Origin of the sequence: Kangiella sp., assembly GCF_048265365.1 — a bacterium.
Classification (GTDB): Bacteria; Pseudomonadota; Gammaproteobacteria; order Enterobacterales; family Kangiellaceae; genus Kangiella.
The window spans coordinates 173,015-403,700 of the sequence record NZ_JBLXBT010000001.1; the positions used below are offsets into that span (position 1 = coordinate 173,015).

Annotated in this window: 214 protein-coding genes, 1 tRNA gene and 1 riboswitch (2 of these 216 cut by a window edge); of the genes, 101 read left to right on the forward strand and 114 right to left on the reverse strand. The window is 43.5% G+C overall.

Annotated elements, in window-relative coordinates:
- The 5 genes from purH to ACN0VI_RS00835 form a co-directional block, all read left to right on the forward strand.
- On the forward strand, nt 1-758 hold the end of the coding sequence (gene purH, locus ACN0VI_RS00815; RefSeq protein ID WP_331892244.1) for a bifunctional phosphoribosylaminoimidazolecarboxamide formyltransferase/IMP cyclohydrolase. 808 nt of this gene lie to the left of the window's left edge; 758 of the gene's 1,566 nt are visible here — the last part of the coding sequence; the start codon falls outside the window, past its left edge; it ends in the stop codon at nt 756-758.
- Nucleotides 759-782: 24 nt separating this feature from the next.
- Nucleotides 783-2,066 carry a phosphoribosylamine--glycine ligase gene (purD, locus tag ACN0VI_RS00820; RefSeq protein ID WP_331892245.1) on the forward strand — a complete coding sequence of 428 codons (1,284 nt, stop codon included), beginning with the start codon at nt 783-785 and terminating at the stop codon, nt 2,064-2,066.
- 97 nt (nt 2,067-2,163) lie between these two features.
- Nucleotides 2,164-4,812, forward strand: coding sequence for an intermembrane phospholipid transport protein YdbH family protein (locus ACN0VI_RS00825; RefSeq protein WP_417445435.1), 2,649 nt, complete (start codon nt 2,164-2,166; stop codon nt 4,810-4,812).
- A gap of 64 nt (nt 4,813-4,876) precedes the next feature.
- Nucleotides 4,877-5,071, forward strand: a complete 195-nt coding sequence (locus ACN0VI_RS00830) for a YnbE family lipoprotein (RefSeq protein WP_331892247.1) — start codon at nt 4,877-4,879, stop codon at nt 5,069-5,071.
- Between the two features lie 11 nt (nt 5,072-5,082).
- Nucleotides 5,083-5,415, forward strand: coding sequence for a YdbL family protein (locus tag ACN0VI_RS00835; protein WP_417445436.1), 333 nt, complete (start codon nt 5,083-5,085; stop codon nt 5,413-5,415).
- A 23-nt stretch (nt 5,416-5,438) separates the two neighbouring features.
- On the opposite strand, the gene ACN0VI_RS00840 is transcribed toward ACN0VI_RS00835, so the two are convergent.
- Both ACN0VI_RS00840 and ACN0VI_RS00845 read right to left on the reverse strand, forming a co-directional pair.
- Nucleotides 5,439-6,035, reverse strand: coding sequence for a glutathione S-transferase (locus ACN0VI_RS00840; RefSeq protein WP_417445437.1), 597 nt, complete (start codon nt 6,033-6,035; stop codon nt 5,439-5,441).
- 24 nt (nt 6,036-6,059) lie between these two features.
- Nucleotides 6,060-7,559, reverse strand: coding sequence for an AAA family ATPase (locus ACN0VI_RS00845; RefSeq protein WP_417446549.1), 1,500 nt, complete (start codon nt 7,557-7,559; stop codon nt 6,060-6,062).
- A gap of 145 nt (nt 7,560-7,704) precedes the next feature.
- On the opposite strand from ACN0VI_RS00845, the gene coq7 reads away from it, so the two are divergent.
- Together coq7 and ACN0VI_RS00855 are read left to right on the forward strand one after the other, a co-directional pair.
- Nucleotides 7,705-8,343: a 2-polyprenyl-3-methyl-6-methoxy-1,4-benzoquinone monooxygenase gene (coq7, locus tag ACN0VI_RS00850; RefSeq protein WP_417445438.1), complete on the forward strand. Its 639-nt coding sequence runs from the start codon at nt 7,705-7,707 to the stop codon at nt 8,341-8,343.
- A gap of 131 nt (nt 8,344-8,474) precedes the next feature.
- Nucleotides 8,475-8,846 (forward strand): DUF6746 family protein, encoded by a 372-nt coding sequence (locus ACN0VI_RS00855; RefSeq protein ID WP_417445439.1) that lies wholly within the window; start codon nt 8,475-8,477, stop codon nt 8,844-8,846.
- 56 nt (nt 8,847-8,902) lie between these two features.
- Here ACN0VI_RS00855 and ACN0VI_RS00860 read toward each other — a convergent pair whose 3' ends face one another.
- Nucleotides 8,903-12,418 carry a hypothetical protein gene (locus ACN0VI_RS00860; RefSeq protein ID WP_417445440.1) on the reverse strand — a complete coding sequence of 1,172 codons (3,516 nt, stop codon included), beginning with the start codon at nt 12,416-12,418 and terminating at the stop codon, nt 8,903-8,905.
- A 72-nt stretch (nt 12,419-12,490) separates the two neighbouring features.
- A complete protein-coding gene (locus ACN0VI_RS00865; RefSeq protein ID WP_417445441.1) occupies nt 12,491-13,348 on the reverse strand; it encodes an ion transporter in 858 nt (285 codons plus the stop codon).
- Nucleotides 13,349-13,736: 388 nt separating this feature from the next.
- Between ACN0VI_RS00865 and metK the strand changes: the two genes are divergently transcribed.
- Complete coding sequence (metK, locus tag ACN0VI_RS00870) at nt 13,737-14,897, forward strand: methionine adenosyltransferase (RefSeq protein ID WP_331892255.1); 1,161 nt, start codon at nt 13,737-13,739, stop codon at nt 14,895-14,897.
- An 82-nt stretch (nt 14,898-14,979) separates the two neighbouring features.
- Nucleotides 14,980-16,377 carry an adenosylhomocysteinase gene (gene ahcY / locus ACN0VI_RS00875; protein WP_331892257.1) on the forward strand — a complete coding sequence of 466 codons (1,398 nt, stop codon included), beginning with the start codon at nt 14,980-14,982 and terminating at the stop codon, nt 16,375-16,377.
- Nucleotides 16,378-16,425: 48 nt separating this feature from the next.
- On the opposite strand, the gene ACN0VI_RS00880 is transcribed toward ahcY, so the two are convergent.
- Entirely contained in the window at nt 16,426-16,641 is a 216-nt protein-coding gene (locus ACN0VI_RS00880; RefSeq protein ID WP_417445442.1) for a hypothetical protein, read from the reverse strand.
- A 134-nt stretch (nt 16,642-16,775) separates the two neighbouring features.
- Between ACN0VI_RS00880 and ACN0VI_RS00885 the strand changes: the two genes are divergently transcribed.
- The gene (locus ACN0VI_RS00885; RefSeq protein ID WP_417445443.1) at nt 16,776-18,125 is read left to right on the forward strand and encodes an adenosylmethionine--8-amino-7-oxononanoate transaminase; all 1,350 of its coding nucleotides are present in this window, start codon (nt 16,776-16,778) and stop codon (nt 18,123-18,125) included.
- A 5-nt stretch (nt 18,126-18,130) separates the two neighbouring features.
- Nucleotides 18,131-18,859, forward strand: a complete 729-nt coding sequence (locus tag ACN0VI_RS00890; protein ID WP_417445444.1) for a 16S rRNA (uracil(1498)-N(3))-methyltransferase — start codon at nt 18,131-18,133, stop codon at nt 18,857-18,859.
- A 29-nt stretch (nt 18,860-18,888) separates the two neighbouring features.
- Here ACN0VI_RS00890 and ACN0VI_RS00895 read toward each other — a convergent pair whose 3' ends face one another.
- The 8 genes from ACN0VI_RS00895 to pilG are packed head-to-tail and all read right to left on the reverse strand — an operon-like array spanning nt 18,889 to nt 31,223.
- Entirely contained in the window at nt 18,889-19,350 is a 462-nt protein-coding gene (locus ACN0VI_RS00895; RefSeq protein WP_331890352.1) for a chemotaxis protein CheW, read from the reverse strand.
- Nucleotides 19,351-19,358: 8 nt separating this feature from the next.
- On the reverse strand, nt 19,359-19,952 hold the full coding sequence (locus tag ACN0VI_RS00900; RefSeq protein WP_331890354.1) for a chemotaxis protein CheB: 594 nt from the start codon (nt 19,950-19,952) through the stop codon (nt 19,359-19,361).
- 18 nt (nt 19,953-19,970) lie between these two features.
- Entirely contained in the window at nt 19,971-26,567 is a 6,597-nt protein-coding gene (locus ACN0VI_RS00905; RefSeq protein ID WP_417445445.1) for an Hpt domain-containing protein, read from the reverse strand.
- 20 nt (nt 26,568-26,587) lie between these two features.
- Entirely contained in the window at nt 26,588-27,463 is an 876-nt protein-coding gene (locus ACN0VI_RS00910; RefSeq protein ID WP_331890358.1) for a protein-glutamate O-methyltransferase CheR, read from the reverse strand.
- A 15-nt stretch (nt 27,464-27,478) separates the two neighbouring features.
- Nucleotides 27,479-29,824 (reverse strand): methyl-accepting chemotaxis protein, encoded by a 2,346-nt coding sequence (locus ACN0VI_RS00915; protein WP_331890360.1) that lies wholly within the window; start codon nt 29,822-29,824, stop codon nt 27,479-27,481.
- Nucleotides 29,825-29,867: 43 nt separating this feature from the next.
- Complete coding sequence (locus ACN0VI_RS00920; protein WP_331890361.1) at nt 29,868-30,416, reverse strand: chemotaxis protein CheW; 549 nt, start codon at nt 30,414-30,416, stop codon at nt 29,868-29,870.
- A 6-nt stretch (nt 30,417-30,422) separates the two neighbouring features.
- Nucleotides 30,423-30,788 (reverse strand): twitching motility response regulator PilH, encoded by a 366-nt coding sequence (gene pilH / locus ACN0VI_RS00925; protein ID WP_331890363.1) that lies wholly within the window; start codon nt 30,786-30,788, stop codon nt 30,423-30,425.
- Nucleotides 30,789-30,824: 36 nt separating this feature from the next.
- Nucleotides 30,825-31,223 carry a twitching motility response regulator PilG gene (pilG, locus tag ACN0VI_RS00930; RefSeq protein WP_012800161.1) on the reverse strand — a complete coding sequence of 133 codons (399 nt, stop codon included), beginning with the start codon at nt 31,221-31,223 and terminating at the stop codon, nt 30,825-30,827.
- Between the two features lie 239 nt (nt 31,224-31,462).
- Between pilG and gshB the strand changes: the two genes are divergently transcribed.
- From gshB to ACN0VI_RS00955, 5 genes are all read left to right on the forward strand, one after another.
- Nucleotides 31,463-32,413, forward strand: a complete 951-nt coding sequence (gshB, locus tag ACN0VI_RS00935) for a glutathione synthase (protein WP_417445446.1) — start codon at nt 31,463-31,465, stop codon at nt 32,411-32,413.
- Nucleotides 32,414-32,460: 47 nt separating this feature from the next.
- Nucleotides 32,461-33,384: a TonB family protein gene (locus ACN0VI_RS00940; protein ID WP_331890372.1), complete on the forward strand. Its 924-nt coding sequence runs from the start codon at nt 32,461-32,463 to the stop codon at nt 33,382-33,384.
- Between the two features lie 48 nt (nt 33,385-33,432).
- On the forward strand, nt 33,433-33,996 hold the full coding sequence (locus tag ACN0VI_RS00945; RefSeq protein WP_331890374.1) for a YqgE/AlgH family protein: 564 nt from the start codon (nt 33,433-33,435) through the stop codon (nt 33,994-33,996).
- On the forward strand, nt 33,996-34,433 hold the full coding sequence (gene ruvX, locus ACN0VI_RS00950) for a Holliday junction resolvase RuvX (protein ID WP_331890376.1): 438 nt from the start codon (nt 33,996-33,998) through the stop codon (nt 34,431-34,433). Before ACN0VI_RS00945 ends, ruvX begins: the two co-directional genes overlap by 1 nt.
- Before the next feature lie 113 nt (nt 34,434-34,546).
- Nucleotides 34,547-36,808 carry an EAL domain-containing protein gene (locus ACN0VI_RS00955; protein WP_417445447.1) on the forward strand — a complete coding sequence of 754 codons (2,262 nt, stop codon included), beginning with the start codon at nt 34,547-34,549 and terminating at the stop codon, nt 36,806-36,808.
- Between the two features lie 48 nt (nt 36,809-36,856).
- On the opposite strand, the gene ACN0VI_RS00960 is transcribed toward ACN0VI_RS00955, so the two are convergent.
- Together ACN0VI_RS00960 and ACN0VI_RS00965 are read right to left on the reverse strand one after the other, a co-directional pair.
- A complete protein-coding gene (locus tag ACN0VI_RS00960; RefSeq protein WP_331890380.1) occupies nt 36,857-37,999 on the reverse strand; it encodes a PilT/PilU family type 4a pilus ATPase in 1,143 nt (380 codons plus the stop codon).
- A 9-nt stretch (nt 38,000-38,008) separates the two neighbouring features.
- Nucleotides 38,009-39,043, reverse strand: coding sequence for a type IV pilus twitching motility protein PilT (locus tag ACN0VI_RS00965; protein WP_331890382.1), 1,035 nt, complete (start codon nt 39,041-39,043; stop codon nt 38,009-38,011).
- Nucleotides 39,044-39,081: 38 nt separating this feature from the next.
- Between ACN0VI_RS00965 and ACN0VI_RS00970 the strand changes: the two genes are divergently transcribed.
- The 7 genes from ACN0VI_RS00970 (at nt 39,082) to ACN0VI_RS01000 (ending at nt 45,008) form a co-directional block, all read left to right on the forward strand.
- Nucleotides 39,082-39,765, forward strand: a complete 684-nt coding sequence (locus tag ACN0VI_RS00970; protein WP_417445448.1) for a YggS family pyridoxal phosphate-dependent enzyme — start codon at nt 39,082-39,084, stop codon at nt 39,763-39,765.
- 111 nt (nt 39,766-39,876) lie between these two features.
- Complete coding sequence (gene proC / locus ACN0VI_RS00975; protein ID WP_417445449.1) at nt 39,877-40,734, forward strand: pyrroline-5-carboxylate reductase; 858 nt, start codon at nt 39,877-39,879, stop codon at nt 40,732-40,734.
- 21 nt (nt 40,735-40,755) lie between these two features.
- Nucleotides 40,756-41,340, forward strand: coding sequence for a YggT family protein (locus tag ACN0VI_RS00980; protein WP_417445450.1), 585 nt, complete (start codon nt 40,756-40,758; stop codon nt 41,338-41,340).
- A gap of 160 nt (nt 41,341-41,500) precedes the next feature.
- Nucleotides 41,501-41,962, forward strand: coding sequence for a DUF4426 domain-containing protein (locus ACN0VI_RS00985; protein ID WP_417445451.1), 462 nt, complete (start codon nt 41,501-41,503; stop codon nt 41,960-41,962).
- Between the two features lie 106 nt (nt 41,963-42,068).
- Nucleotides 42,069-42,701, forward strand: coding sequence for an RdgB/HAM1 family non-canonical purine NTP pyrophosphatase (gene rdgB / locus ACN0VI_RS00990; protein ID WP_417445452.1), 633 nt, complete (start codon nt 42,069-42,071; stop codon nt 42,699-42,701).
- A gap of 5 nt (nt 42,702-42,706) precedes the next feature.
- A complete protein-coding gene (hemW, locus tag ACN0VI_RS00995) occupies nt 42,707-43,939 on the forward strand; it encodes a radical SAM family heme chaperone HemW (RefSeq protein WP_417445453.1) in 1,233 nt (410 codons plus the stop codon).
- A gap of 49 nt (nt 43,940-43,988) precedes the next feature.
- Nucleotides 43,989-45,008 carry an META domain-containing protein gene (locus ACN0VI_RS01000; RefSeq protein ID WP_417445454.1) on the forward strand — a complete coding sequence of 340 codons (1,020 nt, stop codon included), beginning with the start codon at nt 43,989-43,991 and terminating at the stop codon, nt 45,006-45,008.
- A 127-nt stretch (nt 45,009-45,135) separates the two neighbouring features.
- Here the strand turns inward: ACN0VI_RS01000 and trmB are convergent, their stop codons facing one another.
- On the reverse strand, nt 45,136-45,858 hold the full coding sequence (trmB, locus tag ACN0VI_RS01005; RefSeq protein ID WP_417446550.1) for a tRNA (guanosine(46)-N7)-methyltransferase TrmB: 723 nt from the start codon (nt 45,856-45,858) through the stop codon (nt 45,136-45,138).
- Between the two features lie 147 nt (nt 45,859-46,005).
- Here trmB and ACN0VI_RS01010 point away from each other — a divergent pair, with 147 nt between their 5' ends.
- The 7 genes from ACN0VI_RS01010 (at nt 46,006) to ACN0VI_RS01040 (ending at nt 52,525) form a co-directional block, all read left to right on the forward strand.
- Nucleotides 46,006-47,835, forward strand: coding sequence for an SLC13 family permease (locus ACN0VI_RS01010; protein WP_331890692.1), 1,830 nt, complete (start codon nt 46,006-46,008; stop codon nt 47,833-47,835).
- Between the two features lie 11 nt (nt 47,836-47,846).
- The gene (mutY, locus tag ACN0VI_RS01015) at nt 47,847-48,914 is read left to right on the forward strand and encodes an A/G-specific adenine glycosylase (RefSeq protein WP_417445455.1); all 1,068 of its coding nucleotides are present in this window, start codon (nt 47,847-47,849) and stop codon (nt 48,912-48,914) included.
- Between the two features lie 48 nt (nt 48,915-48,962).
- Entirely contained in the window at nt 48,963-49,238 is a 276-nt protein-coding gene (locus ACN0VI_RS01020; protein ID WP_290624634.1) for an oxidative damage protection protein, read from the forward strand.
- Nucleotides 49,239-49,328: 90 nt separating this feature from the next.
- Nucleotides 49,329-49,404: transfer RNA gene (locus ACN0VI_RS01025), tRNA-Phe, on the forward strand.
- Between the two features lie 109 nt (nt 49,405-49,513).
- Nucleotides 49,514-50,548 (forward strand): tyrosine-type recombinase/integrase, encoded by a 1,035-nt coding sequence (locus tag ACN0VI_RS01030; protein ID WP_417445456.1) that lies wholly within the window; start codon nt 49,514-49,516, stop codon nt 50,546-50,548.
- Nucleotides 50,549-50,646: 98 nt separating this feature from the next.
- Nucleotides 50,647-51,669, forward strand: a complete 1,023-nt coding sequence (locus tag ACN0VI_RS01035) for a type IV toxin-antitoxin system AbiEi family antitoxin (RefSeq protein WP_417445457.1) — start codon at nt 50,647-50,649, stop codon at nt 51,667-51,669.
- Entirely contained in the window at nt 51,650-52,525 is an 876-nt protein-coding gene (locus tag ACN0VI_RS01040; RefSeq protein ID WP_417445458.1) for a nucleotidyl transferase AbiEii/AbiGii toxin family protein, read from the forward strand. The genes ACN0VI_RS01035 and ACN0VI_RS01040 overlap by 20 nt, the downstream gene beginning before the upstream one ends.
- A gap of 118 nt (nt 52,526-52,643) precedes the next feature.
- On the opposite strand, the gene ACN0VI_RS01045 is transcribed toward ACN0VI_RS01040, so the two are convergent.
- Both ACN0VI_RS01045 and ACN0VI_RS01050 read right to left on the reverse strand, forming a co-directional pair.
- Nucleotides 52,644-53,945: a hypothetical protein gene (locus ACN0VI_RS01045; RefSeq protein WP_417445459.1), complete on the reverse strand. Its 1,302-nt coding sequence runs from the start codon at nt 53,943-53,945 to the stop codon at nt 52,644-52,646.
- Nucleotides 53,946-54,480: 535 nt separating this feature from the next.
- Complete coding sequence (locus tag ACN0VI_RS01050; protein WP_417445460.1) at nt 54,481-55,323, reverse strand: hypothetical protein; 843 nt, start codon at nt 55,321-55,323, stop codon at nt 54,481-54,483.
- A gap of 426 nt (nt 55,324-55,749) precedes the next feature.
- Here ACN0VI_RS01050 and ACN0VI_RS01055 point away from each other — a divergent pair, with 426 nt between their 5' ends.
- The 7 genes from ACN0VI_RS01055 to ACN0VI_RS01085 all read left to right on the forward strand — a co-directional run bounded on the left by ACN0VI_RS01055 (nt 55,750) and on the right by ACN0VI_RS01085 (nt 64,088).
- Nucleotides 55,750-57,135, forward strand: a complete 1,386-nt coding sequence (locus tag ACN0VI_RS01055) for a DNA methyltransferase (protein WP_417445461.1) — start codon at nt 55,750-55,752, stop codon at nt 57,133-57,135.
- An 11-nt stretch (nt 57,136-57,146) separates the two neighbouring features.
- On the forward strand, nt 57,147-58,136 hold the full coding sequence (locus ACN0VI_RS01060; RefSeq protein ID WP_417445462.1) for a hypothetical protein: 990 nt from the start codon (nt 57,147-57,149) through the stop codon (nt 58,134-58,136).
- Nucleotides 58,137-58,138: 2 nt separating this feature from the next.
- Nucleotides 58,139-60,157, forward strand: a complete 2,019-nt coding sequence (locus tag ACN0VI_RS01065; RefSeq protein WP_417445463.1) for a hypothetical protein — start codon at nt 58,139-58,141, stop codon at nt 60,155-60,157.
- The gene (locus ACN0VI_RS01070; RefSeq protein ID WP_417445464.1) at nt 60,141-61,091 is read left to right on the forward strand and encodes a hypothetical protein; all 951 of its coding nucleotides are present in this window, start codon (nt 60,141-60,143) and stop codon (nt 61,089-61,091) included. The genes ACN0VI_RS01065 and ACN0VI_RS01070 overlap by 17 nt, the downstream gene beginning before the upstream one ends.
- A gap of 419 nt (nt 61,092-61,510) precedes the next feature.
- On the forward strand, nt 61,511-62,929 hold the full coding sequence (locus ACN0VI_RS01075) for an NfeD family protein (protein ID WP_417445465.1): 1,419 nt from the start codon (nt 61,511-61,513) through the stop codon (nt 62,927-62,929).
- Nucleotides 62,930-62,949: 20 nt separating this feature from the next.
- Complete coding sequence (locus ACN0VI_RS01080; protein WP_331890699.1) at nt 62,950-63,693, forward strand: slipin family protein; 744 nt, start codon at nt 62,950-62,952, stop codon at nt 63,691-63,693.
- A 2-nt stretch (nt 63,694-63,695) separates the two neighbouring features.
- The gene (locus tag ACN0VI_RS01085; protein ID WP_417445466.1) at nt 63,696-64,088 is read left to right on the forward strand and encodes a DUF3224 domain-containing protein; all 393 of its coding nucleotides are present in this window, start codon (nt 63,696-63,698) and stop codon (nt 64,086-64,088) included.
- Between the two features lie 43 nt (nt 64,089-64,131).
- Here ACN0VI_RS01085 and ACN0VI_RS01090 read toward each other — a convergent pair whose 3' ends face one another.
- The 3 genes from ACN0VI_RS01090 to ACN0VI_RS01100 form a co-directional block, all read right to left on the reverse strand.
- Nucleotides 64,132-64,524 carry a VOC family protein gene (locus ACN0VI_RS01090; RefSeq protein WP_417445467.1) on the reverse strand — a complete coding sequence of 131 codons (393 nt, stop codon included), beginning with the start codon at nt 64,522-64,524 and terminating at the stop codon, nt 64,132-64,134.
- 52 nt (nt 64,525-64,576) lie between these two features.
- On the reverse strand, nt 64,577-65,218 hold the full coding sequence (locus ACN0VI_RS01095; RefSeq protein ID WP_417445468.1) for a hypothetical protein: 642 nt from the start codon (nt 65,216-65,218) through the stop codon (nt 64,577-64,579).
- Between the two features lie 194 nt (nt 65,219-65,412).
- A complete protein-coding gene (locus tag ACN0VI_RS01100) occupies nt 65,413-67,095 on the reverse strand; it encodes a serine hydrolase domain-containing protein (protein ID WP_417445469.1) in 1,683 nt (560 codons plus the stop codon).
- A 527-nt stretch (nt 67,096-67,622) separates the two neighbouring features.
- Here ACN0VI_RS01100 and ACN0VI_RS01105 point away from each other — a divergent pair.
- From ACN0VI_RS01105 to murI, 3 genes are read left to right on the forward strand one after another with little or no spacing between them, the layout of a single operon-like run.
- The gene (locus ACN0VI_RS01105) at nt 67,623-68,213 is read left to right on the forward strand and encodes a TRAP transporter small permease subunit (protein WP_417445470.1); all 591 of its coding nucleotides are present in this window, start codon (nt 67,623-67,625) and stop codon (nt 68,211-68,213) included.
- Nucleotides 68,206-69,594, forward strand: coding sequence for a TRAP transporter large permease (locus ACN0VI_RS01110; RefSeq protein ID WP_417445471.1), 1,389 nt, complete (start codon nt 68,206-68,208; stop codon nt 69,592-69,594). Before ACN0VI_RS01105 ends, ACN0VI_RS01110 begins: the two co-directional genes overlap by 8 nt.
- A gap of 15 nt (nt 69,595-69,609) precedes the next feature.
- Nucleotides 69,610-70,425: a glutamate racemase gene (murI, locus tag ACN0VI_RS01115; RefSeq protein WP_417445472.1), complete on the forward strand. Its 816-nt coding sequence runs from the start codon at nt 69,610-69,612 to the stop codon at nt 70,423-70,425.
- 47 nt (nt 70,426-70,472) lie between these two features.
- Here murI and ACN0VI_RS01120 read toward each other — a convergent pair whose 3' ends face one another.
- Entirely contained in the window at nt 70,473-71,579 is a 1,107-nt protein-coding gene (locus ACN0VI_RS01120; protein WP_417445473.1) for a TRAP transporter substrate-binding protein, read from the reverse strand.
- Between the two features lie 134 nt (nt 71,580-71,713).
- On the opposite strand from ACN0VI_RS01120, the gene ACN0VI_RS01125 reads away from it, so the two are divergent.
- Nucleotides 71,714-72,445: a 2OG-Fe(II) oxygenase gene (locus tag ACN0VI_RS01125; protein ID WP_417445474.1), complete on the forward strand. Its 732-nt coding sequence runs from the start codon at nt 71,714-71,716 to the stop codon at nt 72,443-72,445.
- 57 nt (nt 72,446-72,502) lie between these two features.
- Here ACN0VI_RS01125 and ACN0VI_RS01130 read toward each other — a convergent pair whose 3' ends face one another.
- The 5 genes from ACN0VI_RS01130 to uvrD form a co-directional block, all read right to left on the reverse strand.
- Nucleotides 72,503-73,291 carry a hypothetical protein gene (locus tag ACN0VI_RS01130; protein WP_417445475.1) on the reverse strand — a complete coding sequence of 263 codons (789 nt, stop codon included), beginning with the start codon at nt 73,289-73,291 and terminating at the stop codon, nt 72,503-72,505.
- Nucleotides 73,292-73,522: 231 nt separating this feature from the next.
- On the reverse strand, nt 73,523-74,659 hold the full coding sequence (locus ACN0VI_RS01135; RefSeq protein ID WP_417445476.1) for a S8 family serine peptidase: 1,137 nt from the start codon (nt 74,657-74,659) through the stop codon (nt 73,523-73,525).
- Between the two features lie 325 nt (nt 74,660-74,984).
- Nucleotides 74,985-76,118 (reverse strand): S8 family serine peptidase, encoded by a 1,134-nt coding sequence (locus ACN0VI_RS01140; protein ID WP_417445477.1) that lies wholly within the window; start codon nt 76,116-76,118, stop codon nt 74,985-74,987.
- Between the two features lie 239 nt (nt 76,119-76,357).
- Nucleotides 76,358-78,181: a S8 family serine peptidase gene (locus tag ACN0VI_RS01145; RefSeq protein WP_417445478.1), complete on the reverse strand. Its 1,824-nt coding sequence runs from the start codon at nt 78,179-78,181 to the stop codon at nt 76,358-76,360.
- A gap of 322 nt (nt 78,182-78,503) precedes the next feature.
- Nucleotides 78,504-80,684, reverse strand: a complete 2,181-nt coding sequence (gene uvrD / locus ACN0VI_RS01150; protein ID WP_417445479.1) for a DNA helicase II — start codon at nt 80,682-80,684, stop codon at nt 78,504-78,506.
- Between the two features lie 56 nt (nt 80,685-80,740).
- On the opposite strand from uvrD, the gene ACN0VI_RS01155 reads away from it, so the two are divergent.
- The 3 genes from ACN0VI_RS01155 to ACN0VI_RS01165 all read left to right on the forward strand — a co-directional run bounded on the left by ACN0VI_RS01155 (nt 80,741) and on the right by ACN0VI_RS01165 (nt 83,270).
- Nucleotides 80,741-81,505 (forward strand): 2-keto-4-pentenoate hydratase, encoded by a 765-nt coding sequence (locus ACN0VI_RS01155; protein WP_417445480.1) that lies wholly within the window; start codon nt 80,741-80,743, stop codon nt 81,503-81,505.
- A gap of 49 nt (nt 81,506-81,554) precedes the next feature.
- Nucleotides 81,555-82,502, forward strand: coding sequence for a D-2-hydroxyacid dehydrogenase (locus tag ACN0VI_RS01160; RefSeq protein ID WP_417445481.1), 948 nt, complete (start codon nt 81,555-81,557; stop codon nt 82,500-82,502).
- Between the two features lie 510 nt (nt 82,503-83,012).
- Nucleotides 83,013-83,270 carry a hypothetical protein gene (locus ACN0VI_RS01165; protein ID WP_417445482.1) on the forward strand — a complete coding sequence of 86 codons (258 nt, stop codon included), beginning with the start codon at nt 83,013-83,015 and terminating at the stop codon, nt 83,268-83,270.
- Between the two features lie 327 nt (nt 83,271-83,597).
- Here ACN0VI_RS01165 and ACN0VI_RS01170 read toward each other — a convergent pair whose 3' ends face one another.
- The 5 genes from ACN0VI_RS01170 to lptM all read right to left on the reverse strand — a co-directional run bounded on the left by ACN0VI_RS01170 (nt 83,598) and on the right by lptM (nt 87,001).
- On the reverse strand, nt 83,598-84,263 hold the full coding sequence (locus ACN0VI_RS01170) for an HAD-IA family hydrolase (protein WP_417445483.1): 666 nt from the start codon (nt 84,261-84,263) through the stop codon (nt 83,598-83,600).
- Between the two features lie 3 nt (nt 84,264-84,266).
- The gene (gene xerC, locus ACN0VI_RS01175; RefSeq protein ID WP_417445484.1) at nt 84,267-85,166 is read right to left on the reverse strand and encodes a tyrosine recombinase XerC; all 900 of its coding nucleotides are present in this window, start codon (nt 85,164-85,166) and stop codon (nt 84,267-84,269) included.
- A gap of 17 nt (nt 85,167-85,183) precedes the next feature.
- Nucleotides 85,184-85,861: a DUF484 family protein gene (locus ACN0VI_RS01180; protein ID WP_331890681.1), complete on the reverse strand. Its 678-nt coding sequence runs from the start codon at nt 85,859-85,861 to the stop codon at nt 85,184-85,186.
- Between the two features lie 85 nt (nt 85,862-85,946).
- A complete protein-coding gene (gene dapF / locus ACN0VI_RS01185) occupies nt 85,947-86,777 on the reverse strand; it encodes a diaminopimelate epimerase (protein ID WP_331890680.1) in 831 nt (276 codons plus the stop codon).
- Entirely contained in the window at nt 86,774-87,001 is a 228-nt protein-coding gene (gene lptM / locus ACN0VI_RS01190; protein WP_417445485.1) for an LPS translocon maturation chaperone LptM, read from the reverse strand. The genes dapF and lptM overlap by 4 nt, the downstream gene beginning before the upstream one ends.
- A gap of 177 nt (nt 87,002-87,178) precedes the next feature.
- On the opposite strand from lptM, the gene cyaY reads away from it, so the two are divergent.
- From cyaY to ACN0VI_RS01230, 8 genes are all read left to right on the forward strand, one after another.
- Entirely contained in the window at nt 87,179-87,496 is a 318-nt protein-coding gene (cyaY, locus tag ACN0VI_RS01195) for an iron donor protein CyaY (RefSeq protein WP_417445486.1), read from the forward strand.
- Between the two features lie 45 nt (nt 87,497-87,541).
- Nucleotides 87,542-88,210 carry an alpha/beta hydrolase gene (locus tag ACN0VI_RS01200; protein WP_417445487.1) on the forward strand — a complete coding sequence of 223 codons (669 nt, stop codon included), beginning with the start codon at nt 87,542-87,544 and terminating at the stop codon, nt 88,208-88,210.
- A gap of 220 nt (nt 88,211-88,430) precedes the next feature.
- A complete protein-coding gene (locus ACN0VI_RS01205) occupies nt 88,431-89,480 on the forward strand; it encodes a histidine kinase (protein ID WP_331890677.1) in 1,050 nt (349 codons plus the stop codon).
- Between the two features lie 6 nt (nt 89,481-89,486).
- Nucleotides 89,487-90,191 (forward strand): LytR/AlgR family response regulator transcription factor, encoded by a 705-nt coding sequence (locus tag ACN0VI_RS01210; protein ID WP_417445488.1) that lies wholly within the window; start codon nt 89,487-89,489, stop codon nt 90,189-90,191.
- A gap of 73 nt (nt 90,192-90,264) precedes the next feature.
- Nucleotides 90,265-91,200 (forward strand): hydroxymethylbilane synthase, encoded by a 936-nt coding sequence (hemC, locus tag ACN0VI_RS01215; protein ID WP_417445489.1) that lies wholly within the window; start codon nt 90,265-90,267, stop codon nt 91,198-91,200.
- Nucleotides 91,201-91,215: 15 nt separating this feature from the next.
- Nucleotides 91,216-91,977 (forward strand): uroporphyrinogen-III synthase, encoded by a 762-nt coding sequence (locus tag ACN0VI_RS01220; protein ID WP_417445490.1) that lies wholly within the window; start codon nt 91,216-91,218, stop codon nt 91,975-91,977.
- Nucleotides 91,978-92,056: 79 nt separating this feature from the next.
- The gene (locus ACN0VI_RS01225) at nt 92,057-93,409 is read left to right on the forward strand and encodes a uroporphyrinogen-III C-methyltransferase (RefSeq protein ID WP_417445491.1); all 1,353 of its coding nucleotides are present in this window, start codon (nt 92,057-92,059) and stop codon (nt 93,407-93,409) included.
- Nucleotides 93,406-94,632 (forward strand): heme biosynthesis protein HemY, encoded by a 1,227-nt coding sequence (locus tag ACN0VI_RS01230; RefSeq protein WP_417445492.1) that lies wholly within the window; start codon nt 93,406-93,408, stop codon nt 94,630-94,632. The genes ACN0VI_RS01225 and ACN0VI_RS01230 overlap by 4 nt, the downstream gene beginning before the upstream one ends.
- 138 nt (nt 94,633-94,770) lie before the next feature.
- On the opposite strand, the gene ACN0VI_RS01235 is transcribed toward ACN0VI_RS01230, so the two are convergent.
- The gene (locus tag ACN0VI_RS01235) at nt 94,771-94,974 is read right to left on the reverse strand and encodes a YheV family putative zinc ribbon protein (protein WP_331892090.1); all 204 of its coding nucleotides are present in this window, start codon (nt 94,972-94,974) and stop codon (nt 94,771-94,773) included.
- Nucleotides 94,975-95,041: 67 nt separating this feature from the next.
- On the opposite strand from ACN0VI_RS01235, the gene ACN0VI_RS01240 reads away from it, so the two are divergent.
- Genes ACN0VI_RS01240 through ACN0VI_RS01250 form a run of 3 tightly spaced genes read left to right on the forward strand, consistent with a single transcriptional unit; the run spans nt 95,042 to nt 97,699 of the window.
- Nucleotides 95,042-96,394, forward strand: coding sequence for a Na+/H+ antiporter NhaC family protein (locus tag ACN0VI_RS01240; protein ID WP_417445493.1), 1,353 nt, complete (start codon nt 95,042-95,044; stop codon nt 96,392-96,394).
- Between the two features lie 9 nt (nt 96,395-96,403).
- Nucleotides 96,404-97,198, forward strand: a complete 795-nt coding sequence (gene aroE, locus ACN0VI_RS01245; RefSeq protein WP_417445494.1) for a shikimate dehydrogenase — start codon at nt 96,404-96,406, stop codon at nt 97,196-97,198.
- Between the two features lie 39 nt (nt 97,199-97,237).
- Entirely contained in the window at nt 97,238-97,699 is a 462-nt protein-coding gene (locus ACN0VI_RS01250) for a methyltransferase family protein (RefSeq protein WP_417445495.1), read from the forward strand.
- 48 nt (nt 97,700-97,747) lie between these two features.
- On the opposite strand, the gene katG (ACN0VI_RS01255) is transcribed toward ACN0VI_RS01250, so the two are convergent.
- Entirely contained in the window at nt 97,748-99,979 is a 2,232-nt protein-coding gene (gene katG, locus ACN0VI_RS01255) for a catalase/peroxidase HPI (RefSeq protein ID WP_417445496.1), read from the reverse strand.
- A 359-nt stretch (nt 99,980-100,338) separates the two neighbouring features.
- On the opposite strand from katG (ACN0VI_RS01255), the gene ACN0VI_RS01260 reads away from it, so the two are divergent.
- A complete protein-coding gene (locus ACN0VI_RS01260) occupies nt 100,339-100,935 on the forward strand; it encodes a DUF6448 family protein (RefSeq protein WP_417445497.1) in 597 nt (198 codons plus the stop codon).
- 20 nt (nt 100,936-100,955) lie between these two features.
- On the opposite strand, the gene ACN0VI_RS01265 is transcribed toward ACN0VI_RS01260, so the two are convergent.
- Together ACN0VI_RS01265 and ACN0VI_RS01270 are read right to left on the reverse strand one after the other, a co-directional pair.
- Nucleotides 100,956-101,354, reverse strand: a complete 399-nt coding sequence (locus ACN0VI_RS01265) for a VOC family protein (RefSeq protein ID WP_417445498.1) — start codon at nt 101,352-101,354, stop codon at nt 100,956-100,958.
- Between the two features lie 20 nt (nt 101,355-101,374).
- Nucleotides 101,375-101,773, reverse strand: a complete 399-nt coding sequence (locus ACN0VI_RS01270) for an OsmC family protein (protein ID WP_417445499.1) — start codon at nt 101,771-101,773, stop codon at nt 101,375-101,377.
- Nucleotides 101,774-101,901: 128 nt separating this feature from the next.
- On the opposite strand from ACN0VI_RS01270, the gene crp reads away from it, so the two are divergent.
- Complete coding sequence (gene crp, locus ACN0VI_RS01275) at nt 101,902-102,537, forward strand: cAMP-activated global transcriptional regulator CRP (protein WP_012800089.1); 636 nt, start codon at nt 101,902-101,904, stop codon at nt 102,535-102,537.
- Between the two features lie 67 nt (nt 102,538-102,604).
- Here crp and ACN0VI_RS01280 read toward each other — a convergent pair whose 3' ends face one another.
- The 3 genes from ACN0VI_RS01280 to ACN0VI_RS01290 form a co-directional block, all read right to left on the reverse strand.
- Nucleotides 102,605-103,183 (reverse strand): anthranilate synthase component II, encoded by a 579-nt coding sequence (locus ACN0VI_RS01280; RefSeq protein WP_417446551.1) that lies wholly within the window; start codon nt 103,181-103,183, stop codon nt 102,605-102,607.
- 335 nt (nt 103,184-103,518) lie between these two features.
- Entirely contained in the window at nt 103,519-104,196 is a 678-nt protein-coding gene (gene rpe, locus ACN0VI_RS01285; protein WP_417445500.1) for a ribulose-phosphate 3-epimerase, read from the reverse strand.
- Nucleotides 104,197-104,347: 151 nt separating this feature from the next.
- A complete protein-coding gene (locus ACN0VI_RS01290) occupies nt 104,348-105,091 on the reverse strand; it encodes a DUF3050 domain-containing protein (RefSeq protein ID WP_331892101.1) in 744 nt (247 codons plus the stop codon).
- A 387-nt stretch (nt 105,092-105,478) separates the two neighbouring features.
- On the opposite strand from ACN0VI_RS01290, the gene ACN0VI_RS01295 reads away from it, so the two are divergent.
- The gene (locus ACN0VI_RS01295; RefSeq protein WP_331892102.1) at nt 105,479-106,015 is read left to right on the forward strand and encodes a hemerythrin domain-containing protein; all 537 of its coding nucleotides are present in this window, start codon (nt 105,479-105,481) and stop codon (nt 106,013-106,015) included.
- A 112-nt stretch (nt 106,016-106,127) separates the two neighbouring features.
- Here the strand turns inward: ACN0VI_RS01295 and ACN0VI_RS01300 are convergent, their stop codons facing one another.
- Complete coding sequence (locus tag ACN0VI_RS01300; protein WP_331892103.1) at nt 106,128-107,255, reverse strand: VanZ family protein; 1,128 nt, start codon at nt 107,253-107,255, stop codon at nt 106,128-106,130.
- 152 nt (nt 107,256-107,407) lie between these two features.
- Between ACN0VI_RS01300 and ACN0VI_RS01305 the strand changes: the two genes are divergently transcribed.
- The 3 genes from ACN0VI_RS01305 to plsB are packed head-to-tail and all read left to right on the forward strand — an operon-like array spanning nt 107,408 to nt 112,782.
- Nucleotides 107,408-108,979, forward strand: coding sequence for an acyl-CoA ligase (AMP-forming), exosortase A system-associated (locus ACN0VI_RS01305; RefSeq protein WP_417445501.1), 1,572 nt, complete (start codon nt 107,408-107,410; stop codon nt 108,977-108,979).
- Entirely contained in the window at nt 108,980-110,206 is a 1,227-nt protein-coding gene (locus ACN0VI_RS01310) for a pyridoxal-dependent decarboxylase, exosortase A system-associated (RefSeq protein WP_417445502.1), read from the forward strand.
- Between the two features lie 23 nt (nt 110,207-110,229).
- On the forward strand, nt 110,230-112,782 hold the full coding sequence (gene plsB, locus ACN0VI_RS01315) for a glycerol-3-phosphate 1-O-acyltransferase PlsB (protein ID WP_417445503.1): 2,553 nt from the start codon (nt 110,230-110,232) through the stop codon (nt 112,780-112,782).
- Here plsB and ubiA read toward each other — a convergent pair.
- The 3 genes from ubiA to ACN0VI_RS01330 form a co-directional block, all read right to left on the reverse strand.
- Complete coding sequence (ubiA, locus tag ACN0VI_RS01320; RefSeq protein ID WP_417446552.1) at nt 112,738-113,562, reverse strand: 4-hydroxybenzoate octaprenyltransferase; 825 nt, start codon at nt 113,560-113,562, stop codon at nt 112,738-112,740. The genes plsB and ubiA overlap by 45 nt on opposite strands.
- A gap of 90 nt (nt 113,563-113,652) precedes the next feature.
- On the reverse strand, nt 113,653-114,210 hold the full coding sequence (locus ACN0VI_RS01325; RefSeq protein WP_331892109.1) for a chorismate lyase: 558 nt from the start codon (nt 114,208-114,210) through the stop codon (nt 113,653-113,655).
- Nucleotides 114,211-114,273: 63 nt separating this feature from the next.
- Complete coding sequence (locus ACN0VI_RS01330; protein ID WP_331892110.1) at nt 114,274-115,176, reverse strand: LysR substrate-binding domain-containing protein; 903 nt, start codon at nt 115,174-115,176, stop codon at nt 114,274-114,276.
- Between the two features lie 140 nt (nt 115,177-115,316).
- Between ACN0VI_RS01330 and ahpC the strand changes: the two genes are divergently transcribed.
- From ahpC to ACN0VI_RS01345, 3 genes are all read left to right on the forward strand, one after another.
- Nucleotides 115,317-115,880 (forward strand): alkyl hydroperoxide reductase subunit C, encoded by a 564-nt coding sequence (gene ahpC / locus ACN0VI_RS01335; RefSeq protein ID WP_331892112.1) that lies wholly within the window; start codon nt 115,317-115,319, stop codon nt 115,878-115,880.
- A gap of 133 nt (nt 115,881-116,013) precedes the next feature.
- Nucleotides 116,014-117,636: an alkyl hydroperoxide reductase subunit F gene (gene ahpF / locus ACN0VI_RS01340; protein ID WP_417445504.1), complete on the forward strand. Its 1,623-nt coding sequence runs from the start codon at nt 116,014-116,016 to the stop codon at nt 117,634-117,636.
- Nucleotides 117,637-117,757: 121 nt separating this feature from the next.
- The gene (locus ACN0VI_RS01345) at nt 117,758-117,991 is read left to right on the forward strand and encodes a putative signal transducing protein (protein ID WP_331892115.1); all 234 of its coding nucleotides are present in this window, start codon (nt 117,758-117,760) and stop codon (nt 117,989-117,991) included.
- A gap of 10 nt (nt 117,992-118,001) precedes the next feature.
- On the opposite strand, the gene glpE is transcribed toward ACN0VI_RS01345, so the two are convergent.
- The 16 genes from glpE to ACN0VI_RS01425 form a co-directional block, all read right to left on the reverse strand.
- Complete coding sequence (glpE, locus tag ACN0VI_RS01350) at nt 118,002-118,310, reverse strand: thiosulfate sulfurtransferase GlpE (RefSeq protein WP_331892116.1); 309 nt, start codon at nt 118,308-118,310, stop codon at nt 118,002-118,004.
- Between the two features lie 24 nt (nt 118,311-118,334).
- The gene (locus tag ACN0VI_RS01355; RefSeq protein WP_331892118.1) at nt 118,335-118,934 is read right to left on the reverse strand and encodes a rhomboid family intramembrane serine protease; all 600 of its coding nucleotides are present in this window, start codon (nt 118,932-118,934) and stop codon (nt 118,335-118,337) included.
- Nucleotides 118,927-119,388: a GNAT family N-acetyltransferase gene (locus tag ACN0VI_RS01360; protein WP_417445505.1), complete on the reverse strand. Its 462-nt coding sequence runs from the start codon at nt 119,386-119,388 to the stop codon at nt 118,927-118,929. The genes ACN0VI_RS01355 and ACN0VI_RS01360 overlap by 8 nt, the downstream gene beginning before the upstream one ends.
- A gap of 15 nt (nt 119,389-119,403) precedes the next feature.
- A complete protein-coding gene (tdh, locus tag ACN0VI_RS01365) occupies nt 119,404-120,429 on the reverse strand; it encodes an L-threonine 3-dehydrogenase (RefSeq protein WP_417445506.1) in 1,026 nt (341 codons plus the stop codon).
- A 20-nt stretch (nt 120,430-120,449) separates the two neighbouring features.
- Nucleotides 120,450-121,646 (reverse strand): glycine C-acetyltransferase, encoded by a 1,197-nt coding sequence (locus tag ACN0VI_RS01370; RefSeq protein WP_417445507.1) that lies wholly within the window; start codon nt 121,644-121,646, stop codon nt 120,450-120,452.
- Between the two features lie 204 nt (nt 121,647-121,850).
- Nucleotides 121,851-123,344 (reverse strand): PH domain-containing protein, encoded by a 1,494-nt coding sequence (locus ACN0VI_RS01375; RefSeq protein WP_417446553.1) that lies wholly within the window; start codon nt 123,342-123,344, stop codon nt 121,851-121,853.
- Complete coding sequence (locus ACN0VI_RS01380) at nt 123,334-123,888, reverse strand: PH domain-containing protein (protein WP_417445508.1); 555 nt, start codon at nt 123,886-123,888, stop codon at nt 123,334-123,336. Before ACN0VI_RS01380 ends, ACN0VI_RS01375 begins: the two co-directional genes overlap by 11 nt.
- 86 nt (nt 123,889-123,974) lie before the next feature.
- A complete protein-coding gene (locus ACN0VI_RS01385; RefSeq protein ID WP_417445509.1) occupies nt 123,975-124,331 on the reverse strand; it encodes a rhodanese-like domain-containing protein in 357 nt (118 codons plus the stop codon).
- Nucleotides 124,328-125,809, reverse strand: coding sequence for a thiamine phosphate synthase (gene thiE / locus ACN0VI_RS01390; protein WP_417445510.1), 1,482 nt, complete (start codon nt 125,807-125,809; stop codon nt 124,328-124,330). Before thiE ends, ACN0VI_RS01385 begins: the two co-directional genes overlap by 4 nt.
- Complete coding sequence (locus ACN0VI_RS01395) at nt 125,806-126,582, reverse strand: thiazole synthase (RefSeq protein ID WP_417445511.1); 777 nt, start codon at nt 126,580-126,582, stop codon at nt 125,806-125,808. The genes thiE and ACN0VI_RS01395 overlap by 4 nt, the downstream gene beginning before the upstream one ends.
- Before the next feature lie 214 nt (nt 126,583-126,796).
- On the reverse strand, nt 126,797-126,994 hold the full coding sequence (gene thiS, locus ACN0VI_RS01400; RefSeq protein WP_417445512.1) for a sulfur carrier protein ThiS: 198 nt from the start codon (nt 126,992-126,994) through the stop codon (nt 126,797-126,799).
- Nucleotides 126,978-128,033 carry an FAD-dependent oxidoreductase gene (locus ACN0VI_RS01405; protein ID WP_417445513.1) on the reverse strand — a complete coding sequence of 352 codons (1,056 nt, stop codon included), beginning with the start codon at nt 128,031-128,033 and terminating at the stop codon, nt 126,978-126,980. Before ACN0VI_RS01405 ends, thiS begins: the two co-directional genes overlap by 17 nt.
- 23 nt (nt 128,034-128,056) lie before the next feature.
- Nucleotides 128,057-129,919, reverse strand: a complete 1,863-nt coding sequence (thiC, locus tag ACN0VI_RS01410) for a phosphomethylpyrimidine synthase ThiC (protein WP_417446554.1) — start codon at nt 129,917-129,919, stop codon at nt 128,057-128,059.
- A 103-nt stretch (nt 129,920-130,022) separates the two neighbouring features.
- Nucleotides 130,023-130,157, reverse strand: a riboswitch (TPP riboswitch).
- 173 nt (nt 130,158-130,330) lie between these two features.
- Nucleotides 130,331-130,795 carry a DUF4870 domain-containing protein gene (locus ACN0VI_RS01415; protein ID WP_331892134.1) on the reverse strand — a complete coding sequence of 155 codons (465 nt, stop codon included), beginning with the start codon at nt 130,793-130,795 and terminating at the stop codon, nt 130,331-130,333.
- A gap of 555 nt (nt 130,796-131,350) precedes the next feature.
- Nucleotides 131,351-131,737: an ACT domain-containing protein gene (locus tag ACN0VI_RS01420; protein ID WP_417445514.1), complete on the reverse strand. Its 387-nt coding sequence runs from the start codon at nt 131,735-131,737 to the stop codon at nt 131,351-131,353.
- The gene (locus ACN0VI_RS01425; protein ID WP_417445515.1) at nt 131,737-132,792 is read right to left on the reverse strand and encodes a cysteine synthase A; all 1,056 of its coding nucleotides are present in this window, start codon (nt 132,790-132,792) and stop codon (nt 131,737-131,739) included. Before ACN0VI_RS01425 ends, ACN0VI_RS01420 begins: the two co-directional genes overlap by 1 nt.
- Before the next feature lie 162 nt (nt 132,793-132,954).
- Between ACN0VI_RS01425 and ACN0VI_RS01430 the strand changes: the two genes are divergently transcribed.
- Nucleotides 132,955-133,611, forward strand: a complete 657-nt coding sequence (locus ACN0VI_RS01430) for a 2OG-Fe(II) oxygenase (RefSeq protein WP_331892138.1) — start codon at nt 132,955-132,957, stop codon at nt 133,609-133,611.
- A 6-nt stretch (nt 133,612-133,617) separates the two neighbouring features.
- On the opposite strand, the gene ACN0VI_RS01435 is transcribed toward ACN0VI_RS01430, so the two are convergent.
- The 12 genes from ACN0VI_RS01435 to ACN0VI_RS01490 all read right to left on the reverse strand — a co-directional run bounded on the left by ACN0VI_RS01435 (nt 133,618) and on the right by ACN0VI_RS01490 (nt 147,954).
- The gene (locus ACN0VI_RS01435) at nt 133,618-135,666 is read right to left on the reverse strand and encodes a diguanylate cyclase (RefSeq protein WP_417445516.1); all 2,049 of its coding nucleotides are present in this window, start codon (nt 135,664-135,666) and stop codon (nt 133,618-133,620) included.
- Nucleotides 135,667-135,929: 263 nt separating this feature from the next.
- On the reverse strand, nt 135,930-137,075 hold the full coding sequence (locus tag ACN0VI_RS01440) for a hemolysin family protein (protein ID WP_417445517.1): 1,146 nt from the start codon (nt 137,073-137,075) through the stop codon (nt 135,930-135,932).
- A 90-nt stretch (nt 137,076-137,165) separates the two neighbouring features.
- Nucleotides 137,166-137,705 carry a manganese efflux pump MntP family protein gene (locus tag ACN0VI_RS01445; protein WP_417445518.1) on the reverse strand — a complete coding sequence of 180 codons (540 nt, stop codon included), beginning with the start codon at nt 137,703-137,705 and terminating at the stop codon, nt 137,166-137,168.
- A 60-nt stretch (nt 137,706-137,765) separates the two neighbouring features.
- Complete coding sequence (locus ACN0VI_RS01450) at nt 137,766-138,284, reverse strand: TspO/MBR family protein (protein WP_417446555.1); 519 nt, start codon at nt 138,282-138,284, stop codon at nt 137,766-137,768.
- Between the two features lie 78 nt (nt 138,285-138,362).
- Complete coding sequence (locus ACN0VI_RS01455; RefSeq protein ID WP_417445519.1) at nt 138,363-139,715, reverse strand: diguanylate cyclase domain-containing protein; 1,353 nt, start codon at nt 139,713-139,715, stop codon at nt 138,363-138,365.
- A gap of 58 nt (nt 139,716-139,773) precedes the next feature.
- Nucleotides 139,774-142,500, reverse strand: a complete 2,727-nt coding sequence (locus ACN0VI_RS01460) for a cation-transporting P-type ATPase (RefSeq protein WP_417445520.1) — start codon at nt 142,498-142,500, stop codon at nt 139,774-139,776.
- Nucleotides 142,501-142,509: 9 nt separating this feature from the next.
- Entirely contained in the window at nt 142,510-144,633 is a 2,124-nt protein-coding gene (locus ACN0VI_RS01465) for a diguanylate cyclase domain-containing protein (RefSeq protein WP_417445521.1), read from the reverse strand.
- Nucleotides 144,634-144,790: 157 nt separating this feature from the next.
- On the reverse strand, nt 144,791-145,450 hold the full coding sequence (locus ACN0VI_RS01470) for an NADPH-dependent FMN reductase (protein WP_417445522.1): 660 nt from the start codon (nt 145,448-145,450) through the stop codon (nt 144,791-144,793).
- Between the two features lie 37 nt (nt 145,451-145,487).
- On the reverse strand, nt 145,488-145,937 hold the full coding sequence (locus tag ACN0VI_RS01475) for a hypothetical protein (RefSeq protein ID WP_417445523.1): 450 nt from the start codon (nt 145,935-145,937) through the stop codon (nt 145,488-145,490).
- A gap of 82 nt (nt 145,938-146,019) precedes the next feature.
- Complete coding sequence (locus ACN0VI_RS01480) at nt 146,020-146,811, reverse strand: PhzF family phenazine biosynthesis protein (RefSeq protein WP_417445524.1); 792 nt, start codon at nt 146,809-146,811, stop codon at nt 146,020-146,022.
- A gap of 73 nt (nt 146,812-146,884) precedes the next feature.
- Nucleotides 146,885-147,169 carry a ferritin-like domain-containing protein gene (locus tag ACN0VI_RS01485; protein ID WP_331892151.1) on the reverse strand — a complete coding sequence of 95 codons (285 nt, stop codon included), beginning with the start codon at nt 147,167-147,169 and terminating at the stop codon, nt 146,885-146,887.
- 80 nt (nt 147,170-147,249) lie between these two features.
- Nucleotides 147,250-147,954, reverse strand: a complete 705-nt coding sequence (locus ACN0VI_RS01490) for a DUF6920 family protein (protein WP_417445525.1) — start codon at nt 147,952-147,954, stop codon at nt 147,250-147,252.
- 214 nt (nt 147,955-148,168) lie between these two features.
- Here ACN0VI_RS01490 and ACN0VI_RS01495 point away from each other — a divergent pair, with 214 nt between their 5' ends.
- Nucleotides 148,169-148,543 carry a hypothetical protein gene (locus ACN0VI_RS01495; RefSeq protein WP_331892154.1) on the forward strand — a complete coding sequence of 125 codons (375 nt, stop codon included), beginning with the start codon at nt 148,169-148,171 and terminating at the stop codon, nt 148,541-148,543.
- Between the two features lie 909 nt (nt 148,544-149,452).
- On the opposite strand, the gene ACN0VI_RS01500 is transcribed toward ACN0VI_RS01495, so the two are convergent.
- Nucleotides 149,453-149,578, reverse strand: a complete 126-nt coding sequence (locus ACN0VI_RS01500) for a hypothetical protein (protein WP_417445526.1) — start codon at nt 149,576-149,578, stop codon at nt 149,453-149,455.
- A gap of 122 nt (nt 149,579-149,700) precedes the next feature.
- On the opposite strand from ACN0VI_RS01500, the gene ACN0VI_RS01505 reads away from it, so the two are divergent.
- Both ACN0VI_RS01505 and ACN0VI_RS01510 read left to right on the forward strand, forming a co-directional pair.
- Entirely contained in the window at nt 149,701-151,995 is a 2,295-nt protein-coding gene (locus tag ACN0VI_RS01505) for an Ig-like domain-containing protein (RefSeq protein WP_417445527.1), read from the forward strand.
- A gap of 17 nt (nt 151,996-152,012) precedes the next feature.
- Nucleotides 152,013-153,527 (forward strand): OmpA family protein, encoded by a 1,515-nt coding sequence (locus tag ACN0VI_RS01510; protein WP_417445528.1) that lies wholly within the window; start codon nt 152,013-152,015, stop codon nt 153,525-153,527.
- A gap of 91 nt (nt 153,528-153,618) precedes the next feature.
- On the opposite strand, the gene ACN0VI_RS01515 is transcribed toward ACN0VI_RS01510, so the two are convergent.
- The 8 genes from ACN0VI_RS01515 to ACN0VI_RS01550 all read right to left on the reverse strand — a co-directional run bounded on the left by ACN0VI_RS01515 (nt 153,619) and on the right by ACN0VI_RS01550 (nt 161,967).
- Entirely contained in the window at nt 153,619-154,611 is a 993-nt protein-coding gene (locus ACN0VI_RS01515) for a DUF4892 domain-containing protein (RefSeq protein WP_417445529.1), read from the reverse strand.
- Between the two features lie 197 nt (nt 154,612-154,808).
- Nucleotides 154,809-155,012, reverse strand: a complete 204-nt coding sequence (locus ACN0VI_RS01520; RefSeq protein ID WP_417445530.1) for a DUF6500 family protein — start codon at nt 155,010-155,012, stop codon at nt 154,809-154,811.
- Nucleotides 155,013-155,672: 660 nt separating this feature from the next.
- Nucleotides 155,673-156,740, reverse strand: coding sequence for a serine hydrolase domain-containing protein (locus ACN0VI_RS01525; protein WP_417445531.1), 1,068 nt, complete (start codon nt 156,738-156,740; stop codon nt 155,673-155,675).
- A 143-nt stretch (nt 156,741-156,883) separates the two neighbouring features.
- Complete coding sequence (locus ACN0VI_RS01530) at nt 156,884-158,194, reverse strand: serine hydrolase domain-containing protein (protein ID WP_417445532.1); 1,311 nt, start codon at nt 158,192-158,194, stop codon at nt 156,884-156,886.
- Nucleotides 158,191-158,403 (reverse strand): helix-turn-helix transcriptional regulator, encoded by a 213-nt coding sequence (locus ACN0VI_RS01535; protein WP_331892176.1) that lies wholly within the window; start codon nt 158,401-158,403, stop codon nt 158,191-158,193. Before ACN0VI_RS01535 ends, ACN0VI_RS01530 begins: the two co-directional genes overlap by 4 nt.
- A complete protein-coding gene (locus tag ACN0VI_RS01540; protein ID WP_417445533.1) occupies nt 158,387-159,046 on the reverse strand; it encodes a hypothetical protein in 660 nt (219 codons plus the stop codon). The genes ACN0VI_RS01535 and ACN0VI_RS01540 overlap by 17 nt, the downstream gene beginning before the upstream one ends.
- 170 nt (nt 159,047-159,216) lie before the next feature.
- On the reverse strand, nt 159,217-161,367 hold the full coding sequence (katG, locus tag ACN0VI_RS01545; RefSeq protein WP_417445534.1) for a catalase/peroxidase HPI: 2,151 nt from the start codon (nt 161,365-161,367) through the stop codon (nt 159,217-159,219).
- 156 nt (nt 161,368-161,523) lie between these two features.
- Nucleotides 161,524-161,967 (reverse strand): hypothetical protein, encoded by a 444-nt coding sequence (locus ACN0VI_RS01550; protein ID WP_417445535.1) that lies wholly within the window; start codon nt 161,965-161,967, stop codon nt 161,524-161,526.
- A gap of 520 nt (nt 161,968-162,487) precedes the next feature.
- On the opposite strand from ACN0VI_RS01550, the gene ACN0VI_RS01555 reads away from it, so the two are divergent.
- Complete coding sequence (locus ACN0VI_RS01555; RefSeq protein WP_417445536.1) at nt 162,488-163,888, forward strand: sodium-dependent transporter; 1,401 nt, start codon at nt 162,488-162,490, stop codon at nt 163,886-163,888.
- 71 nt (nt 163,889-163,959) lie between these two features.
- Here the strand turns inward: ACN0VI_RS01555 and ACN0VI_RS01560 are convergent, their stop codons facing one another.
- The 5 genes from ACN0VI_RS01560 to ACN0VI_RS01580 all read right to left on the reverse strand — a co-directional run bounded on the left by ACN0VI_RS01560 (nt 163,960) and on the right by ACN0VI_RS01580 (nt 166,387).
- Nucleotides 163,960-164,175 (reverse strand): GDCCVxC domain-containing (seleno)protein, encoded by a 216-nt coding sequence (locus tag ACN0VI_RS01560; protein WP_331892183.1) that lies wholly within the window; start codon nt 164,173-164,175, stop codon nt 163,960-163,962.
- Nucleotides 164,176-164,251: 76 nt separating this feature from the next.
- Nucleotides 164,252-164,548 (reverse strand): YkgJ family cysteine cluster protein, encoded by a 297-nt coding sequence (locus ACN0VI_RS01565; RefSeq protein ID WP_417445537.1) that lies wholly within the window; start codon nt 164,546-164,548, stop codon nt 164,252-164,254.
- A gap of 135 nt (nt 164,549-164,683) precedes the next feature.
- On the reverse strand, nt 164,684-165,013 hold the full coding sequence (locus ACN0VI_RS01570) for a hypothetical protein (RefSeq protein ID WP_417445538.1): 330 nt from the start codon (nt 165,011-165,013) through the stop codon (nt 164,684-164,686).
- A 450-nt stretch (nt 165,014-165,463) separates the two neighbouring features.
- Nucleotides 165,464-165,838 (reverse strand): DUF6768 family protein, encoded by a 375-nt coding sequence (locus ACN0VI_RS01575; protein ID WP_417445539.1) that lies wholly within the window; start codon nt 165,836-165,838, stop codon nt 165,464-165,466.
- 33 nt (nt 165,839-165,871) lie between these two features.
- Nucleotides 165,872-166,387, reverse strand: a complete 516-nt coding sequence (locus ACN0VI_RS01580) for an RNA polymerase sigma factor (RefSeq protein WP_417445540.1) — start codon at nt 166,385-166,387, stop codon at nt 165,872-165,874.
- 333 nt (nt 166,388-166,720) lie between these two features.
- On the opposite strand from ACN0VI_RS01580, the gene ACN0VI_RS01585 reads away from it, so the two are divergent.
- Entirely contained in the window at nt 166,721-168,016 is a 1,296-nt protein-coding gene (locus ACN0VI_RS01585; RefSeq protein WP_417445541.1) for a DEAD/DEAH box helicase, read from the forward strand.
- Between the two features lie 69 nt (nt 168,017-168,085).
- Here ACN0VI_RS01585 and ACN0VI_RS01590 read toward each other — a convergent pair whose 3' ends face one another.
- Nucleotides 168,086-169,588 (reverse strand): diguanylate cyclase, encoded by a 1,503-nt coding sequence (locus tag ACN0VI_RS01590; RefSeq protein WP_417445542.1) that lies wholly within the window; start codon nt 169,586-169,588, stop codon nt 168,086-168,088.
- A 459-nt stretch (nt 169,589-170,047) separates the two neighbouring features.
- Here ACN0VI_RS01590 and ACN0VI_RS01595 point away from each other — a divergent pair, with 459 nt between their 5' ends.
- Nucleotides 170,048-170,875, forward strand: a complete 828-nt coding sequence (locus tag ACN0VI_RS01595) for a MipA/OmpV family protein (protein WP_417445543.1) — start codon at nt 170,048-170,050, stop codon at nt 170,873-170,875.
- A 33-nt stretch (nt 170,876-170,908) separates the two neighbouring features.
- Here ACN0VI_RS01595 and ACN0VI_RS01600 read toward each other — a convergent pair whose 3' ends face one another.
- From ACN0VI_RS01600 to ACN0VI_RS01630, 7 genes are all read right to left on the reverse strand, one after another.
- Entirely contained in the window at nt 170,909-171,202 is a 294-nt protein-coding gene (locus tag ACN0VI_RS01600; protein ID WP_417445544.1) for a hypothetical protein, read from the reverse strand.
- A gap of 238 nt (nt 171,203-171,440) precedes the next feature.
- Nucleotides 171,441-172,013 carry a hypothetical protein gene (locus ACN0VI_RS01605; RefSeq protein ID WP_417445545.1) on the reverse strand — a complete coding sequence of 191 codons (573 nt, stop codon included), beginning with the start codon at nt 172,011-172,013 and terminating at the stop codon, nt 171,441-171,443.
- A 232-nt stretch (nt 172,014-172,245) separates the two neighbouring features.
- A complete protein-coding gene (locus ACN0VI_RS01610; RefSeq protein ID WP_417445546.1) occupies nt 172,246-172,812 on the reverse strand; it encodes an MAPEG family protein in 567 nt (188 codons plus the stop codon).
- Nucleotides 172,813-172,837: 25 nt separating this feature from the next.
- Nucleotides 172,838-173,332, reverse strand: coding sequence for a hypothetical protein (locus tag ACN0VI_RS01615; protein ID WP_417445547.1), 495 nt, complete (start codon nt 173,330-173,332; stop codon nt 172,838-172,840).
- Nucleotides 173,333-173,583: 251 nt separating this feature from the next.
- Nucleotides 173,584-174,996, reverse strand: a complete 1,413-nt coding sequence (locus ACN0VI_RS01620; RefSeq protein ID WP_417445548.1) for a DUF1996 domain-containing protein — start codon at nt 174,994-174,996, stop codon at nt 173,584-173,586.
- Between the two features lie 106 nt (nt 174,997-175,102).
- The gene (locus ACN0VI_RS01625; protein ID WP_417445549.1) at nt 175,103-175,765 is read right to left on the reverse strand and encodes a response regulator; all 663 of its coding nucleotides are present in this window, start codon (nt 175,763-175,765) and stop codon (nt 175,103-175,105) included.
- A 23-nt stretch (nt 175,766-175,788) separates the two neighbouring features.
- Nucleotides 175,789-177,228, reverse strand: coding sequence for an ATP-binding protein (locus tag ACN0VI_RS01630; protein ID WP_417445550.1), 1,440 nt, complete (start codon nt 177,226-177,228; stop codon nt 175,789-175,791).
- A 250-nt stretch (nt 177,229-177,478) separates the two neighbouring features.
- On the opposite strand from ACN0VI_RS01630, the gene ACN0VI_RS01635 reads away from it, so the two are divergent.
- Complete coding sequence (locus tag ACN0VI_RS01635; protein ID WP_417445551.1) at nt 177,479-177,766, forward strand: hypothetical protein; 288 nt, start codon at nt 177,479-177,481, stop codon at nt 177,764-177,766.
- A gap of 141 nt (nt 177,767-177,907) precedes the next feature.
- Here the strand turns inward: ACN0VI_RS01635 and ACN0VI_RS01640 are convergent, their stop codons facing one another.
- On the reverse strand, nt 177,908-178,987 hold the full coding sequence (locus ACN0VI_RS01640) for a DUF4303 domain-containing protein (RefSeq protein WP_417445552.1): 1,080 nt from the start codon (nt 178,985-178,987) through the stop codon (nt 177,908-177,910).
- Between the two features lie 91 nt (nt 178,988-179,078).
- On the reverse strand, nt 179,079-179,489 hold the full coding sequence (locus ACN0VI_RS01645; RefSeq protein ID WP_417445553.1) for a hypothetical protein: 411 nt from the start codon (nt 179,487-179,489) through the stop codon (nt 179,079-179,081).
- Between the two features lie 248 nt (nt 179,490-179,737).
- Here ACN0VI_RS01645 and ACN0VI_RS01650 point away from each other — a divergent pair, with 248 nt between their 5' ends.
- The 5 genes from ACN0VI_RS01650 (at nt 179,738) to ACN0VI_RS01670 (ending at nt 184,653) form a co-directional block, all read left to right on the forward strand.
- The gene (locus ACN0VI_RS01650) at nt 179,738-180,703 is read left to right on the forward strand and encodes an integron integrase (protein WP_417445554.1); all 966 of its coding nucleotides are present in this window, start codon (nt 179,738-179,740) and stop codon (nt 180,701-180,703) included.
- A gap of 17 nt (nt 180,704-180,720) precedes the next feature.
- Entirely contained in the window at nt 180,721-182,250 is a 1,530-nt protein-coding gene (locus ACN0VI_RS01655; RefSeq protein WP_417445555.1) for a YifB family Mg chelatase-like AAA ATPase, read from the forward strand.
- Between the two features lie 160 nt (nt 182,251-182,410).
- The gene (locus ACN0VI_RS01660; protein ID WP_417445556.1) at nt 182,411-183,874 is read left to right on the forward strand and encodes an aminotransferase class V-fold PLP-dependent enzyme; all 1,464 of its coding nucleotides are present in this window, start codon (nt 182,411-182,413) and stop codon (nt 183,872-183,874) included.
- Between the two features lie 87 nt (nt 183,875-183,961).
- A complete protein-coding gene (locus ACN0VI_RS01665; RefSeq protein WP_417446556.1) occupies nt 183,962-184,270 on the forward strand; it encodes an ArsR/SmtB family transcription factor in 309 nt (102 codons plus the stop codon).
- Nucleotides 184,270-184,653, forward strand: a complete 384-nt coding sequence (locus tag ACN0VI_RS01670) for a rhodanese-like domain-containing protein (RefSeq protein ID WP_331892210.1) — start codon at nt 184,270-184,272, stop codon at nt 184,651-184,653. The genes ACN0VI_RS01665 and ACN0VI_RS01670 overlap by 1 nt, the downstream gene beginning before the upstream one ends.
- Before the next feature lie 142 nt (nt 184,654-184,795).
- On the opposite strand, the gene ACN0VI_RS01675 is transcribed toward ACN0VI_RS01670, so the two are convergent.
- The 4 genes from ACN0VI_RS01675 to ACN0VI_RS01690 are packed head-to-tail and all read right to left on the reverse strand — an operon-like array spanning nt 184,796 to nt 189,761.
- Nucleotides 184,796-185,008: a DUF2892 domain-containing protein gene (locus tag ACN0VI_RS01675; RefSeq protein WP_417446557.1), complete on the reverse strand. Its 213-nt coding sequence runs from the start codon at nt 185,006-185,008 to the stop codon at nt 184,796-184,798.
- Between the two features lie 26 nt (nt 185,009-185,034).
- Nucleotides 185,035-186,354: a hypothetical protein gene (locus ACN0VI_RS01680; protein ID WP_417445557.1), complete on the reverse strand. Its 1,320-nt coding sequence runs from the start codon at nt 186,352-186,354 to the stop codon at nt 185,035-185,037.
- A gap of 22 nt (nt 186,355-186,376) precedes the next feature.
- Nucleotides 186,377-187,219, reverse strand: a complete 843-nt coding sequence (locus tag ACN0VI_RS01685; protein WP_417445558.1) for an outer membrane lipoprotein-sorting protein — start codon at nt 187,217-187,219, stop codon at nt 186,377-186,379.
- 10 nt (nt 187,220-187,229) lie between these two features.
- On the reverse strand, nt 187,230-189,761 hold the full coding sequence (locus ACN0VI_RS01690) for an efflux RND transporter permease subunit (RefSeq protein ID WP_417445559.1): 2,532 nt from the start codon (nt 189,759-189,761) through the stop codon (nt 187,230-187,232).
- 114 nt (nt 189,762-189,875) lie between these two features.
- Here ACN0VI_RS01690 and ACN0VI_RS01695 point away from each other — a divergent pair, with 114 nt between their 5' ends.
- Nucleotides 189,876-190,739 (forward strand): MBL fold metallo-hydrolase, encoded by an 864-nt coding sequence (locus tag ACN0VI_RS01695; RefSeq protein ID WP_331892215.1) that lies wholly within the window; start codon nt 189,876-189,878, stop codon nt 190,737-190,739.
- A gap of 95 nt (nt 190,740-190,834) precedes the next feature.
- Nucleotides 190,835-192,859, forward strand: a complete 2,025-nt coding sequence (gene rep, locus ACN0VI_RS01700; RefSeq protein ID WP_417446558.1) for a DNA helicase Rep — start codon at nt 190,835-190,837, stop codon at nt 192,857-192,859.
- Nucleotides 192,860-192,876: 17 nt separating this feature from the next.
- On the opposite strand, the gene ACN0VI_RS01705 is transcribed toward rep, so the two are convergent.
- The 4 genes from ACN0VI_RS01705 to ACN0VI_RS01720 form a co-directional block, all read right to left on the reverse strand.
- Nucleotides 192,877-193,236: a VOC family protein gene (locus ACN0VI_RS01705; protein ID WP_331892217.1), complete on the reverse strand. Its 360-nt coding sequence runs from the start codon at nt 193,234-193,236 to the stop codon at nt 192,877-192,879.
- Between the two features lie 619 nt (nt 193,237-193,855).
- Nucleotides 193,856-195,022: an acetyl-CoA C-acyltransferase FadA gene (gene fadA, locus ACN0VI_RS01710; protein ID WP_331892218.1), complete on the reverse strand. Its 1,167-nt coding sequence runs from the start codon at nt 195,020-195,022 to the stop codon at nt 193,856-193,858.
- A gap of 17 nt (nt 195,023-195,039) precedes the next feature.
- Nucleotides 195,040-197,196: a fatty acid oxidation complex subunit alpha FadB gene (gene fadB, locus ACN0VI_RS01715; protein WP_331892219.1), complete on the reverse strand. Its 2,157-nt coding sequence runs from the start codon at nt 197,194-197,196 to the stop codon at nt 195,040-195,042.
- The gene (locus ACN0VI_RS01720; RefSeq protein WP_417445560.1) at nt 197,186-197,452 is read right to left on the reverse strand and encodes a hypothetical protein; all 267 of its coding nucleotides are present in this window, start codon (nt 197,450-197,452) and stop codon (nt 197,186-197,188) included. Before ACN0VI_RS01720 ends, fadB begins: the two co-directional genes overlap by 11 nt.
- An 11-nt stretch (nt 197,453-197,463) precedes the next feature.
- On the opposite strand from ACN0VI_RS01720, the gene pepQ reads away from it, so the two are divergent.
- From pepQ to ACN0VI_RS01740, 4 genes are read left to right on the forward strand one after another with little or no spacing between them, the layout of a single operon-like run.
- Entirely contained in the window at nt 197,464-198,783 is a 1,320-nt protein-coding gene (gene pepQ / locus ACN0VI_RS01725; protein WP_417445561.1) for a Xaa-Pro dipeptidase, read from the forward strand.
- A gap of 9 nt (nt 198,784-198,792) precedes the next feature.
- The gene (locus ACN0VI_RS01730; protein WP_417445562.1) at nt 198,793-199,446 is read left to right on the forward strand and encodes a YigZ family protein; all 654 of its coding nucleotides are present in this window, start codon (nt 198,793-198,795) and stop codon (nt 199,444-199,446) included.
- A gap of 17 nt (nt 199,447-199,463) precedes the next feature.
- Complete coding sequence (locus ACN0VI_RS01735; RefSeq protein WP_331890265.1) at nt 199,464-199,805, forward strand: SirB2 family protein; 342 nt, start codon at nt 199,464-199,466, stop codon at nt 199,803-199,805.
- Nucleotides 199,806-199,819: 14 nt separating this feature from the next.
- Nucleotides 199,820-200,062, forward strand: a complete 243-nt coding sequence (locus tag ACN0VI_RS01740) for an accessory factor UbiK family protein (protein WP_417445563.1) — start codon at nt 199,820-199,822, stop codon at nt 200,060-200,062.
- 78 nt (nt 200,063-200,140) lie between these two features.
- Here ACN0VI_RS01740 and ACN0VI_RS01745 read toward each other — a convergent pair whose 3' ends face one another.
- From ACN0VI_RS01745 to ACN0VI_RS01755, 3 genes are all read right to left on the reverse strand, one after another.
- Nucleotides 200,141-200,689, reverse strand: a complete 549-nt coding sequence (locus tag ACN0VI_RS01745; RefSeq protein ID WP_417445564.1) for a hypothetical protein — start codon at nt 200,687-200,689, stop codon at nt 200,141-200,143.
- Nucleotides 200,690-200,833: 144 nt separating this feature from the next.
- Nucleotides 200,834-201,331: a hypothetical protein gene (locus ACN0VI_RS01750; RefSeq protein WP_417445565.1), complete on the reverse strand. Its 498-nt coding sequence runs from the start codon at nt 201,329-201,331 to the stop codon at nt 200,834-200,836.
- A gap of 115 nt (nt 201,332-201,446) precedes the next feature.
- Nucleotides 201,447-203,423, reverse strand: a complete 1,977-nt coding sequence (locus ACN0VI_RS01755) for a GspE/PulE family protein (RefSeq protein WP_417445566.1) — start codon at nt 203,421-203,423, stop codon at nt 201,447-201,449.
- 152 nt (nt 203,424-203,575) lie between these two features.
- On the opposite strand from ACN0VI_RS01755, the gene ACN0VI_RS01760 reads away from it, so the two are divergent.
- On the forward strand, nt 203,576-205,039 hold the full coding sequence (locus ACN0VI_RS01760) for a helicase HerA-like domain-containing protein (protein ID WP_417445567.1): 1,464 nt from the start codon (nt 203,576-203,578) through the stop codon (nt 205,037-205,039).
- Nucleotides 205,040-205,085: 46 nt separating this feature from the next.
- Here the strand turns inward: ACN0VI_RS01760 and ACN0VI_RS01765 are convergent, their stop codons facing one another.
- Entirely contained in the window at nt 205,086-205,289 is a 204-nt protein-coding gene (locus ACN0VI_RS01765; protein WP_331890277.1) for a dodecin family protein, read from the reverse strand.
- A gap of 157 nt (nt 205,290-205,446) precedes the next feature.
- Here ACN0VI_RS01765 and ACN0VI_RS01770 point away from each other — a divergent pair, with 157 nt between their 5' ends.
- Entirely contained in the window at nt 205,447-206,421 is a 975-nt protein-coding gene (locus tag ACN0VI_RS01770; RefSeq protein WP_417445568.1) for a PPK2 family polyphosphate kinase, read from the forward strand.
- Between the two features lie 42 nt (nt 206,422-206,463).
- Here ACN0VI_RS01770 and gyrB read toward each other — a convergent pair whose 3' ends face one another.
- From gyrB to dnaA, 4 genes are read right to left on the reverse strand one after another with little or no spacing between them, the layout of a single operon-like run.
- Nucleotides 206,464-208,890, reverse strand: a complete 2,427-nt coding sequence (gene gyrB / locus ACN0VI_RS01775; protein WP_331890282.1) for a DNA topoisomerase (ATP-hydrolyzing) subunit B — start codon at nt 208,888-208,890, stop codon at nt 206,464-206,466.
- A gap of 29 nt (nt 208,891-208,919) precedes the next feature.
- Nucleotides 208,920-210,029: a DNA replication/repair protein RecF gene (recF, locus tag ACN0VI_RS01780; protein ID WP_417445569.1), complete on the reverse strand. Its 1,110-nt coding sequence runs from the start codon at nt 210,027-210,029 to the stop codon at nt 208,920-208,922.
- 28 nt (nt 210,030-210,057) lie between these two features.
- On the reverse strand, nt 210,058-211,161 hold the full coding sequence (gene dnaN / locus ACN0VI_RS01785; protein ID WP_417445570.1) for a DNA polymerase III subunit beta: 1,104 nt from the start codon (nt 211,159-211,161) through the stop codon (nt 210,058-210,060).
- Nucleotides 211,162-211,176: 15 nt separating this feature from the next.
- Complete coding sequence (dnaA, locus tag ACN0VI_RS01790) at nt 211,177-212,568, reverse strand: chromosomal replication initiator protein DnaA (protein WP_417445571.1); 1,392 nt, start codon at nt 212,566-212,568, stop codon at nt 211,177-211,179.
- A gap of 862 nt (nt 212,569-213,430) precedes the next feature.
- Between dnaA and rpmH the strand changes: the two genes are divergently transcribed.
- Genes rpmH through mnmE form a run of 5 tightly spaced genes read left to right on the forward strand, consistent with a single transcriptional unit; the run spans nt 213,431 to nt 217,202 of the window.
- Entirely contained in the window at nt 213,431-213,565 is a 135-nt protein-coding gene (gene rpmH, locus ACN0VI_RS01795) for a 50S ribosomal protein L34 (protein WP_106647942.1), read from the forward strand.
- Nucleotides 213,566-213,585: 20 nt separating this feature from the next.
- Nucleotides 213,586-213,972, forward strand: a complete 387-nt coding sequence (gene rnpA, locus ACN0VI_RS01800; RefSeq protein WP_331890294.1) for a ribonuclease P protein component — start codon at nt 213,586-213,588, stop codon at nt 213,970-213,972.
- Nucleotides 213,969-214,193: a membrane protein insertion efficiency factor YidD gene (gene yidD / locus ACN0VI_RS01805; protein WP_331890296.1), complete on the forward strand. Its 225-nt coding sequence runs from the start codon at nt 213,969-213,971 to the stop codon at nt 214,191-214,193. The genes rnpA and yidD overlap by 4 nt, the downstream gene beginning before the upstream one ends.
- Nucleotides 214,194-214,223: 30 nt before the next feature.
- A complete protein-coding gene (gene yidC / locus ACN0VI_RS01810; protein WP_417445572.1) occupies nt 214,224-215,831 on the forward strand; it encodes a membrane protein insertase YidC in 1,608 nt (535 codons plus the stop codon).
- 12 nt (nt 215,832-215,843) lie between these two features.
- On the forward strand, nt 215,844-217,202 hold the full coding sequence (gene mnmE, locus ACN0VI_RS01815) for a tRNA uridine-5-carboxymethylaminomethyl(34) synthesis GTPase MnmE (protein WP_417445573.1): 1,359 nt from the start codon (nt 215,844-215,846) through the stop codon (nt 217,200-217,202).
- Between the two features lies 1 nt (nt 217,203).
- Here the strand turns inward: mnmE and ACN0VI_RS01820 are convergent, their stop codons facing one another.
- From ACN0VI_RS01820 to ACN0VI_RS01830, 3 genes are all read right to left on the reverse strand, one after another.
- On the reverse strand, nt 217,204-218,565 hold the full coding sequence (locus ACN0VI_RS01820) for a glycosyltransferase (RefSeq protein WP_417445574.1): 1,362 nt from the start codon (nt 218,563-218,565) through the stop codon (nt 217,204-217,206).
- 272 nt (nt 218,566-218,837) lie between these two features.
- Nucleotides 218,838-220,103 carry a hypothetical protein gene (locus tag ACN0VI_RS01825; protein WP_417445575.1) on the reverse strand — a complete coding sequence of 422 codons (1,266 nt, stop codon included), beginning with the start codon at nt 220,101-220,103 and terminating at the stop codon, nt 218,838-218,840.
- A gap of 45 nt (nt 220,104-220,148) precedes the next feature.
- Nucleotides 220,149-220,844: a CPBP family intramembrane glutamic endopeptidase gene (locus ACN0VI_RS01830; protein WP_417445576.1), complete on the reverse strand. Its 696-nt coding sequence runs from the start codon at nt 220,842-220,844 to the stop codon at nt 220,149-220,151.
- Between the two features lie 245 nt (nt 220,845-221,089).
- Here ACN0VI_RS01830 and mnmG point away from each other — a divergent pair, with 245 nt between their 5' ends.
- The 11 genes from mnmG to atpG all read left to right on the forward strand — a co-directional run.
- A complete protein-coding gene (gene mnmG / locus ACN0VI_RS01835) occupies nt 221,090-222,976 on the forward strand; it encodes a tRNA uridine-5-carboxymethylaminomethyl(34) synthesis enzyme MnmG (RefSeq protein ID WP_331891388.1) in 1,887 nt (628 codons plus the stop codon).
- A gap of 80 nt (nt 222,977-223,056) precedes the next feature.
- Nucleotides 223,057-223,701: a 16S rRNA (guanine(527)-N(7))-methyltransferase RsmG gene (gene rsmG / locus ACN0VI_RS01840; protein ID WP_331891386.1), complete on the forward strand. Its 645-nt coding sequence runs from the start codon at nt 223,057-223,059 to the stop codon at nt 223,699-223,701.
- A 32-nt stretch (nt 223,702-223,733) separates the two neighbouring features.
- Nucleotides 223,734-224,510 carry an AAA family ATPase gene (locus ACN0VI_RS01845; RefSeq protein ID WP_331891385.1) on the forward strand — a complete coding sequence of 259 codons (777 nt, stop codon included), beginning with the start codon at nt 223,734-223,736 and terminating at the stop codon, nt 224,508-224,510.
- A gap of 36 nt (nt 224,511-224,546) precedes the next feature.
- On the forward strand, nt 224,547-225,449 hold the full coding sequence (locus tag ACN0VI_RS01850; RefSeq protein WP_331891398.1) for a ParB/RepB/Spo0J family partition protein: 903 nt from the start codon (nt 224,547-224,549) through the stop codon (nt 225,447-225,449).
- A 172-nt stretch (nt 225,450-225,621) separates the two neighbouring features.
- Entirely contained in the window at nt 225,622-226,002 is a 381-nt protein-coding gene (locus ACN0VI_RS01855) for an ATP synthase subunit I (protein ID WP_331891384.1), read from the forward strand.
- A gap of 32 nt (nt 226,003-226,034) precedes the next feature.
- Complete coding sequence (gene atpB, locus ACN0VI_RS01860; protein ID WP_331891383.1) at nt 226,035-226,883, forward strand: F0F1 ATP synthase subunit A; 849 nt, start codon at nt 226,035-226,037, stop codon at nt 226,881-226,883.
- A 106-nt stretch (nt 226,884-226,989) separates the two neighbouring features.
- Nucleotides 226,990-227,256: a F0F1 ATP synthase subunit C gene (gene atpE / locus ACN0VI_RS01865; protein ID WP_015781646.1), complete on the forward strand. Its 267-nt coding sequence runs from the start codon at nt 226,990-226,992 to the stop codon at nt 227,254-227,256.
- A gap of 52 nt (nt 227,257-227,308) precedes the next feature.
- Nucleotides 227,309-227,779, forward strand: a complete 471-nt coding sequence (locus tag ACN0VI_RS01870; protein ID WP_331891382.1) for a F0F1 ATP synthase subunit B — start codon at nt 227,309-227,311, stop codon at nt 227,777-227,779.
- A 9-nt stretch (nt 227,780-227,788) separates the two neighbouring features.
- Nucleotides 227,789-228,325, forward strand: a complete 537-nt coding sequence (locus tag ACN0VI_RS01875; protein ID WP_331891381.1) for a F0F1 ATP synthase subunit delta — start codon at nt 227,789-227,791, stop codon at nt 228,323-228,325.
- Nucleotides 228,326-228,337: 12 nt separating this feature from the next.
- Nucleotides 228,338-229,885 carry a F0F1 ATP synthase subunit alpha gene (gene atpA, locus ACN0VI_RS01880; RefSeq protein ID WP_331891380.1) on the forward strand — a complete coding sequence of 516 codons (1,548 nt, stop codon included), beginning with the start codon at nt 228,338-228,340 and terminating at the stop codon, nt 229,883-229,885.
- A gap of 69 nt (nt 229,886-229,954) precedes the next feature.
- On the forward strand, nt 229,955-230,686 hold the 5' portion of the coding sequence (atpG, locus tag ACN0VI_RS01885; protein WP_015781642.1) for a F0F1 ATP synthase subunit gamma. 129 nt of this gene lie beyond the right edge of the window; only the first 732 of its 861 coding nucleotides appear in the window; it begins with the start codon at nt 229,955-229,957; its stop codon lies beyond the right edge, outside the window.

Below are 230,686 nucleotides of genomic sequence, written 5' to 3' on the forward strand. Positions count from 1 at the left end.
TTGAAGAACCAGCTTGCGTTATCGTTAAGCATGCCAATCCATGTGGTGTGGCGATTGCTGATAACATTGGACAGGCCTACGAATTAGCTTTCCAGACTGACCCAACCTCAGCTTTCGGCGGCATTATTGCCTTTAACCGCGAATTGGATGGCGATACAGCTAAAGCCATCGTTGACCGTCAATTTGTCGAAGTGATTATCGCGCCAAAAGTGTCTGCAGAAGCTAAAGTGGCTGTTGCCAGCAAGCAAAACGTTCGCTTACTTGAATGTGGCGAATGGGAATCATCACTTACCGCACACGACTTCAAACGTGTCAATGGTGGCCTGTTAGTGCAAGATCGCGACCTCGGCATGGTTTTTGAAGACGATTTACGCATTGTCAGCAAGCGCGAGCCAAGCAAAGAAGAAATGCGTGATTTGATGTTCTGCTGGAAAGTGGCGAAATACGTTAAATCAAACGCGATTGTTTACGCACGCAATGGCCAGACTATTGGTGTTGGCGCGGGTCAGATGAGCCGTGTCTATAGTGCGAAAATCGCAGGCATCAAAGCTGCCGACGAGAACCTTGAAGTTAAGGGCTCTGTGATGGCATCTGATGCTTTCTTCCCATTCCGTGATGGTATTGATGCAGCGGCTGAAGCAGGTATTACTGCAGTGATTCAGCCTGGCGGCTCGATTCGCGACGATGAAATTATTGAAGCGGCCAACGAGCATGGCATGGCCATGGTCTTCACTGGCATGCGTCACTTCCGTCATTAATAAGTGTTTGCTATAGGAATTGATATGAACGTATTGATTATTGGTAGTGGTGGTCGTGAGCATGCTTTGGCATGGAAAGTTGCTCAATCCGCTAACGTTGACACTGTATTTGTAGCACCTGGCAATGCCGGTATTGCGCTGGAAGATAAAGTGCAGACGGTTGCAGTTGGCGCTGAAGATATTGATGGCTTAATCGCTTTTGCTAAAGACAACAAAGTCGAGCTGACTATTGTTGGTCCGGAAGCTCCGCTAGTGATTGGCGTAGTCGATGCCTTTACTGAAGCTGGCCTTAAATGCTTTGGCCCAACCAAAGGTGCGGCGCAACTGGAAGGCTCAAAAGCCTTTACCAAAGACTTTTTAGCACGCCACAAGATTCCAACGGCTGCTTACCAGAACTTTACCGAAATCGAACCAGCCAAAGCCTACGTTCGCGAGATGGGTACCCCAATCGTGATTAAGGCCGACGGTCTGGCGGCTGGTAAAGGCGTTATTATTGCGCAAACCATCGAACAGGCTGATGAAGCGATTGACGATATGCTGGCGGGCAATAAGTTTGGTGATGCCGGTCATCGTGTAGTGGTTGAAGAATTCCTGAAAGGCGAAGAAGCCAGCTTCATCGTGATGGTTGATGGTAAAAATATTTTGCCATTGGCAACCTCTCAGGATCACAAAGCTCGCGACAATGGCGACACAGGCCCCAATACAGGCGGTATGGGTGCTTACTCCCCTGCTCCGGTGGTCACGCCTGAAATGCATGACCGCATCATGCAGCAAGTCATTATCCCTACTGTAGAAGGTATGGCTGCCGAAGGTCATCCTTACACGGGCTTTTTATATGCTGGCGTAATGATTGATGCAGATGGCGTACCGAAGGTCTTGGAATATAACTGCCGCTTTGGTGACCCAGAAACTCAACCTATCATGAGCCGTCTGCAATCAGACCTTGCTGAACTCTGTTTAGCGGCTCTCAGTGGCAAGCTGGACACAACCACTGCCGAGTGGGATTCGCGCGCAGCAGTGGGCGTGGTTATGGCAGCTGGTGGTTATCCAGACAGCTACCATAAAGGCGATGTGATTCACGGTCTTGATACCCTGTCTGGCGCTAAAGTATTCCATGCTGGTACCGCAGAAAAAGACGGTCAGATCGTAACTAACGGTGGTCGTGTCTTATGTGTGGTAGCACTGGGAGACTCAGTTACTGAAGCGCAAACCAAAGCTTATGCCGGCGTTAAACAAATCTCATGGGATAATGTTTATTACCGAACTGATATTGGACATCGAGCGATAGCACGCGAACAGGCAAAATAAAACCAGTTCATTTGACCAATAATCAAAAAGCCTTAGACTATGTCTAGGGCTTTTTTTATGGCCGAACCGTTTTAAGTCACTACATGGATAGCCTCATTTGATTAAAAAAATTCTAAAATGGATTGCATGGATCAGCGCCTCTCTGGCGTTGCTCCTATTAATTGCCTATTGGACTTCACCCTATTGGGTGCCCGGTCAGCTGGCGAAATTTTTACCACCATCAATCAAACTCGAATCACTCGATTTGGAACGTCCAGGCCTGACTCGAACCAAAGTTAAGCATCTTACTCTACAGATTGATGGACCGAATACGGTTGCCATAGAACTTAACAATACCGAACTTCGTTATTCTTTATGGCGTCAAAAATTGCTGGACGTATCTGCTGAAAAAGCCATTATCAAATTATCCTCATCAGAGGAAAAACCCAGTAACGCCAGTTTTCAGCTACCTCAGACCATCAACCTTCCCCATCTGCCGATCGATCAGTTATCTATTGAGCAAGTTGAACTGCAAGGTTTTGTCGGACAGAACTTTCAGATTTCCGATATTCAGTTCAAAGCTGACGATAACGAGTTACGCTTAAATAGCCAAATTGCATGGATGAGTCTGAATTTTGATCTGGCTGCGAAGATTCAACACAGCAACCAGTCTCTTGAGTTGCTCGACCTAAAGGTGCAACAAAACGACAATCAACTGACCCTGAGTGCATCACCTTTATCTCAATCAGGCTGGCAGCTTGACCTGTCTGGTGAAATCGAGCAAATTCCGTTCATCCAAATTTATTCGGCTGACCTCGACACTATCAGTTTTGATCTGGCCACCACTATTCAGCAAACCGCTGACAAACAGTTTGTAGCCACACTTCAAGCAAACAGCAGACTGGAAATCCCAGTACAATTTAATCCGGCATGGTTTGAGCAAGAGGTCCCAAGTTACGCTAAGGAATACGGCTTAACTTTAGATATGCAAAAGCTTGATAAAAAGGTTACGTTTGAATTGGTTGCTCGCGACGATACCCAGCTCGATTTAAATCTTGAAACACAATCTCTAAAAGCCAATGGCCAGTTGGAGCTCACTGCTAACAACAAAAACCTGCAAACCACAACTTCAATTGACAGTATCCATCTTGACTTGGCAAAAACGACTGCTGCATCCGAGCAAACAGCATCCGCTCACATCATTGCAGACCTTAATTTACCTAAAATCAGTTATCACAATACTGTTAATAGCTTTAACTCAAGCTCTCTTAAGGCTCATATCGATGCTTCAGCACATTTGCAAGATGGCAATCTTCAACTTAAAAGTCAGCAGTTAAATCTAAACCTGGATAACAGCATACTGAAAGGTAAAGGGTACACCGTTAATTTACCAACCCACCAATGGCAAGGGGCAATAGACTGGACGCAAAACCTGACGACCACGCTAAGCGAGCCCAATAAAGCTCAAGCATCAACTGCAACCGTTAAAAAACTCAGCCTAAAATTGGTTAAGCCGATCGATCTTAAACTTGCTTTAAACGACGAAACTGTCAGTGCCAACCAGTTCGCTGCCCAAATCAATCTTACTAACAACATTTTCAAAGCCAACTATTCCGCGAATGAGTTTTCGCTTTCAAAACAACCTCTAAAATTACGTAAAGTTAAAGGTAGCCTTAGTCCTGATGCAACAAATGCAGCTATCAATGGTGCGCTTGAGTTTGATCAGGCCAGTTATCTTACTGATAATATTGCGGTGGATTATGTCAGCGGTAAATTCGATTGGAAATTGTTAAAGCAGTCATTTACTGCAAAAGGATCGTTGCTGCAATCACAAAACACCATTCCAATACGCTATGTCTATAAGCTTAAAACTGGAGAGCACGACCTACAGATTGATCGTTCGAGCTTGCCGATGCTGACCCTGAAAAGTTGGACGCCATTTTTAAATGCCTACCCAGCATTACAGGTCACAGGAGGTGATCTCAATATCAAAAAAGTTTCGGGCGATCCGCTGAAACTCCTTTTCGAAGGCAATCTCAGCATCAATGATTTAAGCCTGCTTTACGATAAGTTGGCTCTTAACAAAGCTACCATTACCGACAACCTGAGCAAGCAATCATCCTTGCAAGGCTCCGTCAATGCCAAAGTTGACAGCATCCAAATCGCTGCTGGTATCGCTATTACCAACCTTAATCTTAAGCTCGAGCATACCGCTACCGACTATCGTTTCCATGATATCAGCGGTCAATTATTGGGGGGCACTATTAGCATTCCACGTTTTGATATGCACAAAACATCAATCAAACCTTTTACCTTAATGCTATCCAGTATCAACCTGCAAAAACTGTTATCAGCGCTAGAGAGTGAAAAACTATCGGTTACCAGCGACTTTGATATTATCCTGCCGCTCATCATTAAACCTGACAGTCGGCAAATTACTAATGGCACTTTTATCAGCAAAAAACCGGGAGTTCTTAAGTTGAAAACTGACGCGGCTAAACAAGCCAACATAGCCTTCCGGGCAATGGAGAATTTCCACTATAAAGAACTCAGCGGCACTATCGATTACAGCAGTGAGGGTGATTACACTATTACCTTATATACTCTAGGTTCGAATCCCGATGTTTATAATGGCTTCCCGATCAAGCTGGATCTTACCTTGCGTGGCAACCTGCCTAACCTGCTTTACTCCATGCTGATAACCGGAGACATGGCGACGCCTGTATTGGATGATTTAAAACAGAAGGATTTGCTCAAAATTCAGTGATGATTCATGTTAAGCTCGTACAATATGAGTTATCGTAAGTTAACTATCTGTGTAAGGAACCAGTATGAAAAACATCGGATTACCCACTTTGCTTGCTGCAGCCAGCCTTTCTGTTATGGCAACTGCTTGCACAGTAAAGCTGGAAGCGCCAGATAAGCCTATCCACATCATTGGTGACTTCACCATTAAACATGAAATTGTGGTTAAGGTTGAACGTGAGTTGGATAAGGCCTTGAGTGAAGACTCAGGGTTATTTTAGGAGAAGCCACTATGAATTTATTACGAAAATCTTTACTGACACTATTAGCCACATTCTTGGTAGCTGCTCAAGCCATGGCCCTGGATATTGGTAACTTGAAGGATCAAGGTGTGGTTGGTGAAATGTCTACAGGTTATGTTGGAATTGTCATTTCAAATCCAAGCACAGAAATCCGCTCTTTCGTTCAAGACATCAACAATAAAAGACGCGCTATCTATGCTCAGGAAGCTCGCAAAGCCAACATTACTTTAGCTGAGGTTGAAGCAATCGCGGCGAAACGAAACCTGGAAAAAACTCAGCGCGGCCACTACATCAATATGAATGGCTCGTGGCGCAAAAAGTAATCTACTTTTTGTAAGCTATATAATTAAGCCTTCGGTTGTGTAGCTACAATCGAAGGCTTTTCTTTATACGTTTGCCACCAAGATTCCAATTGTGGAAACTTCGTTTGCCATTGATAGTCCGAATGTCTAAAGCCTAAATATTCAAGCACCGTGACCAAGTTAATATGAATCGCTGAAAAATCACTCGGCAATTCATCCAGTCGTTGCTCAAGATAAGCTAATCCTCGGTCAATACTTTTAATAAATCGTTTCTGCCAAAAGTCTGACTGTTCCTGTAGCTCACGCATTTTATCCTGCTGCCAGGCAACAGCCGAATCCAATAAGCCACGCGTCAAAGAATACAAGGTCTTTAAATGCCAATCGTTGCTAACCGCTTTAAATAATCGATTGTCAGCTTGAGAGTCCAGATACTCACATATCACCTGACTATCAAATATCGCATCGCCTCTATCATCAATTAGACAAGGAACCTTGCACAATGGATTAGCTTCAATCAATTCAGCAGGATTTTCAAAAGGATGCTGAAAGACCTCTTCTACTTGCTCGTTTAAACCAAGCTCTTGCACAAAGATTCTTGCAGTACGAGCATAGGGAGATGCGGTAGAATATATCAGTTTCATTAGAGGCTCCTTTAATTCTCTCAATCAGTTGGCAACGACAGCACGACCTTCAGCCCATCGCCTAAGCACTACCATTTTTTCTGCCATTACTTTAGATAGCGGGCTGGTAGCTGCAACCTCACCTAACAATGTTTCATCACATAATGGCTTATCACCATAATGCGCTGCATATAAACCAGCGATGACTGCCTGTTCAATTTCCGCCCCGCTAAAGCCTTCAGTAGCCTCAGCAAGTTTTGCTAAATCAAACAGTTCAGTATCTTGCTTGCGCTTACTTAGATGTATTCTGAATATCTGCTGGCGAGAATCAAGATCTGGTAAATCGACAAAAAAGATTTCATCCAATCGGCCTTTGCGCACTAACTCAGGTGGTAATGCAGAAATATCGTTTGCGGTTGCGACAATAAAAATCGGCAACTTGTTTTCCTGCATAAAGGTCAACATGGTGCCCAAAACTCGTTTCGAAGTTCCGCCATCGTTATCACCCGTTGAAATGCCTTTTTCAACTTCATCCAGCCATAAGACACATGGCGCCATCATTTCAGCAAGCTTGAGTGATTCTCGTAAATTCTTTTCGCTTTCACCGTGCCACTTGCTGTAAAGCGCACCAAAATCCAGACGCAACAGCGGCACTCCCCACATTCCAGCAACTGCCTTTGCGGCTAAAGATTTCCCTCCGCCTTGCACTCCTACCAGCATAATCCCTTTCGGTTTATCCAGGCCCAAGTCCTGTTCGCTGATAAATATTTTACGGCGCATTTCCAGCCACTGCTTAAGCTTTGTCATACCGCCCACATCGGCAAAATGCGCAGTCTCATATTCATAATGAACCGCACCTTCCAAATCCAATAATTCATATCGGGCGCGATTAACCTTATCCATTTCATCTTCGGTAATGGCACCATCATCATAAATCAGATTACGAATAATCTGCTGAGCGTCACTCAACGTCAGTCCAGTTAAGTTTTGCACTAGTCGTTGCATAGTTGGCTTGTCCGTTCGAACTTTCTGCCCTTGATTATTGAGCGCCCAACGAGTTGCTTCAGCATGAATCAACTTTTCCAATTCTTGATGACTCGGCAAACGCAAATCAAATTTTGCAGAAAAACGTCTTATTTCTTCTGGCAACTTCAACTTGTGGCTAACCAGTACCAAGGTTTGATGATGCTTTTGAAACTGTAGGGCAATATCTTTGACTAAACGTATCTGCTCAGGGTGCTGCTCATCAAGAAAGGGATGGAAATCATAGAGTACATAAATGCCAGGTCGCTCCATGCGCTTTATATGCTTTAAGCAATCGTCTGGCTTCTGAGTACTGTCCAGTGGTGCGAAATGCGACTTGGTTAATTCAATCCTTCTCAGCCCCTCGGTCAGATGCCAACCAAACAGTGGCTTTTTGAGCTTGATTGCAACTTTAGTGAGCAGCTCTGTGACTCTGCTTTCTTCATGCGACTCAATAACAATGATGGGGTTTTTGGATTCGATTAATATTGCCAGATCGTTTTTTTCTAATGTTTCGCCCATAATGACTAATATACCCGTCTCTATATCTTTTCTATCCTTGACCTCTCCCTCCAATCGGCTGTCGCCCCTGGATAAGCCAAGATTAACTTTCTTATCATTTATCGCTACAATGGTAGCCCTTGAAGCCACTAAGTTTAGCAGATCTATGCGCCAATACAGCTTTTTTGATCGACTTTGTCTGGTCGCAGACTCAGCGCTGAAAACCACTCGGGGCATTTATGATGCCAAGCCTAGGCCAACTCCTGCACATGACATTGACGAGTCCAAAATGTCTTATCAGGAAAAGAGGCATGCCGCGAGCCTGATGCGTATCAATCATACCGGTGAAGTCTGCGCCCAAGCACTGTATCAAGGGCAGGCACTGACCGCCAAGCTACCCAATGTTCGCGACAAGATGGAGCAGGCCGCACAGGAAGAGGTGGACCACCTTGCCTGGTGTAGTGAACGTATTCATGAACTTGGTAGCCGTGAAAGTCTACTCAACCCTTTCTGGTATGCCAGTTCCTTCACGATTGGCGCATTAGCCGGCATCGCCGGCGACAAATGGAGTTTAGGCTTTGTTGCTGAAACCGAATATCAGGTCTGCCGCCACCTGGATGATCACCTTGAAAAACTCCCGATTCAGGACAGTAAAAGCCGCGTCATATTGCAACAGATGCGCGAAGAAGAACTTAAACATGCCACTACCGCACTTGAACATGGTGGTGCAGAGCTACCAAAACCGATAAAAGGTGCTATGGGACTGATGTCAAAGATGATGACTTCTAGCGTCTATTACATCTGAGTTACAACGCTAATTAGCCATTTACGTTATCTACTAAAAATATCTACCAAAGAATTGATCTGAATCACTTGGCACTATAGTAGTGCCAATAGTAGAATGCAAACAACAATCATTCTCAACAAGGGTTCAGCATGTCAATTCGTAAAGCATTCACCGTAATAATTCTTGTAGCAGCAACAATATCAGTTGCTCGTGCAACAGATGTCCGACACTTCAAGGGCGAAAAGCCTGAAACCATGGCCGAAGCAGTCGCTATTCTTGAGAAATACAATGCACAGCTGGAGGGTCGCATCAAATACGAGCTAACCCCCTACACTATGGCGGAAATTCATCAGATGTCATACAGCCTGGAAAATGCTCTCCAATTTATCGAAGAACACTTGGACAAAACTCAGGAAAATCTGGAGAAAGTTCACATTGCATCGGAAACTAATGACCCGGAAACAGTGCAACAAAAAGGCAAAGAATATCTACAAGGAACTAAAAAGTTAATAGGTAAGTAACCTAATAACGCACATAAAAAAGGGTAGCACATGGCTACCCTTTTTTGCTACTTGCCTTATCTACGATAATAACCAAATCTTATCATCATTATCATTGTAAGCATTAGCAACAGTAACCAGTTTGTAGAGCCACCGCCACCTGAACCACCTCCAGACTCTGGATCTGGATTGGTATTTCCACTCGACTTTTGCAGCGAAATATTCGCCTCAGCAGTAGAAATGTTACCCACCGTATCACTTACAGAAACCGCCACCGTTACCTCTGCATCCTCTTCTAAGTTCGGTACCGTGAATGATGCCACCATCTGATTCACATTGTTCAAGACTATATTGTCGCCTTCCACTACACTCCATTGAAAGCTAAGCATTTCTCCCTCTACGTCGCTTGACCCTTCAGCACTTAGCTTAACAACTGCGCCCTCTACAGCAGAGCTAGGGGCATTTATAATAATCTCTGGCGGATGATTGAATTCAACACTAATCTGTTTTGTTGCGATACTCTTATCATAACCATCGTCAACAATTTCCAGCTCAATAGTTAAATTAATATCTTGTTCTACTAATGGAATCTTGATTGAAGCCTGCTTATTACCATTCCCTTCTATTCGCGCATATTCATAACCAATCAACTTCCAGTTATATTCGATAATGCTATTCTCTGGATCAGTCGACTCGGATCCATCTACAACGACCTCATAACCAGCAACATAGTGATTTTTGTCGGTTGTAAATCCTGCTGATGGTAACTGATTCAAATTTAATGAATACGGCTCACAACCAACGGTATAGTCACACCCTTGCATAAACAGCCATTTCCCATGGCCATTATCCATAAGATTCTCTCCATAAGAGCCATCAGTACTGAAGCTTATACTTTGATCTGAAATTAAATAAGTTAACTCACCACTGCCATCCATAGCAATCAACTGATTATCACCACCGGAGTTTCCAAGCTGTATAAAGTTAATGTCATCAACCTTAGTGATTTTATAAATATCCCGATAGTCATTTGAGATGCTGTTATGTAAGCTCATATTAGTGCCATTATATTTATAAAGTTGGTAGCCATTGTTAGTGTATTGCTCTTTATAAAATAACCAGTCAACATCCTCTTCCTGTGTCCCTTTAGCTATCTTTAAATCACTTACTAGTCCCAAATTCAGGTTTTTAGCCTCCCCATTTTCATAAACATACAGGTAGTTTTGCCCTGAGTTTGATGGTCGAGCATTGAAATATAATCTTGAGTCTTTCGCCACATAGTGTGTATAAGAAGGTATCCCATAACTATCAACTTTGACTATTTGGGCATCTTCTAATACCCAAACCCCCATTGATTGACTGCCATGGTCAATTAGTGAAATAACATTTTCGTTTTCTAGCTGAAAAAACCAAATATCTGTACAGCGCTTGCCAGACAACTCACCAATATCTAATTCTTCTAACCCATTTTCACCATTAACTTTATAGACCACAGTATGGTACTCATTGAGACACTCTTTAACGTACACATTTTCTGAATCCCAAAGTATCTTTCTATGGTGAGACGCTGAAAATTCCAATCCATTTTTGTTAATTGCAATTAATGAAGCCCCATCTAACTGCCATACACCTGTGTATTCGTCGTAACCAGTGGTAAAAAATATTCCATGTGGTGTTTTAATCAACTCCATATCCGTTGAAGTAAATTCCAATTCACCTATCAACTCAACTCGGCTAGGGGTAACCCTCCACAAATATTTTAAACTGCTTCCATCATAACCACCTACAAAATATAACTGTGTCCCATCATTGACAAACGAAGCTTGCAGATAATTATATGAATTTTGCGAAATTTTCTGCGGCCCATCCTCATTCAAAGCCCAGACTTGCAAATTACTACTGTTCACATTTTTTTGAAAATAAATTAACCGACCATCTACGCTAAACATTATTTCGGGGAAATAATCTAAGTTTTCGTTATAGATTGTCTCCACCAGATGTGCATCATAACCATCAGATTCCCAAATTGTGGTACCAAACTCATCATGCTCTGCAATAAAATATGTCTTATCCTTTACAACAGTATAATTTCTAGGGTAACTCCCACCAGTAGCATTGGTTACCTGCAGTTTTTGCACTGATGCTCCTTCGATTACTGAAAGTGGGGTACCATACTCTCCCACTGCTCTATAAGTTAGGTAAGTACGGTGGCTAGGCTCATCAACCCCAATATACCAACCGTGCTCTCCTTCAAATGCTATTTCTAATGTAGCAACTTTTAATTGCGTATCAATTCTATATAGTTCAATTGTTGAATCTTTTTTTGTGGCTAAGGCATAGAGCTCACCTTCCATCATGAATAGCTGGTAGTAATAAACACTTTGATCAAGTAGCACTTCAGTGGCCTCCCCATTTTCTAGTATTGCAACTGCTAGACTGGTTGTCTCCTCCTGATTCTTTCTACCACTAATTATAAAGTTACCACCCAGCTCCAGTAGGCTCGTACTTCCAAGTGAGTTGGAGTAATCATACCCTGTAATCACATCATAAAGATTTACACCATCGCTATATTTTAACTTCTTACCATCAAAGCCTTCTTCAAAAAAATACGTCGCACCGTTCTTTCCGGCTAAGTCTTCAATTCTCAAAAAATGTTCTTCTTGATACTCCGTAATCTGCTTCTGTTCAGTCCCACTGAACTGCCATAATTGGTTAATCTGGCTATCTGTACCTGCTGCCAATAATATTAGTCTGTCGTCTACAACCTGGCTCATACCAAAATCTATGGAGCTAAAACTCTTTAGTGGAATTATTTCGTTATCTTGTAATAAACTCAGATCGTAGGTGGAAGGAGTGGTGTCGTAATTACTTTCAATGATGTATATGCCGTCAATTGTTGTGAACAAAAACGGTATTCTATGGTTGCTTGTATAAATCGTTGTTTCAGATCCGCCTGATATTTTGCGAAGCTCCCTTAAAGGGTCATCACTAAAACTAAAATAAATTTCATTATTGAAGTAGGTAAAGTCTTCTATTTTGTAAAACCAATTACTCCCAGTTATCGTATAATAAGCAATATCAGGTCCATCGAATTCCACAATAGTATTGTCACTATTATTTCCCAAATTGGTGAGAGTGAAATATTTACCATTATATTCTTTTAGGTTGTTTGGGTTGATGTACATCCCTGGATCAATCTTTACGAATTCCCCCTGAGTATCTTGGAGGTAATATATTAGACTAGTATAGGTATTCGGATCCTGTACTATGAGATAAAGTGTAGTATCTGACTTAAAAAAAGCTTCAACTCTACCTGACTCTCTTCCTGGTATGGTCTCAAGTGCCAAGCTTACATTGTTAAATTTATCCACTCTCCATAACTCTCGCCCAGTTTGTTGTGTTTCTTTGAAAAAATACAGGTTTTCTTTAAACACAATAGTATTTTGACCGTCAATACCCTCAATGTATGTCTCAACTGGTAACTGACCTATATCTTTTACTATGGACAGTGGTTTTGAAGGTGAAAAGTAATAAGCAAACGCAAGTGTGAGTGGCAGAACTACTGCCATGATTCCATATTGTATTTTTTTCATATCCCAGCCTTTTTATTATAAAAGGCAGTATTATATGCATTTTTGATTTGTGTTCAATTTTTGGACACTTTTTTACAGCTTTGTACCACACTTCTTACAGTAATCTGCATCTTTATCGTGCCCTTCATAGGCGCAGGCTGGGCAGGCATTGTTCGTGACATCTTTTTTCTTCATGACTTCGCGGGTAATTTCTGCACTATAGATTCCGGTTGGTACGGCGATCAGTCCGTAGCCTAAAATCATGATGCAGGATGCGATAAACTGGCCGAGCGGAGTCTGTGGTGAGATATCTCCATAACCTACCGTGGTTAAGGTTACGATGGCCCAATATACTGACGTTGGAATGCTTGAAAATCCATTCTCTGGTCCTTCTATGACATAAACCAAAGAACCGAATACTACCACTGACATCAGAACCGTATACAAAAACACACTGATTTTAGTGCCACTATTCCTCAACGCATTCATCATCAGACTGGCTTCGCCCATATAGTTAGCCAGCTTAAAGATCCTAAATATTCTCAGCACTCTTAAAATACGAATAATAAGGAAGTACTTTGCGTCGACAATAATTAAAGTTAAATAAGTAGGGATAATTGAGAGTATATCTACCACCCCATAGAAGCTTTTGGCATATTGTAGAGGCTTTCGGACGCTGATTAAGCGTAAGATATATTCAATAGTAAAGAGGATGGTGAACGCCCATTCCGCTGCAATCAGCACACTACCGTATTCTACCGAAATCACTTTAACGCTATCGAGCATGACAGCTAATACACTAACAAAAATTGTGATAATTAAAGCCACATCAAAAGTTTTACCGGCGAAAGTATCAGCTTCAAAAATCACTTCATGAATTTTTTCGCGCCAAGGCGATAGCGGCTCACCTTCGTCAAATTTATGTTTTCGGTACTTAAATGGCGTATTCATGTTCCTTGTTACATCCTATTCATTATTTGTTTTCTCTTGCCTACGATTCTAATCAATTATACCGATAAGTTATAGGTGATATGTCTTTAGTTTTATTTAGAACTATCTAATTTACCACCAGCCCATAGCTGGTGGTATACCATTATTATGTGTAGGGTTTCTGTTATTGATTTTATTACGGTTTGTAACGTTTTCTGAGTTTCTTTCTCTATAAGTCTGATTATAATAAAGCAGATTCTATTCATGTGATATTCACAGGCAAAGGTGTAAAAATAGGTGATTTAGACGGCTAAACAGTGTAGAATCCGCCTACTTTTTGACCAGCATTTCAGTGTTATTAACGTTGGTTTATGTAACTCTGCTATAAATAAAAGGTAACTTACTCAAAATGAGCAATTATTCAGTTTTTACGTCGGAGTCCGTTTCCGAAGGACATCCAGACAAAATTGCCGATCAGATTTCAGATGCAGTCCTTGATGCCATTTTAGCGCAAGACGTTAACGCTCGCGTTGCTGTGGAAACCATGGTCAAAACAGGCATGGTGATTGTCGCAGGTGAAGTTGGAACATCAGCCTGGGTTGATATCGAAGAGCTTGCACGTAACACTATTAAGCGAATTGGCTACAATAGTTCCGAAATGGGATTCGATTGGGAATCTTGCGCAGTATTGAATGCTATCGGTAAGCAAAGCCCCGACATTGCTCAGGGTGTTGACCGCGACGACCCTGATGCCCAGGGTGCCGGCGACCAAGGTCTAATGTTCGGTTATGCATCGAATGAAACGGATGTGTTGATGCCGGCACCGATTACCTATTCACACCGTCTAGTGCAAAAACAGGCGGAATTGCGGAAAAATGGCAAATTGGCCTGGTTGCGTCCTGATGCGAAGAGTCAGCTGACTTTTCGTTACGAAAATGACAAGCCAGTTGGTATTGATGCGGTAGTTCTATCAACTCAGCATAGCCCTGACATTTCCCTTAAAGATTTACAGGAAGCTGTTATCGAAGAAATCATCAAACCTGTTTTGCCGACTGAGTGGATTGACAAAAAGACCAAATATTTTGTTAACCCCACTGGCAAGTTTGTTATTGGTGGACCAATGGGCGACTGTGGTTTAACCGGCCGTAAGATAATCGTTGATACCTACGGCGGTATGGCGCGCCATGGCGGTGGCGCCTTCTCTGGCAAAGATCCTTCAAAAGTTGACCGTAGCGCAGCCTATGCTGGCCGTTATGTGGCTAAGAACATTGTAGCTGCTGGTCTTGCTGAACGCTGTGAAATTCAGATTTCATATGCGATTGGTGTTGCTGAGCCAACGTCTATCAGCATCAACACCTTCGGTACTGGTAAAATTAGCGAAGACAAACTCGTTTCCTTGGTGCGTGAACATTTTGACTTACGCCCACGCGGTTTAACTAAAATGTTGAGCTTGCTGCAACCAATTTATCAGTCCACTGCAGCTTATGGCCACTTTGGTCGTACCGAAGACAGCTTTACCTGGGAACAAACCGATAAAGCTGAAGAGTTGCGCGCTGCCGCCGGCTTATAACCTATTTATTTTTACACTCACCGAACGGCCTTTTTAAAATCTTTTTTGGTTTAAAGGGGCCTAAAAAAAATCTGGGAAAATTATGACTGACCACATCATTAAAGATATTGCTCTCGCTGATTGGGGCCACAAAGAAATCGATATGGCAAAAAGCGAAATGCCTGGTTTGATGGCTGTGCGCGAAGAGTATGGTTCAGAACAACCACTTAAAGGCGCTCGTATTGCAGGTTCTTTGCATATGACTATTCAAACAGCCATGCTGATCGAAACCTTAATTGCATTAGGCGCAGAAGTCCGTTGGGCATCGTGTAATATCTACTCCACTCAAGACCACGCTGCCGCAGCAATTGCTGACCAAGGCATTCCTGTTTTTGCCTATAAAGGCGAAACTTTGGATGAGTACTGGGAATATACGCACCACATTATGGAATGGCATGATGGTGGCTCTCCGAACATGATTCTGGATGATGGTGGCGATGCAACAACTCTTCTTATTCTTGGTACTCGTGCTGAAAAAGATATTTCCGTATTGGATAACCCAAAAAGTGAAGAAGAAGTAGCGCTATTCAAAGCAATCAAACTCAAGTTATCTGAAGACAATGACTTTTACTCACGCACTTTGGCCAACATCCAGGGTGTGACTGAAGAAACTACCACAGGTGTTGCTCGTTTATATCAAATGAAAAAGCGTGGCGAACTTCCGTTCCCTGCTATTAATGTTAATGATTCAGTGACAAAATCTAAGTTTGATAATTTATACGGTTGCCGTGAATCTCTAGTAGACGGTATTAAGCGTGCTACCGACGTCATGATTGCCGGTAAAATTGCCATCGTGTGTGGTTATGGTGATGTGGGTAAAGGCTCTGCTCAATCACTTCGCGGTTTAGGCGCAACTGTCTGGATTACCGAGATTGATCCTATTTGTGCATTACAAGCAGCAATGGAAGGTTATCGTGTGGTCGATCTGGAAGACCCAAATGTTGTAGAACAGGCCGACATCGTGGTTACTGCAACGGGTAACTATGACATCATTCGTCACGAGCATATGGTTCGCATGAAAGATCAGGCCATCGTTTGTAACATTGGTCACTTCGATAATGAAATAGATGTAGCCAGTCTGGAAAAATACGAGTGGGTTAACATTAAAGAACAGGTTGACCAAATCCGCTTCCCTGATGGTAAACGTATTACCTTATTAGCTAAAGGCCGTTTAGTGAACCTTGGTTGCGCTACAGGCCACCCAAGCTTCGTTATGTCGAACTCTTTCACTAACCAGGTATTGGCTCAAATTGAGTTGTGGAAAAATGGCGATAAATATGACAACGATGTTTATATCCTGCCTAAACACCTTGATGAGAAAGTAGCTCGCTTGCACCTTGAAAGAATCGGTGCTCGTTTAACAACTCTTCGTCAAGACCAGGCTGATTATATCAACGTACCTGTTGAAGGCCCTTACAAGCCAGAACACTATCGTTATTAGTTTCGCTTTAGAGAGTAATAAAAAAGCCGGCATTTGCCGGCTTTTTTATTACTCACCTACTGTGTTTTTTACCTGTTCTCTTTCATCAAGCCTACCATGTAAATGATTTATGCTCTGTTGAAGCCTATCCATTGATTCCTGAAGCTTATCGATTTTATTTTCTATCTGATTCGAGCGAGCATTACCGAAGATAGCTACCACTAATATAATTAAAAATATAGTACCACCAGTAAGCTTTACCTTATTGCTTTGTGTTTTTTCCATTTATCAATCTCATTACATTGCACTGTATTTCCTTTTACCATCTTCAGTTATATATTTCCAGATACTGCTTTGAGTCTTAATTACAAATGCGCGATAATGGCGCCATCATTTTTCAATGGTTTCAATATATTCCTATGGATAACGCTTCCCTAAAAAAACGTGACTTAGCCGTTCTTTGGCACCCTTGTAGTCAGATGAAGGATTATGAGCGCTACCCTATGACGCCGATTAAGCGCGGCGATGGAGTTTATCTGGAAGATTATGACGGTAATCGTTACATCGATGCTGTCAGCTCCTGGTGGGTCAATCTGTTTGGCCACAGTAATCCCATTATTGCCAATGCCATGAAGGAGCAAGTAGATAAGCTGGAGCATGTGATTTTCGCTGGCTTCACTCATGAGCCAGCCATAGATCTCGCTGAACAGTTGGTCGCCATGACTCCAGAAGGGTTAGACCGTGTATTCTATGGTGAGAATGGCTCTTCAGCGGTCGAAATTGCCCTAAAAATGAGTCTGCATTACTGGCAGCTAGCAGGCAAGCCCGAGAAAACACAATTTATCGCTTTAGAAAGCGGATATCATGGCGAAACCACCGGGGCGCTGGCTGTTTCCGATCTGGGCTTATACAAAGCTCCTTATAAACCGCTGATGTTTGATGTTATGACAGCACCATCACCAGATTGCTATTTCCGTGAAGAAGGTGAGAGCTGGCATGATTATTCTTTACGTCAATTTGAGAAGATGCGTGAGCTTGTTGAGCGCGAACACAAAAACGTCGCTGCCATTATCATTGAACCACTGGTTCAATGTGCTTCTGGAATGCGCATGTATCACCCTGTTTATCTCACCGAGTTACGTAAACTGTGTGATGAGTTTGATGTGCATTTAATCGCCGATGAAATCGCGGTTGGTTTTGGTCGTACTGGTACTTTGTTTGCTTGCGAACAAGCTGAAATTAGCCCTGATTTTATGTGCGTATCAAAAGGCCTAACAGCTGGTTTCTTACCTCTTTCTGCAATGCTGACCCGGGAATCTATTTTCCAAGCTTTCTATGATGACTACGAAAAGTTGACTGCTTTTCTACATTCGCATAGTTACACAGGATATGCCACAGGGTGTGCCGTTGCTAAGGCAACATTAGACATTTTCCAAAGCCAGCCGGTGATTGAGCACAATAAAGTCTTGGCACAACACATGGCCCAAGCTACGGCCCATTTTGCCGATCACCCTCATATTGCCGAAGTGCGCCAAACAGGCATGATTCTCGCCGCCGAGATGGTTCAGGATAAAAAGTCTCGCACGCCGTATGACTGGAAAGAACGCCGAGGAATGCGTGTTTATGAGCACGCTTTGTCACAAGGTGCTCTTTTACGCCCTCTTGGTAATGTGGTCTATTTCATGCCACCCTATGTCATTACCCCAGAAGAAATTGATAAGCTGGCAGACGTCGCTTGGCAGGGTATTCAGTTAGCAACTAAGGATTAACGTTAATGCGCATCCCTCGTATTTACACTTCTCAATCACTGTCTATTTCTGACAGTGTCTTGCTAGATAAAGAAGCAGGTAATCACGTCAGTCGTGTTTTACGCATGACCAAAGGCCAACAGGTAGAACTGTTTAATGGTGACGGCCACAGCTATTTTAGTGAGATTATCGCCATCGAACGCAGCCTGGTCACCGTGCAGATCAAGGAGAGTGTGGCTGTTGCAAATGAATCCCCATTGAATATTCATCTATATCAGGGTGTTTCTCGCGGTGATAAGATGGAGCTTACTTTGCAAAAAGGTGTTGAGCTTGGAGTATCACAATTTACTCCTCTGATTACTGAGCGTTGCGGTGTCAAACTGGATGAAAAGCGTTGGCAAAAGAAACTGGAGCATTGGCAGAAAATTATCGAAAGTGCTTGTGAACAATGCGGCCGAAACTCTATCCCTACTTTGCACCCAGTGATTAAACTACAGACAGCTCTAAGCGAGCTTAATGACAACAGTTTCTTTATGCACCCTGAGGCCAAACAGAGCTTCAAATCAATTATTGCAGACACAGACTCTGACATTCAACTGTGGGTTGGCCCTGAAGGCGGTTTCAGTGACGAGGAAATTAATTGGGTTGAAGCGCATGGCTGCAAGCCCGTTCAACTTGGGCCTAGAGTGCTCAGAACAGAAACGGCAGCCTTGGCTGCCGTTTCTGTCATGAATAGTTTATGGGGAGATTTTTAGGGTGAGATCTTTTGAATTAAATCCCGGAATTAAACGCGCTCAACCAACATGTTTTCTATTAAGTCCAGGTCAGGAATAAGCGCCTTTCGCCCACCCAGGTCAACCCATGCTTTAACACCAGTTGGTAAGTCTTCCTCCAGCATCTTGCCATTGTCTTCATCGACCGGTACCAAGCGTGGGATACCCTGCACCATGATTGCAACATAAGGCACTTCTTGATTACCGTTAAGAGTGTAAACAATTGCGATACGAGAACGACGCAGCTCGCCAAGTTCCTTCTTTCCTTGAATTCTCTCTAATGAAACAACTGGGATCTTGATATTACGCCAAATAATTTGACCGATTTGCCAGTCATCGCTCGACTCTGCATTTTTTGCTAGATCCACATTCATGAATGGAACGATTTCAGCCACTGTTGCATTCGGCAACAACAGGCTGTTTTCAATCATAGGAATCAAAAAACTATAAACGTCTTTTACTGTATCAGTCATGCTTTATCTCACGCGTATTGGTCAACTGGAAACAATGCTTCTAATAAAATGACCAACTGTGCAGCTAAACCTGCGGGATCATCTTTATAAGTTACCTGTCCTGTTTTCATCATACTTTCCGGCATTGATGACTGGATGCAGCTTTCAATCGTCTGGCACCAGATATCAACCCCACTTTCAGTTAGCAGTTCAGCATTTTTTGAACCATCTTCGCCCATGCCGCTGAATATAATCGCTAACTTTTCTACATCTCTTAATTCAAGAGATTCGGCAAATAATTCATTGATATTCGGAGCATAAGGTTTGCTCCAAGCTTCTTCAGTCAGAATTACCTTTCCCTGTACTACAAAACTAATCTTCTTATCAATCGGTGCGATATAAAGTTTGCCTGGTTTTATATCTTTATACTGATCGATAATTTCGGCATCAATAAATGGATGCTCATTAAGCATTGCTTGCAGATTTGGCAATGACCCTTCATTAATGTGGTTTGCCAGAACAAAACAAACCGGTAAAGGTTTATCAGGCAAGGCATCAATAAAAGCCTTAACTGCTGCAGGGCCACCTGTTGAGGCGCCCAGCAGCACCAACATTGTATTCATTACAGCTTGTTTAATCCTTTAGTCTTCCAACTTAAGCATTTCATCAATTGTGCCCAACAGAGTTTCCTCATTATAAGGCTTACCTAAATAGCGATTGACGCCTATCTGCTCTGCACGCTCACGGTGTTTCTCACCCGTACGCGAGGTAATCATGATGATCGGTAAATGCTTAAGTCGTTCATCGTGTCGAATAATGGTTGCTAATTCGAAACCATCCATTCTTGGCATCTCAATATCCAGCAACATCACATCAGGGATGTCATCGTGCAGTTGGGTAATTGCATCAACACCATCTTTTGCCGTCATGACCTGGAATTGGTTACGCTGTAGTAATCTGGCAGTAACTTTACGAACCGTAATCGAGTCATCCACAACCATCACGACAGGGATGCGATTCTCAACTGGAGCTTCTTGCACCACACCAGCTTCGTGTGCGAAATCCCACTCGTGGAAGCGGTCTACCAGCGTCTGCATATCCAGAATCAGAACGACGCTACCATCACCAAGAATAGACGCACCTGAAATGCCTGGTACTGTTGAAATTTGACGGCCGATATTTTTAACAACGATTTCACGTGAACCAATTAACTCATCAACATGAACCGCAATCGGCTTGTCTTCACCTTGAATAATCAATACTGGTACGTATTCATCAACCGGTGGAATAATATCTGAGTTACGGTCAAGGATTTGTCCTAAGTAGCGCAACTCAAACTCTTCTCCTAAATGTGAGAAGGTTTTGTCTTTGTCTTGGTAAATCTCAAGAACTTCTTTTGCACTAACTCGTGCTACCGTTGTGATATTCGACAGCGGGATTGCATAAGGCTCGCCTTTAACTCTCACCATTAATGCCTGGTTAGATGACAGGGTAAATGGCAAGCGAACAGTCATAGTCGTGCCTTGACCTTCTTCCGAGCTGATATTTAATGAACCACCCAGCTGTAGAATTTCACTATGAACCACGTCCATACCAACACCACGACCAGAAATCTGAGTCACTGTCTCAGCGGTCGAGAAGCCAGGCTGTAGAATTAAGCGGAACAACTCACGATCGGTTGGGTTATAAGATTCGTCGATCATGCCTTGAGAAATCGCTCTTGCACGAACCTTATCTTTACGAATACCTGCACCATCATCTTGAATTTGGATATAAACTTCATTACCACGGCGCGACAAGCTCAAGTGTACGGTGCCCTTTTCAGCTTTACCCGCTTTCTTACGATCAGCTTTAGACTCAATACCGTGGTCGATTGCGTTTCGTAGCATGTGATCAAGTGGAGCAACCATACGCTCAATTACAGTACGGTCCATCTCACCTTCAGACTCAAGTACCAAATCAACATCTTTATTCAATTCGGTTGATATCTGACGCACCATACGACGCAGGCGGCTTTCAATACTATTAAAAGGTACCATTCGCGTGCGCATTAAGCGGTCTTGAAGCTCTGTATTTACCCGGCCCTGCGCCAGTAGCGTTGCTTCAGCATCGCCCACCTTGGTTTCCAGAGTCTCCTGAATTGACATTAAGTCACTGGCAGCCTCAAGTAAGCTTCGGGTCAACTCTTGTTGACGTGTATAGCGATCCATTTCTAGGGGATCAAACTCATCAAAATCTACCCCTGAAATTTCTCGGCGATACAGAACCTGCGCCTCAGTTTCAATCTCAAGGTTACGTAATTGGTCACGCAAACGATCAACCGTTGATGACATTTCTTTCAAGTTGAAGTTTAAGTCAGCTACTTGCTGCTCAAGACGCGAACGGAAGATCGAAGCCTCACCAGACAAGTTAACCAGATTATCCAGGACTTCAGAGCGAACACGAATGACATCCCGGTTAGCCGCTTCTTTAGCTGCTTCTTCTTTCTGTTTCTGTCTGTCAGCCAATGAAACAATTTTGACTTCAGCCTGCTCACCAGATTCTGCCAAGTCACGCTTATCAATCTGGTCTAGTTGAGATTCAATCGCCGCTTTTTCACTTTCAAGCTTGCGTAATAGTTCCGCTGGTTTAGCCGGCATTTGACCATTACGGACTTGCTCTACCATTTCATGCAGTTGATCATAACTACGACGGAGCACGTCAGCCCAACGGCTATTGCCTAAACGAGGGTCTCTTGCTAATGCTTCAACAACACCTTCCAACTTGTGAGTTAACTCACCGATTGGTGTGATCGCCGCCAGTTTCGCACCACTTTTTAGTGTGTGCAGATTTCTCATAGCAGAGTTTAAGGGCTGAGTATTATGTAAATCACCTGACCAGCGTTCAATAGCTTCTTCATAAGAATTCAGAAGTTCAGAAGCTTCACCTAAGAATAGCTCTGCAAGCTCCTCATTCCAAGCAGCCTCTTCTTCTGCAGTAGCTTTCTCTTCAACTGGCTTTTCTTTCTTTATCTCTTCTTTTTGCGATTCAGTTTTAGCCTCTTCAACTGGCTGCTCTGATTCTACCGGTTCTGCAGGTTTAACGGCTTCAGCTTCTGGCCTAACGTAGGTTCTTCCAGCTTTCTGAGCCGAAATAAATCCTTGGATTTCCTCGAGCATGGCTTCAGGTGAAGGAATCTGATCAGGAGTATTTCTTGCATTAAATATAGCTAGCAACTGATCCTCAGCTCGCTCAGCTAAATCAATAGCCTGATCGGATGCAGCGAATAGTTGATCGGTAATGGCTGTATATAAATCTTCTAAGCCATGAGCCAAGTCGCCGATTGGAGAGAAACCAGCCATTCTCGCACTACCTTTCAAGGTATGCAGGTTACGCTGTAATTCAGCAATGATTTTTGCATTATTAGGTTCTTGGCGCCATTTTTGCAGTAGAGCTGCATCGCTATCAAATAGCTCTTCTGCTTCTTCACTGAAGATTTCAAGAAGTTCATCATCGACATCAAGATCGAGGCTAATTGTTTTAGCAGACTCTTTACTAAGCTCTTCTTCTACTGCTTGCGCTGTATCTTCTTCCGGAGCTTCTTCACTCACTTCTTCATTCAGATCTTCACTGAATTCTTCTGTAAGCTCCTCGGGTTGTTCATCAACCGTATCTTCTTGCTCAGTAACGCTGTCTTCTTTTGTCTCTGCTGCTTCACCGAAACCTTCGAGGTCAAACTCTACTGAGTCTTCTTCAGTCGCTTCTTCCTGCTGCACTTCTTCATGTGAGGTTTCTTCAGTCACTTCACTAGTTTCGTCCGAACCTAACTCTTTTGAAAGGTCAAGGTCCTCACTAAGATCTAAGCCAAGCTCCTCAGCTGCATCTTCTAGACTGATATCAGAGTCGTCTTTGATTTCTTCACTGCTTGACTCTTCTTTTTCTGGCTCAGAAGCTAAGAAATCATCTGAGAACTCAAACTCAATTGAATTATCATCTGTCGCTGCTTTTTCTTCAGTACTTGCTTCTTTTTGTTCCGGCTTTTCTTCAGGTTTTGCAGTTAAGAAGTCTTCATCTAGGCTGAACTCAATACTGTTATCATCTTTTGCTGGCTTCTCTTCCTGTTCAGAAGTTTCTATAGCTGAGGTAACATCAGAGGTTTCATCAGATAACTCCAACTCTACTTCAGATGAGCTCTCATCCTCAGCAGTAGCTTCTCCAGCGGCCGGCTCTAATTCCAGCTCTAAACCTGAACTGGCTTCAGCTGGACTCCAGGTTTGCAACGCCTGAACCAGGTCACTAGCTTCTGCGATTGACAAGTTAGCAGCCAGACAATCAAATTGATTTTCAAGTTGGTTATAAGTTTCATTCAGCAGAACACCGATTGAGGTGTCCACTTTGTTAGCTGTCATATTACGTTGTAAAGCATCACTGAGTGCAGATACCACCTGCTCAATCTCATTAAGTTCTGCTTCACCTAAAATGCTCTTCAGGCGATCAACTGACGCCATTAAATATGAGATCTTTTCTAAACGCTCTTTCTCAGGTGTTTCTTGCAAGTTAGTGCTTTCAATATCAACCAGTACATCTGAAGCGATGTTGAAGATATCTTTTATCAGCTCCGGATCACGTCCTTGGTCCTGAGTTGACTCACCAGACTCATCAAATCGTTTTTGTTGCAGCGACAATTGCTGAAGAATTTCATCTTCATGAACTGAAATTACCTGATCATCCTCTGGTGCACTAATAATATGTCTCAACAAATCTTTGGTATGATCGATTAAGGCCATATCGCCTTCTTCAGCTAACAACTCACGAGTTTTCAACTCTTGGAAATAGCTTTCAACCGGAACAATCACGTTGGTTAGCGACTGAATATTAGCTATATGCGCCACACCTTTTAAGGTATGTAATGAACGCAGAAGGTTGTCGCTGATTTGGCTCTGGGTAATCCCTTGCTGACGTTGATTAGCAAACATTTCAAGATTGGTTACATGACCCTCAGCTTCTTGCTTGAATATATCAAATAATTCTTGTTCTGCTGCTTGATCAGCCTCTTCCTCTGTTTGCTCTTCATGTGGCTGAATATCAGTGATGATCTCACCTTTACTGATACGATTTGCTCTCTCAGCTAAATCTCTTGGGTATTGCGTTCTTTCTCCGCCCGCAAACTGCTTCACCATTTTGGGTAATATATTTGCGACTTCTTCAGTGGTGACAAACAATGCCGGACTATATTCAATACTGTGATCAAGCAAACGATTGAGCATATTTTCAATTGCCCAACTCAATTCACCTATATCAGTAGCACCGACCATGCGACCACTACCTTTTAAGGTATGGAAGTTGCGGCGAATCGTATTTATTGCCTCTTTATTCGTCTGATCCTGTTTCCACTCTGGAAGCAAGCTGTGCATTTCTTCAAGAACTTCATCCGCTTCTTCAATAAAAATCTCACGGACTTCATCGTCTATTAACTCGTCACTGTCATCGCCTTGATCATAGCTCTCACTTTCAACCATTTCGATTTCAGGCATATCAAGCCGCTCATCCAAGACTGGTAGCAGTTCTTCATCGAGGTTGCCGTAGTGCTCTTCCAACTCACTGATACTATCAATGGCTCTCTGTAAGATTACTGGCAAGCCATGTAATCCAGATGACATCAATCCTTCAAGGTAATAATCAACCGAGCTAATTGCATCAGCTAGTATTGAAACCTCAGCATCACTTAAGACGACTTTTTCGCTTATAAGATACTTGACCACGAAGTTTTTCGACTTCGTAATAACGTCCAATAGATTATCAAGCTTGGCAAAAGTTAAGGCACCCTCAACTTCTTTTAATAATTCAGGAACATTTTCCAAGCGACTAATATTGTGGCTTTCATCAAGATAGTCAGTGATTGCATCTTTAACTTTATGTAGGTTGCCGCGACTTTCTTGAACCAACTGATATCTGGCATTAATGATCTGTAAAGATTCACCTTCACCTTGACCAAGGCTCTCATTAGTCAGCTGCTTACTGTCCATTTTAAGCGCACGCTCAATGTAGTCCTCTAGTGATAGAATTCCTTCAGCGATATATATCAGACCTTTTTCGCGATCAGCTTCAGAACCATCAAGCAAGTCGCCAATGGAGCCCATCTGCTTGCTGATCATTTCTTTGGATTGGGTTAAACCAAGCATCGACATGGTGTCTGAAATCTTCTGCATCGCTGGAATCATATCTTCCAGAGGCTCGCTTTCCTGTGATTTGGTGCGAATATAAAGGTCAAGAGACTCTTTGATTTCACCCAAGTCTTCCTTGATCACGTTCAGTGCAATTCGCACGCTCGCGGTATCAGGGCCAGTTAAATCATTAGACTCGCTTTCAAGATCCCCTAAAGAATCCATTAGCTGATTTAGCTGGAATTTATCTTGTACTTCTTTGACCTGCTCATCTTCTGTATCAAATTGAGCAACATAAAATAGAATATTGATTAAAACTTTATTCGCTTCTTCCTGATTAGCTGTTTGCTCTATTAGCTCGCGGATTCTGCGATCAACCTGACCCAGTAGACTTTTAACAACCGGATTATCTTTCTTAGGGAGAAGTCCAATATTTTTTAGGAAGATCGAGGTTACCCACCAAAGCGGTTGATATGGAACTCGGTTTTCCAACCCCCATAAGGACTCTGTGACTTCACGCATCCGCTCCATGTTAACCTGTACTTCAACGTCTCTGATAACCCCAAGTAATCCTTGTTGGAATTTGGAACGAAGCGCTTTGACTTCGGCTAAAATATCGCCTTTAAGTTCTGTTTTGTTTTTAGGAGAAGGAGCATCAATCCCTTCGGTTGGAATATTGAGCAGGTTGCCTGCACCCAAGCTATCAGCACCGCGACAGATGCGCATATCGTTGATGGCAGGCAGTAAAATAACCGGTAGATCAGATTTTCCCTCGGCGTAACGTGATAAGTAGCTACGGAATCTTAAAATGGCAGAAAGAAAGACTTCATAAGCTTTCTCGTTCGACTCAACTTTTCTCTCGCCGATTGCTTCGGCCAGTGCTTCCATTTCTTCCGCAAGCAAGGCAGCGCCAGAAAACTCGAGCATTTGCATAGTGCCACGAATCTGATGCATGCAATTTGCACAGAAATGTATCTGGGTTTTATCAGACTCGTCTTCCGCATACGCTTTTATTGCATTTTGCGCTTGCTCAAGCGTGCTTTCAACTTCGTCTTTTACCCAATTTAAAGCTACTTTTGTTTGATTATCTCTCATGCCTACACCATTTTTTGTAGCTATAGCTGTCGCTGATATGCCAAACAGTTCTTTTCGTCAATCCGTACTAACTCAGGATGATTCCAGTTAATAATTTCACCAAGCCCTAAAATCAATACACCGCCCGGGATTAACCTTTCAACCAGCCCTTCTAGAATATTGATCCGATCTTCAGGGCGAAAATAAATTAATACGTTCTGACAAAATATGACGTCATAATTGCGCTTTGGCGACTGTGCAATATCATTCAAATTGCCTTGTAAGAACAACACTCGGTTACGAATGTTCTCTTTAACCCGCCAGTGCTTGCCGTCATGACGATTAAAATACGATGCCTGAATATCAGGAGACATCATGTGTAATTTTCTGTCGCTATATATTGCACGTCTCGCTGATGTCAGCGCGGGATAGCTAATATCTATTCCAGTAATCCCGTAATAGAATCGCAAACCCTTTTCCGTTAATGAGTTCAAACTCAACTCTTCTAGTGCTATAGCCAAACTGTATGGCTCTTCACCAGTGGAGCAGCCAACACTCCATATTTGTACGTTACAGTCACTGTTCGAGTTGGCTGACTGATTTATTTTCTGCTGACAAACATGCTGAACTAGATCAAACGATTCTTTATGCCTGAAAAAACTCGTTTCATGAATGGTCAGCGCATCAATCAATTGAAACCATTCTATCGAAGCCCAGCTTTTATCCTGCAGCTTCAAATAATACTCATCGTACCCTTTTAAATTCAGGTCCCGGATTCTCTTCAGCAAACTCGTTTTAAGAAACAGCTGCCGGTTTGCTGGAATCCAGATACCTGAGTATTTTCGTATTAAAGACTGCCAACGTTCAAAGCTAGCAGTCTCCATATCCGGTACATGAGTTAAAGAGCTTTGTTTCAACTATAGCGCTCTCAATTAATCTTTTTTCTTAGAGTCATCTTCAGAGAAGATATCTTCGTCTAATTCCTCAAGACTTTCACCGGCTTCTTTCAAGAAGTCCTCAAGCTCATCGCTAGTGTTCTGCAAATCATCATTTGCTTCATCCAACTCACTTGCTTCTTCATTCAAATTATCCAGCGATTCATCCAAATCTTCAGCGAATGACTCTTCATCAATCTCATCGGCATCGTCGAACATTTTCTCGAAACTTTCCTCCGAATCGTCAGCAGCGGTTACGCTATCATCCGCACGGAAGTAATCATCATTGGTTGAATCCAACTTGAAGCCCGCAACCGAGCGACGTAGATCTTCCGACAATTCGGTTAATTTACCAATCGAGCGAGCAGTTTCCTGAGTACCTTCAGAAGTTTGCGTTGTAATCTCCTGAATAACCGTCATCGTATTGGATACATGACCAGCTGAAGCAGCCTGTTGACGTGCAGCGTTCGAGATGCTTTGAATCAAGTCCGCCAGGTTGGTTGATACCGTTTCGATTTCTTCCAGTGCCACACCCGCGTCTTGCGCCAGTCGAGCACCACGAACAACTTCAGAAGTGGTATCTTCCATCGAAATTACCGCTTCGTTAGTATCCGTTTGAATCGTTTTAACCAGTGCTTCAATCTGTTTTGTCGCATTTGATGAACGTTCCGCTAATCGCTGAACCTCATCCGCAACAACCGCGAAACCACGACCAGCTTCACCCGCTGCCGATGCCTGAATTGCCGCGTTCAATGCCAGGATATTCGTTTGGTCAGCAATATCGTTAATCAAGGATACGATGTTACCAATCTCTTGCGATGACTCACCCAGTCGTTTAATACGTTTAGACGTTTCCTGAATCTGCTCACGAATGGTATCCATGCCTCGAATAGTGTTTCGTACAACTTCACCACCCTTCTTCGCAATTTCCACCGATTTTTCCGCAACCTGAGATGACTCAGATGCGTTGGCAGATACTTGCTCAATAGAAACCGCCATTTCGTTAATCGCTGCAGAGGCACCAGTAATTTCCTGCGCCTGTTGGCGAGAAGCTTCAGCCAGTGCACTCGATGTTTGCTGCGTTTCTTCTGCTGATTTTGATACCTGATCAACCGCCTCGTTAATCGCGCCAACCACGCCACGCAATTGGTCAATGGTTAAGTTGAATGAGTCAGCAATCGCACCCGTGAAGTCCTCGGTAACCGTTGCTTTAACAGTCAAGTCACCATCCGCCAAGCTATCAATCTCATCCAGTAGTCGAATAATCGCTTCCTGGTTTCGCGCATTCTCTTCTTTCTCACGTTCTGCTGAAACTTCTGAGTCACGGAGACGAACTTTCTCAGCTTTACGCTGGTTGAGGTACATACCGACCAAGAGCAACAAGATCAGTACAAACAATGCACCTGACAACACCGGACTACCTGGCTCCGTATAACTCGTTGTCATTGCAGCAAAAGCGGCTTCTACCCTAGATGTAGCCCCTAATAAGGAGTCTGCAGTGTTATAGATACTGTCCGATGCATTTTGTACTTCAAACAGTTTTGGTGTACTGAATACAATGTAATCAACTTTTTCGCTAACACTTTGGAATTCATCAACGATTGCTTCAAGAGCCACGCGAGCCTCGGGATTGTTTACGCGTCGAATCTCAAGTAAAGCGTCACCATTCAACTGGCCTTCAAGGTAAACTCCGAAAGTGTCTACGTCCTGACCGAAATCTTCTGCAGCTAACTCTGCTTCTTCGCCACCACGCAATACTTTCTGCATACCCGATGAAATACGCTCTGCCAACCATTTCTGACGAGTTGCCTGATGCACTTCTTCACCGTCAGCACGATTATCAAGAAGTGTATCAATTACACTGTCATATTGACGTTGCATGGTTGGGATTTGTTCTGCCAAATCGTCCGCATTCGTATACATGCGGTTAACCACTTCCTGGTTAGCCAAGATGGACTGAGTTTGTGGCTCAACTTCTTGCCACATATTTTCAAGAGATTTCAGCTCATTATTACGGACGCTTGCCGGTGCGGGAGGTAGGTTAGTAACACCCTCACCATCAATCAGTTTTCGCAAATTACCACTGAACTGCTTGGTCGCTGCGTCCAATTCAGCAAATGCTGATTGGGTACCTTGCGCTGATTCAGAGGCGTTTGTTGCAATCTGTTGCGACAATACCTTCATTTCCGACGCAAGCTCTGTTCGCTTAATACGGTTTTGACTTTCTAAGAAACCATAACCTGCATTAACCGCCAGCGCGATCAAGACAATGACTAGCAAAAAAGCATAAACACCGATCCCAGATCGGCTTGCTTTCTTCATCTTCTTTGTGGTCTCACTCATAGGTTGCTCCCGAGACATCTTAACTTCATATTGTTGTAAAAATTCACACAGCGACCTGGTGAAGTTCCGGACTTTCCGATAACTCCTTCATCCCAAAAACCCGCCATAACTCCCCGTTTCGTTCAAAGCCCCCTACAATATAAGGAGCAATAACTGCATCGGCAGAAAGACTACCTTCAACCTGCTCACCTTCTTCAAAGTGGTGCAAGCCGCGCACTTCATCAACCACCAAACCAAGGTATGAACCTTGCTGATCAAGCACTAAAACTCTTTGTTTTAAAATATTTCTAGAACTTGGACGCCCTAAGTATTCCTGTAAGTCAACTAACGCTAGAAGTACACCACGCAAATTGGCCACACCTTTTAACCATACCTTGGCGCCAGGCACCTTGGTGGTCTGCGGGACGGGAATAATTTCAGAAATTTCATCCAAAGGAGCAAGGTAGTTCACGCCGTTTAGCACAAAACTTACCCCACTATAGAAAGCGCCACCACTAACGTCATGCTGTGGTAGCGAATCTCGATGTTTCTGACTACGTTCTGCTATGTCGGCAAGAATGCCTACAATGTTGGTCGCATCAGTTCCAGACATAAGAGGTTATGATCCTAAAACGTTATTCACAGACTCTAATAAAGAGGCTTCATCTACGGGCTTAGTAATATAATCGTTGGCGCCTTGACGCATACCCCAGACACGGTCAGTGGCCTGTGATTTGGTGGAGACGATAATGATTGGAATAGACGATGTTGCAGAATCTTTTTTCAGTTGACGAGTTGCCTGGAAGCCGTTTAATCCTGGCATCACTACATCCATAAGAATCACATCAGGGTGATTGGCTTTCGCTGAAGCGATACCCGACTCACCATCTGGAGCAGTAATAACCTGGTGACCATTTTTCTCCAGCATACCGGTTAGAATATGTGCTTCTGTTGGAGAATCATCAACAATAAGTACACGAGCCATTATAAATTACCTCTCTTTAAAATCTTCAATTCTTAATCAAGCCACAGCCGGTTTGTTTTGCAACTGCTGGGATATGGCGTTCAATAATTCGTCACGACTAAATGGTTTCGTTAAATAGTTATCAGAGCCGACGACTCGACCTTTAGCCTTATCAAACACCCCATCTTTACTGGATAACATTATAATTGGGGTGCTCTTAAAATTCTGGTTACTCTTAACTAGTGCGCAGGTTTGATACCCGTCAAGGCGAGGCATCATAATATCAATGAAAATGATATCGGGCTTATAGTCGGCAATCTTGGATAAGGCGTCATACCCATCGACACCAGTTACAACATCACATCCCTGCTTTTTCAAAAGCGTCTCAGCAGTACGACGAATAGTTTTACTATCGTCCACCACCATCACTTTTAAACCTTTGAACAAATCACTCATGTATGGCTACCTATGAACAGCGAAAATTCACTATTTAATAAAGAGTTAGCGCCTTTTCTTCAACTTTTTTTTAGATTTCTACTTACCTTTTAGCATAAAAGTCAAGAAGTCGCAAAACAGTTCACATTTTCAGACTAATTCTGTTGCTGAATCCATGCAACCTTTTTCTTGCAAGAATAAAGGTTTTGCTGGTTAATGCTTCATGATAACTTATTATTAAACCACATGCTTTTTCTTTTATGTCATATTCTCTATTAATGGTCATGGACCCCATCGACCAGGTTAATATCGTTAAAGATACCAGTTTCGGATTGTTGCTAGAAGCGCAACGCCGTGGCTGGGATTTGTACTATTGTCAGCAACAGGATCTTTACCTGGAACAGGGCGAAATTAGAGCTTCCTGCCAGTCACTCACAGTCTTCAACGATCCCAAGCAATGGTTTGCGCTACAAGCTCCGGAGCAGAAGGGCTTACATCATTTTGGGGCGGTATTTATGCGTAAGGACCCTCCATTTGATATGAATTATATTTATAGCACCTACTTACTCGAGCTTGCGCAAAATCAAGGCACTTTGGTTGTTAACAACCCGAGAAGCCTTAGAGATTGTAATGAAAAGTTATTTACAGCCTGGTTTCCCGAGCTGACACCTCCCACTCTGGTTTCTTCCAATTCACGACTTCTAAAGCAGTTCGTTATCGAGCAGAAAGATGTCATTTTGAAACCGTTGGATGGTATGGGTGGCGCTTCGATCTTTCGTATCAAGCAAGATGATCCCAATACTTCTGTCATCATCGAGACCTTGACTGAGGGCGGAAAGCATATGGCCATGGCTCAGCGTTTTATCCCCGAAATTACCCAGGGAGACAAACGCATTCTGGTAGTCAATGGTGAAGTAATTCCCTATGTATTAGCACGTATTCCTCAAAAGGGTGAAACCCGTGGTAACCTCGCAGCCGGTGGTAGCGGTGTGCCGATGCCTATCAGCGAGCAGGAAAAAAGACTTGCTGAGACCATTGCGCCAGAGCTGGTTAAACGTGGCTTATACTTCGTCGGACTGGATGTGATTGGTGACTATGTGACCGAAATAAACGTTACCAGCCCAACTTGTATGCGAGAATTAGACAAAGAATATGGTATTAATATTGCTGCCAAGCTTTTCGAAGGTCTTGAGCAGCAAGTACCACAATAACAATATCCAGCACCCTTTATTATTAACGAACCCATGAATTAGAGCCTATGAGCCAGGTCATACAACCGCCTCAAAAAGAATTGGTAAAACTCAATCAATCGCCAGTAAAAGACGGCGATCGTTTGAAGTTCACTCTGTTTCTGGCCATTTGTTTCCATCTACTCCTTTTCCTCGGAGTTCGTTTTGTATTGCCGCAAACGGAACCCAGTCAGATTCCTATTGCATTGGATGTGACCCTGGCTCAACGTGAAAGCATTGACCCTCCAGACAAAGCTGACTTCGTTGGCCAAACCAACCAGCAAGGTGCTGGCGAGTCAGAAACGGCAGAGCGGGCAACCACCAAACTTGAACACTTCAAGAATATCGAAGGTCAAACTGACATGCCTTCTTTAGAGCTGGTGCCTGAGCAACACCAATCTCAGGAGGCGCTACAGCTGGTCACTACTGACGACTCACAACAAACTGTGGAACAGCCTGTAGAAACCGAAAGCAATAAGCAGAACACTCCCGACCAGGTTGATAAACCAACAGAAATCACGCCACCACCGGAGCTGCTTGAACAATACAACCTGGAACAGGATGTTGCTAACCAGCTACAAACCCGCGGCCTGAAGAAACGTCAAATTTCTGCAGCTATTTACGAGTCCCCAGCTGACGCACAATACCTGGAGTTATGGCGCAAAAAAGTTGAGCAAGTCGGTAACCTCCATTATCCCGAACAAGCTAAACAGCGGGGAATTTATGGTAGCCTGACGCTCAAGGTCAGTATCGATAAGGACGGTAGTCTGCTTGATGTTATGATCCTTCGCTCCTCCGGCGAAAAGATCCTCGACCAGGCAGCACTTGATATCGTGCGCCTTTCCGCACCATTCGAACCGCTTCCCGAATCCATTCGTCACAACACAGATATTTTAGAAATTGTTAGAACCTGGCAGTTTCAACCGGACAATAGCTTAAATACCAGAAATTGATACAATAGTTCCTATCCACCAACCTATTTCTTAAGTGTTAGTTTCAACATGGAAGCGATTCAATCATTAGCCAATCACCTGCTAGTCGCCATGCCCAGCCTGCATGACCCTTTTTTCTCGCGCAGCGTCACCTACATTTGCGAGCACAATGAACAGGGAGCTTTGGGTATTGTGCTAAGTCTGCCACTTGAAGCAACTTATGATGAATTATTTAAGCATCTCAATATTGAGACCAGCAGTGATCAAAGCGACGAGCGCGTGCTGCTAGCTGGCGGTCCAGTGGATCGTGAGCGAGGTTTTATTTTGCATAGTCCGATCGGTAGCTGGGAATCCTCTTTAACCATTAGCGACGAAATTGCCCTTTCTACTTCAGAAGATATTTTACAGGCTATTGCCTCCCAGCAAGGTCCTGAAGATGTAGTGATAGCTTTGGGTTATGCAGGCTGGGAGGAAGGCCAGCTTGAAAAAGAAATGGAAGAAAATTCCTGGTTATTTGCTCCAGCCGATAAGGAGATCATTTTTAGAACTCGCCCAGAAGAGCGCTGGTTAAAAGCAACCAAGCTACTGGGTATAGACTGGACCCAAATTGCCGAACAGGAAGGCCACGCCTGATGACAAACCTTACCACAGCTCAGCGTTATCTTTGCTTCGACTTTGGAGAGAAACGATTGGGTGTTGCGACCGGTGTTCGGACCCAGATGTCGAGTCAGGCACTCACCGTTCTCACCGTAACCAATGACCAGCCCGACTGGAAGCTTATCGAAAGTCTTATCAGGGAATGGAGCGTTGAAGCCTTTGTCGTTGGACTGCCCCTCAATATGGATGATAGCGAGCAGGAACTTACTCAAAAAGCACGCAAATTTGCTAACAGACTGCATGGCCGCTTTGGTCTTCCCACCTACCTGCATGATGAACGTTTAAGTTCGGCCGAAGTAAAAGATTACCTGTATGAAATCGGGGGATACAAAAAACTCAAGCAAAATCCAATTGACGCCTATGCGGCAGAACTCATCTTGAAAGGCTTCTTTGAGCAACACCACCCCTCTTAACTTGATATTTGTTGACTTTGCGAAAACCTGCCTATAAACAGTGTAGGCTTGCAACCTATCTGGCTTTGTTCAATACTGCTTAAACGGACAACAAGGAGACAGCAAAGGAATTAATGCTGAGCAAACTGTCAAATGACCAAAAACTGCTATGGAGCTTTTTAGCGCTTCTGTGGATTAACTTTGTCGTTTTTGCAGTATTTACTTATTTTGTCCAACGTGAACAACTGCTTGAAAATGCTTTCCAACAACTGACTCACCAATCTGAAATAACCGGCAATACCCTTGATGAATGGATGCTATCAAGATCAGGATTAGTTACCGGTTTAGCCAAGGAAATTGCCGCTAAACCACCAGAGCAACATCAATCCATTCCACCAGTTTACTTTGAACGAATTGCCGATACCGGTTTATTGCAATATCTTGGCTATGGTTTAGAAAATGGTTTTTATACTTCCAATCCTTGGCCGCTACCAGAAGATTATGACCCAAGACTTCGCCCTTGGTACAGAAATGCTAAAGAGGCAATGCAGCCAACCATTTCAGAACCCTATTTAGGTGTTAATGACTATACAACCACTTATCTTGCTTTTACGGCACCCATTATCAGTGATGGAAAATTTTACGGCGTGGTAACGGGTGATGTCACTTTCGATGATATCCATCAGAAGATTCTCTCAACGCCTGTCAGCTATGATGGTCAATTTAATCTCATTAAAAGTAACGGTGATGTTGTATTACGTCCTGTTGACCCCGACGATCTTGAAGTGCCAGCTGATTTCTTTTCTTTAAATATCGACTCTGACGAATTAAGAAACACATTAAGTCCAACCAATACAACTGAGTTTATAGCGGACGAAAGCATAGTCGTTTTCTACCCTCTTGAACATGTTAACTGGTGGTTAACCGCAGAAGTCGATAAGCAAACCCTGTTCGCTCCTGTTTATCGCAATTTAACCAATATTTTATTGCTGTTTATGGCAATAGCTTTAAGTAGTATTTTGCTGCATAAAGTGTTTACCCGTCGTATCTATAAACCGATACTTCGTCAAATTCAAATGGATTACCACACTGATCTGCCTAATAAAAATACATTCATGGAGCAAATTCACAAGCTAACTCTCTCCAACCTAAAGCATGGTTTGCTGATCATCATTGAGTTTAAAAAAATGACATCACTGTTGTCTGGATATTCCCCGGATGTCATCAACTCCATCCAGCAACAAACTCTAAGGCGGGTTAAGAGTAGTTTCTTGCGTGACTATATTGTTGGTTCTATTGCTCATGACCAGTTAGCAGTTTTTGTTCCTTTTCGAAACACCCCTAACTCCCAGTTCATAGATCGCCGTTTGCAGCATCTCTCTGCGTTGTTAAATAATCCTTTGCATATCAACCATGAAGGACTAGAACAGGAAGTTGTGACACCGATTAACCTGGCTAGTGTTTGTTATCCCGAAGATGGAGGTGTTTTTGACCTAATAAATAAAGCGAATATTGCGCTTTCCACTTTGGAAAATAGCAGTGCAAGCAGCACTCAATATCACAGCAGCTCGATTAGGCAGTTAGCGACTGAATCTAATTTGGTGCAGGCTTTCCATCATGCACTGAATAACAACGAACTTTCACTAGTCTTTCAGCCACAGATTGACTGTAAAACAAGTTCTATCACTGGAGTTGAAGTATTTTCGCGCTGGCATTCGAAAAAGCTTAACAGAACTATTTCGCCGCTGGTTTTTGTCCAGCTGGCTGAGAAGCACCACCTGATTCGTGACTTTTCTGTCTGGTTGTTACACAGCCTATTTGAACAAATTTCCGGCTGGCTCAAGTCCGAGCTGCCAGCTCCTAAATTTGCAATTAATTTATCCAGTCTGAACCTTCATGACCCAGTTTTCATGAAACAGTTCTTCCAACTATTAAAGAATTATCGCATTCCACCTGAAATACTGCAGATTGAAATTACAGAGCACATCTCTCTAGAGTTATTCCCAGAAGACAATAATGCATTAATGCAATTGCGAAACCATGGGATATCCATTGCCATTGATGACTTTGGTACGGGCTACTCATCTTTATCCTATTTGAAGCATCTACCCATCGACACTATAAAAATCGACCGGAGTTTTATTAAATCACTACCCGATAGTTATTCTGATTTAGCGCTAAGTAAGGCCATTATTGATATTGGTAGGGAGTTTAACTTAGACGTAGTAGCCGAAGGCGTAGAAACTCAAGCACAGCTTCAAGTGCTAAATAAACATGGCTGTTTTCATATCCAGGGATTCCTTTTCAGCGAGCCTCTCTCTGCACAAGAATTGGAAGACTTTTCGCAGAAGTGGAACAACACTTCCTGCAATGATTTAATCTATTCTCAGTATTAAAAAAGGCCAGCATCAAGCCGGCCTTTAATAAAACAACTACTGACTCAGTTAAAACATACGACCGCTATCTCGGTCATCATCCATCTCAACCTGTAGTCCATCTGTCCCTTCGGCAAGTGAGTTAGCATCTTTCTCATGCAGTTTGATTTTAAGACGTAAGTCATTAGCAGAATCTGCATACAACAACGCATCTTCATAACTAATTTCATCTTCGACATACAGATCAAACAGCGCCTGATCAAAGGTTTGCATACCTAACTCTCTTGAGCGCGCCATTAATTCTTTCAACAAGTGAACTTCACCTTTGCGAATATGATCTGAAATCAAAGGTGTATTAATTAAGATTTCAATTGCCGCGCGACGACCTTTACCATCCTTGGTGGGCACAAGTTGTTGCGCGATAATGGCACGAGTGTTCAATGACAAATCCATCAATACTCGAGAATGTTCTTCTTTCGGGAAGAAATGCAAAATACGGTCAATGGCCTGGTTCGCGTTATTGGCGTGTAAGGTACATAAACACAAGTGCCCGGTCTCAGCGAAGGTAATCGCATTGGACATGGTTTCTTTCGAGCGAACCTCACCAATCAGAATAACATCTGGAGCCTGACGTAGAGTATTTTTCAATGCAGTTTCAAATGACTCTGTATCAATCCCTACTTCGCGCTGAGTAATGATGCACTGGTCATGACGATGCACATACTCAATAGGATCTTCAATACTAATGATATGGCCAGCAGAGTTTCGGTTACGGTAACCAATCATCGCCGCCAAGGATGTGGATTTACCAGTACCGGTCGCGCCCACAAAGATGATGATACCGCGTTTTTTCATGACTAGGTCATTCAGAATATTGGGGATCTTCAGCTCATCTGTAGTCGGAATCTTGGTTTCAATTCGACGAACCACTAAACCGGGTTGATTGCGTTGATAAAACGCACTGGCACGAAAACGTCCAATATTTTCCACGCTGATCGCATACTGACACTCTTTCTTTTCTTCCAGCTCTTTCATCTGTTTTTCGTTCATGGAAGAATGAATCAAGGCTTCGACATGTGCTGGCGTCAGCATTGTTTTAGTTACTGGGCGAATCTGTCCGTTGATTTTAATACAAGGCGGACGGTGGACTGTAATAAACAAATCCGAACCCTTGTGTTCCATTAGTGCTTTTAATAGTGGATTAATATCCATTAATGTCTCCTAAAACTCATCTTTGCTCTTGGCTTTTGCTCGAGCATCAGTCCGCGACACAACACCCTTACTGACCAACTGCTTCAAGCTGTGATCCAGTGTCTGCATGCCAAGCGACATACCTGTTTGCATTGCAGAGTACATTTGCGCAACCTTATCTTCACGAATTAGATTCCGAATGGCTGGTGTGCCGACTAAGATTTCATGGGCTGCCACACGTCCACCACCATTTTTCTTCAATAGCGTTTGTGCAATAACCGCCTGCAATGATTCCGACAACATTGAGCGCACCATTGATTTTTCACCTCCCGGGAAAACATCAATAACACGGTCAATGGTTTTTGCAGCAGAGGTGGTATGCAGAGTACCGAATACCAAGTGACCAGTTTCTGCCGCAGTTAGTGCCAAGCGAATGGTCTCAAGGTCACGTAACTCACCAACCAGAATGATATCCGGATCTTCACGAAGCGCTGAACGCAATGCGTTAGAGAAACTGTGCGTATCACGGTGTACTTCACGCTGGTTAACCAGACACTTTTTACTTTCGTGGACGAACTCGATGGGGTCCTCAATGGTTAGAATGTGATCATGCTTATTTTCATTTACATAATCGATCATACCGGCCAGCGTCGTTGATTTACCGGAACCAGTCGGTCCTGTAACCAAAACCAGTCCACGCGGCTCTAATGAGATGTCCTGGAAAATTTTCGGTGCGTTTAACTCTTCTAAAGTTAAAACGCGAGAAGGAATGGTACGAAAAACCGCAGCTCGACCACGGTTTTGTACAAAGGCGTTAACACGGAAACGTGCTAAATCTTTTAATTCAAACGAGAAGTCAGCCTCAAGGAATTCTTCATAATCCTTTCGCTGCTTATCATTCATGATATCGTAGATTAACGTGTGCACTTCCTTGTCTTCAAATGGCGGTACATTGATACGACGAATGTCGCCATCCACACGAATAAGAGGCGGCATACCCGCAGAAATATGCAAATCCGATGCATTATTCTTTACACTGAAAGCTAAAAGCTCTGTAATATCCATATGTTAGACCCCACACCTGATAATTGCGTTTTAATAATATGTCTAGGATAGCCTCTCATCTTGCAGATCTGCAACTACAAATCGTAAAAACCTGCGCTAAGCGACGGATTTTTAAACACTATGTGCAATTAGTCGCTGTTAGTAAAAGGCATTCAGCGGACAGTATCCGCGAGGCTTATGCGGCCGGCCAACGTGATTTTGGCGAAAATCAGGTGCAGGAAGCCGTTGATAAAATATCCACTTTGTCGGATCTCGACATTAACTGGCACATGATTGGTGCCATCCAAAGCCGTAAATGCAAAGACATTGCACAACATTTTGATTGGGTACAAAGCCTTGATCGCTTAAAAGTTGCCAATAAGCTCAATGAGCACCGAGATGAAAATCAAGCTCCGCTGAACGTACTGATTCAGGTTAACCTGTTTGGCGAAAGCCAGAAAGCAGGCGTTAATTCTACTGAATGCAAGAAACTAGCTCACGAAATTATGCAGTTGCCGCGACTTAAATTACGCGGACTGATGGCGCTTCCACCCAAACAAGTCGATCCACAGGCACAATCTCAGCAATTCGAGCAGATTCATCAGCTTTATCGCGAGTTGCAGGCTGCATATCCGCAACTGGATACTCTTTCAATGGGCATGTCCGGTGACTATGAACAGGCTATTCTGGCTGGAAGCACCATGATCCGGCTTGGTACCGCCATTTTTGGCGAGCGGGCCTGAAGCGTGCTACAGGCCAGTAAAATAGCCAGCTAGGCCTTGCTTTGTTATGCTATGCGCACTTTTGGCTAACACATTAGCCCACTCATTTTACTCAAACAAATAAAGGTACTCATGTCTGACGCAATTCAAGCTATCGCCAATGCAAAAATTGGATTTATCGGCGCCGGTAATATGGCGGCCAGTATTCTCGGCGGATTAATTCAATCCGGTCTGCCAGCTAAGCAAATCTATGTTAGCAACCCAAGCCAGGGCAAGTTGGATGCATTACTGGAGCGTTATCCTGATCTGAATACCAGTAATGATAACGGCTATGTTGCCGATAATGTCGACTACCTGCTGCTTTCCGTCAAACCGCAAAAAATGGCCCTAGCCTGTAAACCATTGCAAGAGCTGGAATTGAATTGCTGCGTTATATCCGTTGCCGCCGGTGTTGGTTGCCAGACCATCGAAGATCTACTGGGCAAAGGCCTGCCAGTGATTCGCTCCATGCCTAACACACCTTCTTTAGTCGGCGCTGGCGCTACTGGCTTATTTGCCAATCAACATACCAGCGAACAACAGAAAAAAGCGGCTACCGCCATATTTGATGCGGTTGGTCTTAGTGTCTGGGTTGATGACGAATCACAAATGGATCTGGTCACTGCAGTTTCTGGCAGCGGCCCAGCTCATTACTTCCTGTATATGGAATCGGTTGTTGTTGCGGCCGTTGAACAAGGTCTTCCTGAAACTACAGCCCGGCAGCTTGCGGCTCAAACGGCGCTTGGTGCAGCACGTATGGTACAGGACAACCCCAACCTTGAAATCAGCCAGTTGCGCCGCAATGTTACCTCTCCCGGTGGCACTACTGCTGCCGCATTGGATGTATTAAATGACGGTCAGCTTCCTGAGTTGGTTGCCAAAGCTGTCAATGCATCCGTTGTCCGCGGCAAAGAACTGGCTGAAATTGCCAGTAAACCTGACCATGATTGATTTTTCTTGAGACTCTGACCCATGAATCCAGTATTAACGATCCTTGAGTATGTTATTAACCTGTTCGCAATGGTTTTCCTGTTGCGAGTGCTGCTGCAACTTGGAAGCGCTGACTTTTTTAACCCTGTGGCGCAATTTATCCATAAATTCACAGCACCGGTTATTAACCCGTTACGCTCGATATTGCCAGATCTGGGCAAATTCAACCTGGCCTCCTTTGTCATTGCGCTAGCCTTAATCACAGCTAAGATTTTCCTTATCAAGCACTTTTTTATCTCAGCGCAAGAAGCCGTGATGCTGACTCCGCAAGTGATACTTTTTATGGTGCTGGTTGGTCTTGGCCCAATTTCCGGCTTATTCATGGTTATCTCAAACCTGCTGCTGATACTGTTTATTGGTTTAATGATCGCCAGCTTTATGAGTGGTGGCCGCCACAATCCTGGATTAATTTTCCTGATACAGGTTACGCGCCCAATTCTTAGACCCATTCAGCGCATCATCCCACCCCTCGGCACTATCGACTTATCTCCGATGATCATTTTGCTAGGGTTATTCTTCCTGCAGGGCATTTTATATAACTTCGGCGTTAGCCTGATTACCCCGTAACTCCTTTTTTTAGTCACAACATCTCTGCCCGACTGTTTTTTAAGCATTCGGGCAACTCTTCAATGAATACTGTCCATTATTGTATTAAACTAGAATCTTATACCGTTTCCTCACAAGTTCAGAGGAAACCTCATCATTAAGGGAATATTGGGAGGCTCTTATGCACACCAGAATCTCAACATTGATTTATTCGCTAACCGCAGTAGCAACTTTGTTATTGGGTTCACTGACCAACACTGCTGTTGCTGCTGAAAAAAAAGTTGGTGATTACATCATTTATTACAACGCATTCAACAGTTCTTTCTTGCAACCCGATGTTGCCAGCAACTATAAGATCCCACGAAGCGGCTTAACGGCTGTTCTGAATGTTTCCATTCATAAAGATGGCGAACCAACCGAACAACCTGCGGTTCCAGCAAATGTTCAGGGCAAAGTGACCAATAGCCTGTCACAATTTAATCAGCTGGCCTTTAAAGAAATCAAAGAAGAGAAAGCCATATACTATATCGCTGATTTTCAATTCCGCCCTGAAGAAGAGACAGACATCGAGTTCACGATTAAAGTTCCGGGCATGAACCGTCCTGAAACTATCAGCTTTAAGCAAAAGTTCTACGCTGAATAAGCTGCAAGCTCCATCCAGTTTTCCTGCGCCACTTAAGCTTTTGTTTAAGTGGCGACTGCTTTTTACGTTATAATCCTTCTCTGACCTTTCAGACCAATATCAACTCATGCAAAAAATTGTTCTCGCTTCCGGTAATGCTAAAAAAGTGAAAGAACTGAGCGAACTACTCGCTAGTTTTGATTACCAGATTATTCCCCAGACGGAGCTTAATGTTTCCGAGGTCCCAGAAACGGGCACCACCTTTGTTGAGAATGCTATTATCAAGGCTCGCCATGCCTCTAAAGTGACTGGTTTGCCTGCGATTGCCGATGACTCCGGTATTGAAGTTGATTATTTAAAAGGTATGCCCGGCATTTATTCTGCGCGCTTTGCCGCCCTGGATGATCCCGAACACCAAGGCAATGCTGATGACCAGGCTAACAATGACTTATTACTCGATAACCTCAAAGGCGTGCCAACGGCTGAGCGTAGCGCGCGTTATCAATGCATTCTGGTTTTTATGGAACATGCCGATGACCCAACTCCGATTATTTGCCAGGGCAGCTGGGAAGGTCGTATTTTAGAGTCTGAGACTGGGGATGGCGGTTTTGGCTATGACCCTTTGTTCTGGTGTCCTGAGCATCAGTGTGCTGCCGCTGAATTATCCGCCGAGCAGAAAGCAGCCATTAGCCATCGCGGCAAAGCCCTACGTAGCTTGATGGAACAATTATCCGCGTTACACACCACCAAGAATATATAACTAGCATGTCATTCCTGACCAACCCACCTCTATCGCTCTACATCCATATCCCCTGGTGTATTCGTAAGTGCCCCTATTGTGATTTTAATTCACACGGCATCAAACAACTTGGTGGGCTGGACGATATTCCTGAGCAAGAATATATCGATAGACTATTGCTCGATCTGGAACAGGAATTACCACTGGTCTGGGGGCGACGGCTACACAGTATTTTTATTGGCGGCGGCACACCAAGTCTATTTTCGGCAGAGGGAATGGATCGCCTGATTAGCGGTGTCCGCGCACGCATTCCCTTTGAAGGCGATATCGAGATTACCATGGAAGCCAATCCCGGCACCTTCGAAGCCGAGCGCTTTGCTGGTTTTCGTCAGGCTGGCATTAACCGCCTGTCGATTGGTGTGCAAAGTTTCAATTCCCGGCATCTTGAACTGCTGGGCCGCGTGCATAATCCCGAGCAGGCGATTGCTGCCGCAGAGTTTGCCCACCAGGCAGGCTTTCGTTCCTTTAACCTTGATCTGATGCACGGTCTTCCCGATCAGACTACCGAGCAAGCTTTGGCCGATCTACAAACTGCCATTAATCTGAAGCCCCAACATATTTCCTGGTATCAACTGACCATTGAACCAAATACCTTGTTTTATCAACAGCCGCCAACCTTACCGGTAGATGATACGTTATGGACTATCCAGGAACAGGGCCAAGCCCTGCTGCAGCAACATGGTTATAACCAATATGAAGTTTCAGCTTATGCTCGCGAGCCAGAATATCGCTCACAGCATAATCTTAATTACTGGCAGTTCGGCGACTATCTCGGCATAGGCGCAGGAGCACACGGCAAAATTACACGTCTCGATCTTGATCAGATTCAGCGCACCACCAAAAGCCGCCACCCCAAAGATTATTTGCAAAAAACGGTAGCAGAAATCCGCACCAGCCAGGCAATACCTGCGCATGAACTGCCTTTCGAATTTATGCTCAATGCCCTACGCTTATTAAATGGTGTTCCGACAAGCTATTTCCAAGAACGAACCGGCCTGCTACTGAGCGACATCCAACCAGCTATTAATGAAGCCATTGCCGATGGACTTTTGCATAACAGCAAAGATAGAATTGAGCCTACTGAAAAAGGCAGCTTGTTCCTGAACGAATTATTACAACGGTTTATTGAAGAAGAGCCTGCTCAGAATAAAACTGATACCATAAGAGACGATCAAATTAATATAAAAACACTTAATTAAAACTTAAAATACCATATAGCAACTTTAGGAAATAAAAAGGATATTCGTTATGGATTACACACGATTTCTCACCCTTGGCTTGTTCAGCTGCTTATTACTCACCGGCTGCGACACTGACCCTTCTAAACCCGAAAACCAAGCAAACAACAACGAGAACGAAAAAGCCGCTTTGCAGCAAAGAGTTTCTGCAGAATTTATCTGCTCTCACTTACTGGTTAAAACTGATTTTTTTGGCGACGATCTAACACTCACTATTGAAGATAAGAGCTATCAATTAAGTCAGACCCCAAGCGCTTCCGGCAGCAAGTTTGAAAACAAAGCCACTAATACCCTCTTCTGGCAAAAAGGTGATAGCGCAACACTCGAATTCAATGGGCAGCGATTCTCAAACTGTGAAAAAGTTACCATTCAGCGTTCTGATACAGCTAGCAAAAAATTAACCTTACCCTTCACTGCACGTGGCAATGAGCCAGGCTGGCTACTAACCGTTAACAATGATCAGTTTGAATTGATTGCCGATTATGGCCAGACAACCATTAGCGACGTTTTTGCAAAGCAGCCTCTTCTCAGAGTAGGGCACATGTTGGAGATGAAAAGTGAACAAGGCAACCTGACTTTACTTGCCGAAAACAAACTCTGCCATGACTCAATGAGCGGCGTGCCTTACCCTTACACCGTATCAATAAAAACAGAAGAAGAGACACTCATCGGCTGTGGTGGCGAACCCCGCTCTCTACTGACCAAAAACTCATGGTCAGTGCTGACAGTCGCCAATAATATGCTGGCTGAAGAATCCCGCATTTCGCTCAACTTCAATGCTGAATCTCAACTCTCCGGCATCGCCAGTTGCAACCGCTACACAAGCAGTTACAACCTGACTGGCGAAGGCCTTACCGTTAGCCCTATCACCACCACCCTGATGGCCTGCGAGCCATCACTGATGGAACAAGAAGCAAACTTCCTCAAACATCTGGCTAACGTCAGCCGCTTTGATATAACCGAACACGGCCAGCTTATTTTACACACTAGCCAAGGCGAAACTATCAAAGCCCAACCAGGCAAGCCTTAATAATTCTATATCAAATTAGATTTCTCGAAATAACACCGCTACCCCAACACCCTCTATTTTTAGCCTAAATATTCGATTGAAGTTCACGGCTTGTATGCTTCGTGTCGCGCAGTTAGCAAATAGACAATTATTTTTGAAAAATGAGATCCCAGACACCATGACCTAACTTCTGTCCTCGCGCTTCAAACTTGGTCAAAGGACGCGAATCAGGTTTTGCCACATAATCACCTGTCTCTGACAGATTTTTAAATTCTTCCATCGGGTTTAATACTTCGAGCATATATTCGGCGTAATTTTCCCAATCGGTCGCTAGGTGCAGGATGCCACCTTTAACCAGTTTCTTATGCAGTTTTTGGCAAAACTCGGTTTGCACGATTCGACGTTTGTGATGTTTCTTTTTATGCCATGGATCGGGAAAGAATATCTGGATTCGCTCTAGACTATTATCGGGTATGCAGTGGTCGATGATTTCTACCGCATCGTGATTGATCACGCGTAGATTCGTCAGTTCGTATTCTTCAGCCAGCACTAAGCAGGCACCGACACCAGGTTTGTGCACTTCGATGCCGATAAAATCCTTGTCACGTTCATTGGCGGCCTGCTCGGCGAGTGATTTGCCCATGCCAAAACCAATTTCCAGAACCACTGGGGCTTTACGGTCAAAAATACTCTCAAAATCATAAGCCTGCTCCTGGAGCTCAAGACTCATTTGCGGGAATAACTCTTCCATGGCTCGTTGCTGGCCCTTGGTTAAGCGCCCTTCGCGTAGCACATAACTACGAATCTTACGGATTCTTTTTTCGCTTTTGCTCTCTTCGGAACTCACTGATTTGTCTCGACTTGCAGGGATTGGCGCGATTTTAGCACACTCTTTGTTCACTTTTGCATCATTAGCTTTGGTCTGACAAAAAGGATTGCGAAAATAGGCCTAAATCAGTAAGGTGAGCAGTTCGACCCGGCATAAAAACAATGACATAAGTAGGAGTGGAACTAAGGAATGCCGTTTCCTGATTTGCCCAACAATCACGCTCTTTTTGTGCTGCTACTGACGGTTTTTGCGTTGTATCTGTTTCGTCGCGATGATATTCCGTTAGAAACATCGTGCGTGATCGTCCTGCTATGTCTCACTGTGGGTTTCAGTTTTGTTCCTTTCCATAACTTCAACGGCCGACTTGAGCCGATGCAGTTTTTCAGCGGCTTCGGCCATGAGGCATTGGTTGCTGTCTGTGCTTTGATGATTTGTGGCCAGGGGTTGGTGCGAACTGGTGCTCTTGAACCCATCGGCCGTTTTCTTGGTAAGGTCTGGAAAACCGCGCCGCTGTTTTCATTACTGCTCACCCTGGTTATTGCCGGCATCCTAAGTGCTTTCGTCAACAACACGCCGATTGTTGTGTTGCTGCTGCCTATTTTAGTTAGCGTCGCTATTCGTACCAAAAGTAGTCCTTCTAAATTACTGATGCCAATGGGTTTCGCCACCATTATCGGCGGTATGGCCACCACCATTGGTACCTCGACTAACCTTTTAGTAGTTTCTGTTGCTGCCGATCTGGGTCTGCCCAAATTTGGCATGTTTGATTTCTTGCTACCCGCCAGCATCGCTGCCTGTGTCGCTATCCTGTATTTATGGCTCGTAGCCCCGCGCATACTGCCAGAACGACAGGCAGTTATGAAAAATACTTCTCCGCGTGTTTTTACTGCCCAGTTGCATATTGACGAAGGTTCATTTGCGGTTGGTAAAACCTTATCTGAAGTTATAAATAGAACGGACGGCCAGATGAAGGTGATCCGCATTCAACGCGGTGACGAAATTTCAATCGTGCCGATGCCCGATGCCAAGATCAAAGCCGGTGACAGACTAAGAGTCATTGACTCCCCAGAGCACCTCAAAGAATATGAACAGGTCTTAGGCGCTAAATTGTTCCGCCGGGGCAAGCTAATCAGCGAAGACCATCCGCTAACCGCCGAAAATCAGCAGCTTTCCGAAATTGTAGTAACTCCTGGTTCTCCGCTCGCGGGCCGCACCCTTAAAGATGTAGAATTTATTGATCAGTACGGTCTGGTGGCAATAGCCCTCCACCGCGGAGATAGCGTGGTCGATATGCATAATAAAGGCCTTGGCACCGTCACTTTGCACGTCGGTGATGTGTTGCTGGTGCAAGGTGGTCAGAAGGACATTGCTGAGTTCAAGAAAAGCGGGGAAATCCTGATTCTTGATGCGACCACTGACTTACCCAAATCGCACCGAGCTCCTCGCGCTCTTGTGATTATGGGGCTGGTCGTTCTGCTTGCCGCAGTTGGTGCGCTACCGATTGCCATCAGCGCCTTGGGCGGCGCCATGTTGATGATTCTTGTTCATTGCATGACCTGGCGAGAAGCCATGCATGCCCTCAGCGCACAGGTCATCCTGATTGTCGCAGCGAGTTTAGCGCTTGGTATCGCCATGATTGAAACCGGTGCCGCCGAGTACCTTGCTCAAGCCTTCGTATCCTCGCTCTATGGCGCGCCACCAGCGGTACTCTTGAGCGGCTTGATGTTGTTGCTAGCCTTGCTCACCAATGTCGTCTCAAACAATGCGGCAGCGGTCATCGGCACTCCAATTGCGGTCAGTATCGCGAACCAGCTTAACCTACCCGCTGAACCCTTTGTGATGGCGGTTCTGTTTGGTGCCAATATGAGCTTCGCCACACCAATGGCTTATAAAACTAACCTGTTGGTTATGAGTGCTGGCGGTTATAAATTTTCAGACTTCATCAAAGTCGGCGTACCGCTGGTGATACTGATGTGGATTACCCTGTCCTTCGTTCTGCCAATTATCTATAAGTTCTAGCCTGAGCTCACATGACAAAACCTTGGTCACCCACTGCCTTCGCCCAGCAGGTCATTGATTACTACCATGCTTTCGGGCGCAAGCATCTGCCCTGGCAAAACACTCAAGACCCATACAAAATCTGGCTGTCCGAAATCATGTTGCAGCAGACTCAGGTCACCACCGTCATTCCTTATTTTGAGCGCTTTATTGACAGCTTCCCGTCCTTGATTGATCTGGCACAGGCCAGCGACGATCAGGTCATGCAACATTGGAGCGGGCTGGGTTATTACAGCCGTGCCCGCAACCTGCACAAAGCCGCGCGTATCATCAAAACCGTGCACGCTGGACAGTTTCCACAAGAACCTAAAGTTATCGAAACCCTGCCCGGCATTGGCCGCTCAACCGCAGGTGCAATCGCCTCTTTTGCTTTTGGCCAGGCCACCGCCATTCTGGATGGCAACGTCAAACGCGTACTGGCACGTTGCTACGCCATTGAAGGCTGGCCAGGCAACGGCAAAGTTTTAAAAGCCTTATGGGAGCGAGCCGAAGCTAACACCCCCAAACAAGAAACCGCTGCCTATAACCAGGCGATGATGGACTTGGGCGCTGTGATCTGTACCCGCAGCAAACCCGACTGCCAAAGCTGCCCATTGTCCAGGCACTGTCTTGCCTATCACAATGACAGTATCGAGCAGTATCCCGGCAAAAAGCCCAAGAAAGCACGCCCAAGCAAATCGGTTTATTGGCTCATCAATATCAGTGACGCCAATGACCAGGCAAAAGTCATGCTGCATAAAAGGCCACCGAGCGGTATCTGGGGTGGCCTGTGGGCTTTACCCGAAGTGCAGCAGCAAGACATGAGTCCTGAAAACATCCAACAACTCGAAGCCTTTGTGCATAAATTCAGCCACTATGATCTCAAGGTGCAACCGCTGCTCCTGCAAAGCGCTAACGAGAAAGCATTAGTGGAAAAAAATTCCCATCCGAGTATCATGGAGCCCGCACAAGCAGACTGGTTTAGCCAAAGCCAGCTGAACGAGATTGGCCTGCCCACTCCGGTCAGCAAATTACTGAGCAAACTCCTAGAAAACGCCTGAGTTTGACAGCACGGCAAACCACTCAACCGATGACAAGTGGAGATAGAAATGTCACGCACCGTATTCTGCAAAAAACTGCAAAAAGAAGCCGAAGGCATGTCCTTCAAACCTTACCCGGGTGAACTTGGCGAAAAAATATACAACGAAATTTCGCAAGAAGCATGGACCCAATGGTTAAACCATCAAACCATGCTCATTAACGAAAAACGACTCAGCCTGATGGACCCGCAAGCGCAGTCCTATTTAGCGGAACAAATGGAAATGTACCTGTTTGGTGGCGACTACGAAAAGCCCGAAGGCTACGTCCCCGAAGAAGACAAATAAAGCCCTCTTAACCTAAGCCAATAAAATTCTAATAATTTTAAGAAAGGGGCTTGACTTAAAGCCCCTCAATCGGTTTAATACGCGTCCTGCGGCCTGGTAGCTCAGTTGGTAGAGCGGAGGATTGAAAATCCTTGTGTCGGCAGTTCAATTCTGCCCCGGGCCACCATTATTCTTTATATATATCATAGGCTTGCTTTATGCAGGCCTTTTTTATTTGCACAAGCAAATGCCATTAGGTACATTTTAAGTACAGTCGTTACTTTTAAGGATATCTTATGGCTACAATCACCAAAACCCCCAACGGAAAATGGAAGTCAGTCATTCGACTAAAAGGCTGGCCTACTACCAGTAAAACCTTCCGTATAAAACGTGATGCCGAAGACTGGTCACGCACTACTGAAGATGAAATGGTACGTGGTGTTTATATCAAACGTGCTGGTTCCGAACGCACTACTCTTGCCCATGCACTGCATCGCTATTTAAAAGAAATCACTTCTCAGAAAAAGCCCACTTCTCAAAAGCGCGATAAAACCAGTGCGAATACTCTGCATAAATATTTAGGTCGATATAGTTTGGCCGCGCTCACTCAAGAAGTGATAGCAAACTTTCGTGATGAACGACTGGAAGAAGGTAAAAGTAATAATACTGTCCGTCTTGAATTAGCCCTTTTAAGTAATTTATATACAGTGGCCATTCAAGAATGGGGGATGGGGATCGTATACAACCCCGTTATGAACGTCAGAAAACCTAAGTCGGGATCAGGTCGAAATAGACGCCTATCACCTGACGAAGTAAAGAAGCTCTTTGAAGCCTTATCTAACTACTCTAATCCAATGTTACTTTGGATAGTGCAACTCGCTTTATATACGGCAATGAGGCAAGGTCAAATTCTAAACCTTACCCGAGATCAGGTTGACCTCAAGAAAGGCATCGTAAAGCTCACTGAAACAAAAAATGGTGACTCCCGAACCGTTCCCCTTTCGCTAAAAGCAATCAAAGTATTTGAGAAAGCATTGAGTAACCCCGTAAGACCCATTGATACCAACCTTATCTTTTTTGGTGAACCAGGACGTAACGGCAAACGCAAACCCTACACTATCGGAAAAGTTTGGATAAACTTAGTTCGCCAGGCAGGAATAGCCGACTTTAAATTCCACGACTTACGCCATGAAGCCACAAGACGATTAGTCGAAGCTGGATTAAGTGACCAAGAAGTCTCTTCAATCACCGGCCACAAATCCATGCAAATGCTAAAGCGCTATACCCACCTTCGGGGCGAAGACCTAACATCAAAGATAAAGTATCTCTGATACCCCCTATTTTCAATAAGGTAACAGCTCAACTTGCCATATATGTTCACTTTAGGTAGCATGTTCATTATTAATGAACGCTCGGTAAAAATGAACATATGCATACAAGCATTTTATTAAAAGAAGCGATTAAAGCACTGGAAGAGACGTTAGAGGTAGAAATTATATCTAGTGCTAGCCAACCCGACCTATGTATTCGCTCACCAAATGGAGAGATCACTCTTCATGTTGAGGAAAAAAAATGGGTTAACCACATACCTGTTACAAGCATCGTGAAACAGCTCAAGTCTTCTAATAATATGAACCTGAGAAACACCTTACTGGTCACTGACTATGTCAACGCAAACCAAGCTAAAAGGCTTAAGTCAGAAGGAGTACAATATATCGACACAGCAGGAAATGCTTACATTGACTCCCCCCCTATATATCTAAACATCCAGGGTAAGAGACCAGTCAAACTTCACAAGGTAGAACAACTCAATAAGCAGATAGGAAAAGCATTCATGCCTAAAGGTATGCAAGTTATTTATATGCTTCTCTCACGTCCTGACTTAGTTAGAGCCTCTTTACGAACTATTGCAGAAGAAGCGGAAATTGCTTTAGGTACAGTCAAACAAGTTATGGATGATCTTACTTATCAGGGCTTTATCGTACAAATGGGCCGAGGAGAACGGGAGCTTGATAGAGTAGATGCTTTGAGGGACTATTGGGTAAGCTATTACCCCGCGAATATACATGCCAAACAAGCATCGCAATTATTAGTCGCAAGAGATATAACCACAATTAAAGATACCAATATTCGTGACTTTAATGCTATTTGGGGAGGAGAAGTTGCGGCCGAATTATATCAGCACCACTTAAGAGCCAAAGACGCTACCATATACATAGCTGAAAAAGAGAAAGCAGGGTTAATAAAAGAATTAAGGCTAAGAAAACCATCACCACATGAAGATATTGATTATAGCGTAAGGCTGGTAACACCTTTTATCGAAATATCTAAGCTAACAGGAGAGCAGCCTGATTTAGCACATCCTTTACTTGTATATGCAAACTTAGTAGCAACACATGACCCTAGAAATTTAGAAGCAGCAGAGCGATTATATGAACAGTACCTTGATTGATATCTCTGACAAATTTCCAGAGGGTCTTACACAACTCTATAAACAAATAAACGAAGTATCACAATCTCTTGAAATTTCATACTTGGTAATAGGGGCGATGGCTAGAGACCTCGTCATGGTACATGGATTTGATTGCAAAATTGAACGAGGTACAAGGGACGTTGACTTCGGTATACAGGTGCAAAGCTGGGCTCAATTCCAACACTTAAAAGAAGAGCTAATAAAGGCCAATTTTGAGCCAAATAAAGACAAACCCCATCAGCTGACCATGCTTGATAACAAAGGATTAGAATGGGAAGTAGACATCATACCTTTCGGAGAAATAGCAAATGCACAAGATGAAATAGCCTGGCCTCCTAAAGAAGATATCGTCATGAGCGTAAAGGGGTTTAGAGAGGCCCTAAACAATGCACTAGATGTTATTATAAATGCAGAGCCTGAGGTTAAAATTAAAGTTGCCTCTCCTGCTGGAGTATTAATACTTAAACTTATTTCTTGGTTAGATCGAACGTATGATAAGCGTCGTAAAGATGCTACTGATATCTATTATATGGTAAAAACTTACTCCAAAATCCCCGAAATTCTTGATGAGCTATATGACAATAGTTATATGGAAGATGCTGAGTATGATGAAATAGTAGCAAGCACGATGAAGTTATCAGATGATGCATTAAGCATTATGAGTAAAGAGTCCTTTTCCCACATACAGGAGAACCTTTTTTCTGATGAGAAAAAGAAGCATCAATTAGCTTCAGAAATAGCAAGAACAACTCATACAACTTATGATGAATCGAAAAACCTTATACAAATCATCGAGCAAGCATTTGAAAAGCATACCTTCAAGGAGAAGGCTTAACCTCTCAATAAAACATATAATGCTTTATAAGCTATTATTTTGGACCAGATATCCTTTGCGAGAAAAACTGACAAGCCAATGTTTAATAGTTTAACAATTGTATTTTATATTATGCGAATTATTTGTTTGCCTCATCTTTATCCATAAAGAATAGGTTTATCCAATACTCTTTCCAGCTCTCAATATTGGACTCCAAATGAGTCGTCATTATTTTTGTTATTGATAAACGGATATAACTTTTCAATTTTCCTACTATTTGCTCTGGTGTATATCCTTTTGTCTTGAGCTTTCTACCATGAACGATAGAACTTCTACATCCATATGCAAGCTTCATGAAGTCGAATATCTCTTTTCGCTCTGTACCATTATTCGATAGATACAGCGCTGATCTGGTTTGAACCTTAAAAGCTATAGAGTCATTTTCTCCGCTACCACTTTCAGAACCATGGTATATAGACTCACAAGCAATAACTAAGTCAACTATTTGATCGTCTATTAGCTTTCTTTGATTAGATAAATACAACCGTCTAATTGCAAATGACAAAAAACCTAAGACTTCATCTTCAAAAAACTTTCTATGCCTCAGCCAGAATGATTTAAAGTTACTTGCCTCCTCAGAAGACAAATACATCCCTTTAGTTGTGTGAGCGTCTATATGACTTTCTCGTGACTCATTAACACTACCAGAAAATATATTGTCATTAATTGCAACTGTACAAACTGCTTTTATTGACCCTCCCTTAAATACTGTTAATGCCTGTAAAACGGCCTCCTTCTCTTTATTACGATTATATTCCTTTAACAGATATTCTTTGGTTTCAGTCTCATTATCTTCTATTTCACCAATAAGCTTAAAAAGTTTGCTCTTTTGTTTAAGTGCATACCTTATGGGTTTCACAAACTTTTGATCTAATGCAGGTGGGAATAAGACTACTCCATTTTCTAACATACCCATCATTTCTTTATCACCAAATCTGATAATCGATAAGTTTTCAGATAGTACTAATTCTTGCTGCTCCTGGTCATATCCGTATATAAATGTATAGCTAAATCGATTGAATTCCTTTCTGTAAAAGAAAGATTCAAGTAATTCATAAGCACTTTCTATTTCATCAATAAAAACAGCTCTACTTATATCCACACCTTCTCTTAATGCTTTCAAAATAGGCCATGTCATTACATATTTAAGCTCAATTAAGGATGATTGACCTACATCTCCTACAAGATTATTTATGTGCTTACTGAGTACAAAGTCCTTATATATCTCACTTTTTAGAGCGTTATATTCATTTGATTTTTTTTCTTTAATAACTTTATATGCATCATAAATGCAAAGCTCCCATAGCTTTGCTATATATTCTTGCTTTATATAATGCCCATCACCTGTTGGAACCCACATTTCATTAGGTGTATTTAGCATACTTAATATTATGAACTTCAATAATATCTAAGAGAGCTAAGGAAAATTTAAGGAATGCATCTTTGAGAACCGAATTTTGAAACTTTATTTCTTTATTAATATTATTATCAACCATATATTTATCCAACTAATAACTTTGTGTGATTACATTAAATATCAATGTAACTATTGCTAAGTAGTAAACTTCGTTCAATTCTAAGCAACTGATTTGGTTTAACCCTTTTATTGGTTAATACTTAACGTCTAGGTAAAGCACATATAAACGCTCCTGCTCTAAACCTGACAAATAAGTAGTAACTCTGACAAATTGACTGTTAGTTGCCTGACAGTCATCGTAGAGCAGATAATCAATAACTTAACAGTAATAAAGTACCCATCACTCCAATTCATGAAGGCTAACCCAGACAATTTGACTGTGAAAGTACGATAGCGACCACGAATCATCTTCATCATCATAGTACGTTGTTCAATTCGTTAAATATTTTCCTTTCACTTACTCACTTTATTCTCCGGCTTTTTCTTAGATAAACTAAGCTTAATGATTTTTGTTAAAGGGACTATTAGAGATCAAAACTGGTAGCTCAGATTTAAAGTAGCTTTTAAACTCTTTCTCTAGAGTCATGACAGAGCCCTTCAGGTGGTTGAAGATTAATAAATTAGATTGTTCGATATTTTTTACATAGCCCGTTAACATAGTCCAATACTTAATTTCTATAACATCAGGATTAAGTATATCTTTAGAGTTACAGGGCTTGCTCCCAGCTCTACACTTATTTATATACTGCGTAATTCTTACACTAGTATCTCTATATTCACCGAAATAAAACTCATGAAAATTGTCTAAAGTATATTTGAACTGCCCAAATAGATCTTTTGAAACGCTAATATCTTTTAACGTATTGTGCAAAGAGGGCTCAGATGATAAAAACTTTATTGTCTCACCATTAATACTAAACAGCTCTGACCTCGGTGACATCCCAGGCCTATATGCAAGCATGAATAAGTCTTTATCTTCTATATTATCCTTATTTATAAACTCATTCCTATACCCAGCTACAAACCTTAACGTATCCATATAGTTATAATACAGCTCTGCTGCCAGTATTTTTTTCGTGTTAAACTCTTTTTTCTTGTCTCTGTAGTTTTGAATTTGGAATGCAATCCAAGCACCCGCAAAAGCCCCAACCATTGATACTAAAGTTGAATTAATGAAGGTAGATGTTCCAGGCAGTACAATATGAGTATTAATAAAGCCTTTATACGGTTGGCAGTTCGCCCATAAATAGGAATGGGTTACTAGCAATATTACCAGCAAGACCATAAAAACTATTAAGCTTGTAAGAATCCCCCTCTCCTTCTTCTCTACTCTCTCTTTCAAACCCTCCCTCCCCTTTAATCACATATTAACAGCACACAAAACATTTCCAGATGGTAGCACAATGGAGAATAGTCTAATAATAAAGGTGATTTACGCCAAACTAACCCATGCTTTTAGGTTCAAACCTGACAATTTGACTGTTAAGTATGACCAACCGAAATAGCTGGGTATGGCTCTCTCCTTGTTTGGCTCAGCGCCAGAAAGTTGCCACGTGGCAACTTGTGGCGACTTTTTCATACATACTTAGCTTTCTTGTACAGCCATTCAGAAATAGCAAGAATAGCCACTTTCAAATCAATAAGTTAGTCGCTCATAATACAAAATTTAAGTACGTTCTCCGCTGCAGACATGGAAAATGAGATAGGTTATAATGACCTTTAGCACCAATTAACCATACTATAAATAACAAATAAGATTAGGGATACTGTGGGGAAAATAGAAAGTTCGCTCAAGCTCCTTACTAACAATAACCTGGAGATTGCTAATAAAAACCTGACCCAGCTGTTAGAAGAGTACAAATATAAGAAGAAACCTATACAGGTAGATTTTCGGAAGCTGGTTTCTTGGGAAAGATGCGGTGAAAGATTTACACACCGAATACACCCTTATCCAGCAAAGCTTATTCAGCAAATCCCTGTTTTTTTCTTAAGTAACGATATCCTTTCGAAAAAAGGGGATTATGTACTAGACCCTTTTAGTGGTAGTGGAACTGTTCTTCTCGAAGCAATACTTCAAGGTCGCCACGCCATTGGCTCAGACTCAAACCCCCTTGCTAGACTTATCACTTCTGTTAAAACTTCAAAAGTTAACAGAACCACTTTAGAGAGTTTACTCAATAACATTGAGAATAATTTAGATAGTTGTACAACTTCTTATAAACCAGAGGTTGTAAATATGGATTATTGGTTCAACAAAAAAGCTAAAAACCAGCTCACAAAAATTTATAACTGTATCACCTCGATTCCAAATAAAAAGTATAGAGATTTCTTCTTGTTATGTTTATCAGCCACAGCAAAAAGAGTAAGTTATGCTGATCCAAGATTATCTGTACCAGTAAAACTTAACAAAAATCGCTTTGAAGTTGATAGCAAGAACTATATTGCCGTTAGCAGAAAACTGTCATTGCTAGATGGCATTGATTCGCTTTCGGTTTTTAGAGAAATATGTGAGATCAATATTAAAAGAGCAGAGTCATTGAGTAATGAGCTAAACTTAAAAAAGCTGAAGCCAAAAATCAAACTCTTCAACGATGCAAGAAAACTAATGCAGGTAGGGAAAAAAGTTTACGATTCTTCCGTTCAGTTAGTTATTACATCTCCTCCGTACGCAGGTGCACAAAAGTACATAAGATCTTCCAGCCTCTGCTTAGGATGGACAGGCTTATGCAAACCGCATGAATTAAGAAAATATGAGGATAAAAACATAGGAAGAGAGCACTATGTTAAGCACACTTATCAAGAACTACTGATAACAGGTATATCTCAAGCGGATAGTTTGCTAGCTCAAATACATAAAATTAATCCTTTAAGAGCACATATAGCTGCTAATTATTTATTAGAAATGAAAGATGCAATCAAAGAGGCCTATAGAGTATTGAAGTCGGGTGGCTATTTCGTATTAGTTTCATCTAACAATAGAATATGCAAATTTGACTTTAACACACATGTTTACTTAGTAAAAATAGCAAAAGATATAGGGTTTCAAGTGACCCTAGAACTCGTTGACGAGATCCATTCAAGAGGTCTAATGACGAAGCGAAATAAAACAGCAGGAATTATAAATTGTGAATATATCTATTTACTAAAAAAATAATGGGAAAGATTATGGATGAACTTAATGATTATCTTGATGAATTAAAAACAAAAATTGTATCTCTTAATATTTATGCTTGGGGAAACATCCATCATTGGGATGAAATAGAAGACTGGATTAATAATTTTAATAACTCAGATATAGATTTTACTGACAAGCATAGAGCAAACCTTTTACACTTACTAAGTCACTTTCTTTATTTTGGCTCAAGCGAGATGAGGGAGCTACTAAAATCTTTATATAGAGATTTTTTTCAAAGAGAAAGAATAAAAGAGATCAGAAAAGAGAATGGTGACACCAAAGACTTAGCCTTAGTTAGCACAAAGTATGAAGAAGTATTAAACCTAACAAGATTTTACGGCATCGGAAACCCTAGTGAAAGCGGCACTCACCTACTTTACTACTTCAGACAAGAAAATAATATATCTAAGAAACTGTTTTCACATTCTGGTGAAATTTTTGATATAAAATCTTATAGCGATTCGACAAAAACTGAAGTGAGCCTTTCTGATCTATCTATAAAACACTATGTTTTTTTAGATGACTTTGCTGGTTCTGGCCAGCAGGCTGTTCGGTACTCAAACCAAAAAAACTTGATTAAAAATATAAAAACATTCAATCCTGAAGCAGTGATATCATACTTCGCACTAGTAGCCACAGAAGACGGGTTATCAAAGATAAAATCAAAGTGTGACTTCGACTTTGTCGACGCTGTATGCATATTAGACAAATCATTTAAATGTTTCAGCAAAAATGCTAGGCAGTTCATTGTAGATAATAAATATATAGATAAAGAACTTACAAAAGACCTATGTGAAAGCAATGGCAGGCTACTATCAACAAAGCCTCTAGGTTTCGGTGATGGCCAGATATTACTATCTTTTAACCATAATACGCCCAACAATACCTTGCCTGTTTTTTGGAGTTCGGGAAATGAAAACAAACCATGGAAACCAATTTTTAAACGATACCTAAAAAGCTATGGTAGTACTTGGAGTTAATTGTGGATAATCAAATCGAGAATCCTTTTACAGTCGTAAAAGCTAATGACTACACTAACGCACAGATTAATGATAACTGGGTTGATATTGCATTAGAGCCAAAAAGTGGTTTTATTAATATAATAAAACCTACTACAGCAACTCCCATGATCATAAAAGGTGGCAAAGGAAGCGGTAAAACTCACTTAATGCGCTACTTCTCATATCCTATCCAGAAAATGAGATGCCCTGATTCAAAATGTCTAATTGACTATATTTCTGAAGAAAGATTTATTGGCATTTATAATCGATGTGGCGGGTTAGATGCTGATAGATTTTCTAACAAAGGGTTTGAGGAAAGTAAATGGAAAGTTTTGTTTCAATATTACTACGAACTCTGGATAGCACAATATTTTATTAACACCCTAACTGACTTACTAGCTTCATCTAACATTACTGATTTTAATGAAAGATTGTTCTGTGAAAAGGCTTTTGACCTATTTACAAGATCGGATGATGTAGAAATATTAGAGATCAATCATTTATTAAACTTTCTTAAGACTAAACAACACGAACTTGACCACTTGGTAAATAATTGTATTTATACTAATGAATTACAACCAACTATACTATGTAATCCTGGGGCTTTAATATTCGGCTTACCTAAAATTGCCCAAGAGTTATTACCCAGTCTAAGCAATACATTGTTTGTCTATATGTTTGATGAAGTTGAACATTTGAACAGCTATCAACAGCAGCATCTACAATCATTATTAAGAGAAAGGAAGGAGCCCTGCACCATTAAACTTGGAGTTCGAACTTACGGTCTATTAGATCTTAAAACCTTTGCCGCAGATGAAATAAATCGTGAAGGTGATGAATTAGAAATCATTAGGCTGGACGAAGAGCTACGAAACCAAAATAATAAAGCATATACAAACTTTGCACTAAGACTTTGTTTGACACGACTTATAGACTCTGGGCTTATACCAAAATCATTTCAACCAGAAAATTTGTATAATTATTTCGACATCGATGTACCTCCGAGTAAAGACAGTCGAGTTACTAGTGGCATTAATGGATCATCCATTTCAAAATTGAAAACTGAACTTCATAAGTATACTGATTTTAAAAAAATCACTATCAAGTCTATTTGCCAGAATCTTGCTATTGATAACGATCCAATTACAGAAAAGGCTGCCATTTTTTGTTTTTATCAAGCTTGGGGATCTGGTAAATCTTCTAACTTTTTGTCTATATCAGAACAGATCAAACAAGCTATTAGTGAGTACCTGGCCAATCCTAGCAATTCTGGCAACCAGATTTATAATGCCCTTGATAAACATAAAAGCTCTTTTGAGGCACAATTAAGAGAACAGCATAATATAAAAGAGTATTATAGTGGTTTAAATGAGATCATTGACCTATCAAGGGGTTTTCCTCGCAACTTCTTGACCATTTTAAAATTTATCTACCAAAGAGCACTAGTAAATAATGAGGAGCCTTTTGTTCGCCCAATTTCTAGCCAATCTCAGTTTGAAGGTATCAAGCAAAGTTCGGATTGGTTCTTTGATGATGCTCGTGTGACAGGGTCAATGGGTGAAAATATCCAAACAATAATTAGACGTATTGCAGAACTTTTTAAAGCTGAGCGTTTTTCTGACAAGCCTATAGAAGCGGCTCCTATTAAATTTGATCTTGATATCTCTAATCTTGATAACTCTTCACATACCTTGCTTAAGACAGCAGCGCTTTGGTCATTTTTTATAAAAGAAAAAAATGAGCGTCTTGATAAAAACAGCCAACGAAAAAATAATACTTATATTTTGAATCCACTGCTGTCACCATACTGGAAACTCCCTATTGCCAAAAGGGGTACTCTCCCCTTAAATAAAAATGCTCTTGATGCCATTTTTGATTTGGATTCATCAATACCGTACAAGGATTACTTTTCTAATTTTAAGAATAAACGTAATGTTCCGTTCAATTTGAAAAATATAACTTCTAGTCAAGGAGACCTTTTCGATGATGGAAATCTATGATCTTTTTTATAAAGATGAATTTACTGATAATGTTATAAAAACAAGCAAGTTTGATAAGTTCATTTCTGCATATAATCAAAGTGAACGTGTACAAGGCATGTTTCAGAAAATTACTGCTGATCATAAGATATGGCTTATATTCCCTGAATACAGATATCAACCTGAAGAACTTTCAGATATTGGAAAGTATTATATATGTGAAGGAAATACCTCTGGTGAGCAAATAATTAGTTTTCTAAATAATTCTGGCTTAACTCCTTCTGATAATATTTTGATTGATATCACAGGATTCATGAGACCTCAACTAGCAACTTTTTTAAAATATTTGCATAGAAATAAGTTTACGAAATTTGAGCTTGTTTATAGTGAACCAATGAATTATACAGACCAGGAAAAAACCACTTTCTCATATGGCAACTTATCTAAGGTAATGCCAGTTACTGGCTTTGAGGGGCCAACTAACTCTACAGATACAGATGATGTCCTTATAGTAGGAACAAGTTATGATCATACTTTAATAAAAAAAGTATGTATCGCTAAAGAGCATGCCAAATATAAGTTTCAGTTAGTAGGCTTCCCCCCCTTGCGCCCTGACATGTATCAAGAAAATATTTACCGCGCGTCTAAGGCTATTAATGAAATCGGGGAAAAGGCTTTCAAGAATAAAGTTTTCGCTCCAGCAGACGACCCATTTATAACGGCTAAAAAGTTAAGTGAAACAGTTAAACGTATCGAGCATGAAAACGGTTATACTAATCTCTATTTGTGTTCACTAGGTACTAAGCCTCAAACTGTCGGGTTTGTCCTTTATTATCTTATTGAGCTTGAACAAGAAAATAAGCCCGCCAGATTAATTTACCCTTTTTTTGAAAAATACTCCCGCGAAACTACTCAGGGCAATTATCGCAGCTGGAAATATACCATCGAGTTCTAATTACTAGGTACAATAGAAGTACACTCGTGAGACCTTCTTATGTAAAATTAATCATACTCAATTATAGTTACTGATTGATATTAAATACAATTTAAGCAAACTTATACAAACTCATTAAGTTACGATTATACTTAAGTCTTTGAAATATTGGGGAATTGAAAATCCTTGTGTCGGCAGTTCAATTCTGCCCCGGGCCACCATTATTCAAGAAGCCTAGCTAGAAATAGCTGGGCTTTTTTGTGTCCGCAATATTTTAGTATTAGTTCATCTCTTCTAATTTACGTCTTCAAAATTTCTTGCTGCTTAATTCTTATACTATTTTTGTATTCCCGCGCCATTCGCGCTACATTATTCTCTATGGCATGAAGCCATGAATCCCTGCTTCCTGATCTTGGAAGCATTTGCTAGAAGGATTTGGTATGAAACAGGCTTTGTACATTGCGCTGTCTTTTCTACTCCTGTGCTTTTCTGCGCAGCAACTTCACTCTGCTGAAACAAACTCGCCTAAACGCGCCATGCAGCTCACGCTCGATGGCTCGGTCAATCCAGCTATAGCGCATTTCCTCGTCGAGAATATTGAGGAAGCCGCTGAGCAGGATTACCAGCTGATTATTATCAAGATGAATACCCCTGGCGGTCTTGATTTGGCAATGCGGGACATTATTCGCGCCATTCTATCGTCGCCGGTTCCTGTCGCGACTTATGTTTATCCGCCTGGCTCCCGTGCTGCCAGCGCCGGGACTTATATCCTGTATGCCAGTCATGTTTCGGCTATGGCTCCGGCCACTAATCTTGGCGCAGCTACGCCGGTGTCTATCGGTGGAATGCCTTCTCCCGAACAACCGAATCAGCCGGAACAAGGCAAAGAACCTAGCCAAGATGAGGCAAGTTCTGATAAGTCAAAAGAACAACCCAATCAATCTGCGCCATCCAATAAAACAGCCATGGAAAAGAAGGTCATCAATGATGCGGAAGCTTATCTAAGAAGTCTCGCCGCCTACCATGGCCGCAATATCGATTGGGTTAAAAACGCAGTGCGAGAAGGGGAAAGCCTTTCTTCAACCGAAGCGCTTGAAATTGGTGTTATAGATCTGATTGCTGAAAACCCACAACAACTCTTATCCATGATTCATAAAAAGTCGGCTCGGCTGCCCAGCGGACAAGCGGAAATTGATACCGAAGGCATGACCATAGAACTCGTTGAGGTTGACTGGAAGACACAACTCTTAAGCATTATCAGCGACCCGAACATTGCTTACATCCTGTTAATTGTTGGTATCTATGGCCTGATTTTCGAAGGCTATAATCCCGGTACTTTTATTCCCGGAGTCATCGGTGCAATCTGTTTACTGCTCGCTTTCTATGCCTTACAAATTATGCCCGTGAATTATGTCGCAGCCGGATTACTTGTTTTGGGAATTGCCTTGCTGGTCGTCGAAGCCTTCGCACCCAGTTTTGGCATTCTCGGCGTTGGCGGCATTATTGCCTTTATTCTCGGCTCCTTCCTGCTCTTTAATGAACCGGAAACAGGAATGGCAATTGCCATGCCGATTCTCATCTTCGTTACCATCGTCAGCGTCATATTGCTGAGCTTCGTACTTAGTCTCGCCATTAGAGCCAGGAATAGACCCGTGGTCACCGGCACCGATGAAATGATGTCGGAAATTGGCGTGGTCGAACACGATTTTGAAGACAAAGGCTGGATTAAAATTCATGGAGAAATCTGGAAGGCTCGAAGCGCGCAACCCTTAAAAGCAGGACAACAGGTCAAAGTAGTAGCCGTTAATGATTTAGATTTAGACGTCATCCCAATCTCGGATGACAAACCCAAACTTTAAGCTCAATAGAAGGATTTATTATGAACATTTTTTATCCGATTATTCTGGCGCTGATCATACTGACAGTTGCCAGCATGTTTAAGATTCTTCGCGAATATGAACGTGGTGTAATCTTCATGCTTGGCCGCTTCTGGAAAGTCAAAGGCCCGGGTCTTATTATCTTAATCCCCTTCGTGCAACAAATCGTGCGCGTTGATTTACGTATTATTGTTATGGACGTTCCTACTCAGGATGTGATTTCCCGAGACAACGTCTCGGTTAAGGTTAACGCCGTGGTTTATTTCCGTGTGGTCGACCCTCAAAAATCTATCATTAATGTTGAACATTACTACGATGCAACCAGCCAATTAGCGCAGACCACCCTGCGTTCTGTACTCGGCCAGCATGAACTGGATGAAATGCTCGCCTCCCGCGAAAAGCTCAATGAAGACATCCAGGAAATTCTTGATAGCCAGACCGACGCCTGGGGCATTAAAGTTTCCAATGTGGAAATTAAACACGTCGATCTGGACGAAAGCATGATCCGCGCCATCGCCCAACAGGCAGAAGCCGAACGTCGTCGTCGTGCTAAAGTCATTCATGCACAAGGTGAAATGGAAGCCTCGCAAAAGCTCTTCGAAGCCGCTCAAGTTCTGGGGCAAAAAGAAGAAGCTTTGCAATTACGTTATTTGCAAACCCTGACCGAGATCGCGGGTGAAAATAGCAATACCATTGTCTTCCCATTACCGATAGATCTGATTAAGAAATTTATAACTAAGGAGTAATAATGAAAATAGAAGGTCAGTTTTCTGTCACCCTGAATCCAATTGAATCTGCCATCAATGGAACTGATGGCATGAACTTTCGTCGTATGTCGATAGAAAAAGTCTTCACTGGCTCATTGGACGCCACCAGTAATGGCGAAATGCTCAGTGTCATGACGCCTACAAAAGGTTCTGCAGGGTATGTAGCGATAGAGCAAGTAGTTGGTTCGCTTGATGGAAAACAGGGTAGCTTTGTTCTACAGCATTATGGGGTGATGGAGTTAGGTGCTGAGAAATTAACGCTTGAAGTTATACCCGACTCTGGCGTGGGTCAGTTAGCAGGACTATCCGGGCAGATGAATATTTACATTGAGGATGGCAATCATTTCTACGAATTTGAGTATCAGCTGCCTTAGCGATCACGGTGCGTGACGACGCAGATCCTGCCCTAGGGGTACCCTACGTTTGATTATTTTCAAACTCATAATCTAGCTCTACTATTTCAAAATGATTACCCGCAGGGTCTGCATAAGTGGCTACCATTCCAAATCCCTCATCATGTGGGGCAATAACTTCAGTTGCCCCCAGCTCTTTAAGGCGTGTAATAGCGGTTTCCAGGGAGTCTACGTTGAATGCTATTGATATAGTAGCGTTTCCTTCCTCAGATTTGTTTAAGTTTTCAGGAGGATGAATGCCAAAATGAACCTTTCCAATATCAGCTCCATAATGCTCAACCAACCCACCATGCTCTTCCTTCTCGAATACGATTCCTAGAGCTTTAGAATAAAACTCAGCAAGCTTCTTCGGTTCTTTTGAAGCTATGATGACACCGCAAATAGATTTCACATTCATGATATTCTACCTATTGCCCATTTTTTCGATGCTTTTTCAAACTGTAGTTATCTTAAAAAGTCACGCCAAGAATTCTCGCTAAAATCTTTGCTAAGGCTTTGGTGGTCAGTTTTCCAGCTTCTTTCCCTGATGACTTTATTAATTCATCAACAAACAATCTTAACTTTGACTTTCTTCCGTCGGCCTTATTAAATTGCTCAAAGTCTTTATTCAGATTTGGTATTTCACTTACCGCAATCTTATCCAAGACATCTACCAAGACTTTCTTATGCACTGTTACTAAGTTAGGGTTAAACGATGAGTCTGTAAAGCCATCAACATCTGCAACCCACTCCTGGAACCATTGCCCTAACATGGGATCACGAACAATAAAGACTATTCGCTCTCCTTTTATCTCAAAGGCTTTTTTATTGATGAGTTCAACGAGTGAGGCTTTGGCTTCTTCTTCGGGCAACTGTTGATATCGTAGCTGTACTTCTTGATATAAATTTCTTACCTTTGTCTCAGTAAGACTCAGTTCTCGAGCAGCTTTAAATGTATCTTTTGGAAACTTATATCTTCCATCAGATATTAAAAGATGCATAACCAACACATCGATATCTCTTTTTTGCATTCGCCCCAGTCCTGCTCCTAGATAGTGCTCAAGAAATTCTTCACAAAATTTGGATGGGCGACCTATTTCTATATTTGCCATTTGTTTCCTTGTTAGCGTTATGGTTTTTGTTGCGCTATTTGTTTTGATGACTTTATTAGTATTATTGCTTGTTTACAAGTATGGGCTTTCGCCTTCGCGAGAGTGACATGATAAAAATGGGGACACTTTAACCCCGCCCTACCAAACGATATAGGCCATGGTATTTGGGGCGAGCGGCGCTCGCCCTTTTGATGTTACTTACTTTTGGTAAGTACCGTGTCTTTACCATGCTGGGTGATGGTCAGCTGGTTTTTGTCGGCTTCGAAGTTGATGACGATACCTGCAAGCTTGAAGCGGAAGCGTGATTCGCTTTCGGCGGTTAGCGGGAACTCGGGTTGGCCGGTGGCTTGTCCGTAGAGGTTGCCTTCTTTGGTGCTGATTTCGAGATCAAGCGGGAAGTCGTCAGCGCCGTACACTCCAACATATTGTTCCAGCACTGTCTCTGGTACTTCAAAACCTTTGTGTTTTTTTGCGCCTTCTTTGGTGAAGGCATAACCTTGACCGCCTTGTATCAATACGAACTGGTCGATGTCACGGTCAAAACGCATTTCGATGCCGGCTTCGATGTATTCAAACTTGTCGTCTGGATAGGCGGTTAATGGGAATTCGCCCTGTCCTGTTGCCTGGGCATAAAGTTGCCCATCTTTGACGCTAAGTTTGATATCCAGCGGGAAGGTGTCGCTGCTGTAGTTACCGACCAATGGTGCGAGTTGGTCTTCAGTCAGATCAATAGGTTCGCCGAACTCGGGTTCTTCAACGGTTTTACCGTGATAGGCGTCGAGCATGGCTTCGTAAATTTCTCGCATGTCGTAGCGCAGGCCGTTGCTTAACAATACCACCGTTAGGTCTTTGTCAGGATAGTGGGCTAGGTGGGTTCTAAAGGCTTCGATGCCGCCATTGTGCCAGTAACCTTTAAGTTTATTGTCTTCTTCGCCATAGCTGGTTTCGAAGATGCCAAGCCCATATTTCATGTCCATGCTGGTCATGGTTTGCAGGCTTTGCTCACTGATTATGGTTCCATCAAACAGCAGATTGAAGAACTTATTCAGATCATCGGCATTGGACACCAATGCGCCAGCGGCTCCTGGAATGTTCATGTTCCACTGCGCCATCTTGCCCCACTTGCCTTTATATTCGAAGGAATCCACTTCGCCGTTTTTATTGTTGATGGTGCTGCCATAGTAGGTGTCATTGAGATCGTATGGCTGACTGATCCGCTCTTCGACTATCTTGGCATATGATTTATTTTCGATGTCTTCAGCGATAAAGCCTAGTAGTAAGTAACCACTATTGCTGTACTCTGCTTTTTCACCGGGCTCGAAGACCGAGTCAAAGCTTTCGATTCTCTTAACCAGGAAGTCTTTGTCTTTCGGTAGAAAGACGTAGTTGATGAAGTCTGGCTCGCCGGTGTAGTTGAAGATGCCGGATTGGTGATTGAGCAGATGCTTGATGGTGATCTTATCGGCGTTCTTTACCTTGGGATAAAACTTCGACAGCTTGGTGTCGAGTGTTATTTTGCCTTCTTCGATTAGCTGAAAAATAATCGTTGCGGCGTAGGTTTTGCTGATTGAGCCGATTTTATATTTAAGGTCGTGGTCTACGCTGGTTCTCCACCCTTTCTTCGCTTTTTTACTGGGTTGGATAGTTATTTGGTAGACCGGAGTTGTGTCCTGATAAATAACAGCGGTTCCCAGGAATCGATTCTCACCGGCTAATCGGTGAAAAAAGTGATCTAATTGCTGCTCGCTTTGCTCCGTTAATGCTTCAGCTGTTCTTTTGCTGCTTTCCTGGCTATTATTTCTAACGCTATCGGCGATTGCTAATGGGCTGGCTATGATGGCCAAACTCAGCAAAGCACTCTTCACTGTTGATTGCATAAGATTCTCCTTATTTTCCTTTATCTTTGTCTTTATCTTTATATTCCTGATGCCCTCTTCCGCTATTCTGTTAACTGATAACAGACCCGGAAAACGATCAGCTTCTGCTCTTTAACGCTGAACGGAACATTTTATTCCCATTACTTCTATCATGATATTTGTCCAATGTATAAAGTTGGTTCTAAATGTTACTTTATTACATTCTGAGCTATTGGATTTTTAGCTTCATTTGGAGTATCTTTATCAGCCTGAGTTTTTGCTTATTTTTTATCCACAACGTGAACATTTCTGTGGATAACTATGGTGAAAACTTTTTGGGGGAAACTGAGAAACGCATAATAAAACACCTATATAGGTTTTGGGGAATCTATCCTTCATCAATTTTCTCAGTATTTTCAGGCTATTACAAAGCCAACTAAAAGAACCTTATGAATATGCGGGTTTGTTAATATTTATTCAAACCTGTGGATAAGCCGTGCCTAAATTTTCATTTAGTGCTTAATAAACATAATTTAAGAGTCAGGATTATGGTCAAACGCCCTATTCTTGCGCTAATACACATCCTCGAAAGTTTTACTGAATGGACGGGCAAGCTAATCAGCTGGCTGACCCTGTTTATGGTGCTGGTCGTGGTTGCTGTTTTGGTCCTTCGCAACATCTTTGGTTTTAGCGCCATCCCGCTGCAAGAGTCCGTCACCTACATGCACGGCATCGTTTTTATGCTCGGCGCGGCTTACACCTTAAAGCACAGTGATCACGTCCGCGTTGATGTGTTTTATCACCGCTTTTCGCATCGCACCAAAGCGCTGGTCGATATGGTGGGGTTTTTAATTCTGTTGTTGCCGGTGTGTGTTTTCCTGATCGTTTATAGCCTAGATTACGTTATCTTCAATTGGAAGATTAAGGAAGGCTCCAGCCAGCCCGGCGGCCTGCCCTACCTCTATATCTTGAAAACCTTATTATTAGCGTTGCCGATCACCTTAATCATTCAGGGTACGGCCCAGTTCCTGCATAACCTTGCCTATTTATTGGGCTGGATGCCTCTGCCGCATGGTGTTGAGGAAGATACTCAATCCGCTCCGCAGGTGACAAGTGATAAGGAGCCAAAGCATGGCTGATTCTTTATTTACCTTAATGCCATTACTGCTGTTCCTATCAGTGTGTCTGGTTTTGCTATGGGGTTATCCAGTTGCTTTATCTCTGGCCGGTGTGTCGTTAATCTTTGTAGCCATCGGTGCTGCCACCGGCATGATCGAGCCAATTCAGCTTAACTTCCTGCCCGGCCGACTGTATAAAATTATGGAGCGCAGCACGCTCATTGCGGTACCGCTGTTTATCTTTATGGGGTTGATGCTGGAGCGGACCAAGATTGCTGAAGATCTGTTGGATTCAATGGCAACGCTATTTGGTAAGCTGCGCGGCGGCATGGGCTTTGCGGTTACCATTGTTGGTATGTTACTGGCGGCCAGTACTGGTATTGTTGGTGCAACGGTTGTGACCATGGGCTTACTGTCTTTGCCAGCGATGATTAAACGCGGCTACCAGCCTGAACTGGCGACCGGGGTTATTTGCGCCTCGGGAACTCTCGGCCAGATTATTCCACCGTCAATCGTGTTGGTTCTGTTAGGCGATGTGTTGGCTAACTCAATGACAGAAGCTAAAAGCCTTGGCTTACAGACCGACCAGGTCGCTTCTATCGGTGATCTGTTCATGGGTGCGGTGATTCCGGGCATGATTCTGGTAGTCGGTTATATGCTGTATATCGCTTTTGTGGCCTGGCGCAGACCTGAAGCCGCACCGGCGATTGAGTTCGATGACAAGGTGGATATGCGCAGTGTTATCTGGAAAGCACTGATTAATCTGTCGATGCCTTTGATTCTGATTGTCGCGGTATTGGGTTCTATTCTCTATGGTATCGCCACGCCGACTGAAGCTGCAGCGATTGGCGCTTTGGGTGCGCTTTTACTGGCTGTTTTGCGCCGTAAATTAACGCTCGCTCGTTTGCTGGACGTGATGCGCTCGACAGTTAAAACCACCAGCATGGTGTTCCTGATTTTAATCGGTGCTTCCATATTCTCGCTGGTGTTTAGAATGTATGGCGGCGATGAATTAATTCGACACTTCTTCACCGACCTGCCTGGCGGTTTGTTCACCGCACTGCTGATCATCATGTTGGTAATGTTCTTGCTCGGCTTTATTTTAGACTTTATTGAAATCACTTTTGTGGTCGTGCCAATCGTTGGCCCTGTTTTATTGATGATGGGCGCTGATCCAATCTGGTTGGGTATTCTGATCGCCATTAACCTGCAAACCTCATTCCTGACACCACCGTTTGGTTTTGCTTTGTTCTACTTGCGTGGCGTTGCCCCCAAGAGTATTCGCACCTCGCAAATTTATCGCGGCGTGATACCCTTTATTGTGATTCAAATTCTAGTGTTGGCGATGATTGCTGCATGGCCATCTTTAGCCACCTGGCTGCCCGCTTATGTCAGCGGTTAATTGAGGTGTATTGTCATGAGTAAGGCACCGATAGGTGTTTTTGATTCGGGCGTTGGCGGCTTATCGATTTTAAAGTCTATCCGCGAACATTTGCCCAATGAAAATCTGCTGTATGTTGCGGATTCTGCTTATGCGCCTTATGGTCGTTTGCCTAAAGATATTTTGCATAAACGCTGCATTCATATTGCTAACTTTTTTGTTGAACAAGGCGCCAAAGCGATGGTCATCGCGTGCAACACTGCAACTGCTGTTATGGCAGAATGGTTACGCAGTGAATTTGATATTCCTATCATCGCCATGGAGCCAGCGATTAAGCCAGCAGCATTCGCCACACGCACTGGCAAGATCGGTGTCTTTGCTACAGACCACACCCTGAAAAGTGATCGTTATAAAAAATTATTAGCGGAATATGCCAAAGACAAGAAAGTGTTTGAGTCAGCCTGTGATGGATTTGTCGAGCAGGTGGAAAGTGGCGATTTAACCAGCGTCAAAGCTTTTCAATTAGTTGAAAAATATCTACAGCCCATGATTGATGAGCATATCGATGTTCTGGTTCTTGGCTGCACTCACTACCCTTTTTTAGCACCACTGATGCGCCAAATTTCAGCACAACAAGTGGCCGGCAATCAAGAGTTACAAATCATTCATACCGCAGATGCGGTTTCCTTACACCTAACCAGGGTTCTTGCTGAAAATAACCTGCTCAACTTTAAAGATCAGGAGTATTCTTGTTACTACACTAGCGGTGATACAGATATTTCTTGCCAAGTTTTCTCTAAGTTACTTCATGAAAAAGTTGATGTGCTACCTTTCAATGGTGATAGTGCCTAAAAATGAAGGCGCCAATTGGCGCCTTTCATAGTCTGTGCTTTTGTATCTTATAGCCTTCCCTGGTAATAACTGACCTCTGATACCTCATGCCAGCTCTTGGCCTGATCGCGAAATGTTTTAAAGGATTTTAATATGCGCTGATCAAGTTCTGTTTTGGCCTGTTCTTCGATCATGGCATCTGAAATAGTCTTTAACTCACTGAGCACATCTTTTGGCAATTCTTTGAGTTGCACGCCATGCTTTGTCACCAGCGTTTGCAGTGCTTTATTATTCTCTGCGGTAAAGTGCGCGAGCATATCTGCGTTGGTTACACGACAGGCGTGACGAACGACATCTTGCAGATCTTGTGGCAATGCTTCGAAAGCTTCTTTATTGATCAGTGCTTCTAAGGTTGAACCCGGTTCTTGCCACCCTGGATAGTAGTAGTATTTCGCTGCTTTGAATAATCCAAAAGCTAAGTCGTTGTAAGGCCCTACCCACTCGGCAGCATCAATCGCTCCGGTGTCCAGTGAGGTAAAAACTTCACTACCCGGCATTAAGACCGGAATACCGCCTGCTCGTTTCCATACTTCGCCACCCAAGCCTGGGATTCTCATTTTCAGGCCTTTAATATCATCAAGCGAGTTAATTTCTTTATTGAACCAACCCGCCATCTGTACACCCGTATTGCCCGCAGGTTCAGGTATCAGATTAAATGGCGCGTACAATTCGCGCCACAACTCAATACCACCACCATGCAGTAACCAACCATTCATTTCCTGGGCATTAAGTCCGAAAGGTACCGCAGCGAAGAAAGGTGCCATCGAGAGCTTGCCCGACCAATAGTATGCAGCGCCGTGGCCCATTTGCGCAGCGCCAGTTGCCACTGCTTCGAATACTTGCAAAGCTGGAACTAGTTCTCCCGCTCCATAGACTTTGACCTCCATTCGGCCACCACTTAACTGCCCAATTAACTCGGCCAGATACTCAGCACCCTCTCCTAAACCTGCAAAGTTTTTTGGCCATGTGGTGACCATGGTCCATTTGATTTTTTCGCTACTGTTTACTGCTACTTGCCCGTCACTGCATTCTGTCGGCGCGCCCCCGCAGGCTGCCAAACCAGCCACTGCTGCACCAGCACCTAAAGCTCCAATAAACTTTCTTCTTTTCATCATTAATACCGTTATATGAGTTGTGTCATTGTGTACTACAAAAAAGGACTGGCAACAATTTACCTACTATACTAGGCTATGGCAACTTTGATTAATAAAAGACCAACATCAAATTTACAAATGGGGTTTATATTGGTATGTCCAGTTTTATAAATATTTACAAAGAGGCTCTCGATCCTGAGTTCTGCAAGCGCTGTATCGAGAAATTTGAGAATAGTGAGCATAAACATCAGGGCCAGACAGGTGCCGGTGTCGATAAAATCAAGAAGAATAGTACCGACATTACCTGCACCAGCTTTCCGGATGAGTGGCAGGAAGAAATGCTTCACCTACAGAATGTAGTTTTACGCGGATTGATTCACTACGTCCGTCAATACCCCTTTCTCCTGGCTGGAGCGATATCGCTTCAGTATCAAAACAAAGATGGTGAAATGGAAAACCTGAGCTATGTTGATGTTGAGAAGATGGATGATGCCAGTCTAGGTGAGTTTATTAAAGCAGTTTACCGTCTTGGTCCGGTCAATATGCAGAAATATGATAAAGGCCAGGGTGGCTATTTCCATTGGCACTCAGAGCATTACCCACATCCAACTGATCCGCATCAGGATAGTCTGCATCGCAGTCTGGTCTGGATGTTTTATTTAAACGATGTAGAAGAAGGCGGCGAAACTGAGTTCTTCTACCAGCAAATTAAAAGTAAGCCAGAGCAAGGTTCTCTTGTTATTTTTCCTGCCGGTTTTACTCATACTCACCGTGGACAGAAACCAGTTTCTGGTGATAAATATATCTTCACCAGCTGGGTGCTTTATCAACGTGCGCAAGATATGTATGGCACCGCACCTCAAAATCAGCAAAAGCCACAACAATAATTACCTTCAGCCACAAAAAAAGCGCTCCTAAGAGCGCTTTTTTGTGTTAATTATTTATTAGTGATGATCAACAATGTCATCATAGCCTTCAGCTAGTGTAATGTGGTGAATCCACCAAGTACCGTCCGGTCCTTTAGCAACCCTTATTTGAGCACGGCCTTTCTGCCAGACTTTAATGCCCATTCCTACATCTGCAGCATTACTTCCACACTTCTTAGGGCCTCCTCGGCATGGTTCTTCGTTGCCTGAACCGTCTGCCGTTTCATACCCATCGTCATGGCTGTACATCTGAGTTAGCAACTGTCTATCGTGTGAGTTGGGCCATTGGCTGTTTGGATCATTGGAATAATCCATGCAAGTTTGCTGGCTCGAACCGTCTTCCGATGTATGACCTAAACCATACACATGCCCTATTTCCTGGCACATTACATGATTACGATAGGCAACAGATGATGATGCAAGGTAACTATCATTCATCTTAGCTGTACCCTTTACAATGTGACCATTTGAATCTAAGTTTATTGAAGCTAATCCAGCCCAACCGTTGTACCCATAATTTGCGTTACAAACACGCATCTTGCCATCGGCTGCCCGACACTGCTTGCGGGTTCTACTCGAATCATCCTGCCCTACTTCATTATGTGCAATTGGTGTACCTTGCTCCCATTCAGCCAACGATTGAGTATAGGAAGCCTGCCAATCCGGGGAGACACTATCAATCACTGGCAGATTCAAACCATTCCCAAGTGTCGCCCAGTGATAGTCGGCCCATTGGTGGCCTGCTTTTGCAACTAAAGCAGCTGAACCCATCAGCGCTATAATGCTTAGTTTCGTAATTATTTTCATTTCCTTCTCCTTTGTTTGCTTTAAAAAGACTAATACCTAATGTCTTTAGGTTTAGGTCTTGCTAACCCTTATTTTTATAGCAACTGTTCAAAAAATAATCTGCTGATAGTTCACAGTTACTCATCTATTCTTTCAATACATTCATGATTTTACATTTTCAAAAAAAAAAGCGCTCCGAAGAGCGCTTGAATTAACTATCCATTAGTTATTATTTATTTTAGAAAACAACCCTTACAGATGAATAATCGGATCGGGATTGCCGTCTGGATCATTGCCGGCTGTACCATCAGTTGATGGATTGCCGTTTTTCAACATAATCACAGCACAAGCTGCTGGTGATGCCATTGAAGTACCTGACATCGTTGCAGTACCACCACCATTTCTTAGTGACAAAATACTAACACCTGGAGCTGCATAATCCACTGGTGGATTACCGTAGTTTGACCAGTATGGCATATTGTCATTCGAGTCAGTAGCAGAGATGGTATAAACACGATTTCCATTTGCGCGCGCTGGCGAATGATTGTTGGCGTGGTCGCCATCATTACCTGCAGCTAGCACGAAGAAAGCACCCGAGCTCTGAGCTGCAGCTTTTACCGCATCATCCAAGTCCTGGCTTACAGGACCACCCAAGCTCATGTTGGCACAATCGCCTGAATTAGCATTTGCCGCAACAAAGTCCACACCAGCGATAACACCAGAGTATGAACCTGAACCTCGTGAGTCTAATACTTTAACAGGAACCACAGTTGCGCCAGCTGCAATACCAACAACATCTTGCGAGTTATTAATTGCAGCGATAGTACCTGCAACGTGCGTACCGTGACCGTTACCATCATCTACAGAGGCATCTCTACCCTTAGTAAATGCCGTAAAACCGCGGCTTGCATCAACGTTCAAGTCTGTATGCTCAACGTCGATACCAGTATCAATAACCCAAGCTGTATAGCCTGCTCCGCTGACTGGACCACCTACGCGCGTGACACTCCATGGGGTAGTCTGGCCACCGCCACCACCACCGCCGCCACCTGGCTTGCCTTTAAAGCTAACACTTACTACACCATCTGGCGACATGCGTTTGATATTGGCATCGCCACCAAATGCTTTTTCAGCTGCGTGGCAAGGTGCGTTGACAGTGAAGCCTTTAATTGAGTTTTGATAAACGTGTCGAACAGATGCGTTGGCGCGTTGCGCTAAGCCTTTAGCAAGACCTTTTACTTGTGATGCATCAATATTGTCATGGAAGCTAACAATACAGCGATTCTGCACATTGAGTTCATCATTTGATGAGAACGTTGGCTCAACCGCTATTGCAGACGTTGAAAGGACCGCTAACCCAACGGCACTCGCGACTAGAGATTTTTTCATATACCTACCCCTTAGGATTTGTGAATTGCTCTATTTCTATATTTTTACGTACTGCTCATTTTATGTTCGAATGAACAGATTGCATTTTTATAGCAATCAAATTTTTATCGCGCAATCATTATTTTTTATATTGAGAACTGGACAAACCAATAATTTAATTTAATGCCAAAAGTGTCGACATGCTTTACAAAAACACCTTGTTTTGTAGTGTTTTGTAGCTATAGTTTGCAAAACGTACAGCACCCATTGGAACTTTGTTTTTACTTTTACAAAAAAAAGCGCTCAATTAAGAGCGCCCTTCCTACCCCAAAATATCCAAACTTATCTATAGATGGATGATTGGATCTGGATTGCCGTCTGGATCATTACCGGCTGTTCCATCAGTTGACGGATTACCGTTACGCATCATGATAACAGCACAAGCTGCTGGTGATGCCATCGAAGTTCCTGACATGGTTGTAGTACCGCCTCCAGCGCGTAAAGACAAAATACTGACACCTGGCGCAGCATAATCTACTGGTGGATTACCATAGTTTGACCAATATGGCATGTTGTCATTCGAGTCCGTTGCTGAAATAGTATAGACGCGATTTCCATTAGCACGAGCAGGAGAATGGTTGTTGGCGTGGTCGCCATCATTACCCGCGGCCAATACGAAGTATGCACCGGAGTTCTGAGCTGCTGCTTTCACCGCATCATCAAGCTGCTGACTCACTGGACCACCTAAACTCATGTTGGCACAGTCGCCAGAATTAGCATTCGCCGCAACAAAGTCAACACCAGCGATTACGCCTGAGTATGAACCAGAGCCACGAGAGTCTAATACTTTAACTGGAACCACAGTTGCACCTGCAGCTACACCCACTACGTCTTGAGTGTTATTCAGTGCAGCGATAGTACCGGCAACGTGTGTACCATGCCCATTACCATCGTCAACACCCGCGTCACGACCTGATGTAAATGCTGAGAAACCGCGGTTTGCGTCAACATTTAAGTCGGTATGGTCAACATCAATACCCGTATCGATAACCCAAGCGGTATAACCTGCACCGCTTACTGGACCACCCACGCGTGTAACACTCCATGGCGTAGTCTGACCACCGCCACCACCGCCACCACCCGGCTTACCTTTAAAACTGACGCTTACTACGCCATCAGGGTTCATGCTTTTCACATTCATGTCACCGCCAAACGCCTTTTCTGCGGCATGGCATGGAGCATTCACGGTAAAGCCTTTGATTGAGTTTTGATAAACGTGACGAACTGATGCGTTCGCTCTCTGCGCTAAGCCTTTAGCCAGGCCTTTTACTTGTGAACCATCAACTGAATCGTGGAAACTAACGATACAGCGATTTTGAACATTCAACTCATCGTTTGATGAATAAGTTGGTTGACTTGCCGTAGCTGAGAATGACACGACAGCCATACCAACAGCACTAGCTATTAGTGTTTTTTTCATATACCTACCCCTTAGTGTGTATATAATTCATGTTACAAGGATTGCTTTCAGAGCATTATTTTTTCTAATGAAAGCAAACTACTTATATCAACATAAATTGATACAATCAAACAAATTCTTACTTTTTGCATAGAGGTCTTACCAATAAGTTTTTCTAATGCATTTATGCATTGCTTCCATTTCATTTATGCATAAAAAAGCCCCGCCGAAGCGGGGCTCATTTTTACGCTAGTATTCGATTATAAATCGAATGATGCAGCACAAGTTGTTGTGCCAGACTCACAGATTGTGATGGTGTAAGTCGTACTCTTGCTTGCGCCAGAGTATGAAACTGCGCCATCATTTACCTGAGTATCATCTAGTACAGTAGTACCACCTGCAGAGATATTGATATCCACGTTAGCGTTTGAGAAACCACTCCAAACTAAATCTAACTGGCTACCACCTTTCGCACGGCTACCACTTGCTTGCAAATCACCTGCTGGTGGGTCAACTGGGTCCGTACCGCCACCCTGACAACCGTTTGCAGTGATGTAATCACTAGCTGCTTTCGCTTTAACGATACCGTAACCGAAGTAGTCATCACGACCTGCAGCACCTTGATCTTCCGCAGTTGCTTTTAACGCTTCGCGGATTTCAGTACCAGTACAAGTTGGGTGATTTGACCATACTAGAGCTGCCACCCCGGCTACTGCTGGAGTCGCCATTGAAGTACCACTCATGTAACCATAGTCACTAGCACCTGAACTGATGCTCGCGTTAGATGCGCCAAGGATGGCTGCACGATCTTCAAAAGCCGTACCAACCGCTGGAATGCTGGTTGTTACACCAGTGATATCCATGTAGATAACACCTTCGCCCGCAACATTATTGATAACAACCGCACCAATACCGCCTGAAGTACCACAGTTATTGATCTTGTCAGCAAATGAAATGTTGCCGCGGTCAATCACACAGATTTTACCGTTTGCACCTGAATCAACCGCTTCAGCTGTACCCATGAAGTAAGTCGAACCCGATACTGAACCTGTATTGTCGGTAGCTGCCGTTGGAACGCCAACGCCGTCAACGGTTAAGCTAGCAATTACAGCGCCGCCAGCTGGGTAAGTTGAAAGTGTATCAACACCACCGGCAGTTACTTCAACACCATAACCGTCATGAGTTTCAGTTGTCGCTTGTTTGCCGCGACCTGATGTTTTGGTGTTTGATGGGAACTGAGAGAAGCTTGCGATGTTGTTGTTAGCATCATTAGCACCAACCATCATCACTGATTTGTAGCCTGCAGGGAATGAACGAACGTTGTTGCCGTCGTTACCAGCCGCTGCCAATACTAAACCACCGTTGTTGGTGAAAGTGTTGAAGGCATTCTCTTCAGTAGAGTTAGCACCGCCGCCACCGAGTGACATGGTGATGATGTTAGCGCCAGCTTGCGTACATTTTTCAGCAGCGAAAGCCAAGTCAGATGAGTAACCCCAACCAGAAGCGTTGAATACTTTGATGATGTGCATTGGAACGCCTGGAGCCATACCAACAACACCGAAACCGTTATCAGCAGCACCAACTGTACCGGCTACGTGAGTACCGTGTGGGCCACCGTCAGTGAACCAATCGCCAGTACCTGAGTTGCTGGTACCTGTAATAACTGACCAATCAAAGTCAAAGTTCTTACCACCAGTTTCGCCGTCACCGCCAGCAATACCAGAATCGATCACACATACCTTTTGTCCTGGCATTAGTGATAATTGGTCTGCTTGAGATTGATAAATTGCGTAAGGTGTTAATTGTTGAGTGCTTGGATCGCCTGCGTCATCATTATAGATAGCCATTGGGAAACGTTTGTGGTCCGCTTCCATGGACTTGAAGCCTTTTTTGCCACGAATAGCGCTTTTGCCATTCTCGTCTAGCTCGGCTGCGAACCAGCCATTACCTTCTACTTTAACTTGATGACCTTTCTTAAGGCCTTGACCGTTGCTGTCATAAGAAACGATCACACGTTCAGCGTGTGCTGCCGAACCAAGCGCTAATAATGTGGCCGCGCAAGCCATCTTTACTTTAAAAGACATTAAACCTACCCCTTGTCTGGATAACTCTTTCCATCATTACTTAAACTATCTAAATAATGATAACTGAATTATTTGCTAAAATTATCGATCTCGCGATCGGCACTTCGCAAATAAAGTGCGTCCGATTAAAGCAAAGGGGTTTTAATGCCGTCAAGGAACAAAGGGGCTAATGTGACGAATTAGTTAAAATAATCCTTAATGTATTAAAATATGTCAGCAATGTAACAATAAGTAGCTGTAAAACTGTAAATTTTATTGACATTAATTGATAATGGCAGCTTGATTAACTAAAACTATTGCATTAGTTTTTCTAAGTGAAAGTCTAATTTACAGGCTCCAGCTTGGCATAAGCTAACATCAGCTTCTTCAAACCTTCTTTTTCAAAATTGATCTGAACCGAAGCCTGCGGGCCTTCGCCTTCATAGTTGATGATAATGCCGGTACCAAACTTTGGATGCTTGACCAGCTGGCCAAGATAAAAGCCTTCTGGGCCTTTGCGTCTGATAGGCGATTTGGGCGAACGATTAAAAACCGGACGTTGCACCTGAGTATTCAGGCGAACCTCAGTTAACAACTCATCGGGGATTTCACGAATGAAACGTGATTGTTGCGGATAGGTTTCGCGACCAAAAATACGGCGCTTCTCAGCAAAGGTCAGATAAAGTTGCTTCATGGCGCGGGTAATGCCCACATAAGCCAAGCGCCTTTCTTCTTCCAGACCACCCGGCTCATCAAGCGACATTTGATGCGGGAACAGTTTTTCCTCCACACCAGCGATAAACACCAAGGGAAATTCCAGACCTTTGGCCGAATGCAGCGTCATCATCTGTACCGATTCCTGATACTCATCAGCCTGAGTTTCACCAGCTTCCAGAGTGGCGTGAGCAATAAAAGCCTGTAACGGCGTCATATCCGGTAGTTCATCAGGCACCACTTCATCCGGATCAAACTCACGGGTGGCGTTGACCAGTTCTTGCAAGTTCTCTTTGCGCGCCTGACCTTTCTCACCTTTTTCCTTGCTGTACATTTCCAGCAAGCCAGAATGCTCGATAACAATATCGGTCTGCTCCCACAGATCCAACTCGGCGGTGCTCGACTCTAATTCATTGATCAGATGCAAAAAGCCCGACATGGCCGTTCTTGCCCGTGGCGGTAACAACTGCTCGACCACCATTTTATTGGCCGCCTGCCATAATGAAGTTTGTTCCTCACGGGCCTGTGCGCGAATCAAATCCACTGACTTTTCGCCAAGACCGCGTGCCGGTTGATTAACTACCCGCTCAAAAGAGGTATCGTCATCGCGATTGGCCATTAAGCGCATATAAGCCAAGGTATCTTTAATCTCAGCACGCTCGAAGAAGCGCAGACCGCCATAAATACGGTACGGGATATTTTTCTGCAACATGGCATCTTCGAGAATCCGCGATTGGGCATTACTGCGATAAAGAATGGCAATATCGTCGTAACTATTGCCCTGCTGAATCCAGTCTTCGATTCGCGCAGCAATAAAACGCGCCTCTTCCTGCTCATTAAATGCAGAATACAAAATAATTGGTTCGCCCTGATTACCGTCCGTCCACAGACTTTTGCCCATACGATCCTGATTGTTGGCAATCACCGCATTGGCAGCTTTGAGGATGGTTGAGGTGGAACGATAGTTTTGCTCAAGGCGGGAAACCTTGCAGTCTGGGAAATCTTTCTCGAACTGTTGGATATTCTCAATCCGCGCACCGCGCCAGGCGTAAATCGACTGATCGTCGTCGCCGACAATGGTAATGCGGTTGTTGTCGTTGCACAGCAATCGAATCCAGGCGTATTGAATAGCGTTGGTGTCCTGAAACTCGTCCACCAGAATATGTTGGAAGCGATCCTGATAGTGTTTTAATAAATGAGGGTTGTTAGCCCATAGCTCATAGGCTCTCAGTAGCAGCTCATTAAAATCTACCAGCCCGCCTCGTTTGCAGGCTTCTTCGTAGGCGTAATACACTTTGACCATGGTGCTGACAAAGAAATCGCCATGATGATGGATATCCCCCGGGCGCAGGCCATCGTCTTTTTTGGCATTGATAAACCATTGCGCCTGCTTCGGTGGCCACTCGTTATCATCCAGATTGAGCTCTTTCATGACCCGCTTGATGACTCGCAGCTGATCCTGTGCATCCAGAATCTGGAAGCCTTCCGGTAAGCCAACATCACGATAATGCGCACGCAACAAACGGTGAGCGATGCTGTGGAAAGTTCCAATCCACATGCCACGTGCCGGCATCGCCAACATATCCTCAACCCGACCCAGCATTTCTTTAGCGGCTTTATTGGTAAAAGTCACCGCCAGAATCGAATGCGCAGAAATACGCTCCACCTTCACCAACCAGGCAATTCGATGAACCAGTACGCGCGTTTTGCCCGATCCAGCGCCAGCCAACACCAACAGTGCTTTATTGGGTGCAGTGACGGCTTCTTTCTGGGCGTCGTTGAGGGGTTGTATTATGCTAGTTGCATCCATTAGGGTATGCTTACTTCTATTGAAAATAATCGGCCTATTGTAGGGAAAAAGCCACTATGAAAAAAGCATTGCTCAGCATTAGCCTCGTTTTCTCGACATTAGTTGTCGCATGCGTATCAAGCAACGGGCAAATAGAGAATCCAGCGGCCAACGATCTAGAGTCAGCCTATCAACTACAATATCAATTAGTTCAAAGGGTTGCCTATCCGATTATTGGTTATAAGGCAGGACTCACCAGCGAAGCCGGGCAAAACAAGTTTGGTGTCAGTGAACCCGTTGCTGGTGCATTATTTCAGCAAGGCCTCGCTTTTGACCGCTATGTCTATCTACTCAGCGACCACACCAACCTCATGCTGGAAACTGAGATCGGCTTTATCCTCAATCAAAACATCACACAATTGGTTACTGCCGAACAATTGCCCGCCATGATTAAAAGCGTGGTGCCCGTGATTGAGTTGCCGGACTTACGCTTCGAAAACCCCGACAACATCACAGGCCATGGTCTGATTGTGAATAATGTGGGCTCCAATAGCGTACTAGTGGGAAAACCTATTGATGTGAACAGCCTTGATATCAATCAAATCACAACTGAGCTAACCCGCAATGGTAAAACCGTTATTGAAGGCAAAGCCACCGATGCCATGGGCGATCAATGGCAGGCACTGGCCTGGCTGATCAATCGTAGCCTCAAATCAGGCTATCCAGTCAGCGAAGGTAATCTCTTGATCACCGGCGCTTTAGGCCCCATGATTTCAGCCGAACGCGGCCAATATGACGCTGATTTTGGCAAGCTGGGTATACTGGCTTTCTCGATCAGGTAGCTTTCTATAAAGAACATTTTTTTACAAGAATTTAGACAGGAACGATTTTATGCGCGCAGTTTTTCTTGATGCCGACACCTTAGGTCACTGGCAAGACACCGAACAACAAGCCAAAGTAGATTTGTCGCCACTCGTGGAATGCTTCGAAGAGTGCAAACTGTATGGCTTAACCAGCCCCGAGCAACGTCTTGAGCGCTGCCAGGATGTCGATGTCATCATCACCAACAAAGTTGTCATTGATCGTGAACTCATAGAACAACTGCCCAACCTGAAAGCCATCCAACTGGCCGCCACCGGCATGAACAATATTGATCTAGAAGCCGCCAAAGAAAAAAATATTCAGTGCTTTAACGTCGCCGACTATTCGACCTTTGCCGTGGCGCAACTGACCATGCAGTTTATTTTGAACTTCGCCACCCGCGCCAACGACCATTTTAACTTAACACGCCAAGGCGCTTGGCAAGAAAGCCGTATGTTCACCCTAACCGACTTCCCAACCATGGAAGTGGCCGACAAAACCTTAGTCCTGATTGGATACGGCAACATCGCCCAAAAAGTCGAACAGCTTGCCAAAGCATTCGGAATGCATGTGCTCATTGCCAATATTCCGGGCCGCCCTATGCGCGACAACCAAGTGCCACTCAACAATGCACTACCACAAGCTAACTTCGTCTCGATCCACTGCCCACTAACAAAAGAGACCCAAGGCCTGGTCAACAAAGACTTCATCGGCCTGATGAAAAAAAATAGCTTCATCATTAACACCGCACGCGGCCCTATTATCAATGAGCAGGATCTGGCGGACGCTCTCAAAAGTGGTAAACTCGCCGGTGCCGGCCTCGACGTACTCTCCGCCGAACCACCCAGCCCAGACAACCCACTGCTGCAAGACGAGGTACCCAACACCTACATAACACCCCACATCGCCTGGGCCAGTCATGAATCAAAAATACGACTGATAGAAGGCATGGCGGAGAATATGAAGGGATTGGGGTAATTACTTCGTAATTAACTCGTCATGCCGCGGATTTTCCGCGGCATCCAGTGGCTTTTATCACTTCCTTACTTATTTATTTCCTATTAAGTATCTACCAAAATGCATTTGCCCAATTCATGTCATTCCCGCGAAGGCGGGAATCCATGCTCTTATTAATTCCATTCCTCAATTAATCGTTTCGCCCCTCGGCGAGCTCCTTTCTTTTATGTGAGTAAAAGAAAGGAGCCAAAGAAAAGCCCACCCCGAGATTGAGATTTCGCTCCGCTCAACTTCCTTCGCTACTCCCAAAATACTTAACGTACCAGAATTTACATCACATCCATGTGCTGAAAATTCTTATCAAAATCATCCACGATTTTGATTACTATATTTTGTACGTACCTCAGCTCAATCTAAGGGGTTATTGGAGCAAGCCTGAACCTTCGGGCTTAAATATCAACTTGTAAAGCAAAATCAATGGTAATAAAGTCTTATGAATGAATAAGTATAATTAAATAGCTGTAATCAAACATGAAAATCACTGCGACAATGAAACAAGAATTGATAACAAAGCTAGAAGATTATCTCTCTGGAGCATTAACACACGATGAAATTAGAGAGTTCGCATGGAACCTTGCAGAAGACAGTCCCAAAGAACCAACAAAGGAAGAAAACATTTACTGGTCAACGGTCTTTTCTATAATTCATTTAGCTGATGATGAGCATTGGAATGATGGCTGCACACAGAAAGACTTGACAGATTTGTGTGTGAAACTTAAACAAACCTAATAAAGAACTATTTTTTAAAAGGACATCGACACTTGATTAAAAACGCATCGATCATTGAAGATATTTATGGATACTGGCCCACCTTTCATGATTCTGAAATTATTAGCATTAACTTTTAATGTAGTAGCCCTATAGATTCCAAGAGTGCTTCAGTAGAAATATTGTTGAATTACTGGGAAACCAAAGCGATAAACGAGGGTACCCCTAGTCGAGACGCACCATTGAGCTCTACAAGAGCAGATCCCCTAAAGGGACTTCCTTTGGTCATCTGACTCCCGTCAGAATGACATGCTCTTTGGTTGGTACTTTAGACTCGGTCCTACCAAATCAATTCTTAACCCAATCATACAACTTCCCGATATCCTTCACATGAATTTCTAAATGTTGGCATTTTGCGGCGATGCTACTTTTGATGTCGGTGTCATAGCTGTCGCCGATATGCAGGAGTTCTTGTGGCTCTATGTTTTTTAGGTCACAAATTTTATGCAACATTTCAGGAGAGGGTTTAGCACGCCCATGGATACCTGCAATAAAGTGTTGCTCAAAGTAATCCATTAAACCTAAGGCAGATAAATTGGAATTGCCGTTGCTGGTGGCGAAGAGGCTGTATTTGTCTTTTAGTGCGGACAATAAGTCGTGAGTAAGTTGTGGGATTTCGATCTGACTACGACAACCATAGAAGATGGCGAATGCTGGATTGATTAATGCTGAATCACCACCGGTTTGTTCGAGCATCTGATGAATCATTTCTTTGCGTAGCAAGGTCATGTTATCCAGCTCTGGACGGTCTTCTTCTAATAGTTTTTTTGAGATCGCTTGCATGGCTGCGACATCAAACTGCTCACCGATTGGAGGATGCTCTTTAGCTAAAAACTCTAGCAGGTTTTGCTCGCACTGTTCTATCACTCCCTGGTTATCCCACAGAGTATCGTCTAAATCAAAACTGATGACTTTGACGTTCTGCCAATCAATTTCTTTTATCTTTTCGGTCATAGATTATTCTTTCTTTTTTCTGGCTCTTGGATGCGCGGCATCATAGGTTTTAGCTAGATGTTGAAAATCAAGGTGTGTATAAATTTGTGTGGTTGAAATACTGGCATGGCCTAACAGTTCTTGTACCGCACGCAAATCACTGGATGATTCCAGAACATGGGTTGCGCAGGAGTGTCGTAATTTGTGTGGATGCAGTCGATCATTTAATCCAAGTTTCTTGCCCCAGTGTGCCAGGCGTTGTTGAATGGCGCGATTGGTCAACCGATTTCCTTGTTGGCTTAAGAACAATGCTTTTTCATCACCGCTTTTCGCGAAACTATTGCGCTCCTTTAGCCACAGACTCAACACTTTTTTCGAACTGTTACCGAAAGGGACTTCCCGAATTTTATTACCTTTACCGAGTACGCGTAAGGTTTGATCCGAAAAACTTAAGTCATCAATATCCATGGCACTTAATTCTGTCAGACGGATACCGGATGAATACAATAATTCCATCATGGCTTTATCACGAACCTCAATCGGTTCATCTTCTGGCATTTGATCAAGAAAATGATTGAGACTATCCACATCAATATTTTTCGGTAATCGTTTTGCTTTTTTGGGTCCCCGCACACCAACAGCCGGATTGATGGTGATTTTCTTTTCGCTTAACAGGAATTCTAAGAAGCGTCGCGTTGCCGACAACTGAAGTGCGCTACTGGAAGGCGATGCTCCCTGCCGATGTCGCTTGGCAATGAGCATCCGAATATCTTGCGTGGTGATTTGTTGCCAATTGTTGTAACCGGCAGCATGACAAAAGGCTAGTAATTTTTCTAACTGACGTCGGTAGTTATTGACCGTGTGTTCTGAATAGCGCTTTTCGTGCAGCAGTCTGTTCAGATAGCGTTGAATATCAGATTCCATGGTCACTAGTTAAAAAGCTAACTCTCCTGTTTGTCCAGACACGCTTCGGTGACGTCACCAATCAAGCGTAAAAATAATGTGCCCATATCAGCGGTAAATAAATCCACATCCTTGCTTCCCAGAGCAATCACACCAACACGGGAGTTCTCACCCAGCGGTATAATTGAATAGGATTCCAGCTCATGATCACCACCAAATAGTTGTGAAATACTTTCAGTCACACGACCACAAATTGGATCATTTTGAATAAAGTGTTGGTCCGTTAATTGGCGAACCATTTCGATATCGCTGTAGTTAACATGATGCAAAGTTCCTGCATCGTCGAACAACCATAATTGAACATTATCGAGTTCAAAATTATCACGTAGATGCTCTAGTAACCGGTCAACCATTTCTTGCGTTGAATGTGACGATATCATTGCCACAAATAACTCGGCGCATTTGTTTAACAAGTCACCGTTACTGTGTGCATTCTCAATTAATGTATTAAGTTGAGTTTGTAATTTCTCGGCTTTGTCTCGTAAGCCTAAAATTTGTCGCTCCACTAACGAAACTGAGCCATACACTTTGTGTTGTAATCTCAGTTTGTCTAATAAGTCTTGATGATTTTCAAAGAACTCAGGATGCCGTTCTAAATAGACAGCAATTTCCTGTTCTCTTTTCAACCGATCTTCTGCTGAATTACCCTCTGTCATTTTACTTCCCCGAAAAGATATTCCGTTAATGGATCTTTAATAGAAAACAATTCTAAAACCATTCCCAGCTAATTCTTTTTTATTTTTAAATCTCAATCTGCCCTTCGAACACGACTTTGGCCGGGCCGCTCATGAATACCGTTGAGCCTTCGCCTTGCCAGGTAATCCATAAACTGCCACCTGGTAACATCACTTTGACCTTGTCATCGGTCAAGCCTTGCAAGCGTGCAACCACCACCGCTGCGCATGCTCCGGTGCCACAGGCTAAGGTTTCACCTACACCACGCTCAAAGACGCGAAGCTTAATGTTCTGTCGGTCGACCACTTCCATAAAGCCCGCATTAGCTTGAGACGGAAAATATTTGTGCTGACTCAACATGGGGCCGACTGTTTGTACCGGCGCCTTCTCCACATCATCTACTTTGAGTACGCAATGGGGATTACCCATCGAAACCGCACCTACTTTATAACTGATTCCACCTGCATCAATCGAGTACAGGCTTTGCTTTTCAGCAAAGCGTAGCGGAATCTGCGCGGGTTCCAGTCTTGGCTTACCCATATCAATGGTCACCAGACCATTATCTTCTAACGTGGCTTGCATGGTCGCGGTGTTGGTCGATAAACGTAACTGTCTTTTCCAGGTCAGGCCTTTTTGCCTGACATACTTGGCGACCGCACGCGCACCATTGCCGCAATGTCCGGCTTCGCTGCCATCCGCATTGAAAATCCGAAAATGAAAATCGGACTCCGGATGTTGCGGTGCTTCGACAATCAGCAATTGGTCAAAGCCAATACCAAAATTGCGATGCGCCAGATTAGCGATTTGGCCCTGATTTAAGTAAACCGGCTGAGAAATCGCATCCACCACCATAAAATCGTTGCCAAGACCCTGCATTTTACTGAACGGCATAATCATGGCTGATCACCTTGCGGCTCAACGCCCTCTTCTGGAGATGGCTGCTCGGTATCCATAATCGGGCCGTCTTTTGGGTCCCGCTCTTCAGGCGCTTTTTCCTCAGGAGTAGCCTTCTCTGCTTCTTCGCTCTCAGGTAAGAACAAATCACCTTTTTGGCCACAGGCAGTTAATACCAAAGCCAGCAACGACAGTCCTAATAACTGTCCAATTCGTTTTATACACATTGTGTGTTTAGTATTTTCATCAATTTGAGAATTAGCCCTATCTTCCTACAGCTTGCTGTTTCCTGCAAGTTTGCATCGCCCATAAAATCAGGCGTATTCCACGATTTTAACTTAACCCTACGCCACCAATCTGGCACAATGTGGCAGCATTAATCACTAAGATTGCCAGGAATAGCCATGACTGAATCAGAATTCAATCAGCAAGTTGATGACACCCTCATCTCCATCGAAGAAGCATTGGATGAGTTAGACCTTGATATCGATTACGAAACCAGCGGTGGCATTTTGACCATCACCCTTGAAAATGGCAGCAAAATCATCATTAATCGCCAAACTCCAGTGAAACAACTGTGGCTAGCGGCAAAAGACGGTGGCTACCACCTGGATTGGGTGCATGACCAATGGATCACTGACAAAGACAAGGAACCGCTGGAGCAATTATTATCGCGGGTTATGACTCAGCAATCCGGTGAGTCGATCTCTTTCACTTTATAACTCTTATTGTATAACTAGTACCTAATAACCATAAGCTAACATTATATGTCTGAATTACTTCCTTGCGTCACCGTTAAACCGACTTCCGAACACAAAGCTACCGTTATCTGGCTACACGGCCTTGGCGCCGATGGCCATGACTTCGAGCCAATAGTGCCGGAGCTTAAAATCCCCGCCGAGCTAGGCGTAAAGTTCATCTTCCCCCATGCGCCCGTTATTCCAGTCACCATCAATGGCGGCTACCAAATGCGCGCCTGGTACGATATACGCAATGCCGATTTATCACAGCGAGAAGACGAAGCTGGTGTTCGCCAATCAGCGCAGCAGGTCGAGCAACTTATTCAGCATGAAATCGAACAAGGCATACCAGCCGATAAGATCATCCTTGCCGGATTCTCACAAGGCGGTGCCATAGCCCTGCACCTGGCTACACGTCTGGACAAAAAACTGGCAGGAATTGTCGCCCTTTCCACCTACCTTACCGTGCCCGACAAACTTGCCGACGAAAAAACAGACACCAATCTTGATACCACTATCTTCATGGCCCACGGCCTGCAAGACCCCGTCGTGCCGATACAACGTGGCCAGTACAGCGCCAAAGTGCTCGAAGACAACGGATTTAAAGTTCAATGGAGCGACTACCCCATGCCACACGCAGTATGTTTAGAAGAAATACAAGCATTGGGAAGCTATATAGAGTCGGTATTGAGCTAACGTTTCACAGATACAGGTCTGGATGGTGCAAGCATCAGATTAGAGTTAGCACCATCCTAACTGACCTGTTCTTTGACTCCGTTTCCTAGTCTCCGTCGCACCTCTTTTGTCCACAGGACAAGAGACAATCTCTCACCTCAACTGCTGTCACACCGAAACCGTTCTTAATTTTCATACTAACTTATGGATTTTCTTGAGTTTTTGCGCGACTATAAGTGTCATGAAGCCCGCAATCCAGACATCACATTCTCGGCACAACCGAGTCAATCAGCTTCCTGACTTCTGCCAGGCGGCAACTTTATATTTGATCGTGATTGCCAGCGTTTTGCTGGCGCTGCTGCTGAGTTTCGCTGCACCCAACTGGCAACAGCAGTTCTGGACCAACTTAAGCTTATACTCGCTATTTATTCTTTGGACTTCGCTGACCAGTCTCGGCATCCTTTGCTTTCTCAGGCGTTACATTCTCCTACAACTCCCTAACGTCAGCCTGCAACGCTTTTCTACTTTGGCTATTGGCGTCATTATGCTGGCCACTTTAAGTTACAGTCTGTTGATTAGTTTTTATCTCAGTCAGGAACCTTCGCTGTGGTTTTTGCTGCGTAATGTTTTCATTGCTCTGCTCGTAAGCGGCATCTTCTTTCGTTACTTTTACTTACGCGAAGAAAGTTTGCGGCGCATTCGCTCAGAAGCCGAAGCGCGTATTCAGGCTTTGCAATCGCGCATTCGTCCGCACTTTTTGTTCAATAGCCTCAACACACTTGCTAATCTGGCGATTGTCGATCCGGTTAAAACCGAACACATGATTCTTGATATGGCGGATATCTTTCGTGCCAGCATGCAGCGTTCGGACGTTCTGATTCCGTTTTCCGATGAAAAGCATTTATGCACGCAATACCTTAATCTGGAACAGCAACGCCTGGGCGATAAGCTCCGTTTTGAATGGCAAACTGAAACCATTGATTCCAACTTGTTAGTGCCGCCTCTTTTGCTGCAACCGATTATTGAGAATGCGGTTTATCACGGCATTCAGGCATGTCCCGAAGGCGGCTCTATTATTATTAAAGGCGTTAGTTATCAGAAACACATTCAACTGGAAGTGATCAATCCGCTGCCCGAAGATAACGCTAAAAACCACAAAGGTAATTCGCTGGCTTTGAGCAATATCGAACAACGTCTGGATGTGCTATTTGGCAATAAGGCATCGATTAATTACCATCAATCCAATGGCCGTTTTTACTGCACCCTGACCATTCCCAAACGATTAAACTGATAGATTATGATTTCTGTATTGATTGTTGATGATGAACAACCTGCTCGCCAGCGCTTGCGTCGCTTGCTCGACGCGCATCCCGAGCTGGAGATTATTGGCGAAGCCGACAATGGGCAAAAAGCGCTAGAACTCATTGAGCAGCAGCAACCCGAACTGGTATTTCTAGATATTTCGATGCCGGTCATGAATGGCATGCAGGTCGCCAAGCAACTAAACCAAAGTGATCAACAACCGCATATCATCTTCACTACCGCCTACGACGAATATGCCTTGCAGGCATTCGATGTGGATGCGCAGGATTATTTGCTTAAACCGATTCGCCAGGAACGCTTGAGCAAGGCTCTGCAAAAACTACAACGCCAGTTTGCACAGTCTAAAACTGCTTTCTTGAGCATCCGCGAGCGCGAGACCGTGCGCCGCGTGCCAGTGGAAGCGACTCTGTTTTTACACTCGGATCAAAAGTACACCGAAGTACATCTGACTAACGAAGTGCTGTTATCCAGCGATAGTCTTAAAGATCTGGAACAGCGTTTTAACCATGACTTTATTCGTATCCATCGCTCCACCCTGGTTAACCGCCAACACCTGATAGGTATTGAGCAGGACGACAGCGGATGTCTGGCGTTGATCCAGGGCGCGAAATCCAGGCCTGAAATTAGCCGTCGCCATCAGCCTGATGTACGTCAATTTTTGACCTCTAATTCTGCGTAACCCAATACCTTTATGCTAAGATCCAATAAACCTTGCTCCAAGTACTTAACTGTTAAGAGTTAACAATCCAATTATGAGTATTTCAACCTTGCGCATCGCCACCCGCCAAAGCCCATTAGCCATGTGGCAAGCCGAGTACGTCCAATCCCGCCTACAACAACTGCATCCTGATCTGACCGTCCAACTGGTTCCAATGACCACGCAAGGCGACAAGATTCTAGGAACGCCACTGACCAAAATTGGTGGAAAAGGCTTGTTCGTTAAAGAACTGGAACAGGCAATGCTCGAAGGTCGCGCCGATATCGCGGTACATTCGATGAAGGATGTCCCTTATCAATTTCCGGAAGGGTTGGAACTGAAGGTAATTTGCGAACGCGAAGATCCAACCGATGCTTTCGTTTCCAATAAATACCATAACCTGGATGACTTGCCGTGTGGCGCTAACGTCGGCACTTCAAGCCTGCGTCGTAAGATTCAATTATTAAAAGCTCGCCCCGATCTCAAGATCACTGATCTGCGTGGCAACGTTGGCACCCGCTTATCCAAACTGGATGACGGCAACTATGATGCAATCGTTTTGGCTTCCGCTGGCCTCAAGCGTTTAGGTTTGGCTGAACGCATTCGTAGCCAGTTTGAGCCAGAACTGATGCTGCCCGCACCCGGCCAAGGCGCTGTGGGCATCGAAGCACGCACCAATGACCCTGAGCTGGACGCGATACTGAAACCCTTGCAGGATGACACCACCAGCCTGCGCGTGCTTGCCGAGCGTACCATTACCAAAACACTGCAAGCCAGCTGTCAGGTGCCAGTGGCGGCTTTCGCCACTATCGACAACAACACCCTGTCTTTGCGCGCTTTAGTAGGCGGCATCGACCAGCAAATCATCGAAGCCAGCGCTGAAGGTCCTGCGCAAGATGCATTGGCAATTGGTCAACAAGTTTCTCAAGAATTGCTCGAGCTTGGCGCGCGTGAACTGATTCAAGAGTTAGCAGCGACTGCTGACTACTAACCCCAAGAGGACACTATGGCTAACCCTCCTACCATAATCGTCACTCGTCCATCCCCGATGGGCGAAAGCTTATGCCAGGAACTAAACGATCTAGGCTATCGAGCCATTCATTGCCCATTAATTCGTTTCACCGCCAATACTGATCACTCCCCAGAACAGCAATTAGCCTTATTAGCACAACACAAACTATGGATTTTCGTCAGCAAACAGGCTGTTGATTTTGCCTTAAGAGATTTAAGCCGCGAACAACTTGAGCAGTTTCTCGGCCACACCCTTATTGCCGTCGGCAAAGCCACCCAAAAAGCATTGCAGCCTTACGGCCTGTCAGCATTAGTCCCGAAAACACCGGACAGCGAAGGCATTCTGGCATTAGTCAATCAATTCTCATTACCTGCCAACTATCCGATTCTATTGATTCGTGGCGATAAAGGTCGCGGCTTGCTCGAGCAGGAACTGAACGGTCCTTATCAACTGGGCGCTCTGCCGGTTTATCACCGTATCGAACTGACTGCCGCCTTACCGCCAGCCATGCAACAGGCATCCGCAGAACACCCCGTTGCCTGGGTTGTTACCAGCGCCCAACTCCTCGAACTGACCGATAAAATGCTAGCAACTGCAGAGATTAAACCGGAACAGGTTGCTATTATCGGAGGCAGCGAGCGAATTAGTGATTTGGCTCGACAAAAGGGTTATACAAATTGTTATACTGCTACAGACGCATCCAATGCCGAGATTATTCACGCCTGTTTAGACTGGCGTAAACCTGCAAGTGTTTAAGCGCTGATCAAATCTTTGGCTTGGGCTGTTTTTAAAGACAGTTATTTGATTCTAAAAGTATGAATAAGAGAGAGAACCTATGAGCAAAAAGGATAAGGACGCAAAAGACATGGTTAAGCAAGAGACCACTCCTGCCAGCCAGGACGACAACAAAGCGACCTCAAGCACTGATTCTAACTCTGCCAGTGCTACTAAGTCGGACAAAAGTTCCGGTGACTCTCAATCATCCCAAGCTCAAAATCGCTCTGACAAAGAAAAAGCTCAAGATCAAATAGCGGCCAGTTCTGGCTCTGGCGCTCACTCTGATAAAAAGACACCACCAGCAGCTAAATCTGCAACTGTAAGTAAATCATCGCCCATTAAGTGGATTATCGTCGTTATTATTCTGGCAATTATCGGCGCAGGCGGTTATTACGGCTGGACCCTTTGGAACAACTACCAATCGGCGCAAGAAAAAGCCAGTACCTTGGATCAACTGCAACAGCAAGTGCAGCAACAACAAGGTGTTATCAATAATTTAGAAAACGATAGCAGACAGCAAGCCAATGAGCTGTCGCAGGTTAATCATCAACTCTCTTTGCAGCTTGAGCAGTTACAAAACGAGCTCAAGAAAACGCAACAGAAAATCACCTCAACTGACGAACAACAGAATCAATGGATGCTCGCTGAAGCTGAGTATCTGATCCGCCAGGCTTCCTACAAATTGCACTTCACCGACAATGCCAAAACTATCATTGGTTTACTGCAGGCCGCTGATCGTCAGGTGTTAGCCATGAATGATTCCAGCTTGCAGTCTTTGCGTCAGGCAATCAGTAATGACATCAATGCGGTACGCGCCAGCGGTGCTCTGGACATCGAAGGCGTAGCGATAAAGTTGCAAAGCCTCAAGCCGCTAGTTGAAGAACTTGAGTTAGCCACCGTGCAATTACCCGATGGCGAAGAAGCTAAAACTACCGAAGCTACTGATGATGCCACGGAAGAAGAAACGTCGGGCTGGCAACGCTTTAAAGATTCTTTCAGTTCCGCACTCAGCCAATACTACACAGTGCATCATTATGACGAATCAATGAAGCCTTTTATTTCGCCTCAGCACGACGCCCTGCTGCGCCAAAATATTCTGTTGAATTTGCAAGCAGCACAACTAGCTGCCATTCAACACAATGATGCCATGTATCAAAGTGCACTGAGCGAAGTGGAAGACTGGGTGACCCAATATTTCAAAAGTGAGCCGGCGACCACTACCGCATTCATGCAACAGCTTGATGAGTTATTGCAGATGAGCGTAGCGCTTAATTTGCCGCAACAACTGGAATCATTGCGCGCCATCGAACAGATGACCGGACGCCAAGCTTCACGTTCTATTCAAGAAGATACAAAACAATGGCCAGTGCAAGAAACAGCGACAGCAACCTCCGAGGAGGTAGCGCAATGAAGTTGAAATGGTATTTACTCTTTGGCCTGTTTGGTGGTCTGATTATTGGTCCACTGATCAGCAAGATTCCCGGTTCCACTTACATCCTGCTGGATAAAACCGCCATTGAATTTAAAAACAATGTCGCGCTCGGTCTGCTTGTTTTGGGACTCATTTTATTATGGCTGATTTGGGTACTGATTCGCTATTTACTGCGCACCAGCAATCTTACCCTCAACTGGTTTGGCGATCGCAACCTACGCAAAGCCCGCCAAAATACCATTGATGGCATGATTGCTCTGGCTGAAGGTCATTGGAAAACAGCTGAGAAGTTATTAATTAATGGCACCAGAATCCGTGATACCAAATTAGTTAATTACTTAGCCGCCGCACGCGCCGCGCAGGAACAAGGCGATGATAAAGCGCGCGATCACTATTTGCATATCGCTGCCAAAACACAGCCAGACGCCCAGGTCGCGATAGGTCTGACTCAGGCGCAACTGCAAATGCAACACAGGCAATATGAACAGGCACTCGCCACGCTAAGTCACCTGCGTGATATATCGCCGCATCACCCCTACGTGCTGAAATTACTCTATCAGTTATATGCACGATTGAGCGACTGGCAACACGTCATCGACATCCTGCCAAAGCTACGCAAAAACCGCGTCTTTGATACCGACAAACTGAATGCCATTGAAGTCATGGCATGGAACCATCAGCTGCAAAAACAGGCTGAAACCGCCAATTTTGACACACTCTCCGAGTTCTGGAATGGTATTCCTAGCCACTTACGCAAAGCCCCTGAGCTCGAGCTCACTTATGGCAAAGCACTGGCCCAACTGGAGCAGGATCAGGAACTGGAAGTACTGGTGAAAGATTCCGTTAAACATCATTGGCAGGATGAACTGATTAGCTTATTTGGCCACATCGAAACACCACAGCCGGATAAATCATTAGCCTACGCCGAAGGATGGCTTAAGCAAAAGCCGCACAACGCCGTACTACTAAATACCCTCGGAAAATTAGCACTTAAAGCGCAGCTCTGGGGCAAAGCCAAGAACTATTTTGAACAAAGCCTCGCCATCATTCCATCCGCCGAAGCCCACTACTTCCTCGCCCAGGCCTACAACCAGCTCGGCCACCCAATACAGGCACAGGAAGAATATCAGAGAGGGTTAGCTAATGAGGTAAAACCTCGTCGTGAGTACGACTTGATAGGTGATTTAACACAGAAGAGTTAACAATTTAATTCATTTGTAGGGTGCGTCTTGACGCACCTTTTTTTATTGCTAGTAAACAGATACTCCGATACTTCTTAGGTAAGACAGGGACCATTTTAAAAGTATTTTTTTGCGCTTCCAGAACATTTTGCTATACCCCTATAACTCTTTAACTTTAATAATCTGCGGTTTTGATTCAGCTTCTTTTTCTTCGTCATGCCCTATCTTTTCATGAAAATCACACTCAGTGCACTCTCGGACAAAGAGCTCATCTTCATAAAAGCATACGGTGGTGTCCATAGCCTGGCATTTGGGGCAAACGGCGCCAGCAACGAAGCGTTTGGGGCTGGTTTTCTCTTGCATTGAATTTACCTGATGATTGCTATATGGTGCTTTGACGGAAAACTCGAATAACAAAACCATTACCTTTATGTCCTGGTTAAGCATCCTACCGCCCATTGTAGCGATTTTAATCGCTGTCTGGAAACGTCAAGTCATCATCGCTCTGTTGATGGCGATTTTCACTGCCGAATTGATTCTGGTCGGCGGTAATCCTATCCATGCTTTTACCGATACTGTTGACCGTTTGGTTAATGTATTTTCCAGCGCCTATAACACCCGTATTTTGATGTTCAGTCTGTTAATCGGTGCCTTGATTCAGTTAATTAAGATTTCTGGCGGGGTTTCGGCGTTGGTTGATTGGCTGACGCGCAAAGAGTATGTGCACAATCAACGACGGGCCGGTATGTTGCCGACCATTTTGGGCACCAGCATCTTTATTGATACCAACATGAGTGTGTTAACCGCCGGCCTTTCATCGCAGGCGTTATTCGATAAGTTCAAGATGAGCCGTGCGCGACTGGCTTATATCATTGACTCTACCTGTGCGCCAATAAGCGTGTTGATTCTGCTTAATGGCTGGGGAGCTGCGATTCTAGGCCATGTTGAAAAAACGGGTGTTGCCAACCCGACTGGTGTGCTGGTGGCCAGTATTGGCTTGAACTTCTATGCGATTGTTACCTTGCTCATTGTCTTTTATACCGTTTATACCGGTAAGGTTTATGGCCCCTTGAAAGCGGAAGAATCGAGGGCTTTGGAGGTACCGAGCGAGCCTTTACCGCTAGCTACTAAGAAACGTTATATGCTATGGCCTCTGTCTTTCATGGTCATCAGCATTCTGGTGTTTATGCATATCACTGGCGATGGTGATTTACGCCAAGGTTCTGGTTCCGAGTCGGTTTTATGGTCGGTGATACTATCCACGCTTTTGATTTTCGGTTTGCTACGCTTTGATGCCAAACGCAAAACCAAGGAGCTGATGGAAGAGTCATTTAAGGGGCTTGGTCACTTATTGCCACTGGTTACTTTAGTCTTGTTGGCTTTTGCCTTGTCTGACTCCATGACTGATTTAAAAACGGGTGAGTTTGTGGCTGGCGCGGTGGGTGAGTTCCTGCCGCTATGGATTATTCCGGCGTTAATTTTTGTGTTGGCTGGATTTATTTCTTTCACCACTGGAACCTCATGGGGAACCTTTGGCATCTTAATTCCTATTGCTATTCCACTGGCGGTCAGCTTAGGAATTTCTCCAAGCCTGGTATTAGCGGCAGTACTCGGTGGCAGTGTGTTCGGTGATCATGCTTCGCCGATTTCTGATACCACAGTGATTTCGTCATTAGCTGCCGGCTGTGATCTTTTAGATCATGTCAAAACCCAGTTGCCTTACGCGATGTTTGCAGGCGGTATCAGTATTGTGCTGTATATCCTTTTTGGTTTGATCGGTTAGGGTTTTTGTATGAGTAATATTATTGTTCCTAATCATCCGCTGCGCCTTGGCGTGGTTGGCAACCCGATTTCGCACAGCATGTCACCGCAACTGCATCAGCAGTTTGCCCAGCAATTGACCATTAATATTCAGTACGGGAAAATTTGTCCAACGGCCAAAGGTTTCAACCGTGTTCTTAATGATTTCTTTCAAAGTGATGGCTACGGACTTAATGTTACTGCTCCTTTCAAGCAGCAAGCTTTGCAATACGCCACCATCATTACTCAGCGTGCTGAAGACTCGCAAAGCGTAAATACGCTTGTCAAAACTAAAGAAGGCATTCTCGGAGACAGTACCGATGGGATTGGCTTTGTTAAAGACCTCCACCACAAGCAGCTCGACTTCAATAATAAGCGCGCAGTTTTGCTTGGTGCCGGAGGTGTTGCTCGCTGTATTGCGCAGGCACTATTACTTGATGGTTTTGAGGTTTATCTAATCAATCGAACACAGAGTAAAGCGCAAGCCATGGCAAATGCATTACAACACCTTGGTCCGATTCAACTTTACTCGGATGATATCGCTGTGGATCTAGTAGTTAACTCTGTAAGCTTTAATGCTGAACAGTTTTTACCGCAGATTCAATTCGATAAGAGCTCTGTCGCTTATGATTTAAACTATGGCGCAAAATCCAAAAGCTTTTTATCCGCAGCGAAAGATTATACTCAGCAACAATTCGATGGCTTAGGTATGTTGATTGAGCAAGGTGCAGAAGCCTTTGGTTTATGGACAGGAAAATATCCCGATACTTCTAATATTCAGCTATAATTATTATAACTGCTCAAAGATTACGACAAGGAGCACCGCATGAAAAGTTTAGAATTAAAAGTACCGCCAGCTATTGTGATCTTCTTTTTTGCACTTTTAATGTGGTTACTGACTAAACCTTTAGCTGACTTTCAAATTCATTTTTTATATCAAGATTGGCTGGCATGGCTCTTTTATTCTCTTGGTGGAATTTGCATACTATTAGGAGTTCACCAGTTTAGAAAAGCAAATACCACCGTTGACCCTCGATTTCCTGACAAATCATCCTCGCTAGTTTGTACTGGCATATTTCGTTTTAGCCGTAATCCTATTTACCTAGGTTTTTTACTTATTCTGATTGGTTGGGCTATTCAGCTAGCACATTTTTTACCTTTCCTACCCATCCCGTTATTCGTCGTCTATATGAATTATTTCCAAATTATTCCTGAAGAGCGATCTATGCAATCAAATTTTGGTAGTGACTATCAACGATATAAAGCGAAAGTCCGACGCTGGTTCTAACGCATAAAAAAAGCCACCATAAAGTGGCTTTTTCAGACGTTGCTGGGACTACTCTAAATCAAATCGATCATTGGTCATTACTTTACTCCAGGCTGCGACAAAGTCGATAACAAACTTCTCTTTCGAGTCACTTTGCGCATAAACTTCCGCTACCGCACGAAGCTCTGAGTTAGAACCGAAAATCAGGTCCACTGGGGTGGCTGTCCACTTCAGTTTTCCTGTTTTACGATCCCTGCCTTGATACAAACCTTCTTTATTTTCGGCTTTTGACCATTCGTTGTCCATGCTCAATAAGTTGACAAAAAAGTCATTAGTCAAAGCACCTGGTTTATCAGTGAAGACGCCATGTTTAACCCCGGCAGTATTCGCACCTAGCGCACGCATACCGCCAACCAGCACTGTCATTTCTGGTACGGTTAGCCCTAAGGTATCTGCTTTATCAACCATCATTTGTGCTGGCGATAAACGATTACCTTCTCCGAAGTAATTACGGAATGCATCCGCTTTCGGTTCAAGGAATTTGAACGAGTCTACTTCAGTCATTGCTGCAGTTGCGTCAGTCCGACCTGGTTGAAATGGAACCTCAATATCATAACCTGCGTCTTTTGCTGCTTTTTCTATTGCTGCTGCACCTCCCAGTACAATCACGTCAGCCATCGACACTTTTTTGCCGCTCTTCAGGCTTTTGTTAACGCTTTTATGAATGGACTCAAGTTTCTTTAAAACTTTCGCTAACTCTTTCGGATCATTCACCGGCCAATCCTTTTGTGGCGCTAGACGAATACGCGCACCATTCGCTCCACCACGCATGTCGGTGTTGCGGAAAGTTGCTGCTGCTGCCCATGCTGTTCTAACCAGCTCTTGCACCGTTAAACCTGAGTCAAGAATCTCTTCTTTCAAGTCTGCTATTTCACCCTCATCGATCAAGGTGTAATCAACGTCTGGCACTGGGTCTTGCCAAATCAAATCTTCGTTTGGCACTTCACTACCCAGGTAACGAGCCTTGGGGCCCATATCGCGATGCGTTAATTTGAACCAGGCTTTGGCGAATGCCAATTCAAATTCTTCTGGATTCTCATGGAAACGCTTGGAAATTTTGCGATACTCTGGGTCAAACTTGAGCGATAAGTCTGTGGTAAACATAATTGGAGCATGACGCTTACCTTCAATGTGTGCATCAGGAACAAGGTTAGCTGCCTGGCCATCTTTCGGTATCCACTGAATGGCACCTGCTGGACTGCGAGTCTGCTCCCATTCAAAACCGAACAGATTATCGAAGTATTGAGTGGTAAACGCTATTGGGTTTACTGACCAAGCACCTTCTAAGCCACTAGTGATGGTATCTTCGGCGTTACCTTTACCACATTTATTTTTCCAACCAAAACCTTGGTCTTCGATCGGTGCGCCAGCGGGATCGGCGCCAATACACTCGTCAGGTTTGTGCGCGCCATGTGCTTTACCGAAGGTATGTCCCCCGGCAATTAAGGCAACGGTTTCTTCATCATTCATCGCCATACGACCAAACGTATCGCGAATATCTTTGGCTGCCAGTAATGGGTCAGGGTTACCATTAGGACCTTCTGGATTAACGTAAATTAAACCCATCTGTACTGCGGCAAGTGGGTTATCTAGTTTCCGTTCACCTTTGTAGCGCTCGTCGCCCAACCACTCTTTTTCAGGGCCCCAGTAAACAATGTCTGGCTCCCATTGGTCAACACGGCCACCGGCGAAACCAAAGGTTTTAAAGCCCATTGATTCAAGAGCCACATTACCCGTCAATACCATCAGGTCAGCCCAGGAAAGGCTACGACCGTACTTTTGTTTCACTGGCCACAGTAAACGTCGTGCTTTATCCAGACTGACGTTATCAGGCCAGCTGTTCAGCGGCTCGAAACGTTGTTGCGCACCACCGGCGCCACCACGGCCATCTTGCACACGGTAGGTGCCCGCACCGTGCCATGCCATACGAATGAAGAACGGGCCATAGTGACCATAGTCAGCCGGCCACCACTCCTGATCAGACGTCATCAAGGCTTCTATATCTTTTTTAACTTCATGGATATCTAATTTGCTGAAAGCTTCGGCATAGTCAAACTCATCGCCGTAGGGATCGGATTCGGGGCTATGCTGACGGAGGGGTTCAAGGTCTAGTTTGTTAGGCCACCAATATTCGTTTGCCATAGACCCTGTTTCATCTGCTGCAACAGCGTGAGTTGAGGCCATTCCTAATGACACCGCAACCGCCAAAGCAGAGATTAGGGGGATTGATTTTTTTAACATGTTACGACTCCTTTTGTATAAGAAATACAACCATCCGTATGAATATACTCCGGCCGTTGAGTCGCTTACATTGCTAAAGAACTATGAGATAGATAGATTTTCTTTATTAAAAGTCAGAATTGCATAGAATTAATTCGTTAAACAGTCTAGCTTACCCCTAGCTCGCCATGACTCTTCACGGCACAAATATACCCTTCGATAATAGCCTAGTCCTGCACAGCAACCTTTGCAATCCTGCATTCGAAAAACCTACTACTATTGTATCTATCTCTCAAGTGACGCTTAACATAGATCAAGTCTTATCTTCGTCAGCTTAGCTAAAATTATTACGTTATTTCCATCCTATTCTGGTGTACTCAATGTTCAGCAAAAACTTATTTCCTGCTTTTTTAATCACTATATCCTTAATAATGCTTCCTTCTCACAAAGCTACTGCTCACTGTGATACTTTGGATGGTCCTGTGGTCATGGCGGCCCAGTTAGCACTGAAAACTAATGATGTTACTCCTGTCTTAAAATGGGTAAGTGTTGATGATGAAACCATGATTAAGACTGCCTTTGATAAAACCATTACAGTTAGAAAGCAGAGCCCTGAAGCAAAGGCATTAGCAGATATGTATTTTTTTGAAACCCTAGTCCGAATACATAGGGCCTCTGAAGGAGCACCATATTCAGGTTTGCAACCCAGTAATTCTACTAGTCCGATTATCCAGCTAGCCGACCAGGCTCTCGAGTCAGGTTCACCCGAAGAACTTCAAAATGCTCTCCTGCATAAACTATCGAATAAGCTCAACAAAAGCTTTTCAGCAACAAAAAAAGCTCACAGAAATGCAGACAGCTCAGTTGATGCTGGCCGAAAATACGTCAAAGAATATGTTGGATTTACGCACTTTGTAGAAGCAGTCCATCAGTTACTTGATGATGCTCATGCAGTAGATGTTCATTCAGAACATTAATAATGTAAACTAACACTTCATCAATCCGCAATCGGCGGATGGTGAATCATCTGTACTCGATTACCGTCCGGATCGGCGCAATAGAAACTGGTTGCGCCGTCGCGGTGAAATTTTGGTTCGGTAAATATTCGCACGTCATGTTGTTTTAGAAACTCATACCAGTCATAGACATCATCGGCGGTTTTCATGATAAAGCCCAAGTGATCGAGTTTTTGTCCGCCACTGACATCCAGGCCTGGCTGCTTACGGTGCAAGGCCAGATTGTCATGACCTTTAGAAGATAAATACACGTTGTCTTCATCCGGTCGCCACTCCACTTCCATACCGATTAAGTCCGTATAAAATTTTTCGGTTGCTTCAAACTTATCTACAAATAGCGCCAGATGGCGCATGCCTAGATGTTCTGCTGGACGTTTCATGGCGTTACACTAGACGTTCTTTATACTGGGACAATATCAAATGAAGTTTTGATCGGCATATTGCGATCCAACGAGTGCATCACCGAACAGTATTTCTCAACTGACAGGTCAATAGCTTTTTGGACATGTTTGGTCGATAAGTCTTTACCGTTGATCACAAAGTGGAAATTAACGGCAGTGAAACGACGTGGCGGCTCATCGGCGCGATCGGCCTCTATTTCACAGTGACATCCTGTGACATTTTGACGCGCTTTTTCCAATATCATGACCACATCGATAGATGCGCAGGCACCTGCTGACATCAATAAATTCTCCATTGGCGACACATAATCGCCTTCCCCGCCAAACATGACGCGCTGACGTTTACTGTTCTTTCCGACGAAATTAAGGTCGCCGACCCAGTCTAAAGTTACTTTCATGGTGTTTTGTGACTCAGTTGTATAATTCAGGGACTATATAGTGCCACAACAAATTTGATTTTGAAGGGGTACATGACTAAGATTTCATGCTATATTTTCATTAGATTACAATAAAATAGGACGACTTCATGGCGTTACCTTATCATTTGGCACAAGACGAGACCATTCAATGGTTCCTGAATCATTGTCAAAGACGTCGCTTCCCAGCGAAAAGTACCCTGATTTATGCCGGCGATTCGTCAAACACGCTTTATTTCCTGCTCGAAGGCTCTGTGACGGTTTTGATAGAAGATGACGAAGGTCGTGAGCTAGTACTTGCTTATCTTAACCCTGGCGATTTCTTTGGTGAAATGGGCCTGTTTACAGATGACCATGACCGCACTGCCTGGGTTCGTACTAAATCAGAGTGCGAAGTGGCTGAACTTAGCTACGACAAATACCGCCAGTTAACTCGTGAAAACCCGGATGTACTCTTCCGCTTAGCCACTCAGTTAGCGACACGCCTGCGTAAAACCAGCCGTAAAGTTGGCGATTTAGCTTTCCTTGATGTAACCGGTCGCGTGGCGCATGCCTTGCTAGAGCTGGCAAAAGAGCCCGATGCTATGACTCATCCAGACGGTATGCAGATTAAAGTAACTCGTCAGGAGTTGAGCCGCATTGTAGGTTGTTCTCGTGAAATGGTTGGCCGCGTATTAAAAGCACTAGAAGAACAAGGTCATATTCACGTAAAAGGTAAGACTATGGTGATCTTCGGAGCACGTTAGTTTTATTACCACTCGATACAAAAAAGCCATGTGGAAACACATGGCTTTTTTGTTATTAGACCTTGTCTCAGTTCCTATATTCTAAGATAAAATTCTTCAACATTTTATGGCCATGCTGGCTCATTATGGACTCTGGGTGAAATTGAACACCTTCCAGTTTCAGGTTACGGTGTTTAATGCCCATTATATATTCGAGCTCACCTTCTTCATCTTCGGTCCAGGCGGTCACCTCAAACTCTTTTGGTAGACTTTCGTTATCAACAATCAATGAGTGGTAGCGGGTTGCCTCAATAGGATTAGGCAGGTCTTTAAAAACACCTTTATCGGCATGATGAATTTCTGAGGTCTTACCATGCATAACCTGTTTAGCCCGAACAACCTTGCCCCCAAACACCTGCGCCATGGCCTGGTGACCTAAGCAAACTCCGAGTATGGGATAATCATGGGCCAGCTCTTCGATGACGGCTAGAGAAATACCTGACTCATTGGGTGTTGCCGGGCCGGGTGAGATTACAATATAGTCTGGGTCGATTTCCTTAGCTTCCTTAACGGTCAATTCATCATTACGTTTGACCAACACATCCAGTCCAAGGTCAGCAAAATATTGCACCAGGTTATAGGTGAAGGAGTCATAATTATCGATCATTAATAAGCGTTTGTGTTTGCCCACTAATGATTTTGGCGCTTTGATAAAATAAGCTCCAATGGCAAACACTATGCTTAGAAATAACAGGATGATAAAACCAAGATGATTGGCAATATAGTTGGTTGAACCGTTATAACTTTCCGTCTCGGAACAATAATGCTGATCGTAGAAGTAACTCCCCCCTGAATCGAGGCATTGATCAATCGCAGCTTTATCAGAAATATAGTGGCCAATGAAGGCCGCGATTATTATTGTTACTAAAACCCACCAAACTTTTCTCATAGACTCAACCTAACAAGCTGTCAATTATCTTGCAAATGACGATTTATCGAGGGCTAGCCAACTCGACCCTTCGCAGCGTTCTCTTTCATGGTGTGAATGACTTTGCCGTAATCATCCGCATTAAACACTGCAGATCCCGCCACAAAGGTATCAGCACCACAGGCGGCTATTTCTTCGATGTTATCAACCTTTACACCGCCATCTATCTCTAATCGAATATCCAGACCTCGTTCATCAATTATGCGGCGCACCTGTTGGCACTTTTGCAAGGTGTGTGGAATAAAGCTTTGGCCACCGAAACCTGGATTAACAGACATCAACAGCACCATATCTAGCTTTTCAATCACATAATCGAGAACACTTAATGGCGTTGCTGGATTGAGGACGATGCCAGCCTTACAGCCCTGCTCTTTGATCAAACTAATAGTGCGATCTACATGCTTAGAGGCTTCAGGATGAAAAGTGATATAGCTAGCGCCAGCTTTAGCAAAATCAGGAATAATCCTATCCACTGGCTCGACCATCAGATGCACATCAATCGGTGCTGTAATGCCATGGTTTCTCAGCGCTTCGCAGACCATAGGACCAATTGTAAGGTTCGGCACATAGTGATTGTCCATCACATCAAAGTGAACCCAATCGGCTCCAGCTTTAAGAACATTGTCGACTTCTTCACCAAGGCGGGCAAAATCAGCGGATAGAATAGAGGGAGCAATAACGATATCTTGCATAACAGCACTTATTGGATGGATTTAAGGCATTGTAACCAAACTTGATTTTAAGTGCTAATGAAGACTGCCGGATAAAAAGTGCCGCCTACTCGACCAGGCGAGCAGGCAGCGAGGGGTTAGTCTTTATGACCAGACATCAAAACTAAATAATTTATGCAGCTCGGATTCCTGATTTTTGAGCCAGTGCTTTTTCAACTTGGTTCCAAAGTGCATCACGCATTTGCAGGCACTCTTCGCCGACGCTCAACGCACGCTGCCATTTGTCTTTATCGTCACCACAAATCGCTTTAAGACATTTTTCGGCTAATGGGCCGTGCTCATCGCCATCCAGCTCAATGTGTCGCTCTAAATAATAGATCAGCGTAGGACAATCAGCATTTTCTCGGATTAGTGCATCTTTAATGCCGGTAAACATTTCTGGGATGAGTTTTTCACGCCCATAAAGAAAAGCTGCTGCGACTTCTTCATCGGTTCCCTTTTCAGCTAGCTTCAAGTTATATTCTACAAACTCACGTGCTCCTTCAGGAATAATACTGGTATCAAGCGTCGCCACAAATTGCTGGACCTTGGCAACGTCCGCACCCACCTCATGCATTGCTTCGAGGTAAAGAGAGTAGTGACTAATAGGGTGACCATTCTGATCAAGGTCGCTTTCTTCGCCAATTACAATTTCATTGATAAAGCGTACCACCTCAGTAGGATAACCGGATTCGCGCCATGGAATATCGACACAGGTCAAGCGTCGCTGCAGAGCTTTTAAAAGGGTCATAAAATCCCAAACTGCGTAGACGTGATATTCCATAAAAGTACGGATATTGTCCGTCGAGTTAAGTAAGCCATAGGCTTTGTGGTGGGATAAGGCCTGCTTTAATGGTGAGAGTTTCTGTTCAATCATAATTTCCGTCCTTTGTTCAGCTATATTGTTGTAAAAATTTTTCTGTTTCTGTCATTGTTAAAATGCAGATCTGCATTAACTGTTTCTTTTTATTACAGTTTTTCTATGCCCCTCTAAATAATCACACCCTTGCTAAAATAACCATAAGCACCAAAGGGTTATTTGCGGTGTTTTTGAAATAGTTATCACTTTTTGTTTGTTTTTCATTAAAACGTTATAAATCCTGCATAAAAAATACTTTTTTTATCGATGCATTTCTGCATTGATCCAGTGGTCATTTCTGCATTCTAAACTATTGATATATATCAATAATTAGTGTCTACTACGAAGATAAATAAATATAAATAGTTTTGCTTTAACTTTCACAAATAGCTGAGGAGTCGCACCATGTTTGGTTTTATTAAAAACTTTTTTAGTGATCGGCCGGAATCCGTCGATACTCGAGAGCCAAACCCCATTCAAGAAGTTGATCTTACCAAGAAGCGTAATCATTACGGTGTTAGTTATGACCCCCACCTAATTGATAATCTCAAAGGCGATCATAACCATCTGGTTGGTCTTTATGGCCGGATTTGGACAGAAGGTTTTGAGGCAGGTGACCGTCAGAAACTTGCCGATTTGGTGACTCAATTTAAGCGTGACTTTCAAGCTCACTTACTCAAAGAGAACGTTAAGTTTTATGTTTACCTTGAACAGAAACTTTCCGATGACTCTTCCAGTATGGATCTGGTTAAAGATTTCCGCAGTGAAATGAATGATATTGCTCAGGCAGTGATTCGCTTTTGTAAAACCTATTCCAAGCCAATCATAACTGCAGAGCAAAAAGAGAGTTTTAAGAAAGATTTCGAAGCCGTGGGCAAGGTGCTAACGCATCGTGTTTCGCTGGAAGAAAATGAGCTCTATACCTTGTACCAGCCTGATTAATTTTTACCTATAATCTATAACCTATAGCTTCACTTCCCTTTTGCACCTGACTGAGCTCCCACTAGTCAGGTGTTTTTTTTGCGAAGCAGCCCATACAAAGTTCTTTCGCTGATTAAGGCGCTATTCTCGCTAGCCTCTGGAACAATGTCGCCAACACCAGAGCCATAATGATTGAGGTACTGTCTGGTTGCTTGCCTACGATAAAGAATTGTAGCGCTGTAACAACTACCACGAACAGGGTTAAGACTATACCTGCAGTTCGATAACTGGATAGCCACTTGCCGAGGAAGTACCCAAAGGAAGCCAGTAGCAAAGACTCACGCAACAAGGCGCTTAGATTATGCCAAGTGCTTCCAGTCAGAAAGTTATCAAATGGCATCCATTCAAAACTGTTGAGCGCGGTTTGCCACTGCCATGGGAACAGGTTTTGCCAAATAAACAAAACAGCCGCACCGACAGCAATCAAAGCCACTCTGAAGCCATGCCCAAGGTAAGCATGCAATAAAATTGCTAAAGGAACAGCGCTAATTTCGCTCCACCCTAAATAGCTTCGGTACATAGCCAACTTGATAATCAATACAAACAGGGTGATGCCGATAATAACGCTAACGTTATATTTCTTGGCAACCACACGTTCCAGAACATAGTAAAACACCATCCAGAACAGCACGCGTTCCAGCCACAACTCGAGTGACCAGCTACTTTTAACAATTTGATCTAAACCGTCGCCAAACTGCTTGCTTTCGAATACTGGAATATAAGGGAAAAACTGCCATGCTAACCATAAAACCAGCACCAACAAGGCTGGCGTCAACTGGAAACGCAAACCGCGTGGAATCAATCGCTGCACTCGCTTACTATTGGTGAAGCCAGCAATGGCAAAGCCAATCAGAATACCAATGGTATTGGTTAGCGCATCCGCAGCTTCGGGTATTCTCGATGGCAGGTAAAATTGCAACAACTGAAGAAATAGCGCAAATAAAAAGCCCCCAATAAACGTCATAACCAGCCACAGCAATGGCCATTGCCGCTTTTCTTCCTTGATGGTCAGGGCGCTAAAAAATCCATATGGGATAAATAGCAGAATATTGGCAATCAAATCGCTGCGAATGGTTCTATGATGCCAACTGAATAACCATTTCGAAAAGTCCTCAGGCAAAGCTCTACCCATCTCAAAATCAAAAGGATAGAGAGAACCGTAGGCTATAAACAGAATGACGATGTACCAGATGAGCCGCATAAAACCCTTTTTCTTAATCTATTTCGCTATCGGCTCAGTCGAGCCATGCGGTTGAGGTCTATAGAACCTAGAATGACATAGTTGTGCGTCAACAGCTGACGTAATTCATTGAAAAAGCTACAATAGCCGCATCTTTCCAAATCGGATCTATCATGTACTGCCAGCTTGACGCCATTGTAACTGCAAGCAAGCAAAAATTCGCGGACAAAGTCGCGATTGATGATAACAAACGTCAATTGACTTATGCACAGCTGGATCACGCTGTCAGTCGACTTGCGCAAAGCTTCCTACACATGGGCTTGACGCAAGGCGACCGGATTGCGATCTATTTGCCTAAGCAGGTAGAGACGGTGGTTAGCATTCTGGCAGCCAGCCGCGCAGGGCTGGTTTTCGTGCCCGTCAATCCTGTGCTCAAAGCAGCACAAGTGGCTTATATTCTTCGCGACTGCAACGTTAAGCTGCTGGTCACCAGCCAACAAAGAGCTAAGCTTTCAACGGACGCCCTGCAAGGGTGTTCTGACCTTGAACACCTGTTAATTATCGATCAGGGTTTAGAAGAAGATGAAACCGAACTGGCCATCCAGCAGCACTTCTGGCCACAACCAGATACTCAAGGCGCTCAAGCACCCAGTGTATCGGTCATCGATCAGGACTTAGCCGCCATTCTTTACACCTCTGGTTCTACCGGACAACCCAAAGGTGTCTGCTTATCACATCACAACCTTATTGCTGGGGCACAAAGCGTCAGTCAGTACTTACATAATTCTTCTGACGATAAAATCCTGGTCGCTCTACCGCTCAGTTTTGATTATGGCTTGAGTCAAATCACCACCGGTTTATTAGTCGGTGCAACAGTGGTATTGATGGAATATCTGTTCCCACGTGATGTTATTCGTCAGGTAGCTCAGCATCAGATCACTGGCCTGGCCGCAGTGCCCCCCTTATGGATTCAGCTGGCCAAACTTGAATGGCCGGAAGAGGCTCGTTGTTTGCGCTATTTCACCAACAGCGGCGGCGCCATGCCGAAAGCCACGTTAAGTCAATTGCGTCAGACCTTGCCCAATACACTTCCCTATTTAATGTATGGCCTTACCGAGGCGTTTCGTTCCACTTATCTTGAACCTCGGTATGTGGACACGCACCCCGATTCTATGGGTAAAGCGATCCCTAATGCACAAGTTCTAGTGCTACGCCCAGATGGAACCGAGTGCGACGTCGATGAGCCAGGTGAACTGGTTCATCGTGGCGTGCATGTTAGTCTGGGTTACTGGAATGCACCGGATAAAACCGCGCAGCGCTTTAAACCCATTGCTAATCATCCTGCCTATCTGCCTGAACTTGCAGTCTGGTCCGGCGATACCGTTCGCCGTGATGAGGATGGTTTTCTCTATTTTATTGGTCGCCAAGACGATATGATAAAATGTTCCGGTTACCGCATCAGTCCCGCTGAGCTTGAAGAGAGCCTTTACCAGCTGGACGGTGTGGCTGAGGTGGTTGCTATCGGCTTGCCTGATGAAGAGTTAGGCCAGGCCATTATGTTGTTAATCAAAGCAGATGGTGAATTAACTGAGCAAGAGGTGAAACGTCATTGCCAACAACAATTACCAAATTATATGCAACCTAAAGCTATTGAATTTATCGAGCATTTGCCACGCAACCCTAATGGCAAAATTGACCGCAAGCAATTACAAAATGACTATCAAAAAAATCATAAGGTTGAATGAATGAGTCATAAGATGCACGCTGACATGAATCAATTTGAATCCCGCGAAGGCCAGCTGGTTATTGCCGGTTATTCTGTTGAGGAAGTGGTTGCCATTGCCGGACAAACGCCTTGCTATGTCTATGACCACTCAGTAATTAAACAAAATGTTCAAAGGCTACGCAGCTTTTTTCCTAAAATCAGTTTGCATTACGCCATTAAAGCCAATCCGATGCCCGCGGTCGTTAATTATCTTTCGCATCAGGTCAATGGGCTTGACGTAGCTTCCGCTAAAGAATTACATGTCGCTTTATCCACTGGCATCTCTCCATCCAAGATCAGTTTTGCTGGCCCCGGCAAGTCAGAACAAGAACTGACCATGGCGATTTTTTCAGGTATCACTATTAATGTTGAATCGATTACTGAGCTGGAACGCATTATCAAAGTTGCTGACAGCCATGACCGTTTCGCCAATATTGCTTTACGGTTGAATCCTGACTTTGAATTAAAGTCATCAGGCATGAAAATGGGTGGTGGTCCGCAGCAATTTGGCATCGACGTTGAACAACTTGATGAAGTTTTTAAGTTGCTTAAACATCCCAAGTTAACCTTTGCTGGCCTACACATTTTTACCGGTTCACAAAATCTTAATTCTGGTTCTATCATCACTGCGCATAACAGTATCTTTGCGCTGGTTGACCGCTTGCAGCAAGAGTATGGCTTTAAACTGAAGCACCTCAACATTGGTGGCGGCTTTGGTATTCCCTATTTTCCGGGTGACCAGCTACTCGATCTTGAGCCAATTGCCGATAATCTTAACCAGCTTATTGATGACCATCAGCACCTCCTCCAGGATTGCGAATTGATTCTGGAGCTTGGCCGTTATCTGGTCGGCAATGCCGGTGTTTATCTTTGCCAAATTACTGATAAGAAAGTCTCTCGCGGACAAACTTATCTCATCGCTAACGGTGGTTTACATCACCACCTTGCCGCATCGGGTAATTTTGGTCAGGTCATTCGAAAAAATTATCCTGTTGCGATTGCCAACCGTATGCAACAATCTGACACCGAGTTGGTGAACATTGTTGGTCCTTTATGTACACCACTGGATATTCTTGCCAATAAGATGGAACTCCCAAAGGCAGAAATTGGTGACTGGGTCGCTATTTATCAGTCTGGCGCTTATGGCTTTACTGCCAGTCCGCGCGACTTTTTAAGCCACCCGCACCCTGTTGAGCTACTGCTCTAACTGTTTTATCAATAGAGATTTTTATGTCGATTTCATCTTCTTTAAAACATTTTTCGTTATCTTTACTCCGCTTACCGTTAAAGCTTTTGGTTCGCGAGCAGGGGGCTCCCTCTGATCCTAAGCAAGAGTTCGAACTTAGTAACGACGATCATATTATTTATATCTTAAGAACTCAGTCAGTTACTGCCATTGAGTTACTTCGTCGTCAGGCTTCTCAGTTTCAGCTACCCTCGGCTCGAGTAACTGATAAAAAATTAGCAGTGCCAGAGTCAGGCAGCTGTTTATTCTTAAATAACCGTCCCAGTATTTTTCGTCGCAGCCGCGTTAATTCTGCGCATAAGGCCTCTATTGCTAAATTAGTTCAGGCGCAAAAAGATAATCCTGATCAATCTTTTAAACTTGTTCCCGTTTCAATCTATTGGGGACGTAGTCCCGGTAAAGAAAAATCCTTCTTGCGCTATTTTATGTCTAACGTTGAGCAGTCGGGGCGTATAGCAAAGTTCTTCATTATGTTATTTTTGGGGCGCCAATGTCTGGTTCAATACGGTGAACCGATTGCGCTCAACTCTTCTCAAGTTAATCTTGATAATCCACCTGAAAAGACAGCCCATAAGCTGAGTCGTATTTTACGTGTTCACTTTAACCGTCAATGGGTTGCCACGGTTGGTCCGCGTACCCAAAACCGTCGCGACTTGATTGATGGCATTGTTGCTTCGGATCTCGTCCATCATGCAGTTGAGCGGGAAATAAAAAAGACAGGCAAGAGCCGCGCTCAAATTGAAAAACAAGCAGGCAAATACGTTAAAGAAATTGCCGCTAATTTTAGCCCACGCATGATTCGTTTTTTATCAACCTTCCTTACTCGGTTGTGGAATAAAATTTATGCCGGCATTGAGGTTAATAACCTCAAGCAGGTTCGTCAATTAGCTAAAGATTATGAGCTGGTTTATGTGCCATGCCATCGTAGCCATGCCGATTATCTGTTGTTGTCTTATCAGCTTTATCATGAAGGTTTAGTTCCGCCGCACATTGCCGCCGGTATTAACCTTAACTTCTGGCCAATTGGCTCTGTTTTACGTCGTGGCGGTGCATTCTTCTTACGCCGTAGTTTCCGCGGTAACAAACTTTACACCGCCGTCTTTAATGAATACCTATACCGCCTTTTCAATAAAGGCATTCCTGTTGAATATTTCCAGGAAGGAGGTCGTAGTCGCACCGGCCGTTTGTTAACGCCCAAAACCGGAATGCTGGCCATGACCGTGCAAAGTATGTTGCGTGGTATTCGTCGCCCCATCATGTTCGTACCAGTCTATATTGGTTATGAGCGTATGTTCGAAGGAAAAAGTTATGTGGGCGAATTACGTGGCCATGCTAAAAAACAAGAATCCGTCGGGCAACTACTCGGTGTTCGTAAAGCCTTAAAGCGTTTTTACGGCAAAGTGTATCTTAACTTTGGTCAACCGTTAGCATTAGAAGATTATCTGGCCAAACAGAACATTGACTGGAGTGACTTTCAGGGCCAGGCTCAGGCACGCCCGGATTGGCTATCTAACTTTGTGACTGATCTAGGCGATGAAATCAATCGTCGCATTAATGCTGCAGTAAGTCTTAATAGTGTTTGTTTGGTCAGTCTGTCTTTATTAGCAACTCCGCGTTTAGCTATGGATAAACAGGAGCTCATCGCTCACCTTGATTTGCTGATGACATTTGCCCGTCAAGCGCCTTACAGTGAGCACATCAATATTCCTGAAGAAAATGGTGCTCAGTTATTAGACACGGCCCAAAAGCTAGGTATGGTTCAGGAAATCAATGACCCAGCTGGCGATGTCATTTCTATTGAAGGTGATGAAGCGGTTCTTTCTACCTATTACAGCAATAATATTCTCCACGTCTTCGCATTGACCTCATTGATTGCGTCTATCTTTCAGCGCCATGACGATGTCACTCATGAGTATATTGCGAATGCTGTTAAGTCGGTTTACCCCTTCCTACATCAAGAATTATATGTTCGTTGGGATATTAACGAACTTGAAGAACGCACTGATCAACTCATTCAAACCATGCTTGATCATAAGCTTCTATTTAAGCGCGGCAATGAATACATTCCAGCCGATAGTGAAGCACCTGAATGGTCGCGTTTAATGTTGTTAGCACAAGCAGCACAACCAGCATTGCAGCGCTATGCCATGAGTCTTACCATTCTATTTAGTTTGCAGCCAGAACAGGTGATCCATCGCGCGGTTCTAGAACAGGAGAGTCAAAAACTTGCACAGCGTATCGCAGCTCTTTATGGCATCAATGCTCCTGAGTTCTTTGATAAAAATCTGTTTAAAACTCAGGTTAAAGTGCTGAAAGAACGAGGTTGGGTTGAACACAGAGAAGGCATTGGCATGCGTGCCACTGAAAGCTGTAAAGATCTATATCAAAGTATCTTGAGCATGCTCAGCATTCCTGTCCAACAGGGCTTGCAGCAGGCCGCCCGCAGTTTACGTCAGCAGGCTCGCCAGCTTGATCAGGTTCTGCCCGATGACTCAACCAAATTGGTAGTGGAAGACGATACCGAGAAAAAGGACTAGTCCAACGTAATTATTATTCAAAAAGGCGTTGAAGCATTCTTGACGATTTCTAGTGCGACAACGCCACATTTGCATTCCTATCAATATCGCTGCGATCACCCAACTAATATAATAGTAAATTCCAAACTCTAACTGCTCACCGACTAGATGCATTCCTAGTAAAAACAAAGCTTGAATGGTTCCCACCATCACCAGATCCATCTCACCAAACAAGATCGCCGTCGACTTCAAACCTAGTCGCATATCATCGTCACGGTCAACCATGCCATATAAAGTGTCATAAGCCAGTACCCATAACAGGGTTGATGTATAAATCAGCCAGACAATTAACGGCAGTTCATTCTGAATGGCGGCAAAAGCCATCGGAATTGACCAGGCAAAGGCCGCGCCTAATATAACTTGGGGAAAGTAGGTATAACGCTTCATAAAGGGGTACGAAGCAGCCAATGCAATTGCGGCAAAACTTAGACTTACCGCAAACCAGTTTAAGGTTAACGCCAACGCAAATGCCATTAGCACCAATAACAGAAACAACTTAAGTGCTTCACCCGACGTCACTTTATTCTGCGCTAACGGTCTCTGGCGCGTACGCTCCACATGCGCATCAAAATCACGATCTGCATAATCATTGATCACACAGCCCGCCGACCGCATTAAAAACACACCCAGACAAAACACTAACAAAATCCATAACGGCGGCAAACCCTCAGCCGCAATCCACAAAGCCCACAGCGTCGGCCACAACAACAAAAAAGTGCCAATTGGCTTATCCAACCGCATCAACAACGCATACTGACGCCACTTGTCTTGATTCAAACTAGTCCCCTTCTCGAATATGGTTATTAGTCTATTTAACTATTGTCATTCCAGTTACCGATATAACGGTGCATCCGGCAAAAAAACCTCACACACCAACATGCCATCGTTTTTATCTTTCTTCTTCCACAGCGAGCGTCTTGCCCACAGCTTCGACTGTTTGGAATTCACTAATAGGTTTTCTTTTTCTAAATAATGAATCGCGCTTTGATAGAGCTGGCTGGATTCTTCCAACTGACAGACCTGTAAAAACTGGCGTCTTAATTCTTCATCGGAAAACAGAATGCTACCCAATGGTTTATTGCCAAGCTTCTCAATCAAATGCTTGCTGGATACGGGCATAGTGGTACGCGCATAAATCCACGGCTGTTGCGGACCATATAGCAGCACTTCGCGAACCTGACAATTGACATCGCCATCCGCGTTTAATGCCGAAGCCTCTTCCGCTGTTAAAATGCCAGCTCCTTCATGCAACACCTCAAGCCTGACGTCATCAACATTACGTGACAGCTTTTCAGTTAAAGAGCCGAATTCCGCAAGCCATTCCGCCACATGGAAGGGAAGCTCTTTTATCGCAGCATCGTCGGCACTTTGCCAGTTATTAACATTCATCAATGTGTCAGCCTAAACTAAAGTGCAGTCATTGTACTGTATCTTAATCACAATACCCAAGGGTTAGGCACTCTTGCCAGCCAGCGCATCTTTACACACTTCTTTCAAGGCCTCGACACTGGATAAACGCGTAAAATTCGGACGAATGATAAAGGCGATGCGACGATGTGGCCCCGGTTCTTTTAAATGTACTGCAGTTAACGCTTTGTTTTGTGAGATCAGCTGGTCGAGTGCCATATCCGGGATTAATGTCGTTCCCAGTTTACCCAACACCATCTGGATCAAGGTATTTAAGCTGGTGGCGCCAAAGCCATGTTCCGTTTGCTCTTTGCTTAATTTACACGCATCCAGAATATGGTCTTTCAGGCAATGTCCTTCTTTGAGCAGCATCAGATTGCTGTGCATCATCTCATCGCTGGTAATTTCTTTTTGTTGGCTGTACTTATCACCTTTTAAAGTCACCCAATAGAAGTCCTCCTGCCAGAACTCCATGGTTAGCAAACCATCGCAGGCATAGGGCAAGGCCAAAATCGCTGTATCCAACTCCCCTTTTCGTACCTTTTCCACCAATACATGCGACTGCTCTTCGACAATGCGTAACTCTGCATTGGGGAAGCGTTGATTGAGAATCGGAAACATCTTGGGCAGCAGATATGGCGCAATGGTCGGAATCACTCCGACGGATAAGGGAAAGCTTAATGGCTCTTTGAGGCTTGAAGAGAGGTTTTGTAATGAATTGACCTGGGCGACGATTTCGCGCGCGCGATCCAGCACCTCTCTGCCAATTGGCGTCACCAGTACCTTTTTATTGTCACGCTCGAATATCTGCACCCCAAGCTGCTCTTCTAGCTGACTTAGGGCTGTACTGAGAGCGGACTGGCTAACGTGGCATTTATCAGCCGCCTTCTTGAAGTGCAATGTTTCTTCGGCTGCCAGAGCATAAGTGAGCTGTTTGAATGAAATCATAGGTACACCCTAAAGTATGCAGTTAATGTTCACTATTTTAGAACATAAACTTCAATATATCCAAATTTACTAATTAACGCCAGGTCTTTAAAGTAGTCCCCGAAGTCAATATTAACTAACCATTTTAGGAGATCCATTATATGGCACTTATCAACACTGAAATTAAACCCTTTAAAGCCACAGCCTTTAAAAACGGTGAATTCGTTGAAGTTTCTAACAAAGACATCGAAGGCAAATGGGCAGTATTTTTCTTCTACCCAGCAGATTTCACATTCGTATGCCCTACCGAACTTGGTGACCTTGCTGATCATTATGAAGAGCTACAAAGCCGCGGTGTAGAAGTTTTCTCAGTATCTACTGACACTCACTTCACGCACAAAGCATGGCACGAAACTTCGGACACTATCGGCAAAATTAACTACACCATGATTGGTGACCCAACTGGCGAAATCACTCGTAATTTCGAGGTTATGCGCGAAGGTCAGGGCCTTGCAGACCGTGGTACTTTCGTAGTTGACCCCGATGGCGTGATTCAGGTTATGGAAATCACTGCTGAAGGTGTTGGTCGTGACGCAGAAGAGCTGGTTCGTAAAATCAAAGCCGCTCAATACGTCCGCAACAACCCTGGTCAAGTTTGCCCAGCGGCTTGGAAAGAAGGCGAAGAAACTCTTGCTCCTTCATTAGACCTGGTAGGCAAAATCTAAGCTTTGCATTAGACCATTGGCTGGCTTCGGCCAGCCAGCTCTCCGAAGCTTGAGCATTTTCCACCGGTACATTTCCATAGAATTGTGCCGGGCGGAAAATATCCAACCAACGCAAGACAAAGGTGTAATCCCAATGTTGAATAACCAAATTTTAGAAGCCTTAAAGGGCTATACCGCCAAGATGCAAAAGACGGTGACTTTCGTTTTGCAAACCGGTGAGCACTCAAAGCGACACGAACTTAAAGAATTTTTAACCAGCTTTGTCAGCGTCAGCGATAAACTGCAATTTCAAGAACGTGATCTATCGGGTCAGGTTCGTAGTCCTATCAGCTTTGTTTTGGAAGTTGATGGCGACTCTGGTAAAGAAGATACAGGCATCCGTTTCTCGGGTATTCCATCCGGTCATGAGTTCAACTCATTGGTATTGGCTGTGTTACAAACTGCTGGCAGCCCGGTCAAGCTAGATGAATCATTAAAGAAGATGGTCGCCAACGTGAAGCAACAGATGAAGTTCGAAGTCTTCATCAGCCTGAGCTGCCACAACTGTCCGGACGTAGTACAGGCCCTTAATCAGTTTGCCTTGTTAAACCCTAACATTGAAGCCGAGATGATTGATGGTGGCTTGTTCCAGGACATGGTCAAAGAGCGTGATATTCAGGGCGTACCCAGTGTTTATCTGAATGGCGAATTATTTGCTAACGGTAAAGTTACTGCCGCCGAATTGATCGATAAATTATTAGAAAAAGATCCCAGCATTGCTCAGGCAGGTGCTGGCGAAAAAATGCCATTGCAGGATGTCGTGGTTATTGGCGGTGGTCCAGCAGGCGTTGGCTCTGCCATATACAGCGCCCGTAAAGGTCTAAAAGTGACCTTGATTGCTGACCGTATCGGTGGCCAGGTCAAAGACACCATGGGTATCGAAAACCTGATTTCGATACCAAAAACTACAGGCCCTGAATTGTCTGGCGCACTGCAGGCACACTTGAATGATTATGACGTCACGGTTAAACAACACTTGCGCGTTACCAATATCGAACAAGGCGATATCAAAAGTGTCACCCTGTCTTCTGGCGAAGTGATTGATAGTAAAACCTTAATCATTGCCACCGGTGCCAAATGGCGCGAACTGGGCATTCCCGGTGAGAAAGAAAATATCGGTAATGGTGTCGCCTACTGTCCGCACTGCGACGGTCCATTCTTCAAAGGTAAAGACGTTGCGGTCATTGGTGGTGGTAACTCAGGCATCGAAGCTGCGCTCGATTTAGCAGGTATTGTTAAATCGGTAACCGTATTTGAATTTATGCCAGAACTTAAAGCGGACAAGGTGCTAGTTGATCAAGCAGAAGCACGCGACAACATAACGATTCTGCGTAATGTCGTCACCAAAGAAATCTATGCTGATAACGGCAAGGTTTCAGCGATTGAATATCAGGATCGAACCACAGAAGCCTTACACAGCCTGAAGCTGGATGGCGTCTTTGTACAGATTGGTCTGGTGCCTAACAGCAAATTCCTGGGCGATGTGGTTGAGTTGACCCGTTTTGGTGAAGTCGTAATTAACGAGAAGTGTGAAACCTCACAGCCTGGTATTTATGCCTGTGGTGATGTAACTACGGTTCCATACAAACAGATCGTAGTAGCCATGGGTGAAGGTGCTAAAGCCTCACTGGCATCCTTTGAGTACCTGCTGGCTCACTCAGCGAAGCTTGAAGCGATGTATCAAGATCATCAATCAAGCCAGTCAGCAGCAGCATAGTAAGTTGTAGTCTTGTGAGGAGCGGGCCTTTGAGCCCGCTTTTATCTATAATTTGATTATTAAGGACAATTGCATTTGCCACTTCATCATGGCTTAATAACTATTAAATAAGGAGGTTATTATGTCTTTAGTGGTCGTCGAAACCTATCCCAATACCATGCAGGCGCATATCGCCCGCGGCCTTCTTGAATCCCACGGTGTTAGCGCCACCATACTGCACGAACATACCCACAGCACCTACTCATTTGCTTTAGGCGAAGTACCACTCATGGTTGAAGAAGAAAACTATATTCGAGCTAAAGAAATATTGAATGAAGAGTTGCCGCCCGATCCAATAGAAAGCTTTTCAGCTTAAGGTAAAAGCATTAACGCTCAACCGGATTATTCAGCTTCCACAACTCAAAGCCACCATCCATGCTGTAGACTTCTTTAAAACCATTGGCGGCGAAGTACTGTGCTGCTGGCTGACTGCTGTTGCCATGATAACAGACCACAACAAGCGGTTTTTCTTTATCTGACTCTTGAATAAAATCTGCTGCATTTTGATTGTTGATACTTTTTGCATTGGGCATATGCCCTGCAGCATATGACTGAGGGTCGCGGATATCGGCCAGCAAAACATCCTTGTCTTGCATCAACTGTTTGGTGTCTTCAATACTGATTCTTTTAAACATGGGGTTACTCTAAAAAGCTTGGGTCTAAAAAGCTCTGGTTTTTGCCGTGATGAAACCTAACAGCCCGCCACTGAGCAGACCGATTAGATGTGCAGCATTGGCTATATTGCCAAGCAATCCGGTAAAGCCTAGCACTAACCACAACAACATAAACTGCATCAAGCCCGGATGGACATACACCGGGAAGAAAGGGTCAAATCGACGGCGAATAAAGTTAAAGCCTAACAAGCCATAAACTACTCCGGACATACCACCGAATAAATATGCTCTTCCTGAGCCAAAATAAACAGAAGAGTAGTATTCACCCACATTAGAAGCAATGCCTGTGATTAGAACAATAACTAATAAATACCAGCCGCTTCGTGCTTTCTCAATTGAACCACCCTGATCCCATAGCCACATCATGTTGAACAATAGATGGATGGGGAAAGCACCTATCATAAAGTGCAGAAATATCGGAGTAATTAATCGATGTACTTCACCTTGCAAGATCAGGTTCCAGTTAAAAGCAAACCATAAGGTGTATTCATTGGTTCCCGACATGGTTAAAATGCTGACCAATACTGAAATAGCAACTAAGCTTTTGGTCATCCAGCCTGCCTGGGATAGAAAGTCTTTAAGCATCGTTTTCCTCGTATTGTCTTATCATACCTATATGTGGGATGCCGTCTTCGAGATAGGGTTCCGTTACTGTGACAAAATCTAAACTTGAGTAAAAATCCTCAAGATATTCCTGCGCGCTGATCTTAATATTTTTGGAAAAGTGTTGATCGCTGTAATTCAACGCCAGCTGCATTATCTCTCGCGCCAGTCCTTGTTTACGTGCTGATTGTTCGATGCAAACTCGACCAATCGCGGCCAAACCATGATAGTGCTCCAGCGACTCAAACAAACGTAAATAACCAACCAGTTGGCCATCATCATAAGCCAGTAAGTGCATAGCCTGTTTATCCAGACCATCCAGATCCTGATAGGGACAATTCTGCTCAACGCAGAACACAGCTAAGCGAAGTTGTAAGGCGTCATACAACTCTTTCTTGGATAACCCATTCCAGCTTCGCCAGCGTAGTGAAATCAAGCTAATTTACCCCTATCAATCCCAACTCAAAACCACTTTTCCCGACTGGCCACTGGCCATAGTTTCAAAACCAGTTTCAAACTCATCAATGTTAAAGCGGTGGGTAATGATTGGAGAGATATCCAAGCCAGACTGCAACATGGCGATCATCTTGTACCAGGTTTCATACATTTCGCGGCCATAGATACCTTTAATGATCAGGCCTTTAAAGATCACCTGATTCCAGTCAATCGCTAAATCGCTCGAAGGAATGCCTAGCATGGCAATTTTGCCGCCATGATTAATAGTTTGCAGCATGGAGCGGAAAGCTGAAGGCACACCAGACATTTCCATACCCACATCAAAGCCTTCTTTCATGCCAATTTCTTTCATGACATCTTCTAGTTTTTCCTGGCTGACATTAACAGTACGCGTTGCGCCCATCTGCTTTGCCAGATCCAGGCGATAGTCATTAATATCAGTAATCACTACATGACGCGCACCTGCATGACGGGCAATAGCGGCGGCCATAATGCCAATCGGGCCGGCACCGGTAATCAAAACATCTTCACCGACCAAATCAAAAGACAAGGCAGTGTGCGCAGCGTTGCCAAGCGGATCCAAAATAGAAGCAATTTCATCAGAAATATCATCTGGAATTTTGTAAGCGTTCTCGGCGGGTATCACCAGATACTCACCAAAAGCACCAGGGCGATTGACACCAACACCAACCGTATTGCGACATAAGTGACGGCGGCCAGCGCGACAATTACGACAAACGCCACAAGTGATATGGCCTTCGCCAGAAACACGGTCACCAACGCTTAAACCTTTAACTTCCTGACCAACTTCTTCTATAACACCCACATATTCGTGGCCAACAGTCATCGGCACTGGAATGGTATTCTGTGCCCACTCATCCCAATGGTAAATGTGCATGTCGGTGCCGCAAATGGCGGTTTTTTTAATCTTGATTAAAACGTCGTTATGGCCCAGCTCAGGTTTAGGATGATCGACCATCCAAATACCTTTTGCAGCTTTGGCTTTACTTAATGTTTTCATGCTCTCTACCCTAAACTGGATTAACTAATCACGCCAAGCTCTTTGCCGACTTTTTCAAAAGCGGCAATAGCGCGATCAATGTGTTCAATATTATGTGCGGCTGACATTTGCGTACGAATCCGTGCCTGACCTTTTGGTACTACCGGGAAGGAGAAGCCGATAACGTAGATGCCTTCTTTAAGCATCATGTCTGCAAACTTGCTGGCCAAAGAAGCATCACCCAACATGACTGGAATAATTGGATGTTCGCCCGGAACTAATTCGAAACCCAAGGCAGTCATTTTATCGCGGAAATATTCGCTATTGCTGCGCAGTTTCTGACGTAGCTCATCACCATTTTCCAACATGTCTAATACTTTTAAGCTAGCCGAGGCAATCACTGGCGCTAACGTATTAGAGAACAGATACGGACGCGAACGTTGACGTAACCATTCAACTACTTCTTTACTGGCTGAGGTGTAACCTCCAGAAGCACCACCAAGTGCTTTACCAAGAGTACCAGTAATGATGTCCACACGGCCCATTACATCGCAAAACTCATGCGAGCCTTTACCTTTTTCACCAATAAAGCCCACGGCATGTGAATCATCAACCATCACCAACGCATTGTACTTATCGGCCAGGTCGCACACTGATTTCAGATCAGCAATAATGCCATCCATCGAGAATACGCCATCGGTTACAATTAATTTGTAACGAGCGCCATCAGAGTCGGCCTGTTGCAATTGTTTTTCTAAATCTGCCATATCGTTATTGGCATAACGATAACGTTTTGCTTTACACAAACGCACGCCGTCAATAATCGAAGCATGATTCAAAGAATCAGAAATTACTGCATCCTCTGCGTCCAGTAGCGTTTCGAATAAACCGCCGTTGGCATCAAAACAGGAAGAATAAAGAATGGTATCTTCCATGCCCAGGAAATCACTGATACGTTTTTCCAGTTCTTTATGGACTTTTTGCGTACCACAGATAAAACGCACAGAAGCCATGCCATAACCGTATTCATCCAGCGCTTCCTGACCGGCCTTGATTAACTCAGGACTATTAGCCAGACCAAGGTAGTTATTGGCGCAGAAATTCAACACATCTTCGCCTGTCGTGACATGAATGTCTGCCGCTTGCTGCGAATCAATGACTCTCTCTTTCTTATAGAGGCCTGCTTCCTTAACGTCATCAATATTGTGTTGGATATGCTTTAGAAATTCTTGATTCATGAAATAACCTTTTAAATATTAGACACCTGCTCATGACAGGTCATTTGAAACTGACAAATTGGCGATATTCTAACATCTGCGCGGTGAATTTACTCTACTACAGTATGAAAATTATACGGCTTGATGGGCTTGTACTATTAAATAGTTAAAACCCACAATGATAGTGGGCTTTAATTTACTGGCGGTGGTGGCAAGTCATGATGACTACCACTTGAACTGAGTACCTTTAATTTTGTCGCTTATACCATTTTTGATCGCTAGTGCATCTTCGAGATTGATATAAGGGATATTAATATGGTGCGCTCCGATCATGGCACCTGCGGTATCCACTTCCAGGCTAGCCATTCGGTGGCGACGATCAAAAGGACTTTCTTTAACCGCAATTGTTTGCGTTTTCGGCAAACGAACAAAAGTACATTTACTGAAGATCACCCCGTCTTTGAAACCAATCACTTCATCATTCATCGTGTAACCCGCTGTGCGAATATAGGCTTTGGAGTAATAGACGCTATAGAGGCCCCAAACCAATAGCCAAACGGGGTAAGCATAAATTGAGTAAAGCAAGGTGGGCAGCCCGACCACCAAACCAATAATCAGCATCACTTTGAGAACCCGACGCCAGCCTTTTGGATGTAATCCCTTCCACTCGATAGCATTCCAATCCACGTCCGCTTGAATTTCTTTAAGCAATTCATCGCGCATGGTATTGGGTGCGAGCGGAACCACCTGCTTCATGCTAACGCCTTGTTGATCGCTATTGACCCCACCCGCCGTTTCAATGGTGATACCTATTCGCTTAAACCAACGATGCAACAGCGACTCATGAATAGTCAGTGACTGGATACGAGTGATTGGGATAGTCGCTTGCAAACGGGTTAACAGTCCTAGAGTGGCCTGCAATTTATCTTTGGCTTTGATTAACATAAAACCATGGAATTTGAGCAATGCCATAGCAATAGATAATATCCATAAGGCGATTACAGCAGCGATTAATCCGACAACGGTTAGAATGCTAAAATAGAGCAAACCATTCTCCATTTGCACGCTACTAATCAGACCATCAATCCACTGTGTAAATTGCGAAATATAGCTTTTGACTAAGCGCTCAACCTGGTTGTCCATAAATTGCATCATGAAACCAAAAAAGACCGCCACTGCGACAATACCGCGATTCGTAATCATGCCATATCGGACAATTTCACCGAAGGACAAACTGAGAATACTGTCTTTGACTTCTCCAGTATCTTCTTCCTGTTCTCGCTCCTCTTCTTCGCCATTAATTTTCAGCTTAAGTAAATTAACCGCCTCCATAGCAATGACGCTAATCACTGCTTCTGGTTTTCCGCCCGAGGCAGATTCCAGTTGCACTTTCACCACACCAAACAAGCGGTGTAATGGCGATTGCACCAAATTTAAATTCTGAATTTTTTTATAAGGCACTTGGCGTACATTACGAAAGAAGATCCCTTCTTTTACACGGATTTTGTCGCCTTCCAACCAATAGCGATAAAAACGATATTGCGCAATGGCAAACAAACTGATGATAAGTGCAAATCCCAAAGCATATAATTCCCACGAATTACCGCGCGAACCTAACAGGGCAATTAAAATGGGGAAGATTAACTTCTTAATATTGTCAAAGAGAATAAATAATGGGGAAATTTTATGTAAACGGTAAGCGTTGGTCTCAGACTGCATCACTCTCGCCTTCCTCTTGCAACACTGAACGCAATTCATGCGCAGTATCCAGTAGAATTCCTTCCAGAGAAACTGAGGCATCACGCGTGCCGGCAGTGTGAGTGACTAACTTTCCGAGTTTAAATTTACGATCCAATGGCCCCTGTGCCACATCGGTATGTTGAACTCGGTTAAAAGGCACTAGCGTTTTCTTACGCCACCAGACACCGCTTTGAATATAGAGCCCTTCGTCCGCCAGCCAATACCAGGTGTATTGATAGGATTTTTTGGCCCAAATAAAGCCGATGGTAAACACGATTAATCCCAATCCTAAACCAAGCGCCAACAGCCAGTATGTCTCACTGAGAGTTCCTGTTGCTATCGGCAATATCGCGACCAGCACGCTGACAATGGCGCTAGTGATTCGCGATACTTTGATTGAATCTGGATGAAGACGTTGTTTATTGTCCGGTAGTTGATCAATAAGGCTGCTGCTTGCTTGTTCTGATTGTTCTTTTGTTTGCTTGTCCGTTATGTCTTGATGCTGTTCTTGTTCGTTGCTCATAAGCGGTTTCCCCAAAGCTTACTTGATGAGTAGTAGTATATCGCGTACCAAGATACAACACTGTAGCAGAATGTTACAGTCTGTTATTATCGCTCTACCCTTTTTACCGCTTCAATACCACCGTGCACACTATAAACACTGGAAAAGTCTGCCTGAATCAATAGGCTGGCTGCATTAAAACTTTTCTGCCCAACCTGACAAACGAGCACCAGCGGCTGATCCGGATCGAGCTGGTTGATATGGCTGGCAAATTCGGTAATCGGAATATTCTGTATCCGGCTCTCCTGGCTTAATGATGCTAGCAACTCTTGGTCTGCCCCATAATCGCTTTCATCTCTGACATCAATCAATAAAGGCGCATCACTTTGACTGCTCCACTGTTTTAAATCCTGTGGGCTGATTAATTGCACCGCTTCTGATTCTTGCCACTTAAAAATACTCATTGCTTTGGCCTATTCTGTTTGATCAGCTCCATCATTCGCATTGCTGTTTGCTCCGGGTGTTGCGCTTGAGTAATGGCCGATATCATGGCGATACCAGAAACCCCGGTTGCGGCCACTTCAGCAATTCTTGATTCATTAATCCCGCCAATCGCAACCCATGGATATGATTTCATTAGATGGTTCCAGTAACTTAAATTTTTTATGCCGTGTGGTATCCAGGGCATCTGCTTACTGTCAGTATGATAAACCGGACCACACGCCAGATAGCTTGGTTGTATCGCATGCGCACGTGCCACCTCATAGAAACAATGGGTACTAACTCCCAAGTGTAAACCGGCGTCGCTCAGTTCTTTGATATTAACACCATCCAGATCTTCCTGTCCTAAATGAACACCAAAAGCGCCATGTTTTATCGCCAGTTGCCAGTAATCATTGATAAATAATTTCGCATCATATTTATTGGCAACTTTTATTGCTGCCACAATTTCACCTTCTAAATCATCACCCTGCAAATCTTTGACGCGCAATTGAATGGTAGTAATACCAAGAGGCAATAATCGCTCTAGCCATTGTGCACGGTCAACCACAGGATACAAGCCTAAAGTCTGGTTGCTAATAGAAGCAAATCGATACTCGCTTAATGCATATTGCTTAGTTAAATGCGGCATATCCTGTTTATCAGCAGGCCATGCTTGAACCGCTAACGGCCCTTTCTGTTCACTGACGGGGTAGCAGTGCCTTAGTCCCTGATTTAACACCATCTTGCCAATCACTACTGCGTCTTCTACTGAATAATCCAACGCTAACGCTGTGGCTATGGCTGACGACAATACGCACCCTGTTCCGCGTGTATTGTTAGTCTCTTTTCGTTCACTATGTAGCCAGAACTGATGCTGGCGATTAACAAAGAAATCTGATGCTTGCTCTGAAGCACAATGACCACCTTTTACTAAGACTGAACCTGCACCCAAATCTAATAGCTGTTTTGCCTGAATCTCGATATCTTCTATAGACTCAATAGTTTGACCCGTTAATATTCCCAGCTCGTCGATATTCGGAGTTAGCACCGTAACAAATGGTAGTAAAGCTTTTAGCTGGCCAATAACGTCGTCTGGCATAAACGGTGTGCCAGAAGAACTTTCGACTACCGGATCTAAAACCAGCTTGATTGGCTTGTCTGTTTTTCTAAGAAAATCTAGCAACAACTCAAACGCGTCTAGACTCGGTAATAACCCTACTTTTATAGCATTAGGCGGTCCTATTTCTTGCAAGGCTTCTAGCTGTGACTGAAGTTGTTTTTTTGAAGAAGGGTTAATCGCCACCACACGTTGACTGTTTTGCGCAGTCATGGCGGTTGTTATACAGCAGGCGTGACCACCAAGAGCTTGGATGGTTCTAACATCCGCTAACTGACCTGCCATGCCTGAGTTATCCAGGCCGGCGTAACTCCATACCACAGGCTTGTTTGTCACACTCATGATGATTCTTGATGCCAAAATGGTTTACCCAATACAGGCGTACTCGGTTTTGCTAAATCACGTTGCGGCATGGCTCCCGCTTTATAAGCATTACGCCCGGCATTGACCGCATCTTTAAATGCAGTTGCCATAAGCACTGGATTCTCAGCCTGCGCAATTGCTGTATTTAATAGCACTGCATCAAAACCCATCTCCATCGCCTGCGCTGCATGCGAAGGCAGCCCCAATCCTGCATCAATCACCATTGGCACATCAGGCAAACGCTTGCGCAAGGTTTGTAATGCATAAGGGTCTGTTAATCCACGTCCAGTTCCAATTGGTGCCCCCCAGGGCATTAAAATATTACAACCCGCATCCAGTAATCGATGACACAACACCAGATCATCAGTGCAATATGGAAATACCTCAAAGCCACGTTTAACCAATTCTTTCGTCGCTTCAACCAATTGAAAAGGATCCGGTTGCAGATTGTATTCATCACCAATTACTTCCAGCTTGATCCAATTGGTTTGAAAAATCTCCCGCGCCATCTCAGCAGTAGTCACAGCCTCTTTAGCCGAATGACAGCCCGCCGTATTCGGTAGCCAATGACAGTCCAACTGTTGCAGTTGCTTCCAGAAATTTTCACCACCCAAACCCTGACGGCGAACAGAAACCGTCACAATATCCGCCTCAGACGCCTTAATCGAATCCAGCATAATTTGCGGTGACGGATATAAAGCCGTACCGACAAATAATCTGCTTTGAATGTCTTTTCCACCAACTTTAAGCATATTTTTTTAATTTGGTTGTTTAATTTTGATAAGAGCGGTGCGTCACGACGCAGATCCTGCCCTAGGGGTACCCGACGAATATGTCACTTGTAAATACAGCCAACACTCATACAAAGCCTCACTCTTGCCGATAAAGCAAAAAGCTAAAGAAAGGCTAAATGCAGCAAATTAATTCTTAGCACTTGTTAAATTGTCTAAGCTAAGCTGCGGCGATTTAACCACCTTGCATCGGTAACACGATTTCCACCCGATCATCCTCTTGCAATATCGTCTCTGCATACAAAGATCTTGGTATAAATTCCATATTGACTGCTATAGCAAAATTTCCTTCTTGCTTAAACCACTGAATAAAATCGGTGATACTCATTCTTTCTGGTGCTTCTATGGTTTGGTCATTAACTATTAACTGCATTTTCACCCTCTTTCTGTGAGCTTATTGCTTGGTAAAACTTTATCATCATTTGTTCAACAACTGCCGGTGCCATCAGAATACCATGTCTGTATAAACCATTAATTCTGCCGATGCCATCTTCGATTTCTACTTTCGGTAGGTTATCGGGCAACGCTGGTCGACAGTTGACTACCTGTTTGATGATGCGTGCTTCGCCAAATGATTTATGCAGGCTATAGGCTGCGGATAATAATTCCAGTGAAGAACGAACGGATACTGGACTATAGTCTTCACTTTCTATTTCGGTTGCGCCCAACAGGTAAAAATTATTAGGTCGCGGCACTATGTATATTCGGTAGCGTGGATGAACCAGTCTGGTTAAGTGATCTATCTTTACATCGTCGGCCTGTAACCAAAGTAATTCACCGCGTACTGCTCGCAAAGGTAATTCATTTTTGGCCCCCATTCCTCGGCAATCAAACACCCAATCAAAAGCATAGCCGTCTGTATCGGTTTTAACTTGGCCGGCTTCCACTTCCTTAACCTCAACCTGCTCTTTCCATTCAACACCTTTCTTTAGCAGAATCTGCTGCAGTGCATTAAGCAGGCCAATGGTATCTAACTGTCCTTCATTGGTTACCCATAAACCTTCGCCCATGTGCGCCAATTCTGGTTCTTTATCGGCTATTACAATGTTTTGCACATGCTCATCACAACGATCCAGTTTGTGCTTGAGCATGCGATGAAAATGATTGAGCTCTACTTTATCAGAACTGTGGGCAGTGACTAATGATCCTATCTGTCGATAGAAGACCGGCTGCTCCAGTTCATTGATCAGTTGTGGATATAGCTGCATGGAACGACTACCCAGTTCATAGATCGTAGGCTCAGCCATTTCAAGCTCGGCAAGTGGCGATAAAATCCCCGCTGCTGCAAAGGAACAGGCAGCTTCACTGTTTAATGAATTTTTATCAAAAAGAGTTACCGTAAAACCTCTTTTAAGCATTTTCCAGGCCAAGATACGACCTGCAATACCTGCACCAACAATTCCGATTTTCATAGGGTCAACTTCTCATCTTCTTACTAATTAACTTCAACGTAAATTTCTGCGCCCTGCTTTTTAAATTCCGCTGACTTTTCCGCCATGCCTTGCTCAACTTTTTTCTTCTCTTCAGCATAATCTCTGACGTCTTGAGAAATTTTCATGGAGCAGAACTTTGGCCCGCACATGGAACAGAAGTGCGCCACTTTAGCTGAATCTTTTGGCAGGGTTTCATCGTGGAATTCACGCGCCGTATCGGGATCAAGACCTAAGTTAAACTGGTCTTCCCAACGGAACTCAAAACGTGCTTGCGACAACTGATCATCACGGTAACGCGCGCCCGGATGCCCTTTTGCGACATCTGCTGCATGTGCTGCTAATTTATAGGTGATAATTCCCGTTTTAACATCGTCACGATTTGGCAAACCCAAGTGTTCTTTCGGCGTCACATAACAGAGCATGGCGCAACCGTACCAACCAATCATGGCAGCACCGATGCCTGACGTAATATGGTCATAGCCTGGTGCGATATCAGTGGTCAACGGTCCAAGCGTATAGAAAGGTGCTTCGTGGCATTCTTTCAATTGCTTATCCATGTTTTCTTTGATCATGTGCATTGGCACATGCCCCGGACCCTCGACCATGACCTGAACATCATGTTCCCAGGCAATCTTGGTTAATTCACCTAAAGTTTCTAACTCACCAAATTGCGCAGCATCGTTGGCATCCGCCAAAGAGCCTGGACGCAAACCATCGCCCAGCGAGAAGCTCACATCGTAAGCCTTCATGATTTCGCAGATCTCTTCGAAATGGGTGTATAAGAAGTTCTCTTTATGATGTGCGATACACCATTTCGCCATAATCGAACCACCGCGCGACACGATACCGGTTACACGCTCAGCAGTCAGTGGCACATAGCGCAACAAGACACCGGCATGAATAGTAAAGTAATCCACCCCTTGTTCGGCCTGTTCAATCAAAGTATCCCTGAATACTTCCCAGGTCAGATCTTCGGCTACACCACCGACTTTTTCCAAAGCCTGATAAATTGGCACAGTACCAATCGGGACCGGTGAGTTACGTAGAATATAATCGCGAGTGGCGTGGATATTTTTACCGGTCGATAAATCCATGACGGTATCGCCACCCCAACGCGTTGACCACACCAGCTTTTCGACTTCTTCTTCGATGCTGGATGTTACAGCAGAGTTACCAATGTTGGCATTTATCTTCACTAGGAAGTTACGGCCAATAATCATTGGTTCTAATTCGGTGTGATTAATGTTGGCAGGAATAATCGCTCTGCCTGCGGCAATTTCATCACGTACAAATTCAGGAGTAATTTTTTGCGGTGTTTTCGCGCCAAAGGATTCGCCTTTTAAGCGGACTTCTCTTTCTTTACTGACACCATTTGCGGAGCTGTTTTGTTCTAATAAGGCTTCACGCTTTTGATTTTCACGAATCGCTACGTATTCCATTTCCGGCGTCACAATGCCCTGGCGTGCATAATGCAGTTGAGTCACATTCTTGCCTGATTTGGCACGAATTGGTTTGCGCTGCAGCTCAGGATTATGAGTGGCAAAGGCTTTATCACCATCTTCATAGCCATTATCAATCGGCTTAAGTTCGCGGCCCTGATATTCTTCCACATCACCACGGCCCATAACCCAGTTACGGCGCACTTCCTGCAAACCTTTGCGCACATCAATATCAATGCTCAGGTCAGTGTAAGGTCCAGAGGTATCGTAAAGGGTGACTTTTTCACCATTGGTCAGACTAATTTGACGCATCGGCACACGAATATCTTTATGTAAGGTGCCGGGAACGTAAATCTTTTTCGATTTCGGTAAGGGTTCGCGAGTAATGGTATGTTTGGTTAGATCAATCGGATCATTCTTTGCCACACTTTTTGTCACACTGTTTTTCACAATAATCTCCAGCGTTTATGACCGCATAGCGCAAGGAGGCAAAGAGATAATGAGAACAGAGCTTTATGGTGAGATCGTCAGCTTTGACATTACTCTTCCCTACGCCGATGCGAGTCGGATCAGGTTATACGGGTTTGCTAATGCATCTCAGCTCTTGGTTTAAGATAGCCTGTTGGCGTAAGTCTTAATCCCAAGCGCACCCCGAGAGTTGTTCGAATTATACACATGCTAAGTCACAAATTCCTAGCCCCTATTTTTCAGATTATTTATTCAGACATAAAAAAAGCGGCACCTAAGTTGCCGCTGGGGAGAATGGGGCGAAGCTTTGCATTCGACAGCGCCCCGGGTGGAGAGTCATTTGTTATTATTAGAATCTAGGCATTCCTATTACTGAATCAACTTTATAGAGAATGGGTATTCGTAAACACCACCTTCGCTCGCTTTAATCGCCGCCAATATGGTGACAATAAAGTGAAAAATGATTAATCCAAACAGGATTGGAATACCAATCAAGATGATGCACAGGATTAACGCCGCACAGTACGCAATAAACATGGTGATATTAAAGTTCAAGGCACGTTTACCATTCTCGGCAACCAATGGCATATCGTCTTTCTTCAACAACCAGACCACCAAGGGCCCAAGTACCATGCCTATAACTGGCACTAACGGAACCATAGCAACAAAGGCCGCCAAGTGAGCAAACATAGACCAGGTCTTTTCTTCGCCACGAATGTCTTCGCTACCTAATACTTCAGCTTCGCCTTCATAGACGCGCTCTTTATGTTCACCACCCTGCTCTGGTTTGCTTTCGCCAGTGCCTTCAGGTTTTTTATCGTCTTCGTTGTTCATCTCTAATTCCTCGTCTGAAATCTTTTTAAGACAACGACGCTTTGCCGCTGCACAAATACAGATTAGCAAAGACTCATATTTCAAATTGTTACTTTGAGTGATAGGAATTGACGATAAATCACTGCTTTCAATTTATTTGAAAGCTTTCAATAACTTCTTGATATTAAAGATATTTATTTTTTATGTTCGAGTTCTAATTGTTATCAATTTTCAGCCTGAAAGGTCTAAATCTTTTTATAAACCATATAACTTATTGAAATTATTGCGATTATAATTATTTTTATTTTTTATTTTTTATTTGTTTTAGCGACAAAATGGAATAACCGCTTGATTTATATGGAAATGCTTTTAAAGTCGCTTAAAGTACCCTTATCGTCGCTTTAACGCGCCTATTCTCACAACTTTTCCATTTTGCCTACCGGTTTGCCTGAAGTGTTTTTTTGTATTAGTGGTTTGCCGCCAATGAGCTATTGGAGGGCTGGCTTTGATGAATTACGCATCAATGTTAACCCATCCTATTACTCGTTAGCGCGCTATACTTACCAATGAAATCAACTAAACAAACACATAACTGGCTTTTTTTAAGGCAACCAACGCTTCAGCAAGGTTTCTTTCTTTTACCAGAACATAGTCGGTATCAAAGGTGGAGGCGACAAAGACGGGAACTTCGGCGTTGGCTAGGACTTGGCTGATACCAGCGATGATTCCTGTCAGGCTAAAGTCGAGTGGCCCTGCGACTTTAATGGCACGCCAATTCAGTTCGCTTTTCTGCACAGTGTCTTTTATCAAGTCACGATTTATTGCTTCACAAACCAGTGATAACTCTTCATCGGTTGAGGACAAAAACCAACTTCCCTGCAAGTCCTCCAAATCCATTGTTGATAACAATCGATGTACATCAAACTGTGCGTCCAGTAACTTCAAGTGCGGTTTATTCTCCATCATCTATCCCTATCACTAACATTGACTATGACGCTGTCATCCGTTGCTTTGTAACGCTCGAACATCTGCTCAATGGTTTCCAGATCATCGCGGATACCCTTTTCGGCTAAAAACTCTGGATTCCACAGCTTTGAGTAGGAGCGTTCACCGGCATCGCAAGCAAAGGTTACGATGGTTTTTCCGGTGCCAGATTTGGCTGCGGCAAAGAGTGCACCAGCAATATTCAGTGCAGAACTGCTACCCAGCACCAATCCATCGGCGTTTCTGACTGCCCGCGATACGGTAACTAAATCCTGGTCGGGTAAAGTGATGCCCTTATCAATTCGGGCCTGTGCAAAATTGGCTACCGTGCGCATAATGCCGATCCCTTCGGTAAATGAACTGCCCTGAGCTTTGTATTCACCGGTCTTCAGGTAGTGGTATATGCCGGAACCATCCGGGTCAATTGACCATACCTGCACACTCTCATTTCGTTCTTTTAAATAGCGCGAACAACCCCCAATCGTACCGCCCGTTCCTGACACCGATACCAATGTGTCTACCTTGCCTTCTGTTTGTTGCCAGATCTCTGGACCTGTGTGTTCATAATGAGCTTTGCCATTACTGATGTTCTCAAACTGATTGGCCCACCAGTAATTTTCATTTTCTTCCGCAAGGCGCCGTGCGGTGTGATAAAAATGATTGGGGTTCGCAAAAGGACAGGGATCCACCAACATTAATTCGGAGCCATGCAAAGCAATCATCTTTTCCTTTTCCGGAGTTTGACCCTTTGGCATAACGGTCAGCATTTGATAGCCCAAAGCTTTAGCCACTACTGCCAAGCCAATCCCAGTATTACCGGCTGTACCCTCGACAATTGTCATGCCCGGTTTTAACTCTCCTTTTGCGATGGCATCCTGCACCATTTGCAGCGCCGCTCGGTCTTTGATGGAACCGCCGGGGTTCTGGAACTCGCATTTCACCAGAATCTCGCAACCCGTTAACCGAGAAAGGGATGGGATTCTCAGCAAGTCAGTATTACCCACCAGCTCTGCTACGTTCTGCCTGTATGTCATTTAGGGGCTTCTCAGATCTATTCATTAATAATGTCTAGTCTAAATCAGCCCTAGTAAAATTGCGACAGAGCCCAGGATCTGTTTACCTCTGTGTGTAAATTTTGTTCACAAAACCTGATTTTTGGAGTATAAAACGCGCATATAACTTTCTGGTTTACGACATTGAGCCAAGCCCTAACATCCATCTCATCGAGCTCGACCGGTTACTTTGATAACGATATCTTTACCCGTATCTGTGATGCTATTACTGAGCAGGGCTATATCGTATTGCCGAATGCATTACCTCTAGATGTCCTTAACCAATTATTCAGTGGCTTAATCGACAGTAACCCGCATCAGTTTGATCAAGCTGGCATTGGTCGCGAGCAAGATTTTCACACCAACGAATTTGTTCGCACTGACCAAATTCAGTGGCTAGAAGACCAACAACCTTTTGCTCAGGATTATTTCGCCTGGATAGAAGAACTGCGGCTACGCTTAAACCGTCATTTATTTTTAGGCTTGTTTGATTACGAGTGTATGTTCGCACACTATCAGGAAGGGGCTTTTTACAAGCGTCACTTGGATGCCTTTCGCGGCAGCACCAACCGTCGCTTGACTACCGTGCTTTATTTGAATCCACAATGGAATCCTGAGGATGGTGGTGAGTTATTGATCTACCGTAAGCGTTCGAAAACACCGATAGAAACCGTGGCACCTACTTTCGGTACCCTGGTGGTGTTTTTAAGTGAAGTGTTTCCACATGAAGTGTTACCAGCCAATAAATCACGCTTTAGTCTGACTGGCTGGTACCGAATCAATGAAGGGCTCGCTCTCTAGCCCTCATTAGTTTACGAACTCAACCCTGTTACGCCCATTTTCCTTGGCTTGATACAACGCCTCATCTACACGTCTTAAAAATTCATCCATGTGCTCACCGTGCTTAAACTCTGTTACACCAACACTGATGGTCGCATTCAACTCACTTTCTATCTCAGTATACTGCTTGAGATCAACTTCTTGCTGTAATCGCTTAGCGACCTGAATGGCCTGATCAATATTAGCATTAGGTAAAATTGCCAGGAACTCTTCACCGCCTGTTCGACCCAGCACATCATTATCACGCAACAGTTCTTTACTAAAGTTAGACAAATTAGTTAACACCACATCCCCTACTGAGTGACCATGACGATCGTTAACAACTTTAAAATGGTCAATGTCATACATCAAGATACTCAGTGGCTTACCTGTTTGATTGGCCTGCTCCATCGCTTTTTTAAGAGCTCGTTCAATCTGACGACGATTAGCAAGACCCGTTAAACTATCGGTATGCGCTAACAATCTAAATTTGCGTGAATTTGCAACCTGCCTCAATGAGAACCAAATCAGAACTACCGTCAAGATACTACCTAATATAATAGCCAGAATTTGCCACTTTCTTGCAGCTTGCAAGGATTCTAGTTGCTCATCCTTTAATTTCTGCTCCTGCTGTAAACGCTCGTTTTCAATTTCTGTTTTCTCGCTATCATACTCAAAACGTAGCACTTGCGTTTGTTGATCTGACCGTTGTCTATCGAGTTCTTTCTGTAACTTCATAAACTTTTCATATTTTTCTAACGCCTGTGCACTATCACCAATTCGCCGATGACTGTTCGCCCAAGCCTCGTATAGCAAAGCCAAATAACGTCTATTGTTATCACGCAACATAGACTGTTCGGCTAAGTTGAAATACCGCTCGGCTTCTTCTGGTTGTTCTAAATTACTGAAGGCAACTCCATAGTTCATAGCTGCCATCCCATCATAACCGCTGTTACCAAGTTTTTGTCGAGTCTCATCCGCAAGCTCTAGCTCTTTTAGCGCCTTTCCATATTGCCCATCAAGGTTGTAACCACCGGCCAGTGCAATTCTTATCGGCACCATTTCTGTGACAATATCATTGTCTTCTGCAATTTTAAGCGAGTATAGATATTTGCTTATTGCCTTATCATAATTTCCACGTTGCTCTTCCATAAATCCTTGCTGCAATGACACTCTGATTCTGCCATAAGGTAAATCTTCTTCTTCAACAACTTCTTCAGAACGCTTCAAGTATTTTTCTGCACGTTCTAAAAATCCCAAACGACGGTAGATCATTCCAATATCAAATATTAATCCTTCGGAAGCATCCAGAGTGCCCGCTTCCCGGTATAACTTCTCAGCTGCAATACAGTCTTGCAAAGCAAAGTCATTCTCCCCCAATAGCGAACGGATACCACAGCGACTGACATAACCATCAGCCATTAAAATTTTGTCATCGACTTCTTTACCGATATCAATGGCTTTTTCTATATTAAGCAAAGCGTCAGAGATTTCCCCGGAGCCGTCGTAGTATCGAGCCAAACATAAGTAGAGAATACCTTCTTCCAACCTCTCATCTCGATTCTTAGCACTGCTAATCATGCTATTCGCAATCTGAATCCCTTCGCCAGGATTAAATGCACTACTTAATTGGCAGCGGTAATACATGAATGTTAAGCGGCGCTCCTCATCTCCTTCTGGAACAAGCTCGCTTAAGTTATTCAGTTGCTCATCAATTGCTTCTTGTGTTGTTAAAGGTAATTGGCCACTATCGATTTTATACAGGAGTTCATCAAATGCTTTTTGTTCTGCGGTGAGTTCTTTGGGCTGCTCGGCGACCACCGAACCATTATTATGTTGATCGTCAAAAGATCCTTTAATTCCATGAGTAGGATTCGTTGCATAGGCTGAAAGGCTCAACCCATAAAGTAGAGCCCCTAACAATAAAGGAGAGATTAGATATTTCAATGTGACGGGGCGCCTCGTTTGGGGCATTGGCTTCCTTTCACTATCTACAATCGAGACGGCCATACAAACATCACCGTAGCGTCTTGCCATAGTTGAAGCCTTTTTCATGTTGACCTAATTACACTTTAGCAAATATAAATAATGAGCACTAGGTCACACTGTCAATATTTTTTACACCTTTTGATATGTTTTGACAGGTTTTGACATATAACTTTATTTTTTACTTATTTAACAATTACTTAGCTTGTTAGCTACTCAGCCTGTTTATCTCAAATTTAATAACGTTAAGCTGTGATCAGCAAGTCATAAACGACTTGAAAAGCGACAATTTTTGTCACTTTTGACTTGCTTTATTAGCTTTCACCATCCTCATCGATTATTAAACCTCGTTTTTGAGCACGTTTTCGCCACTGCTGACGCGCCAAAAGCTGCATGTCCTTAACTTCGTCCATTTCATCCATAATCTCTAAACCCAGCAAAGTTTCCACCAGATCTTCAAGTGTCACCAGGCCAGAGGTTTGTCCATACTCGTCCACGACCAGGGCAATATGCTGACGCTCATTCAACAACACTTCCATTAGATCAGGTAATGGCATTTCGGCCAGCACGCATATCAATTTTCGTTTGAGATGGGCTAGTGTTCGAGAGCCATGATCTTTAGCCTGAGTCATCAAAATATCATCTTTCAGGACAAAGTCAGTAATATCATCATTGTCCTCGCTATAAATCGGCAAACGCGAGAAACGTATATTCAATACCTGCTGAAATACATTCTCAACTTTTGCATTGGCCGGTAGCGAAACCATTACTGTTCTAGGCGTCATTATGTCTTTAGCTCTGAGCTGTCTGAAGCGAAACAGGTTACGCACCACTCTAAACTCATGCTCATCAATATCGCCGGTTCGCTCACCCAAACCCGCCATCGCCAGGAACTCATCACGGCTAAAAATATGCTGTTTTTTGCCATGGGAAATCCACTGGGTAATAGCTTCGGAAACCCAAATCAAAGGATAAAGCAGCTTGATCAGCCATTGCACGAACACCGCAGTGGTGGAAGCCAACGGCTTCCAGTAGACAGCACCAATGGTCTTCGGAATGATTTCAGAAAAGAACAGAATAGCCAAAGTCATGGCTGCCGAGAAAACCCCTATCCAGCCACTACCAAATACTACTGTCGCCTGAGCCCCAGCAGCGATGGCACCAACCGTATGAGCAATCGTATTTAGCGTTAAAATGGCGGCAAGCGATCGGTCAACGCTGGTAATGCGTAACGTGCGCAACACTTTAGCTTTTTTAGGTCTTTCTTCTTGCAGGTGTTCAATGTAGGAAGGCGTTATGCTCAACAGAACTGCTTCCGCGATTGAACATAAAAACGAAAACAGCAAAGCGATTAAAATATAAATGCTTAACAATATCCAATCAAGGCTGGTCACAGCTTTTGGCTGGTTTATCGTCTGGCTTGCCTCAACCGAAAAGGCAAAACCACTGAATAAGATCATAAGAAGGAATACTACAATTCTTTTCGTCGAAAACATTTTAGCCGTCATCGGGTTCATTCTGGTTGATAAAACTTTAAGTATCAGGACTGTTTAGCCTAACACAACCTTTATGCCAATAAGTATCAATACAACACCTCCCAGCAACTCCGCCTTACTCTCCAACCAGGTGCCGCTACGTTTGCCGATATAGACCCCAATAGCACTCATTACAGAGGTCACCGCACCAATAATAAGACAGGCCAGCAACGCATTAACGGGTAACAGATTCAAGGCAAATCCGGCCGCCATCGCGTCAATACTGGTGGCAATTGCCAGGGTTAACATAACTCGTTGCGTGATCTGTGAAATATCTTCTTCAATACCTTCAGAAAAGGCTTCAAAGATCATCTTTCCGCCAATAAACAGCAGCAGTAAAAAGGCAATCCAGGGTGCATACACCTCAATCCAGCCCAATAGCCCTTTGCCACCTAAATAACCCACCAGTGGCATTAACCCTTGAAATAGACCGAAGTAGATTGCTGCCCAAATGGCGAGCTTCTTATGACTGGCGACCGGCTTTGAGCCAAGGCCGATGGATACTGCAAAAGCATCCATACTTAAGGCAAGCGCCAAAACAATAACTTCAAACATTGCTTGATTTCATTAACTTATTTGGCGCTCATTGTAAGGATATTTCCTGTGAGATGCGACTTAACTGCCAAGCAAAGCAGGATTCATTTTCCATACCGCGTAATTCAGGATTGCCGCGAAGAGTACCCATAATAGATAGGGCGCCATTAGTATGGCTGCGAGTTTATTCACTCGTAAAAATCCCACCAGGGTAAAGCCAATAAATATCCACAGCACCACGATATCGACAAATGCCCAACCGCCAAGGTGCCAGCTGAAAAATAACCAACTCCACAAAGCATTGAGTACTAGTTGCATAAGGAATACGGTTAACGCCGCATGTACTCTTTTTAGCGAAGCATTCAAGTTATATCGCTCCCGCCAAACCAACCATGCAGCAATACCCATGAAGGCATAAAGAGCTGTCCAGACTGGACCAAACAACCAGCCTGGAGGTGCCCACGATGGCTGCTCCAGCTGGCTATAAAACTCCCCGGCATTGACAGACGCAAAGGCGCCAATAGTCGCTGTAACAAATACCACAACCAACCAGCCAAATAATCCAAGCAGCTCTGTACTCTTCTTTAACTCACTCATGATTTCCCCCAGCTATAGTGTTTTTATACGATGTTATACATAAATTTACTTCATTGCTTTATGGTATTCGATATAACTTTTTTATTTTATCTGCTTCTGTTTTGTTCTTAAGTGTTTTTCGTCATACATTGCATTATCGGCAACATGTAACAACTGCTCTCTTTCCTGTCCATCCTGTGGGAACACTGCGACCCCAATACTGATTCCAATATTGACCGTTTTGCCTTCCAGGACGAAAGGTTTGTTTACAGCGTTATTGATTTTTTCAAGCACCAAGCCAATCGCATCATGATCGTGGATCTCTGTGAGTAACACTGTAAATTCATCCCCACCCATTCTTGCTACGGTGTCGGACTCGCGCACACAGGATTTTATTCGGTTTGCAACTTTGCTCAGCAGCAAATCACCTTTTGCATGCCCAAGTGAATCATTAACCTCTTTGAAGCCATCCAGATCCATATAGAGCAAGGCTAACTTTTCATCTACTCGCTTTGCTCGCTTGATGGCCACATCCAGCCGATCATTAAATAATAGACGATTGGGCAGGCCAGTTAACCAGTCATGACTGGCCATGTGATGCAGCTTCTGTTCATATTCTTTTCTTTCAATCGTCAGCGCAAACTGCTCTGCCACAAACTCCATTAACTTTAAATCATGTCGGGAATATCCATCAGCTCGTGAGGTTCGAATAACCAAAGCACCGATAATATTGTCCCGGGTTATCAAAGGGACGCCCAGCCAATTTCCCTGATCCTGCGATTCACTATTGGCTTCAATTTCTAGCTGTAGCGCAAACTCTTTTACTGTGCTGACTAATAGTGGCCTGCCGCTCCGAATAACTTCTCCTAACGCACTCCTTTCCGACAGTGTAATGCTGTCTTTAGGCTGGTATTTCCCATCCATGCAATGAGCCAACTTAGCTCTATTGTTACCCGGCTGAGCCATCGCAACAACGTAGCTTTCTGCTGCAATGAATTGATTAATAATATTATGGCCTCGCTGAAATAGCTCCGATAAATCGCTGGCCTGATGTGCTACTTGTGACAACTTATACATTGAGCTTTGGATACGTTCGTATCGTTTATACTCGGTGATATCTCTTGCAACAGCAACCCGAACTTTATCATTTTCCGACCATCGCGCTGCCCACATGATATAAACAGTCGTTCCATCTTTCCTGAGATAACGGTTCTCAAAATAAGGCTGTTCCTTACCGCGCATGATCTGCCCAGCAACAGCCAGGGTTTTATCACGATCTTCCGGATGCACGTAATTGACCATATTGGTTCCCAACATCTCTTCCTGGGTATAGCCAAACACTTTTTTGCAAGATGAGCTGATGTAGACAAAATTCCCTTCCAGATCGACCACGCAAACCACATCCATCAATAAATCAACAACTCTCGCTGCGATATCATTAATCTCAGGTTTCATCGACTCTTTCACTGTTCCGTGCACGCTATCTTTTTCATAGGGTTAACTTTATATCACATTAATGTGCTTTAGCCTTATTTGCTTTACGATACTTTTTTGCCACTAACCTTAACTGCTTTTCAGTTTCTGCCACCGCAAACAAAGCGACTCCAATAGCGATAACTAACATTCCGTCGCCAAAAGGGACCGCTTCAGTCTTAAATATGGACTGCATTGCCGGTAAATAGGTTATTGCCAACTGTCCCATGGTTACCAGAACTACGGCATACCACACCATCCTGGTGCCCCTTACTGCTTTCCAGGTTAACGAAGTGCCATACATATTTCTGACAAAAAACAGATGGAAGACTTCCATCACCACCAAAGTATTCATCGCCATGGTTCTAGCCAACTCAATGGTATAGCCCTGATTGATCGCATAACTGTAGATGCCAAATACTCCAGCCGCAAATAGCACTGTGACAAATACAATATGCCAAATTAAAGTCCTGCTTAACAAAGGCTGATTCCTCTGCCTTGGCTGCTGCAACATAGTATTGGTTTCGGTTGGCTCGAACGCTAAAGCAATGCCCAAGGTTACTGCAGTTATCATATTAACCCACAATATCTGCACCGCCGTAATGGGCAGAGCCATGCTTAGCATCAATGCAATAATAATGGTAAAAGCTTCACCTGTACTGGTGGGTAGCGACCAGCTTATGACTTTTTTGATGTTATCGTAAACCGTCCGACCTTCTCTAACCGCAGCCACGATAGACACAAAATTATCATCAGCCAATACCAGTGATGACGCTTCTTTAGCAGCTTCACTGCCTTTAACCCCCATCGATATTCCGGCATCGGCGCGCTTCAATGCGGGTGCATCATTAACACCATCACCAGTCATGGCCACAACCAGACCGCCTGCCTGCAAGGCACTGACTATCCTCAGCTTATGTTCAGGGCTGGTGCGAGCGAAAATATCAATGTCTTTAATCACTTCCGCTAACTCTTGATCATTGAGTTCATCCAGGTCAGTGCCTGTCAGAACTCTGTCGGTATTTTGCAAACCAATTTTTTTACCAATAGTGGCAGCAGTCAGCGCATGATCTCCTGTGATCATTTTTATAACGATACCCGCGCGACAAGACTCGGCTATTGCGTCTATCACTTCATTTCGCGGTGGATCCATTAACCCCACAAAGCCTAACAGCACTAATCCGTTCTCAACATCCTTGCTGGTTATTTCACTTTGTTCTGTTGGAATTTTTTTCATCGCCAAGGCCAAAACTCTTTGTCCTTGTGTGGCAATAGCTTCAGATTCTTTGCGCCAATACTCACGATCAATATCACTAGTGCTTTCAGCATCAACTTGTTGCTCAGTACAAAGTTCTAACAATTTTTCTGGAGCGCCTTTTACTAAGATGATCGCGTTACTCTGACTGTCATGATTTAAGGTTGCCATATATCGATGGCAGGCATCAAAAGGTATAACGTCCGTCCGTCTCCACTCCTTTTTATGCTGCTCTAGATCCAGTCCTATCTTAGCTGCGAAAGCCAGCAAGGCCCCTTCCATTGGATCGCCTTCAACCAACCACTCGTCCTCTTCTTTTTTTAGTTCAGAGTCGTTGCATAACAAGGCGACCAAACCCAAGGGTTGCAAATCATCTTCTTTGTCCTGCTTTTGTAAATCGGTATTTTCTTCAACCGATCCACTCGGTGCATAACCAACACCCCTTATTTCATAATGCTTGTTGGCCGTGACTAAAGTCGTTACGCTCATCTCATTGCGTGTTAAGGTTCCGGTTTTATCGGTACAAATAACCGAAACCGCTCCCAGTGTTTCAATCGCAGGCAAATGTCTAACGATAGCATTTCGTTTTGCCATAGCTTGAACGCCAACAGCTAATGTAATGGTTAATACCGCAGGAAGACCTTCTGGAATTGCCGCCACCGTTAACCCCACCACTGCGATAAACAAGTCACTGAATTGATAGTTCAACACCCAATAACCCACCGCAAAAATCACCATTGCGATGACCACAATTAGCAAGCTTAACCATTTGGCAAACACATCCATTTGTTCTACCAAAGGCGTTGTTAAGGTTTTAACTTGTGATAACATGCCGCTGATTTGACCAATCTCTGTGTCACTACCAATGGCCACCACCACTCCCTGTCCCTGTCCACTGGTCACCAGGGTGCCACTAAATGCCATACAACTGCGGTCACCTAATGCAGCTTGCTCAGTCACTGGATCCAGTTGTTTGTCTACCGCCAATGATTCACCGGTTAGAACGGCCTCCTGAATACTTAAACTATGCGTTTTAATCAGCCGTAAATCTGCCGGAACTTTATCGCCCGCTTCCAAGAATACAATATCGCCTGGTACTAATTCTTCAGCATCAACAGTCAGTCTCTGATCATTTCTTAGAACAGTTGCTTTTAAAGCTAACATTTTTTTGATCGCATCCAGCGCTCGCTCGGCTTTACCTTCCTGCAGCACGCCTACCATTGCGTTAATGCCCACCACAGCAATAATTACTGAGGTATCAACCCAATGCTTCAATAGTGCGGTTATTGCAGCGGAAATGAGCAGTACATAAATCAGGAAATTATGAAATTGTTTTAGGAAACGCAACAGCCAGCCCTCTCGGACTGGCTGCGGTAATCGATTAGCTCCCGAGTTGAGGCGTCTATCGGCAACTTCCTTTTCAGACAACCCTTTGTGATCTGAACGTTGTTGCTTTAATGTCTCAGCGACATCCAGCGTATGCCAGGTAATAGTATCGGTTGATCGCTCCATGATGTTGCTCTACTCGGCTCGTGGTCCTTCTATTCTTGTTAGCTCTATCCAGGCTTTCTTTTCAGCTTCCAATAAATCCTTGGCTACTTCTTTTTTGTCTGCATCTTTATCACTTTTGGTAATACAGGTGGCACGATTTCGACCACTAGATTTTGAAAGATAGGCCGCCATATCGGCCAGATGCAGTGCCTCCTCCCAGCTTTGCTCTTCAAAAGCTGGCCAAGCTACGCAGCCTGCTGAAATAGTGATTCTCAAATTCTGGCCTTCGAAGTTAAAGGTTTCCTTACCAATTTTTTTAATCACCCGATCGGCAACGTTACATAAGGCGCCATTGATATTCGGCAATAGCAAGACAAATTCTTCTCCACCCCAGCGCACCACCATATCGCGTTCGCGCAACAGCTTCTTAAAGCGCTTGGTCATCTCAAGCAACACAGCATCGCCAACGGCGTGACCATAGGTGTCGTTAACATTTTTAAAGAAGTCCACATCCAGCAAAATGATCCCCATGATGTCATCCGCTCGACCTGGGCGATTAATATTCTGCAATTTCTGATGCAGTTCTTGCATAGTTTTTTGCAGGAATCGACGGTTATATGCTCCCGTTAATGGGTCACGATCAGTCTGTTCAGTCAGCTGCACATTATCATCAGTTAAATCCTTATTATGCTTACGACTAGTTCGTAACCACTGCACCAGTATTATAGTGACCAGCACAAATACCAAAGCTAATGCTATCCACAGTTTTTGTCGGGCATTCTTTTCTGCAATCTCAGCGTCAGCCGCTAATTTTTCTAAAGACAGCCGCTCAATCTGCCGACTGTTCTTTTCTGCCTCATATTTTTCTTGAGCTGCTTGAACCTCTTTTTCTCTTTCTGACTGAATAATTTCTGCTTCCAGCTCTATAATTTTTTTGTAAGCTTCAACAGATGCTTCATAATCCTCAAACTCTTCATAGAGTTCTGCCAAAGAGCGATACATATCCAACGCATAGCTTTTTGTACCTTCTGCTTCAGCTAGTTCTATCGCTTCATTAAGTTCACGTATTCCTTGTTCTTTATCTACTGTAAAAGCTATTCCAATGGCTCTATTATGCATTGCGACGGATCGCGCTATCGGATTATCTAAAATATCAGCTCTTTTTATCGCCTCATCAGCTACTTCAATCGCTTCCGTGAACTTTTCTTGTTCGAGATAGTTGTGCGACAAATTTATCCTGTTTGTCATTGCCTGTATTTCCAACTCAGGATACTGATCAGTAATCGCTATCGTATCCCTTAAGCATTCGGCCTGTTTATCAAAGTCACCTTGTAGCGCATAGATCCAGCCCTGATTACCACGTGTGTTAACCATCTGTTCAACATCATTTAACACTTTAGCTTTTGCAAACGCCTCTTCTGCAAGATCCATCGCTCGCTCAAGATCTCTTCTATGAATGTTGGCCAATACCAGATAATTCATTGCTCTGATATGATCGGATGGGCGGTTGAGCTCTTCAGATAACTCTGCAGATTGCAACGCAACCTCAATCAGCTCAGGAATCATTGATTTAGAATTATAGAGAAAAGACTTCAGCTCAAAATATTGTAGCTTTAGCAGCGGCTGATCCGCTGTCGGCTTAATTTGACTCAGCATAACTTCCATTTCAGGAGTTTTGTTTTGGCGGGCAGCAATGTATCCTTGCACCATTAAGACACTGTCTTTGCAGAGTTCGCAATCATACTTTTCGACTAAACTTTGTAGCCTATTTACAGCTTTTTCTGCTTTATCGTATTGACGCGATAAAGCTGCAAACTTTCCCAGCCACATGTAATAGGTTGCTCGATCTTCCAGGGATGAGCGTTCATCTGGAATCGCATCCGCCCACTCTAAACGTTCAAGTACAACCTGAGGTGATATACGGCCACTCGTACCAATATCTTGGATGATTTCCTGATAGGTTTCTGCTTTTGCTTGCGGTGAAGTGGCAACAAGTACCATTAAGATAATGCTTGCCAGTAATAGATAGGAAAGTCTTTTGATATCTAGAATTGTATTTATCCATGACCGTTGCATTGGATAGTCACTAAAGTCTTGCTTGCTGCTTGTCTCAACTGCCTGAAACTCAAACGTCTGACCAACCGACTTTGCCATGGGGCCCCCATTGTTTACCAATAATCATTTATTCGTAATTGAATTCCCTGTTGGCTATCGTTTTATTCCATCTTGAGTGGACTATTATTATCCCTTTTATCCGTTATACCATCTGTTTGGTTATTTTTCATGCAGTCTTTTATTTAGCCTTTAGTTATCACGGAGCATTTCGCTGAGACGGATCTTTTTTAAAGGCTTGGGTCACTTCGTTCGGATTAACCTCTGCTCGTTTCTGCTTAGTGGCCTGTGCCCACCATTCCAGTTGCAAAAATCCACGCGCCAGATAGTTATCCCAGTGTTGTTGATTCTGTCCCTCCTGAAAATTTCCGTCTTCTTTAAAGACTTCCTGCGCCTTGGGGATATTCGTCATCGCAGAAACTGGCAGACAACCCAGCTCTGAAAGAATGCCACGCATCGACATGGCCGCTCGAACACCGCCCCACTGTCCGGCAGAATAGGTCACGATCACGCTTGGCTTATAGGAAAAAAGCGAACTGCCAAAATGATTCAAGAGGTGAGACAAGGCCGGGCTCATGGTGTGATTGTATTCCGGACTTACCATGATATAGCCGTCTGCCTGCTTAATTTTCTGCGCCAACTCATCCAGTTCTTTTGGCGCCTGGCCCTTTGCATAAGAAAATTGAGGTTTAAAGGGTACGCTTAGGTCATAGTCCATCGGATCAATCAGCTCGACTTCATGTTCCGACTGGAATGCTGCAAGATGCTTTAAACAGGCCCTGGCCACTCTTAATCCGAGTCGCGCAGGCTTGGGAGGTGCGCTGTCGCGCACGGTGCCAAGAAAGAGCAAATATTTCATAGTGACACTTTTATTTATTGGTTGTTTCTATTGGTGATTATTGTTCAGGAAGGCCGTCGTCGTCACTGTCTTCATCAATGTGCTTAACGTCATCGCCCTTATCGACGGACTTATCCGTTTCGGCTAAGGTCTTACCGTCTTTCAACTTAACACCAGCTTTTTGCTGAACCACATGCTCCGCTGATTCGTTGCCATCATTACAGTCTTTCGAACCAGCCTGACAAACGCTATGCCCCTGATTCACCGTTATATCAATACCTGGAATCGGATCGCCCGTACGCTTAGCTGCGTCGTCTTGTACATCTTTTTGCTTGTCAACTTGCATGCTCGGCTTAATGTCGGACTTTTCAATAACACGACCATTATCCTGTACCGTAACTTGTTCCTGAGTGGATTCTTTGTCAGTACCATGGGCTAAGACCATACCACTACCAAGTAATAGAGACATCCCCAATGCAACAGCGGTTAATTTATTACTAGTCTTCATAACTAACTCCTTTGTTTTATTTTTTTGACCAGTTCATTATGAGCTGATCTCGACCAGCATAGCAGTGTTTAATGAATCTCCGCTAAACGGTGATCTGACCTTTCAGATACAACACCGCCTTCCCCGCCACATGCACCCGGTCGCCCACCAGCTTACAATAAACTACGCCGCCTCGCTTTGATGCCTGATAGGCTTTTAATTCTTTCTTACCAAGTTGTTCCGCCCAATAAGGCGCAAGCCCGGCATGAATCGAACCAGTCACAGGATCTTCATCGCCACCATTAGCTGGCCAGAAGTAACGCGACACAAAATCGTAATCATTGCCTGGCGCGGAAACCACCACATCATAAGGCGCTAACAGTTTTAGCTGCTCACTATCATACTCAAGCTGACGAACATTCGTCTCATCATCATAAATCGCAAAGTAAGCCTGCTGACTTCTTAATACCGCACTTGGCTTCTTGGATAAACCTTTCAGCAGTGCCTCATGAATCTCAGTAACGGTTTTCGGCTTACGATTGGGAAAACTCATATCGATCATGCCATCTGCTTGCCGAGTCACCGTCAGCTCACCCACCGCATGCGCACTAAAAATCACTTCAGTTAACTCATCATTTTTTAGAAACACCACAAACGCCGAAGCCATGGTCGCATGACCACAAAAATCAATTTCAGTTAAAGGAGAAAACCACCGAATCTGGTAATGATTATTGTTAATAGGTTTGAGAAAAGCAGTCTCAGAAAGATTATTCTCAGCAGCAATCGACAACATCAAATCATCATCAAGCCACTCATCAGTCATAACAACCGCCGCAGCATTACCCTTAAACAACTCATCAGTAAAGGCATCAACTACATGCATCTCGACAGTCATATAGACTCCTCTTTTTATTGTTTAAATAATTAAGGATACCGATTCTTAGCAGCCACAGTGAATGTTGCTTCTATTAATGTCCAATTTGCTCTTCGGTAAACAAATAATCTTTTAGCTGCTGATCGAATTTAGGATCGCGTCGACGAATCCATTCCAGAACCATGGCGGCATGTTCTTTTTCTTCATCGCGGTTATGGCGTAGGATCTTTTTTAAATCATCGTCTTTGCAGCAATCGATACGTTGGTTATACCAATCTACCGCTTCCAGCTCTTCCATTAACGAGATGATAGCGCGATGCATATCCTTGGTTTCGTCGGATAATTCTTCATAAGGTTCATGATACCCTTCGTTCGACATAACAGACTCCTTGCACAATTATTAGAAACAGTTTGCTAAACCATACTACAAAGCTAAGCATTTTCCGAGACTGAAGATTCTTATTCATTTTTTATACCCCACTCTGCCTCTACAATTTGCCCCTTCCAAACCAGCCTAAGTTTATTATTTTCCCACCAACCAACTTCGCCATAGAAAGGAATTCTAATTCCATTAACTTCTCGATAGTCCTTAAAGAGGCCTTCCCATCCTTTCTTTTGATATCCACTTCTAAATTTTCCAAAGCGACCATCGCTATATACACTTATCACATCGCCATTTTTAAATCTGAATACCAGACTCACTGTGCTTTCACCTACTGTAAGAGTCGCTTCAGCACTGTCCTTATCCTTTTCGACCCATCTAACACCATGACAAGGTAGTAAAACTGTTGGACACCAAACACCCTCTGCTAGATAGCGGTGCAATGCCCCAGAGTTTAATTCAACCGAATTACTTTCATGCCCAATGGGTATTAAAGAAAGAAACTTTACCTGCCCGTAACCAATTCCCAAATTAAAACTATCAACTACCGATATATGTAACCCCAATGGTATTTTTACTTTCGCCTTCCAATGAAAAGAACACTCGTCTGCAACTATTACTTCTCGAGCTGAAAATTCCATCCACTGATCTTTTTCCAATGTTCTTAGCTGTCCTTGCTGCCTAAGTTTTACTGAATTAAAATCGGTCGTTAGTCTATCCTTTAATGTTTTTATGAAATATTGCTTCACGACATCCGGTAAATTATTTAATTCATCCAACATAAAACTTACCCTTTATCAATAATGGAGACTCTATTTTGCCATAATACAACACCCTCAATAATCATTCTTTTATACATATTCCTCTAAAACTTAACCCATAATCAATACGTTAGCTTAATTTCCTCACCTAACTCTTTTTTTATTTGTCTAATTCTCTTTATTAGCGTACTTTTTACTGTGGGTCTTCTATATTGTTTGCTTGAGGAGATTGTGTATGCATCCCATCACCAATCACTTTGTTTGTTGGCTAGTCATTCTTTGCCTGATTGGCTGTACTAGCATGAAACCCGTTGAGCAAGAATCTCCCGAGCAACGGATTGAGTTTAAAGACAGGATTTTAGTCTATGAAAAAAGCGGCCGCATTATTGATATGAAAGTAGTTAAAATAGAACAGGAACAGATCACGGGGTCGTTAACCCAGGAGCCGCTTACCTCAGTCAGCATCCCTTTTGAAGACATAGAAAAAATTGAATTAGAGACTATTGACGGCGGAAAAACTGTCTTAGCTGTCATCGGTGGAATATTATTATTACCTATAATGATTTTGGGCTTAATATTCGGCGTCGCGGAAAGTGTTGAGAATGAATAAACGTAATTTTTACATTCTTCTCATTCAATCCTATTGAGCAGTTATTGCTTATCTCTCTTAATGATTTTATTTAACAGACTACTTACCAAAATAAATATAACTACCCAGATTCCAAAGTCTATCAACAACCCCACCCAAAAAGTATTATGTTCAAATGGGTTATAACCTAACAGGTAAAAACTTAGTCGCGTTATGAAATAAGAAATAATGAATGCGGTTATATGCCTACTATTCTTTGTCATACTATTCTCCTTTTATATTCGTGCTCGTAATCAATTATCTTTAGTCCAACATGTCATCATACCGGCGCTGCATTTCTTCAGGCTCGACTTTTTCAACTTCGTGACCCAGCATCCATTCATGCCTAGTTTTGCCACTTGGGTCAACTAGTCAAAATTTTCCCTTCGCTCCGAACACTTGTGTGTAAAACTCAATAGCCGCCTCAGCACCTTTGACTCTTAGATAAGGATAGACTTCGTGAATGGTATAAGCTTGGCTCATAATAACCGCCTTGATCCTGCTTATGACCACTCATACAAATGAAGTATCCATGAATAGCCTATTTTTATATAGTCTGGTTTACAAGTTATAATAACTCAAATCGAACAGTTTAGCGGAAGCGTCTAAACGATACTTCTGCCATCAAGCCATTCTTTCTTTTATTACGTTAATAATAGTTTCCGATTTATAGCCAAGCTTCATTTTGTCATTAAATGAATTGTAAACTTATCCACTATGCTATTGACTGTACAGCACTATGAGAGGATATTGGCTAATTAAGAGAGACCCTATCTTTCCTCCGCCTAGCGTTGATTTAACCCGCTATCGTTCTCAAGTTTCTATGAGTATCTCTAACTCGCTCAACGGGTTAGAAGTTTGATTATCACTTTGCTCAATGACTCTGACTACTCATCTAGCCAGCACCACCATCTGATCAATATAAATTTTATCGACCCAGCTATTGGTGTCGTACGTGCGTCTATACGCGTCGAATTTTTGCCATGGAGGTGAAAATAATGACTCAGATTTACTCATTTCTAGACAACCTTATTTGCACTCTTTTTTTGTGCCGATCTAACTTTTGCTTACCTAACTATGGGTAGCAGACTTCGCGTGTGTGCTTGTTGCACACAGCAATTTCACCTTGGAGGTGAAAAATGAAATTTTTCCAAAAACACGCCACGCATATGCTGTGGTCGATATTAACGCTGGTATTTCTGGCCGGTTGTAGTGACAGGGATGAAATTCTGGGGCCAGATTCTCCAGCAGTCCAACCCCCATCGGTTACGGATTTTACACCAGCTGACAATGCCACCCAAGTATCTCCTGTTGAACCAGGCATCACTGTTACCTTTAGTGAGCCGATGGCAGCTCTAGTCGCCGGCAACTTTACGGTTACTTGTGCTGCACCCTGTGCCAATCCTGATGGCACTGTATCTCTTGATGCGTCGAATACCGTTGCAACTTACAGCTTAGCTGCCGGTTCCGAACTTGAAGAAAACACAGTCTATACTGCTACCGTGGATGGAGCAGAAAGCTTGGAAACAGGCCTAACTTTAGCAGAAGCTACGGTGTGGACTTTCACTACCGCGGCAAGACCACGAGTGACTGCTGTTGCCCCAGCCGATAAAGCAACCGGAGTACCCTTTAATATCACAAGTGTATCGGCCAACTTTACCGAATCGATGGTTGCGCTTACTGGCAGTGCCAGTTTTGTAGTAACCTGTGAAGCCCCTTGCACCAGTCCAACTGGTACAGTTGCCCTAAATTCTACCAATCAAATTGCCATCTTTAGCCCTGATGCTGATCTTGAGCTGAATACTCTTTACACGGCAACCATTACTGCAGGTGAGAGCTTATTAACCGGTCTTACCATGGCCAATCCATTTGTGTGGTCATTCACCACTGGGATTACAGCTGATGTGACACGACCAAGAGTGACCATGACCGCACCTGAAACCAGCGATCCAGGTCCGACACTCGACGTTCCGGTTAATACCAACATCTCAGCTACTTTCACAGAAGACATGGCACCGACTTCAATTACTGATGCAGGCACTTTTACTCTGACCTGTGAAGCACCTTGTGTCTCACCTGATGGTGTCGTTAGCTATTCCATTGGCGCCAGAACCGCAACCTTCAGTCTTACACCTGCTGGTACAGAGCTCGAACCTGAAACCACTTACACTGCGACCATAACCATGGCTGCAACAGACTGGGCAAGCAACGCTCTGGCAGGTAATCAAGCCGCCTTACCTGCGGCCAGTGATTACATTTGGACCTTCACCACTGGTGCAGGGGCACTACCGCCTGCGGAGATTACGGTTAATTCCGTAAGCCCAATGCTTGGCGATGTTGGTGTATGCCCTTCTGCAACGGTTAATGTGACTTTTGATGTGTCTTCTGGTCTACAAATGGACCCGGATACCATCAACTCAGTGACATTCACAGTGTTCGAAACCAATACTCCACTTAACACTGTCACCGCACAATCTATCGTGCTCGATGGTGCTAACGATATTGCAACCTTCACTCCTCAAAACGACCTGGTCGATGGCATTGAATACACTGCCACAGTCACAGGTGGTGAGAATGGTGTTAAGGATCTTGCAGTCCCTGCCAATATCATGGTTGAAGATTTTGTCTGGAACTTCCATGTTGGCCCAGCCACCAATGAATGCTTACAGCCTGTTGACCTTAACACCGCTGCACCATTCGGTAAGCTTGCCGGTACTGCCGGTATGACCAACGAAGGTATTGATACCATTGTTAATGGTGACCTCGGCTCGACTACCACCGCCACGGGTTCCATTACCGGGTTCCGCGATGCCAACAATGACGTCTATACCGTTACCGGATCTAATGACGGCACAGTTAATGGCATTATCTTTAGCTGTACAACCTCTACCACCGGACCAACCTCTGCCGCGGTTAATGCTGATAACTGCAACGCTGCTACTATTGCTCGCAATGACGCTATTGATGCATTCAACGTACTGGCAGGCTTACCAGGTGGCCCTGATCCTTCTTTTGGCAGCCCTAAGGGTAACCTTGCTAATGAAGTGCTAGCGCCTGGGGTCTATACCTCGGAAAGTGGTTCTTTCTTAATGGAAGGTGGCGATCTTACGCTAGACGCACAAGGCGATGCCAATGCTGTATGGGTCTTCCAAATGGCAACTTCGCTGACAGTCGGCGGTCCTGGTGCAGCATTCCCGCAAAGCGTCATTCTTATCAATGGCGCACAGGCTAAGAATGTGTTCTGGCAGGTCGGCAGTTCCGCGACCATCAATGAAGCAGGTGGCGGCACTATGGTAGGAACGATTATCGCTTCTGCTGGTGTCTCTTTCTCCACCTCAGGCAACGTCGATATCGTGACCCTGGATGGTAGAGCAATGTCGCTCAATGCTTCAGTGACGGTGGTTAACACCATCATCAACGTCCCGGCTCAATGATTATGGAGGACACGACTATGGATACGAAAATATTGGAGAACAACATGAAACTAACGCACATTACGAAGCTTTTAGGTTTGTTTGTGCTTACCGCAGCCACCAGCCAAATTGCTACAGCAGAGGATTCAGACTGGAAACATACCGACCGTAAGGGCTACGGTTGGTATATCGGCGGTAACATAGGTCAGTCCTATGCAGACATCGATGAAGAGAGAATCACCAGCAGCTTGCTCAGTTCAGGTTTTATCACAACAGCATTCGATGCTGATGAGCAAGACACTGCTTACAAGCTCTTTGGTGGCTATCAGTTCAATCGCTTTTGGGCTGTCGAGTTCGGTAATTTTGACCTGGGTGGATTCGACTTTACCGCTACCACCCAACCGGCAGGCACCTTATCGGGCGCGATCGAGATCGCAGGCTATAATCTCGATCTTGTTGGCATCATTCCCTTTACCGAGCGATTCTCTATGTTCGGGCGTGTCGGGGCACAATATGCCGAAGCTGAAGATCAATACAGAGGCACTGGATTCGTCAATGTGCTTAACACTAACCCCGAGGAGAGCGACACCAACTATAAGGTGGGCCTTGGCTTTCAATATGCTATTAGCCGAGCCATGGATATACGGCTCGAGGGCGAACGCTATCGTATAGACGACGCGGTAGGTAATACCGGCGATGTTGATATGCTCTCACTTGGTTTAGTTTATCGATTTGGACAAACTGCCGCACCAGCCAAGTCGGCAAGAGTAGCGCCAACTCCCGCGCCTGTTCCTGAGCCTATACTGGTTATAGTTCCGTCGAAAGAAGAGTACTGTAGTATTCTCGATATACAGTTCGACATTAACCAGGACTCAATTGAGCTGGATGACCAGGAAAAACTTAGCGTCATCGGTACCTTTATGAATAAGTACCCTGAAACTACTGCTGTAATCGAAGGCCATACCGATAATGTGGGCTCTCCTGCAAACAACAGAGAACTATCCCGCCAGCGTGCGGAACACATAGTCGATTACTTGGTCAGCGAACATAATATTGAGCGCTCGCGATTGAAGTCATACGGCTACGGCGAAACACGACCTATTGCTAACAACAATACCGATGCAGGCAAACGTCTGAACCGCAGGATCAATACCATTATCGCCTGCGCTGAAGATATTGAGGGACTGGAGCCGGTAGGTGCCAGAATGACCATGGCTCTACAAATGGAGTTTGATACCAACCAGGCTACTGTTAAACCCCTGTATCACGACGAGCTAATGCAGGTCGCGCAATTTATGCGTCATCATCCTGAGCTTGTTGCAGCGGTTGAAGGACATACCAGTAATCAACAAGGAGCAACCGGCGAGCAATCCATGCGACTGTCGCGTCAAAGAGCACAAAATGTTGTGAATTACCTTGTCGCCAACTTCGGCATCGACCGCTCACGTTTTTCCAGTGAAGGCTTCGGTGATACCAGACGGGTTGCCTACAACACAACCCTCGAAGGTCAACAAGAGAACCAACGCGTCAATATCATATTTATCTATAAATAAGTAACGAAAAATGCGCAATAAAAAAGGGGCAGATTCTGCCCCCTTTTTTTGTCTGTATTAAATCTAATAACTATTAAACAACTAGGCCCCTCTACTTTTGCTCTACCAATTCCACTCGTCGATTTTTTGCACGGCCCTGGTCGCTGTTATTGGTTGCTACAGGCGCAGTATAGCCAACGCCCCATGACTTCAATCGTGCAGCAACAATACCATAATCATCGATTAAAGCTTGCTTAACAGATTCGGCGCGACTTTTGGATAGTTCAATATTGTAGTCAAAGTCCCCTTGATTATCGGTATGACCAACGACCAATAATTTAAGATCAGGATTCTCTTTTAACAGTTTACCAATTTCATCCAGCGTCGGTTTCGAATCGGATTTAATAGTGGCTTTGTTGGTGTCGAAAAATAATCCATAAAGCGCAACTTTACCCGTTTGTCCAATTTGCTCGGCCATTTCACTGGCCTTAATCATAACGACTTTGCTTTCCTGAGCTTTTTCTTCGACCACGTCAAGCTGAGCAAAAACCCGTTCGCTATTTTCTACACTATTGGTGCGTCCATTCTGAATTACATGCAGTATCACATAAGCATTCCCTTCAGGTCGTGATTTTTTAGCGACCAGATATCGCGTCTGATCATTCTGCGCGTTTCCAAAAAGAAGGTTAAACACACTATAGCCAGGAGCCGCATATTTAAAATTGTTACCACTCCCCTTTTCTGAGCAAGAATCCTCACCGCTGTTGCCATTGCATTCGAAGATAGTCTCGAAATTATTTTCCGAAAGGACCTCTTGATAAGCCCTGAACACTGCTAGACTACTAGCCCCCGCCGGAGCACGGTATGTAATACGCGTTAACTTTCCTTCCTTACGATCCATATGTTGAGCATGCTCAGCCTTATTGTTAGATGTTAGTGGCTCAACAATGAAGCTATATTCATCAAAATCCGTATAGCTGTATTTTATAATGTCAGAACCTTCAAAGCGTCCCGTCAATGGATGATCCTTGGCACCTTCAATATCTGCTGAAATAGCGGTGGCTACACAACAAAACAAAAGCATGGTTACTATTAATCGATTCATATCATTACCCCTTTATGATTAATATTGTTGTACATTATACGCTAGCCTCGGCGAAACTAGACGTTCTCCTTACTTTAGGGCTTATTAAGCTATAGATACTCACAGTGTTCACCTTAACCTCATCATGATTTTTTGCAACGCTGATAGCGGCTTATATAGTAATAAATGTGAGTAGCTTGGCACGTTTTATTACATTATTAATATAATTTACAAAATTCTTTTTCCTCAAAGTGATCTAACTTATGAGTTTCTATCCACAACGTAGCAGCCTCCATTAGAAGCTCCGAATCATCATTCTTGTTTGCAAAAAAAGCATAAAACGAAAGACCAACAGATTCACCTTTCCCCAGTATCTTCTTCTTGCAAACTTCAATAATCTTATTTCTTAGTTCTTTTCTCATTCTTTTGTTCCATGATTATTATTAATAACTCTCTATAATTTTTGTATTATATTGATAGCGCTTAATTCCGTAGAGTAACAATACAGCAACCAATAATAAAACCAGTATAAACTTGTGAGCAATCGTTTGTTCAAAACCACTTATTGCATCTTGACCAGTCACACTCAGAACTAAAGGTTACTTAACGATCGAGCCTCTAGAAAATACGAAGATAAGGAATTCAAAGACTAACTCGGAGGCTCGTTGAAGGGGTGTATTGAAACCAATGTTCACTAAATTGCTTTTCTCTAGACGCAGCTGCAAAGTATGTTACTGTTATTATTATGCCAATCATGATTCTTTCTTGCTCTGAGGTGATAAAGTAAGCTAGACCCTAGACGTTAACTTTCCTCATTACTCTTTGATCTTTCGGGTTCAGGCAAGTCATTGCAAACTTTACAGTAAAGTCCTTTTTTATAATAGTAGATTCGAGTGGCGAGAAATATAGTCGCTGAAATGAGGCCCCATAACAGACCAAACTCAATAGCGTATTCAAACGCTCTCCCTTTTAGCATTTGCACTCCGCCCAATAGCAGCGCCATCAGCGGAACCGCAATCAAGTATTGAATTATCCACTTTCTTATTGGCATCAATCCTCCATACTACCCTTAGTTAATTTTTCTAATCTACCATAGGTTGTATGAGCTTATACAACTTTTGAATGTCTGCTGGATGTCCCTGTTTTTTGAACCCTACAAAGATTAAATACCCTAGCATAGAATTGCCGGTATCACGACGGGTCACCAATATTAGATCTTTCTCTCGATTCACCAGCATATACTGGCCACCCCAGCCATCAGCTGCCACCACATCAAGCTCAGAGTTCAGCCACCAGGAATATCCAAAGCCGTCATAGAAATAAGTGTCTGTTTCAGAGTAAGGCTGTACGCTATTCTCAATCCATTCCTTTGATATGATTTGCTTTCCATCCCATACTCCTTCTTGAGCGACTAAAGTACCCAAACGTGCAAGATCACGTGCGCTCATATGAATACGGTAGGTTCGATAGTCAGAGTCGGAACCCTGCTTATCATAAAAGACATGTTCTTGATTAAAATCTTGCATGCCCAGCGGCATTGCCAACCATCCTTCCAATGCTTCTCCGATCGAAAGTCCCGTTTCTTTTTCAAAAACAGCCCCGAGCACATTAAAATCCCAGTTATTATAGAAATAGTATTCCCCCGGAGCATACTGTCCACGGCCAGGGCGGCCATCCTTTATCTCTACTGTTTCTGCACCAGATTGTAAGTAAATCCCCGAACGAGCCTGCAACAGTTGCTTGATAGTGGCTTGTTTCTCGGTTTCTGTCAGTGGGTTACTACTTTCATCAATTCCTAGATGAGCAAGCGTTTCATTTATATCAATGATGCCACGATCCGATGCGATGCCGAATAATAAACTCAACACACTCTTTCGTGCAGAGGCCAGATTCATTGGCGTGCCCACTTCTCCGTACTGAATTAAGGCCTTTTCACCACGCAACGCCACAAAAGCATCGATACCATCTGCTTCGTCTTCAATAAACGTTTTAATTTTTTCAGCTTGGACTTGTGATAAAGGAGACTCTTTAAGCTGAACAGGATTTATTGCTGCTGCATCTCGGTCAATAAAGGGGCGCAACCCAACAACCACTGCAACTGCAATAACCATCAGCAATGCAATACCAATAACTTTTATTATTTTCCGCATCTAGGTGTTCCTTACTAACTTTTATTATTAATATCAGCTTTTGCAAACATGTATTTGATTACATGGCCAGCCCCACAGAGTTTGTTCCGTGCATCTAAGTTAGATGCTTAATCACTCTAAATGGTTTAGTTGAATGGTAGTGACTAATTACGTTTCTTCACTAAATAGTATTCCTGATCCTGAAATTTAAGAATCGCATCATAGTTTTTAGGCTCAGATCTAAAAAAGCTGACGGTTAATGGTATTTCTTTCAGTTTAAACTGATGATCATCTATTCCATACATCCGTGAACGCCTCACCAATTCACCATTTGCTGTTTTCTCAATATAGACCATTCGCCCGTCTCTGTTTTGAAAGGTGAATAAATTGTCCTCCGGCATGTCTTTTATTGAATAGTCTCCGACAAAAGGCGCTAGCTCTTCATCGCTATATTTTCTTGCAGGTGGGCTATCAAATTTAGGAAGCTTAATTGTCGGATCGATCAAGTGTAACGCTATGCTTTGCAATTCATCATCGGCACTTGAGTTACTTAATATCACCACACCCACTTTATTGTCAGGTCTATAGGCAATAAAGGCCTGATTACCATTTCCATCACCGCCATGGTAATAACTGACAAAAGAATCGCTCTCAAATTTTTTCCAGCCAATATTGGCAAACTTTTCCGATTCAGCTGATTCGGCTGCGTTTATTTGATAGCTTAAGAACTTGAGCAAATCCCGAGCAGTTGAATGCAATCCCCCTGCGCCTCGAGCAATTTCAACCGTCGTTGTATTGAGCTTACTAACAGGCTCCATAACACGATGCATACCCACCAAACGTCCCGGTACAGGAACATATCCAGTATCTTTCAACTCCATTGTCTTGAGCGTCGTTTTCGTCACCAAATCCGAAACGGTGCTATCTTGTAACTCAGCAAGAGCCAATGCCAATATTGCCATGCCTGAATTTGAGTACTCATAATTTGCTGGTAAGGTATCGCTACGACCTAGTGTTGCCAGTAGCGCTGTTGGATCATTGTTGGCTAAGGCCTCATATGGAATCTTATGTGGTAAGGCAGCTTTATGGCTCGCTAAGTGCAATAATTGAGTGTCGCTGCCATCGTTGATATTCGGCCAGATGTCTTGCAGTTTGGTTTGATAGCTTACCGCCTTATCATCAACCAACCGCTGAAAGGTTTCGGCAATAAATAGCTTGGTAAGAGAACCAATTGCAAACTGCGAATCAGCAGACAATTCTGAGTCTTCACCGACAAAGGCTGTTCCATAGCTATAGAAGAAAGTACCGTTAGGATTGGTTAATCCAATGACTACCCCTGGACGATGTTTATTATCAACGACACTATTAATGCTACTTTTCACTTCCTGAGGTATTTCGGTTAACTCTTCAACTTTATAGCTCTGACACCCTGCCAGAAATACGAGACCTGCAATTATTCCGTTTGTACATTTCATTCTTTATCTTCCTTATATTCCAAAATATCGGCTGGCTGACATTCGAGTACTCTGCATATCGCCTCCAATGTGGCGAACCGAATACCTCGCACATGCCCATTTTTCAACAACGATAAATTTGTTGTTGATACGCCAACGGCTTCCGCCAGTTCTTTCATTTTCATTTTGCGACGAGCCATCATCACATCTAAATTAACTACTATCGCCATCAGATAATCTCATCACTATCGCGTTGTAGTTCAAGGCCAATTTAAAAGCATTTGCTATGACTAAGATAAAAAGACCTGCCACTAAAAAACCAATTTGAAAGTCTGGGTAAATGCTTACTCCAGCATCGCTTTCTGTTAAAAGCCGAATATGCGTAAACTTATAATCCGAAACATCCAGAGCGTTAGGCATAAATAGATAAAATCGAATAAACACTTCAAAGGATAACCAGACCGATAATGCTATCAATAAGTAACCCGCTTTCTTCAGGTGTTGAGCGCTACTCTGACCGAAAGGTCGTTCGTTTTGGACATCACCAACCACTTGCCGTAAATACCAGATAATGGCGATGACCATACCCCACACTAATAGGATGTTTAAAGCACGACTGAGGCCTAAACTTAAAGCAGTTGTTTCAACCGACAACACACCCTGAGTTTGTTCGATGGTCCATGGTGTGTTTGGCGCAGTGTATAAACCGGTTTCTATTTGAGCGGCATCAATAGACACCGGCCAAGTGGTTACAAGAGGCTCATTCACTATGGGTAATGCAATAGCAAAAACCATAGTAAACGCTGTAACCAATATGGCTATTACTAGAGAGAAGGTTAAAAGAAAATGTAAACTTCGAGCGGTCATTATCATACTCAGTTACCAATCACAGAATGATACTCTAGGGCAACAAAGTATGATTTTCAATCATTTTGTTATGTTTTACGTAATATTTATTACTTTTAATAAAATCTTTTGTTGGGAATGAAGCGTATATACCGCCACACCGATTCATATCCGTGTGGCGATATTGCGGCTTGTTCCTATTCGAAACGATCCGCGTTCATCACTTTTGTCCACGCTGCTACGAAACCCTTAACAAACTTTTCCTTGTTATCGTCCTGTGCATAAACTTCAGCTAGTGCTCTTAGAATAGAGTTTGAACCAAACACCAGATCCACACGAGTTGCCGTCCACTTCGCCTTGCCCGTTTTACGGTCGCATACCTCGTAAAGATTATTACTGGCTGGCTTCCAGATGTAATTCATATCAGTTAAATTTACAAAGAAGTCATTGGTCAAGGCACTTTCTTGCTCAGTGAATACGCCATGCTTACTATTATCATAGTTGGCTCCCAACACACGCATTCCACCAATTAAGACCGTCATTTCTGGAGCCGTTAGTCCCATCAACTGTGTGCGATCCAGTAGCATCTCTTCAGGGCTAACCACATAATCTTTTTTCACCCAGTTGCGGTAACCGTCATGCAATGGCTCCAACGGTTCAAAGGATTCAACATCCGTCATTTCATCAGTAGCGTCACCACGCCCAGGGGAGAATGGAACATCAATATTAAAGCCTGCTTTCTCGGCAGCCATTTCGACTCCAACATTACCAGCCAGCACAATCACATCAGCAATACTGGCGCCGCTATCTTTTGCAATCGGTTCAAGCACCGAAAGTACTTTAGCTAACCTTTTGGGTTCATTACCTTGCCAATCTTTTTGTGGCGCTAAACGAATGCGCGCGCCATTGGCACCACCACGCAGATCGGAACCACGGAAGGTTCTTGCGCTATCCCATGCGGTCGCCACCATTTCGCTAACAGAAAGCCCACTGGATTTGATTGTCTCTTTTACTGCCGCTACGTCATAATCTTTGCTGCCGGCCGGTACGGGATCCTGCCAGATCAACTCTTCCTGCGGCGCATCTGGGCCAATGTATCTTTCTTTTGGTCCCATATCGCGGTGCGTCAGTTTAAACCAGGCGCGTGCGAACACTTGCGAGAAGTATTCAGGATCCTTGTAAAATTTCTCAGAAATCTTGCGGTATTCCGGATCCATTTTCATCGCCATATCGGCATCGGTCATGATTGGCATAGTTCGAATTGACGGGTCTTCCACATCTACTGGCTTGTCTTCTTCCATGATATCTTTGGGCTGCCATTGCCAAGCACCTGCTGGACTCTTGCTTAGCTCCCACTCGTGATTAAGTAGCATTTCAAAATAGCCGTTATCCCATTTGGTGGGATAAGTGGTCCAGGCACCTTCTATGCCACTGGTCATTGTATCCCGACCAATGCCTCGCTTCTTCTTGTTAATCCAGCCAAGCCCCTGCTCTTCCACATCACAACCTTCCGGCTCTTTACCGAGCTGTTCTTCCTTTGCATTACCATGACACTTTCCAACGGTATGACCGCCAGCTGTTAACGCTACCGTTTCCTCGTCATCCATGGCCATGCGTTTAAAAGTCTCCCGGATATCTTCGGCGGTTTTAAGCGGGTCAGGATTCCCATCCACACCTTCTGGATTCACGTAAATCAAACCCATCATCACCGCTGCCAATGGATTGTCCAGATCACGTTCGCCCGAATAGCGGCTATTTTCATTATCACTAGGCGCCAGCCATTCTTTCTCGGAACCCCAATAGGTATCTTTTTCTGGGTGCCAGATATCTTCACGACCAAATGCAAAGCCATAGGTTTTAAGTCCCATTGACTCATAGGCAATGGTTCCGGCATAGGTGATTAAATCCGCCCAGCTGATTTTGTTACCGTATTTTTTCTTGATAGGCCAAAGAAGACGGCGTGCCTTGTCGAGGTTCACGTTATCAGGCCAGGAGTTAATAGGAGCAAAACGTTGATTACCAGTAGAAGCACCACCACGACCATCTGCAATACGGTACGTCCCTGCAGCGTGCCAACTTAAGCGAATCATTAAACCGCCGTAATGACCCCAGTCCGCCGGCCACCATTCCTGACTATTGGTCATCAATTCATGCAAATCTTTTTTCAGCGCTTCAAAATCAAGCTTTTTAACTTCTTCTCGATAATCGAAGTCCTCACCCATCGGATTGGTCTTCTTATCATGCTGATGCAAAATATCGAGGTTCAGTGCATTCGCCCACCACTCTGTGTTGGACTTATTGCTTTTTGTGATACTACCGTGCATCACCGGACATTTTTTCTCTGACATAACAACTCCTTATCCATCAGTTTTCATTTTGTATTGTTAATTGTTATATCACAGATAAACGATATTTCTCACATTAGACAGGGTCCATTAACTTTAACTATGATGTCTGTCATTTTTTTATATTAGATATGCCAATTGCTACGGTTGAACTCATTGTTATGAATCTTTATCGCTTTCAACAGAGTCATCTTTTTTGCGATGTATCAGCCAAGAGGCGATCGATACGATGATAAGAACAGCCACCCCACCCCAAATACCATAGCCCAAGTACTCGGCTACTTGCGGCGAGTAGACGCCTAGAACAGCGCCTATGGAATTCATAGAAATACCGATTAACCCACCAATCACCATACATAATATTGAAGCAAACCAAACCATTTTTGGCTTTCCAACACAATAGAAATCTAGGGCCAGCCCTGAAGCGAGTAGCGGCATGACCGTAAACCCAATTTTCGCCAGATAGGGATAACTGCTCGGTTCCGTGGTGCCTGATGACAAGATCTGTATTAATGCCGCCACTGAGAATGCGGTAAACGAATAGGCACCAACCGCCAAAAGACGGTACTCAGTATCCCCTGAAAAAGTAAATTTAGATTTCATGTGTCTCCATTAAATGTTTTGGACTAACAGAATTATAAGAATTTGTTCAAAAGACCTTATTATCATTGGTCTATCTATACAAGTCTTGTTTTATGACTATGATGAGCAAGGCTCTATAGAGGAATCATTTATTGCTATTTTTAGGAGTTAAAGCACCGTCGATAGAAATGACTTTAGGCAGGATAAGTTCTGACCAAACTCTTTCCCTATTTAGCTCACTCTTATCGCAATAATTCTACTCGCGATTTAAGATATGAGTCTTTCCTTCCAATTATTTGTGCACCTGTAAGGGTTAATGAAGGATGTATCCACTGTCCCGCAAGACGCGTACCTGCCCCAATTTTCTCTAAGCCCATTAGCTAGAACTTCATAGCATTATCTTGTGCGAGACTATTTTCCTGACTCAATAGCATTCTTTTTAAAGTGATCAAACTAACCTTTAACGAATACTTCCTGTTGTCTGAATTAATAATAGGCTAAGCTTCCACTCCAATAAAAAATAAGCTATTGAGCATTTATTATGAAGGAACGTGGTAATTTCAACTCTCGATTAGGATTCATTATGGCCTCAGCAGGATCAGCTGTTGGCTTGGGTAATATCTGGAAATTTCCTTTTGAAGTCGGCGCTGGGGGTGGTGCAGCTTTTCTAGTTATTTACTTATTTTTCGCTTTAGTCTTATGTTTTCCAGTGATGACTGCTGAAATAGCTATCGGTCGCAAAGCTCAGGCCAGCCCGGTAACAGCATTTAAAAAACTCGGGTTTGCTCGCTGGTCTGGAGTGGGTTACCTCGGTTTGGCTGCCGGTTTTCTGATTCTTTCTTTTTACAATGTGGTGGCTGCCTGGTCTTTTGGTTACTTCTTTGAAATGTTGCAGGGCCATTTTGAAATCAGCCAGCACTTCTCAGAGTACACCGCAAACTGGCTAAAAATAGGTCTCTACTCGCTCATATTTATGTCGGGAACAGCCTATATTGTTAGTCGTGGTATTTCTCATGGTATTGAGCGTGCCGCCAAAGCCCTGATGCCGACGCTGCTTTTCTTAATCGTGGGATTGATCATTTACGCTCTAACATTACCGAACGCTATCACTGGCATTAAGCATTATCTGTTACCTGACTTTTCCAAGATTACTCCTACCATTGTCTATTCCGCGCTCGGACAAGCCTTTTTCTCTTTATCTTTAGGAATGGGAGCATTAATCACTTTTGGTAGCTATGTTAAAAAGGACGCCAATATTGTTACTGCGGCAGCAATCATTACCTTCACTGATGTCTTCATTGCCTTCCTCGCAGGGTTAATGATGTTTCCTTTTGTTGCTTATGTTACTCAAGGTGATTTAACTGCAATGAGTGCAATCTCCGGAGAAGAAGCTTTCATCTTTGAAACGTTACCCAATGTCTTCAATTCATTAGGTCCAACATTAGGCGTTGTTATCGGCAGCCTGTTCTTCTTATTGCTTTCTTTTGCAGCATTAACTTCTACGATTTCTTTGCTAGAGGTTCCTACCGCATTTTTGGTTGATGAGAAAAAAGTTAGTCGTGGAAAAGCAACATGGACTGTGGCCATTCTTATCTTTTTAATTGGCCTGCCATCACTGCTCGGCAATGGTGCCTCTGCCTTCTTCAGCGAATTTATTCAATTCCCTAACAGTACATCACCCATCAGTTTCATGAGTATGGTTGGAATGATTGGCGGCAGCACTTTTCTATCGGTAGGTGGCTTCTTGATTTCAGTATTTGTCGCTTATGTCTGGGGCAAAAGCAATTTCGAACTTGAAATCCAGTCGGATAATGAAGGCACAATTGGTCGTTGGTTAAAGCAATATGTTCAATTTGCCATTCGTTGGATCTGTCCTCTGGTTCTAGGCATTATCAGCTTAACAACCATCTTGGATATTTACTTTGGTATTTCGCTCTTCTGAAACGAGGTAACCCAAACAAGTGCACGAGGCTGTTTAACGAACAAACTCGTGCGTTTTGTTCTTCGCTTTTTTTATGATGAGCAACAATCTCCTGCTCCCTGCTGAATCGGAGGGCAAGGGACTGTACCGTAGGAACAGAAAACACAGCAATCACCTTGCTTAGGCTTCAGCAATACACCGCAGCTTTTACATTCATAAAACCATTGGCAAGAATCCGTCGGCATTGTTTCTGTTTCTTCATGCCCGCACTCTGGGCAGGTCAGGGTCGATTCTAATATAAGATTCATAATTTAACCTGTTTGCTTTTATTGGGAGTGGTGGTTCTTTCTGCATACTACACTCCAGTAAATATGGTCACTGATATTAACTCGTTTTCAATTCGGCTCTTTCTTCCTTACATTCATAGGAGCCCATTTCAAACTCTCGACAAACCCACGGACGGTTTTCATATATTGTGCACATGAAGGTTTCTCGGTCTAAAGCTGAGCACCAACCATCCTCTAAACGCAACATGGTCTCACCACCCCATTGATCAACAGCAATATGCTGCTCGGGAACGCCAGTATCACTAATGATCATAACTTCCAGACGGCAGCAACAAGCTCGACAATTCGAACAGGATATCTCTGGCGCGGTAATAGTTTTAATCGGAATAGTCATGAATATCGATAATCGGTACAGTTAAAGTATCTTACTCTAAAATGGCATTCTTTATCGGAAGGGGTCTTAAGCACCGTTATAATGGCCATCGCAAGGTCCCGTAAGGTAAGAACACCTTTGCCAGCCTGGTGCTGATTATCTGAATCGTTCATTCCATTTACCACCGTTTTCCCTGCTGCAGTTTTCTTCCGTATCAAAGCTTATTTGCTGGCGACTGTCTTTCATATTAATAGCAATAGATGCCAGCTTTTCCCTGATAAGTGAGCGCACAGCTTGCTTATCTGTTTTCTCCAAACGAGCATTGGTGTCGTAAATGCAGACGACCTTAAGCGAGCCGGGGAAGTCATTATAGTTTACGAAATGGGTTAGCCACTCGAATCCATCGTAATTTTCCAGCGCTATCTCACAGGCCTCAGTCAAGGCGGCTCTTAAAGCATTGTCTATTTTCTTATCTGTCTTTCTCATCTCTAAGACCTTATTACCATTAATCTTATCTTACATGTCCCAGTTTTGTTGCGACCAAACATATACCAGCTCGTCACCTTACTTTTCATCAATATCATCAATCCAGTACTGAACATATTTATACGCAGGGGTCAGATGCTTGTTGGCGCTATGGCATCAGGTCCTAACGACACCTTGCCTGAACAAATATATAGTCCCCAGACAACGCCTATTATCAGTACTATAAGAAATATTCTTTTCATGGATTTACTATACATCAAACTATTGGTAACCGACTCTAGTGCATAGAGTATATGCATTTTCCGCGCGTCAATTTCAGTTTCTACCAAGATTTATGGGAACTGGGCTTAAGGAAATAGTGTACTTAAATTAGTATTCTCGTAAGCCCATGTTTATTTCCAAACGGCACCCAGAACATTACTTGTTCGAGAATCTTGCGCCATCTTATACTTACTGATTCAACTTTGCAGTCAACTGAGCAATTGCAAGCTCTAACCGCTTTATTTCTCGGCTGGTAGAGTATCGGTTCATTTCCATCCAGAACCAAATCTTGGTGACCAAAGTGCCCATTACAAAAACTAGCCCTATAATCCCCCAAAACAATCGGTCCGGTTGGCTTTCACTGATGAAAAAGTAATAGCCACTCCAGAACATACCAATCGCATTTGCAAAGGACAAAATAAAGCCAAAAACATTCCAACCCTTCATACTTCCTTTAAAAACACCTAGAGCTCTTGGTAACAAACCAGATTCTTCCAGTAAAGTCTGTTCCACCTCGGCTTCGTCCATTCTTAAAGCCTGCTTGATTCTATCATCTAGATTCATATTAACCTCCTCAGATTATTTCAATCGTTTTACTTAAGCTTTTATCATTTGCTGTAACTGCTTCCGTGCCCGATTCAGTCGGGATTTAACCGTACCTTGTGGTACTTCCAGCACCAAAGCAGCTTCAGCCACAGTCAATTCCACCAGATAAAACAAATAAATCACTTCCCGCTCCAACTTTCCCAAACGGTTAATTTGCTGATGTAGTTGCCGATATTCCAGTTCAGAGTGATCTGGCAGGATTTCAATTCCGTTATCATCAAGCGCTTCAAACTGCATAGCTTTACCGCGCATTAAATCGATTACTCGCCAACGCACCGCTCGAAACAACCAGCTTTTGAATGCTCGCGGATCCTCCAGCCGGCGTAACTTTTTTAATATCTGTAGCCACACATCCTGCACTGCGTCTTTGGCCAGAGCAGAATTTCCCGAGAGGCTGGTAGCGAATTTCACCAATAGCGGATGAAACCAGATAACTAAACATTCGAACGCCTTTTCGTTTCCGCTTTGCGCTTCCAGTACCAATAAATCCTGCTCTGCTTGTTCCATGAACCACTCTTTTTTGTTGCTGTTATAAGGAAGACGAATGAAACCTTGATTTGGTTCACTGCGATGTCAAATACGCAGACACATTGTTGCGCATAGAAGAACCCTAAAAGAAGTAAACAAATAGCCTTTTCACTTTATATACCTTAAATTTTTTTGTAGCACCTCATTGTTGACACCTTCTATTACCCTATGCCAACCATACCATTGTATATTGCAGAGGAGTCACTTTTGTTATTGCAATACCTTTGTTGCCAAAAGCATTAATCCTTAAGTGCTCGTAGTTTGCTGTAGAAAAGGCTAAACTGTGCGCCTTATGCATTAATCCCTTCTTTCATGCCCTTTTCCAAACTCGATTTAATACAACCGCTACTCGATGCATTACACAAGAGTGGTTATAAAACCCCTTCGCCGATCCAGCAAAAAGTCATTCCTTTAATCCTCAATGGTCAGGACGTGATGGCTGCTGCGCAGACCGGGACGGGTAAAACCGCTGGTTTTTCGCTACCTATCTTGCAGCGTCTGTCTGAGGGGAAGAGAGCTACTGCCAATTCAGCACGCTGTCTGATCCTGACGCCTACGCGCGAGCTGGCCGAGCAGGTTCATCAAAGCGTCCAAAAATACGCAGCCAACTTGTCTCTGAATTCGGTTGTGGTCTACGGTGGCGTCAAGATTAACCCGCAAATGTTGAAACTCCGTCGCGGTACTGATGTGTTGGTCGCAACACCCGGAAGACTGCTGGATCTAATTCAACAAAATGCAGTGGGTTTTAAAGACCTTGAATTTCTCGTTTTGGACGAGGCCGACCGAATGTTGGACATGGGTTTCCTGCCTAGCATTAAACGCATTATTGGTAAACTCCCTCAGAAGCGACAAACATTGCTGTTTTCCGCCACCTTCTCTGAATCGATCAAAGCGATCAGCCAGCAATTTCTGACCAGTCCTACTTTGGTCGAAACCGGACAAACCAATACCACAGCGACTACAGTCAAACAGTGGATTTACCCCGTCGACAAAAAGCAGAAGCCAGCTCTACTAAGCTATCTGATTGGCCATCACCGCTGGGAGCAGTTGCTGGTATTTGTCCGAACGCGTAGAGGTGCCAACAAGCTCAGCAAAGATCTCGATCAAAGAGGCATTAAAGCAACCGCGATTCATGGTGGCAAAAGTCAGGGGGCACGAAACCGCGCTCTCGCCGAATTCAAAGCTGGTCAGGTAACAGTCTTGGTCGCAACCGACGTCGCAGCGCGTGGCCTCGATATCGAACAGATGCCACTAGTCATCAACTACGATTTACCCAATGTTGCCGAAGACTATGTCCACCGCATCGGGCGTACCGGACGAGCAGGCGAAAAAGGCACGGCCATTTCCTTAGTCAGCGCCGATGAAGTCGACGACCTGCGCGGCATCCAATATCTCATTCGCCAACAATTAGAAAGAAAAATAGCCGACGGCTTCGAACCGCAACACGTATTACCAGAAACGCCATTAAAAAGTGTGGGTAAGAAAAAACCACACAAGAAGAAGCTTGCTAAAACCAAATTGAATCAAACCACCAATCAGCCCGGAACAGCTAAAAACAAAGGTAGACGCAGGAAGCCTAAGCCGGTTAATAAGAATAGTTCAAAGTAATCAATTTAAATTAATTACCCTTTATCGAGATATTTTTACACTTCTCTGGGCGTGCTGCCAGAGGAGTGCTCAGCGGTATCGCTTGTGTTTTGCATACCATTCCTCCTTGTTGCGATACATGTCAGCATCCGCTGCCGATAGTACTTCCTCGGGCTCGATGTCGCTGGAGCTAGCCAGGCCAATACTAAGCTCAAGGGGTGCAGTGACTGTCTCCCCTCCACCGGTAGGAAGAGAGATTTCTCGCCCCGATATGTCGCGCATAATTCGTTTGCGCAACCCTTCAGCATCCGTACTACTGCTGCCACGACAGATAATGACAAATTCGTCACCGCCATAGCGACCGAAGGAATCCGTGGCACGGCACACTTTCTGTAGAGCCGCCGCAGTTTCTTGGATCAGCTTATCACCAGCTGTGTGTCCGTATTTGTCGTTAATCCGCTTCAAGCCTATTACATCGATCATTAACACTGCGAACTCCATAGCACCGTGCTGCTTGCGACCGCGTATAGCAGAATCCAACTCCACATCCAGGCGCCCACGGTTAAAAATCCCTGTCAGTGGATCTCGCTCAGCGGCATATTTCAGATCGAGGGCTAGTATCTTGTTCTCGATGTGAACGCTGAGCATGCCGAGAGCCAACCGGGCCGCCTCACGGAGCAATGGGCTGATGGTATCCACACGAACAACGATAATTCCTTCACAGCCCCGGGCGGGATTACGATCGAAAAATATCTGAAAGATCGCCCCGTGATTGGGATCAGTCCAGGCTAACTCACGGCTGTCGGGTGCGCGCGTGGCGGCCAGATATTGCACCACCGCGTCCTGCTCTTCCGTGGCGACTCCCTCGAACCCCATAAAACGCACGACCTCTGGCCGCTGCGCATCGCGTACCATCATCCCTAGACCATACTTCGGGTAAAGGTCATGAATTCGTTTCACTGCCTCCTGAACAAATTCCTGTACATCCCCTACCAAATCAGCACTCGACGAGATCTCTACCAGCGCCCGGAACACGTGATTACGTTCCTTCACAGCACGCGTGGCGCTGATCAGTCGGGCATTTTGATTAAAAGAAACGAAACCAACGATTAGTACATAGGCCAGCATCAGGGTCATGGCCATGACCTCAATGTAGAAAGGACCGGAGGTCTGTACCTGCCAGCCGTTAACAGCACCTCCTGTAAGCGCACCGGCGGTGAACAATACAAGCGATGACAGTAACAAACGACTGCCACCAACAACTGACGCGTTCAAGGCAATGGCCACCAGAAACGCGAAGAACAACCATAGGTAGAAATCGATCCAGGCGGCAATGAATCCAAGGATCAGTGAGTCGGCAAGCATAGCCATTATCTCGAATCGACTGGTCGCGGAATGATACCGAGTGGCTACCATCAGTAGCTGGGGATATATCAGCAGATACAATGCAGGCAAAGCAACATGCCACGGTGTCCAGTCTCGCTCCTGAGCCAGGAGCGCAATAATGATGAAGCTGAAAGCAAAAGCAATAGTTCTTGGGACGTAGTTGGCACGAGACAGACGGTGCGCACCCGCCATGAAGTCTTTAAACATACTCGCCTCCTGTTGTTACGCTACCCTCGTCGTGGTTTGCTGACCTTGTTATCAATCAAGACCATCCAACCCTTTCTGTTTGCTTCTTACGATACCCACATACCCTTCAGCTGCTCATGTCATTTTATTATTCGACTTCTTTCTTAAGACCTTATTAGCATTGTTCTTTTATTACAAGCGCCTATTTTATGAGCACCACGCGCAGCCCAAGGAATATACCAGGTGTATTTCTGTTGATTGTAATTCGGGAATCAGAGAAAAGTTTATGAGTGTCCAAAACTTCCCCGTAAAAACCTTAGTTTCAAGTTTTAAAATCCAGGTCTAATAACCCGGACTAACGAACACTTAAATAAACGCCCCGATAGGCGATCTCTTGACAAATGTTTCACATAAACTGTTATCCAATAATATCACTTAGTGTGGACAATCTGTCCCAACTCATACTGGAGTGCACTTAAAATGAAAAAGCTTTCAGGTTTATTGTTGATAATGTTCATTCAAGGCGTTTTCTCCCAAATATCGTTTGCTCAAGATGAGCAAACCGCCTTGGTACCTTTACCCTCAGTTGACGACTTTACCAAGGGTAATGATGGCTGGGCTTTCGGGCTGGGCTTGGGTATTGAGTACGAATCGGCCTACGAAGGTTCAGATGAATTTGGTTTCGAAGCCCAACCTGCTGGTGCCGTTCAATGGCGTAGCGGTGATGATATTTTCTACTTTGCGGGTGAGGCGCTAGGCTGGCGTGGTCTTCGTGCTGATAGGTGGCTATTCGATGTCGCTGTGGCTTTTGATGAAGGTCGTGAAGAAGATGATTCCGATGAAGGGTATTTAGATGGACTCGGTGATACAGAAGAGGAAACTGAATTAGTACTTCAAACACGATATGCGCTCGATGACGATTGGCGTTACTGGCTGGTGGGACGAGTTGTCACTGGCGGCGAGGGAAATCTTGGTCTATTCGGGCTAGGGTACCGCTTCGGCTACCAACTTGATGGAACCGGCTCTGAAATTAATTTGGTTGGGGTATTTCACGATAGTGAATATGCCAATAAAGGTTTCGGTATCAACGCACAGCAGTCGGCTGCGACGGGATTGCCTGAAACCAACTTGAGTGGCGGGTTCCGTTCATTTGGGATTGATTACACGTATCGTTATTATCTCAGCGATAATTGGCAGATTTTCGGCGAAGCACTCTATGAACATTTTAGTAGCGACATTCAGGGCAGCCCAATTGCACGCAGCGACTATGAAGCTGAAGTGAGTATCGGATTTATTTATATATTCTAAATTTATTGGAAAAAAGTCCGGCTGGATTATCTTTTATGTTTCAATCCAGTCCGGTGGTTTTCCTACCCACTCCAATTCATTTGACTTTAAGTTTGCCAGACATTTTGAATAGTATTTAGTGCCATTGCGTCTATATCGAACACCGTAATGTGCAGAGTATGGTTTAATTTCGATTTCAGTACATCCATGCTCTACAAAATATTCCTCTATAAACTTCATTCTTGGTGGGTCACTAATGCGCGATAAAATTTTTGGAAGCGCGCCTAGAATAAGCATAATCCCCAAAAAAATAACAACACCTATTGTGATCGCTTTTAATGCTTCCATCTGATATTTACTACTTATTGATAAAGTGCCCTTAAATTCGACTAGTCCGTAGTCATCATTTATTCTGCCAGTGAGAAATTATGGTTAATTTACTCTGACCCGATTAACATCTCAAAACAAATCGAGATTCCAGCTAAAAGGAGTCCTAAAAGAGTAGTTTTACAAATTGGATTCATTTAAATGTTCCATATAGATGACCACGATGTCAGATAAAGAATGCTAACGCCCAGTTAAGTAACTAATAAGGGGTAACGAAATCGAATGCAAACTTGGCTTTTTGGCTCTCTTTCGGCAACTCAATAGTACTTCCACGAACAATTAATTCACTATGAACATCCTTGAATTCATATTTAACACTGTATGATGCTTCGCCGTTTATTACAGTAGTGCTTCTACTATATAAATATGCCTCAATCTTTGTCTTCTCTGTAGTGAAGAAATTTATAGAAGGCATTCGATCCGGGTGTTTATTTATATTGAACGTCACCGTATTTTTATCGATTTCAATTATAGAAAAAACCCATGTACCAATTGAAAACGTTTTTCCCAATTCTAATGTTACAGTCTGCTCAGAGTCTGAGCTGATTTTAGAGTCAACGTAATAGTGAACAATACCTTCAATTCGTATTGGTTTAGATTTCACACTGTCTAGATCCTTAATGCTAAGCTCAAATCTTGCGCCAGCATCAATAACACTTGGCGGCTTTGAAAATGATAGGTTATCACTCGGAATCTCTCTATCTCCAACTGTTACCTTCAAAGACTCCAAGGTTGCATCACGGTCTACGTCATATAGAGTTTCGCCTATCATCCTTATTGCATAGATCAGCGTTCCGCTGCTAGGTGTTTTTGAAAATTCCGGTTTTTTTTATAATAGGTAAATCCTAAGGGGTAAACTACCGGTTCGGCCAGAGAGTTACCTACAAATAATAGAGAGAAAACAAGTATCAAATATTTCATACTGACGAATCCATTTTTTAACATCTTGATAAAGATATGTACCTAGCCGCTAACTTCACATAATGCATGGCTTTTGTTGCCCATCATTTAAACATAAATCCAAATGCTAAATAGCTCGCGATTCCGTAAACTGACAATAAAGATAAAGACATGAAAATGCCTCGTGCATTATCGCTTCCTGTAAAATAACTATAGGTGTAACCTAAGCGTGATATAGGAAAAACTAAAACCCATACCCACGCTGCTATTTGGCTAGGTGATACAAAGGAAAAAACAAACAGAAAAAGAATATAATAAACGATATTCTCGGTTGTATTTCTATGTGTATTTAGACACCTATCTATCTCAAAACTACCTTTTTCAGTAACGTCTAATTTCTTATAGCCACTTGAAGTCCACTCTTCGGGAGATGCAAATATTTTGTATCGATTTCTTGTCAATTCAGTTACTGTCATTATCCATGAATGGTTTATTACTAAAATAATCGCTGAGAAAGATATTAGACCGAGCAATTCTCTTGATGGGTTAGATATTTGGATCGGATCTATTCCAAACATGAAATTCAAAGCTATAGCTAAAACCAACACCGCAAAAGGGTACACTTTTATAATCCAATATGAATTGTTTTGAGCTGCTTCTTCAGATTTCATAATACCCCTTACTAGTCATAACGCCTCAAGAACCCGCGGCAGCTTTATCGCCGTCCGCGTTACTTGACTTGTTAGTTTGCTTTTTTAGGCGAGCCTCAAAGTCAATTAATCTAGACATTTCAAATAAAACATAGCCAACTGGAAATATTTTTAACAAAGGGAAAAAAAGGAATCTTATCTCAGATTTCACAGAGCCACCAAAAAACATTAAAACCAGTAGTAATGGGAATATAATGTAATACCCGTAGACAAGCCAACGACCAGAGTTTTGTATATATGAAGCATGTTTAGTTTTAGCGCGAACTGTTATATCAACATCATTTTTCCATACCGATATAAATCTAATCCATAACATATACGCAATTAGTGCCCCTAAGCCTATAGAAAATATAATATTCAACATGCTTCCGAGCTTAAATATCGATACAGGGCTCAGAAAAAAACGCCAGCCGGACATAGTGCTAAGTAAGGCTCCGACTATTAATAGAGCGGTAGATAATAAGTATATTTTTTTGTTCATAGGAACTTCCTTGTTGACGAAGAAAACTAACATTATATTTCCTGACACTTCTGTTCTGGTATTCCTTTCTTTGTAGAGTTTACAAATACCATGGTCAATGACCTACAGGCCTTATAGTAATTGGCTTTTTTCTAATTGCAATGTTTTTTCTTTGGCGATCTTTTGTTAGCTATGTAAATTGTACTGTCATGACAAAAAAACCGACAACAACTGTTGTCGGTTTTTTTATGACATTTTCTTTGTGTTAAACCTTAATATCCCATTCCTTCATTGATGATTGGTGGCTCTTCCTGTGTTCCTTCGCGTGTACCTGATAATCGATATCCATTGGCTAAATTACCATCATGACAATCGAGGCCTGCCTTGATGCAGTTATTGAGGATTGCTTCCATCACCGAAGGATGCCATGCGTTGAACCAGTCACCATGTAGCGAAAGACCACCGGCCTGTTCAGCTGTAACTTCGTACATATCGGCGGCCAAGCGCCAGCCCTTACTACTTTTCTCTACTGGATGTGTGAATTCTGGCATTACCCCAAAAGCATAGTGATAACTCACTCGCACGACGGGGACCGGGTGTGAGTCGGGACAGTGCGTACCCTCAAAACCTCCTTCGTTTACCGGATAAGCCATGTGGCTGCGGTGATCGTCTGAGTCCAGGTTTTCGCCGTCCCAACAACTCGGGAAAAACAAATCCATTCGCAGACGATCCGGTTCCTGGCACTCCGGTATGGTGGCGCTGAACTGTGGATTGCTGGCATCGTCCGACTCCCAGGTCTGGCAGTGCCATCTTGCAACGGTACTGTCCTGCTCTTCACCAGGACGGGTACTGGCGACACCTGCGATCATGCGCAAACCAGGTGGAATGGGCTGAATGGAATCCAAATCATCAACGCCGGCAGAATAGTAGAAGACTTCATGAGCTTCGTCATCATTACCGACTACTGCGGGCACTACCTGCCAAGCGGGATCTCCATTGTCATCCAGCTCCCGTTCACCGGTAATCTGATCGTATACCGGGGCTAACAACGCAGGCACCCAGTATGAGGACAGATTTAATTGATTACCCTGACAGGTGGATTCACCCTGGGTATAGAGAGATTCCATCGTTGTGTTCTCATCAACTTCGGTGTTGCCGTAGAAGCGGTGCAAATGCGCGGCATCTTTTTGTCCCGGAAAGACAATCGGGTCATTGTAACTGCTATGGGCAAAGTCACAATTGATACGAAATATTCCGCGCCAGCTGTTCGGCGCGACTGGGCTTGGCGATATATTGGTGGCAACCAGGTCTTCATGCCCTTCGAAAAAGATATCATTGACATACCAACTTAAAGAATTCACCGGTCCGAAACTTCCGTCCTCGTTATAAGCACGAATACTTATCCAATTGCTGCCTAGAGCAATGTCTTCTTTGAACAATGGTGACTCACACTCGCTGAAGTTTTCTTCATTCATGGCGCACTCATAACCCGCAGCATCGGATGCACTAAATTCAAACTGCGCGTAGCGCAAGGAAGTGGTTTCGTCAGGTGTTAATGCTAAAGTAACATCCAGACTAGAACTGGATTCTTCGATTGAGGTTGTTTCTGTATCCGAACTGCTGTCGCAGCCGGTTAAGGCGCTGCTTACCAATAACAGGGGAAGGTATTGCTTGATGCGTTTCATAAACTGCTCCATGGGGTTGCTTAGAAATAATTATTTACCCCTCAAAGCTTAACGACCCATTTTTCAAACAATGTGCAAAGATTGTGGAACTCGAATATCACTTTTGTTAATCGAATTTATATCCGACCCCATAAATCGAGCGGATGGGATTTTCTGCTAATGGCAGTATCTCCAGTTTTTTGCGCAGTTTCTTAACATGACTGTCGATGGTTCGCTCAGAAACCAGTCGTTGATCGGTATAGATAGCCTCCATCAGTTGATTGCGTGAATACACTCGACCAGGATGTTTTGCCAAGGTGGTTATCAGACGAAACTCTAAAGCGGTCAGTTCCAGAACCTTTCCACCAGCACGGACCTGATATTTATCTTCATCTATTATCAATTTATCCTGCGAGGCGGGTTTATCTTCTACTCGACGCAGTACCGCGGCAACCCGTGCACAAACTTCCCTCGGACTGAAGGGTTTGCAGATATAGTCGTCCGCCCCTGACGATAGCCCGAGCAGGCGGTCTATTTCTTCCACCCGCGCTGTAATCATGATGATTGGCAGATTAGAGTTTTGCCGAACTTCCCGGCATATACTCAATCCATCCAGTCCCGGTAGCATCAAGTCGAGCAGAATCAATCGAGCCTGATGCTGGTTAAGCCACGGCATGACTTCATCGCCGCGATGCAGCATTTCCACCTCATAACCATCGCGAATGAGATAGTCACGCATTAGCTCAGCAATTTTAATCTCGTCTTCGACAATCAAAATAGGCGTATTCATATCACTCATCTCTATTCGTTTGATTACCGGTAAAGCGGCAAATGCACGGCAATAGCGAGGCCACCCAATTCACTATGGCTAGCCTCAATCCAGCCCTGATGACCCTCGACAATGGCTTGGCATATGGCAAGCCCTAAACCAACCCCACCGCTGATTCGATCTCTTGCACTATCAGTCCGATACAACCGTTCAAATAGTCTTTCCAGATCCTTATCTGCCACACCCGGATGACTGTCTTCCCATAGTACGGTCACCATCCCCTTCTGTCTGTCTTCGAGCAGACGCACTCTCAGCTGTCCTCCAGCATTGGTGTAGCGTAGCGAATTATTCAACAGATTGCGGAACAGCTGAATAAGACGTGATTCATCTGCAAATAAAATCAAAGGATGCTTGGATGCCTGAAAATCCAGTTGAATATCTTTTTCTAACAGCCGAGGCTCGCTTTCCTCAACAAAATCGCTAAGCAGTATATTCAGTGATAATTCCTCTCGATGATAAGCCAGCGCTCCCTGATCCGACAGCGCCAGCTCGTAGAGATCGTTAATCAAGCGAGTGAGCCGCCCCACTTCAGCATGCAGTGATTCAAGCGAAGAGGGCTGCAAAGGTCTGACGCCATCGATCAGGGCTTCCAGCTCCCCCTGCAAAATAGCCACCGGTGTCCGCAACTCATGGGAAATATCGGCTATCCATTGCTGGCGTGATTTTAGATTATCTTTTAGCGTATCGGTCAGCAGATTAAAAGCATGAGCGAGCCGCCCTAGTTCATCATCAGAAATTACGGGCAACGGCTCCAGTTGTTCTATATTGCCTCCGGCCAGTTGTTGCATGGACTCTTGCAAACGAGTCACTGGCCGCACCAATCGTTTTGCAAAAGGAAAGGCAAGACCAACAGAGATCAGTAGTATGCCCAGCACAATCCAGGCCAATTGTTGCAATTGATGGGTAACAAACAGCCGATCCATCTCCCGCTCCAGCTCCGTTGAATGCGCGACGCCCAGTTGCCCTACCAACTCACCCTCCACTTTAATAGGCAACCACTGAATGCTGGGTTTTCTATGCTCAGGGTTAATAGAAGGTAAATCGATAATGGGATTACCCTGTGCGTCGCTTAGCAGTAATCGCTGAGTCATAGGGTGAGGTGGTCTCGGCATTCGAAGCGGCCGAGTTGTTGGTTGAGGGCTTTCGGTCAATCGGCTTTGAGGATCACTGTTTTGTATCAGATACTGCTGCACAAGCCGCTGCCATTGCCTCCGGTTATTTTGAAGCCAAAGCCATTGATTTCCATTGTGCTGAAAGGCCTCAGCCAGCCCCTCAACAAATGGCTGCAACTCCTTGGCTTGATCGTTGCGTACATAATCACGAAAACTGCGATTGAAGTTCCAGCTCACAGCCGTAAATAGGGCTGCCGCCAGTAATAGGTTGGCCACCAGTATCACTAAAAATTGCTTGTATCGAATCTGCATTTGCACCGCCGGTTATCGCCTGGTTTCTCCCACAGCTCTAACGTCAATAGCCTTTAATCAGCTTACATTATCAATGTGTAAGAAATATACACCTGGGGTACATATAAGCCAACGCGACTTCCGTAACTTGTCAATTTCTTCCACATTTGCTGAACATTTCCTGCAAACCCTGCTTTTAGAATATCAGGTAATGGTCAGCAGTAGATTGCCAGCCATTATCACCCCTAACCATTAATTAAGAGGTAACATTATGAAAACTAACATTAAGATTTGTTTAAGCGGGTTCGCACTACTGGCTACCATTAGCATGACTAGTGCCATGGCACATCCGTCAGAGTCCGGCAAACGCCATGGCCCACCGGAAGAAGCGGTAGCCGCTTGTGAAGGTTATATTGAAGGTGACGCTGTGAGCTTTGAAGCACCCAATGGTGAGACCTTAGAAGCCACCTGCAAGAAAGTGGCTGGCGTGTTGGCTGCAGTGCCAAATGACCATGGAAAACGTCCTCGCAAACCCTGCGCCGACAAAAACAAGGAGTAACGGTAGACACGGCGCTTAGTCTACAACGGGCTGCATAGTTTGCTATGTAGCCCGTACTTACACCTTAACGAATAGCTAAGCGGCGCAGCTTTGCTGCGTCCGGTGTAGGCCCGCAGGGCCGGAACGGAGTTGAGCGCCTGGTTAGGTTCGAGCCAGATAGTCATCGATATTTTCTATTCTGTTGCCTTTAGCAAGCTGCTCTGGCGGAAAACGATCTGGGCGAAGCACGTGAAGAGCCCTCGCGATATTTGGAATTACTAAAGAAACTGGCTCATTTGGTGGCGCAGCCCTTGCGTTCCTGACTAGACTCGAAAGAATCTCAGTCAGCGATCTTACCGCGAATTCAGGGACGTGCCCCAGTTTTCTTAGCGTCAATAGTAGATCGCATGAAACACTGCAGGCTCGAGAAATGGCGCCATCTTCGGCGAATTCGGCAGTTCCTTTCTCATTGAAGGGTGGCATAGGTGTCAGCTCTTTGAGAAGGTCGATAACTGGTGAAACCACCATGGGTCCGATTGAGGCGAGCTCTTCTTCTATGTCCCAAGGCCCATGGGATTGAAAATAGATTCTAGAATACTTCGTTGGCCGGTTAAGGGCATGAGCGCGCATGAGCGAGAGCCAAAATTTTACTTGTTCAGACTGTTTCTTATTAGAAATCTCGTTTTGAAGCTTCTCGTATTCAGCTATTTCGGGAAAGCACTTGTCGAAGGATGCTCGATCAACGGTCTTCAAAATCAAGCGCTGCGATTGCTCATGCGATGAATCGTGAAAACAATGATAAAAAATGAAATCTTCAGTAGTATCTAGAATATTGAAGGTGCCTCTTGACTCCAAGAGAGCTTCAGCGACCGTTTCTGAGAGCTTTTCTTGACTTCGCAGAACAGATGCTTCTGTCTTAAGAGACTCAATTTTTTTCTCGTACGCTTTCTGAAAATTGCCCAAATCTAAAACCCGAGAAAATTCGAATTCGCCAGGATTAAATCGAATGCCAGACATGCCTCCTATCTCATCTTCGGAATAACCGGTGTACACGGAGCTTACCCTTTTACTCAGGCTCTCCTCAGTGTTAACACACACTATTGCGTCACCGTAGTCCTCGTTAACATCCAAAGCAAGTGCATAGACACCACGGTTTTCCTTTGACGCCGCGAACCCGAGCACAAATTCGCGGATTTGCGAAGAGATCAGCGTTTTAATTTTTTGATAGTCGGATTTCGTCACGACCAAACCTAACGCTTTGAATAAGCCGCCAATTTGGAGCGGAAGCGGAAAATTGGTCGGCTTGATTCTCTTGTTAGTCGGTGAACGTCTATCAATGCACTTCGACTCCTGGAACCGCCGCCCTTAAACACTCGATCGCTTCGTCGGATATGTGCTCGCAATCCATAACCGAGATGAACTTGAGGTTCGTTAATGGGTAAAGAACGCTCAACCCCGCATCGGAAACTTGAGTCCCTTCAATCCAGACTTCCTCAAGATTTCTGAACGCCGCAATACGCTTCATCCCCTTGTCAGTAACCTGAGTCCCATCCAGATCGATACAACGCAAATGCGGTAAATCGGGTAACAATTCAATTCCTAGATCTGACACATCCGCATTTTCTAGACTCAGCAAAACTGTGTTCTTGGGGACATCGGTAAGGGTTTCATCGTCGAAATTCGAACCATCTACGTGCCCTAGTTTATCTCGGAGAAGAAACACCAATCTCTGATTTTTGGACATACACCTACCGACTAACATTTTATTATACGAATTGATTCGTAAGACTTTATTATCATTGGTCTTTTTTTACAAGTGTCTATTTTATGGATAGTTAGGGGATAAGCGGACGGTAAATTCGGTATATCCCGTATATTTCAGACAAAACAGGTAGCTTTATCAGCTATTTCTCACCGCTGTTTGCGAATAACCATATTTTCATTTACTAAGTACTTACTTATTATCTAGCCATCAATAACAAGGAACGTTATATGGCTAGTTCGCCCTTTATTAGCAGTATCAGACAACAACTCCGTTTAAATCATTATAGTTATCAAACTGAGAAAGCTTATATTTATTGGATAAAGGACTTTATTCGATTTCATCGCTATGAACACCCTCAGAATCTCACTGAAAAGGATGTCGTTTCTTTTTTAAACTATTTAGCGAACAAACGTAATGTTGCTATCAATACTCAAAAGCAGGCTCTAAATGCTCTTGCTTATTTATATAAGAACATCATTCAAAACCCTCTGGGTCAACTTGAAGGAATTCAACGAAGCAGTAAACCTAAGCGATTACCAACTGTTTTCACAAGGCAGGAGATCGAACAGGTTTTTACTCACTTATTTGGGGAAGCTAAATTAATTGCCAGCCTGCTTTATGGCAGTGGTCTAAGAGTTTCCGAAGCACTACGGCTTAGAATTAAAGATATTGATATAGCTTCTATGTCACTTACGGTTCGTGCCAGCAAAGGTGACAAAGATAGAGTAACTATTTTGTCTTCTCATTCACATGATGTAATGGTTGAACACCTTCGTGTACAGCAAGAAAAGTTTCGACAGCTTAAAGCTGACCCGGACTGGAATGGTGTACATCTTCCTAAGTCATTGGGAAAAAAATTCCCTAACGCTCACTATGATTACAAGTGGCAATTTGTTTTCCCTTCATCTACTCGCCCTCCCGATTTAATCACAGGAGTTAGACGAACCTATCACCGCCATCCAAGGACAATTGGCAAATCTCTTAGTTTTGCATTTCGCAAAGCAGGAATTACCAAACATGCCTCTAGCCACACGTTCAGGCACTCGTTTGCTACACATCTTCTAGAAAATGGCTACGACATTCGCACGGTTCAGGAGTTACTTGGACACAAAAGTGTCGAAACCACTCAGATTTATACTCATGTTATGAATAAAGGTGCTAATGCCGTTAAAAGCCCATTGGATCACCTATAAATTAAATAAGGATATTTATGTCTCTCGCTATTGTGTATTCCCGCGCCGGGGTTGGAATCGAAGCGCCATTAGTTACTGTTGAGGTGCATTTGTCGCACGGTCTACCGAGTTTGAATATTGTTGGATTGCCGGAGGCGGCGGTTAAGGAAAGTAAGGATCGGGTTCGTAGCGCGATTATCAATTCTAACTTTGAATTTCCCGCCCGACGTATCACGATCAATCTTGCCCCAGCAGATTTACCCAAAGAAGGTGGTCGTTTTGACTTGCCGATTGCGCTCGGTATTTTAGCTGCTTCGGGCCAGTTACCCTCTGATTATTTGTCTAATTATGAATTTATTGGTGAACTGGCTTTGACTGGTGAATTGCGTCCGGTTAAAGGAGTTTTGCCGGTGGCGCTGGCTTGCACTGAGGATAATCGAACGCTGGTTGTGCCAGAAGCGAATTCTGCAGAGGCGGGTTTGGTGCCGTCGGTGCAGTCGGTCCATGCCAAGCACTTGCTGGATGTCTGTCAGTCGTTGATGCGCAACACGCCTTTGCCCGAATGTATTAATAATGGCGTAGTAAATGATTACGACTTTGATATGGATATGTCGGATGTCATTGCGCAGGAGTCGGCCAAGCGCGCTTTGACCATTGCGGCGGCGGGAAAGCATCATCTGTTATTTATTGGTCCGCCGGGGACAGGTAAAAGTATGCTTGCCTCACGGATGCAAACCATTCTGTCACCCATGACGGAACAGGAAGCCAAGGAGTCAGCTTCCATTTATTCGGTCAGTCATTTTGGTTTTGATGCCAGCCAGTTTTTTGTACGCAAATATCGTGCGCCGCACCACTCCTGTTCTGCACCTGCATTAATTGGTGGCGGCAGTCATCCCAAGCCCGGCGAAATTTCCCTGTCGCACAATGGCGTTTTATTTCTCGATGAGCTGACCGAGTTTTCGCGTCAGGTGTTGGACAATCTGCGCGAGCCATTGGAAAGCGGCAAGGTTACTATTTCACGCGCGGCACAACAGGCAGAGTATCCGGCAAATTTTATGTTCCTTGCTGCCACAAATCCCTGCCCTTGTGGTCATTACGGGAATCCGAAAGGTGCCTGTCGCTGTTCCCCCGATGTTATTCGTCGTTATTTGGGGAAAATTTCGGGGCCGCTTTTAGATCGTATCGATATGCAGGTTGAAGTGCCGCTTCTCAGTCAGCAGGAATTAACTAATGGAAAACCTAAAGATACCAAGCCACGAGAAACCAGCGAGTTTTTACGTCAACGTGTTATTGAATGCCAATCGGCTCAGTATCAACGTCAGGGCAAACTCAATGGGCAATTACAGGCCGGTGAAATTGATGATCATTGTCAGTTATCCGATTCTGCGAAACTGCTTTTGAATAAAGCCCTGGAGCAGCTCAATCTGTCAGCACGTTCTTATCATCGGATTATTAAAGTGTCGCGAACCATTGCGGATTTATCGAATGAGGAATTTATTCAACCTCAACATATCAGCGAAACCTTAAATTATCGAAAGATAGAACGCTATTTATCGCAGTTGCCGTGAGGTTTGCGAGTAAAGACATACCGGTGTGCCAAGGCACAAACTACGTTATATCTCTTAATTGGTCTAGCCAGTGACTTAATGCCTAGCAGTTACTTGCTTATCCGTCTTTCCCTGTTTATATTAGCTTCTTTGCATATTTTGTCAGACGATTATTCCTATAATGAACCTTGTTGAACATTTTGCGCCATTCCGTCAAGGAATCATTGGCGAGAACCATAGTTACGACGCTGCGCCGAATGGCGATTCGATCTTATACGCTGACTGGACGGCCAGCGGTCGTCTGTATCGTCCGATTGAAGACTTTATTATCAATACCTTAGGCCCTTATGTAGCCAATACCCACACTGAAACCACACTGACTGGCACCACCATGACCAATGCCTATCATGATGCGCAACAGATCATTAAGCGTCATGTTAATGCCGCTGATAGTGATGTGCTGATAGCTGCCGGTTCGGGAATGACCTTAGTGATTAACAAGTTCCAACGCATGTTGGGTTTGCGCGTTCCTGAAAAGTGGCGCGAACGGTTAGATATTCAGGAACATGAAAAACCTCTGGTACTGGTCACCCACATGGAGCATCACTCCAACCAAACCACCTGGCACGAATGCGAAGTGACTTTGGAGATTATTCGTTCTGATTCGAGTGGCCGTCCCGATTTAGGTCATATGCGCGAACTGCTTGAAAAGTATCAGGATCGTCTGGTTAAGATTGGTTCTTTTACTGCCTGCAGTAATGTGACGGGAATTAAAACGCCCTACCATGAAATGGCAAAAATCATGCATCAGCATAATGGTTTATGCTTTGTCGATTTTGCTGCTTCAGCGCCTTATGTGGATATGGATATGCATCCATCTGATCCAGAAAAAAAACTGGATGCTATTTTTATTTCGCCCCACAAGTTTTTAGGTGGCCCAGGTAGTAGCGGAATTTTGATCTTTGATGAGAAGCTGTATGACTGTAAGGTGCCGGATCAGCCGGGGGGCGGTACTGTGTCGTGGACCAACCCTTGGGGCGAGCATCGTTTCTTCGATAATATTGAAGCCCGCGAAGATGGCGGCACACCCGCTTTTTTACAAACTATCAAAGCTGCGTTGGCATTTAAACTTAAAGATGCGATGGGCGTTGATAACATTCAGGCTCGAGAAGCAGAACTTGCGACAATATTATTAGACGGTTTTTCTTCAATTCCTGATGTTCGCATTCTTGAAGGCACACAAAAGGAGCGTCTTTGCATCGTCTCTTTTTATGTACTTGGTATTCATCATAATTTAATTGTTCGCTTGCTCAACGACAGGTTCGGAATCCAGACCCGTGGTGGTTGTTCATGCGCTGGTACTTATGGCCATTTGTTGCTTGATGTTGATCAACTACAAAGTCATGAAATCACCAATAAAATTGACCAAGGTGATCTAACCGACAAACCGGGCTGGGTTCGTGTTTCACTGCACCCAACCAATCATAACGATGAGGCGCACTCGATTGTTGATGCTCTAAGGCAAGTCGTTGAAAATGCTGAATCATGGTCACAAGACTATGACTTCAATTCTGCAACGGGCGACTTTATTCCCAAAAAACAGCAACCACAATTAAAAACCTTAAATGACTTTTCACCTGTATGACTTTCTCTTTTGTAGAGTCAGTCAATTGCGCATTAGTGTAGATTAGGGCAGAATTTGATTATGAGCGAACCAGCGACGTCCAATACCATGGCTTTTACCGATGAGATGCAGAAGCATTCTGCCGAAGCAGCAAAATTACTCAAAAATATATCGAATGAACAAAGGCTGATGATCCTTTGCATTCTGCTTGAAAAGGAACTGTCGGTTGGTGAGCTCAATGATTTGCTTCCGCAACTGAGTCAGTCAGCTCTTTCGCAACATCTGGCTCTTCTCCGTAAAAGTGATCTGGTCACTACCCGTCGCCACTCACAAACAATTTATTACTCGCTAGCCTCTACGGAAGTTTCTCGTATTATTCATTTACTACATGAGCTTTATTGTCAGGAGACATGTTAATGCAACCTTGTTTACAAAACTATATTGGAAACATCAAACAGAATATTAAAGAAATCTCAGTCGACGACTTTAAAAACACCGATTGCTCCAATGCATTGGTTATTGATGTTCGTGAATCCACAGAACATGCCGAAGGTATTATCGAGGGCGCTTTGCCGATTCCTCGTGGTGTGTTGGAATTTAAATTATTCAATCACCCTGAAGTTAAGGACTTATCTGAAGACGAGATATTAAACAAACCGGTTTATATTTATTGCGCAAGTGGCGGACGTTCTGCTTGTTGTGCTCATGCTCTTGAGCAGATTGGTTTTAAGAATGTTTTCTCGATTGCTGGCGGGGTTAAGCAATGGGCTGAAAGCGGCGGGAAGCTTATTAAGCCTTAAATTTTTCGCCGTTTTATGACAGCTTAAGTAAGGGCAGGCCAATACCCTGCCCTTTTTTAAGCATACTACAAAGTAGTATTTTACAGTAGCCCAGCGCGCACAATAGGTGCGCCCTACTAAGTTATTATCACCTCGGCTCCAACTAATTTCCTGTTGCTGCCTGTCTTTCCGTTTTAAACCCTAATTTCTTTATCACCATCATGGCCGGGCAAAATCCTGTAAATGCTGACTGGAATAAATTCGCACCTACAAATACCGTTAACCACAACCAGTAAGGATGAACATACCAGGTAAGGACTACTGATAATAGAACCATAAAACCAGCGAAAGCCATCAGTACTCTTTCCGCGGTCATTTTTTTCTGTTTCATAGGATGCACTCCTAAAATTGATATCTCATGCGTACATACGCGTTACTTGAATCTTCAAACTGGCCAAAAAAAGTATGTCTTTCTTGTCCATTGAATAGGTTTGCCCCCACCGTAAATAACCACTCATCACTTAGTCGGTAATTCATGCTGGGGCGTAAATAACTGTCATCATCGCTTGGCGAATAAAATGCAAACAGCGACCAGATAAATGTATCTTTTGCTGTTCTATAGGTTAGTCGAGTGGTCAGCAGATGACGTTTTTCTTCACTCTCGTATTGAGGAAATGGTGAATTAGCAATTAACTCATCATAATCCTGTGTCCATTCCAGATAATATTGCAATCCCAGCGTTAATCGTGTTGCCACTTCTGACTCATACCCTGCCAAAAACCTCCATTGCGAATTTTTTACCAAAGGATCTGTTCCATTACTATCCTCTACCGCATCGTGGTAAGCCACTTCTAGATTGTACAAACCATCACTGATACTACCGCGCACACTGGCGCCTACAATGTCTTTGCGGTGAAAGGTTGGTTGGAAACTATTGGTTATGCCAACAGGCTGCTTATCGAATCCTCGATAGCCATATAACGCATATTCGGTTCCTTCCACGTTTTTGTATAAACGTAATGCTATTTCGCTATTTCCAAAATTTTCATCCGGCTCCACAGGATTGACTACGTCAGATCCACCTATATTGTCACCGACTATAGGATTAAAGAGTGAAAAGCGTTCACCATTAATATAACGGTCTTCTTCAAACACTGGCGTCCATACCAAATCCACATTGACGGCATCAAAGTAGCTGGTGATACGGACTGAGTTTGCCGGAGCCTTTAAGTAGGTATCTTCTCGTCCCGAAAAAAATGATTGCCAATCTTTAGGAAACAAATCATTTAGAAAGACCAGATCACCAGTTCCCCATGTGCTGATTTGTCGACCGATTTTAAAGTCGGTATTGCCGAACGCTGAAAAACTCCAGGCTAACTCACGAATATCTAACTCCATCTCATCAATAACAGCGTCATACCAGGTGTCACCACGGAATGAAAAAGTTACATCGTCACCGGCATAATCTGTTTCTATATGTCCGCGAACTTCGTTCAATGTTTGTTTGTCATTAAATAAAGGATCGGTTTGCAATCTTTGACCAAAACCTGCTTCTACAAAGCCAGCCCAAGACCACTTTGAAGACTCTTCGTCGTCCCAGTCTTCTTCCCAGACGTCACTCCACTCATCATCTTCTTCAGCAGCCATGCTGACAGGTAGTCCCTGGATGGCTACGACACCACCCAGAATTAACCATTTCAAAACTTGAGTTTTAGTACTCATCATTTATCCTTACTAAGTTCCGTTACTCTTTCTCAGCTTCAAGCCATTCACGGGGTGGATTCCTTAAAGATCGTGATGTAAACACATCCTCTGGCACACCAATGTTATAAACCGGACGACGGAATTCCATAAAGGTCACGCTGCCTGTCTCAAGGTTTGAAATTTTAGATTTCATCACTGTTGGAATGCCTTGTACTTCTTCAACTTCAGCTACATCCATACGACGATAGACTTCACCTTTGTCGTTATAATACTCAACCGTCATCGGTAAAAAGGTTTCTTTGTTGATGTTTGCTATGTAGTAGGCGAACTCAACATTCGACTTATCTAGCGGTATGTTTTTTACTATGTAGGCCGTGTCGGATACTTCCAGTAATTCATGGTTATCTAATGCCGGGTTACGTCCAGACACATCTTCATAGAAAAAGTCAGAACCGACAAAACTGGTGCGTTTATCACCTGCTGAAATTCTTTTCTCCAAATCAAGGCCTGGTAAATACAGCCAACGATCATCGTCACGGTCGACGTGCTTATTGACTAAAAATACTGTGCCACGAACATCCGATGGTCGACTAAATACCACCAGAAAATTTTGGTCCCCTTCGTCTTCGATGTCTTTTCGTAAAATGGCGAACTGACGCAACTGACGATTACCGTCTTTATCCATGATCATCATTCGTGCATCACTACGCCCATCATCACCAGCATAATATGACACTGTATTTGCTCGACTTATGATCTCTTCAACAGTCAAAGAATTTTCAGTTTCAGCTGCCTGCGCACCAACCATCAAGATTGGTAAAACCATACCCATTACTAAAAACGATAGTAGTTTGTGTTTCATGTTGCTATGCAAGCTTTTCATAAAAGCCTCCTCAAATTTTGGCCTGGTCTTCAGGTTTAAATGCCCATTTACGAGTGGCTTTTAATGCCACTGGCAATAAGACCAGGGTTACCACTGCTGATGCAGCCATAATGGTCGCCAGGAAGAATCCTACTGTAATGTAGGGAACTAATGGCGCGAATAATAACGGGGTGAAGCCTATCGCAATCACAATCGCGTTGCGGCTGATTGCCGATGCTGGTTCTTCAAACATTTTAACCATGGTTTGTTTAAAGTCGCCGGTCTGTTTAAAGATCTCTCTTGAGCGCTCCAAAAAGTGAATCGCAAAGTCAATCGACAGCCCAAGTGTCAATGATGATAAAACCGCAATCGGCATATCATAGTCTTTACCCACCCAGCCAATCAGACCGTAAATAAAGAGTATCGTTATACTCAGTGGCAACATTGCCAGCACGCCAAACAGCACACTGCGGAATAGAATTATCATCATTAATAGCACAACAACAAAGGCACTCATCAAGCTGTCTAACATACCCTTAACCATTTCATCCTGCCACACCATGTTCAGATAACTCTTACCTGCCCATTGTGCTTTGACTCCATCCGGTAATGGATTATCAGCAAAGTATTGGTCAACAAACTCTACTACTTGCGTCATATCCTGATTGTCACCACTGGTCAGCTGCAACCAGATTGCTGTTGAACTGTATTCTTTGGTCACCATGTGCCATAAATCTTGCGGTCTATGCGATGATTGATATTGCATCAATGCTTGCGCCACACCATTTTGACTTTCTGGTATGACAAAGTCTTTCTTCTGACCGGTTTTCAGTTCACGGGTCACCGTCTTAACCACATCTGCCAATGAGTTGCTTTTTCCAACATAGCCACTTTCGGCTAATGCGGCTTGCAGTTGCTCTATCTCATGCAATATCTCAGGCTGTTGGAAATATGCCACTTTTATGCGCGCCTCATCCGCCTGCATAATCAAATCTTCTAACATTTCTGCCTGCTCATTATCCGCATCAAACAACTTATCTTCTAGCAGCATCATTACCTGATTCAACTGAGTCGTTATAGGGTTGTCATTCTGCATGACCGACTCAATTTCTTGCTTCAGAGCCTGATCTTTGATTTTTTCAACAGAGCTCATCCAGACTTCTTTAGCTGCTGTTTCATCGGCCTCTAGCACTAAATACGCATCATAGGTTCCAGCAAAGTGCTCGTTCAAAACCTTGTCCGCAACCCGAATTTTGTGGTCCGCTTTAAACCATCGTACCGGGTTGTCATTTATCTGGATCTGAGTAATACCCCAGACACTTAACGCAACTACTGCAACAAAAAACACCGTAACTAATTTACTGGCTGCCAGACTACCTTTACCCACTTTCTGTAATACATTCTGTAGAGCACTTTTTTGCTTAGCTTCGGTTTGTAATGATGCTAATGCTTTTGGTTTCAACGCTATCAAGTAGGCTGGTATAAAAATAATAGTTAGTAAGAAAGCTAATAAAATACCGAAGCCAACATAAGCGCCGAAAATCTGCACTGGCGGAATCGGCGTTAACAACAGTGAGAAGAAACCGACCGCTGAGGTGACACTGGTAAACAACATTGGGGTAAATAAATGCCCAACGACTTCCTTGATAACTTCTTTGCGATCGCGACCTGGTTTATAGTTGTCGGAAAATTCCGACATAATGTGAATCGAATCGACTACCGCTATCGGCATCAGGAAGATCGGTATCATTGAACTCATGATGTGCACGGTAAAGCCCATACCAATCAATAAGCCCATAGTGATAATTACCGTCGCCATCGCGATAATCATTGGCGCTGCAATAAATTTAAAGTTGCGGAAAAAGACCCACATTAATATGAAGATCACCAAAGCAGCCAATGGCGCAGAAATACCCATCTGCACAAACATCTGATAACCGAATGTATCTTCGGCCACCGGAAGCCCAGTAATGTGATATTCATCGTCTGAATCCAACTGACCTATTAAAGCTTCGATTTCTTGTGAAATACGATAGCTTTCATCTTTATCCAATATCGGCACATAAATCGCTGTTGCCTTGTCATCTCCGGAAGCCAGTGTGTCCTGGAGTAATGGCAGACGCTCCACTTGCTGATTAATCCAATCTGCTTCGCGTTGATTTTCCGGCGCTTCATTCATTAACCACTCAAAGCGTATCGTACCAGGGCCCTCCTGGCTGATATTGTCCACGGTTGATAGAGCCATCATGTCTGGAGCAACCACACCATCAATCTCGGCGATTCCATCGGTTAACTGCTTTATGGCCTGCAATGATTTAGGATTATAAATTCCCTTCTCGCCGTGATTGACTGCGCCCACTACAATAATGTCGTACAGGTCAAAGCGAGCCTTTACTTCATTATGATAGACACGCGACGACTGGTCTTCGGCCAACATATTCTCTGGATCCGTATCCACTACAATATTCGGGATCATGGCTCCAGTAATTGCCGTTAACAGCAATGTAATGATGAAAACCCACTTGGGTTTCGTCATTGAGAACGTAAGCAGAAATTGTTTCATAGGACCTTCCATTTAAACTCTTTATTAGAGATATCTAATATATTGTAGATTAGTATTTGCTAATGTTCAAACAATAATCTATGCTGGTTAACAAATTTATTGATTTAATATAGCATGTCTATCGAAATTAAATCCTTCTATCATGATGATACTGGCACCTGGAGCTATCTCCTTATTGACCCTGATCAACAAATAGCCACTATTATCGATCCAGTCATGGACTTTGATTTAAGCTCTGGCAAGGTCAGCTACCAATCGGCTAACCAACTTATTGATTACATTAAACAAAACTCTCTTAGCTTACAATGGATTCTGGAAACTCATGCCCACGCCGATCACATTTCTGCAGCTCAGCATATTAAACAGGCTGTGGGTGGCCAAATAGTCATAGGCGCGGGAATTAAAGAAGTTCAAAGCCACTTTAGTGACTTCTTTAATATTGATATGCCAATTGATGGTAGTCAATTTGACCGCTTGATGAAAAGTGGAGAAGAGCTCCCCTTTGGCTCCTATAGCTTCACCGCATACCCGACTCCAGGACATACTAACGACAGCATGAGTTACTTGATTGAGGGCAATCTATTTATTGGCGATACCTTCTTCCACCCTGATACCGGAACTGCGCGTTGCGACTTTCCTGGTGGCGACGCCGAAAAGCTGTTTGATAGCCTGCAATTCCTGATTTCATTCCCAGATGACCACAAACTCTGGTTATGTCACGACTATCCGGATGGTCGTGAGCCAGAAACGGGTATTAGCGTTGTTCACATGAAAGACAATGTTCATTTGCAGCAGGCCCATAATAATAAACAGGCCTTTGTCGAAATTCGTACTAAGCGTGATTCAACGTTGGCGGTACCGCGCTTGATTTATCCCTCTGTTCAGCTCAATATTCGAGCAGCAGAATTACCCGATCCGGAGTCTAACGGACGTAACTATTTGAAACTACCTCTGTTTGTTGAAAAAGACGCCAACTGATCATTTATTGTCTTCCGATTTTCTGATTTTCCATTGTCTTTGCTGGCGGCGACTTGCTAAACTTGCCGCCAGTTTTGATTAATCGTCCTGCAACTTTGTCTTTACCACAACTTAACGATAAACAACGCGAAGCACTCTTAGCAACCCAGGGACCAATCCTGGTGTTGGCCGGTGCCGGCAGTGGTAAAACAAGTGTTATCACCCGCAAGATGGTTTACCTGATCAAAGAAAAAGCCATTCCTGCTCGCAACATTGTTGCCGTGACCTTTACCAACAAAGCTGCTCGCGAAATGAAACAACGCGTCAGTAAGTTAGCGGGAGCTAATGCCACTCAAGGTTTAACCGTTTCGACCTTCCACAACTTTGGTTTAAATTTCATTCGTCGTGAATATAAAAAGCTTGGCATGAAATCCAACTTTACCATCTTCGATGACCAGGATTCACTGGCTCTTATCAAAGACCTCGGCTTTAAAGAAGCGGAAAGCGACAAACAACTTTTGTTTAGGCTGCAACAACAAATCTCCGCCTGGAAAAATGAACTGATCCTTCCTGAGCAAGCATCCAATCAGGCCAAGGATCAAGAGCAACTTATTTTTGCTAAAGTGTATGAAAAATATGCTCGCAGCATGAAAGCCTATAATGCGGTCGATTTTGATGATCTAATTTTAATCCCGACTTTGTTATTGCGCGATGACCCTGAAGTACGCGAGAAATGGCAAAACAAAATTCGTTACTTATTAGTCGATGAATATCAGGATACCAATACCAGCCAATATGAATTGATTAAGCACCTAGTCGGTCAGTTTGGCCATTTTACCGTGGTTGGTGATGACGATCAGTCGATCTATTCCTGGCGTGGCGCTCGCCCCGAAAACCTTGATCAACTGGCCAAAGATTACCCTCATCTTCAAGTCATTAAACTCGAGCAAAATTATCGCTCATATGGTCGAATCCTTAAGGCCGCCAACGTCTTGATTGATAACAATCCGCACGCGTTTGTCAAAAAGTTATGGTCAGACAAACCTTATGGTGATCCGCTAAGAGTGGTTACCTGTCCAAACGAAGATGCTGAAGCCGAAAAAGTTGTTACTGAAATTATCAGCCGCAAAGTGCGCACTAAAAATGGCCGCTATTCTGACTTCGCCATCTTGTATCGCGGCAATCACCAGTCTAAGGTTTTCGAACGAACTTTAATTGCTAATAGCGTGCCTTATAAAATTTCAGGCAGTACTTCATTTTTTGCCCGCTCTGAAATTAAAGACATTATGGCTTATCTGCGACTTCTCACCAATCCAGATGATGATAATGCTTTTCTGCGCATTGCCAACACACCGCGGCGAGGTATTGGTCCAACAACCCTTGAACAACTCGGCACCTATGCTCAGATGCGTCACATCAGCCTATTTGCTGCCTGTCATGAAATTGGACTTGAGCAACATTTACAGGGCAAAGGCCTAGATAATGTTCGTCGTTTCTCTGACTTAATTTCTCGCGCTTCCGATAACGCAGAGCGTGGTGATAGCGTTGGTGTTATTCATGACATGGTTGCCCGAATTGGCTATCACTCCTGGCTGCATGAAACCTCCAGCACTCCCAAAGCTGCTGAGTTCCGCTGGAATAATATTCAGGAGTTATTAGGCTGGGTAGAAAAAGGGATAGAAGGTAACTCTAACGACCCAAATCCATTCGCAGCCGCTGTTGCCAACCTGATGTTACGCGACATGCTTGATCGTAACGAGAAAGAAGAAGAAGAGTCTAACGAAGTGCAGTTAATGACGTTGCATGCTGCCAAAGGTTTGGAGTTTAATCATGTTTACCTGGTGGGCATGGAAGAAGAGTTTCTACCACACAAATCCAGTATTGAAAACGACGATATAGAAGAAGAGCGTCGCCTCGCCTACGTCGGTATTACCCGCGCCCAACGCACCCTAACCTTTACATTATGTAAAAAACGTTCCAAATACGGGGAAGTTATGACTTGCGAACCCAGCAGATTCCTTGAAGAGCTTCCTCAAGACGATCTCGACTGGGATGCTAAACGCAAGCCATTAACCGAAGAAGAACAGGAACAATTAGCAACGGATAATATTTCAATGCTTAAGTCATTATTTGCCGACTAACTGTAACTTAACTTTAGTTACTTCTCTTCAGCCTTGAACTGAGCAAAGCAAACCCAATTGCCATAAGGATCAAGACAAATCGTTTCGGTTGCTCCATAAAAAGTTTCCCTTTCTTGAATTAATAGCTGTTCATTTTGTAAGGCTTTCTGAATCTTTTTTATATCCTCAACTTCGACAAACAAAAACGTTTTTGATTCTGGTAACGTTTCATTAATATCGTCTTCGATACTAGCCGTGGTTTGATACATAATTTCAGCTTTGCCATTACTCAAAATTACAAAACCAATTTCATCATCTTGTGGGACAGATGTGACAATCTCAAAACCCAAGTTTTCCCAAAAAAGTATTCCTTTGTCCAAATTTTTGACTACGATCACATTTGTTATCTTCTGACAATTCGACTCCATCACATTTCTCCTGCTGTGTTCACCTTTGATTCACTCACGACAGTATAGACTAGTCTCATACTTTTACATTCTTTTAGTTGCCAACTTAGTTAAAGTTGGTCAATATTAGAAAAAAGCACAGGAGGTGCCCCATGACAATATTCGAGTGGATAATCGTAATCCTGGTATCACTACTGATATTTCTCTTTGGACTGGCCGGAGTAACAGGCAGTATATTCTTTGACAGTCAACGCAAAGAGAACACCCCGGATAAAAAACTCAAAAACAAGCCTTAATGTATCTCTGCGTTTTAGCAGGCTGGCAATGCACCCCTAGGGCATGATCAATTTACTAATCTTAGCAAAACCATAGGCATTTAACGCAGGTTCCACCCCCTTGGGTGCCGTAAAATCCCTCTATCTCCCTAAAGGGATTTATTCGGTCATCTGTCCATATTTTACTATTCAACACTTCCTGTTTTGAATAGCTATTCCTTTTTTTCGGCTTAACTCAATTAAATGCCTTCTTTTGGTGCTAACCTGCTGCTACTTTATATCTCTCCATAGAAAAAGGCTCCATGAGGAGCCCTTTTAAGTTTTAAAATTAAAGTTTAATTCAACCTCTGGAACACAGTGGCAATACCTTGTCCCAATCCAATACACATGGTTGATATACCAAACTCTTTATCTTTATCTTCCATCAATCGTAACAGCGTCGTTGAGATTCTCGCGCCAGAACAGCCCAGCGGATGACCCAACGCAATTGCGCCACCATTAAGATTAACTTTATCCTGCCAGTTATCACGCATACCCAATCCATCCAATACGGCGATTGATTGTGCGGCGAAGGCTTCATTCAATTCGAATAGATCAATATCTGACAACTGCATTCCAGCGCGTTTCAACGCCTTCTTGACCGCTGGCACTGGACCAAAACCCATGATGGAGGGATCGCAACCTGCGACACCCATAGACACAACCTTGGCAATCGGTTTTAAACCTAACGCATCAGCTTTCTCTCGTGACATGACTAACATGGCTGCTGCACCATCCGAGATTGCAGAAGAAGTTGCTGCCGTTACGGTACCATCTTTTGGATTAAATACAGGGCGAAGCTTTGCCATATCTTCGACGGTTGATTCCGGACGAATCACTTCATCGAAATCATACAAACGAAGGCCTCCTGTTTCATCATGCGCCTCCATTGCCAGAATTTCCTTTTTGAAACGACCTTCGATAGTCGCTTTATGCGCCAACTGATGCGAACGGTAGCCGAACTCATCCTGCTCCTGACGAGACACTTTATGCATAATCGCCAGCATTTCTGCCGTTAGGCCCATCATGCCTGATGCTTTAGCTGTGTACTTGGCCAATTCTGGGTCAAAATCGATACCATGATTCATTGGTACATGTCCCATGTGTTCGACACCGCCAATAATAAAAACATCACCGTCGCCAACCATGATTGAACGGGCAGCGGTATGCAACGCCTGCATCGATGAACCACACAAACGATTAACGGTTTGTCCTGCTACCGTATGCGGTAAACTGGTTTTAAGCATCGCATTTCGCGCAATATTAAAGCCCTGCTCTAAAGTCTGTTGGACACAACCCCATATCACATCTTCAACATCGGCCGGATCAAGCGCACTGTTACGATTCAGTAAACCTTGCATTAAGCGAGCCGATAATTCTTCGGCACGAGTATTTCTAAACATACCACCTTTCGAACGCCCCATTGGGGTACGAATGGCATCAACTATTACTACTTCATTCATTTCTCTTTCCCCTCTGGTTATGCGTTGTAGAATTTTTTGTTGTCTTTAGCCATCGCCAACATGCCTTCGGTTGGCTCGTAAGCTTTTCCTAAATGCTTGTACTTATTGGCTAGATCAACAATCGTTTGCATGCCGTTATCATCAACATACTTGAATACACCGCCACGGAAAGGAGGGAAACCTAAACCATATATCAGTGCCATATCACCTTCCGCTGGGCTGGCAATAATGCCTTCTTCCAGACAACGAATAGTTTCAATAATCATTGGCAACATGTTGCGCGCGATGATTTCTTCATCGCTGAACTCTTTGCTGTCCTGACAGACTTCTTTCAACAAGTCATAAGCTTTTGGATCGGCTTCTTTAGTTGGTTTGCCTCGCTTATCTGTTCCATACACATAGAAACCTTTGCCGTTTTTCTGGCCATAGCGATCATTTTCAAACATCACATCAATTGCATCTTTTTCTTCTTTGCTCATACGATCCGGGAAACCTTCCGCCATCACTTCAGCAGCATGTTTTCCTGTATCCATGCCCACGACATCTAACAAATATGCCGGACCCATTGGCCAACCAAACTTTTTACTCATGACTTTATCCACTTGCTGGAAGTCAGCACCATCACGTAACAGTTTGGTGAAACCACCGAAGTAAGGGAATAGTACGCGGTTTACGAAGAAGCCTGGGCAGTCGTTAACTACTACTGGCGATTTTCCCATTGCGCTGGCATAAGCCACCACGCTGGCAATGGTTTCTTCCGATGTATCTTTACCGCGAATCACTTCCACCAATGGCATTTTGTGTACCGGGTTGAAGAAGTGCATACCACAGAATTTTTCTGGGCGTTTCAAAGCACCCGCTAAACGATCAATTGAGATAGTTGATGTGTTCGAACAAATGATTGCGTCTTCTGGCATCATCCCTTCCACTTCTTTTAACACCGCTTCTTTAACTTTCGGATTTTCAACCACCGCCTCAACAACAATGTTGGTATGCTTGATTTCATCGTAACTTAAGGTTGGTTTGATGCTGGCAATGCCCTGCGCCATTTTTTCGGTGCTGATTTTGCCGTATTTAACACCCTTACCGAATAACTGAATGGCTTCATTCATACCTTGCTCAAGTGCTTCCTGGCGAATATCTTTCATAATCACCGGGACACCACGCGAAGCGGACTGGTAAGCGATACCGCCACCCATAATGCCTGCACCCAAAACCGTTGCTGCCTTCACATCAACATCTTTCGCTTTAGACGCTTGCTTGGCTTTTTTCTTTAGTACCTGATCATTGAGGAATAAACGAATTAACGCCGAAGCTTGCGGACTAAGAGCCACATCAATAAAGGCCTCGTGTTCAAATTTAATCGCTTCTTCTAACGGTAAGCCTGCACCTTTTTCAATTGCCTCTACTGCTTTAATTGGAGCCGGGTAGTGTGGGCCTGCCTGTCCTGCGATGTAAGCTTTAGAAGTCATGAAGGACATGGTTGCTTCAATTTTGTTAAGTTTAAGCGGGCCAGTCTTTTCTGCACGACGGCCTTTCCAATCCAGTTTTCCTTTTATAGCTTCGAGCAACATTCTTTCTGTTGCCGCAAATAAACTGTCGCCATCAACCACCGCATCAATCGCACCGATTTTCAATGCCGCATCCGGTTTGCTTGGTTTACCACCTGCAATCCACTCAAAAGCATTATCTGCACCAATCACTCGTGGTAGACGGGTCGTACCGCCAAATCCAGGAATCAAACCTAGTTTAGTTTCTGGCAATCCTACCTGCGCTTTAGTAGACGCGATACGCATGTCACAACTTAAGCACATTTCCATACCGCCACCCAGAGCAATACCATTAATGGCGGCAGCTGTTGGGAATGGTAGATTTTCAAAACCGGTAAAAATTGAGTTCGCTTCGACTGTCCACTTCATCAGTTCTTCGCGAGGCAAGGCGAACAAGCTTAAAAACTCAGTAATATCTGCGCCTACAATAAACACGGGCTTGCCGCTAGTAACCATGGCTGCTTTTACATCAGAGTTATCATTCAGCAGTTTAATAACGTCTCTTAATTCTTCTAAGGTGGCGCGGTCGAATTTGTTGACCGACTCTTTCTGATTATCAAAACAGACTTCAGCAATCCCGGTAGGGTGCAATCTGCATTGAATCGATTGACCTTCAAATATCATTCTTAATCTCCATTGCTGGCTGCCAATCTTTAGCAAGAAATGCTTTGGCGGTAATTGTTCTAGCGGGTGAGTCTAGTTTGCACATCTCAATCGCTAAAATAAAGGAAACCAGTGTACTGCTGGAGGTCAGCAGACACAATTCAAACTTCTGGTCTGACCAATCATAGCGAAGTTTAATCGGAAACGAAAGCCCCCGACTACCCTTCTGATCGGGCGTGATTTCTGGAATAATGGTGCCACTATTGATTAACCACAATCGGAAACTTTATGCACGATTCTTCGTTGGCGCCTTTATTCAAGCATCATATTGATGTTGTTACTCAGCGCTACCAAAAAGCCATGGAAAATCATGACTTCGATCACCTGGTCATTCCGGCTGGCTCACAGCATGGCATCTTCCTCGATGACATGTCGTATCCCTTCAAGTCCAATTTCCATTTTAATAGCTTTGTCCCCCTGGATGATCTTCACGATAGCGTCCTGATCATCTCTGCGGATGGTACACGTAAGCTCTGTTACTACCAACCTGTTGATTTCTGGCACTATGTTGCCGGTGATCCGGAAGGCTTCTGGGTTGAGCACTTTGATATTGTGATGACCCGGACTAAAGATGAAGTGCTTTCGCACGTCCCAACTACGGGTAATGTCGCTTATATTGGAGAAATGGGGCGTCCTTTTGACGAAGATGGTTTCACAGCCGTTAATCCCGGTTATTTCATGAACGAAATTAACTGGCACCGAGCGATCAAGTCTGACTATGAGATTGAGTGTGTTTCACGTGCCAACAAGCGTGCTGCCGTGGGCCACATGGCTGCCCGCGATATGTTCTTTAAGAATGGCTCGGAACTTGAGATTCATTTGGCGTATTTGCTAGCAACCGGTCACGCTGAACATCAACTGCCTTATGGCAGTATCGTTGCTCTCAACGAACACGCCGCTATTTTACACTACACCTTATATAACAATACCGCGCCGCAGCAACACCGAACTTTCCTGATTGATGCCGGTGCTCGATATAACAATTACGCCGCGGATATTACACGCACCTATGCTTATGAGCAGAATGAGTTTGCCGAGCTTATTGGTGATATGGATGCATTAGAGCAGCGTATTTGTAATAAGGTGGTCAGTGGTCAATCCTACGTTGATCTGCACATTGAAACCCATCATGAGATAGCCAAGCTACTCAATAAATACAAATTCTGTGATATGTCGCCAGAGTCTATGGTTGAAGCAGGCGTTACATCGACTTTCTTCCCGCACGGGCTGGGGCATCACATTGGTCTCCAGGTACATGATGTGGGTGGTCACCAGGCTAATGTAGAAGGTGATCCAGCTCCGCCACCTAAGGCACACCCGTTCCTGCGCAACACCCGCGATATCGAAGTCAGCAACATTCTGACCATTGAACCCGGCCTTTATTTCATCGACTCCTTGCTGGGTGATCTGAAGCAAACCGAACATGGCAAAACCATTAACTGGGACAAGATTGAACAGTTTAAGCCTTTCGGCGGTATTCGTATTGAAGATGAAGTGCTGGTCACTGCAACAGGCCCTCGCAATCTTACTCGCGAGCATCTGGATTAATATCCACTAATGTCGGATGCCGTAAAGAAAGAACTTGCCGGTTATCGGGTGCCTCAACATAGTGTTGAGCACCCGTTTTCGTTTGAGGAAGTGATAAAGGGCAGTCGCTTTATCGCCCGATTGGCATTTACGCCAACTGTTGAAGACGCCAAAGCCTTTGTAAACCATTTCAACCAAACCGAACCCGATGCCACCCATCATTGCTGGGCTTATATCGTCGGTAATCCGGCGAGCACAACATTAATAGCCTGCTCCGATGATGGCGAGCCCAACGGCACTGCCGGTATGCCCATGCTAAATGTCTTACAGCATAGTGATGTTGGAGATATTACCGCAGTCGTTACGCGCTATTATGGTGGCACTAAATTGGGAACTGGTGGACTGGCCCGCGCCTATGGCGGTTCAGTTAAACAAGCTATCGATCAAATCACTCTCGGCTCTCGTATTTATACTCAGAAAATTGATCTTACCTGTGCTTATGAGTTACAAAAACAGGTAGAATACCTGCTCAAAGAGGCGCAGGCCGAGGTTGTGCAAACCGATTTTTCAGAGCAGGTGCTGATTCGTGCTGAAGTACCACAAAATACTTTAGCGGGACTTGAATCTGCTCTCGAAGCTTATGTTAATCGTCATCAAATAGAGGTAACCAAAGTTACATGCTAGCGTTAAAACATTTTCACATGAGTTTAGCCGCCCTGACTGTTTTGGGCTTTATTATTCGTAGCGTCTGGTTATTCAGAGGCAGTCAAATTCTACAGAAAAAAGTCGTTAAAATATTACCGCATGTTATCGATACTTTCTTACTTGCCAGCGGGATAGTATTAATGGTGCAATTTAAAATGTATCCGCATCATCAGCCCTGGTTAACGGTTAAAATTTTGCTTATCGTCACCTATATTCTATTTGGCATCAAAATGTTTCATGCCTCTGAAAGTAACAAGCGATTAATTTTCTTTGTATTGGCACTCGCAAGTATCTTCGCCGTTCTATACTTGGCAAGAGTTAAGCCACCGCTCTGGTAAGCAAAGAGGTCAACATGATAGATCCTAAAGTTCTTGATGATATTGCGAACAAACTTTCAGATGCGATCCCCCAGTCTGTCAAAGACACAGGGGATGAGTTTGCCAAACAGGCTAAACAAGTTTTGCAAAGCCATCTGGCCAAACTTGATCTGGTTACTCGCGAAGAGTTTGACGCACAGACTAAAGTCTTACAGAGAACACGCTTGATGCTGGAAGAGTTGGAAAAGAAACTTACGGATATTGAGTCTAAACTTTAGTTCTTTTATATGACAAAAGGAGCCATCGGCTCCTTTTTTTTAATTACACTTAATACTACCTCAAAGTTGTTACACTTCTTATTCCGATGCTTCTATCGTAAGACTATATTCTTTTGGCAGTGGAATGATTGTTGAACCGACTGATTCGATATAAACTTCAGCATACCCAGTAACAGTATAGTCTCCGGGTGGAAGATACTCACCAGTACTCCCTCTTTCACCTCCTTCAGCATCTATCAGAAACAATTCTTGATCCCACAGTGTTGGTGTTCCTATCGACTCTCCCATATAGACCACTTCAATACTTAATGAAGGTGAGCATCCTACAGGAGCCTGTTCAGAGTCATAAACTTTTTCACCATTTGCATTATATATTTCAATAACATCAAAGCCGCACGTAAACTCTACTCTTTCTGTTTTAAGGCCTCTATTGGTTAACTTCATATCGAATGCAATAGGCTCACGTTCTGAAAAAATGGCTTTATCTTCTCCATAAATTATTTCCTGATTTCCATATTCCCAAGTCTTCATTGTTAAACTTGCTTCTAATTTTGTTTCATTATCACTTTTACAACCGGTTAAACCCAACACTACTAATCCAGCTATAAATAACATACCGTTTTTCATACTCTTCCCCTGTTTATATTTTATATTTAGCAATATTTTTCGCTTCAACCTTAATCCCAAATCTATAAGGTAATTTACGACATCCAAACTTTTCCCGTCATATAAAAACTGAAGCCAACAGGCCCCGTTTAATCTCTGGTAATACTATTGAGCTGTTTCTGGTGGAGGAAGTATTGTTAAATCCTTAGTACTAAAGCCACCATAGTCATCGACTAACTCAACCTCAACATGGTAAGTATTTGGTTGCAGCAGAAAATCTACAACGGTCATAGTTTCTTCATCAAAATAATCTATTTTTCCTTCATAAATTTTAAACCTCTCTTGCGGATAAATAATCAATTCTCTGATTACCGCTCCGCAACCGATACCTCGATCTTCTTCTGTCCAAACAATTTCATTTCCATATATAATGCTCATGTTGACTCCTTCACAGTCTCCATAAGTCATTACTGCTGTATTTAGCTTATTTTGGTTAATCACATAGACTTCGAAATAAATTGTTTCGCCATATTCAAACTCTTGAGTAACCTCACCATCAGCTTTGCTAAAAACCATCTCGGTTCTCAAATTAGGCGAGTCTGAATCAGACTTACAGCCAGTTAAAGCCACAAATAATATCGTTAAGATCGCTATTTTTTTCATTTTATCCCCTCTTAATCCTTATGAAACAATAAATTATATTTAAATACCAATGGCTTCCATAGCATCGTTTCACTTTTGTTAACTGTTAGACGCTTTTATATATAAGAGGGTGACATTATTCTTCCAAGGTTTTTATCTGGCTCGCGTTAGCTCTTATTTTATAGACTTCCAGAGCTGAAATTTCTTTTTTTCTTGCTAAATCTAACGCCATTTCAGCCAGACCCACCATTCCTTGTTTTTGTGCTACCTGGCTTAGCTTGTTGATATCCAAGCTTTCGTTGATCTCTTGCGCAACTTCAGGTGTTACGCTTAATAGCTCGTACACTGAACGTCTTCCAGCTATACCGGTATTGAAACATTCAGCACAACCAACACCTTTATAAAACTTATCGTTTTTTGCTGCCTTAATCTCTTTTAGTATGGAAGCCGGAATTGTTTCTTCTTCCAAACAATGCGGACAATTCTTTTTAACTAATCTTTGTGCCAGAATCCCAACCAATGCATCTTTTAATAGATAAGCTTCAACCCCCATTTCAATCAACCGCGTAATAGTACTTACTGCACTATTGGTATGTAACGTACTTAATACCAGATGTCCTGTTAATGAACTTTCCACGGCAATCTTGGCTGTCTCACCATCCCGAATCTCTCCAACCATGATCACATCAGGGTCATGCCTTAGAATATTTCTCAGTGCGCGTGCAAAGGTGTAATCAATTTTATGATTTACCGGTATTTGTGTGACCCCTTCCATCTTATACTCAACCGGTTCCTCCACTGTAATAATGTGCGGTCCTTCTTTTATCTTCTCATTAATTGCTGCATATAATGTTGTCGTTTTACCTGAACCCGTTGGCCCTGTTACTAAAAACATTCCATAGCTCGAATGTAATAAATTAACGAATTTTTCCGTATCCTTTTCTGTTAAGCCTAACTCTTTTATATCTCGTAACCCTTGTGAACTATCCAGAATCCGAATGACGACACTTTCGCCATAAACCGTCGGCATAATCGAAATACGCATATCAATGTTTTTGCCATTTCCTGTATACTCTATACGTCCATCTTGCGGTAATCGTCTTTCAGCAATATCCATACCACCAATAATTTTTATTCGACTCACTAGTGCCTGGTGTAATGATAAATCTAGTTTTCTAATGGGTGTCAGTGTACCGTCCATTCGATATAATAATTCTAAGTACTTTGCTCTAGGGTGAAGATGAATATCGGATGCCCCTTTGTCTATAGCATCTGTAATTACAGATGCCATTAAATTGATAATACCCTTCTTCTTACCAAGACTTTCTATTTCGTTGGTCGCTAAACTTTGATTAGAATTAATGCCAACTTTTTCTAGCTCTTTTAATGCTTCTTTTTCATTTTGGAACTGGACAATACTGCTTAATGATTCCAATAATTCTCTTTTGTTGGCTTTTACCGGATCAATGTTGTAGCCCGCAATAAAACTTAACACTTGTATCGCGTCAATCTGTTTTGGGTTGGTGAATGCCACTTCTAAAAGATTTCCTTTTTTATATAGTGGTAGTGCCTGGTATTTAAAAAGCAACTCAGGAGGAAATTTTCGCACCCATTTTTCATCGATGTCTACAGTGTTTAAATCGACCTCTTTAATTTCTCCAGTATACCGATCTTCTTCTTTACCAAAAGTTGATCGACCATTGCTATGTATAACATCTATGTTAGTAATATTTTTTTCAGATAATAGAATTATAAAAATATGGTTTTTATGCAGCCGTAACACTTTCCATAAGCCATCTTCTTTTTGGCAGTATACGCATTGACCCGTGATGGTGAACTGATCACTCATTTCAATACGATAATTGGAGTAGTTTAGGTTCCCGGTCTCTTTTTGGTATTCTTCTAGACTTTCGTAAACTGGTTTTTGCAACACCACATATTGTGCATCACCAAATGCTATGCTTTTATCATCTGTTATAAAGCATTGGTTGTTCATATCAACCTGCACTAACTTTATGTCTGCCAGTTGATTTTCCTTGTCACAAAAAACACTGTTGGTTGTTTTTTCCTGGCTAGAATTAATGGTATTACTAAGCAATAGATCGAAATCCATAACCCCTCCTCTGTTTTTTATTACTTTACCTTATCTTTTTTACCATTTCTTGACTATTGTCATGCCTACTCAACTTATCTACTTGAATGTTTCTCTTGCCTTTTCGCCCTGATAAATTATTCTGAGTTATCAACTATAGCTGGATCGACTTCATGATTCTCATTGGTGGCAACCCTCAGCAGCAACATATTTATCTCAATTCCAAGATGGCTAACCGACATGGTCTGGTCGCTGGTGCAACAGGTACCGGTAAAACTGTAACCCTACAGGTACTTGCGGAATCTTTCTCAAATATGGGTGTTCCTGTTTTCGCTGCTGATATTAAAGGTGACCTCAGTGGGATTGCAAAAGCCGCTACCTCCCACCCTAAAATTACTGAGCGTATAGATAAAATCCAAATACCTCATTATCAGCCTCGCTCTAACCCTGTCTTGTTTTGGGATGTTTTTGGTAAAAACGGCCATCCTGTTAGAACGACTATCTCTGAAATGGGGCCGTTACTTCTTTCTAACCTTTTGGAATTAAATGATACCCAAACAGGTGTCCTTCATATTGCCTTCGATATTGCTGATGAACAAGGCCTGCTCTTATTGGATCTCAAAGATCTCCGCTCCATGCTCAACTGGCTTGCTGATAATCGTCAACAAATTAGTCGCAATTACGGCCTTGTTACTTCTCAAACGGTTGCCGCCATAATCCGCAAGCTTCTGGTATTAGAAAACTCTGGGGGTGATCATTTTTTCGGTGAGACCGCCCTTAATATTAACGACTTAATGCGGGTTAATTCTGATGGCAAAGGCTATATTAGCTTGTTGTACAGCCGTGAATTGATGTTAAATCCTAGGATTTACTCCACCTTTTTGTTGTGGATGCTCTCCGAATTATTCGAGGAGCTTGAAGAAGTTGGTGATCCGGACAAACCTCGCCTGGTTTTCTTTTTCGATGAAGCACATTTACTCTTCGACCACGCCCCAAAAATCTTATTGCAACGTATCGAACAAGTTGTGCGGCTAATACGCTCTAAAGGAGTGGGTGTTTACTTCGTTACTCAAAACCCAACGGATATTCCTGATTCTGTTTTAGGACAGCTAGGGAATAGAATCCAACATGCCTTACGCGCTTTTACACCAAAAGATCAAAAATCCATCAAAGCTGCCGCTGAAACCTTTCGTCCTAACCCTTTGTTAGACACTCAGTCTGTTATTACTCAGTTATCAGTCGGTGAAGCGTTGGTTTCTGTTCTTGATGATAAAGGGCGTCCATCCCCCGTCGAACAAACTCTGATCTGCCCTCCATCTTCTCAGATTGGTCCTTTGTCCGATCAAGACTGGCAAACCATTTTTGATTCTTCTGAGCTTAAAGATGTCTATGATCAAGCTATAGATCGTCAATCTGCTTATGAAGTTCTGTTGGAAAGAGAGAAAGAACTTGAGAAGAGGCAAGCTAAGGAAATGAAAGAGGCTAAAGATATTCGCCAAAAAACCAAACCAAAGCGACGCTCAAATCGTCAATCTGTTTCCGAGACTTTCTTTAAAACTCTTGCCAGAACGGTTAGTTCAGGTATTGGGCGCAGAATTGTTCGCGGCCTTTTAGGGTCAATCTTGGGCAGTAAATAGCAAAAAGCCCACGTCTTTGCGTGGGCTCTTGTTAAAGTTGTTGGTTTTAATCTTTTAACAGGAAGGTAACTTTCATGACCACACGAAACTTTTCCACCTCACCATCTTTAATAACCACTTGCTGTTCTTTAATCCAAGCTGACTTTACCTGATCCAAGGTTTTGTTGGCTCTTCGAATACCTTGTTTCACCGCATCTTCAAAACTATCTTTTGAGTCTGCAATAATTTCTGTAACCTTTGCAACAGTCATATTAGCTCCTTTTTGTTTTTACTCCTTTTCTATCATACTCCTGTGCCAACACATCGCAAGCTACTGATTCCTCATATTGGTAAGTTTACATTTTAGCTCTTGTTTCTAAGATTAAATTCCATCATCTTAACTCTATCGTTACTTTAGGATTCAGGCTATGTCCTTTGACCATGACATATTTGATTTACCAGCTGACTGCGTCATTAATGATTATTCCGTACCCTTTGAGTCCGGAATAAAGCTATGTGATTATCCAACCTTGCCACAGCAACTTGATTCCAATTCCAATTACAAGGCTCAACTTATAGACAACCGCAAACAACTTTACCATTTGCAGCATACTTTATATGCCGACAATCGCTTTTCCATCCTGCTTATATTCCAGGCCATGGACGCTGCAGGTAAAGACAGCACTATTCGCAAGGTTTTTAAAGGGGTCAACCCTGCTGGATTCCAGGTTCACAGCTTTAAACAACCTTCAGCCGAAGAGCTTGAACATGATTTTTTGTGGCGAACTGCAAAAGCTCTGCCTGAACGTGGTCGAATAGGTATTTTCAATCGAAGCTACTATGAAGAAGTGCTCGTCGTGCGGGTTAATCCTCATTTTCTCGCCAACCAACACTTGAGTAATGTCCAACTCTCAACCAGCAAGCCCCCCATTATTAATGATTCATTCTGGCAGTCCAGATTCCAATCGATTAATGATCACGAACGCCACCTTGCCTCAAATGGAACCTTAGTCCTTAAGTTTTTTCTCAATGTTTCACAACAAGAGCAACATCAACGATTCCTGTCCCGAATCCATGACCCTGCTAAAAACTGGAAGTTCTCTAAAAATGATATCGAGCAAAGTAAACTGTGGGATTCTTATCAATACGCCTATCAAGAAGCACTCTCACATACCTCTCGGCCTTGGGCACCATGGTATATTATCCCCGCGGATAATAAACCCGCCATGCGGACCATTGTTTCTCAAATAGTTCTCGACAATTTAAAGCTATTACCGATTCAATATCCAAAGCTGTCTGCTCCCGACCAAGAAGCTCTACCCGAGTACGAGAAGCTCTTGTCCACCCCCCAGACTGAGTCAGCACTCACTTCTCTATTGGCACATAAAAAAGGCCGCAAATAGCGGCCCTTCATACTGTTATTGAATCTTTACTGGTTTATTTGGTTAAACGTCCAGATTCGATACCGATAGAGCGTTATTTTCAATAAACTCTCGTCTTGGTTCTACCTGATCGCCCATCAAGGTTGTGAACAACTGATCCGCTCCAACAGCATCTTCAATCGTAACCTGCAACATGCGACGACCAGCTGGATCCATTGTGGTTTCCCAAAGTTGACCTGGGTTCATTTCGCCAAGACCTTTGTAGCGCTGAATCGCTTGTCCGCGACGCGCTTCGGACATCAACCAATCTAAAGCTTCTTTAAATGATTCTATCTCCTGAATCTTTTCACCACGCTTAACAAATGCCCCTTCCTCAATTAGTGTTTCGAGCTTTTCACCAAGTAATGATATCTTTTTATAATCACCGGATGCAAAGAAGTCTGTTGAGAGTAAGTATTCACTTTCCACCCCATGATGGAACATTACAAAGTGTGGCAAATAGTGCTCTAACTCATTATCCTTTCGAACATTAAAGTTAAAACGAACAGCGCCACTCTTTTGATCTTTATTCAGCTTGACCGCTAAAGTATCCATCCACTCTTTGACCTTAGGCTCACTTTTAAGATCTTCGGTCTTTAGCGTTGGATGATAGATCATGCTATTTAAAATATTAGAAGGGTACAGTTGTGCCAAACGACGAATGGTCGTTTGTACGTCACGATACTCATTGACCAGACGTTCCAGGCCTTCACCACTAATAGCTGGAGCATCTTTACTGATGTATAGCTCTGTATTATTCAACGCTGTTTGAGTCAGATAATTTTCCAGTGCATCATCATCTTTTAGATACTGCTCCTGTTTACCCTTTTTCACTTTATACAAAGGTGGCTGTGCAATATAGATGTACCCTCTCTCAATCAACTGCGGAACCTGGCGATAGAAGAAGGTTAATAGCAAAGTTCTGATGTGCGCACCATCCACATCCGCATCGGTCATGATAATGATGCGGTGGTAACGGGTCTTGTCTGCATCAAACTCTTCGCGGCCAATACCACAACCCAAGGCTGTAATTAACGTGCCTACCTCTTGTGAAGACAACATTTTATCGAAGCGCGCCTTTTCCACATTAAGAATCTTACCTTTTAACGGCAAAATCGCCTGATTCTTACGATCACGACCTTGCTTGGCAGAGCCTCCCGCAGAATCACCCTCCACTATATAAAGTTCTGATAATGCTGGGTCTTTCTCCTGGCAGTCCGCCAACTTGCCCGGTAGGCCTGCTATATCTAGAGCACCCTTACGACGGGTCATCTCGCGAGCTTTTCTTGCTGCTTCGCGCGCTCTAGCAGCATCAATCATCTTGTTAACTACTGACTTTGCTTCACCAGGGTTTTCTAGTAAGAAATCTTTCAGATGTTCGCCCATAGCCTGCTCTACAGCCGTTTTTACTTCGCTGGAAACCAGTTTATCTTTGGTTTGTGAGCTGAACTTAGGATCCGGAACCTTTACCGAAACAACTGCGGTAAGACCTTCACGGGCATCATCGCCGGTGGTATTAACCTTACCTTTCTTGTTGTAGCCCTCATTTTCCATGAAATTATTCAAACCACGTGTCAAAGCGGCACGAAAACCGGCCAGGTGAGTACCACCATCTCTCTGGGGAATGTTGTTGGTAAAGCAGAAGATGCTTTCCTGAAATCCATCATTCCATTGCATGGCAACCTCAACAGTAACCCCATCCTCTTCTCTCTCATGAGTAAAATAGAAGACCTTTTCGTGGATTGGCGTTTTTTTACTATTTAGATATTCAACAAAGGCTTTAATACCGCCCTCATACCTAAAGTGATCTTGTCTACCGGACCGTTCGTCCGCCAACCGAATGCCTACACCAGAGTTAAGGAAGGATAGCTCGCGTAAGCGCTTAGCTAAAATATCATAGTGGTATTCGGTGTTAGTGAAGGTTTTATCGCTTGGTTTGAATCGGATTTCTGTACCGGAGGTTTCTGCGTCGCCCACAACCTCTAGTGGTGCCTGCGGCACACCATGGACATAGATCTGTTCGTAGCGCTTGCCGCCACGACGAATTGTAAGCTTTAACTCTTCCGATAAAGCATTTACCACCGAAACCCCTACACCGTGCAGACCGCCGGATACCTTGTAGGAGTTATCATCAAACTTACCACCAGCATGCAGTACCGTCATGATAACCTCGGCCGCGGACACACCCTCTTCTTCATGCATTTCGGTAGGAATACCACGACCATTGTCTCTAACAGATACTGAATTATCACTGTGAATGGTAACGTAAATATCTGTACAGTGGCCGGCCAGAGCTTCATCGATTGAGTTATCGACTACCTCAAACACCATATGGTGCAAGCCTGTGCCATCATCTGTGTCACCAATATACATTCCAGGACGCTTACGAACAGCATCCAAACCTTTCAATACTTTAATACTGGACGAATCGTAACTGTTATTTTCCGACATACGGATTCCTTATGATTGTTCTATTGAGCTTATTGCGCATTCATTTCTGAGGCTTCTACTATTGAAACAGCCCCATGTTCCACGTGGAACAACCTGGCGTTATTATACCTGTTTATGAGGCTTTTGAGAGGATCTAAATGCACACAAGTAATAAATATTTGTTGATTCTTCGGTTGTTGCGCTAACAAATTAAGCAATAATTTCTGGTGATTTTCATCTAATTCTGCACCAATATCATCAAGCAAGAACACAGGATACTGTTGCCCTCTTTCTTGGGCAAGAATTAATTGGGCTAGTTTTATGGCGGTAGTAACTAGCTTTTGTTGTCCTCGTGATAAATAGTCAGCTGCTAATCTTTTTCCGGAAAGTATTTTAAGGTCAGCTTTCTGGATGGTTGATTGAGTATAACCAAGCTTTTTATCTTTTGGATACTGTTCTTTGAGTAATGACTGAAGGTCTTTTCCTTGCCAGCCCTCGTAAAATTCTAGGGACAAATTAACATCGGGTAAGAACTTGCTGACAATATCTTTGAAATAGGGACTGAGTAAATCACAGTACTCTTGCCGATATTGATTAACTTGCTCAGACAGTGGGATTAGTTGACTGTCCCATGCATCCAAGTCCTTATAAGATTGACTACCTTTGAGAAGTTTGTTGCGTTGCAAGATGATACGCTGACACGCTTGCCAGCGCTTAAGAAAGGAATGTTCCACGTGGAACACTCCCCAATCTAACAGTTTGCGACGCCCGCTTGGCCCTTTAGTAAGAAGCTCATAATGCTCAGGCGCCAGTACTTGAATGGGAATTAAACTGACAAGGTCACTGAGTTTAGGTAGAGGCTCTTGGTTTAGACGAATGTTAACGTCACTGTTGCGAAAGCGTTGAATCCCTAAGCGTTGCTGGACATTGTTAGAGTAAAGCTCGCTGAACAGGGTAAAAGACTCTTCTTCGTAATTAATTAGTTTCGTATGACGGCTGGTGCGGAAGGAACGGCCGTGACCAAGGATGAAGAGACTCTCCAGAATACTGGTTTTGCCAGCAGCATTATCACCATAAATAATATTGAGCTGAGGAGAAAAATGCAGCCTCGAGGGCTGCAGATTTCTGAAGTTTTGGATAGTGAGAGATTGGATGTGCATCAAGGATGCTTAAACAGGATAAATATAGTTAAAGTCGCATCGGCATAACGACATAGACGCTTTCGCCACCATCGACCTCTTCTATTAAGGTGCTGCTATTGGCATCAATAAAAGTCAGTTTAACCTGTGGGGTTTTGATGGTGTTCATAACGTCAATCATATAACTAACATTAAAACCGATTTCTAAATCAGAACCTTTATAATCGACGCCAAACTCAACCTCTGCTTCTTCTTGTTCCGGGTTATTAGCGTGCAATCGAACCTGCTCATTGGTAAGCATAAAGCGGACACCACGGAACTTCTCATTACATAGAATGGATGCACGTGATAAAGACTCTTTAAACAGCTCGCGATCAGCAATGACAATCTTGTCGCCATTGCGGGGAAGGACTTTTTCATATTCTGGGAAACGGCCATCAACCAATTTCGAGGTGAAGGAATAGTCAGGACCTATCACTTTAATATGGTTAGAACCTAGATTAACAGTAACTTTGTCATCACTGTGTTCGAGAAGACGAGCTAACTCAGTAACGCCTTTACGCGGAATAATGGCGCTTATTTTATCGTCAGCATCAATCGAAGCTTTGGCGCGGGAAAGAGCCAGTCGGTGACCATCGGTAGCAACAGTCGTTAGTTTGTCATTATCAAATTCAAAAAGCATACCATTGAGGTAATAACGAACATCTTGTTGCGCCATCGCAAACTGAGTTTTTTCAATCAGACTCTTAAGCACGTCTTGAGTGAGTTCAAGGGAAGCCAGGCTGACAGTTTCGTCAAGGTTAGGGAACTCGTTAGCAGACATGGTTGATAGACTAAAACGGCTGCTTGGAGTGATCACTTTTAAGCGTGTTTCAGACTGCTCTACCTTAACGTTCTCACCATCACCAAGACTGCGTACAATGTCTAAAAGTTTACGCGCAGGTACAGTAATTTCGCCAGGCTCGAACTCGCCTTCTAAATCGACTTGAGCCTTTAATTCTACCTCAAGATCAGTAGCTGTAAGTGATAGCTTACTATCATCAACAACCATTAAAACATTGGATAGGACAGGAAGTGTTTGTCGTTTTTCTACAGCACCACTCACTAATTGAAGTGGCGCCAGCAACTGATCCCGGCTTATGGTAAAACGCATATAGACACCTTGTTATTAGCTGGACAGAGTCCGAAGTAAGTTTGAAAAATCTTCTTCAATATCGATGCTTTCGCCTTTTAACTGCTCGATCTTACGACAGGCATGTAAAACTGTCGTATGGTCTTTCCCCCCAAAAGCATCACCAATTTCTGGCAGGCTATGATTGGTTAAGTTTTTAGCCAAAGCCATAGCCATTTGACGCGGTCGTGCGATAGAGCGACTGCGCCTTTGAGATAATAGATCAGAAACCTTTATCTTGTAATAGCTAGCTACCGTTTTTTGGATATTTTCTATCGAAATCAGTTTATCCTGAGCCGCTATCAAGTCTTTTAAGGCATCTTTGACAAAATCCAGGGTAATGGCTCTGCCTGTGAACTGTGCATTAGCTATCACTCGCTTTAGAGCTCCTTCGAGCTCCCGAACATTGGAGCGGATTCTTTTAGCAATAAAAAAAGCTACCTCGTTAGGTAACTCTATCTTAGAACTCTGAGCCTTGCTCATTAAAATGGCTACTCGAGTTTCAAGCTCGGGCGGCTCTACCGCTACCGTTAAACCCCAACCAAAACGAGATTTAAGTCGCTCTTCAAGGCCTTCAACTTCTTTAGGATAGCGATCGCAGGTGATAATAACCTGTTTATTCTTCTCGATCAGATTGTTAAACGTGTGGAAAAACTCTTCTTGTGTACGGCCCTTATTGGCAAAAAATTGAATATCATCAATTAGCAGAGCATCCACTGAACGGTAGAAGTTCTTAAACTTGTCCATGGTTCCCGTTTGTAAGGCCTTAACCATATTAGCCATAAACCGTTCAGAATGTAGATAAACGATATGAGCATTGGGGTTCTTCTCAAGAATGGAATTACCTACAGAGTGCATCAAGTGGGTTTTACCCAAGCCAACGCCGCCATAGATAAATAAAGGGTTATAGGCCTCGCCAGGATTATCAACAACCTGCTGAGCAGCTGCACGAGCAAGCTGGTTAGACTTGCCTTCAACGAAACTTGAAAAAAGAAACTTGGGGTTTAGGTTGTTTTGTTGAAACCCGGAAGATTGATTTACATGATGATTTTGCGCAACAGGCCTAAAGCCTGAACTGGAGGGAGCTACAGAGTTTTGCTGATTATTGACCGGTTGAGCATTAGCAGACTCATTGCTAACGTGACTGACATTGCCAACATGAAGCGAAATATGCTTCTGCTGATTATTGTCACGCTGAATAAGGAATTCATTGATTCGATCAAGGTATTGCTGACGAATCCAATCAACGAAGAAAGGATTTGGTGCATACAGAGCCATCTCAGAATCAGTTTCTTTGACCTGAAGCGGTTTTATCCATGTGTTGAATTCAGTAGCCGACAGCTCAGACTGCAGCTTCTGTAAACAACTCCGCCAAACATTACCCGTCATTATTATTAGAGTCCTAGTACTTGGTTATTCGATAGCGTTCAATTCTTTTGTTATGTCGAACACTTTTTTGTCACTTGAAAATATTATGGGTAAGTGTAGATCCGGATAGAAAAATAATCCACAACTTTACCTATATATTTTTACTATAGAACGAATGGTGATGATAAAGTGGCTTAGAATTAAAACTGTACAAAAAATGGTTTGAATGCCGATATTTAGTCAATATGTGGGTATATCTTGTATAAAAAACCTATAAAACTGTTAATAGAAAGATGAAACACCAGAAAACCATACTTATGCAAGTTTCATCCTTATACTTAAAGACATCTTACACAGAGGGTTATTATGTCTGTAACCAATTGAAATGATAAACTAAAAGTGACTTATACACAGCAAAAGGTCTCACTAATAATAATAATAAGATCTTTTAAATAACTTTATTAATATTACAGGCTTAACAACTCGATAAAGGAACGATTCAGGATGGTTAACTTCTAAATTCAGGGGTTATTTCCAATTTTCAACTAAAAATAGGGAAATCAACGTGAAATGAGCAATAAAGCCATTTTTGTAGAAAAATAAATATCCACAATTGGTCAGGGAGTTGAAGAGTGGGTAGATGATATTGTGGTTTTTAATATTTAAAACACTAGATAAGATATTGTGACTAAAAAACACACAAGTTTACGCCGTTATCAAACCAGTAAAAGATTGTTAAATAAGCAATAAGATCATTGCACAAAGGCTGTAGATCCTATAAAATCTCGCGTCCTTGTAGTAGGGCTGTACTTGTTTTTTGGTTGTCGCAATCAGGCGATACAGAAAATTCAGCTCAAATTTTATTGGCTAGTGGGTTAATCCGATGAAAAGAACATTTCAACCAAGCATTATCAAGCGCAAGCGCACTCACGGCTTCCGTGCACGTATGGCAACAAAGAATGGCCGTCAGGTTATCAATCGTCGTCGTGCTAAAGGTCGTAAGCGTTTAACTGCCTGATAAATAAAGCATTCCTTGATGTGAGCGGCAAGCGGGCTTGTGAAAAACAGCTTTTAGCTGACTTTCCAACAAGTCTTCGCCTGCTCACAGCAGAGGATTACAAAAGGGTTTTTAACAAGAATCCTGTAAAGTTAGTTTGCCCTCCTTATACCTTGCTCGCTGTTCCTAATCTTGAAGACTTTCCAAGACTTGGCCTAATCGTTGCTAAAAAAAATGTTCGTAATGCCGTTGATCGTAATAGAATCAAGCGGTTGGCCCGTGAAAGCTTTCGGTTAAACCAACACCAAATACCTGCTTATGACATTGTTTTATTAGCCCGTCGTGGTAGTAGTCAGTTACCGAATAAGGTATTATTCGGGCACCTTGAACAACTGTGGATTCGTTTACAGAAAAGGGCTAGCAAGTGATCAATCGACTATTAATTGGTGTGGTACGTGGATACCAGAAGGTATTGAGTCCGGTAATGGGCAATCAGTGCCGTTTTTATCCAACCTGCTCCAATTATTCGATAGAAGCACTGCAAGAGCATGGGGCAATGAAAGGCAGCTGGTTAACAGTAAAACGAATTGCTCGTTGCCACCCTGGATGTGAAGGCGGACATGATCCGGTTCCTCCGGTAAACGATTAACACAACACGCAAAGAATTAAAGAGATTGCTATGGAATCGATGCGCGGATTTTTTATTTTAGGTTTTGCTATCTGCACCTTCTTGTTATATCAAGCTTGGCAGAAAGATTATGGCCCAGAAGCTCAACAAGAAAAAGTTGAACAATTTGGTCAGAAAGATGCTGTTGCTGACAGTGATGTTAAAAGCAGTAATTTAATAGAGGTGGTCACTGACGTCTTTAAAGTGAAGATTGATAGAGTCGGTGGCGATGTTGTTTATGCAGAGCTTAATGATTATAACCGCGAGCTTGATAGTGAAAATGAAAGAGTCGTCTTATTTGATTATCGCGATCGTTTGTATCAAGCCAAAAGTGCATTACTAGGTAATGGAGCGCCTGATAATCAATTACCACGTGCCACCTACCAGACTAAGCAACAAAATTATCAATTAGCTGATGGCAAAGATGAGTTAGAGATTCCGTTGACTTGGTTCAATGAAGAAGGTATTGAGTTTACAAAAACCTTCAAGTTTAAGCGCAATGATTATGAAATAGGCGTTAAGTATAAGGTTAACAACCAATCGGCCAATGATAGGACCTATAATTTTGTAGCAGAGCTTATTCGCGATCAAAAGACAACCGGACTGGAAGAAAAGTCATCATTTGGCATGTCACCATTTATGGGTGTTGCATACTCTCCTGAAGAAAGAAAGTATGAAAAAATGTCTGTCGATGATTTAGCAGATGAACCCGTTAATGTGACTCGACAAGGTGGTTGGATTGGTTATTTACAACATTACTTCATCTCTGCCTGGATTCCCGAACAACAGGAACAAATTAAAATAACCACAACGGTAAAGCCTAATCAGGATACCGTTATTCGTTTCATCCAGCCTACGGTTTCCGTGCCAGCACAAAGTGAGTCAATCATTAATGCTACTTTATATGTTGGCCCTAAAATTCTAAAACGTTTAGAAGCAGCAGCACCAGGTTTAGAAAAATCACTGGATCTGAGTTGGGTGTGGTGGATCGGATTACCAATCTACAAGTTAATGCAGTTCTTCTACTCGTTTATTGGTAACTGGGGATTGGCCATTATTTTGGTAACCTTAGTAGTGAAAGCATTGCTTTATCCGTTATCAGCCGCGCAGTACCGTTCTATGGCTAATATGCGCAAATTGGCACCGAAAATGCAGCAGTTAAAAGAGCGCTACGGTGAAGATAAACAACGCATGCAACAAGAAATGATGAAAATGTACAAAGATGAAGGCGCTAACCCATTTGGTGGTTGTCTTCCAATGATATTACAGTTCCCAATTTTCATCGCCTTGTACTATGTATTATTTGAAGCGGTAGAATTGCGTCATGCGCCTTTCGTCGCCTGGATACAGGATTTGTCAGTTGCTGACCCATACTTCGTACTGCCGTTATTGATGGGTGGAAGTATGTGGCTGATGCAGAAACTGCAGCCTCAGTCTCCAACCATGGATCCGATGCAGCAAAAAATCATGAGTTATTTGCCCATCGTATTCACAGTCTTCATGTTGTTCTTCCCTGCTGGTTTAGTACTTTATTGGTTGTGCAACAACTTAATTTCAGTTGCTCAACAACAGTACATTACCAAGAAGATTGAAAAACAACACGCAGCTAAAAGTAAATAAACGAACAGTTAAGTGACCAATCAAGATACTATTGCTGCAATTGCAACGCCACCTGGACGAGGTGGCGTTGGAATAATTCGAGTCTCTGGTAAGAATGCTACAAAAATTGCAGAAAAAATTCTCGGCAGGTCAATAAAGGTTCGTGAAGCAACCTACCTCCCCTTTTTAGATAATAGTGGCCACACCCTTGATCAAGGCATAGGCATATTATTCAAAGCCCCTAATTCGTTTACCGGTGAAGATGTTCTTGAATTACAGGGACATGGTGGTCCGGTTATACTGGATATGGTACTTAAAGAAGTGCTGGCAGCGGGAGCCAGGATTGCTCGGCCAGGAGAGTTTTCAGAAAGAGCTTTTTTAAATGATAAACTGGACTTGGCGCAAGCCGAAGCGATAGCTGATTTAATTGAGTCGACTTCTGAACAGGCAGCTCGTTCAGCAATGCGATCGTTGCAAGGTGAGTTCTCGAACAAAGTTAATCAACTGGTTGAATCTCTTATTCATTTAAGAATATATGTCGAGGCAGCCATTGATTTTCCAGAAGAAGAAATTGATTTCTTGTCTGATGGAAAAGTACAGACAGATCTATATGCAATAATTAATGATGTCAAAAAGTTGAAAGAGGAAGCGCAACAGGGAACAATACTTCGAGAAGGAATGACTGTTGTTATTGCAGGAAAGCCTAACGCTGGTAAATCCAGTTTGCTCAATGCGTTAGCTGGGAAAGAGTCAGCAATCGTCACTGAGATTGCCGGTACAACACGTGATGTGTTACGCGAGCATATTCATATTGATGGTTTACCGATTCACATTATTGATACTGCAGGTTTGCGTGACAGTGAAGATACCGTAGAAAAGATCGGTATAGAGCGGGCTTGGCAGGAAATAGAAAAAGCCGATCAAATCATTTTGGTAGCTGATGCTGGTGAAACTCAGAATTTTATCCCACACGAAATCGATCCAGATTTTACAAAGTTCGAACAATTTAAAAATAAATTATTAATTGTTGCAAACAAAATAGACCTAACTGACACCCTGTCGATCAGTGATAACACAAAATACAAAGTCTTGCCATTGAGTGCTAAAACAGGCGTTGGTATTGATGAGTTGAAAAAAACGTTAAAAGATATTGTGGGGTTTAAGCAAACCTCTGAAGGTTCATTTATTGCGCGAAGACGTCACCTTGATGCGATTGATAGAGCTTTACAATCTTGTGAAAATGGTAAGCAGCAGCTTGAAGTCTATCATGCAGGTGAGTTGCTGGCTGATGAGTTGCGTCAAGCGCAAAATGCATTATCAGAAATCACCGGCGAGTTTAGCGCCGATGATTTATTAGGACGAATATTCAGTAGTTTCTGTATCGGAAAATGAACTAGGAGGTTTGTTCAGCGGTTTGCTGTTGCAGACCAATGCGATTCCATTTTTGCCACTTAACAGATTCCCGATTATAAAGTTTCTGTAAGCTCAGAGTTAAAGCTACCAGCTCGATAAACTCGATTACATAAAGTAACAACCAGGCTACAGGTATAAATGGAATCAGGTTCTTATGGTAGCTGGGTTTTGAGTCTAATTTTATCTGTAATCCAACCAGGCAAGAAGAAACCAGTATAACAGAAGCGAGCAAAGCAAAATCCTGACTGGCTATTACATAGCAGTAGAATAGCGATAAAAATAAACCGACATTTAACAACATAATTTCCGCATATATTGCCAATGGCAAAATAAACCAGGATAAATAACGACTGTGCTGAGAATTGTTACTTAAGAACAACTCCTTATGTTTGAAGTAACAGAGAATACGACCATACTTCCAACGCAAACGTTGTTTGCGAAGACCTTTCCACTCCGTCGGACCTTCAGTATAAACAACAGCATCGTGTGCATAGCGTGTTTTATAACCATGGCTCAAAATACTCATTGAAAGATCAATATCTTCTGTAATGATCTCCTCATCAAAGCCTTTTAAGTTTTCGAGCACATCTCGACGGTAAGCTGCGGCTGCTCCGCCAATAATATGGACGGCATTAAAATATGAGTCAGCACGCTTATAGAAGAAACCACAAACATACTCAAGTTGTTGCAGCCACTCCAAAGGCTTTCTTTTGTTGCCAACGATAATATTTCCGGCAACAGCCCCAACTGAAGGATCATCGAAGCGTTGTATAAATTTATAGATAGCATTGCGATCAACGATACAGTCCGCATCTATGGTGATAACAATATTACCGGTTGCTAGTTCTAAACCTTTATTGAGTGCTCGCGCTTTGCCACCGTTGGATAGCGACAAATAGTTAATTGGAACCTGTAGGTCTGAACTTTTTTCGTAGTTAGCAATAAATTGACGGACCAGCTTATCAGTATTATCGGTTGACCCATCGTTAATAACGATGAGTTCAAAATCGTGATAATTGGACTGAAGTACTGATTCGATAGTTTTAACAATGCCAACCTCCTCGTTCCAGGCAGGTAATAAAACGCTGACTTTGTAAGGAACTGTGGTGCAGTAACCCTGATTAACCGGCAGGAATGAATACCTGAGTGCTGCGTACAGCTGAACGACCAGTTTGGTGATTAAAGGTAACACCAAAATAAACAGAAAGACTCGAAGACTCATCAACGACTCGGATACTGGGCGATCAATAAAAAAGGCCAAAATAAGAACTGTGGCAGACAACAAGTACAAACTGATGATTAACAATTTGGTTGTAAGCTGCTGTTGTTTAAGTAGTTTCATAGTTTTAGCTCTACTTGGTATCAAAAAGATATCAAATCAAATTATGCAAAATTGCGTGCGATTATTGCACACCTCCTGATAGCTACAAAGCGTTATGTATGAAGCAGTTCACAATAAGCTTTTTGTCAGTCACAGCAGTGTGAAGCGCTAGGCATAAAATGAGATAAATCAGTAAGATATGAGAAAAGTAAAGGAACTTATTCAAGATGAAAAAATCCCGCTCTACGGCGGGACTTTTCAAGTTAGCTTAAAACAGAAAACAGGTTCAATTGTTAATCATTATTAAATTCCCGCCTAACTTGTAAATTTCGAATTTCGGAAACTCTAAAAGGCATTTGTAAATAATTACCTGCGGAAACCTGTGTGTTGATGCGCGCAACGGAACCTTCTACGGATTCAATGACACCTTTGTAGGATTTACCTCGATAATCGAAATAAGCTTGATAATTAATGTAGTTAGCAAGTTGAGATGGATCGGTATCTTGTAAAGTTAACCCTTGTACAGTTTCAATACTGTCATCAACCACTTTAATTGGCTCATCCAGCTCGGGTAAGTCTTCAGGGTTAGGTCGAGCACCAAACAGTTGTCTGACTTCATGATCATTGATGGTAATAGCCATATTCAAACTGCTAACCATAAGCTGAGGTGACATGGACATAAGTTGAAAAGGATCCATAGAGTTATCAGGGTAAGTTGAGATTATAATGTTGCGCGGATTAGCAACATAATCAGCGTATTGTGTATAGAACTCATCACTTAGATAAATGGATTCGTTATATAAAAGATGCGTAACGTAGTCCAGGTGGCGTTGATAGTAGTCTTCTTTTGACACCCCCACCAAATCTGCGCAAAACTCATTCAAGCGATTAACATAACCATCATTTTTAATAGTCACAGTGATATTCTTAAGCTTGGAGTTCAGAGAGTTTTGGCTGATATTATCCATCAGGAAATCAACCTGAAAACTTCCATAATCACGAGCGTCAGCATAGGCAACAAATTTTGCCTGGTTAATATGATGGTCATAATTGATGCTGGTATTTAAATCCAGGGAAATTTGGTTATAACCCATTTTATTCATATCACTGATGCTAACAGTGCGTTTATTACCACAACCGGCCATCTGTATTTGGGTCAAAAAGTCAGGCTCGGTTGCAAAAGAAGGATCAGACTCTAAATCTAAGCTTAGTGGGAACTGAAAGTTGTCGACCTTAAGAACCATTGAAGAAGGTGCGTCGTTCAACTTTCTGGTTTCAATACTGCGGACCAATTTGAAAGATTCAATCAGACTCCCTGTGCCAATCTGAAACTCATCAATGGTGGCGTCGGTGCTGGTACCAGGAAAAGTAAATTTAATACCGCGGGTAACAGACTTTCCGTCAATACTCACAAAAGTAGTATCATAGCTCGCGGAGGTAAACATGCGAAGTTGAGAGAATATATCGTCAATAGCTTGTTTATTTTTATACCAGATATAGCCGTAAGCTAAACCTGCTGCAATTAATATGAAAATAAATAAACGAATAAAAAGTTTCACCCTTTTCTCCTTCACTTGTGTTGTTTAGCGAAAATAGTCAATCCACTAAGCAAGGGTTAACATTATTAAGTTATAACTAGCGTGGCAAAGTATCGGCACCAACATAGATTGACTACGTAGCCGAAGCATCGCTAATAATATCCCCAATAGAAAAATGGCCACCAAAGCAAACCAATAACCGTAGTATTCTAGTAGGTGAAAGGCCATAAAAACAACTGAGGATAATAAAATAGCTGAAATTGTCCTCATTCGCGTGGATAAACCGGATAGTAGAACACCTCTAAACAAATATTCTTCGCCAATAGGAGCTAGTAGAACCACCGAGATAAAAAGCAGAGTTTTTGAGCCGATACCGCCAGACATAATTTGTTCAAAAGTAGAATCGATCCCGGATGGCGGCTCAAAAAGAGGCGCAAACCATACCACCATCATCGAAAAAAGAACTCCAATCAATATTGAGCTACCAATCCAAAATAGTGAAGACTTCAGTTGTGGCACAAAAACAGCCGAGAAAAAAGAACGGCTGAGGCGTAATATTGAGGCATAACTAATCAACAAGCCCAGGCATACAGAAACAGAGAGAATCGATGCCGGAGGTTCGCTTGCAAGAGGTAAATCAAAAACATAATAAGCGATAAAAAGAATGCTACTGGTCGTGAAAGCCAGTAATACCAGTGCTAAACAGGTTAAAATAATACTCTCGGCAAAAGGCTGTTGATGTTGTTGGTTATGGTTAGTCAAACATAAAACCCTTGTTTATTGTGAACCTTCAGTCTGATGTTCAATGTTATACCATAAACAGCAAGAAGACAGTTAAACCTAAGCCATTGAAAGATCGTCTAAAAATTATAAAAAGAACGAAAATCAATGTGAAAACCTGTTCAAAAGTTATACAAATATCGGTATGATCTCGCTCCCTTCTTTGAAAGGGTTGGTTTTGTCTGTTCGGCCTAGATAACCGAATGTTTACCTGAGATTGTTAAATTATGCGTTACCCAGAAAATTATTCAGTGATTGTGATTGGCGGCGGCCATGCCGGGACAGAGGCTGCTTTGGCTTCGGCTCGGATGGGCGTTAAAACCTTATTACTAACGCATAATATTGAAACGCTCGGTCAAATGTCCTGTAACCCGGCGATTGGCGGGATTGGTAAGGGGCATCTGGTTAAAGAAATCGATGCTTTGGGCGGTGCCATGGCGCAGGCCATTGATCGCGCCGGCATTCAGTTTAGAACCCTCAATGCCAGCAAAGGCCCCGCAGTTCGGGCAACTCGGGCACAGGCAGATCGTGGCTTATATCGAAGCGCAATTCGTGAAATTTTAGAAAACCAACCTAATCTCACCATTTTCCAGAATGCGGTGGTCGATCTAATTGTTGAGCAGGGCCAGGTGCAAGGCGTGAAAACCCAAATGGGTTTAGATTTCTATGCACCGGCAGTAGTGCTGACGGTTGGTACCTTCCTGGGTGGCCTGATTCATATTGGTATGCAGAACCATTCCGGTGGCCGCGCTGGCGATCCACCTTCTATCGCGTTGGCTCAACGTTTGCGTGAATTACCGTTCCGAGTTGATCGGCTGAAAACCGGTACTCCGCCACGCATTGACGCTAAAAGTGTTGATTTTTCAATGATGGAAGAGCAACCAGGTGATGACCCGGTGCCAACTTTCTCTTTTATGGGAACCTCCGATCAGCACCCAAGACAAATATCCTGCTGGATAACCCATACTAACGATGCCACACATGACATCATCCGTGGTGGCCTGGATCGTTCGCCGATGTATTCGGGTGTAATAGAAGGTGTTGGCCCACGCTACTGCCCTTCTATCGAAGATAAAATTATGCGTTTCAGCGACAAAAATAGCCATCAGATTTTTGTCGAGCCGGAGGGGTTAAACAGCAATGAGCTCTATCCTAATGGGATTTCAACCAGTTTGCCGTTTGATGTGCAAATGGATCTGGTGCGCTCGATTAAAGGTTTTGAGAGTGCCCATATTACGCGCCCGGGCTATGCCATTGAATATGATTACTTTGACCCCCGTGACTTAAAAGCCTCTTTGGAAACCAAGTTTATAGGTGGTCTGTTCTTTGCCGGTCAAATAAATGGCACTACAGGTTATGAAGAAGCCGGTGCTCAGGGTTTGATTGCCGGTATGAACGCAGCTCTCCAAGTGCAAGATAAAGAAGCCTGGTCGCCACGTCGTGATCAAGCCTATATCGGTGTCTTGATCGATGATTTGATTACCCGCGGTACGCAAGAACCTTATCGTATGTTTACTTCAAGGGCTGAATACCGTCTGATTCTGCGTGAAGACAATGCAGACTTACGTTTGACCGAAAAAGGCCGCGAGTTAGGATTGGTTAACGATACTCGCTGGCAGGCCTTTAGCGATAAGAAAGAAGCGATTGAGCGTGAAACAACCCGCATCAAGAACTTAGTCGTTCAGCCTGACAGCGCAGCTGGTCAGCAGCTCAATCAAAAGTTGGAAAAACCGTTAAGTCGTGCCTATAAAGGTGAAGAGTTGTTGCGCCGTCCGGATGTTACCTATGCAGGTTTGATGGCATTACCTGGCATGCTAGAGCAGGCGGTGCCAGCAAAGGTGGCAGAACAGGTAGAGATTCAAATCAAGTATTCAGGCTATATTGATCGTCAAAAAGACGAAATCGAACGTAGCTTGCGTAACGAGAATACAGCTTTGCCAAAGGATCTGGATTATAGTCAGGTCAAAGGGCTGTCCAATGAGGTGGTACAGAAGCTGATGAATATCAAACCTGAAACTATCGGTCAGGCCGGTCGGGTATCGGGAGTGACACCAGCGGCTATTTCGTTGTTATTAGTGCATTTAAAAAAACGCCAGCATTTAAAGTCTGCATAATCAGTTACAGACCTTTCTCCGTTAAGTCCTGATGTAATGCTTGGCTGGCACCAAAAACTTATTTTAAGAAGACATTGCTTGTGAATCCGGAATTATTAAAGCTTCAAGATACCTTTAATCAAAAATGTCAGAATATTGGTATAGATTTATCAAAAGAAGAAAGTGAGTGTTTACTTAATTATCTTTCTTTATTACTCAAGTGGAATCAGGCGTTTAATCTGACGGCGATAACCAATCCGAAGGAAGCGTTGGATTTACATTTGCTGGATTCGGTAGCAGTAACCCCTGCGATCAAGGATTACAGCTCTTTGCTGGATGTGGGTACCGGCGGCGGATTGCCGGGAATTCCATTGGCTATTTTAAATCCAGATAAACAGTTCACACTACTCGATACCAACAGTAAAAAGACCCGTTTTCTGAAGCAGGTGGTCTATGAGTTGGGGCTGGATAATGTGACGGTGATAAATCAGCGAGTACAAGACTTTGAGAATCAATCAGGGTATGCTTGCATTCTTTCGCGCGCTTTTGCCAGTCTGTCCGACATGGTGCAATGGACGGATCATCTGCTTTCGGAGCAAGGTCATTGGTTCGCGATGAAAGGCCAATACCCACAGCAAGAGCTTGATGAATTGCCAGAAACGATTGAGTTAGTGAAGGCGAATGAAGTCAAGTTGCCGGGTGTAAATGCAAGTCGTTGGTTTATCTACTTAAAACAGAAGCAGTAACTAAACTGCATAAATAGAATAAGAGGTGAAGCGTGGCGCATGTAATTGCCATTACAAATCAAAAAGGCGGTGTTGGTAAAACAACCACCAGCGTAAACCTGGCAGCATCTTTAGCTGAGGAAGGAAAGCGTGTACTGCTGATTGATATGGATCCGCAAGGTAATGCAACCATGGGCTCTGGGGTCGAAAAAGGTGATTTAGAGCTTTCGGTTTATGATTCACTGATGGAGCCTGTAGAGGCAAAAAGCCATATTGTAGTTTCAGAAGCTGGAAACTATGACGTTTTACCTTCCAACGCAGATTTAACTGCTGCCGAAGTTCATCTGTTAAAGCTAGACGACAAAGAAAAACGACTGCGTCAGGTTATCCAGCAAGTTCATCACTATTATGACTATGTGTTGATTGACTGCCCTCCTTCCTTAAATATGCTGACATTAAATTCATTAGTGGCAGCCGACTCAGTGATTATTCCAATGCAATGTGAATATTATGCGTTGGAGGGGTTATCGGCACTATTAAATACTATTGGTCAGGTTCAGGATCACATTAACCCCGATTTAGAAATCGAGGGCATATTAAGAACCATGTACGATCCACGAAACCGTTTGTCGCTGGAAGTCTCGCGACAACTATTCAATCACTTTGCTGATAAAGTTTATCGAACCGTTATACCGCGTAATGTACGTCTGGCTGAAGCGCCTAGTTTTGGTGTTCCAGTGATGTATCACGACAGAGGTTCAAGCGGTTCAAAAGCCTATTTGGCACTGGCTGGTGAAATCATTCGTCGCAATAAAACCGAAGCGGTTTAATCTGTGCGACCACAGAAGAATATCGAGTGATAGAGGATAAGAATGAGTAAGCGAGGATTAGGAAAAGGGTTAGACGCTCTGCTCGGTGGAGCCATGAGCAAACCTCAAGCTAAGAAATCTGGCGATGGTTCGGCTAACGAGACACCAGAAGCGGAGCGCCATTTAAGAGAAATGCCGATTGAGTTTTTGCAGCCTGGTCAGTATCAGCCACGTCGTGTGATGACAGAAGAAGGTTTGGATGAGCTTGCGGACTCTATCAGGGCTCAAGGCATGATCCAGCCCATCGTTATTCGCACAGTCGGTAAAGATAAATATGAAATTATAGCTGGTGAGCGTCGCTGGCGTGCAGCACAAAGAGCGGGTTTGCATGAAGTACCTGTAATTATCAAAGAAGTGCCCGATGAAGCTGCCATCGCCATGTCCTTGATTGAGAATATTCAGCGAGAAGATCTCAATGCGATGGAAGAGGCTTATGCCCTGCACCGGTTGATGGAGGAGTTTGAATTAACTCACCAGCAAACTGCTGACGCAGTCGGTAAAAGCCGTACCACGGTAACTAATTTATTACGTTTAATGCAATTGAGTGAGCACTGTAAGACATTATTAGAGCGTGGCGATCTGGAAATGGGTCATGCGCGAGCACTTTTGTCGCTGGAACCAGCTAAACAGACGGAAGCGGCTAAAACTGTCGTTGCCAAGGCAATGACGGTACGCGAAACGGAAAAACTGGTTCGAAATATCAATGAACCGAAGAAAAAAGTAAAGGCCGTTGAAAAAGATCACCACATCAAGTCACTAGAAGAACAGTTATCTGAGAAAATTGGCGCAAACGTGGCGATTAACCACGGTAGTAAAGGCAAAGGTAGTTTGGTCATTAACTACCATAGCTTGGATGAGTTAGACGGAATACTACAACATCTGGGTATAAAAGAAGATTAGAACACAAATTATAGGGTCATTAGCTATGCTAATGATTATACGGATGAAAAGCCTTTAAAATTTGTTTTTTTTCGAGGGGCTTTGGTTGATTAAAGGGCACTAAATCTTTATACTTGCCGCCCGAATATGTGGTGAGCCTATGCTATATAGCATGGGGAAAGGGCAACTCCTTATGAGTGAATCATTAGCGAAGAAAGGTCGAAAGCAGGCCTACAAAATGGTTCTACTCCAGTTAGGTATTAGCGCAGCATTAGTATTAATAGGCTTGCTGATTTCCTGGCAAGTGAGCATGTCGCTGGGTGTCGGAAGTCTTATAGTGATAGTCGCACACTTTGTATTTGCCACAATAGTATTTAGAAAATCAGGGGCTCAGGCAGCAGAGGCGGTACAAAAAGCTTTCAAAATTGGAGAAAGTTTAAAGATTTTGCTGACCATTGGGCTGCTGATTTTTGCTTTTACAGTATTACCGGTGCACCCACCTTCACTGTTAATCGGTTATGTGATTATCGTGTTATCACAGTGGTTTGTACCTTTAATCGTTAAATCGTCTTAATTAAGACACGTTGATAAAGAGAAGGCTTCAGAATGGCTTCATCAGAAAATCCAACTAGTGTTGAATATATCAAGCACCATCTGCAGAACGCACAAGTGTGTAAAACAGACGAGGGCTGGGTATGGAATCATTGTCAAGAGGCAGGGTTCTGGACCTTTAACATCGATAGCTTATTCTTTTCTTTTATTTTGGGTGCCATTTTCTGCTTCTCATTTTGGCGTGTTGCTAAAAATGCCAAAGTAGAGAACCCAGGCCGCTGGCAGTCATTCGTAGAAATGATTGTTGAGTTTGTGGATAAAAGCGTTAAAGACACCTTCCATGGTCGCAATCCTATGATTGCTCCGCTTGCCTTAACCATATTTGTCTGGATTTTCTTAATGAACCTGATGGATTTGGTCCCTGTGGATTTATTGCCATGGGCAGCGAGCCAAGCAGGCGCAGATTATCTAAAAGTAGTACCAACTACAGATGCCAATATTACCTTTAGTTTATCTTTAGGTGTATTTGTTCTTATTATCTTCTACAGCATTAAAGTGAAAGGTTTTGGTGGCTTCATTGGTGAGTTAACCCTGCACCCTTTCTCAAGCAAAAATAAGTTTGTTCAAGTTTTGCTGATTCCTGTGAACTTCCTGATGGAGTCAATTGGTCTGTTGGCAAAACCAGTTTCATTAGCACTGCGTTTGTTCGGTAACCTTTATGCGGGTGAGCTGATCTTCATCTTGATTGCGGTATTAATGAGCGCGGGCATTGGCGGAATTGTTGGTGGTGGTATTTCTTACATGATATGGGCAATTTTCCATATTTTGGTTATCACGCTACAAGCCTTTATCTTCATGATGCTAACCATTGTTTACTTAAGCATGGCGCACGAAGATCACTAGTTGCAAGAGGTATGTCGTAACGGCTTGCCACTAAACAAAAGAGTTTTTTTTTAGGTTTTACTTTTAGTTTTAACATTTAACTTTATTTCTCGATTGGAGGAAAACAATGGAAACTTTGTTCGCGTTTACAGCATTAGGTGTGTTGTTGATTTTAGGTCTTGGTGCTTTAGGTACTGCGATTGGTTTTGGTCTTTTAGGTGGTAAGTTTCTAGAAGCATCTGCTCGTCAGCCAGAACTAGCTCCTATGCTGCAAACCAAAATGTTCCTAGTTGCGGGTCTTCTTGATGCGGTAACCATGATCGGTATTGGTATCGGTATGTGGTTCACATTCGCAAGCCCATATGTTGCTCAGCTGCAATCATTGATTGGTTAATTCAAACAACCGAACGATTACTTTTGATTAACCAACTAGAGGGGGAATAGACGTGAATATCAACGCTACCCTATTTATTAACATGATTTTCTTTGTCGGCTTTGTGTGGTTCTGCATGAAGTTCGTCTGGCCTTTCATCATTAAGGCTATCAAAGAACGTCAGGACAAGATTGCTGAAGGTCTGGCTGCTTCTGAAAGAAGTCAAAAAGACCTGGAGCTGGCTCAAGAGAAAGCCGCTGAACTGTTGCGTGATGCAAAGCAACAATCAGCGGAGATTGTTGACTCTGCCAAAAAACGCCACGCTGAAATTGTTGACTCTGCTAAGGGCGATGCTCGTACCGAAGCTGAGAAAATTAAAAATGGCGCTATGGCTGAAATTGAGCAAGAAGTTAACCGCGCTCGTGAACAGCTTCGCTCGAAAGTAGCTACCTTGGCTGTAGCTGGTGCCGAGAAAGTAATCGAGCGTAATATAGATGCAGCTGCGAACAATGACTTGTTCGATAAGCTGGTAAAAGAGTTATAAGGGTTAACTATGGCTGAGCTGACTACTATTGCAAGACCATACGCAAAAGCAGCATTCGAATATGCTCTTGGCGCTCAGGATGTATCTGAGTGGGCAAGCATGTTAGATTTTGTCGCTCAAGCCGTTAGCAACGACGACGTGGCCAATATTATCAGTAACCCTTCCCTTTCTGCTGAGCAAAAAGGTGAAGTGCTTTTGAAAATAAGTGAAGGTCAGATAACTGATAAAGTTGAAAACTTTATTAAGTTGCTTGCAAGAAACCATCGTTTACAAGCTTTGCCAGCTATTAAAGGTCGCTTTGAAGTATTAAAGGCGGACTATGACAAAGCAGTTGATGTGGATGTGACATCTGCAACAGCATTGAGCGATGACCAATTGCAACGTTTAACTGAAAAGTTAACGGCAAAACTTGGTCGTAAAGTTAATATTCAAACACAAGTAGATTCGTCGATGATTGGTGGCCTGATTATTAAGGCTGGCGATATGGTAATTGACGGATCCGTACGCGGTAAGCTCAACAAGCTTTCCGAAACGCTAAGAGCTTAGTGAGGAAGAAGCATGAGTGTGCAACTGAATCCATCAGAAATTAGCGAGCTAATTAAAAAGCGTATCGACTCTTTTGAAGTCGTGAGTGAAGCTCGCAATGAAGGTACTATCGTCAGTGTATCTGACGGTATTTTACGTATTCACGGCCTAACTGACGTTATGGCGGGTGAAATGATTGAATTACCTGGCGGTAAGTACGGTATGGCCTTAAACCTTGAGCGCGACTCTGTCGGTGCGGTTGTTCTTGGTGACTATACTGATATCGTCGAAGGTATGACTGCTAAATGTACTGGCCGTATTTTGGAAGTACCTGTTGGCCGTGGTCTATTAGGCCGTGTGGTTGACGCACTAGGTAACCCAATTGATGGTAAAGGTCCAATTGATAACGACGGTTTCTCACCAGTTGAGAAAATTGCACCTGGTGTAATTGAGCGTAAGTCGGTTGATCAACCAGTACAAACCGGTATTAAGTCAATTGACGCCATGATCCCAGTTGGTCGAGGTCAGCGTGAGTTGATTATTGGTGACCGTCAAACGGGTAAAACTGCGATTGCAGTAGATGCCATCATCAACCAAAAAGACACCGGTGTTATCTGTGTTTATGTTGCTGTTGGTCAAAAAGCATCTACCGTTGCTGGCATCGTTCGTAAATTGGAAGAGCACGGCGCAATGGGTCACACCATCATTGTTGCTGCAACTGCTTCTGATGCGGCGGCATTGCAATTTATTGCTCCATTCTCTGGTTGCACCATGGGTGAATACTTCCGTGACCGCGGCGAAGATGGCTTAATCGTTTATGATGATTTGACCAAACAAGCTTGGGCTTATCGTCAAATTTCATTGTTGTTACGTCGTCCTCCGGGTCGTGAAGCGTATCCTGGTGACGTATTCTACTTACACTCGCGTCTTCTTGAGCGTGCAGCACGTGTGAATGCTGATTATGTAGAAAAGATTACTAACGGTGAAGTTAAAGGTAAAACCGGTTCTTTGACGGCGTTGCCGATCATTGAAACACAGGCTGGTGACGTTTCTGCATTCGTACCAACTAACGTAATCTCGATTACAGACGGTCAGATCTTTTTGGAAACTGACTTGTTCAACGCAGGTATCCGTCCAGCGGTTAACGCAGGTCTATCGGTATCTCGTGTAGGTGGTGCAGCACAGACTAAAATCATCAAGAAGCTTGGTGGTGGTGTTCGTCTTGCATTGGCTCAGTATCGTGAGCTTGCAGCGTTCGCTCAGTTCGCTTCGGATCTTGATGATGCGACTCGTGCTCAGCTAGAACACGGTCAACGTGTTACTGAATTGATGAAGCAAAACCAATATGCTCCTCTATCGGTAGGAGAAATGGCGGTTTCATTGTACTCAGCAGAGAAAGGTCACTTGAAAGATGTTGAAATCAGCAAAATCGGTGATTTTGAATCTGCATTGTTAGATTACTTCAAGAATCAACATGCTGACTTGTTGAAAGAAATCAATGAAAAATGTGATTACAACGACGAAGTTGCAGAGAAACTTGAAGAAGCGGTAACCAAATTTAAGGCTACCCAAACTTGGTAAAAAACAATGGGGTGCTTAGCACCCTTTTGTGCATTAACCAATTAATTAGATTAAGACTGGAAACATACTATGTCAGGCGCTAAAGAGATTCGTACCAAAATAGGGTCGATTAAAAATACGCAAAAAATTACTTCAGCAATGGAAATGGTTGCTGCCAGTAAGATGCGTAAAGCGCAAGATCGTATGGCGGCTTCTCGTCCGTACGCAGAGAAAATCCGCAACGTGATCAAGCACATTGCACAAGGTACTCCAGAATATCGACATGCTTATGTCTCAGAGCGAGATGTAAAACGTGTTGGTTATATTGTCGTATCCACAGACCGTGGTTTATGTGGTGGTTTGAATATTAACTTATTCAAGGCAGCACTAAACGATATGAAAACCTGGTCAGAACAGGATATCGAAATTGACTTGTGCCTAATCGGCAACAAAGCGACTTCATTCTTCCGCAAGTTCGGCGGTTCTGTGGTTGCTAAGACTTCGAACTTAGGAGACACACCTGAAATCGAAGATCTGATTGGTTCAGTTAAGGTTATGCTAAAAGCCTACGATGAAAAGCGTATCGATCGTTTATTCGTAGTCACCAATGAGTTTGTTAACTCAATGACACAAAGCCCCGAAGTTGAGCAATTGCTGCCACTTCCGGCTGGTGAAGACGATGAGCTTAAGCATCACTGGGATTATTTGTATGAGCCAGAAGCTAAGCCTTTGTTAGATAAATTAATGGTTCGTTTTATCGAGTCACAAGTTTATCAAGCTGTGGTTGAAAATATCGCATGTGAACAAGCGGCGCGTATGGTT

Coding starts and splice junctions, on each gene's coding strand:
- purD (WP_331892245.1), top strand. CDS start 783: ATGAACGTATTGATTATTGGTAGTGGTGGTCGTGAGCATGCTTTGGCA.
- ACN0VI_RS00830 (WP_331892247.1), top strand. CDS start 4,877: ATGAAAAACATCGGATTACCCACTTTGCTTGCTGCAGCCAGCCTTTCT.
- ACN0VI_RS00835 (WP_417445436.1), top strand. CDS start 5,083: ATGAATTTATTACGAAAATCTTTACTGACACTATTAGCCACATTCTTG.
- ACN0VI_RS00840 (WP_417445437.1), bottom strand. CDS start 6,035: ATGAAACTGATATATTCTACCGCATCTCCCTATGCTCGTACTGCAAGA.
- ACN0VI_RS00845 (WP_417446549.1), bottom strand. CDS start 7,559: ATGGGCGAAACATTAGAAAAAAACGATCTGGCAATATTAATCGAATCC.
- coq7 (WP_417445438.1), top strand. CDS start 7,705: ATGCGCCAATACAGCTTTTTTGATCGACTTTGTCTGGTCGCAGACTCA.
- ACN0VI_RS00855 (WP_417445439.1), top strand. CDS start 8,475: ATGTCAATTCGTAAAGCATTCACCGTAATAATTCTTGTAGCAGCAACA.
- ACN0VI_RS00860 (WP_417445440.1), bottom strand. CDS start 12,418: ATGAAAAAAATACAATATGGAATCATGGCAGTAGTTCTGCCACTCACA.
- ACN0VI_RS00865 (WP_417445441.1), bottom strand. CDS start 13,348: ATGAATACGCCATTTAAGTACCGAAAACATAAATTTGACGAAGGTGAG.
- metK (WP_331892255.1), top strand. CDS start 13,737: ATGAGCAATTATTCAGTTTTTACGTCGGAGTCCGTTTCCGAAGGACAT.
- ahcY (WP_331892257.1), top strand. CDS start 14,980: ATGACTGACCACATCATTAAAGATATTGCTCTCGCTGATTGGGGCCAC.
- ACN0VI_RS00880 (WP_417445442.1), bottom strand. CDS start 16,641: ATGGAAAAAACACAAAGCAATAAGGTAAAGCTTACTGGTGGTACTATA.
- ACN0VI_RS00885 (WP_417445443.1), top strand. CDS start 16,776: ATGGATAACGCTTCCCTAAAAAAACGTGACTTAGCCGTTCTTTGGCAC.
- ACN0VI_RS00890 (WP_417445444.1), top strand. CDS start 18,131: ATGCGCATCCCTCGTATTTACACTTCTCAATCACTGTCTATTTCTGAC.
- ACN0VI_RS00895 (WP_331890352.1), bottom strand. CDS start 19,350: ATGACTGATACAGTAAAAGACGTTTATAGTTTTTTGATTCCTATGATT.
- ACN0VI_RS00900 (WP_331890354.1), bottom strand. CDS start 19,952: ATGAATACAATGTTGGTGCTGCTGGGCGCCTCAACAGGTGGCCCTGCA.
- ACN0VI_RS00905 (WP_417445445.1), bottom strand. CDS start 26,567: ATGAGAGATAATCAAACAAAAGTAGCTTTAAATTGGGTAAAAGACGAA.
- ACN0VI_RS00915 (WP_331890360.1), bottom strand. CDS start 29,824: ATGAGTGAGACCACAAAGAAGATGAAGAAAGCAAGCCGATCTGGGATC.
- ACN0VI_RS00920 (WP_331890361.1), bottom strand. CDS start 30,416: ATGTCTGGAACTGATGCGACCAACATTGTAGGCATTCTTGCCGACATA.
- pilH (WP_331890363.1), bottom strand. CDS start 30,788: ATGGCTCGTGTACTTATTGTTGATGATTCTCCAACAGAAGCACATATT.
- pilG (WP_012800161.1), bottom strand. CDS start 31,223: ATGAGTGATTTGTTCAAAGGTTTAAAAGTGATGGTGGTGGACGATAGT.
- gshB (WP_417445446.1), top strand. CDS start 31,463: ATGTCATATTCTCTATTAATGGTCATGGACCCCATCGACCAGGTTAAT.
- ACN0VI_RS00940 (WP_331890372.1), top strand. CDS start 32,461: ATGAGCCAGGTCATACAACCGCCTCAAAAAGAATTGGTAAAACTCAAT.
- ACN0VI_RS00945 (WP_331890374.1), top strand. CDS start 33,433: ATGGAAGCGATTCAATCATTAGCCAATCACCTGCTAGTCGCCATGCCC.
- ruvX (WP_331890376.1), top strand. CDS start 33,996: ATGACAAACCTTACCACAGCTCAGCGTTATCTTTGCTTCGACTTTGGA.
- ACN0VI_RS00955 (WP_417445447.1), top strand. CDS start 34,547: ATGCTGAGCAAACTGTCAAATGACCAAAAACTGCTATGGAGCTTTTTA.
- ACN0VI_RS00960 (WP_331890380.1), bottom strand. CDS start 37,999: ATGGATATTAATCCACTATTAAAAGCACTAATGGAACACAAGGGTTCG.
- ACN0VI_RS00965 (WP_331890382.1), bottom strand. CDS start 39,043: ATGGATATTACAGAGCTTTTAGCTTTCAGTGTAAAGAATAATGCATCG.
- ACN0VI_RS00970 (WP_417445448.1), top strand. CDS start 39,082: ATGTCTAGGATAGCCTCTCATCTTGCAGATCTGCAACTACAAATCGTA.
- proC (WP_417445449.1), top strand. CDS start 39,877: ATGTCTGACGCAATTCAAGCTATCGCCAATGCAAAAATTGGATTTATC.
- ACN0VI_RS00980 (WP_417445450.1), top strand. CDS start 40,756: ATGAATCCAGTATTAACGATCCTTGAGTATGTTATTAACCTGTTCGCA.
- ACN0VI_RS00985 (WP_417445451.1), top strand. CDS start 41,501: ATGCACACCAGAATCTCAACATTGATTTATTCGCTAACCGCAGTAGCA.
- rdgB (WP_417445452.1), top strand. CDS start 42,069: ATGCAAAAAATTGTTCTCGCTTCCGGTAATGCTAAAAAAGTGAAAGAA.
- hemW (WP_417445453.1), top strand. CDS start 42,707: ATGTCATTCCTGACCAACCCACCTCTATCGCTCTACATCCATATCCCC.
- ACN0VI_RS01000 (WP_417445454.1), top strand. CDS start 43,989: ATGGATTACACACGATTTCTCACCCTTGGCTTGTTCAGCTGCTTATTA.
- ACN0VI_RS01010 (WP_331890692.1), top strand. CDS start 46,006: ATGCCGTTTCCTGATTTGCCCAACAATCACGCTCTTTTTGTGCTGCTA.
- mutY (WP_417445455.1), top strand. CDS start 47,847: ATGACAAAACCTTGGTCACCCACTGCCTTCGCCCAGCAGGTCATTGAT.
- ACN0VI_RS01020 (WP_290624634.1), top strand. CDS start 48,963: ATGTCACGCACCGTATTCTGCAAAAAACTGCAAAAAGAAGCCGAAGGC.
- ACN0VI_RS01030 (WP_417445456.1), top strand. CDS start 49,514: ATGGCTACAATCACCAAAACCCCCAACGGAAAATGGAAGTCAGTCATT.
- ACN0VI_RS01035 (WP_417445457.1), top strand. CDS start 50,647: ATGCATACAAGCATTTTATTAAAAGAAGCGATTAAAGCACTGGAAGAG.
- ACN0VI_RS01040 (WP_417445458.1), top strand. CDS start 51,650: ATGAACAGTACCTTGATTGATATCTCTGACAAATTTCCAGAGGGTCTT.
- ACN0VI_RS01045 (WP_417445459.1), bottom strand. CDS start 53,945: ATGCTAAATACACCTAATGAAATGTGGGTTCCAACAGGTGATGGGCAT.
- ACN0VI_RS01060 (WP_417445462.1), top strand. CDS start 57,147: ATGGATGAACTTAATGATTATCTTGATGAATTAAAAACAAAAATTGTA.
- ACN0VI_RS01070 (WP_417445464.1), top strand. CDS start 60,141: ATGATGGAAATCTATGATCTTTTTTATAAAGATGAATTTACTGATAAT.
- ACN0VI_RS01075 (WP_417445465.1), top strand. CDS start 61,511: ATGAAACAGGCTTTGTACATTGCGCTGTCTTTTCTACTCCTGTGCTTT.
- ACN0VI_RS01080 (WP_331890699.1), top strand. CDS start 62,950: ATGAACATTTTTTATCCGATTATTCTGGCGCTGATCATACTGACAGTT.
- ACN0VI_RS01085 (WP_417445466.1), top strand. CDS start 63,696: ATGAAAATAGAAGGTCAGTTTTCTGTCACCCTGAATCCAATTGAATCT.
- ACN0VI_RS01090 (WP_417445467.1), bottom strand. CDS start 64,524: ATGAATGTGAAATCTATTTGCGGTGTCATCATAGCTTCAAAAGAACCG.
- ACN0VI_RS01095 (WP_417445468.1), bottom strand. CDS start 65,218: ATGGCAAATATAGAAATAGGTCGCCCATCCAAATTTTGTGAAGAATTT.
- ACN0VI_RS01100 (WP_417445469.1), bottom strand. CDS start 67,095: ATGCAATCAACAGTGAAGAGTGCTTTGCTGAGTTTGGCCATCATAGCC.
- ACN0VI_RS01105 (WP_417445470.1), top strand. CDS start 67,623: ATGGTCAAACGCCCTATTCTTGCGCTAATACACATCCTCGAAAGTTTT.
- ACN0VI_RS01110 (WP_417445471.1), top strand. CDS start 68,206: ATGGCTGATTCTTTATTTACCTTAATGCCATTACTGCTGTTCCTATCA.
- murI (WP_417445472.1), top strand. CDS start 69,610: ATGAGTAAGGCACCGATAGGTGTTTTTGATTCGGGCGTTGGCGGCTTA.
- ACN0VI_RS01120 (WP_417445473.1), bottom strand. CDS start 71,579: ATGATGAAAAGAAGAAAGTTTATTGGAGCTTTAGGTGCTGGTGCAGCA.
- ACN0VI_RS01125 (WP_417445474.1), top strand. CDS start 71,714: ATGTCCAGTTTTATAAATATTTACAAAGAGGCTCTCGATCCTGAGTTC.
- ACN0VI_RS01130 (WP_417445475.1), bottom strand. CDS start 73,291: ATGAAAATAATTACGAAACTAAGCATTATAGCGCTGATGGGTTCAGCT.
- ACN0VI_RS01135 (WP_417445476.1), bottom strand. CDS start 74,659: ATGAAAAAATCTCTAGTCGCGAGTGCCGTTGGGTTAGCGGTCCTTTCA.
- ACN0VI_RS01140 (WP_417445477.1), bottom strand. CDS start 76,118: ATGAAAAAAACACTAATAGCTAGTGCTGTTGGTATGGCTGTCGTGTCA.
- ACN0VI_RS01145 (WP_417445478.1), bottom strand. CDS start 78,181: ATGTCTTTTAAAGTAAAGATGGCTTGCGCGGCCACATTATTAGCGCTT.
- uvrD (WP_417445479.1), bottom strand. CDS start 80,684: ATGGATGCAACTAGCATAATACAACCCCTCAACGACGCCCAGAAAGAA.
- ACN0VI_RS01155 (WP_417445480.1), top strand. CDS start 80,741: ATGAAAAAAGCATTGCTCAGCATTAGCCTCGTTTTCTCGACATTAGTT.
- ACN0VI_RS01160 (WP_417445481.1), top strand. CDS start 81,555: ATGCGCGCAGTTTTTCTTGATGCCGACACCTTAGGTCACTGGCAAGAC.
- ACN0VI_RS01165 (WP_417445482.1), top strand. CDS start 83,013: ATGAAAATCACTGCGACAATGAAACAAGAATTGATAACAAAGCTAGAA.
- ACN0VI_RS01170 (WP_417445483.1), bottom strand. CDS start 84,263: ATGACCGAAAAGATAAAAGAAATTGATTGGCAGAACGTCAAAGTCATC.
- xerC (WP_417445484.1), bottom strand. CDS start 85,166: ATGGAATCTGATATTCAACGCTATCTGAACAGACTGCTGCACGAAAAG.
- ACN0VI_RS01180 (WP_331890681.1), bottom strand. CDS start 85,861: ATGACAGAGGGTAATTCAGCAGAAGATCGGTTGAAAAGAGAACAGGAA.
- dapF (WP_331890680.1), bottom strand. CDS start 86,777: ATGATTATGCCGTTCAGTAAAATGCAGGGTCTTGGCAACGATTTTATG.
- lptM (WP_417445485.1), bottom strand. CDS start 87,001: ATGTGTATAAAACGAATTGGACAGTTATTAGGACTGTCGTTGCTGGCT.
- cyaY (WP_417445486.1), top strand. CDS start 87,179: ATGACTGAATCAGAATTCAATCAGCAAGTTGATGACACCCTCATCTCC.
- ACN0VI_RS01200 (WP_417445487.1), top strand. CDS start 87,542: ATGTCTGAATTACTTCCTTGCGTCACCGTTAAACCGACTTCCGAACAC.
- ACN0VI_RS01205 (WP_331890677.1), top strand. CDS start 88,431: ATGAAGCCCGCAATCCAGACATCACATTCTCGGCACAACCGAGTCAAT.
- ACN0VI_RS01210 (WP_417445488.1), top strand. CDS start 89,487: ATGATTTCTGTATTGATTGTTGATGATGAACAACCTGCTCGCCAGCGC.
- hemC (WP_417445489.1), top strand. CDS start 90,265: ATGAGTATTTCAACCTTGCGCATCGCCACCCGCCAAAGCCCATTAGCC.
- ACN0VI_RS01220 (WP_417445490.1), top strand. CDS start 91,216: ATGGCTAACCCTCCTACCATAATCGTCACTCGTCCATCCCCGATGGGC.
- ACN0VI_RS01225 (WP_417445491.1), top strand. CDS start 92,057: ATGAGCAAAAAGGATAAGGACGCAAAAGACATGGTTAAGCAAGAGACC.
- ACN0VI_RS01230 (WP_417445492.1), top strand. CDS start 93,406: ATGAAGTTGAAATGGTATTTACTCTTTGGCCTGTTTGGTGGTCTGATT.
- ACN0VI_RS01235 (WP_331892090.1), bottom strand. CDS start 94,974: ATGCAAGAGAAAACCAGCCCCAAACGCTTCGTTGCTGGCGCCGTTTGC.
- ACN0VI_RS01240 (WP_417445493.1), top strand. CDS start 95,042: ATGTCCTGGTTAAGCATCCTACCGCCCATTGTAGCGATTTTAATCGCT.
- aroE (WP_417445494.1), top strand. CDS start 96,404: ATGAGTAATATTATTGTTCCTAATCATCCGCTGCGCCTTGGCGTGGTT.
- ACN0VI_RS01250 (WP_417445495.1), top strand. CDS start 97,238: ATGAAAAGTTTAGAATTAAAAGTACCGCCAGCTATTGTGATCTTCTTT.
- katG (WP_417445496.1), bottom strand. CDS start 99,979: ATGTTAAAAAAATCAATCCCCCTAATCTCTGCTTTGGCGGTTGCGGTG.
- ACN0VI_RS01260 (WP_417445497.1), top strand. CDS start 100,339: ATGTTCAGCAAAAACTTATTTCCTGCTTTTTTAATCACTATATCCTTA.
- ACN0VI_RS01265 (WP_417445498.1), bottom strand. CDS start 101,354: ATGAAACGTCCAGCAGAACATCTAGGCATGCGCCATCTGGCGCTATTT.
- ACN0VI_RS01270 (WP_417445499.1), bottom strand. CDS start 101,773: ATGAAAGTAACTTTAGACTGGGTCGGCGACCTTAATTTCGTCGGAAAG.
- crp (WP_012800089.1), top strand. CDS start 101,902: ATGGCGTTACCTTATCATTTGGCACAAGACGAGACCATTCAATGGTTC.
- ACN0VI_RS01280 (WP_417446551.1), bottom strand. CDS start 103,183: ATGATCGATAATTATGACTCCTTCACCTATAACCTGGTGCAATATTTT.
- rpe (WP_417445500.1), bottom strand. CDS start 104,196: ATGCAAGATATCGTTATTGCTCCCTCTATTCTATCCGCTGATTTTGCC.
- ACN0VI_RS01290 (WP_331892101.1), bottom strand. CDS start 105,091: ATGATTGAACAGAAACTCTCACCATTAAAGCAGGCCTTATCCCACCAC.
- ACN0VI_RS01295 (WP_331892102.1), top strand. CDS start 105,479: ATGTTTGGTTTTATTAAAAACTTTTTTAGTGATCGGCCGGAATCCGTC.
- ACN0VI_RS01300 (WP_331892103.1), bottom strand. CDS start 107,255: ATGCGGCTCATCTGGTACATCGTCATTCTGTTTATAGCCTACGGTTCT.
- ACN0VI_RS01305 (WP_417445501.1), top strand. CDS start 107,408: ATGTACTGCCAGCTTGACGCCATTGTAACTGCAAGCAAGCAAAAATTC.
- ACN0VI_RS01310 (WP_417445502.1), top strand. CDS start 108,980: ATGAGTCATAAGATGCACGCTGACATGAATCAATTTGAATCCCGCGAA.
- plsB (WP_417445503.1), top strand. CDS start 110,230: ATGTCGATTTCATCTTCTTTAAAACATTTTTCGTTATCTTTACTCCGC.
- ubiA (WP_417446552.1), bottom strand. CDS start 113,562: ATGCGGTTGGATAAGCCAATTGGCACTTTTTTGTTGTTGTGGCCGACG.
- ACN0VI_RS01325 (WP_331892109.1), bottom strand. CDS start 114,210: ATGAATGTTAATAACTGGCAAAGTGCCGACGATGCTGCGATAAAAGAG.
- ACN0VI_RS01330 (WP_331892110.1), bottom strand. CDS start 115,176: ATGATTTCATTCAAACAGCTCACTTATGCTCTGGCAGCCGAAGAAACA.
- ahpC (WP_331892112.1), top strand. CDS start 115,317: ATGGCACTTATCAACACTGAAATTAAACCCTTTAAAGCCACAGCCTTT.
- ahpF (WP_417445504.1), top strand. CDS start 116,014: ATGTTGAATAACCAAATTTTAGAAGCCTTAAAGGGCTATACCGCCAAG.
- ACN0VI_RS01345 (WP_331892115.1), top strand. CDS start 117,758: ATGTCTTTAGTGGTCGTCGAAACCTATCCCAATACCATGCAGGCGCAT.
- glpE (WP_331892116.1), bottom strand. CDS start 118,310: ATGTTTAAAAGAATCAGTATTGAAGACACCAAACAGTTGATGCAAGAC.
- ACN0VI_RS01355 (WP_331892118.1), bottom strand. CDS start 118,934: ATGCTTAAAGACTTTCTATCCCAGGCAGGCTGGATGACCAAAAGCTTA.
- tdh (WP_417445506.1), bottom strand. CDS start 120,429: ATGAAAACATTAAGTAAAGCCAAAGCTGCAAAAGGTATTTGGATGGTC.
- ACN0VI_RS01370 (WP_417445507.1), bottom strand. CDS start 121,646: ATGAATCAAGAATTTCTAAAGCATATCCAACACAATATTGATGACGTT.
- ACN0VI_RS01375 (WP_417446553.1), bottom strand. CDS start 123,344: ATGCAGTCTGAGACCAACGCTTACCGTTTACATAAAATTTCCCCATTA.
- ACN0VI_RS01380 (WP_417445508.1), bottom strand. CDS start 123,888: ATGAGCAACGAACAAGAACAGCATCAAGACATAACGGACAAGCAAACA.
- ACN0VI_RS01385 (WP_417445509.1), bottom strand. CDS start 124,331: ATGAGTATTTTTAAGTGGCAAGAATCAGAAGCGGTGCAATTAATCAGC.
- thiE (WP_417445510.1), bottom strand. CDS start 125,809: ATGAGTGTGACAAACAAGCCTGTGGTATGGAGTTACGCCGGCCTGGAT.
- ACN0VI_RS01395 (WP_417445511.1), bottom strand. CDS start 126,582: ATGCTTAAAGTTGGTGGAAAAGACATTCAAAGCAGATTATTTGTCGGT.
- thiS (WP_417445512.1), bottom strand. CDS start 126,994: ATGCAGTTAATAGTTAATGACCAAACCATAGAAGCACCAGAAAGAATG.
- ACN0VI_RS01405 (WP_417445513.1), bottom strand. CDS start 128,033: ATGAAAATCGGAATTGTTGGTGCAGGTATTGCAGGTCGTATCTTGGCC.
- ACN0VI_RS01415 (WP_331892134.1), bottom strand. CDS start 130,795: ATGAACAACGAAGACGATAAAAAACCTGAAGGCACTGGCGAAAGCAAA.
- ACN0VI_RS01420 (WP_417445514.1), bottom strand. CDS start 131,737: ATGGAGAATAAACCGCACTTGAAGTTACTGGACGCACAGTTTGATGTA.
- ACN0VI_RS01425 (WP_417445515.1), bottom strand. CDS start 132,792: ATGACATACAGGCAGAACGTAGCAGAGCTGGTGGGTAATACTGACTTG.
- ACN0VI_RS01435 (WP_417445516.1), bottom strand. CDS start 135,666: ATGGCAAGACGCTACGGTGATGTTTGTATGGCCGTCTCGATTGTAGAT.
- ACN0VI_RS01440 (WP_417445517.1), bottom strand. CDS start 137,075: ATGATCTTATTCAGTGGTTTTGCCTTTTCGGTTGAGGCAAGCCAGACG.
- ACN0VI_RS01445 (WP_417445518.1), bottom strand. CDS start 137,705: ATGTTTGAAGTTATTGTTTTGGCGCTTGCCTTAAGTATGGATGCTTTT.
- ACN0VI_RS01455 (WP_417445519.1), bottom strand. CDS start 139,715: ATGAAACCTGAGATTAATGATATCGCAGCGAGAGTTGTTGATTTATTG.
- ACN0VI_RS01460 (WP_417445520.1), bottom strand. CDS start 142,500: ATGGAGCGATCAACCGATACTATTACCTGGCATACGCTGGATGTCGCT.
- ACN0VI_RS01465 (WP_417445521.1), bottom strand. CDS start 144,633: ATGGCAAAGTCGGTTGGTCAGACGTTTGAGTTTCAGGCAGTTGAGACA.
- ACN0VI_RS01470 (WP_417445522.1), bottom strand. CDS start 145,450: ATGAAATATTTGCTCTTTCTTGGCACCGTGCGCGACAGCGCACCTCCC.
- ACN0VI_RS01475 (WP_417445523.1), bottom strand. CDS start 145,937: ATGAAGACTAGTAATAAATTAACCGCTGTTGCATTGGGGATGTCTCTA.
- ACN0VI_RS01480 (WP_417445524.1), bottom strand. CDS start 146,811: ATGACTGTCGAGATGCATGTAGTTGATGCCTTTACTGATGAGTTGTTT.
- ACN0VI_RS01485 (WP_331892151.1), bottom strand. CDS start 147,169: ATGTCGAACGAAGGGTATCATGAACCTTATGAAGAATTATCCGACGAA.
- ACN0VI_RS01490 (WP_417445525.1), bottom strand. CDS start 147,954: ATGTTGGATGAATTAAATAATTTACCGGATGTCGTGAAGCAATATTTC.
- ACN0VI_RS01495 (WP_331892154.1), top strand. CDS start 148,169: ATGCATCCCATCACCAATCACTTTGTTTGTTGGCTAGTCATTCTTTGC.
- ACN0VI_RS01500 (WP_417445526.1), bottom strand. CDS start 149,578: ATGAGTAAATCTGAGTCATTATTTTCACCTCCATGGCAAAAATTCGAC.
- ACN0VI_RS01505 (WP_417445527.1), top strand. CDS start 149,701: ATGAAATTTTTCCAAAAACACGCCACGCATATGCTGTGGTCGATATTA.
- ACN0VI_RS01510 (WP_417445528.1), top strand. CDS start 152,013: ATGGATACGAAAATATTGGAGAACAACATGAAACTAACGCACATTACG.
- ACN0VI_RS01515 (WP_417445529.1), bottom strand. CDS start 154,611: ATGAATCGATTAATAGTAACCATGCTTTTGTTTTGTTGTGTAGCCACC.
- ACN0VI_RS01520 (WP_417445530.1), bottom strand. CDS start 155,012: ATGAGAAAAGAACTAAGAAATAAGATTATTGAAGTTTGCAAGAAGAAG.
- ACN0VI_RS01525 (WP_417445531.1), bottom strand. CDS start 156,740: ATGCGGAAAATAATAAAAGTTATTGGTATTGCATTGCTGATGGTTATT.
- ACN0VI_RS01530 (WP_417445532.1), bottom strand. CDS start 158,194: ATGAAATGTACAAACGGAATAATTGCAGGTCTCGTATTTCTGGCAGGG.
- ACN0VI_RS01535 (WP_331892176.1), bottom strand. CDS start 158,403: ATGGCGATAGTAGTTAATTTAGATGTGATGATGGCTCGTCGCAAAATG.
- ACN0VI_RS01540 (WP_417445533.1), bottom strand. CDS start 159,046: ATGATAATGACCGCTCGAAGTTTACATTTTCTTTTAACCTTCTCTCTA.
- katG (WP_417445534.1), bottom strand. CDS start 161,367: ATGTCAGAGAAAAAATGTCCGGTGATGCACGGTAGTATCACAAAAAGC.
- ACN0VI_RS01550 (WP_417445535.1), bottom strand. CDS start 161,967: ATGAAATCTAAATTTACTTTTTCAGGGGATACTGAGTACCGTCTTTTG.
- ACN0VI_RS01555 (WP_417445536.1), top strand. CDS start 162,488: ATGAAGGAACGTGGTAATTTCAACTCTCGATTAGGATTCATTATGGCC.
- ACN0VI_RS01560 (WP_331892183.1), bottom strand. CDS start 164,175: ATGAATCTTATATTAGAATCGACCCTGACCTGCCCAGAGTGCGGGCAT.
- ACN0VI_RS01565 (WP_417445537.1), bottom strand. CDS start 164,548: ATGACTATTCCGATTAAAACTATTACCGCGCCAGAGATATCCTGTTCG.
- ACN0VI_RS01570 (WP_417445538.1), bottom strand. CDS start 165,013: ATGAGAAAGACAGATAAGAAAATAGACAATGCTTTAAGAGCCGCCTTG.
- ACN0VI_RS01575 (WP_417445539.1), bottom strand. CDS start 165,838: ATGAATCTAGATGATAGAATCAAGCAGGCTTTAAGAATGGACGAAGCC.
- ACN0VI_RS01580 (WP_417445540.1), bottom strand. CDS start 166,387: ATGGAACAAGCAGAGCAGGATTTATTGGTACTGGAAGCGCAAAGCGGA.
- ACN0VI_RS01585 (WP_417445541.1), top strand. CDS start 166,721: ATGCCCTTTTCCAAACTCGATTTAATACAACCGCTACTCGATGCATTA.
- ACN0VI_RS01590 (WP_417445542.1), bottom strand. CDS start 169,588: ATGTTTAAAGACTTCATGGCGGGTGCGCACCGTCTGTCTCGTGCCAAC.
- ACN0VI_RS01595 (WP_417445543.1), top strand. CDS start 170,048: ATGAAAAAGCTTTCAGGTTTATTGTTGATAATGTTCATTCAAGGCGTT.
- ACN0VI_RS01600 (WP_417445544.1), bottom strand. CDS start 171,202: ATGGAAGCATTAAAAGCGATCACAATAGGTGTTGTTATTTTTTTGGGG.
- ACN0VI_RS01605 (WP_417445545.1), bottom strand. CDS start 172,013: ATGATAGGCGAAACTCTATATGACGTAGACCGTGATGCAACCTTGGAG.
- ACN0VI_RS01610 (WP_417445546.1), bottom strand. CDS start 172,812: ATGAAATCTGAAGAAGCAGCTCAAAACAATTCATATTGGATTATAAAA.
- ACN0VI_RS01615 (WP_417445547.1), bottom strand. CDS start 173,332: ATGAACAAAAAAATATACTTATTATCTACCGCTCTATTAATAGTCGGA.
- ACN0VI_RS01620 (WP_417445548.1), bottom strand. CDS start 174,996: ATGAAACGCATCAAGCAATACCTTCCCCTGTTATTGGTAAGCAGCGCC.
- ACN0VI_RS01625 (WP_417445549.1), bottom strand. CDS start 175,765: ATGAATACGCCTATTTTGATTGTCGAAGACGAGATTAAAATTGCTGAG.
- ACN0VI_RS01630 (WP_417445550.1), bottom strand. CDS start 177,228: ATGCAGATTCGATACAAGCAATTTTTAGTGATACTGGTGGCCAACCTA.
- ACN0VI_RS01635 (WP_417445551.1), top strand. CDS start 177,479: ATGAAAACTAACATTAAGATTTGTTTAAGCGGGTTCGCACTACTGGCT.
- ACN0VI_RS01645 (WP_417445553.1), bottom strand. CDS start 179,489: ATGTCCAAAAATCAGAGATTGGTGTTTCTTCTCCGAGATAAACTAGGG.
- ACN0VI_RS01650 (WP_417445554.1), top strand. CDS start 179,738: ATGGCTAGTTCGCCCTTTATTAGCAGTATCAGACAACAACTCCGTTTA.
- ACN0VI_RS01655 (WP_417445555.1), top strand. CDS start 180,721: ATGTCTCTCGCTATTGTGTATTCCCGCGCCGGGGTTGGAATCGAAGCG.
- ACN0VI_RS01660 (WP_417445556.1), top strand. CDS start 182,411: ATGAACCTTGTTGAACATTTTGCGCCATTCCGTCAAGGAATCATTGGC.
- ACN0VI_RS01665 (WP_417446556.1), top strand. CDS start 183,962: ATGGCTTTTACCGATGAGATGCAGAAGCATTCTGCCGAAGCAGCAAAA.
- ACN0VI_RS01670 (WP_331892210.1), top strand. CDS start 184,270: ATGCAACCTTGTTTACAAAACTATATTGGAAACATCAAACAGAATATT.
- ACN0VI_RS01675 (WP_417446557.1), bottom strand. CDS start 185,008: ATGACCGCGGAAAGAGTACTGATGGCTTTCGCTGGTTTTATGGTTCTA.
- ACN0VI_RS01680 (WP_417445557.1), bottom strand. CDS start 186,354: ATGAGTACTAAAACTCAAGTTTTGAAATGGTTAATTCTGGGTGGTGTC.
- ACN0VI_RS01685 (WP_417445558.1), bottom strand. CDS start 187,219: ATGAAAAGCTTGCATAGCAACATGAAACACAAACTACTATCGTTTTTA.
- ACN0VI_RS01690 (WP_417445559.1), bottom strand. CDS start 189,761: ATGAAACAATTTCTGCTTACGTTCTCAATGACGAAACCCAAGTGGGTT.
- ACN0VI_RS01695 (WP_331892215.1), top strand. CDS start 189,876: ATGTCTATCGAAATTAAATCCTTCTATCATGATGATACTGGCACCTGG.
- fadA (WP_331892218.1), bottom strand. CDS start 195,022: ATGAATGAAGTAGTAATAGTTGATGCCATTCGTACCCCAATGGGGCGT.
- fadB (WP_331892219.1), bottom strand. CDS start 197,196: ATGATATTTGAAGGTCAATCGATTCAATGCAGATTGCACCCTACCGGG.
- pepQ (WP_417445561.1), top strand. CDS start 197,464: ATGCACGATTCTTCGTTGGCGCCTTTATTCAAGCATCATATTGATGTT.
- ACN0VI_RS01730 (WP_417445562.1), top strand. CDS start 198,793: ATGTCGGATGCCGTAAAGAAAGAACTTGCCGGTTATCGGGTGCCTCAA.
- ACN0VI_RS01735 (WP_331890265.1), top strand. CDS start 199,464: ATGAGTTTAGCCGCCCTGACTGTTTTGGGCTTTATTATTCGTAGCGTC.
- ACN0VI_RS01740 (WP_417445563.1), top strand. CDS start 199,820: ATGATAGATCCTAAAGTTCTTGATGATATTGCGAACAAACTTTCAGAT.
- ACN0VI_RS01745 (WP_417445564.1), bottom strand. CDS start 200,689: ATGAAAAACGGTATGTTATTTATAGCTGGATTAGTAGTGTTGGGTTTA.
- ACN0VI_RS01750 (WP_417445565.1), bottom strand. CDS start 201,331: ATGAAAAAAATAGCGATCTTAACGATATTATTTGTGGCTTTAACTGGC.
- ACN0VI_RS01755 (WP_417445566.1), bottom strand. CDS start 203,423: ATGGATTTCGATCTATTGCTTAGTAATACCATTAATTCTAGCCAGGAA.
- ACN0VI_RS01760 (WP_417445567.1), top strand. CDS start 203,576: ATGATTCTCATTGGTGGCAACCCTCAGCAGCAACATATTTATCTCAAT.
- ACN0VI_RS01765 (WP_331890277.1), bottom strand. CDS start 205,289: ATGACTGTTGCAAAGGTTACAGAAATTATTGCAGACTCAAAAGATAGT.
- ACN0VI_RS01770 (WP_417445568.1), top strand. CDS start 205,447: ATGTCCTTTGACCATGACATATTTGATTTACCAGCTGACTGCGTCATT.
- gyrB (WP_331890282.1), bottom strand. CDS start 208,890: ATGTCGGAAAATAACAGTTACGATTCGTCCAGTATTAAAGTATTGAAA.
- recF (WP_417445569.1), bottom strand. CDS start 210,029: ATGCACATCCAATCTCTCACTATCCAAAACTTCAGAAATCTGCAGCCC.
- dnaN (WP_417445570.1), bottom strand. CDS start 211,161: ATGCGTTTTACCATAAGCCGGGATCAGTTGCTGGCGCCACTTCAATTA.
- dnaA (WP_417445571.1), bottom strand. CDS start 212,568: ATGACGGGTAATGTTTGGCGGAGTTGTTTACAGAAGCTGCAGTCTGAG.
- rpmH (WP_106647942.1), top strand. CDS start 213,431: ATGAAAAGAACATTTCAACCAAGCATTATCAAGCGCAAGCGCACTCAC.
- yidC (WP_417445572.1), top strand. CDS start 214,224: ATGGAATCGATGCGCGGATTTTTTATTTTAGGTTTTGCTATCTGCACC.
- ACN0VI_RS01820 (WP_417445574.1), bottom strand. CDS start 218,565: ATGAAACTACTTAAACAACAGCAGCTTACAACCAAATTGTTAATCATC.
- mnmG (WP_331891388.1), top strand. CDS start 221,090: ATGCGTTACCCAGAAAATTATTCAGTGATTGTGATTGGCGGCGGCCAT.
- ACN0VI_RS01855 (WP_331891384.1), top strand. CDS start 225,622: ATGAGTGAATCATTAGCGAAGAAAGGTCGAAAGCAGGCCTACAAAATG.
- atpB (WP_331891383.1), top strand. CDS start 226,035: ATGGCTTCATCAGAAAATCCAACTAGTGTTGAATATATCAAGCACCAT.
- atpE (WP_015781646.1), top strand. CDS start 226,990: ATGGAAACTTTGTTCGCGTTTACAGCATTAGGTGTGTTGTTGATTTTA.
- ACN0VI_RS01875 (WP_331891381.1), top strand. CDS start 227,789: ATGGCTGAGCTGACTACTATTGCAAGACCATACGCAAAAGCAGCATTC.
- atpA (WP_331891380.1), top strand. CDS start 228,338: ATGAGTGTGCAACTGAATCCATCAGAAATTAGCGAGCTAATTAAAAAG.